The sequence below is a fragment of the Ruegeria lacuscaerulensis genome (assembly GCF_013033355.1).
GTDB lineage: Bacteria > Pseudomonadota > Alphaproteobacteria > Rhodobacterales > Rhodobacteraceae > Ruegeria > Ruegeria lacuscaerulensis_A.
On the sequence record NZ_WQDY01000001.1, the window covers coordinates 510,865 to 690,300 of the forward strand.

Below are 179,436 nucleotides of genomic sequence, written 5' to 3' on the forward strand. Positions count from 1 at the left end.
CCCGACTACTACCAAATCCCAGTTGCCGATCGTGAAGCGCTGATGGAGGAAGAACGCGCTTATGCCGAGGCCATGAGGGCTCGGGATGAGGCGGAAGAATCCAAGCCCAAGAAACGCCGTTCGCGGTCGCGGACCAAGGCTGCCGACGTCAAAACGGATGATGCAGTCGAGACGCTTGAGGTGTCTTCGGAACCCTCGGGTATGGAAACGATTGATCTGGATGAGGGCGACGAACAACCCGAGATGGCTGTGCCCGAAGGGACTTCCCCAGCGGATCACGTCGCGGACACTCCCGTTGAGGAACCGCTCGACGACGTGGAAGCACCAGATGCGGAAACTGTAGCAGCCGCAGACGAACCGGAAAGTGCCGACCCCACTGTAGAGGAAGAAGTTGCCTCGGATACGGAGGGTGAAGAGACCCAAACAGAGGACTTGGAAACATCCTCCACCGACGAGGCGGGTCAGGTTGATACTCAACCCGACGTCGACGCTGTTGCGTCGGAAGACGCGCCGTCGGATGCTGACACTGAGCAAGCTGAAAGCAAGGCTGACTCCGATGAGCCAGACGATACCGAAGCCCGTGCGGATGCTACCGCAAAAGACGACACGATCGAATCTGTTGCGGATGAGGATGACAGCGAAGACATTCGCCCTCCGCGCAAGCCGCGCCCGCGCCGGTACAAAATCCAAGAGGTGATCAAGGTCCGGCAGGTTTTGCTGGTTCAGGTCGTCAAAGAAGAGCGTGGCAACAAGGGCGCAGCGCTGACCACGTATCTCTCGTTGGCCGGTCGCTATTGCGTCTTGATGCCAAACACAGCGCGGGGTGGCGGTATCAGCCGCAAGATCACCAACGCGCCGGACCGCAAGAAACTGAAAGAGATCGCGGCAGATATCGACGTGCCGACAGGTGCCGGCCTGATCATTCGGACCGCTGGGGCCAAACGGACCAAATCCGAGATCAAACGTGACTACGAATACCTACAGCGTATGTGGGAGCAGATCCGCGAGTTGACGCTCAAATCCATAGCGCCGGCTAAGATCTATGAAGAGGGCGACCTGATCAAACGCTCGATCCGCGATTTGTACAATCGCGATATCGACGAGGTACTGGTCGAAGGCGAGGGCGGGTACCGCATCGCCAAGGACTTCATGAAGATGATCATGCCGTCCCATGCCAAGAACGTGAAACGGTATGAGGATGCTCTGCCGCTGTTTGCGCGCTATCAGGTGGAAAGCTATCTGGCCGGGATGTTCAACCCGACTGTGCAGTTGAAATCGGGTGGCTACATCGTAATCGGTGTAACCGAAGCGTTGGTCGCAATCGACGTGAACTCGGGTCGCGCGACCAAGGAAGGTTCGATCGAGGAAACCGCGCTCAAGACCAATCTCGAAGCTGCCGAAGAAGTGGCGCGCCAGTTGCGACTGCGCGACTTGGCCGGTCTGATTGTCATCGACTTTATCGATATGGACGAGCGCAAGAACAACTCGGCCGTCGAAAAGCGTCTAAAGGATAAGTTGAAAACGGATCGGGCGCGCATTCAGGTTGGTCGTATTTCCGGCTTCGGCCTGCTTGAGATGAGTCGACAGCGGTTGCGCCCGGGTATGCTGGAAGCAACGACGCAGCCTTGCCCATCCTGTCATGGAACCGGGCTGATCCGTTCGGACGACAACATGGCGTTGACCATTTTGCGTCAGATCGAAGAAGAAGGTACGCGGCGCCGCTCGCGCGAGGTTTTGGTGCGCTGCCCCGTCAGCATAGCGAATTTCCTGATGAACCAGAAACGTGAGCATATCGCCCAAATCGAGTCGCGCTATGGTCTTTCGGTTCGTGTGGAAGGGGATATCCATCTGGTCAGCCCCGATTTTTCGATGGAGAAGTTTAAGACTGCAAGTCGGATTGTGCCCGAAGCGACAGCGCCAGTCGTTTCCGTAGATGCATCGCTGATGGATCTTGTCGACGCAGATGAAGAGGAAAGGGTCGAAGACGAAACGCCTCAGACAGACGAAGAAGCCAAGCCCAAGCGCAAGCGCCGCCGCCGCCGCCGCAAGAAGGGCAATGGAAATGGCGAAACGGCCGAGGTGAGCGCGGATGACGTTGAGGCCGCAGAGGCGTCAACTGTAGAAGAAGTAGCACCGGTCGAAGTAGACGAAACCGAAGCTGCAGAGTCCGTTCCGGCGGAAAGCGGCGAGGAAGAGGCTAAGCCTAAACGCCGCCGTGCGCCACGTCGTAAAAAGAAGGAAACCACACCGGTTGATGCCGAAGGCGAGTCGGTTGAGACTGCTGAGGTGCAAACTGAAGTGGTCGAAGAAACCGTGAAGGAATCGGCTGCACCAGCGGAATCGAATGAAGTCGAACTCGCTGACGATATTGTTGCTGAAAGCACTGAGTCACCCGAGGCGGAGGCGGAAGAGCCTGTAGCAGCGGTCGCAGAGGAAAGCCAGGAACCGGAGGTGGCGCCGGAACCGGAACCAGTAGCAGAAGAGCCGGTACTTGAGGTCGTTGCCGAGGAACCCGCAGAACCTGCGAAGCCCAAGCGGCGCGGATGGTGGTCACTGGGACAATAAGCAAAAAGGCGGGCGAAAGAGCCCGCCTTTTTTGTAACATTCGCGGCTTAAACTTAGCCTTTTTTCTGGATCAGGTAGACTTGATGGCCTTCAGTTTCTTCTTGCGAAAGCAAGTGGTGACCGCTTTCGCTGCAGAAATGCGGGACGTCAATAATCGCAGCAGGATCGTCGGCCAGAACACGCAGAACTGCCCCGGAGGGCATTGATTTCAAACGTTTTCTAGCTTTCAGAACGGGCAGGGGACAAAGCAGGCCCAATGCGTCGAGAGTTTCAGTTGGGTTTGACATAGAGATGAAATATTTCCACTTTGACCGGGTGTCCAGCGTGCAACCACGAGGATGTGACTGAATGGCCTCGTGACGTTCGCCACATCATACCATATGTGCTGAATTATGTTTGGAATAGATATCATCGACGCGGGCCTGCTGCCCGCCATGTTCATCGCGATGCTGGGCGGACTGATTAGTTTCCTTTCGCCGTGTGTCTTGCCGATCGTGCCACCGTATCTTGCCTATATGAGCGGTGTGTCGATCAACGAAATGCAGGACCAGACTGCGGCGCGGCGCAAAGCGACGCTGACCGCATTGTTCTTTGTGCTGGGCTTGTCGACTGTCTTTCTGTTACTGGGCTTCACGGCCTCGGCCTTTGGCGCGTTTGTCCTGCAAAACCAAGTGCTTTTCGCGAAGCTTTCAGGTGCTGTGGTGATTGTGTTCGGTCTTCACTTTCTGAATGTCTTCCGCATCCCGTTCCTGGACCGTGAAGCGCGGATCGAAACCGGAGATTCGGGCGGTTCTGTTTTTGGAGCTTACATCCTCGGACTGGCTTTCGCTTTTGGATGGACGCCGTGTATCGGTCCTCAGCTTGGCGCGATCCTGTCCTTGGCGGCGTCTGAAGCCTCGGTGGCCCGTGGAACGTTGCTCTTGGGTGTTTACGCTGCGGGACTCGGCATACCGTTCTTGCTGGCTGCAATGTTCCTTAACCGCTCGATGACCGTTATGAACAAGATCAAGCCTCATATGGCGACAATCGAAAAAGTGATGGGTGGGTTGTTGCTGTTCGTTGGCATCATGTTGATCACCGGGTTGTTCACCGAGTTTAGCTGGTGGTTGCTGGAGGCTTTCCCGGCGCTGGCAAATTTTGGCTAAAGTACTGATCTGACTTACCTTGATGATAACGCTGCGCTAATCTGCGCAGCAGAAGGTAAGACTATGAACAGTCACGAAAACCAAGAGCAGGTCAAACGTCGCCGGGTGTTTTACATTCCCGGTTATGATCCTATACATCCTCGCAGATACCGCGAACTGTACCGTTCGGAAGGAGCGACGCAGTCCGCGTTGTCGGGATATCAGATATCGGTTTCAGCCGAAATGGGGGACGGTCCCTTTGGATGGCATGTCCATTCGGAACAAGACGGAACCAAGGTTGAGACACAGATTCAGGTGCTGGTCTGGTCGGATATTGTCAGGGACAGCATGTCCAACTCGGTTGTTGCGACTTATGTGCAACTGGTTAGAACCGCGTGGATTTACCTTGCGAGTGGGACGTTTGGACGACTGATGCGTTTACGCAAGGGGCCTGTAATCGCTGCACTTTATCCGTTTGCGATGCTTGTATTCCAGCTGGCCGCAGCACTGGCCATAGCCTGGGGCATCTGGAAAGGCGGCAGCCAGTTCTTTGACCTCTTTGCCATTGCCCCAGCCATTCTGACCTTCTGCCTGCTTTTGCGTTGGTTTCAAAAGATCGACAACAAGCTATTCGCTTATTATCTGATGCACGACTACGCTTATTCGGCGAGCTTAAAGGGTGAAACGCCCGCCGCTTTGCGTAAACGCATGACTGAATTCACCGAACTGATTAGGCAGGCGCTGGCTACCGACGTGGATGAAGTCTTGGTTGTTGGCCACAGTTCCGGCGCACATATCGGGGTCTCAGTTCTGGCTGATGTAATCAGGAGTGCGCCGGACACAGGCTTTAGACCAGCTCTATCTTTCCTATCCTTGGGTCAGGTCGTGCCAATGGTGTCGTTTCTCCCAAATGCCAAAGAGTTGCGGACAGATCTTCAATTTCTTTCCGTTCAGTACAATCTCACCTGGGTGGACGTATCGGCTCCGGGTGACGGATGTTCTTTTGCTCTTTGCGACCCTGTCGGCGTTTCCGGCGTCGCAACCGAAAGTAAAAAATGGCCCTTGGTCTTGTCGGCAGCATTCACGCAAACACTTTCGCCAGAGCGTTGGCAGGCTTTGCGATGGCGTTTCTTTCGTCTTCATTTTCAGTATTTGTGCGCCTTTGATCGCGTCGGGGCGTACGACTACTTCCGCATCACGGCCGGACCTCAGTCTTTGGCCCAGAGATTCCGTGGACGTAATTCGTCTAAGTCCCGTATCGATATCGCAGTCTCAAAGCACCGGACGGTGATGCTGTGATACCGCCAAAGCCGCCGTCACGCCCAAACCATGTTTCGCTGTGGCGGTACCTCAAGCTGTTTCGTCAAGATATCCTTTCCGCACAACCGCAACGCCTGTATCGCGCATGGATGGCCGAGTTTCGGACTCCGTTCTTTCGATCGTACATGATGAACCAGCCTGAACTTGTTGAAACTGTTTTGAAAAAACGAGCGGAAGGTTTTCCTAAATCTGAACGTATCAGCGAAGGCTTACGACCACTTTTAGGAGAGTCTGTTTTTTTAACCAATGGTGAAACGTGGAAACGACAACGCAGGATCATCGACCCGGCGTTTGAGGGGGGACGGCTTAAAGACACGTTCCCTGCGATGCTTCAGGCCGCGGAAGCAGCAGTGCGACGAATACGCCCTCTGGTCGGCGCCGACATCGAATGTGAAGAATTAACAAGCCATGCTGCCGCCGATGTTATCTTTCGAACCTTATTCTCAGTGCCGATCGAACATGAAGTCGCGGCGCAAGTCTTTCAGAAGTTCAGGGCTTACCAACGCCAGCAACCCTTGTTGAACCTGGCCGCATTTGTTCCGCTACCACGGTGGATGCCTCGGTTCCATTCTTCAAGAACTCGAGAAAACGCAAATGAAATAAGGGCTTTGATTGGGAAGCTGACGCAACAACGTGCTGAGTTAATTGCGCGAGGATGTGCGCCCAACGATCTGGCAACTAAAATCATGACGACTCCGGACCCTGAGACCGGGACATGTTTCGACACTAATGAGATGGTCGACCAAGTTGCGATTTTCTTTCTGGCAGGCCATGAAACAAGCGCCTCGGCTCTGGCTTGGGCGTTGTACCTGATGGCCTTATACCCAGAGTGGCAGGATAAGCTGGCTGCCGAAGCTCAGGCTGTAAATATCTCCGATATCTCGGAAATGTCGAAGCTAAAGCTGAGCAGAGATGTCTTTCGCGAGACGCTTCGACTTTATCCGCCTGTCCCCATGATGGTGCGCGAAACTACGTGCCCCCAACGCTTTCGCGACCGCGACGTTCCAAAAGGGGCTCAAATCGTTATCAGCCCGTGGCATCTTCACCGGCACGAACGGCTTTGGGATTATCCGGATGAGTTTGATCCGAACAGATGGGCCACGGAAAACGGCAAGCGTTGCCAGCGAGAAGCATTCATTCCGTTCTCAGCTGGTCCTCGTGTGTGCTCGGGCGCTGGATTTGCCATGATCGAGGGCCCATTGATCCTGTCCAAATTGCTGCAGCACTTCCGGTTCGAGTTAATCGAGGGCAAAACGCCGATTCCGGTGGCGCATCTGACTGTCCGGTCGAAAGACGGAATTTGGTTGCGCATCGTTGAGCGCTAACAAACTACCATCGTGATGCGCCATGCTGTATGCGGTTGAAAACAGCGGAATCATTTCGAACGGGAATATCATATGTCCAAATCAGAACAGCGCGAGCAAATGTCCAATGGAGCTGGCTTTATTGCAGCACTGGATCAAAGCGGCGGCTCGACTCCCAAAGCGCTGGCACTCTATGGGGTTGAGGCATCAGACTATTCCTCGGATGAGGAGATGTTTGGGGAAATTCAGAAGATGCGCGCCCGGATTATCCTGGCAGATGATTTCACCAATGAAAAAGTTATCGGAGCCATCCTGTTCGAACGGACTCTGGGTGAAGAAATTGATGGCCGAAAAGTCGCCGATTTCCTTTGGTCGGAAAAGCGCATCGTACCTTTTCTCAAGATCGACAAAGGGTTAGAGGACGAGGCGAATGGTGTTCAGATGATGAAGCCGATCCCTGGTCTGGCCGACACCCTTGCGAAGGCGTCGGGCGTGTTTGGAACCAAAGAACGCTCGGTTATTCATGAAGCCAATGCCGAGGGCATCGCAGCTGTAGTTGCGCAACAATTCGACATTGCGCGGGAAGTGATAGCGGCTGACATGGTTCCGATCATCGAGCCTGAGGTGAACATCAATTCGGCATCCAAAGCCGAGGCCGAAGACATTCTGAAGGCCGAGATCCTGAAAAACCTTGATCAATTGGACGAGGGACAGGATGTGATGCTGAAATTGACGATCCCCACCAATGCGAACCTGTATGACGCCGTTGCCGATCATCCACGCGTGATGCGTGTGGTTGCTTTGTCGGGCGGATATTCAACAGAACAAGCCTGCGATTTGTTGGGACAGAACGGTAAAATGATCGCATCTTTCTCGCGTGCTTTGACTGAGGGACTGTCGAAACAGCAATCGAATGATGAGTTCAACGCGGCTCTGGGTGGGAATATCGAGAAAATCTACCGCGCGTCGACTTAAACAGATCTACGTTGGCACAATGAAATCGCGGCGCATCTGCGCCGCTTTTGCGCGAATGACGCATCCATTTGCGTGATCATTTACAAGCCCCATCGCTTGCATGAACGCAAAAACAGTGGTTGGCCCAATGAATTTCCAACCTCTCTTTTTAAGATCCTTGGACATGGCCACAGACTCAGGCGAGGTTGACGCTGTCTGAGGTTCGGGTGGCATATCTGCCTCATACTGCCAGACATAAGCAGCAAGTGATCCGTACTCAGTGATCAGACATTGTGCGCATTGGGCGTTATTTATGACGGCTTGAATTTTGCCGCGATGTCGGACAATTCCTTCATCGTGCAAAAGACGTTCAATGTCTGCATCATCAAACGCCGCTACAGCGTTGATTTCGAATTGTTTAAACGCTCTCCGAAAGTTCTCGCGCTTGGATAGGATTGTCCGCCAGCTCAATCCGGATTGAAAACTCTCGAGACATAGCTTTTCGAACAAGCGTTGGTCATCCGCAACGGGATATCCCCATTCGTTGTCATGATAATCGAAAAACTCAGGCGCGGCCTGGCACCATTTGCAGCGAGGCTGACCGTCCGGTCCTTGTGTAGTCTGGCTCATGTATGTACCACTTTTGTTCCGGTCGAGCATACACAGCCCGGTAGTTTTAAATCAAGCACCCAATATCAGGCGCGATACCAGTTCAAAATGTATACACGAATTGCCGATGCCAAGCCGATTTCAGGATCACGAGACACGTCAATTTCAGCCGCTAGCGCATTGATTGGAATATCTTTTATTTTGGCAATGTCACGGAATGCCTGCCAGAACTCATCCTCGAGCGATACCGAAGTACGGTGTCCCTTCAGGGTCAGGGACCGTTTGACGGGGCGGCCGCTCATTCCTCCAACTCATGGTTGTCCAAGTCGCGGCGTTGCTTGTTCAGTACTTTCTCGGCTGCATCTCTTTCAGGCTTTTTACGCCCAAAGGAAATAGCATTCTGGTCGGCGCGGGCCTTCTTTTCAGCCCGCGCTTTTTCCTTTCGGTACCGGTTCAGATTGACCGGCTTACTCATCAGTCCTTTGGACCAATCATTTGCTCGGGGCGGACCACGGCGTCAAATGTCGCTTCATCCACAAAACCCAGAGCGATGGCCTCTTCCTTGAGGGTCGTGCCGTTCTTATGCGCAGTCTTTGCAACCGTCGTGGCGTTGTCATAGCCGATGGTGGGCGCCAGAGCCGTCACCAGCATCAGCGACTCCTTCATCAGCTTTTCAATGCGCGGCTCGTTTGCCTGAATGCCCAGTAGCATCCGTTCGGTAAAGCTATCGGCGGCATCGCCCAAAAGCTGGATTGACTGCAACAGGTTGTAGGACATCATCGGGTTGTAAACATTCAACTCGAAGTGGCCCTGACTACCGGCAAACTTTACTGCGGCGTCATTGCCCATGACATGCGCCGCGACCTGTGTCAGTGCCTCGGCCTGTGTGGGGTTCACTTTGCCGGGCATAATTGACGAACCCGGTTCGTTTTCCGGCAAGATCAATTCGCCCAGACCTGAACGAGGACCCGATCCCAACAGACGGATATCGTTGGCAATTTTATAACAGCTACCCGCGATTGTCGCCAAAGCGCCCGACAAAAAGACCATGGCGTCATGCGCGGCCAGCGCCTCAAACTTGTTAGGCGCGGTCACGAAGGGCAGGCCGGTTATCTCGGCCATATTTGCTGCAACGGCTTCGCCCCAGCCGTTTTGAGTGTTCAAACCGGTGCCCACGGCTGTGCCACCCTGAGCTAACTCATAGATACCAGGCATAGCGGCCTTTACGCGCTCGATCCCCTGACGGATCTGATGGGCGTAGCCACCGAATTCCTGACCCAGAGTCAGCGGCGTTGCGTCTTGTGTATGAGTCCGCCCGATCTTGATAATATCTTTGAATTCCTCGGATTTCTGCTCCAACCCCAAGGCTAGCTTTTCGAGCCCAGGCAACAGAACGTCACGCACGCTCATGGCTGTTGCGATGTGCATGGCGGTGGGGAAGGTGTCGTTCGAAGATTGTCCCATGTTGCAATGGTCATTGGGGTGCACGGGATCCTTGGATCCAATAACGCCGCCCAGAATCTCGATCGCACGGTTCGCGATGACCTCGTTTGAGTTCATGTTGGACTGAGTTCCCGACCCGGTTTGCCACACGACCAGTGGGAAGTTGTCGTCGAACTTGCCTTCGAAGACTTCTCCGGCTGCCTGAATGATGGCGTCAGCGATCCGAGCGTCCAGTTTACCGGTCGCCTTGTTCTCCATTGCACAGGCTTTTTTGATAACGCCTAATGCCCGCACGATGGCCACAGGCTGTTTCTCCCATCCAATGGGGAAATTCATGATGGAGCGCTGGGTCTGCGCACCCCAATATTTATCCGAAGGAACCTCCAGCGGGCCAAAGCTGTCGGATTCTGTGCGGGTCTGGGACATCTGTCACTCCGTCTTGTATACAGTCGTATGCCATTTACCTGCCACTACGCCACCGTGCAATCGGGCAGTTTCGCGCACCTTAAACTTATGGTTCACAAAGGTATAGATCGACAAATGCTTCATTTTATTTAGGGGATTACAATTCGACCCATTGTGCGTGCTAACAGGTGGGCTAGAATAAGTTAGTCAATGTTGCGGAGAGTCTCGTGTTACTTTCAGAACGGCTACTTGCCCTAAAAATGCTCACGTTCTCTGTTGTTGCGCTCGTGTGCGTTACGCTTTCGTCTCAACCTGTTCTTGCTGACGAAATCGCCCCCTTTGTCGGTGACTATGTTGGCTCTGCAAACATGGTGGACGCGGATGGAGGTGAAGTCCCCAGGGACATGAGCGTCTCGATCCACGAACTTAAAGATGGGTTTAATGTCAGTTGGAAAACAACGACCTACAAAGCAGACGGTCGGATAAAAGAGCAGTCGTTTTCCATTGATTTCAAAGAGTCCGAGCGTACAGACGTATTTTCTGCCGCAATGAGACGTAATGTCTTTGGACACGAAGTGCCCTTGGATCCAATGCAGGGCGAACCGTTCGTATGGGGCCGGATCGATGGGCAAACAATGACAGTTTTTTCCTTGTTCATCGACGAAAACGGTGGCTACGAGCTGCAGCAATACGATCGAACGCTGACCGAAGGCGGTCTGAATCTGTCGTTTTCGCGGTTCAGAAACGGAGTGAAGTCCCGATCAGTCGAGACTTTTCTAAAGCGTCAATAATCCAGCGGTTATTTGCGAAAGCTGTCGAGCGAAACGACGTCGGCGTCGTGTTGCTCTTCTTCTTCTTCTTCAATTTCGATAGCGTCTTCGATGAATTGAGCAACCTCTTCCTCTTCCGGGCTTTCAAAGCGCAAACCAAACTCGACCGAAGGGTCAACAAACGTTTTGATAGACGAATAAGGGATATATAGCGGCTCAGGCGCGTCGCCAAAATTCAGTGTGATCGCGAACCCCTTGTCGCCGACCTCTAGGTTTTCAAACCAATGCTGCACGACGATTGTCATTTCATCGGGATATCTGTCGCGCAGCCAGTCAGCTAATTCCACCCCATCTTGTTGGGTGTCGAAGGTAATAAAGAAATGATGCGCCCCTGGCAGGCCGTTTTTCGAAACGCTTGTCAGAACCTTCTTGATTAGCCCACGCATCGCCGTGTGCATAAGGTTCCCGTAATCAATGTCCTGCGACATGTGTCTTCCTCAAAATTGATGTTCTAAGCATAAGCGATTTCGCCGGAAACGAAAGACCACGATTAGGCGGATTGTTCAAAGGAAGTGAGAGGCTATTCCGGCCGCCGCCATCATGGCCAATGTTCGCCCCATGCCAAATTTGAATTTAAATATCAACACCCAAGCCAGCACTACAAGACACAAAGCGATCAGGTTCGCGGATGCATAGTCAGGCCAAGGAAACGAAAAGAAACCCCATGTTTTCTGCGGGACATTGTGGAACAGCACATTTAAGCCGAACCACACCGACAAATTGAGAATCACACCTACGACCGCTGCTGTGATTCCGTTCAGAGCCGCTGACAATCTTGGGCGGCTTGCGAGGTGATCCAGATAAGGTGCGGCCATGAAAATCCATAAAAAGCATGGGACGAATGTTGCCCAAAGCGCAACTGCACCGGCCGCGAGGGCAAGTGGAAACCCTCCATCCGCCTGACCGGTAAGCATAGCCACGAATTGGGTCACTAAAATCAAAGGACCTGGAGTCGTTTCGGCCAATCCAAGTGCATCAATCATCTGCGGTGTGCTAATCCATTGGTACTTGTCCACGACCGTTTGGGTCATATACGCCAACACTGCGTAAGCGCCGCCAAAGGTCACAACTGCAAGACGTGCGAAGAACCAGCCGAGGTCCGCCAGTAATTTCTGACCCGTCAGACTAAGCAAAATCAAAGGCGCCAACCAAAGTGTCACCCAGGTCAGTCCGGTCCGAATATATCCTGTTGGAGCATCGACCTTATTCATTGTCCGAGTTTGGCTGTCGCTCTGGAACCAAAAATACCCCCAAACTGCGGCGGCCACGATTATCAATGGAAAGGGCAGGTTAAGAAGAAAGATCGACAGAAAACTCAGAGCGGCAACGCCAATATGCTCGGTATCTTTCAGCGCTTTTCGGGACAGGTTTCTAAGGGCATGCAAAACAATGATGATCACCGCAGCTTTGATCCCCAAGAATCCGGATTGCACAAGCGGAAGCGCGCCGTAATTCGCGTAAAGTGACACCAGCACCGCAATAACCAGAGCTCCGGGCAGAACGAACAGAAAGCCGGCAATCAACCCGCCAAAAACGCCACGCAGCCGCCAGCCTGCGTAGGTTGCCAACTGCATTGCCTCTGGGCCGGGAAGCAACATACACAACGAAAGAGCGCGCAAGAATGTTTGCTCGTCCAACCATGAACGTTCCTCGACCAACTCCTGATGCATTAGGGAAACCTGCGCTGCAGGGCCGCCAAAAGACAAAAGACCGATGCGCCCGAACACTTTGATCATTTCCGCTGTGTTTGGCGCCATGGTTTTCGATCCGCTGACCTGTTATGCGGGTCTTCTATCCGGATACCGTCATGCGTTACAGGCTTTTAGCAGGGATCAGACAAGAATTGTCAGAGCGGATTCAGGGTTGTTGGGGAAACAGCGCAGCTTAAAGATTGGAACTGCGGTTTACGCCCAATCCAACCTCTGACCCGTCATACATATGGGTAAGGTATCCTGAGGAAACTGGCCAAGCTGCTCAAACAGTGAGATGAAGTCGAACTGATTATAGACCTCAACCACGCGATTATCTCTAATCCGGCCCATCATACTACCGGTCGCCTGCAACGGAGCGCCGTTGTCGGCGCGTGTGGTACGCAGATGAATGATAGCTGACACCCAATCCCCATCTTCAACGATTTTGGGCATGTCGACTTCGATTTCGCCCAGGATATGCCGAAAAGCTATCACGAGGTCTCGGAATTCGTCAGCACCTACCTGCATTTCAGGAATCAGCCCTTCGGCCATTGTTTCCGGCGCAAAATAGGTATCAATGGCATCGGTATTCCCCTTTTCCCAGACTTCGGAATACCATTCTCTGAGCACCTTTGCGTGAGACATCTCAGCTCTCCTTTATTGTGGGTCAAGCATGCGCAAAAGGAGTGAAAAAAGTCTGAACGCCGGAAAGACAGTAGAAAAACATATTGGGGAAAATGCAGGTTTCTGTTGCCAGGTACCTGCGAACCCCGCCTTACGCGGCTAGGCGCAAGGGCTTAAGTTTCGGTCTTGCTACTGCTTACGCAGCAACTGCAACCGGAGCACGATTGTCGTTTGCAATTGTACTAGTTTCGCCGATAACGGTGGCAGACAGCCGAGACAAAGCTAACCCCTTTAGACGTTCGTCGATCCTATTTCGGCCCCAAACACCCCAAACGAAGGTTTATGGTGGAGCCGCCGGGTACCGCCCCCGGGTCCGATCCGCTTATTACGAGCGCGTTTATGTCCATAGTCCCGAAGGACCTGTTCTATATAGGTGAGGTGCTATCGGGATGCAATTCCCGAGTTTTTCGGGTGAAGCGCGCCAGAACAGATACTTACGTTGTTTTGTTTAGGTTGGCCAAAATCAACCAAATAGCCAGAACAGCCTCGATTCCACCGAATGTCACTGCTTTGATCAAAGGCGGGTTGTCCAAAAGGACTGACACAAACCGCCCGAGTGCCGCGCCCGCGTAAACAACACCCAGCATCGTATAAGCCATGGGCGCGTTAAGCCACAGAACTGCTATCCCGGTTACGACGAAAAGCCCTCCCACCGATGCGCGCATCTCACTTAGGCCCATGGTGCTGCTTGTTGGTGCTAAATCCAACGAAGCTGCTGTCCACGCCGGTGCAAGAAAGCCGAACAGACCAAAGGCAATAGTTAGTAAGGCTGCGACAATATTAAGGACCGGTACCATCTGTTCCTCATCAAGCTGGTTTACGCTTTTTTTCGGCGACATCGCGCGCCAGTTTTCTTGTGTATTTCTCGAGCCTTAAAAGGCTATCGTCAACTTCTTCCACATCACCGCGCTCCAAGGCATCCGCGATCTGCGTATGCAGCGAAATGATCTCTTCTCGGGATCTGGCCGTAAAGGTGATCATGTTCATAAGCGGTTGCATCGCCTCGACGGCTCCGGCCAGCTGATAGGACAGGACGGGGTTTCTGGCGCCGTCGACCAAAGCGCGGTGAAAGGCCACGTCTGAGGCGCAGAAGGCTTCGTCCGTCAGGCCCGGCTGTGCTTGTCTGAAGATTTCGGCGCGCATAGTGGCCAGCTGATCGGCCGTCCGACGTTCCGACGAAAGGCGAGCGCAGGCGCGTTCCAGTGCATAGCGCGCTTCGCAAGCAGTATCGAAACTGACAGTGTTCATCGACAACAGTAAGGTTGAGGTTGTAATCTGTTGGGAATAGGCGTCTTCGAAACTCAGGCGATTGACAAAAGCGCCACCGGTAGCACCACGTTGCGTACGAATAAGAGACTGAGCAGCAAGTCTTTTCAGCGCTTCACGAACCGTGGGGCGCGAGACCTCAAACTGATCGGCAAGTTCGGCTTCGGACGGCAGACGCTCATCAACGATCAATTCGCCTGATACGATGGCGTCGCGTATCGCTTGCGCGATTTGTGCAGATAAATCTGCAGGTTTCCGAGGGTCGATTTTCATAATCCTGTGACCGCCTGTGTTTTTTTATTTGTCTGACATTTAAAAGTCTGACATTTGAAAAGCAAGAACTGAGTCGGGAGGAGCATATGAGTCGCGCTGTACTTCGCAGTGGCTTGTGGCTGGGATTCTACATTCTGATCCTGTGGGCGTGGTGGATGATGTTCACCATGAGCCGCAATATGGATTTGGATTTTATCGGCCGCCCCGGTCCGATGGGGCAGGCGATGGCCGCCATGGACCCGCGAATGGACATGTATATGCCGATGGCCGAATTTGGTCCCCTGTTCTGGATGTGGGCAATCATGATGGCGGCGATGATGCTGCCGACTTTGGTCCCGACCTTGCGCAGCTATGACGATCTGATCCGCAGCGCAAACGGCTCCCGCATGGGGTGGTTGGGTGTCCTGACCGGATATTTCGTCGTCTGGGTCGGATTTGCCGCCCTGATCACCGGGGTGCAATTGGCTTTGTTGTTCGGCGGCGTCGTGGACATGCTGGGCATTGCCAAATCCGGGCTTGTGGCAGGCGGCTTGATGATTGCGGTCGGAGCTTTTCAGTTCACCCGCGCGAAAGAGGTCTGTCACGGCGTCTGTCACGCCCCCATGACCTATTTCCTTGGGCATTGGAAAACCGGCTTTACTGGCGGCTTGCGCATGGGGCTGGGTCTTGGCGCATTCTGCGTCGGCTGTTGCTGGGGCTTTATGGCGCTTGGTTTTGTGGGCGGCGTCATGAGCCTGTTGTGGATGGGTCTTGCGACCTTTTTCATGGTACTCGAAAAACTTCCCCAAATCGGGCACGCGATCACGCGTCCACTGGGGTTTGCACTGATCACGGGTGGTATCATCCTGTTGATCTATCCCTATATTTTCGGAGGATAAGCTAATGGCAAAAAACAGAAAACCCGAAGCTGATAGGTTGCCGATCAGTCAACGTATTGACAGTCGTATGCCAAATCCCAAGCGGCGTGAGATGTCGCCAACGAACTGGGCGATCAAGGGTGAGCTAATCCTGAATTGTTCCTGCGATGTGTTTTGTCCGTGTGTTGTGTCGCTTGGCGCGCACCCTCCGACCGAAGGGCATTGTCATGCTTGGATGGGTATCATTATCGACGAAGGGCACTATGAGGGCGAAGATCTGTCGGGGCTGAATGTTGGGCTTTTGGTCGATATTCCCGGACGGATGGGTGAAGGTCAGTGGAAAGTTGCTGCGTATGTTGACGAAAGAGCAAGCGGCAAGGCCTATAACGGGCTACTACAGATCTTCAGCGGTCAAGCTGGCGGAACCACGGGTTTGTTCACCATGCTGGTGAGCGAGATTATTGGCGCCGAAAAAGCGCCGGTCCAGATCGAGCGCGACGGAAATAAACGCCGCATTTCGATTGGTCGAAAGATTCAGGGCGAGGTCGAGATGCTGGCCGGGAAAGACGCTGACCACCCTGTTATGGTATCAAATTCGAAGTACTGGATGGGACCTGACATCATCGTTGCGCGGGGTACGAAATCCAAGGTGCGCGACTATGGACGCGTATGGGATTTCGGTGGTAAGTCGGCTGAAATTTGCCCGATTGATTGGACTGGCCCAAAGTGATGATCCTGATGGCGCAGCGGGGCGGTCAAGGTTGATCCCCCCAAGCGCCAATGGGTCCTGAATGTTTCACTACATTGCTGTGGTGGCAATGGAATTCTTACACTCTTAACCCCAAGACCCACCATCGCGGGCAGGTCCAGAAGATGTTGACCAAAAATGGATCAACGCGGCCTGTCAACGATCCGGTCCCCATCTTGCAGGAGGCCTGAATGCCGCAAGTTTCGCTCTCGCGCCGGTTGCGTCGCACCCCGTTTTCGGAAGGTGTCGAGGCAGCTGGTGTCAAAGCATACACCATCTACAACCGTATGCGCTTGCCCACGGTTTTCGAAAGTGTCCAGGCAGATTACCGCCACCTGAAGGAACATGTTCAGGTTTGGGACGTGTCCTGCGAACGTCAGGTTGAACTGCGCGGGCCAGATGCGGCGCGGCTTATGCAAATGCTGACCCCGCGTGATCTGCGGGGGATGCTGCCAGGGCAGTGCTATTACGTGCCAATCGTCGATGAGACAGGTGGTATGCTGAATGACCCTGTGGCGGTGAAACTGTCTGATGACCGCTGGTGGATTTCCATTGCGGACAGCGATCTGCTGCTCTGGGTCAAGGGGATTGCCAACGGGTATCGGCTGGATGTGCTGGTGGATGAACCCGATGTTTCGCCACTAGCAGTGCAGGGGCCCAAAGCGGATGAACTGATGTCGCGTGTCTTCGGTGATCGCGTGCGCGATATCCGTTTCTTCAAGTTTGACATGTTCGAATTCGAAGGCCGCGATCTGGCGGTCGCGCGGTCGGGCTATTCCAAGCAGGGCGGCTTCGAAATCTATGTCGAGGGCTCGGATATCGGGATGCCCCTCTGGAACGCACTGTTTGCAGCCGGAGAAGACCTGAACGTGCGCGCAGGATGCCCGAACCTGATCGAGAGGATCGAAGGTGGGCTGCTGTCTTATGGTAACGATATGACAGACGACAACACGCCACATGAGTGCGGTTTGGGCAAGTTCTGCAACACGCACACGGCGATCGGTTGTATCGGGCGGGATGCGCTCCTACGCGTCGCGAAAGAAGGCCCCGTTCAGCAAATTCGCCCCATTGCGATTGATGGCGATGCGGTTCCTGCTTGCGATCAACCGTGGTCGGTGATGGCCGGTGGTAAGCGCGTAGGTCAGGTGACCTCGGCGGCGTGGTCCCCCGACTTTCAGACAAACGTCGCCATTGGCATGTTGCGGCTGAGCCACTGGGACGCGGGTTCGGTTGTTGAAGTGGAAACGCCGGACGGAATGCGGTGCGCCAAGGTGCAGGAAAAGTTCTGGATCTAAAGGGGTCGGGGCTCTGCCCCCGCCGCTACGCGGCTCCCCCGAGATATTTTTCGCCAGGTGAAGAATTGGCCTGGCTTTTCTGAAACGAGAGGAAATCAGATGTTTAATGCATTGGTGATGGAAAAAGACGACGAGAGCGGACTGGCCAGCCCCGTGGTCAAACAACTTTCAACCGATGATCTGCCTTCGGGTGAGGTCACGGTGGCTGTCGAATATTCGACGGTCAACTACAAGGACGGACTGTGCATGTCGCCCAAGGGTGGCGGTCTGGTGCGCAATTACCCGCATGTGCCCGGCATTGACTATGCCGGTACGGTCGAGGCGTCCTCGGACGATCGCTATAAGCCCGGCGACAAGGTTGTGCTGACCGGCTGGCGTGTGGGTGAGGCCCATTGGGGTGGGTATACCCAAAAGGCTAACGCAAAAGCGGACTGGCTGGTGCCGCTGCCGGACGGGCTGGATACGCGTCAGGCAATGGCAGTCGGAACCGCCGGTTTCACCGCGATGCTTGCCGTTATGGCGCTTGAAGATCACGGCCTTAAGCCTGGCAACGGGCCGGTTCTGGTAACCGGTGCTGCGGGCGGCGTTGGCTCGGTCGCGACGGCGATCCTGGCGAATTTGGGTTACGAGGTCGCGGCAGTTACAGGCCGGGCTGAAGCGGGCGACTATCTCAAATCTCTGGGAGCCACGACCATTGTCCCCCGTGATGACTTGAACGAGACAACCAAGCGCCCGTTGGAAAGCGAGACTTGGGCAGGCTGTGTTGACGCCGTTGGAGGTGATATGCTGGCACGCGTTCTGGGGCAGATGAAATACGGTGCGTCGGTTTCGGCCGTTGGTCTGGCGGGGGGCGCCGGGCTTCCAGCAACCGTCATTCCGTTCCTGCTGCGCGGTGTGAACCTGCTGGGCATCGACAGCGTCATGCAGCCCTACGAAAACCGTGTTCGTGCATGGCAACGCGTCGCAACCGACCTGCCGATGGACAAGCTTGAGGCAATGGTGCACCCCGCGACGCTGAGCGATCTGCCACAATTGGGCGCTGACATCCTCAAGGGTCAGGTCAAAGGCCGCGTTGTGATTGACGTAAACGCCTGATCCGGAACTTTATCCTGCGACCCGGCCGGACACGCCACTGGCCGGGCCACCTGCCATTTAATGACCGAGAAAAAGCCGGAAACACCTCTGGTCATTGGCACAATTCCCGAGCATCATTGCTATACATCCCGATTGTGATGGCTTATGAGCCTTTCAAACAGCACCTGAAGACGGGGAGTGAGCAGAATGTCTGACGATTTCGAACTGGACACCGATGATCTGAAACGCCGCATGGACGGCGCGATGGCGAACCTCAGGACCGAATTTGCGTCTTTGCGTACCGGGCGCGCATCAGCATCAATGTTGGAACCTGTTATGGTCGATGCTTATGGTTCGATGACACCGATCAATCAGGTCGGGACCGTAAACGTTCCTGAACCGCGGATGGTTACGGTAAACGTTTGGGACAAGGGCCTTGTCGGTAAAGTTGAAAAAGCCATTCGCGAAAGCGGGTTGGGGATCAATCCGCAACTGAACGGCACGATCATCATGCTGCCTATTCCGGAACTGAACGAGGAACGCCGCCGCGAGCTGGGTAAAGTCGCTGGCCAATACGCCGAGCACGCACGAGTCTCTATTCGGAATGTGCGCCGTGACGGGATGGACCAGATCAAGAAAGCCAAATCGGATGGGATGTCGGAAGATGACCAGAAGCTTTGGGAAAGTGAAGTTCAGGACCTGACGGATGAGATGATCAAGGCCGTCGACGCTGCGCTTGAAACCAAGCAAGCCGAGATCATGCAGGTCTGACGGAATTATGCCCGATACCCCTCATACAGCGCCGATTGATGGCCCTCATCACGTTGCGATCATCATGGATGGCAACGGACGCTGGGCGCAGGCACGGGGCAGGCCGCGTCTATTTGGGCATCAGGCCGGTGCACGACGTGTGAGGGATGTGGTCGAAGCTTGCCCGGGTCTCGGGATCAAATATTTAACGGTCTTTGCCTTTTCGACCGAAAACTGGAAACGGACGCAGGCCGAAGTTGCTGGCCTGATGAGCTTGTTCAAGCGGTATATCATTAAAGAAACCAAGACATTGGCCCAAAACGGAATTCGCGTTCGCTTTATCGGTGACCGTTTGCGGTTGGATTCGAAGTTGGTCGACTTGATGGACACCCTCGAAGAAGCAACGAAGGGCAACGACCTGGTTCACCTGACCATCGCCTTGAATTACGGTGGGCGGGATGAAGTTGCGCGCGCAACGAAACGCCTGGCATTGGATGTGGCCGAAGGGCGCCTGAGACCTGAAGACGTGGATGAAGAGACGCTGCCCAAGTATTTGGATACGCATGTTCTTCCTGATCCGGATCTTGTAATCCGCACCAGTGGAGAAGCTCGGATTTCTAACTTTCTTCTCTGGCAGTCTGCCTATTCCGAATACGAGTTCATTGACACTCTGTGGCCGGATTTTACGGCCGAAGAACTGGAACGGCTGTGCCGCAGTTATGGCGCACGCGATCGCCGGTTCGGAGCGATCCCAGCATGAGCGAAGGCCGATGGTCTGATTTAACCGCGCGTGTGCTGTCGGCGGCTGTTTTGGTCGCCATAGGCGCTGTCGAAGTTTGGCTGGGCGGGCTTTGGTTCGAAGCCTTCATCGCGGTAGCCTGTGGTCTCATGACGTGGGAACTGGTCCGTATGGTTGACCCCGGCAAACCCGGTGTTGCGGTACAGCTTGGCGTCCTAACAGGCGCAGCGGTCGTTCTCAGCTATCACTTACCACCCTTATACACATTGCCGTTTTTGGCCGCGCCGGCCTTGGTTGGGGCAGGGCAGGTTAGTCGATCCAAGGGAACCTATGCGCTGTTCGCTTTCTGGATTGCAGCAGCAGGTCTTGGGTTCATCTCGATCCGCGAGAATATGGGCTTTGGTTGGATGATCTGGCTGATCGCCGTTGTCGTTGCCACGGATGTGGCTGGGTACTTCGTTGGCAAAGCTGTAGGTGGCCCCAAGTTCTGGCCCAAAGTTAGCCCAAAGAAGACGTGGTCCGGCACGGCTGGAGGCTGGGTTGCAGCAGCTATTGTCGGCGTTATCTTTGCCAGCTATGCCGGGTTTGGCTTGTTGTTTGTGGTTGTCTCGGTCTTGGCTTCGATGGCCAGTCAGGCCGGAGACATCATCGAAAGCGCCACAAAGCGGAAATTTGGCGTCAAGGACAGCTCGAACCTTATTCCGGGTCACGGAGGGTTTCTGGACCGTTTTGACGGTATGATGGGCGCTGCGCTGTTTGTTTTGATCGCTGGGATGCTCTACGCGCCAGGAGCCATGTAATGCGCAAGATTTCCATTTTCGGGGCGACCGGTTCTATCGGTCAGAACACAATTGATCTGATCAACCGAAACCCCGAAGCCTACGATATCGTGGCATTGACCGGAGGCGCGAATATCGAGCGTCTCGCGCAGGATGCGCGCCGACTAAACGCCGGTATTGCGGTGACCGCCCATGAAGACAAACTGGACGACCTGCGGGCCGCGCTGGACGGAAGCGGTGTAGAAGTCGCCGCAGGCGCGACCGCTCTGATCGAAGCCGCTGCGCGAAAATCGGATTGGGTGATGTCGGCGATTGTCGGGGCGGCAGGCTTGCCGCCGGGTTTAGAGGCGCTGAAACAAGGCGCTACGTTGGCTTTGGCGAACAAAGAAACTCTGGTGTGTGCCGGGTCTTTGGTGATGCAGACGGCCCAGAACCACAACGCGCGTTTGTTGCCGGTCGACAGCGAGCACTCAGCCGTTTTTCAAGCTCTTGTCGGCGAGGACATGGCGACGGTCGAGCGTATTGTCATTACAGCAAGCGGTGGTGCATTTCGGGATTGGCCGATCGCAGATCTTGCAGGTGCCACGGTCGAACAGGCATCAAGCCATCCCAACTGGAACATGGGTCAACGGATCACGATCGACAGCGCCTCGATGTTCAACAAGGCGTTGGAGGTGATAGAAACCAAAGAATTTTTTGGCGTCTCGCCTGATCAGATAGAAGTAGTTGTGCACCCGGAATCTATCGTCCACGCGTTGGTGGGTTTCGATGACGGGGCCGTTATGGCGCATATGGGCGCGCCCGACATGCGCCATGCCATCGGATATGCGTTACATTGGCCGGACCGACGTCACCTTCCGGTGGATCGCCTGAACCTCGCTAAACTTGGTCAGCTTAGATTTATTGAACCGGACGAAACGCGGTATCCCGCGCTGTCATTGGCGCGACAGGTGATGGAGCGCGGTGGCCTCGCGGGTGCTGTGTTCAACGCCGCGAAGGAGCGGGCGCTTGATCACTTTATCGCGCGTCATATCGGTTTTCTGGCCATGGCAGACATGGTCGCTGCAGTGCTGGACCGGTTTGACGCCGAAAATGGCCTTATTGATGCCCCTATGACACTTGATAACATACAGCAAACGGACCATTTGGCACGTAAGTGGGTAGATGAAGCCGTGACCCAAAGAGCAGGATAGAATTTTGGACGTATTTTCGCTGATCCCTCAGTTTGGTAATTTGCTGTACACCATCGGTGCGTTTGTGATCGCTCTGTCGGCGATTGTCGCTGTTCATGAATATGGCCACTATATCGTTGGTCGCTGGTCGGGAATACACGCCGAGGTCTTCTCGATCGGTTTTGGTCCGGTTCTTTGGAGCAGAGTAGACAAGCGCGGCACCCGGTGGCAATTCGCGGCTTTGCCCTTTGGTGGTTATGTCAAATTCCTTGGGGACGCCAACGCGGCGTCCGGCAAGGACGAGACTGCTATGTCTGAAATCCGGGAACAAAGCCCAGAAGAGCTTCGACGCACAATGCATGGCGCACCGCTTTGGGCACGATCTGCAACCGTTGCGGCCGGACCGGTGTTCAATTTCGTTATGTCGATATTGGTGTTCGGGCTAATATTCCTGTCACAAGGTGTTACCAAAAGCCCATTGACCATCGGAAAGCTCTACCCGCTTCCTGGCACTGTTCAGGAACTGCGTGAAGGCGATGAGATTTTGGCCATCGAAGGTCAGCCGCTGCCTGCGTTTGATGAGGGTGAATCGTGGACGGACTTTACGGATACATTGCCGGTCAAACCTGTTCTGGATTACACAGTCCTTCGGGATGATCAGACGCTGGATGTTGTCGGTCCTTGGTTGTATCCGCCCCTTATCCAGCAAGTTGCACCGCGCAGTGCTGCCATGGATATCGACCTGCAAGCCGGAGACGTCATCTACGCAGTCGACGGCGACCCCATCTATGCCTTTGAGCAACTTAAAGAACACGTGGAGCGGTCCGACGGCAAGGTTCTCTTGCTGGATGTGTGGCGCGACGGGGCCGAATTGGAATTTGCTTTGGCGCCGCGCAGAACGGACGAACCGCAGGAAGAAGGCGGGTTCGTGACTCATTGGCGTATCGGAATTGTCGGCGGCATGATGTTGGAACCCGAACGCGAGCCGGCTGGACTCATGACCTCCCTTAGCGGCGGAGTACAGCAAACACTGCGTATCATTGACGGGTCGTTGTCGGGACTGTGGCACATGATTACGGGCGCAATCAGCACCTGTAATATGTCAGGTCCTATCGGAATTGCCGAAACATCTGGCGCGATGGCCAGTCAGGGCGCGCAAAGTTTCATCTTCTTCATTGCGGTTTTGTCCACGGCCGTTGGACTGCTGAATCTGTTTCCAATCCCTGCTTTGGACGGCGGACATTTGGTTTTCTATGCATACGAAGCCGTGGCGGGCAAGCCGCCCAGTGACGGTGCTTTGCGTGTACTGATGGGTGTGGGCGTTTCCTTGATCCTTGGCTTGATGGTCTTTTCCGTCACCAATGATCTGTTCTGCTAAATAAGGCGCAACCGACCTGCGAAAGCCCCATTCCTGCCTCATTTTGCGACTAACTTTCTGACGAGTTTGAATGCCGCAGAGGTAGCCATGACACGTGTATTGAAAGATTCGTACAGAAGCTTCAGCTGTCTGTTCACGCTGAACTGGGATTCGATTTTGTTCTTTGGAGCGACTGCTTTGGCGTTGCTGGCATGCTGGTATCTCCTTCTCGCAGCCAATCTTTGCGCGGTCTGCCACACGTTGTTGTGATTCTTAACCAGCATCAGAATTAATATCATAGCGGCCCATCGGGCCGCTTTGCTTTTTGGCCTTTTGACAAGGAATATTAATCCCGCTACTCAGCATTAAAGTCCTAAATTTTTGGGTAGAGAAAAATATGACTGATAGGCGAGGCGCAGGCACATCCTGCGGGGGGCAGACGCAAGCAGACAACATTTTGTGGCGAGCGCTATCCGTAATTTCTTTTTGTGTTTTGTTGGGTTTGATGGCTGCACCGCAGTCCGCGCACGCTCAAAGCTTTACCATCAATTCGTTCGAGGTCGAGGGCAACAGGCGCATCGAAACCTCGACGATTATCACCAGGACAGGAATCGAACCCGGACAGACTGTCACTGCTGGAGAACTGAACGATGCCTTTCAGCGTTTGCTTGACAGTGGTGTTTTTGAAACAGTTGAGCTGACTCCGCGCGGCAATACTCTGGTGATTGAGGTCGAGGAATATCCGACCATTAATCAGATCAGCATCGAGGGGAACCGTCGCGTCAAAGATGACGTTTTGATCGAAGCCATATCGTCTGAGCCGCGTCGGGTGTTTACGCCGCAGGTCGCCGAAGCAGATGCGGACCTGATTGCTCAGATCTATTCAGCCCAAGGGCGTGTATCTGCCACGGTGATCCCGCGCATTATCCGCCGCAGTGATAACCGGGTCGATCTGGTGTTCGAGGTCGCTGAAGGTACAACCATTGAGATCGAGCGCGTCAGTTTTGTAGGCAACCGGGCATATACCGACCGCAGGTTGCGCCGTGTGTTGGAAACAAAACAGGCAAACTTCCTGCGTACCTTCCTGCGCGGAGACACCTTCATCGCGGACCGCATCGAGTTTGATCAGCAGGTCATTCGCGATTTCTATCTGTCGCGGGGCTATGTCGATTTTCGCGTCAACAGCACAAATGTCGAATTCACTCAGGAACGGGACGCGTTTTTTCTGGTGATGAACATCACCGAAGGACAAAAATTCTCGTTTGGACAGATTTCGACGGTCAGTGAAATTCCCGGCGTTGACGCCGCAGACTATCAGGCTGCTTTGAAGATTAAGCCAGGTGTCACCTATTCGCCCTCACTGATCGAAAACTCGATTGCCCGGCAAGAGCGTCTGGGGATCAAGCAGGGTGTTGATTTCTTGCGGGTCGAACCGCGCGTCACACGCAATCCAAGCGATCTGACCCTGGATGTGCAATTTGTACTCACCCGCGGGCCGCGCATTTTTGTTGAACGGATCGATATCGAAGGGAATACAACCACGCTGGATCGGGTTATCCGCCGCCAGTTTGACACAGTTGAAGGTGATCCGTTCAATCCCCGTGAAATCCGGCAGGCCGCTGAACGTATCCGCGCCCTTGGGTTCTTTGCTGTGGCTGATGTTGAACCCCGCGAAGGGTCTACTCCAAGTCAGGTCATTGTTGACGTTGATGTGGAGGAACAGCCTACCGGGTCGCTAAGCCTCGGTGGTAGCTTCTCGGTCTCGGATGGCTTTGGTATCGCCGTGGGCTTGAACGAGTCTAACTTTCTGGGACGGGGTCAAAACCTTGGCCTTACCCTTTCAACGGCTCAAGACTCGGAGCAATACGTTGTCAACTTTACCGAACCCTACTTGCTGGGGCGTAGGCTGCGTTTTGACTTGGGGCTTGGTCTGGCAACAACCAATTCCAGCTTTGCCAGCTTTGACACCGAGCGTCTCTTCTTTGCCCCTCAGCTAAGCTATGCAATCGGTGAACTGTCGTCGCTGCGCCTTCGCTATAATTGGGAAAACAGCGAAATGACGCAGCAGGACGATGAAATAAACGGAGCTGTCATTGCGTCGGAGATTGCTCAGGGTGAGCGTTCGACCAGTTCTTTGGGCGTGTCTTATGTGTATGACAGCCGACTTGGTGGCTTGAACCCCAACGCGGGCGTGCTGTTTGAAGTTGGTGTCGATGCCGCGGGATTGGGCGGAGACAATGAGTTCTTCAAATCCACCGCACGTGCAATCGCGCAGACCAGAGTTTTGAGTGAAGAAGTGGTGCTGCGGGCATCGCTTGAACTGGGCGCGCTTCATTGGACCGGAGATGACTTCAGCCGAACACTTGACCGCTTTGTCTTGGGCCCAAGCACGTTCCGTGGCTTCGAGCCGTCGGGTATTGGCCCGCGTGACCTGTCCAATGGTCAAGACGACGCGATCGGTGGGAACTATTACTGGGTCGCGCGGTTTGAATCCGATTTTCCCCTTGGCCTACCTGAAGAGCTAGGTCTGCGGGGTGGTGTATTCTACGACGTGGGCAACCTGTACAATCTTGACGACGTGAACACAGCCGGTGCTGACATTGTGGGTGAGGACGGGTCGATCCGACATGTCATCGGTGTATCCCTTCTTTGGGACACCCCGTTTGGTCCGCTGCGCTTCAACTTCTCGAAGGCACTGGTGAAAGAGGACTTTGACCAAGAGCAGAACTTTGACCTGACCATTCAGGCGCGGTTCTGATCAGGCGATGTCATACTTGATACAGTCTAAGTTGCAGGGCCCTTTATGGGCCCTGTGCGTTTTGCTGAGTGCATTTTTCGTTTCTGCGACACAGGCGCAGCAACTCTCGGTTCCATCGTCGACGGTTTTGACTATTTCAAGCGAGCGATTGTTTGCGGACTCGGAATTCGGTCAGCGCGTTTTGCGTGAGATCGAGGCCGAAGGAACTTTGCTGGCGGAGGAGAATGAGCGGATCGTCGTCGAACTTAGTAAAGAGGAAAAGGATCTGACGGAACTGCGCACGCAAGTAACTCCAGAAGAGTTCCGTCCTTTGGCCGAGGCGTTCGACAACAAGGTTCAGACACACCGCGATGGACAACGCGCCAAGCTGGACGCTTTGTCTCGCAGAAGTGAAGAAGCGCAGCAATTGTTCTTTGAGACGATCCAACCAGTCCTGATCGACCTGTTGCGCGAGACCGGGGCCACGGTCATCATAGAACGGTCGAGCGTTTTTCTCAGCTCGGACCGTACGGATGTGACCGAGACAGCCATCGCGCGGATAAACGCCGCGATCGGAGACGGTCAAGCGCTAGAAAGCCAAACTGACGAATAGGTTTGCTTGCCCTCAAGGCGCGGTGTTGCTAACCACGCGTCAAACAGCAATCCAGTACGGGACGACGATACGATGACGACGGAAACCAAGAGCGCAGACATACAGCTGATCCAACGGATCTTGCCGCATCGCTATCCGTTTTTGCTGGTTGACAAAGTCGTTGATATTTCCGGCTATCAGTCTGCTGTTGGGATCAAGAATGTCACAATGAACGAACCCCATTTTCAGGGTCACTTTCCCGGCACTCCGATCATGCCCGGCGTTACCATTGTTGAAGCGATGGCACAGACTGCAGGTGTAATGCTGGGGGTGGGTATGGATGTGATCGACAGCGAGCTGTTGATCTACTTCATGAACATCGACAAATGCAAATTCCGGCGCAAAGTGGTTCCGGGCGATGTGCTGGAAATGCATGTCGAAACCGTGCGGGGCAAAAAGGGCGGGAAGATCTTTAAGTTTGCAGGTCGCGCGACTGTAGATGGCGAAGTGGCCGCCGAAGCTGAATTCTCGGCCTATGTAGACTGGGACATGGAAAAGACGACATGAACGGCATCCATCCAAGCGCAATTATCGAAGACGGCGCGCAGATTGGTGAAGGCTGTATCATCGGTCCGTTCTGCTATGTCGGTGCGCAAGCCAAGCTGGGCGAGCGCGTTGAATTGAAATCGCATGTTGTTGTCACAGGCGACACAGTTATCGGTGATGAGACCGTTGTGTTCAATTTCTCGGTCATTGGAGAGATCCCGCAGGACTTGAAGTTCGGCGGCGAGAATACGCGGTTGGAAATTGGCAAACGTAACCGGATCCGTGAACATGTGACCGTGAACACGGGAACCGAGGGCGGTGGCGGCGTAACCCGGATCGGCGATGACTGCCTGTTGATGGCCGGTGTGCATGTGGCGCATGACGTGCAGATTGGCAATCGGGTCATCATGGTGAACCACGCAGGAGCCGCCGGACATTGCATCATCGAGGATGACGTGATCGTGGGCGGTATCTCGGGCTTGCATCAATGGGTGCGGGTCGGGCGAGGGGCCATTATTGGCGCGCTGACCATGGTGCCAAATGACGTCATTCCCTACGGTTTGGTTCAGGCACCGCGGGGCGAATTGGACGGGCTGAATCTTGTTGGCCTGAAACGCAAAGGCGTTTCGCGGGAGGATATCTCGGCTCTGCGTGCCGCGTTCAAAGAGCTGTCGACCGGAGACGGGACGTTCATGGAGCGCGCGCATCGCGTCGGTGCCGAAAATGAGAGTGAATATGTCCAGCGGATCGTGGATTTCGTAACCGGGCAATCAGATCGATCCTTCCTGACCCCGAGGAAATGAACCGATGCTGGCATTGATCGCGGGAACAGGGGCTTTGCCCGCCGAGGTGGTTGCCCAACTGGTTGAACGTCCGGTCATCTGTGCGATGGAGGGGTTTCCCCCTGATGTTCTGGATGCCGACGTCACCTTTCCACTCGAGCAGTTGGGAACTTTCATTGCAGATTTGAAAGCGCGTGGCGTAACGCAAATCTGCATGGCGGGCGCGGTCCAACGACCAGCGATTGATCCCAGCCGTATCGATGCTGCAACCATGCCTTTGGTGCCCATTTTGCAGCAGGCCATCATGTCTGGTGATGATGGCGCGTTGCGCGCCGTGATCGAAATCTTCGAGATTGCGGGCCTTGAGGTCCGCGCCGCACATGAAATAGCCCCCAATCTGCTGCCTAAGCTTGGGTCACTGACCGGGGCCCGGCCATCAGAGGCGGACCTAACCGATGCCGATCGCGCAGCAGGCATTGTGCGTGCCATGGGCGCTGCGGATATTGGGCAAGCCTGCGTGGTCTCGAAGGGACAAGCGCTCGCAGTTGAGGGGATTTTCGGCACAGCCTGGATGCTGCAATCTCTGACGCAACGACCGGATGCAGGCGGGGGTGTTCTGTTCAAGGCCCCAAAACCCGATCAAGACCGTCGTGCGGATTTGCCAGCGATTGGGCCGGATACGGTCTCGGACGCGGTCGCCGCCGGTTTAGCGGGGATTGTCATCGAAAAGGGTGGGGTGATGGTGCTGCGACGCCAACAGGTCATTGCCGAATGTGACCGGTTGGGTCTGTTCCTTTACGTGCGCGAGCGGACCATCTGATGCGTGTTTTCGTGGTCGCCGGTGAACCCTCGGGCGACCGCTTGGGCGGCGCTTTGATGGAGGGGCTGCGCACCCTTGAACCTAAGGTACAGTTTGACGGGGTTGGCGGCCCTTTGATGCAAGCGCAGGGTTTGGATAGCCGTTTTCCGATGTCGGAACTGTCGGTGATGGGGCTGGTCGAAGTGCTGCCCAAATTCTTCCATCTGAAACGCCGTATTGCCGAGTCTGCGCAGGCGGTTCTGGATACAAAACCCGATGTTCTGATCACCATCGACAGCCCAGACTTTTCGCTACGGGTCGCCAAGTTGGTAAAAGCGCAAAGCAACATCCGCACGGTTCACTATGTGGCCCCCAGTGTTTGGGCGTGGCGTCCGGGGCGCGCGGACAAGATGGCCAAGGTGATCGACCACGTGTTGGCGCTGTTACCGTTCGAGCCGCCCTATATGAAGCGCGCGGGTATGGAGTGCGATTTCGTCGGGCACCCTGTCGCCAGCGAACCTGTTGCAACCAACGACGAGATCGCGGCGTTTCGCAACGCCTATAATTTAGCAAATTCGCCGCTGGTGCTTGGTTTACCCGGCTCCAGGCGCGGTGAGGTTGACCGGCTGGCTCCGGTCTTTGGTCAGGCTTTGGCCCTGTACTTGCAGGACCGCCCAGATACGCGCGTCGTGGTGCCGGCTGTGGCGCATATGGTTGATACTGTCCAAACCCATATCCAGAACTGGCCCGGCAACCCGGTCGTTGTCGACCCGCGTGACATACCTTCGGACAAGGCGGTCTCTCAGAAACGGGCTGCCTTCGCCGCTGCCGATCTGGCATTGGCCGCGTCGGGCACCGTATCGTTGGAACTGGCAGCACAGGCGACGCCTATGGTTATCGCCTACCGGCTCAGTTGGTTGACGCAGAAAATGGCCGAACGGATGGTGAAACTTGACACGGTTACGCTGGTCAACTTGGTGTCTGAAACCCGCACGGTGCCTGAGTGCCTGCTGGACGAGTGTCAGCCAGAGAAAATTGCGTTGGCATTGTCAGGCGTGGCCAATGCGCCGGAGGCGCAAAAACATGCGATGGATTTGACCATGGACCGGCTTGGGCGAGGCGGCGAGGCACCCGGCCTGCGCGCTGCCCGTGCCGTCTTAGAAAGAATGCGCTGAACCGATGTTAGAGCATCTGCTATTCGCAATTTCCGCGGCTTTGGTCACAGTGTCGACCAATCTGGACAATCTGGCGGTATTACTTGGTCTGATCGTGGTGGTCAGCGCCCGTCGCGCTGCGATGGGCTTTATCATCGCCCAACTCGGTATTCTGATCGTGTCGCTCGCCATTGCCAGCGGGCTGAGCCAAACTGGCATACTGTCGTGGATCGGCTATCTGGGCGTCATTCCCTTGGTTTTGGGCCTGCGCGGTCTCTGGCGGCAATTCACCCTACACGGCTCGACTGAGACGCAGGATTACAGTCACGTCTCGTCGATTATTGCCCTGTTCCTCAGCCTGTCCATCGACACATTGGCTGCAATGACCCCGTTACTTGCCGATTCAACCACGACGTTTCGACTTGCTGCCTTGATCGGAGCGGTTGTCGCCATTTTGGGTGTTTCCGCAATCGCCGTGATAGGAGCGCCGCATGCTCAAAGCCTTGCGCCACGTTTCGCACGGCTAGAGAGGATCACACCCTATGTCATGATCTTGGTCGGTCTTTATATTTTGCTTAACACGCCAACCGACGTACTTTAGCAATCAGTACCCTCGCCAGATCCAACCGCCGCCGAAAATCCGGCTTCCCTCCGACGCATAAAACACACAGGCCTGCCCCGGCGAGACACCTTCTTCCGGGGTCAGCAACTCGACCTCGGCCGTCGTGTCCGAAAGCGGGCGGAGGATCGCTTCGCGCGGGGGACGGGTTGAGCGGACTTTGACCTTTAAGTGCCATTCGTCGCGCGAGGTAAAGGGCTCATCCCCCAGCCAGTTGATCTCGCGCACGGGGATGGTGCGGGTGGCTAGCATTTCTTTTGGACCAACGACGACCTGCTTTTTATCCACGTCCAGCTTGACCACATAAAGCGGCTCAGTCAGACCACCAATACCCAGACCGCGGCGCTGCCCGATCGTATAATGGATCACACCGTCATGCTGCGCCAACACGCGGCCATCGGCATGAACAATCTCGCCGGGTTCAGCCGCACCCGGGCGCAGCTTTTCGATGACGCTTGCGTAATTGCCGTTGGGCACAAAGCAGATGTCCTGACTGTCGGGCTTATCCGCTACTGCCAGCCCATATTGCGCAGCCATTTCACGTGTGGCGTCCTTGGACGGCAAGTGTCCCAAGGGAAAGCGAAGAAACGACAACTGTTCGGGTGTGGTCGAGAACAGGAAATAGGACTGGTCGCGGTTCGCATCCTCGGCGCTGTGCAGTTCCGGGCCGTTGGGGCCCATTTTGCGTTGAATATAATGGCCGGTCGCCATGCAGTCTGCCTCAAGATCCTTGGCAGTTTCCAGCAGATCCTTGAACTTCACACGCTCATTGCAGCGAATGCAAGGGACCGGGGTTGCGCCCGCCAGATAGCTGTCGGCGAATTCATCAATCACCGCGTCCTTGAAGATGTTCTCATAGTCCAGAACATAATGCGGAAAGCCTCGTTCCTCGGCAACGCGCCGGGCGTCATGGATGTCGATCCCTGCGCAACACGCGCCCTTCTTGGCCAACGCCGCGCCGTGGTCATAAAGCTGAAGCGTCACACCGACCACATCGTACCCCTGATCGGCCAGGTGGGCGGCGACGACAGAACTGTCCACACCGCCAGACATGGCTACGACCACCCGGGTTTCCGAGGGCGGTTTGGCAAAACCAAGCGAGTTTAGCGGTGTCTCGGTATCGAGGGCCATGACGATTCCAGTGCGGGTTAAGAAAGACCGGCAGAATATAGGAAAATTCTACACACTCTCAAGGGGCGGTTTCACCGCACATTAAGTATGGTGGTGTCAGCTTTGTCGCAGCAGAAAAGGTTGGAAAGATGTATTTGCACAAAGTTGAAGGGCCACGCTCCGTAACCCAGCCGGATGGAACGGTTTTATCCAGATCGGACCTACCTCCGGAAACCACCACACGTTGGGTGGCGTCGCGAAAGGTGATTGTTGTACGTGGCGTCCTTTATGGGTTGATCACCTTGGCCGATGCCAAAAAACGCTATGGGCTTAGTGATGAAGAATTCAATTCGTGGGTTTCCGCGGTCGCAGAACACGGAACAGAAGCTTTGAAGGCGACCGCATTAAAAAAATATCGACAACCTAAAGATGAAAGTGAATAAATGATTCAACGGTAACGTCAGATTAACCATTTTTGAGCAGGTTTGATTTGAATTGGTAAATTGAACCGAATTGGAGCAGTAAATGCGAATACTTCTTGTCGAGGATGATCCCACAACATCGAAGAGCATCGAGTTGATGCTGACCCACGCGAACCTGAATGTCTATGCGACGGATCTGGGCGAAGAGGGGATCGATCTGGCCAAGCTTTACGATTATGATCTGATTTTGCTGGACCTGAACCTACCGGACATGAATGGCCATGAAGTCTTGCGGCAGTTGCGCATTGCGCGGGTGGAAACGCCTATTCTAATCCTCTCGGGTGCCGACGATACCGAAAGCAAAATCAAAGGCTTCGGATTTGGTGCTGACGACTATATGACCAAGCCATTCCATCGGGAAGAACTGGTGGCCCGTATCCACGCGATTATCCGGCGCTCTAAAGGGCATTCGCAATCCGTTATCCATACAGGACGTGTCGCCGTTAACCTGGATGCGAAAACGGTAGAGGTCGAGGGGCAAACCGTTCACCTGACAGGCAAAGAGTACCAAATGCTGGAGCTTCTGAGCCTTCGTAAAGGCACGACGTTAACCAAGGAGATGTTCCTGAACCATCTGTACGGCGGAATGGACGAGCCGGAACTTAAGATTATTGACGTCTTCATCTGCAAACTCCGCAAAAAGCTGAGCAATGCAACCGGCGGAGAAAATTACATCGAAACCGTCTGGGGCAGGGGTTATGTGCTTCGTGATCCGCAAAGCAACAGTATGGATGACCGCCGACTTGCCGTCGGGGCCTGACTTTTTCCAAAACAACAGCCGCTTTGGTCCGTGGCGGCCTGCTCACTCACTGAACAGCACATCTGGACCTGACCATGGCCTCGCCCTATCACTGAGGTCCAAGAAGACTTGACGGGGCGAGGCCATGAGCAATTCAATTCCGGTTTCAGAGCTGACAGAAGGTCAGGCGCAGGCAGAGCTTGCGCGGTTGGCAGAGCTGATTGCACAGGCAAACCAAAAATATCATGCAGAAGATGCGCCGGATATTTCCGATGCGGAATACGACGCGCTCAAAGCAAGAAACTCTGCCATTGAGCAGAGTTTCCCACATCTAAAACGTTCCGACAGCCCGTCAGAGCAAGTCGGTGCGCGACCGGCTGATGGATTCTCAAAGGTGACACATGCGGTTCGCATGATGTCCCTTGGAAATGCCTTCGAAGACGGAGATGTCGCTGATTTTACACGCTCGATTCGGAAATATCTCGGACTCGACGATGCGGTACACCTGGCATTTACTGCCGAACCGAAGATCGACGGGTTGTCATTATCACTGCGCTACGAGAATGGGGAATTGGTTCAGGCGGCGACGCGTGGCGACGGCGAGGTTGGTGAAAATGTTACGGCCAATGCGCGTACTATTGCAGACATTCCGCATGTTCTAAAAAATGCACCAGAGATTCTGGAGGTACGCGGCGAAGTTTACATGCCGCACGCTGATTTTGACGCTCTGAATGCACGGCAGGCCGAGGCAGGGGACAAGACTTTTGCCAATCCTCGGAACGCGGCCGCCGGGTCTCTCAGGCAGTTGGATGCATCGATCACGCGCGCACGACCGTTGCGGTTTTTTGCTTATGCGTGGGGCGATCTATCTCAACCTTTGGCGACGACGCAGATGGCGGCGATTGAGCAACTGGCCGCTTACGGTTTTTCAACAAACCGATTGACCGCGTTATGCGACACAACCCGGCAGATGCTGGACCACTATCGCGATATCGAGGCTCAGAGATCGACTTTGGGCTACGACATTGATGGAGTTGTCTACAAGGTAAACGACCTCTCGCTGCAAGCGCGTCTTGGGTTCAGATCCACCACACCAAGATGGGCAATTGCGCATAAGTTTCCGGCGGAACTTGCTTGGACCCGGTTAGAGGCTATCGATATTCAGGTTGGACGCACTGGGGCGCTTAGCCCGGTCGCTCGGCTGCATCCGGTCACCGTGGGCGGCGTGGTCGTGTCCAATGCGACCTTGCACAATGAAGACTATATCGCTGGGCGCGATGCAAAAGGCGGGACCATTCGCGACGGCAAGGATATTCGCGTCGGAGATTGGGTTCAGGTCTATCGCGCTGGGGATGTCATTCCAAAAGTGGCTGACGTTGATATAGCTAAACGACCAGCCAGCGCGGAAAAATTCATCTTCCCGACGCGATGCCCCGAGTGCGACAGTGATGCAGTGCGTGATGAAGGGGATGCCGTCCGGCGCTGCACAGGTGGAATCGTTTGTCCCGCGCAGGCCGTTGAAAAATTAAAACATTTTGTATCTCGCAAGGCGTTCGATATCGAGGGGTTGGGCGCCAAGCAAATAGAAATGTTCTATGATGACCCGGATCTGCCGATCAAAACTCCGGCCGATATCTTCACATTGCAACAGCGGGATTCTGCGAACCTTAACAAGCTGGCAAACAGAAAGGGTTGGGGCGCACAAAGCGTCGGTAATCTGTGGGACGCCATTGATGAAAAGCGGCGCATTCCGTTTGGTCGCCTGCTATTCGCACTCGGTATTCGACATATGGGAGAGGCCGCCTCGAACCTTGTGGCGAACCATTATGGCGCTTGGGATGAGTTCGAAGTTGCAATCACGGCAGCCAGCAGCTTTGACGGGCCTGAGTGGGAAGACCTGCTGGCCATTGATGGCGTGGGTGAGGTCATGGCCAGGGCTCTGGTCTCGGCTTTCGCGCAAGTGGCAGAACGTGAAACGATTGATTCACTCGTTGCCCAGCTGGACGTTGAGGATGCAAAACGCCCCGATACAAGTGGCAGCCCCGTCGCCGGGAAAACTGTCGTTTTCACAGGGACGTTGGAAAAAATGACCCGAGCCGAGGCCAAGGCCCGGGCAGAGGCATTGGGTGCCAAAGTATCTGGGTCTGTCAGTAAAAAGACCGATATTCTTGTGGCGGGACCAGGAGCCGGATCGAAGGCAAAGAAAGCTGCCGAACTTGGCATTCAGACCCTTGATGAAGATGGCTGGTTGCAACTTATTGGTTCGGCATGAGTGGTCGTCCTGAACTTCTGTTTCCCTTATTTGCCCGTTTGGAAACTTTAGACGGCGTCGGCCCCAAAATTGCGCAAAATCTCACGCAATCTGGTGTCGAAACTCCGCGAGATGTTCTATTCGGGCTGCCTTATGCGGTTGTCGACCGGCGTAGAAGGAACACGATTCAGGGTGTCGATCTGCCAACTACACTGACGGTTGAGGTAACCGTTGGTGTGCACCGCCCATCGCGCAACAAGGGCGGTGCTTACCGCATCCATGTCGAGGATGCGCAAACGGAATTCCAGTTGGTCTTTTTCCATGCACGTGGCGATTACCTCAAAAAGATGCTTCCAGAGGGGGCGCGCAGGATCATTTCGGGTAAGTTGGAGTTGTTTGACGGAATGGCTCAGATGGTTCATCCCGACCATATCCTGCCCATCGAAAGCGCTGGTGACATTCCCGAGTTCGAACCGGTGTATCATTTGACGCAAGGCGTGACGCAAAAAGTCGCGTTCAAGGCGACCCGTAGTGCTTTGTCCCGCGCTCCCGCTTTGGACGAGTGGATCGATCCGGCTCAGGTGGGACAGCAGGAGTGGCCAAGTTGGATCGATGCAATAACAGCTGCGCATGGACCAAACGGGGCCGACGATGTGTCCGCGCATGCTCCCGCGCGGCAAAGGCTGGCTTATGATGAGCTGTTTGCGCATCAGGTAACACTGGCACTGGCACGGCAACGCGAACGCAAGGCCCGCGGTATTGTGAGCATCGGCACAGGGCGATTACAATCCAAGGTTCTGCAAAACCTGCCATACACTCCGACTGTTGCGCAGATGCGGGCGATCGACGAAATCAGTGCCGATATGGCCTCTGATGCGCGTATGAACAGATTGCTGCAAGGCGATGTCGGGGCCGGGAAGACACTGGTGGCGTTCATGGCGTTGTTGGTTGCCGTCGAAGCCGGTGGTCAGGGTGTCATGATGGCACCGACTGAAATCTTGGCGCGACAGCATCTGGAAGGCTTGCGCCCGTTGGCCGAACAGGCTGGTATCGTGCTTGAAATCCTGACCGGACGCGACAAAGGGGCCGAGCGGCGCGCCAAGTTGGCGGCGCTGCAGCAGGGGAACATTCATATCCTTGTTGGTACACATGCCGTGTTTCAAAGTGATGTAGAGTTCAACGCGCTGCGGTTGGCGATTGTGGATGAACAGCACAGGTTTGGGGTGCGTCAGCGAATGGAACTGTCTGAGAAAGGGCAGGGCGCGGATGTATTGGTCATGACGGCCACCCCTATCCCCCGCAGCCTTGCTTTGGCGCAATATGGCGACATGGACGTTTCGGTTCTTGACGAAAAACCACCGGGTCGAAAGCCCATCAAAACCGCCATCGTCAGCACCGATCGGATGGAGGAAGTTGTCAGCCATCTGCGCCGTGCCATCGACGAAGGTCGTCAATGCTATTGGGTTTGTCCATTGGTAGACGAATCCGAGGTCTCAGACCTGACTGCGGCTGAAGAAAGGTTCAAGCGGCTGCGCGCCCTACTGGGTGAAGATGTGGTCGGTCTGGTACATGGCCAGATGCCCGCTGCCGAAAAAGACGCCGCGATGAAAACCTTTCAAGAGGGTCACACCAAAGTTCTTGTGGCGACGACTGTTATCGAAGTCGGGGTGAATGTCCCGAACGCCTCGATCATGGTGATCGAGCGCGCTGAAATTTTTGGACTCGCCCAGCTACATCAGTTGCGGGGTCGAGTCGGGCGAGGAGAGGCGGATTCGACTTGCTTGTTGATGTACCAAGCGCCGCTGAGCGACGGGGGACGCAAGCGGCTAGAGGTACTGCGCGAGACAGAAGATGGGTTTCGAATTTCCGAGACCGATCTGCAAATGCGCGGCGCCGGTGATCTGATCGGCACGGCGCAGTCTGGTCTGCCTAAGTTCAGAATTGCCGATCTTGAGCGGCAAGCCGGTTTGATGGCGATCGCCCAAAGCGATGCCCGGAATTTACTGGGTAAGGATCCAAAACTTACGACTAAACGGGGCAAAGCCGTTCGCGTTCTATTGTGGTTAATGAAGCAGGATGAAGCGATCCGTTTACTTTCAGTTGGTTAACAATAAAGTTCGCAAATGTTCTTAAAAAGTTCTTTACCGAATCGGGGAAATATGAGAACAAAAGGTCAACAAAGGATTAAAACCCTGACCGGAGGTGACCCATGCTGACCCAGATCAAGACCGCGATAAGCCGCTCGCACACAACTTTACTGCAAGATGCGGCGGGTGCGGTGTCTTTGGTGGTCATGTTGATGGTCGCTCTTCACCTTCCTGCAGTGTTCTGACCCTTTCTGCCTGCGATCTCGTGCCGAATATCCCGCGCTGTCATCCCCATTTGAATCAAGGGTGACCTGCCTGTCCCAATTCCCTTGAAGGGCCATGCCTCGGCCCTGCGCGGACCTCCGGACCCCACATGAGACACGCACAGCCTGCCGCCGCCCTTTCCGCCCGGAAGGTGCGGCGGCTTTTTTATAGCTGACCGGTTTTCATGATTTCCAACATCGCCGACAGGACGGAATTCACCGCGACCGAAGCAAGTATCATGCCCATTACGCGGCTGATTATCGCTGCTCCGGAATGTCCGATCAGGCGAATAATAGGCTCGGCCAACAACATCAACACAAACGCGACCGCGACAACTGAAAGCATGACCAGCGCAGTGATGCCCTGATCCGCGGCACTGTAGCGGTTATTGTCGGTTAGAATGACAATAGCCAACATCGCGCCAGGCGAGGCCAAAGATGGAACTGCCAGAGGAAATATCGCGGGATTGTGCTGATGTAACTTGTCCTGCTCGTCGTCCTCGGCCGCTTTCTGTTCAACGTCTTGCTTACTTTCGCCGAATATCATTGTGAGTGCGAATAGAAACAGGATGATCCCTCCGGCCACTTGGAAGGAATTAAGGCCGATATCCAGCGCCTCAATCAACAACTGGCCAAAGACAAGAAAGAACAGCAGAACACCGGCACTGATAACTGACGCCAGCAGCGCCATTTTGCGCCGAGCCGCGGCCTCGAGCCCGGCGGTGACTGCGATGAAGACGGGAATAGTACCGATGGGATCAATAACGACCCAAAGCGTCACAAAGTGTTCGAGCAGATTATTCAAATCGGTCGCTCCGCTGATTTCACAGGAAGTTAGACCGGATCACAAGAAAACGCTACGCTTAGGCGCAATTGGCTTGTTCGGCCTGTTCCATTGCCTCGGCGGTGGCATCCAGCGCCAGTAAGATTGAGGCATGCCGGTTCTTGTAATCCCGCGCGGGCATCAGAACCTCTAGGCCATCAAATGGCGCGTCTGGGGCAGGGCCGTTTTTCTTCAACATCGCCGACAACTGATCGCGCGCAGTTTCGACCTGTGCCCGTGTGGCTCCGATAACGCCAGCTCCGACGACAGCAGCCGAGGCTTGGCCCAAAGCACACGCTTTAACATCCTGCCCGAATTCGGAGACACGCCCATTCTCTAGCTTGACGTCAACCGTTACCGTTGACCCGCACAAAGGCGACCGTTTTTTCACTGTGGCATCCGGGTTTTCCAACCGATCCAGATGCGGAATATCGGAAGCCAAAGCAAGAATGCGGCCGGAGTAGAGCTTGATCAGGTCATTTTCGCCGGACATGGCTTTCCCTCATTGACTGTTCCCCATACATAGTCAGCATCCATCGGGATGCAAAAGGTTTTTACCATGACAGGAACAGTCGCCTTCGACCCTTCCACCTTAAAATACAACGAGGCCGGTTTAATCCCCGCCATTGCCCAGGACGAAAACTCGGGCGAGGTGTTGATGATGGCCTGGATGAACATGCAGGCGGTTGAAAAAACGCTGTCCTCCGGGCGCGTAACTTATTGGTCTCGATCCCGGCAATCCTTCTGGATCAAGGGCGAAAGCTCGGGCCATGTGCAGGAGTTGGTTGATTTTCGCGTCGACTGTGATCGGGATTGCCTGCTGGTCGTCGTGCGACAAACGGGACCGGCCTGCCACACGAACAGGCGCAGCTGTTTTTACACCGCAGTTCGTGACGGTGACGAGGTCGAGCTGATGTCACCTATGGTGTAGGCCCACCATCTCACGAATGTCTTCCGGGCTGGCTCCATCAGCCCGGTATTTAGAAATAGCGCGGGCATCATCCCGCTTGGCCAGTCTTTTACCGATATCGTCGCGGATCAGGCTGTGGTGGTGATAAGAGGGGCGCGGCAGCCCCAGAAGAATTTGTAGAAGAATATGGATTCGAGTTGCCTCGAACAGATCGCGCCCACGCACGACCCGCGTTATTCCCTGTTCGGCATCATCCAGAACCACCGACAGGTGATAAGACGTACCCATATCTCGGCGCGAGAGAACGACATCTCCAATCGTATTAACCAAATCTGCCCGGCTGAATGAAATTTGCCCGGTTTCACGGTTCGGTCCAAAGCCGGTTTCCAGAAAACTCATCTCGATTTCGGGGGAGACGACCCTACTGGCTTGTTCCATATCCAACCGCAGAGGAACATTTCGCGGCATAGCACCCGTCCGAATGGCTGCGTTACGACAGGTTCCGGGATAGATAAGCCCGTCCGGCCCTAAGAGAGGAGCACCCTCCTGCGGTGCGCTGGCGGCTGCGGCGATATCCCTGCGGTTACATGTACAAGGATACAGCAGGCCTTGCGACCAGAGGTCCTCAAGTGCTGCTTCATATACGTGCAAGCGTTCGCTCTGACGCAGAACCGGGCTTGGCCAGCTTAATCCAAGCCACTCAAGATCATCATAAATCTGATTTTCCCAATGCGTTCTAGAGCGGGATCGGTCGATATCTTCGATCCGCAACAGGAATACGCCTTGCTGATCCGTAGCCATATCGCTGGCCAGCAGCGCCGAATAGGCATGCCCAAGATGTAATGGGCCGGTCGGAGAAGGTGCAAACCTGGTTGTGAATGTCACGCTTTTTCAACAATGTAGACGTCGGATTTAAGGTCCATTCCAGGAAGGTGCGGACCATATTCGCGAAATAGCAGCCGCGCGGCCCCCATATCAAGCCAATCGTTCAGGCGGCAGGTGTAGGTGTGATCCTCAAGCGTGTGATCATTAAAGGAAAATGCGAGTAGACCGCCTGTGGGCAAAGCATTCATCAGCATATCAAACGTCTCGGGCGGCGCGGCGCCTACACTTATTACACCAATTGCAGCGATGGCTTTGTAGCCTCCGACTTTCAGCGGGTTCGGATCCGCGATATCAAAAGTGCTTAGGGTTCGGTAAACGCCTTTGGCCTTTGCGCCTTCTAGCATTTTCGGCGTCGGGTCGATGCCGTCAATCACCTGAAATCCGACAGCGTTCAGGGCCTCGCCAGACAGGCCAGTTCCACATCCATAATCCAGAATTGGCGTCTGAGGTTCGGGAAGCTTGGACCAGAGCGCCTCGGCCACGCGGCCGGGGGTTGCATACCCGTGCGCCTCGACTTCTGAATCATAGGATGAGGCCCATTTCTGATAGTGATCGCGCGTGGCCTCGGGCGTGTCGAGGCCATAGACGTCCTTTAGATAATCATCGCTCATATCACCATGTTAGGCTTGTTCAGCGTCACACGTCCAGTCAGCATTGGGTGAGCCAGTCAGTCCAAGCCGCCTTGGCGCGATCCGTATAAGCCTTGTAGCGATCTTTGCGTCCCCGACGTCCGCCCTTAAGACCGTCGACAGGACGGAACAGGCCAAAGTTTACGTTCATAGGCTGAAACGTCTTGGCCTCGGCCCCACCTGTGATGTGGTGGATCAGGGCCCCCATGGCGCTGTCCTGCGGAACGTCCGGAAGGGTGCGACCCAGCATCTCGGCTGCAGCGAGCCGTCCCGCCAACAACCCCATGGCTGCACTTTCGACATAACCTTCTACGCCGGTGATCTGCCCTGCAAACCGGATATTGGGACGTGATTTCAAACGCATCTGCTCATCCAAAAGGGTTGGAGAGTTGATGAACGTGTTGCGATGAATGCCGCCCAGACGGGCAAAACTGGCATTCTCAAGTCCGGGGATCATCCGAAAGACGTCCGTTTGCGCGCCGTATTTCATCTTGGTCTGGAAGCCGACGATGTTAAACAACGTCCCCAGCGCATTGTCCCGACGCAATTGTACAACCGCATGCGGCTTGACCTCGGGCTGATGCGGGTTGGTGAGACCGACCGGCTTCATCGGGCCATGGCGCAGCGTTTCCCGGCCACGCTCGGACATGACTTCGATCGGCAGACATCCATCGAAATAGCCCGCCGTTTCGCCCTCGTGGAATTCGGTCTTATCGGCAGCCAGCAGAGCGTCGATGAATGCCTCGTACTGGTCTCGGTCCATGGGGCAATTGAGATATGCGGTCCGCTCTTCCTCGGTCTCGCCCTTGTCATATCGCGACTGCATCCAGGCTTTGCTCATGTCGATACTTTCTGCGTAGACGATGGGCGCAATTGCATCGAAAAACGCCAGTGACTCGGCCCCTGTCTCAGAACGGATCGACTCGCCAAGCGCGGCCGAGGTCAGTGGACCGGTTGCAATGATCCAGTGGCCGTCATCGGGCAGGGCAGTAACTTCTTCTCCGGTCACTTCGACACGTGGATGGGCGTGCAGCTTGTCTGTGACAGACTCGGCAAAAGGGTCGCGGTCCACGGCCAACGCTCCGCCCGCAGGCAAGCGATGAGTGTCTGCGGTTGTCATGATCAATCCGTTGGCTGCCCGCATTTCCCAATGCAACAGACCCACAGCGTTCTGCTCATCATCGTCGGACCGGAACGAGTTCGAACACACCATTTCGGCCAGATTTCCAGTCTGATGCGCAAAGGTGCCCACTTTGGGTCGCATTTCATGGATCACCACGTCAACGCCCATTTCCGCAGCCTGCCAGGCCGCCTCGGACCCGGCCATGCCGCCGCCCACGATATGCAATTTCTGTGTCATGCGCTGCCACATAGGGCACAGCACAAAGCAACGCAAACCCTCATGGGGCGGAGCTCTTACATTTTCTGGGAAATTTTGGGGTCGCCGCTGCGGGAATGTCAACGCTGGTGAGAGAGACCAGCTCGGAGGGACCTTCCGCCTACGGCGACCCAAAATACGTAATTCGGCCTTAGCCCTGTCTCAGCATTGCCACAGTGTTGCCCTTTTGAAAAGTCCAAAAATGCGAACAGTGTATAAAATACTTAAGAACATTTGCGTTATTGCTGCCAATTTGGCGGTCTTTTTTCGATAAATGCTGATATTCCTTCCTCGGTATCCCGATGCAGCATATTCTGCGCCATTACCTCACCGGCATAGTCATAGGCTTTTTCGATTGGCATATCGAGTTGCTGGTAAAAAGCTTGTTTGCCGATCTTGACCGCCGACCCAAGCTTGTCTGCCAACTTTTCCGCCAGTGCCTGACTTTCGTGTTCAAGCAGCATTTCAGGGACGACGCGGTTGACCAGCCCAAGCTCTGTTGCGCGCTCAGCGGATATGAAATCGCCTGTGGTCAGCATTTCAAACGCCTTCTTTCGCGGAATATTGCGACTGAGCGCCACCATCGGCGTCGAGCAGAACAGCCCGATATTTACCCCATTTACGCCAAACCTTGTGCCTTCGGCGGCGACGGCAAGATCGCAGGTGGCCACTAATTGGCACCCGGCCGCGGTCGCAATACCATGAACCTGCGCAATGACGGGTTGGGGTAGGGACTGGATCGACAACATCATCCGCGCGCATCTGGCAAAAAGATCCTGGAAATACGCTTTGCCACCGTCTTCGCTCTGACGACCGGCAGTCATTTGTTTTAGGTCATGCCCTGCGCAGAACGCTTTGCCTTCGCCCGACAGGACAACAGCGCGGATCGTCTGGTCTTCGCACAACGTGTCGAACTCAACCTGCAAGGCGGTCAGCATTTCGTCGCTCAGGGCATTAAGCCGCTCTGGTGCGTTCATTTTCAACCTTGCAACCGCACCCGTGTCGCGACGTTCCAGAATTCCCATCTTGCCCTCCGATCTGATGTGGGGCCAACTCTAGGTCGGCAAATCGAGGAGGGGAAGTATGTCATTGGTTCTGAACCGGGAAGAGTTAAGCGACTACATGCATCAGATCTTTCCGCAAGTTCATCGCGATTTCGTAGTCGAAGATCTGACCGAAGACAAAATCACCATGCGGCTGGTCGTTGAAGACCGTCATTTGCGGCCGGGGGGAACTGTGTCGGGTCCGTCGATGTTCGGTCTGGCGGATGTCTGCGTTTACGCGATTATTCTTGCACGCAAAGGCCGACAGTCTCTGGCTGTTACGACAGGTTGCTCGATGGATTTTATGCGCAAACCAGATGGAGCGCGGGACATGATCGCACATTGCACCTTGCTGAAACTTGGAAAAACTTTGGCCGTTGGTGATGTGCTGATGTTTTCAGAGGGCTCAGATAAACCTGTGGCCCGTGCGACAATGACTTATTCTCTGCCGCCAGAAGGCTCGGCGGCAGCAGCATTCGGATAAAAAATGGCCGGGTCAAGCCCGGCCAAGGAAGAGGTCCCAAATGGGACTGGGGATTTGTTACCCGTGCCAGAACGGGCGATTGATTTCGCGGTCGGCCTGATGGCGGGTCAACCCGACGTCACGCAGCAACCGATCATCCAGCTTTGACAAATTTACCCTGCTGCGGCGCTGTCGCTCCCACTTGGTGACAGTCGCCGCAAACCGCACGGCCAGCGATGCGATCAGCGGCAACCGAGGGCTGTCGTTCAGCAACAAAAGGGCAGGGGTGTGCATTGCGCGTGTCATCTTGGGTATCCTTTCAAATTGTATTGACACAAACGTAATATGTTCGGTATGTGTGATTGATACATTCCACATTGTGTTAAAATCAAAGGAAGAATTGTAATGGATACAATTTGGCCGGAATCACTGCCGAAATCCAAAGGCCCCAAGTATACTCTGGTGGCCGATGCAATTCGAAAAGCTATTGATAACAATTTACTGGAAGTCGGAGCCAAGTTGCCTCCGGTCCGGGAGCTGGCGTATCGGTTACAAATCACACCGGGCACTGTGGCGCGCGCCTATACTATTCTGACCGATGAGGGGTTGCTGCATGCCGAGGTGGGGCGTGGTACATTTGTCGCCCCTCCAAAATCGCCGATACTGGACGACGTTTGGGCACGGCAACTGCATTTGCGCGAGGACAAGTATAGCGCAAATGTCAGCCTGTTCAGCCCACGCTTAGCCGATGTGGGGCAAGTGGCCCTGATCCGCGAGTGCTTGCAAAAAGTTTCGCATGCGGATCCGGGATTGTTTCTGAACTACCCCACCCGAGATGCTTACAAACCCATGCGTCAGGCGGTGGTCGAGTGGTTGTCGGATCTGCCCTTGGGCGCATTGTCCCATGATGACATTGTACTTACGCACGGGGGGCAGAACGGCCTTTGCCTTGTCTTCCAAACAATCCTGCGAGGACCCAAGCCCATCGTTTTGGTGGAAGACTTGTCTTACGCGGGATTCCGCAGAGCCGGGGAACTCATGCGCTCTGAAGTGGTCGGCGTAAAGATGGACAAGTGGGGAATCGACCCCAGCGCAATGGAGCACGTTCTGCGCCAGAACCCTGCCCAGGCTGTTTGCGTGTCTCCTGAAGTGCAAAATCCCACCGGCGCGCATACGCCACTTGAGCGAAGGAAAGAGGTTGTCGAAATCGCGCGACGCTTTGATCTACAAATAATCGAGGATGATTGCTACCGAATGGGCGAAGCGCGTGAACCCAGCTATCGAGCTCTTGCACCAGAGCGGGGGTGGCACGTGTCCTCCATCTCCAAGACGCTGACGCCCGCGCTGCGTGTTGGTTTCGCTATTGCGCCGCGCGAACGAAGTGTAGATCTGCGTCGGTCGGCTGAATACGGTTATTTCGGTCTTGCGCAGCCGCTTGCCGAGTTAACTCGGTTAATGTTGTCCGACCCCCGCACGCGGCGCATTGCACGCGATGTTCGACTGAAAATGGGTGAATATGTTCGCGTGACTGTGAATGCTTTGGGAGGGTTTGACCTGAAATGGGCACCGGACGTGCCTTTTGTCTGGCTAAACCTGCCCTCCGGTTGGCGCGCCGCAGCGTTCAGTCGTGCGGCGGAGCGGGAAGGCATCCAACTGCGTTCGGCTGATGAATTTGCTTTACGGGATGGTCGTGCGCCGAACGCAGTGCGTATTGCAATGAACGGCCATGTCTCATTGGAAAGGTTCGAGGACGCAATGCAACGCCTGCGCAACCTACTAGACAATCCGCCCGAGCAAATCAGCGTTTAGATTGGGGTAAAATAATACCTATTTTATAAGTATCTGTTATTGCTTGATTTAAAAGACATTGCTGTTGTTGACCTGCGCCACACTCCCCTCTACATACGCTCCATCGAATTCGGACCGCTCTGACTTGGGGCGGTCTTTCACATCAAACAGGACTATCCTGCCATGAAAACCTTTTCTGCAACACCTGCAGACATCGACAAGAAATGGATCCTGATCGACGCTGAGGGCGTTGTTCTGGGCCGTCTTGCCTCGATCGTCGCCATGCGCCTGCGTGGCAAGCACAAAGCGTCGTTCACCCCGAACATGGACATGGGCGACAATGTCATCGTGATCAACGCTGACAAAATCCAGATGACCGGCAAGAAGCGCGAAGAGAACTTCTACTGGCACACTGGCCACCCGGGCGGCATCAAGTCGCGCACCAAACAGCAAATCCTGGAAGGTGCACACCCCGAGCGCGTCGTAACCCAAGCGGTCAAGCGCATGCTGCCGGGCAACCGTCTGGCGCGCAAGCAGATGACCAATCTGCGCGTTTACGCTGGTGCCGAGCATCCCCACGAGGCGCAAGCGCCCGAAGTTCTGGACGTGAAGTCCATGAACAAGAAAAACACCCGGAGCTAATGACCGATGGCTGATCAGATCAATACTCTCGAAGAGCTGAGCGCCGTCGCAGGCGTTGAAACCGTGGCTGAGGAGGTCATCGTGCGCGAGCCCGTCCGTGACGAGCTGGGCCGTTCCTACGCCACCGGCAAGCGTAAAGACGCTGTTGCCCGCGTTTGGATTAAGCCGGGTTCCGGTAAGGTTACCGTGAACGGCAAAGATCAGGACAAGTACTTTGCTCGCCCCGTTCTGCAGCTGATCCTGCGCCAACCGTTCCAGGTTGCCGGTGTGGAAGGTGAGTTCGACGTTGTTGCAACCGTCAAAGGCGGTGGCCTGACCGGTCAGGCCGGTGCGGTCAAGCACGGCATCTCGAAAGCGCTGCAACTGTACGATCCCTCGCTGCGTGGCGCTCTGAAAGCCGCTGGCTTCCTGACCCGCGACAGCCGCGTTGTGGAACGTAAGAAATACGGTAAGCGCAAAGCTCGTCGTTCGTTCCAGTTCTCGAAGCGTTAATCGTTTCGAATTCCGAATTCCGAACGGTCGCAAGAAATTGCGGCCGTTTTTTTGTCGAAACCTTTTGCGAGGTGTGGCCGGTTTTCGATGTGCAGATGATAGCACCCCCGCGCTGAATCATCGGCAAGTAACTTGTTTGTAGCGTCGAAAAAGGCGCAGCGGGGCCGATTTTACGTCAACCAGAACAATTCAGGCCAAACACTTGGTCGGTATCTCGGTTGGATGACCCGGCAAAGACAAAGGCGCGAAAGAATCGCGCCTGTCAGCCAGAGAAGACATGGTCTTTAGCAGGTATCAACCGCCCCAGGACCGGACTTCTCCACAATCCATGTGAACAAAGTTCGAGCGGTAGTATTTACCGACACCGCCCGCACGGCAAGAAATCGCAGCCTTCGCCATCTGCGAAACCGACCGAGAAGCAAGACGCAAATCGGCAGCCTGGCCTTTCATGTGAAGGGAGTTCTTTGCCACGCGACGCGAGCGAGACCGCAGCATCGCATTTGTCTGTGGCGACCGGTATCCCGAAAGCAGCATATAAGGTTCGTTTGCGTCCAGCAGATTATGCGAAGCGGCCATGATGTCGATAGTGCGCAGGTCCATGTCTTTGACTTGGTCCGTCCGCCAGTCACGCATGAAGTGGTTCACTTCTTTGACAGCGTCCTTGATGTACTTGCCATCGACCCAATATATCATGTCGATCCGTTCGCCAGTGCGACCGGAATACATTCGGATGCGCCGAATGTCACCGCCGCCGCGAAGGAATCCTGCAGCGTTGGAATATGTCGGTGCCGCAACCACTGCTGTCGCCGCAAATGCGCCCAATAGGGCCCGCCGGGTCATGCCCGAGGAACTGCTCGTCGTCATTTTGTGTTTCGTCCCGTACTGTTCCTGCCTGCACACGATGTTACGCGCGCGTTCTTAATTTTTTCCCATCCCAGATGGCGAATTTATGACACAGTCGCGGAAGAGCGCCAAGAAGTCTTTCATATTCATCTTTTCAAGGGGGAATTTTCGGCAGTTTTTTGCGCAGATGACGCTTTTCTGTTTAAACTTAGGGCAGGTTACTTCGGTTTTTGGGTGTCCGATGCAAACGCGCATCACGCGGATAAAGAAGCGTCAAATTGAGGTATTTGTGAATGGACATAAGGTTATGAGGAAAACCATATTGTCTGAACGCGTCCAATGCGACGCATAAGTCATTGTTTAGTCAAGGTCATCCCATGCGAACGTTTTTTCGTGCTTATACCGGTTTTGTAGTCGCGGCTTGTGTGACCGCATCTGTCAGCTTTGCGCATGCAGAACGTGCGCCTGCGACCAGCTTTCAAATGGCCGTTGCCGAGTTTGCACCTGCGGGATCTGGTATTGCGGACTTCTACCGAGAAACCGGGTTCGCGCCAATCTGGACAGGGACGTCGAAAGAACACCAAGCACGCCGCGCGCATTTAATGCGGGCATTGACTTCGGTACATTTACACGGGTTGCCGGAAGACAAATATGGCGCGCAGGGCCTTGTGGCCAAAATGGAAAATGCTCGTTCTCTGCGCGAAATCGGCGCAATCGAGATCTCGTTGACCCGTGCTTTTGTTCGCTATGCAAATGACATGTACTCGGGGGCGTTGCGCCCTTCCGAAATTGACGACGGTCTGGTGCGTAAAGTCCAGAGAAGATCAACCAAAGATCATTTGCGCGGCGTCATTGCTGGCGGTGCGTCCTATATAGACGGTTTGCCGCCCCAGACTGCGCAATACCGCGCATTGATGAAGCAAAAGCTAGCCCTGCAGACATTGGTGGATCAGGGCGGATGGGGCGCTGGTGTGCCCATCGACAAGTTGGAATTCGGTGACACCGGGCCAAACGTCATCAAGCTGCGCAATCGGCTGATCACGATGGGATATATGAAACCGTCGGCAAGCCCCAAGTTTGACAAAGAACTACTTGCAGCAGTGAAGGCTTTCCAAACCGCGCATGGTCTCGCATCGGATGGGGTGGCCGGGCAGGGCACGATCACCGAGTTGAACCGAAGCGCGTCAGACCGTCTGAAATCCGTATATGTTGCGCTCGAACGCGAACGCTGGTTGCCCCGCGAGCGGGGAGAGCGTCATATTCTGGTAAATCAGGCGGATTTTTCCGCCAAAATTGTGGATGATGGGCTGGTAACCTTTGAAACCCGCGCTGTTATTGGCAAAAATGTTCACGATCGTCGGAGCCCGGAATTCTCGGATAAGATGGAGCATATGGTGATCAACCCCAGCTGGTATGTGCCGCGCTCGATCATCACCAAGGAATATTTACCGCAACTGCAATCCAACCCGAATGCAGTTAATCATATCCACATTACAGATCGCAGTGGTCGTCAGGTCGATCGTGGAGCAGTTGATTTTTCGCAATACACGGCACGGAATTTCCCGTTCGCGATGCGTCAACCCCCCAGCCAAAGCAATGCGTTGGGGTTGGTGAAGTTCATGTTCCCCAACCAGTACAACATCTACCTTCATGATACGCCGCAGAAAAGCCTGTTTGCCCGGGAAACGCGCGCGTACTCGCATGGGTGCATCCGGCTGGCCCAACCGTTCGAGTTTGCCTATGCGTTGCTGGCCAAGCAGGAAGAAGATCCCAAAGCATTTTTTCAACGTGTTTTGTCCACCGGTAAGGAAACAACCGTTCCGCTCAAACAGCACGTGCCGGTTCATTTGATTTACCGGACGGCCTATATCGGCCCGAAAGGGGATGTGCAGTATCGCCGTGACGTTTACGGCCGCGATCAGAAAATCTGGGAGGCTCTGCAGAAAGCAGGGGTAGCCCTGCCGGACGTTCAGGGGTAATCACCGGGTTATCCTTAATCCGGGGAACCCGACATGCACTATACCATCCAGCAGATTTCCGACGCTTTGAGCGCGACCTGCGAGGGCGACACATCGCTGACGATCCAACGCGCCGCGGAACCCGCAGATGCGGGCCCCAATGATCTGGCAATGGCAATGTCACCCAAATATGCCGAGGCACTTGGTGGCGGAGCGGCCCGTTCGGCGGTGTTGTGGGAAGGGGCCGATTGGCAGGCTTTGGGATTGTCCGCCGCGATCTTTGTTCCACGCCCTCGTATGGCCATGGCTGGTATTACTGCGATGTTGGATCGCGGGCAGGGGATTGAACCGGGCATTCACCCCTCAGCCGTTGTCGACCCGTCGGCAGAGCTAGGGGAAGATGTATCGGTTGGCCCTCTCGCAGTGATCGGAGCGCGTGCGAAGATCGGCGATGGTTCAGTGATTGGCAGCCATTGCGTCGTTGGTATGGACGCTGTTCTTGGCAAAAACGCCTTGCTGCGCGAGATGGTCAGCATAGGGGCCCGTGCTGTCATTGGGGACCGTTTTATCGCGCAACCAGGCGCACGGATTGGCGGGGACGGGTTCAGCTTTGTGACCCCCGAGGTCTCGGACGTCGAAAACGTACGCAAGACTATGGGCGACAAGGGCGATGCGCGCGCGCAAAGCTGGCTGCGCATCCACTCGCTTGGTGCCGTCGAGATTGGGGATGATGTCGAGGTCGGAGCGAATTGCACCGTGGACAATGGCACAATCCGGAACACTCGGATCGGCGATGGCTCAAAACTGGATAACCTTGTGCATGTCGGCCACAATACGCGGGTTGGTCGCGATTGCCTTCTGTGCGGTCAGACCGGCGTATCTGGATCGGTTGATATTGGAAATAATGTTGTTCTGGGCGGTCAGACCGGCGTTGCCGACAACATATTTATCGGTGACGGGGTGATTTCGGGCGGCGGTACAAAAATCTTGTCCAACGTACCAGCAGGCCGTGTGATCATGGGGTATCCGGGTATCAAGATGGAAACTCATACGGACGTATACAAAGCTCAACGGCGTTTGCCGCGCATGGCGCGTGACGTCGAGGCGCTTAAAAAGGCTGTTTTCAAACAGTCGCCGAGCGATTAAATCATCCTCAATGTGATAATCAGAGGATCGACATGAGCATCACCGACCGCGTCATCGCCATCATCGCCGAGCAGGCCGTGCTGGAACCTTCGGATGTGACGCCCGATAGTACGCTCGAGGATCTGGGAATCGACAGCCTTGGACTGGTCGAGAGCATTTTCGCCATCGAGGAAGAGTTTGACATCTCGGTCCCGTTCAATGCGAACGAACCGTCGGCCAGCGATTTTGACATCTCGAACGTGGCGGCAATCATTGCGGGCATTGAAAAACTCGTGTCGGAAAAGGTCTGACACAGGATCATGAAACGCGTTGTTATTACTGGGGCCGGAACGATCAACTCGTTGGGCCATTCCGTTCCCGCGACGCTTGAGGCGATGCGCGAAGGGCGTTGCGGCATTTCGGACCTCGAGTTTCGTGACGTCGAACGGCTGGCCATCAAAATTGGCGGTCAAGTCCGCGGGTTCGAAGCCGAGGGCCGTTTTAACCGTCAACAAATGAGCCTGTATGACAGGTTCACGCAGTTCACTCTGACCGCTGCGAAAGAGGCGATCGAACAGTCTGGCATCGAGTTCCACGGCGACTTGGCCGCGCGTTCGGGCGTTGTTCTGGGAACCGCTGGGGGCGGTGTATCGACTTGGGATGACAATTACCGCTCGGTCTATGAGGATGGTAAGAACCGGGTTCATCCATTCGTCGTGCCCAAGTTGATGAACAACGCGGCAGCCAGCCATGTTTCGATGGAGTATAACCTTAAGGGGCCCAGCTTTACCGTATCGACAGCCTGTGCATCGTCCAACCATGCCATGGCGTTGGCGTTTCAGATGGTCCGCAGCGGAGCGGCCCCGGCAATGTTTACCGGTGGCGCGGAATCCATGCTGTGCTTTGGCGGGGTCAAGGCATGGGAAGGGCTGCGGGTGATGTCCAAAGATGCCTGCCGTCCTTTTAGTGCCAATCGCAACGGAATGGTCCAAGGCGAAGGCGCGGGCGTCTTTGTCTTTGAAGAATACGAACACGCACGTGCGCGCGGCGCTGACATCCTGTGCGAAGTGGTCGGTTTTGCCATGACCTCGGATGCGGCCGATATCGTCATGCCCAGCAAACAAGGGGCTGCACGTGCGATTTCGGGTGCTTTGTCTGATGCGGGTATCAATGCGGATCAGGTGGGATATATCAACGCCCACGGCACCGGAACGGCGGCCAATGACAAAACAGAATGCGCGGCGGTTGCGGATGTGTTCGGTCCACATGCGGATGATCTGATGATCTCATCCACCAAGTCCATGCATGGCCATTTGATCGGCGGAACCGGTGCGGTTGAGTTGTTGGCCTGTATAATGGCGCTGCGCGACGGCGTCATTGCTCCGACTATTGGCTACGAAGAACCCGATCCTGAATGCGCACTGGACGTAGTCCCAAACGAGGCGAGAGAATCTAAGGTTGATGTCGCGCTCAGCAATGCGTTTGCATTCGGCGGTCTGAACGCTGTGCTGGCATTGAAGCAGGTCTAAGGCCCTAAACATTCGAGGCGGCTGATCTGAAAAGCCGCCTCTTTTTTGTATCGGGTATCAATTCTGCTGCGCTTGCAGTCCGTCAAATCCGGCAGTGAACCCGGCCAGAGAAACTTCTAGTTCCAACAACTGCGTCGGCGCTACCACAGATACCAGCGAGAGCACGGCCTTGCTTCCGGCTTTCATCGCGTCGACATCGCCTTGCGTGAACCCTAGCTGCGCCAGACAACCCACAGGGTTGCAGTGGTGGTAATTATAGCGGCGGCCTGGGGCACCATCTATTGATAGCGCAATCTGCGCCTGCAGAAGAACTTCCAGAGGGACAAGAACGGTTGCGCCGGCAATCGCGGCGGAACCTTCGGGCAGTTTGGTGACCGTGATATCCGCAATGGGCTGCCCTTCTTGACCATTCAGAACCTGACGCATCAAGCAGGGATCGTCTCCGTTTTCTGTCTTCAGGCAAGTGATATCCCAGTCGCCGGATTGTTCCTTGACATATTGCTCGCCCACGCGCGGGCCGGCTTCGCCCAGGTCCAGATCGCTTCCGACCTGCGTTTGTGGCGTTTCGCTGTCTTGCGCGGCTTCCTGTGCAAAAGTAGCACCGCACCAGAGCGCGGTCGCAAGCAAGCTATAAGATAGAGTGTTCTTGATCATGAATGCCTCGGTCAGGTGATTGATCTTTTTTTCTCGTCTAGCATCCCTGATCGGCAGTGTCAGTCGCTAAGGTGGGCCAAGCCGATAATCTGGTCGGATTTTTGCCGGTTTATACGATATCGTGAAACCAGCACCAGATGTAGAAAGGGAGCCGGTGGAGCGGCTCCCTTTCATAGAATTTTCTCCCCGTCGGACTGGCCGACTTAGTTATGCGCAGACGTTACGAAAGGGGAGCGCAACGGTCAACTGCTAACCTGAAATTTTAATCTCAAAAGCGTGATTTGTCCAAAAAAGCCGCGCCATAAGGCGCGGCCAGTCGACAGGGAGGAGGATTGCCACCCACGCGCTTAAACGCGAAGGCAGCGATTAGACTATCGCAGGCAAATGTTAAATTTGTATGGTGAGGACAGATCGGTGCAAATCAAGGCTGAAAATCTATGGAAAACAGTATCTTCTTGGGCGGTGGTGGTGAGGATTATGGGCAGCCGCAGGCCCTTGCATTGAAATACGCCAACCGGCACGGCCTGATCGCCGGAGCAACAGGAACTGGCAAAACAGTGACATTGCAGATTTTGGCCGAGGGGTTCTCGCAAGCCGGCGTTCCCGTTTTCCTATCCGACGTCAAAGGGGATTTGTCCGGGTTGGCCAAGGCGGGAAGCGAAACTCATAAACTTCACCAGGCTTTTCAGGAACGCGCCGAGCGTATTGGGTTTACGGATTACGTCTACGGTGCTTGCCCGGTTACCTTTTGGGATTTGTTCGGCGAGCAGGGCCACCCGGTCCGTACAACAGTGACCGAAATGGGCCCGCTGCTTTTGTCCCGCCTGATGGATCTGAGTGAGGCGCAGGAAGGCATTCTGAATATAGCTTTCCGAGTGGCAGACGATGAAGGAATGCCCCTTTTGGACCTGAAGGACCTGCAGTCGTTGCTGGTTTGGATCGGCGAGAACCGATCGCAACTGTCACTTCGGTTCGGAAATGTCTCGACGGCATCGATCGGAGCTATTCAGCGGCGCCTCTTGGTGCTTGAAAATCAGGGCGGGACCAACCTGTTCGGAGAACCAGCGCTCGAGCTGGCGGATTTAATGCGCACCGACGAACAGGGGCAGGGGATGGTGAACATTCTGGCGTCGGACAAGCTGATGGGGTCGCCCCGCCTTTATGCGACATTCCTTCTGTGGCTGCTCAGCGAGTTGTTCGAGGAACTGCCCGAAGTCGGCGACCCCGAAAAGCCCAAACTGGTGTTCTTTTTCGACGAAGCGCATCTGCTGTTTGAAGACGCGCCAAAGATCCTTGTCGACAAGGTCGAGCAAGTCGCACGCCTGATCAGATCCAAAGGTGTGGGAGTGTATTTCATCTCGCAGAACCCTGCTGACATCCCCGAGGATATTCTTGGGCAGCTTGGAAACCGCGTTCAACATGCGCTGCGTGCGTTCACTGCACGGGATCGGAAAAATCTGCGTCTGGCCGCCGAGACATATCGAGAAAACCCCGCCTTCGACACCGAGGCAGCAATTCGTGAAGTCGGCGTCGGCGAAGCTGTCACCTCGATGCTGCAAAAAAAGGGTGTGCCCGGAATTGTCGAGCGCACGCTGATCCGCCCGCCAGGGACTCACCTTGGACCCATCACCTCAGCCGAACGGCAAGCGGTCATTGATGCTTCGCCCATGCAACAGAAATACCGTGACTTGAAGGACCGAAAGTCGGCGTTCGAGATTTTGCAGTCACGGGCCGATGCCGCTGCTCAGGCGGCTCAACAGGCCGAGGAAGAGATCGAAACCAAGTCCGTAGCCGAACGAGAGTTCGCAACAGCCCGCAGATATTCAGGCAGTCGTGTCGGACGCTCCTCTTCCCGAGTATCGCGCAAGAAAGACACGTTCGCGACCGCCATGAGTGAAGCTGTCATCAAAGAGCTGAAAGGAACCACTGGCCGGCGTATTGTCCGCGGAATTCTTGGGGGTTTATTCAAAAGCAGGTAAAGCCGGGAAAACAGGCTGCTTTCCCGGCCAAAAGATCAACCTTTCAGGCGGCGCTGGCCCTCCTGCTTGCAATAGGCATCGGCCTGAGGAACCGTCAGCTTGGTCGCAGGGAAATCAATGGCCCGGTCCCAGATCACGCGATCCTGGCGGTAAAGCTGACAGGTGATTTCACCTTCTGGCGTCTGGATTTTCACCGGGGTGGTTTCAAAGTCTTCGGGGCTTGGAACACACCCTGTCAGCCCAGCGATCAGCGTCAGAAAAAGGATTGGTTTGGCTAGTGTCATAATCATGTGAACTCTTTATTGTGAGTGTTTGGTCGCAGTCTCAAGCGGTTTGTCTAAATTCCGGTAAACACCGGAAATTTTCCTGGGGCCGCATGGTGTGTAACGTGCTCTAGACGGGAGAGGCGGGTAAATCAAGAAATCACGCCCGAAATCGGGCGTGATTGTAGTGCCTCTCAAGATGAAGTGATCATTTTTCCGGAATGAGGCCACGGGGGCTGAACCTGAGAACGATCAGCAATATCAGCCCCATAGTGAACAGGCGCATATGCGCGGCACTTTCGATCAAGTGGGCTTTCAGCGCACTTCCTTCTGGCATTCCGGACGTGATCAGGTTCATCAGCCAAAGACCAATGGGTTCCACCTGAACCCACAGGAACCAGATCAAGAACGCGCCCAAAACCGCTCCGAAATTGTTACCCGAACCGCCGACGATCACCATGACCCACACAAGAAAGGTAAAACGCAGCGGGTTGTAGGTGCCCGGTGTCAGCTGCCCGTCCAGGGTGGTCATCATTGCGCCAGCGATGCCACAGATTGCAGAGCCAAGAACAAAGATTTGCAGGTGCCGGCGCGTGACGTCCTTGCCCATCGCTTCGGCCGCGACTTCATTGTCGCGAATGGCGCGCATCATGCGGCCCCATGGGCTTTTCAGCGCCATCTGCGCCATCCATAGCAGCACTAGCAGCACTATGGTGAACAGCAGCGAATAGCCCAGCTTGACCGAAAGCGTCGAGGCAGTAACGGGATCAAGACCCAGCCATTCGGCGCGAGCGATGAAACCGGGATCTGCTTGCAATTCGACCTCATATCCCACCACAGGTGCCGGGCGCGGAATGCCGTAGACATTCTTGACGCCGCGGGCCAGCCAATCCTCGTTTTTCATGACGGCGATGACGATTTCGGCAATCCCCAAGGTCGCGATGGCGAGATAGTCGGATCGCAACCCCAGTGCAGTTTTTCCGATCAACCAGGCTGCCCCGGCTGCCAGAAGACCGCCAGCAGGCCACGCGATCAGGACCGGCAGGTTCAAGCCGCCGATGTTACCCGCTACGGCCGGGTCGATCGCCTCGATCGCTGCGACATTGGGGTCAAATACCGCGCGGTAGATAAAAAACCCGACAATGAGTATGGCCACAATCGTCAGTGTCTGAACCCGACCTTTTGGTAATTTCCGGGCGGTCACGACGGCCGCAACCACGGTCGCGGCACCCAGCACCAGCGACAGTATGACCCCATACCCACCTGCGACCCACGCACCGGGTGTCGGTGGTGTCGAGACCAGAACAACCGCCAACCCGCCCAAGGCCACAAACCCCATGACGCCGACGTTGAAAAGACCGGCAAATCCCCATTGCAGGTTTACCCCGATCGCCATGATGGCCGAGATCAGCCCCATGTTCAGGATCAATATGGCTGAGTTCCAGCTTTGCGTGAAACCGGACAGCAGGATCAGGCTGGCAACGGCCACAAAAAGCAGCGTGTTTTTAACGGGCTCGGTCATACCGCTTTCCCCTTGAATAGGCCCGTGGGCTTAAACAGAAGCACGATCAGCAGAATGGCAAAGCTGACGGCAAATTTGTAATCGGTGGACAGGAACTGGACCAATCCAGAAGGCTCCAGACTTTCCGGAGCCAGATAGGTCAGCACCTTTTTCCACGCATAGGTGATGGTCACCTCGGAAAACGCGATGATGAATCCACCCGCGATGGCGCCCAGTGGATTGCCCAAGCCACCCACGATGGCCGAGGCAAAGATCGGCAGCAGAAGCTGGAAATAGACGAAGGGCTTGAAGCTTTTGTCGAGGCCATAGAGCACACCTGCAGTGGTCGCCAGCGCGGCAACGATGATCCATGTGATCATCACCACACGCTCGGGGTTGATGCCGGACAGCAGGGCCAGGTCTTCGTTATCCGAATAGGCACGCATCGACTTGCCGGTGCGGGTTTTGTTCAGGAACCAGAACAGCAGCACCACAGCGACAACGGCCACAACCACAGTAATGCCCTGAGAGGTCTTGATCGCAAGCCCCTCACGCAGGCCGGTCATCGCTTTGAAGTCACGCGCCGAGACGATGAACCGTGCGCCGTCCGAAAAGCGTTGATCATCCGGGCCGATGATGAATCGCACAATGCCGTTCATGATGAACATCACGCCCATCGACACGATCACCAGAATGACCGGTTTGGCCTTTTGTTCTCGGTAGAACCTGTAAACCAGCCGGTCGGTGACCAGCACCAGAACGATGCAGCCGAGAATGGCAAAGGGCAGGGCCAGCAAAGCGGTCGGAAGCGGCCCGAAACTGACCCCGGCGGCCTGTAGACCCCACGTGACCAGAACCGCAATCATCGCGCCAAAGGCCATCGTATCGCCATGAGCAAAGTTCGAGAACCGCAGGATGCCGTAGATCAGCGTCACCCCCAAAGCGCCCAGTGCCAACTGGCTGCCATAGGCGATTGCGGGAACAAGAACGAAGTTGGAGAGCGCCACAAGGGCGTTGAGGAAGTCCATTAAAACTCCTGCTCGCATTTGCCTGAGAATGCGCGTCGTCCGTTGCTAGCTTTCGTATAGTCGGCATAGCGCAGCGGTTGGGTTAGAAACGTCACTGAGAGTTCGGTGGTCGAAGTCTTTGTCACATACATATACTCGTGTTTATCACCTTCGACCCGGAACGCTGTCAGAAAGTCGTTTTGTGAAGTGGCGGTCCACTCTTGCCCATCGGACAAGCGAATTTTGGACGTGATCTCGCCTGCTTTGGCGATCCTATCGACTGAAAAATCTCCGAAGCTACTTTTTATACGCTCGGGAGGTGTGCCCAATAGTTCAAGCGTGAACTCATCGCCCTCACAGTTCTCCACGTTTGTGCAGATTTCTTGCAGTATGCAGGGGGCTGCCCATGCTGAACTGCAAAAAGAGATAAATGCGACAATCAATACGGTTCTCACCTCACCCCCCCAAGAAGCTCTTACGCACTTCGGGATCGGCCAGCAATTCCTTGCCCGTGCCGGTATAGGCGTTCCGCCCCTGAACCAGCACATATCCCTTATCCGCGATCTCCAGCGCCTGACGGGCGTTCTGTTCGACCATCAGGATCGGCAGCCCGGTACGCGAGACCTCGATGATCCGGTCAAACAGCTCATCCATAACAATGGGCGAGACACCAGCGGTCGGTTCGTCCAGCATCAGCACCTTAGGTTGTGTCATCAGCGCGCGGCCCACGGCGACCTGTTGGCGTTGACCGCCCGACAGCTCTCCCGCCGCTTGGTTGCGCTTGTCGCGCAGGATGGGGAAGAGGTCATAGACCTGTTCCATCGTTCCCGAAATATCGTCGCGGCGGATGAAAGCGCCCATCTCAAGGTTTTCTTCTACCGTCATCGACGTGAAGATGTTCGAGGTCTGCGGCACAAAGCCCATCCCGCGCATCACCCTATCTTGTGGGCTGAGGTTGGTGATGTCCTCACCGTCCAGCCGAACCGCGCCCGAGCGCACGTCCAGCATGCCGAACACGGCTTTCATCGCGGTGGATTTGCCCGCGCCATTGGGGCCGACGATTACCGCAATCTCACCCTTTTCCACGGCGATGGTGCAGTCGTGCAGGATGTCTGGACCCTTGCCATACCCGCCAGTCATGGTGTCGCCGATCAGGAAGGGGCCGCCTTCGACCTTGTGCGTCTCACCGCTTGTGCGATGGGCGGGGGTCATGGTGCCGACACCATGCGTATTGGTGATCGAGGCGTCCTTGTTGCCCTTGTCGTCCTGGTAGGGGTTGTCGCTCATGCGCCCGCCTCCAGCTTGTCTTTGTTCTTGAGGCCGGTGCCCAGATAAGCTTCGATCACCTGCTCATTGGCCTTGATCTGATCCAGAGTGCCTTCGGCCAGCACCTTGCCCTCGGCCATACAGATGACCGGGTCGCAGATCTTGCCGATGAAATCCATGTCATGCTCGATGACCACGAAGGTATAGCCGCGTTCCTTGTTCAGGCGCAGGATCGTGTCGGCGATGGTCATCAGCAGGGTGCGGTTAACGCCCGCGCCAACTTCGTCCAGAAACACGATCTTGGCGTCGACCATCATGGTGCGGCCCAGTTCCAGCAGTTTCTTCTGCCCGCCCGAGACCTGACCGGCCTTGTGATCGGCCAGATGTTCGATGGTCAGGAATTCCAGCACCTCATCGGCCTTGGCCTTCAAAGCGCGTTCTTCATCGGCGATACGCTTACGGCCGAACCACGTGTTCCAAAGCGATTCACCCGATTGCGCCCCCGGAACCATCATCAGATTCTCGCGGCAGGACATCGAATAGAATTCATGCGCAATCTGGAAGGTGCGCAGCAGGCCCTTGTGAAACAGCTCATGCGGGGGCAGGCCGGTGATATCCTCACCATCCATATGGACCTTCCCGCTGGTCGGCGGCAGAACGCCCGCGATCACGTTGAACAGAGTGGTTTTTCCGGCCCCGTTCGGTCCGATCAGACCGGTGATCGAGCCCTTTTGGATTTCCAGCGATGCCCCGTCCACCGCATGAAACCCGCCGAAATGCTTGTGCACGTCTTCGACGACGATCATCTTATCCCCTAGCCGCCGTTTTCCGGCGTTGTTGCCACATCCCTGTACGAATGGTGCGGGCTTTTGTCATTGAAACAGCCCGGACACAAGGCCCGGGCTGCTTGTTTTTATGACTTATACGTGTCGATCAACGGAAGTTAACGGTCTTGTTCTCGCCGTCGGTCACTTCGATCTCGCGGTACGAGCCTGCGCTTTCACCGGGGCCGATCAGCTCAACGCCGGACGCGCCGACATAGTCGATGTCCTGACCTGCGGCCAGCAGTTCCAGACCCTTGGCCAGCTCACCGGGATAGATTTTTTCGCCCGGCGCATTGGCGACATCCATGATTTTCGCACCGTAGTCAGCGGGGTTGGTGGATCCGGCCGCCTGCATCGCCAGCATGAACAGCGCAGCCGCGTCATAGCTTTCCGGCGAATAAGGCGACGAACCGTCGAAACCTGCAGCTTCGGCCATGGCAAAGTACTTCTCAGCACCTTCACCACCCGAACCGGCGATCTGACCGAACGAGCCGTTCAGGTCGGGGCCAACATTGTTGGGCAGCGAGTCACCGATCATGCCGCCGGGCAGACCGAATGTGTCAAACGCACCGCTGTCCAGCGCCGACTGGATGATGCCCAGACCACCTTGGTCGAGATAACCGGCGACAACCAGAATGTCGCCACCGGCCGAGGCCAGAGCGCCCACTTCGGCCGAGTAGTCGGCTTTCCCGTCTTCGTGTGCGGCAACGATGGTCACTTCGCCACCTGACGCCTCAAACGAGGACTGGATCGCGTCTGCCAAACCCTTGCCGTAGTCGTTGTTGGTGTAGGTCAAAGCAATCGAGCTGATGCCACGGTCATTCAGGATGTCCGCCATCACCTGACCTTCACGCGCGTCCGACGGGGCGGTGCGGAAGAACAGGCCGTTGTCTTCCATGGTCGACAGGCCGGGCGAGGTCGCCGACGGCGAAATCATCACCATGCCGTTCGGGATCGCGACGTTCTGTAGGATCGCACCGGTCACGCCCGAGCAATCGCCGCCAATGATGCCAGCAACGCCATCCGCAATCATGCGTTCCCCGTTCGAGGTGGCCAAACCATTGTCGATACAGCCAGTGTCTGCACGCGACGCGGTTACTTTGGTGCCATCCAGCAGCTTGCCGGATTCAGTGACCTCGGCCATCGCCATCTCGGCACCCGATCCCATGGCCGGGGCCAGCGATTCAATCGGGCCGGTGAAGCCAAACAGAACGCCCAGCGAAATGTCTTCGGCTAGTGCCGGACCAGCCAGCAGAGCGGATGCTGCAGTTGCAGTAAGCAGCTTTTTCATATGGTTACTCCCTATTGTGAACGTATTCGTTCTGGTCACGACCCTAGGCAAGCTGTTCGGAAAAGAAAAGTCCTAACGAAAACGTGTTTTTGTCGAGAGGAAACCTATTTGTTTTCTTAGTGCTAACACAGCGGTTCCAAGGTGAAAAACATGACGGTTCGGGTATTTGCGATTCTTGTTTTTATGTTCGGCACGGGTTCCGCTTTGGCGGATACGCTGAAAACCTCCGCCGGGAATGTTCAGGTAGACACGATGGTCGAGGACCTGGATACGCCATGGGCCATCGGTATTCTGCCCAACGGCGCATTTCTCGTGACCGAACGGGATGGTGAGTTGTTGTATGTCGCAGAAGGAAAAGCCAACCCTGTGCGCGGCGTTCCGAAAGTGGTTGCGAACGGGCAGGGTGGGTTGCTTGATGTCACGATACCAAAGGATTTCGACCAGAGCCGTGAAATTTTCCTGACATTTTCAAAGTCACAGCGGGGTGGTGCTGGCACTGCAATTGCCGTGGCTCGTTTGTCGGAAAGTGGAGATCGTTTGACGAACCTGCGGGCGATTTTTGAGGCGCTGCCCGGAGGCTCGGGCGGTCGCCATTTCGGCTCGCGGGTGGTCGAAGCGACGGACGGGACACTGTTCGTCACAATCGGAGATCGCGGTGATCGTCCTCAGGCGCAAGACAGGACGAACCATATTGGTACGGTGGTCCGCATCAATCGCGACGGCTCTGTCCCCGCAGATAACCCGTTCGTGGGCCAAGCCGATATTCGGCCCGAGATTTGGTCCTATGGGCACCGAAATCCACAAGGTGCGGGGCTGGACGCCCAAGGCCAGCTTTGGACATCGGAACATGGTGCGCGAGGAGGCGACGAAGTGAACTTGATCCGCCCCGGCTTAAACTATGGATGGCCCGTGATTTCATACGGAAAGCACTATTCCGGACAAAGTATTGGCGAAGGTACCGCCAAGGACGGAATGGAGCAGCCGCGTCACTATTGGGATCCGTCCATCGCTCCGTCCGGCTTGTTGGTCTATTCGGGAAAACTGTGGCCGCAATGGGCAGGGGATATTTTCGTTGGATCGCTCAAATTCAACTACATCGCCCGACTATCGGGTGCCCCCCTGAAAGAAGTCGAACAGATCAAAGGCCCCGAAACGGAACGCGTTCGGGATATCGTCGAAGCACCGGACGGAACGATCTGGTTCATTTCCGTGGGACAAGGAGCGGTTTTCCGGCTTTCACCTGACACATAAGGTGCTGGCCTCTATGCTTGACTGTTGACCCTGAACCAGGCTTGTTTTGGGGCATCAGGGTCATATCAGGGTGCTGTCCATTGCGCGACTTCTCGATAGAAATGTGTGACGACCTGCCAGATCACGAGGAGCTGAACGGAATCCTGTCCCAGTACTATGCGTTGATCGTTCAACGCATGACGGCTATGGGGTTTGAAATAGACCCGGCTGCTCCGAAAAGCGCATTGGCAGAGTTTTGGGCGCGGTCGGATGACTATCTAGCGCCGAACGGGTGCCTGGTTCTGGCGAAAGACCGCACAGGTCAGATCATAGGATGCGGCATGATGAAACGTCTGGATCAGGAAACTGGTGAATTGAAACGGGTGTTCGTGACCGAAACTGCACGCGGCACCGGTGCAGGGCGAGCCTTGATTCGAGCGCGAGAGGACGCGGCGCGTTCCTTGGGACTAAAGCGCCTGGTGGCCGACACGCTTACACCGAATATCGAGATGCGGAACCTCTATCCGAAATTGGGATTTTTAGAGCTTTCCGAACCCATCGAGACGACCACCTATCTGGATCAGCCCATGCTGAGGCCGCATCTACACTACTTTGCTAAGACCCTGTAAGCCCGGTCAGACGGAAAGCCGCCCGGCTTGGGCTCCGCGTTCGCGGTAAGGCGTAGTGTTGTAATGCGCACGATAGCATTTCGAGAAATGGCTGGGTGAGGCAAAGCCACAGGCCAGGGCCACGTTGATCACGCTCATATCCGTTTGCATCAGCAAATTGCGCGCCTTGTGCAGGCGCAGCTCCATGTAATACCGTTTGGGCGACCTGCTTAGATAGCGGCGGAACAGGCGTTCCAACTGACGGGTCGACATACCCACGTCTTTGGCCAGAATCGAGGGCGAGATCGGCTCTTCGATGTTCTTTTCCATCATCAGGATAACTTGGCTAAGCTTTGGATGCCGAACGCCGATCCGGGTAGGTGTGGACAGACGCTGAGTGTCCTGATCGGTACGGATCGAGGAATAGATCATTTGATCGGCGACGGCATTGGCAAGATCTTCACCGTAGTCATCGGCAATAATCTTCAGCATCAGATCAATCGACGACGTCCCGCCCGCCGTTGTCATCCGGTTGCCATCAATTTGGAAAACAGACTTGGTCAGCTCAACCTCATCAAATTCCTCAACAAAGCTGTCTGCGTTTTCCCAGTGAATGGTTGCGCGTTTACCGTCCAGCAAACCAGCTTTGGCCAGCGTGTAGGCAGCTGTGCACAACCCCCCGATCTTGAGGCCACGCCGTGCTTCACGCCGCACCCAGTTCAGAACCTTTTTGGTTGTCGCGGCCTGCACGTCGACGCCACCGCAAATCATCACAACGTCATCGCGCTGCAACTCATTCAGGTCGGTGTCCAACTTAAACTCGGTCCCGGCCGAGCATTTGACAGTCTCGCCGCCTTCGCCCGCGAAGGTCCAGGAATACAGATCTTTGTCAGCCATCCGGTTCGCGATACGCAAACTGTCCAACGCCGAAGCGAATGACAAAAGCGAAAACTTGTCCAGCAGGACAAATACGAAATTCCGGGGGTTGGCCGCAGTGTCTTGCACCGTGACAACTTGGCGTTGCTCTTGCATGGCGAGGTGTCCTTGATTCGGCGCCTGATGACGTTGCGTCTGGCGACAGATGTGACAGCCACCATGATCAAAGGTTGTTTAGGTCGTCAAGGGGCGCAAATCGGATATGGTCACTCTGCAATGCATTTTGTATAGAGACGACCTGAATACTTCAGCGGAGATCAAAGCTATGACCGAGTGGCAAAAATCGAACTGGCGCAACAAGCCCCGGGTTCAGATGCCAGACTATACCGACGCGGCCGCGCTGGCCAAGGTCGAGGCCCAGCTTGCACAGTATCCCCCGCTGGTTTTTGCGGGCGAGGCGCGACGCCTAAAACAGCAACTGGGTGCCGCTGGCCGCGGCGAGGCATTCCTGCTGCAGGGCGGGGATTGTGCTGAAAGCTTTGAACAATTCAGCGCGGATGCGATCCGTGACACCTTCAAAGTAATGCTGCAGATGGCCATGGTTCTGACCTATGGCGCCAAGGTGCCAGTGGTCAAAGTGGGCCGCATGGCGGGTCAATTCGCCAAACCGCGCAGCGCGCCGACCGAGGTGATTGATGGCGTGGAGCTGCCCAGCTACCGTGGTGACATCATCAACGAGTTGGCCTTTACGCCCGAAGCCCGTATTCCGAATCCATCCAAAATGCTGCAAGCCTACACTCAGGCGGCCGCCACGTTGAACCTGTTACGGGCATTTTCGACCGGTGGTTTCGCCGATATGAGCCGCGTCCATTCCTGGACGCTGGGCTTTACCGACGATCAGGACGTTCAGAAATACTCGGAAATCGCAGACCGCATTCAGGATTCGATCGACTTCATGGATGCTGCCGGGATCAATGCCGATACCACGCATGAATTCTCGACTGTCGAGTTCTACACCAGCCACGAAGGGCTGCTGCTGGAATACGAAGAGGCGCTGACCCGTCTGGATTCGACATCCGGCAACTGGCTGGCCGGCTCGGGTCACATGATCTGGATCGGCGACCGTACCCGTCAGCCCGACGGTGCGCATGTGGAATTCTGCAGGGGCGTACAGAACCCGATCGGTCTGAAATGCGGTCCGACCACGACCGCCGAAGACCTCAAGGTTTTGATGGCCAAACTGAACCCCGAAAATGAAGAGGGCCGCCTGACCCTGATCGCACGCTTCGGTGCCGGTAAAGCGGGTGAGCATCTGCCGCGTCTGGTCAAAGCAGTCAAGGAAGAGGGCGCCCAGGTCACTTGGGTCTGCGACCCGATGCATGGCAACACGACCAAGTCGGCCACGGGATACAAGACCCGTCCGTTCGATTCGGTCCTTCGTGAGGTACGCGACTTCTTTGGCGTCCATCAGGCGGAAGACACGATCCCCGGTGGCGTGCATTTCGAGATGACTGGTCTGGACGTCACCGAATGTACCGGAGGTATTCGCGCCGTTACGGAAGAGGATCTCTCGGATCGTTACCATACTGCTTGCGATCCACGCCTGAATGCGTCGCAGTCGCTTGAACTGGCATTCCTTGTCGCGGAAGAGCTTACGTCATTGCGGCGCAATCGGACCAAACGCGAAGCCGGTTAACGGGGCGCGGATATTCCAAACGAATGAAAGCAAGGCGTCAAATGACTTTTGTTGTTTGACGCATTATTTGCAGAACCTTGAACCAATATCCGATCCTCGCACGCTGTTGCGTATGGACAGAGCGCCCTAACGCAAGGTCGGGCGCTACTGGAAAACCGGTCAGATCCTCCAACTTCCTTTTTCCGAAGGCGCCAACTCGGACCAGACGCCAACTCCGTTAGTCGTCACGCGAAACGACCAATCGTAAATGCGAACCGGGACGGCTGAATTCTGCGGTGTCTTCCGCAAAACCTGCCGGTTCCGGCGCTGGACGCTTGCTGGGGGCCTGAAATTCGGACACAGGGCGGAGCTTGCGATCGCGCACGCCAAACCGACGTGGTGTGGGGCCTGTTGGGCCGTCGCTGACCATAACGCCTAACACCCGGCTGATGTCGCCGAGATCGCTTTTCAGCGGCAAGAGTATCATCCGCGCCTCCAGCCGAAGACGACCCAGCGCTCCGGTCGACATCAGACCCAGCTCGGCAATCGCGGGGCCGCCAAAGACCTGTTCCAGTGTATCGGTGACCTGTTCACGCGCTTCTGCTTCGAAGAACGCGGTCAGAGGCATTCCACGCACCTCCATACCCGCAAGTTTGTTCAGATGACTGCCCGCCAGTCGGAAACGTGCCAAGCCGGGCGCGATGCGTTCAAGGACAAAGGTATATTCCAGTATGCTCTCAAGCCCGCGCGGGTCGATTTGCGCGCGCATAGGAACACTGTCGCCGGTCAGCAGCGCTGTCCAATATGCCTCGGCCTGCCGGATGGGCGATAGGCTGCGCCCACTGTCGAATCGATCCATAGCGACGATCTTTCCAAAACTTGACCCGGATCCGTTCCCGAAAAAGGTTTTTATTTCATCACCCTAGCATCAATCGACCACGATTTTCATAAAATGCCAGATACCGGGGGCATCACTGACTGACCAGTCCTGACGGTGATCAAATTGACACGGGTTGAGTCAATTTTGGACTAATTCTTTAATGAATGGTTAACTTGTCGGCTTTGCCGTCAAACTCAGCAAACTCTTGCTCTGAAGCGGCCAATGCCATTAGGTGCGCCAGGCAGGCAAACGCAGGCGTAGACAGAAGGAACCGGCATGATCAGATCCATGACCGCATTTGCATCGGGTAAAGGCGCGTTGGGCCCGCATAGCTGGACGTGGGAACTGCGCAGCGTCAACGGCAAGGGTCTTGATCTGCGATTGCGGATGCCGGACTGGCTAAGCGGACTTGAAGCCGCCTTACGGGCAGAGCTGTCAAAATCGTTGAGCCGGGGAAACGTAACCCTTTCTCTGCGGCTGTCTAAAGACGAAACCGCACCTGATCTGATGCTGAACGAAACCGCAATGTCTGCGGTGCTGGATGCTTTGGTGCGAACTCAGCAATTGGCGTCGGCACGTGATGTGACACTTGCCCCATCTTCAGCGGCCGAGTTGCTATCGCTCAAAGGTATGTTGGATGCAGGCAGTGATATTGACGACCCCGCGCCTCTGGTCGCACACTTGGTGGTCGAGTTTAAGGACGTCCTGAGCGATTTCATCCAAATGCGGGAAAGCGAAGGTCAGGCATTGTTTCGGGTCTTGGGTGGACAGCTGGACCAAGTTGCCAGTTTGACCGACCAGGCCGCAGATCTTGCTGAGCAGCGCAAAGACAAAATGGCAGAGGCCCTGCGCGAAAACCTGTCGCGGGTTTTGGACAACGCGCAGGGGGTCGAACCCGACCGGGTCGCGCAAGAACTGGCGTTACTCGCTGTCAAAGCCGACATCACCGAAGAGGTCGACCGCCTAAAGGCCCATGTAAGTGCAGCTCGGGACCTATTGGCGCAGGACGTGGCAGTCGGGCGCAAGCTGGATTTCCTGATGCAAGAGTTCAACCGCGAGGCCAATACATTGTGTTCTAAGGCGCAAAGCGCTGATCTGACGTCGGTGGGGCTTGAGTTGAAGGCCGTAATAGATCAGATGCGCGAGCAAGTGCAGAACGTGGAATAACGACAGGAGCCCCAAATGGCGGATCGACGCGGCCTTCTCATCATTCTGTCCTCGCCTTCAGGGGCAGGGAAATCGACGCTGGCCAAAAGGTTGATGCAATGGGATTCGGATCTGAAATTCTCGGTATCGGCCACCACTCGCGCACCACGACCGGGCGAGGAACACGGCCGCGAGTATTATTTCCTTTCGGAGGATGCGTTCAAACAGCAGGTTGCCGACGGACAAATGCTGGAACACGCGCATGTCTTTGGTAATTTCTATGGCTCACCCGCCGGTCCGGTGCGTGAGTCGATCGAATCCGGCAAGGATGTTCTCTTCGACGTAGACTGGCAGGGCGAAGTACAGATCCGAAACTCGGATTTGGGCAAGCACGCGCTTTCAATATTCATTCTTCCGCCCTCGATCCCGGAACTGCGCCGCCGACTTGAGACGCGCGGGCAGGACAGCGACGACGTGATTTCAAAACGGATGTTGAAAAGCTGGGACGAGATCAGCCACTGGGGCTATTACGACTACGTATTGGTAAATGATGATTTAGACTCAACTGAGGAAAAGCTGAAAACCATCGTCAGCGCCGAGCGGATGCGCCGCATCCAGCAACCCAACCTTCAGAACCACGTTCGCAACCTGCAAAATGAATTTGAGGAACAATCATGACCATCTACGCCTTGGGGGATCACGCACCGCAGCTTCATCAGGATACGTGGGTCGCACCTGACGCAAATCTGATCGGGAAAGTGGTGTTGGAAGAGGGTGCCTCGGTTTGGTTTTGCAGCACACTGCGTGCCGATCACGAGGAAATCCGTGTAGGCGAGGGCAGTAACGTTCAGGAAAACTGCGTCATGCATGTCGACCCGGGTTTTCCGCTGACCATTGGCAAGAACTGTACGATTGGTCACAAGGTCATGCTGCACGGCTGTTCGATTGGCGAAAACTCCTTGATCGGAATGGGAGCCATTATTTTGAACGGGGCCAAAATCGGCAAGAACTGCCTGATCGGAGCCGGAGCCCTGATCACTGAAGGTAAGGAAATCCCCGACAACTCGTTAGTCATGGGATCGCCGGGTAAGGTCATTCGTCAGTTGGATGACGCGGCCGCGCAGAAACTGACGCTCAGTGCGTTGCACTACCAAAGCAATATGCGCAAATTCCGGGACACCATGAAACCGGCCTGATTGCCTGCAAGAGTTGACGTCCATGTCCGAAAACCTTCTTGCCGAATTCGTATCGGCCATTCCCATGCCTGCTTTGCTGGTCGATCAGACCGAGCGGATCATTGCTGCGAACACGGACGCCACGACGATGTTGGGCAAAAACATCGAGACCCGCCACTTCGCGACGATCCTGCGGCAACCGCAGGTTATCGACGCCATGGAACAGAGCTTGCGTTCGAAAGGCACCACCAGAACCCGACATCTGGCAAATGACGGGGCGCAGGATACAACCTTCGAAGTTGAATGCCGGTATATGAATGGGGTGGGGGCCGTCTCGGCCGGGGCGGTTCTGGCGACGTTTCAAGACGTGACACATCTGGAACAGGCCAGCCAGATGCGACGAGACTTTGTCGCCAATGTCAGCCACGAGCTGCGCACGCCGCTAACGGCTTTGATGGGGTTCATCGAAACGCTACGCGGACCCGCACGCGATGATGTCGCCGCCCGGGACAGGTTTCTGCAGATCATGACCGACGAGGCCAGCCGTATGAACCGTCTGGTCGACGACTTACTTTCACTGAACCGCGTGGAAAGTGAAGAACGGGTGCGCCCGAAAGAGCAGTTGGAACTGATCGGGCTGTTGCAATCCATTATCAATTCCTTGCGCCCCCTAGCAGAGGACGCGGGCGTCGAGCTGGTTCTCAGCGAAACGCACGGGCCTGTGTCGATAGTTGGTGACAGCGATCAATTACGGCAGGTTTTTACCAACCTGATTGAAAACGGAATAAAGTATGGCGGCAGTGGTGGGCGTGTAGACGTTCATGCAACGGCCTCGGACCGGGATACGGCGATGCGGGGACCCGCAGTGCGGGTTCAGGTGATAGACAAAGGGCCGGGCATTGATCCCGTTCACCTGCCGCGCCTGACAGAACGATTCTATCGCGCGGACAGTCACAGGTCGCGGCAACTTGGTGGAACAGGGCTGGGGCTGGCAATTGTGAAACACATCGTGAATCGCCACCGCGGGCGGCTTAGGGTCGAAAGCGACTTGGGTAAAGGCTCTGTTTTTACTGTCATTCTGCCCCGATGACATCAAGTTCATGATACCCCTGAAAGTCTGACCAGGTTGTCTGCTTTCTTTACATTTACGCAGGGTCACGTTGAAACAAATTCAGTTGTCATAAAACCGTTACAAACTTGTCACAAAAGGCTTACGCGCGGCTTCTAGGGGTTCGCCCAAGATCATCATGGGGGTGATCATTTGTTATCTTTCTCAAGGAGACTGAGATGTCCTTTGTAAAACTGTCGGCTTCTGCTCTGGCGATTGCTGCCGTTTCGGCCACTACTGCTGCTGCACGTGATCAAGTTCAGGTTGCCGGTTCCTCGACCGTTCTGCCTTACGCCTCGATCGTTGCCGAAGCCTTCGGTGAAAACTTTGACTTCCCGACACCGGTTGTTGAATCGGGCGGTTCCTCGGCTGGCCTCAAGCGCTTCTGCGAAGGTGTTGGCGAAAACACCATCGACGTGGCCAACGCATCGCGCGCCATCCGCGAAAAAGAGATCAAAGCCTGCGCCGAAAACGGCGTGACCGACATCATCGAAGTTCAGATCGGTTATGACGGCATCGTTTTCGCATCCGACATCAACGGCAACTCTTTCGAGTTCACGCCGGAAGACTGGTACAAAGCACTGGCCGCGAAAATCGTCGTAGACGGTGAAGTTGTCGACAACCCCAACAAGACCTGGGCCGACGTAAACCCGGACTTCCCGGCGCAGCCGATCGCAACCTTCATCCCCGGCACCAAGCACGGCACCCGTGAAGTGTTCGAAGACAAGGTCATCCTGGCAGGTTGTGAGCACCTGGGCGATTTCGAAGTGTTCAAGGCAGCAGCCGGCGACGACAAGAAAGCAGCCGAAAAACAGTGCATCGCGATCCGCACCGACGGCGTGTCGGTCGACATTGACGGCGACTACACTGAAACTCTGGCACGTATCGACAGCAACAAAGACGGCATCGGCGTCTTTGGTCTGGCGTTCTACGAGAACAATACCGACAAGCTTCAGGTTGCGACCATGTCCGGCATCGTGCCTTCGACCGAGTCGATCGCAACCGGCGAATACCCTGTGTCGCGTCCGCTGTTCTTCTACGTCAAGAAAGCCCATATCGGCGTGATCCCTGGCCTGAAAGAGTATGCTGAGTTCTTCGTCGCAGACGAGATCGCTGGCCCCGACGGCCCGCTGGCCGAATACGGTCTGGTTTCGGATCCCGAGCTGGTAAAAGTTCAGGAAGCTGTTGCGAACGAAACAGTTCTGGGCGGCGGCTCCTAAGCCTTTAACACTGTAGAACCGGGGCGTTTCGCGCGCCCCGGTTCTTTTTGACTCCACCACTGCCATCCCCACGGAGTTCCCATGGCATTATCCTGGCTGTTGATCATCCTGCTTGCACTGGCAGTGATCGGATTTTTCACGGGCCGGTCCCGTGCTTTGGCTAGTGCCGGAGGGGATGCGCGTGATCTGCACTCACTGCCGTCCTACTATGGCTACAATGTCGCGCTGACGGCGCTGGTCCCTGCCATCGGGGTACTGATTGTCTGGTTGCTGGCGCAACCTGTTTTCGTGAACAGCACCGTGACGGGCATGATCCCCGATAGCGCGATACCCGAAGGGTCCGACCGGGGCCTGATCATGAGCGAAGTCCGCCGGGTGGCGGATGGTCTTGAGGGCGCGGTGGCCGCCGGCGCCTTAACGCAGGCGCAGGCTCAAGACGCAAATGCTGACATCGCGCAGCTGACCCAGACGCTGAAAGACGCAGGGCAGGTGCTGACGCAGGATATCACGCAACCCATTCTGGTTGCTGCACAAACCTATCGCAGCATGACCGGAACCGGTTCGGTGGCAATGCAGGTGATCGTGCTCGCGGTCGCACTGTTGGGCGCGGCCTTTGCCTATATCCGTACCCACAAGGAATTCCGCGCGCGTAACGTGGTAGAACAGGGTGTTCTGGCGCTGCTGCTGTTGGCTGCATCCATCGCGATCCTGACGACCGTGGGCATCGTTCTGTCGATGCTGTTCGAGACGATGAACTTCTTCCAGCTGCATTCGTGGAAGGATTTCTTCTTCGGCAGTACCTGGGCCCCGAACTTCCGAGGGGGCTCGGAACTATCAATCCTACCGCTGTTGTGGGGCACGCTTTACATCTCATTGATTGCGCTTCTGGTGGCTGTGCCAATCGGCCTGTTCGCAGCGATCTACCTGTCCGAATACGCATCGGGCGCAACCCGCTCGATTGCCAAACCGTTACTGGAGATCCTCGCCGGTATTCCAACCATCGTTTACGGTCTGTTTGCCCTGCTGACGGTTGGCCCCGCGTTAGTGTCAATGTTCGGCGAAGGCGGTGCATTCGGAGTAGGCTGGATGGCCAGTTCCAACGCGGTTCTGACGGCGGGTCTGGTGATGGGCATCATGCTGATCCCGTTCGTGTCATCGCTGTCCGATGACATTATCAACGCTGTACCCCAGTCGATGCGCGACGGTTCGTTAGGCCTTGGCGCGACGCATTCCGAAACCGTCCGTCAGGTGGTTCTGCCGGCCGCACTGCCGGGGATCGTGGGTGCGATCCTGCTGGCCGCCAGCCGCGCTATCGGTGAGACGATGATCGTTGTGATGGCCGCCGGTGCAATCGCCAAATTCTCGGGCAACCCGTTCGAGGCGATGACCACGATCACAACCCGGATCGTCAGCCAGCTGACCGGCGATACCGACTTTGCCAGCCCCGAAACGTTGGTGGCGTTCGCGCTGGGTCTGACCTTGTTCATCATCACGCTGGGGCTGAACATCTTCGCCCTTTACATCGTGCGCAAATACCGGGAGCAGTACGAATGACCGATATTTCCCAAACCCTCGGCTCAGCACCTGCGGCACCTTCCAAACATGGATCGCTGTTCGAAAAGGATGCCCGTACCAAAAAACGCAATGCGGCTGAATCCCGGTTTAAGATGTATGGGATTGCTGCCATCGGTATCGGCCTGCTGATGCTGATCGTGCTGGTTACAAACATTGTGACCGCGGGCACCGGAGCGTTCCAGCAGTCTTTCCTTGAGCTGAATGTCGAGCTGAAAGAAGACAAGCTGGACAAGAAGGGCAACCGCAATATCGAGGATATCAAGAAGGTCTCGACCTTTGGTTACGCGCCGCTGATCGCGGCTGCTGTGGAAGCTGAGGTGCAAAACCTGGGCATCCAGACCGACCTGACCCCCAAAGAAATGGGCGGCATCCTGTCCAAAGCAGCGCAGGCCGAGCTGCGGAACTATGTGATCGCCAACCCCGATGAAATCGGCAAAACCGTCAGCTTCCGCTTTCTGGTCAACAGCCGCGTCGATGGCTACATGAAGGGCCGTGTGACCCGCGGGTCCATCGCCAATGACAAGAGTATCACGGTGGCCCAGCTGGATTTCGTCGATCAACTGCGGGACGCGGGTGTTTTGTACAAAGCGTTCAATCCAGATTTCATCTTCGGCTCTGATGCCTCTGACCAACGGCCCGAGGCCGCGGGGATCGGTGTGTCGATGCTGGGATCGCTGTTCATGATGTTCGTCGTGTTGGCGCTGGCTTTGCCGATTGGGGTGGCCGCCTCGATCTATCTTGAGGAGTTTGCGCCGCAGAACCGGCTGACAGATATCATCGAGGTAAACATCTCGAACCTGGCCGCTGTACCTTCGATCGTGTTCGGTATTCTGGGTCTTGCTGTCTTCATCAACTACATGCACCTGCCGACCTCGGCGCCGCTGGTTGGCGGTTTGGTGCTGACTTTGATGACTCTGCCGACGATCATCATCTCGACCCGAGCGTCGCTCAAGGCGGTTCCGCCGTCTATCCGGGATGCAGCGCTTGGGGTAGGGGCCTCGAAAATGCAGGCGGTGTTCCACCATGTTCTGCCACTGGCCGCGCCCGGTATCCTGACCGGGACCATTATCGGTCTGGCGCAGGCGCTTGGCGAAACCGCGCCGCTGCTGCTGATCGGGATGGTGGGCTTTATCGCCTCGAACCCGCCCGACGGGCTGGTGGCGGGCTTCCTGTCTCCGAACTCGGCCATGCCTGCACAAATCTACGAATGGTCCAAACGCGCCGACCCGGCCTTTTACGAACGCGCGTGGGGGGGCATCATCATTCTGTTGATCTTCCTTGTGACAATGAACACCATCGCGGTCATCCTGCGCCGCCGCTTTGAACGCCGCTGGTAAGGGGCTTATTATGAACGACATGACACGAGTGGAGAGAGCCGTGGACTCCAAAGCCATTAAAATCGCCGCGAACAAGGTTCAGGTCTATTACGGCGACACCCACGCCATCAAGGACGTGGATGTTCAGATCGAAGACAAGACCGTGACCGCATTCATCGGCCCCTCGGGCTGCGGCAAGTCCACCTTCCTGCGCTGCCTGAACCGGATGAACGACACGATCGACATCTGCCGGGTCGAGGGCGATATCCTGCTGGATGGCGAGGATATCTATGACAAGCGCGTCGACCCGGTGCAGCTGCGCGCCAAGGTGGGCATGGTGTTCCAGAAGCCGAACCCATTCCCAAAGTCGATCTATGACAACGTGGCCTATGGCCCCCGCATTCACGGCCTTGCCAAGAACAAGGCGGAACTGGATGAGATCGTTGAGAAATCCCTGCGTCGCGGTGCGATCTGGGATGAGGTCAAGGATCGTCTGGACGCCCCCGGAACCGGCCTGTCAGGCGGTCAGCAGCAGCGCCTATGTATTGCCCGCGCCGTCGCGACCGAGCCTGAGGTTCTGCTGATGGACGAGCCGTGCTCGGCCCTGGACCCGATTGCAACTGCGCAGGTTGAGGAACTGATCGACGAACTGCGCTCGCGCTATTCGGTGGTGATCGTGACCCACTCGATGCAGCAGGCCGCGCGGGTCAGCCAGAAAACTGCATTCTTCCACCTCGGCAACCTCGTCGAGTTCGGCGAGACGGGGCAAATCTTCACCAACCCCGAAGATCCCCGCACCGAAAGCTATATCACCGGCCGGATCGGCTGAGGACAGGTATCAGACCATGAGCGAACAACATATTGCATCCGCATTCGACCGCGACCTCGAGGCGATTCAGGCTCATATCATGAAGATGGGCGGGCTGGTCGAGGCCGCCATCATGAGCGCCGCGAGATCACTGGAGACCCGAGACGAAGAATTGGCCCACGAAGTCCGGCAGGGCGACAAGGCCATCGACGCGTTGGAAGAGTTGATTGACGAGGAAACCGCGCGTCTGATCGCGCTGCGAGCGCCGACTGCGAGCGACTTGCGTCTGGTCCTTTCTGTCTTGAAAGTGTCCGGTAACCTTGAACGCATCGGTGATTATTCCAAGAATATCGCCAAACGGACGACGGTTCTGGTCAATGCGGGCGAGATCAACGGCAGCGCCGCCGCCCTGCGCCGCATGGCGCGCGAAGTCGAGCGGATGCTTCGCGACGCTTTGGACGCTTATATCCAGCGCGACGCGGAACTGGCGACCGACGTTATTAACCGCGACGAAGAAGTGGACCAGATGTATAACGGGTTATTCCGGGAATTTCTGACATTCATGGCGGAAGACCCGCGCAACATCTCGTCCTGTATGCACCTGCATTTCATCGCAAAGAACATCGAACGCATGGGTGATCATGTCACCGCGATCGCGGAGCAAGTTGTCTATCTGGTGACCGGCGAACGCCCGACCGAGGCCCGCCCAAAGGCGGACACGACGTCCCAAATCCCGCAGGAGATCTGATCCATGTCTGCAGATCAGCCTACAGTTCTGGTCGTTGAGGATGAGCCGGCACAGCGTGAAGTGCTGGCCTATAACCTCGAGGCAGAAGGGTTCCGCGTCTCCAAGGCCGCCAGCGGTGACGAAGCCATGCTGCTGGTGGATGAAGACAGCCCGGATATCATCGTGTTGGACTGGATGATGCCCAACCTGAGCGGGATCGAAGTCTGCCGCCGCCTCAAATCGCGCCCTGACACACGTTCAATTCCGATCATCATGTTGTCGGCCCGCACGGAAGAGGTCGACAAGGTTCGTGGTCTGGAAACCGGTGCGGATGACTATGTGGTCAAGCCGTACTCGGTGGTCGAACTGATGGCCCGTGTGCGCACGCAATTACGCCGTGTGCGCCCGGCGACTGTTGGCATTCGGCTAGAGTTTGACGATATCATCCTGGACTCGGAAACGCATAAAGTCAGTCGCAACAGCAAGCCGCTGAAACTTGGCCCAACCGAGTTCCGGCTACTGAGCACGTTCATGGAAAAACCCGGCCGTGTCTGGAGCCGCGAACAACTGCTCGACCGGGTGTGGGGACGCGACATCTATGTCGATACACGCACCGTGGACGTGCATATCGGTCGCCTGCGAAAGGCTTTGACCCAGCATGGCGGTGCAGACCCAGTCAGAACTGTTCGGGGCGCAGGTTACGCGTTGGGGTAGGGCGCATGTTACCTTATGAGTTTTTCTCATAAAGTATTGCCAAACTCTTTCTGTCTTTTACCTGTCGGTAAAGCTAGGTTGCGTCAAACCTGACAGAGCGGAGATGGACCATGAATGCCCCCGATACCAAACCGACCCTGCGCGCCAAGGATGCTCCGGACATGGGCCGGTTTGCTTGGGACGATCCGTTCCGGCTGACAGATCAGCTTACAGAAGATGAACGCATGATCGAGGCCAGCGCGCGGGCCTACGCGCAGGAAAAGCTGCAACCACGCGTCACCGAGGCGTTTCAGAATGAAGAAACGGACCCTGAAATCTTCCGCGAAATGGGCCAGATGGGCCTGCTGGGAACGACGATCCCCGAGGAATACGGCGGGCTAGGGGGCGGGTATGTCTCATACGGCCTTGTCGCGCGCGAGGTCGAGCGTGTCGACTCGGGTTATCGTTCCATGATGTCGGTCCAAAGCTCGCTGGTTATGTACCCGATCTATGCCTATGGCAGCGAAGAGCAGCGCCGCAAATACCTTCCGAAACTGGCCAGCGGCGAATGGATCGGCTGTTTTGGCCTGACTGAGCCTGATGCGGGTTCGGATCCGGCCGGTATGAAGACCCGCGCCGAGAAAACTGATGGTGGCTACCGTTTGACCGGCAGCAAAATGTGGATATCGAACGCGCCCATTGCGGATGTTTTCGTAATCTGGGCCAAGTCCGACGCCCATGATGGGAAAATCCGTGGATTTGTCCTGGACAAGGGGCTGAAGGGTCTGAGCGCGCCGAAGATACAGAACAAACTAAGTCTACGCGCCTCGATCACCGGAGAAATCGTTCTGGACGGCGTTGAGGTGGATGAGACAGCACTGTTGCCGCATGTTCAGGGCCTAAAAGGTCCGTTTGGTTGCCTGAATCGCGCACGCTATGGCATCAGCTGGGGTGTGATGGGGGCTGCTGAATGCTGCTGGCACGCTGCGCGTCAATATGGGTTGGATCGCAAGCAATTCGACAAACCTTTGGCCCAGACACAATTGTTCCAGCGCAAACTGGCCGACATGCAAACTGAAATTGCGCTTGGGCTTCAAGGCAGTCTGCGGGTCGGGCGTCTTATGGACCAAGCCGAAGCTGCGCCTGAAATGATCTCGCTCGTCAAGCGCAACAACTGCGGTAAAGCTTTGGACATCGCACGGTTGGCGCGGGACATGCATGGCGGCAACGGAATATCGCTCGAATTCCAAGTGATCCGGCATATGGTGAACCTCGAAACCGTAAACACTTATGAAGGCACCCATGACGTCCACGCGTTGATCCTTGGGCGCGCACAAACGGGCCTGCAAGCCTTCTACTAAATGTCGCGTAATTGGTATTATGGTAATTTAGCGCATGGAATGAAATGCAACTTTCCATTCTTTACCAATACCATAGGATCACGAATTGAACCCGTGGCTCTGGAGTGATTCATGAAACTGAATGACAAAACCGTCGTTATAACAGGTGCAGCCGGAGGTATCGGCGAAGGTCTCGCCCGTCGATTTGCTGCCGAAGGTGCGACAGTTGTTTGCTCGGATCTCGATCACGCCGGTGCTGCGGACATTGCAAATGAGATTGGTGGCCACGCATTTCACTGCGACGTATCCAGTGAAGGCAGCGTCAGAGACTTAATCAATACCGTCGAAGAAGACATTGGGCCCATTGATCTTTTCTGCGCGAATGCCGGTATTTTGACGTTAGGAGGTCTGGATGTTCCCGACGAGGACTGGGACAGGATCTGGAAGATCAATGTCATGTCTCATGTTTGGACCGCGCGCCATCTGGTGCCGCGCATGGTGTCGCGTGGCGGCGGCTACATCCTTACGACTGCGTCTGCAGCCGGATTGTTGAATCAGCCCGGCGCAGCGCCATACGGCGTCACCAAACACGCCGCCGTTGGTTTCGCCGAATGGCTGTCTTTGACATATGGTCACAAAGGATTGCGCGTGTCTGTCTTGTGTCCTCAGGCCGTCCGATCCGATATGACCAAAGGTCATGAGACCTCGGTAGCCTCAATCGATGGCATGCTTGAACCGGAAGATGTTGCTGATGCGTGCGTCAAAGGCATAGAGGCCGAGCAATTTCTGATCCTTCCGCATCCTCAGGTGTTGGAGTACATCCGACACAAAGCCGGAGACTATGAGCGCTGGCTTGGCGGAATGCGGAAGTTAAACCAAGTGTTTATCGAGAACAACTAAACTGTCCTCTTGGCTTTGCGCATCAAACCTTCTTGCGCAACCGAAGCGACCAGTGTGCCATCTTGAGAATAGATTGATCCACGGTTGAAGTTGCGCCCTCGCCCGGTCCAAGGCGAATCCATCGCATAGAGATGCCAGTTCTCAAAATGAACAGGTGCATGGAACCAAAGCGCGTGGTCCAGGCTGGCACCATTCACTTCGCCGGTGAACCAGCTTAACCCATGGGGGCGCATCCCCGAGCTCATCAGATACATATCCGACGCATAAGTCAGAAGGAGTTGTTGTGTGATTTGATCTGCTTGTGCTGCGGCATTCATCCGAAACCATACCTGATTTCGATCGTCGGACTTTTCCGGCGCAAAAGGATTTAAATGGCTTGCCTCACGAACTTCGATCGGACGCTCTCGCAATAACTCACCCTGCAGTTTTTCAGGAACAAGATCGACATACTTGTTCCTCAGATCAGTGCGCGCTGGATAATTTTCAGGCGCCTCCATCGTAGGCATTGGGTGGTGATGATCCCAACCTTCATCAACGATATGAAACGAAGCAGACATGTTCAGAATCTGTTTGCCATGCTGTATGGCGACCACGCGACGGGTTGTGAACGAACCTCCATCTCGGGCGCGATCCACTTGATAAATCACGGGAATGCTTGGATCACCCGGCCTTATGAAATAAGCATGAAGCGAATGGCATAGCCGATCATCGACGGTCCTGTACGCTGCGGCAAGGGCCTGCGATACGACCTGCCCGCCAAAGATCCGTTTAGGCGTTTCACCGCCGGAACCGGTGCCGCGATACAAGTCAACCTCCAGCCTTTCGACATTCAACAGGTCCAGCAGAACGCGTTCGGCTTCGGTCATGACAGCTCTCCGTTAGGGTCGTGTGAGACAGGTATCAGCGCTGTTCCGATCAATCAATCATTGCCCCTAGGACAAGCGCCTTGAGCTCAGCGCGTGACGGATAAGAGCTGGATGGCGAAAGCTGAGTAAAGAACACGGCAGTGAGGTCATTGCGCCGATCCAACCAGAAGAATGTCGAGGCCATACCACCCCAACTGAAATCTCCGACCGAGCCCGGAGTGCGTGTGCGGCCAGGGTTCATAACTACTGCTCCGCCCAGACCGAACCCGGTTCCCTCCATCGGCTGTTCGGCGAAACTCTGTGGACCCATCGATGCAATGTCACCCGGTAAGTGATTGACCATCATGAAGTCTACAGTTTTTGGCCCCAGCAGACGCCGCCCGTTCAGGCTGCCTCGGTTTCTGAGCATGTCCGCAAATTTTGCGTAATCGTCAATCGTTCCGACCAGACCTCCTCCGCCCGAGAATGTGGTGGTTCGTTCAAACGGCGATGCGCCCGGTTCGTCCACCAGTCGCAGAGTATCCGTGCTTTCTTTGGCGGCGTTCAGCGCCATGGCGTCGCCGGAAAGAGGTGTGTAGAGCGACGCAAACCTGTCCCCTGCCCCTTTGGGAACCTTGAATCCCGTCTCGGTCATTCCCAACGGGTCGAATATTTGAGCCTGGAAGAACTTGTCCAGCGGTTGGCCAGATACGATTTCGACGACGCGGCCCAAAACGTCTATCCCGACTGAATATTCCCAACGGGAGCCCGGGTGAAACGCGAGCGGCAGCGTCGCCAATTCACGTACCCGGTCCTTAAGGAGGCCTTGGTCGGCTGAAAAGATGAGATCCATCTCGTTCATCGCTGCGGGAAGGACACCAGGGTTGAACGGATAGCTTAGACCGCTGGTATGGGTCAAAAGATGATGCAGTGTCGGGGGTTGCGTATCCTCGGTTTGATCCAGACGTTCGGCAGCGGGGATCAGCGCCTGAACATTCCGAAATTCGGGAATAAAATCTGACACTTGCGCATCTAAGTGGATCAACCCTTGTTCGACCAACATCATAATAGCGACCGATGTAATGGGTTTTGTCATCGAATAAATGCGAGCGATCGAATCTCTTTCGAATGGCAGGTTTTGCTCTTTGCTGCGGTGTCCGGCAGCATGGAACAGAACCTCGTCTTGCCCTTGGCGCAAGAGAAACGAGCTCCCGGCATATTTCCGATCATCCACATAGCGCTGCATCCAAATCCGGATACGATCCAATCGATCGGCGTCAAAGCCAGGCGGACAAATCATGGGCGCACAGTCTCCTGAAATACACGTGCCTTACACTGCGCAAGGACGCCCAAAATGAACAGAGGAATTCAAGCAAACCCATTTAGACTGGGCTGAATACTGCGGCGAGATGGTAAGCTCGTCACACAACAGATTCGTTTTTGTGGTGAGTGCTTTTTCAACGATTACCGATCGGGAGTGAGAAAAGTGACACAAACCATAGAATTCGTTTACGACTTTTGCAGTCCAAATGCCTATCTGGCACACAAGGTTCTCCCTGAACTGGCGAACCGCCACGATGTTTCAGTGACCAACGTCCCGGTTTTGCTAAGCACAATATTCAAGGCCACCAACAATCAGGGCCCGTTTCAAGCCTATTCCGAAAACAGACAAAAAACAGCATATCTGACGCATGACCTGCATCGTTTTGCCAGGCGCCGAGGCCTGAGCTTTCACATGAGCCCACATTTTCCAGTCAATACCAAATTCGCCATGCGCGGCGCGATCTATGCCTCCGGAAAATCATGGGAAGACAGATACATAAAATCTGTCTTTGATGCAATTTGGGTGCATGGGCAAAAAGTTGATGAGATCAATGTACTAACCGAAATCCTGCAAGAGAACGACTTGCCTGTCCGCAAACTGCGCGAAGCCATCAGCAGTCCGGATGTGAAACAGCAGCTGAAGGATCAAACCAAAGCTGCTGTCAGGCGCGGAGTGTTCGGGGTGCCGACCCTCTTCAGCGGGCCCGAGATGTTTTTCGGCAAGAACAGTTTGGGGAACCTCGAGCTGGAGCTTGGATAGGGCCAGCATTTGAAAATCGTTAGGACGCCTTCATCGCCATCAATCCATATTGCGCGAACATCGGAACATAAGATCCTAATTTCATGGCACGTTTCGGATCAGAGGCATTACCGTCTAGAGCACGTTTGTAAACGCCCTGCAAAATACCGGCCATGCGGAAGAAGTTGAAAGCCAGATAAAACCCAAAATTGTCGATGGCCGGAAGCCCTCGGCGCTCACAGTACTCTGCGATAAACTGATGGTCCGATGGGATACCAAGGCTTTCTCGATCTAATCCTGCCAATCCCCGACCTTCTTTTCCTGGCGGCATTTGCCACTGCATTATGACAGCGGCCAGGTCTGCGTAAGGATGTCCGATTGTCGATAGCTCCCAATCAAGAACACCTATACAACGCGTTCCGTCACGCTCGAACAACATGTTGTCGATCCTGTAGTCGCCATGAACCAATGTCCGTTGCCCGTCATCCGCAGGCAACGACGTTTCAAGAGAGGCAATCAGCCTGTCCATCTCATCGATCCGGTCGGTTTCCGAGGCTCGGTACTGCTTGGTCCACCGCGCTATCTGCCGTTCAAAGTAGTTTCCAGGAGGCCCGTAGTCAGACAGACCGACCGCGTCGATATCGACCATATGCAGTTCGGCCAACACACGGTTCATTTCGGCGAAAACCCCTGTTCGAGTCTCATTGCTTTCGCCGTCCATGGTGGGCTCGAGAAAGCCGCGCCCTTGAAGACGTTCCATCACGTAGAATTCTGAACCAATAACGCCGTCGTCTTCGCACAGCAGGTACATCGCAGGAACAGGGACGTTGGTGTTTGCCAACGCGCGTTGAACACGAAACTCGCGGTCGACAGCATGCGCCGATTTCAGCAACGTACCGGGCGGTTTACGGCGCAGCACATAAGTCTTCGCAGGCGTACGCAATTCGAAGGTGGGATTGGATTGCCCGACATCGAACTTGGTGGCTTGCAGCGGGCCTTGATACCCTTCCAAATGTGCGCTGAGATACCGGTCGACGGCATCAAGGTCCAATGTCGAACTATTCGCCATTTCAGCTCCCTCCAATGCGATCTTAAAGCGCTTCGGCGAAAATGTTTCCGGCGGTCACAACATTGATTCCACCAGAGACAGGAATGACCGCGCCCGTTACATAACTCCCTCCCCGGCCGCACAGGAACAGCATGCATCCTGCGATATCGTCTTCGCTGCCGACGCGGCCAAGTGGAACCGTTTTACCCACCCTGTCCCGTGTATCTGTGTCGGCCGTTGCAAAGGCGGTCATCCGCGACACAAAAGGACCAGGAGCCAGCGCGTTGACGGTCACGTGATACGGCGACAGTTCCTTTGCCATGATCTTGGTCAGATGCAATACAGCCGCTTTCGAAGCCGAATAGCTGTATGCGCCATCGCCCATTGGCACCTCACCCATCACCGAGCCCACATTGACCACGCGGGCCGGGTCCTCGGGGGTTCCGGACTTCATCAAAATTGGCAACAGTTTTTGGGTCAGATCAAAGATACCCGCAACGTTGACCGACATGACTTTGTCCCATGCCTCATAGGGAAATTGTCCCATCGGCGCACCCCAAGATACACCGGCATTATTCATAAGGATATCAAGTCGGTCCGTCCGCTTTTGAACCTCGGACGCCAACGCTTCGATGCCTTCCTTTGTCCCAACGTCCCCACCGAACCCTTCGGCGGTTCCCGGCGCGTCCAGAGCGTTTAGTTCCGCGGCGACGGCTTCACACGCGTCAGCCTTGCGCGAGGCAATTAGAACCCGCGCACCGGCCCGAACCAATGCCTCTGCAGCCATGCGTCCAATTCCGGTGGCGCCCCCGGTCACAAATGCTGTCTTTCCATGCAAGGAAAATAGGGTTTCGGGCGTCATAGTGTGCTCCTCGATCATTTATTTGGCGCAATCGCATGCTGTTGATCGACCGAGGGTTGCACCTCGTCGGTTTCTTGACAACACCCGCTGCTGCGCCAAACTTCCTCCTGAATCAATAACAAGGACAATAGGGCCAACATGCAAGCTTTACTCAGCGTCGCCCCGGGTGGACCGGAAACTTTGGAACTCACCACCCTGCCCGATCCGGAACCGGGAAAAGGCGAGTTGCTGATTGGTGTTAAGGCCGCTGGGGTCAATTACCCCGACACTCTGATGATCCGAGACCTGTACCAGATCAAGCCCCCCAGACCCTTTGCACCCGGTGGCGAAATTGCAGGTAAGGTTCTGGCCATTGGTGAGGATGTCGCGGGTTACGAGGTCGGGGACCGTGTTCTTGCTTTGACCGGCCATGGGGGATTCGCGACTCATATGACGATCAAGGCGTCGACAGCGGTTAAGTTTCCGCAGTCGATGCCGTTCGAGGATGCCGCTTGTTTCATATTTACCTACGGCACCTCTTACCATGCATTGAAAGACCGGGCGCACCTGCGGGCAGATGAAACCGTTTTGGTCCTGGGCGCAGCGGGCGGCGTTGGGACAGCTGCGATTGAATTGTCAAAGGCACAGGGTGCGCGGGTGATTGCGGCTGTATCTTCGCAAGAAAAAGCCGAATTCTGCCGTAAAATTGGCGCAGATGAGGTGATCGTCTACGACCATCAGATGGACCGCGATGCACAGAAAGCCTTTTCGGGTGAAATCAAGGCAATGGCCGGACCTTTGGGTGTGGACGTGGTCTATGACGCGGTCGGAGGCGACTATGCCGAACCTGCACTGCGCAGTATGGCGTGGAATGGTCGATACCTTGTAGTCGGGTTTCCCGCCGGAATTCCCAAGATACCCCTCAACCTGCCGCTTCTTAAAGGGTGCCAAATTGTCGGTGTTTTCTGGGGGGCATCCGTGTTCCGGGATCCAGCGGGTCACACGCAAAACATCAACGATTTGTTCAGGTTGTATGGCGAAGGCAAGATCAAACCGCAAATCAGCGCCACTTTCCCACTGGAACAAGCGCAAGACGCGCTGGTGAAGCTGGCAGATCGGTCCGTGCTGGGTAAAGTCGTCGTGTCGATGCCCTGAAACTTCCACATCAGAGGCGGTCTACGTTGTTTAGAAACACACCTGCTCGCGCGATAAGTGCGCGGGCAGTAGACTCGGGCACCCCTTCGTGTTTAAGAAACTCATAAATGGGAACAGTGAGACGATGCACAAAGCTCTGATTTTGAACGGCCCAAACTTGAATTTGCTGGGGACGCGCCAGCCCGAGGTTTATGGTAGCACCACTTTAAAAATGGTTGAGGAATTGTGCTTTAACCATGGAAAAAAAATAGGAATTGACGTTTCGACCTTGCAGTCAAATCATGAGGGCGAATTGATCGACGCGATCCATGCGGCGAAAGGTGTCCAGAACGGGATTATTCTGAACGCTGGAGCTTATACGCATACTTCTATTGCTCTGATGGACGCGATTTCTTCTGTCGACCTGCCGGTGGTTGAGGTTCATCTGTCAAACATTCATGCGCGAGAGCAATTCCGACACAAATCCTATATCTCAAAGGTTGCGTTGGGTCAGATTTGCGGCTTTGGAACGCGAAGCTACGTATTGGCACTGGACGCACTGGTGGGCTATCTGGACGGCGAGGTTGGCGCATGAAGCTGGACGCCTATTTGCACTTTCTCAGCTATGTCAAATCGCTTGAGGAGCTTTGGGATGCCCATTGCCGTCAGATGGCCGGATATGGGTTTGATCGCCTGCTATACGGCTTTACGCGCTACAAAACGGAAACTTCCCTGGGTGACCCCGAGGACTTCACGATCCTGACGAACCATGGCAAGGACTACTTGGATGGGTTCCTGCGAGATGGGCTTTATTTCAATGCCCCTATGTTGAAATGGGCGCTTGAGAACGAAGGCGCTGCAAGCTGGCAAATGACGCAGGACATGCTTTTGGATGGCACCCTATCGCCGCAAGAACGGAAAGTGGTCGAGTTCAATCGGTCGTTGGGGGTCGTTGCCGGCTATACGGTCAGCTTCAACTCGGTTTCTTTTAGATCGAAAGGTGCGATCTCGCTTTCTGCCTCTGGCGGCCGGTCACAACAAGAAGTCGATGCGATCTGGGCTGAACATGGCGATGACATTCTTCTCATGAATAACGTGGCGCATCTGAAAATTCTTACGCTGCCCTACAATGCTCCGAATCGAGCGTTGACCAATCGCCAACGTGAAGCGCTGGAATGGGTTGGGGATGGTAAGACCACGCAAGATATCGCCCTGTTGATGGGCCTAACCGCAGCGACAGTCGAAAAGCATTTGAGGCTAGCCCGAGAATCGCTGTCGGTTGAAACCACCGCTCAGGCTGTACTGAAGGCGTCATTGCAGAATCAGATGTTCAAAATAGAGGCATAACACCAGGAATTTGACGCTAATTTGCATCAACTTACCTTAGGTAAGGAAAACATGACTTTCCGAATCCGGGTCTACAGTTGCAAAATGAGATCGTTCCGTGAGTGGTGGCTTTAGCCTGGGAACATTTGGTTGGATCTTTGTAATTTCAGGGCTCTCCAACCTCTCTGGCACAGGGGCGTCTATTCGTCCACGTACCTTTGCCGGAAACACTGGGGGGCCTCGACCATCCCCATCATGCGGGGCCCCCCAACCCTATCCTTAAATTCCAGGCGCTGCGGCGTCTTTTTTATTGCCAAACGAAAAAACCGGCCACGCTATGCGTGACCGGTTCCGATAAGGTGCCGAACCCCCGTAAGGGTTCCGACAAAACATCTTAGCCTTGCGCGGCTTTGGCAACTTCGGCTGCGAAGTCTTCTTTCTCGACCACGATACCTTCGCCAACTTCCAGACGGATAAAGCCGGTGATGGTTGCGCCTGCTTCTTTGGCCGCAGCTTCAACGGTCAGGTCAGGGTTCACAACGAATGACTGGTTCAGCAGAGTTGATTCAGCCACGAATTTCTTCATACGGCCTTCGATCATCTTCTCGATCACCTGCTCCGGTTTGCCGGATTCGCGGGCGATGTCCATCTGAACCTGCTTTTCTTTCTCGACAACAGCTGGATCCATGTCCGCCTCGGACAGAGCTGCCGGGTTCACAGCTGCGATGTGCATCGCAACCTGCTTGCCGATCGCTTCGTCGCCACCGGTCAGAGCGACCAGAACGCCGATTTTGCCCATGCCGTTGGTAGCTGCGTTGTGGACGTAAGACACAACAGTGTCACCCGACAGTTTCGCCATGCGGCGCACCGACATGTTCTCGCCGATGGTGGCGATCTTGTCGGTCAGAGTGTCGGCAACGGATTTGCCACCCAGGTCAGCCGCCAGCAGAGCGTCAACATCTGCAACGCCTTCGGCTGCAAATGCGATCTTGCCGACCATTTCCTGGAACTCAGCGTTTTTCGCAACGAAGTCGGTTTCCGAGTTCACCTCGACAGCAACACCGTTGCCACCGTTGACGTGAACAGCAACCAGACCTTCGGCGGCAGTACGACCGGATTTCTTGGCCGCCTTGGCTAGACCTTTGGTACGCAGCCAGTCAACGGCCTCGTCCATGTTGCCGCCGGTTTCGGTCAGCGCTTTTTTCGCGTCCATCATGCCTGCGCCTGTGCTGTCGCGCAGTTCTTTAACCATTGCTGCTGTGATTGCCATCTTTCGGCTCTCCTCAAATCAAACGGAATTGGGGCAGGTCTACCCTGCCCCATATGTCATTTACGTGACGGGCAGCTTACGCTTCGGCAGGTGTTTCTGCTTCCGCGGGGGCTTCTTCGGCGACTACTTCTTCAACCGGTGCTTCTTCGAATGCACCCAGGTCCACGCCAGCAGCACCCATCTGAGCGGTCATGCCGTCCAGAGCCGCGCGTGCGGCCAGGTCGCAGTACAGACCGATGGCGCGGGCTGCGTCGTCGTTGCCGGGGATGATGTAGTCAACACCGTCGGGCGAGCAGTTGGTGTCGACAACAGCCACAACCGGGATACCCAGCTTGTTGGCTTCGGCGATGGCCAGTGCTTCTTTTTTGACGTCGATGACGAACAGCAGGTCAGGAACGCCGCCCATCTCGCGGATACCGCCCAGCGAAGCCTGCAGCTTCTGCTGGTCACGCTCCATGCCCAGACGCTCTTTCTTGGTCAGGCCTTCTGCGCCGGCTTCCATTGCTTCGTCGATCTGGTTCAGACGGTTGATCGACTGAGAAACGGTTTTCCAGTTGGTCAGCGTACCGCCCAGCCAGCGGTGGTTCATGTAGTACTGAGCTGACTTTTCAGCTGCTTCGGCGATCGGGCCAGCGGCCTGACGCTTGGTACCAACGAACAGAACGCGGCCACCTTTTGCAACGGTGTCACGAACCGCCTGCAGCGCCTGATCCAGCATCGGAACGGTCTGGGTCAGGTCCATGATGTGGATGCCATTGCGCGAGCCGTAGATGAACGGGCCCATGCGGGGATTCCAACGCTGTGTCTGGTGACCAAAGTGAACGCCAGCTTCCAGCAGCTGACGCATGGTGAACTCGGGAAGAGCCATGCTATTTTCCTTTTCCGGTTTACGCCTTGGCGGGGGTGAAAGAAGCGGATGCTCCAACCGGCGGGCCTGATGAGGATGTCTCCCTCCAAAAGGCCCAAACCCCGCCTGCGGGTTTGAATGGCGCGCGTATACGGCAGGTTTTGGTGCAGTGCAAGAGGCTTTCGCCCCTATTTTTCAAGCCGCGCCAAGCTATGGGCATGACGGACGGCTTCCTCGCAATGAGCAGCCAACGCTTTGCGGTTTTCAAAATCGCTGACCTTGGCGGGTATGTGGTAGATCAACTCGACCCAACCTTGTCGACGGGCGCCCAGCGTTTTCAGCAGATGCGGGCCAAAATCCATATCTCCCCACCAGCCATAGAACCTGTTGGGTTGCCCAACGGGCGCATGATAGATCACGGAAACGGGCTGCACATACATGAATTCGCGCAGTTCATCGGTAAAGAACGCTGCAAAGAGTGTTGTTTTAAAGGGCAAAACCCTGATTCCATCGGTCGAGGTGCCTTCCGGAAAAAACACCAACTTATGACCTGCGGACAAGCGTTCCTGAAACAACAAGGTTTGCTCGCGCGCCTTTTTACGGTTGCGTTCGATGAAGACCGTACCCGTGGCCCGGGCAAGCCAGCCGATACCGGGCCATTTCGCCACTTCGGCTTTTGAGACGAAATAGACCCTTTTGCGGGCGTTAAGCGCGAAAATATCCAACCACGAGGAGTGATTGGCCACCACTGCACCGCGTTGGGTCATCAACTCTCCGGAACTGCGGAACCCCATTCCTAGAATGCGAAAAGCGTTGCGACATACAAACTGTGTGATGAAGGGCGTGACGGGGCGGCGGACACCGTAAATCGGTCGTTCGATCAGCCGCAGGATCAGTAGAACAATCAGACCGCCGAAGACTAACATCGCCAGTGGCAGACCACGCAAGATGACCAGAATCCAGCCGATCAGGCCCAGCTCAATGGGATCAGGCGCGTCTTCGCTGTGCCAGGATGCGTCGCTCAAGGGTTATGCTCCGGTATAGATGCGCCGTTGGCGCTCGTTCATACGCGCTGTGTCCAGGATCAGGCACACGTCCGTTGTGTTGAAGGCATGGTCGATGAAAGCGCCCTCGCCCACGAACCCGCCCAGCCGAAGATAGGCTTTGATCAGCGCTGGAACCTGCACCATGGCTGCACGGCGATCCAGCGCATCCACGTCCACCAAGTCCATCGGCTGAAACACATCGGGTTGCGCCCGCACCCTCAGGTCTGGCGGCGCGAGGTGGTTGTGATGCAACATCGACAGAGGCTGCTCCAGCGCCTGAACATCAGTGCCATGAAAGCTGGCGACGCCGAACAGAACTTCAATCTGGCGCGCGTTCACATAGGCGGCCAGACCGTTCCACAGATGATACATTGCCGTGCCGCCGCGATAGTCAGGGTGGAGGCAGGATCGCCCCAATTCCAACAGCTTGAGACCGCTGTCTTTAAGGACGCTGACATCATATTCGTCTTCGGAATAAAACTGACCCAGATCTGCTGCACGTTCACCCGGTAACAGTCTGTAAACACCAACAGTTTCGCCCGTCTGGTCGTCGATGGCGAGCATATGGTCGAAATACGGATCAAACCGGTCCTGTTCCAGCCCTGCGTCGTGATCAACCATCTCTCCGCCACCACCCAGTTCGCGAACGAAGACGTCATAGCGCAGCCGCTGCGCGGCACGTAGTTCGGCCTCGGTCTCGGCGAGTTTGACGGTGAAGGATGGGCCTGTACCCGACATCAGAACGTCCCTGTGGTTTCAGGGCTGATACCGCAGGTATCGGGGGAATGGCAACCAAGCGCGCGACCGACTGCGCGTTAACCTTTCCTAAACCAGTTTCACGGATCAAAGACGGGCATCAGGGCGATGCGCGATCCGTCAATCACCACTTTCCCCTGCTCGCGGAAGTTCACGGTGATTTTGCCACCGATATTGGACTGCACTTGTCCAACGCCCCAATCGGGGAAATCGGGGTGGCGGACAAACATGCCCGGTGCGAGAATGGCATTGAGGTCTGACATGACTGGGCTCCGGGTCCGGCGGCAGATACAGCAGGAGGTACGCATGAGCGCTACAGACGTCAACCTGGCCGAGCTGATCGGCTCGCGCATCTGTCACGACCTGATCAGCCCTATTGGCGCGATTACCAACGGGCTTGAACTGCTGGAAATGGTTGGCGGCACCCAAGGCCCCGAGATGGAGCTGATCTCGGGCAGTGTCGGCAGCGCTGGCGCGCGGATCAGATTCTTTCGCGTGGCCTTTGGGTCCGCAGGGGATCAACCCTTGGGGCGGACTGAAGTCAGCGATTTGCTGAAAGATGTAGAACGAGCCGGACGTTTGCGGGTGAACTGGAACCTCACCGAAGCCGTGCCGCGCAATCAGGTCAAATTGGCGTTTCTGGCATTGATGTGCTGTGAAAGCGCAATGCCGTTCGGCGGCGAAGTCTCCATTCGCAATGATTTAGACCGCTGGTCCGTCACGGGTATCGCGGACAAATTGAACATCGACAACGACTTATGGAATAACCTGCCCCGCGGGCGGCTTGCCAACAAGGTCACGCCTGCCCACGTTCAGTTCGCCTTGCTCCCCGATACCGCGACTTCTATGGGACGGCGGGTTGCGGTGGATACAACCTCAACCCGCGTTGAGATACGGTTCTAGGTCCGAATAGTCCCGTTTCCGCGGACCAGATACTGAAAACTGGTCAACTGAGCAGCGCCCACAGGTCCGCGCGCATGCATCTTGCCGGTGGCGATACCGATCTCAGCGCCCATGCCAAACTCTCCACCATCGGCAAATTGCGTCGAGGCGTTGTGCATCAGAATTGCACTGTCGAGACGTTCGAAGAACCGCGCAGCGGCCTCTGCATCTTCGGTCATGATACAATCTGTATGGTCAGAGCCGTACTGCCGGATATGCGCAATAGCCGCGTCAATATCGGCAACAGGTTTGGCGGCGATGATAGTGTCGAGAAACTCTTTTCCCCAATCGTCGGCCGACGCTGCAATCGTTCCGTTCATCTCCAAACCGCTCTCGGCATGGACTTCGACACCAGAAGTCAACAAAGCTTGGATGACGTCCCGGCCCAAAGTTTCAGCAACGTCCTGATGGATCAGCAGGCATTCGGCTGCTCCACAGATCCCCGTCCGGCGGGTTTTGGCGTTCAGAACGACCTCGATTGTTTTGGCGGGGTCGGCAGCTTTGTCGATATAAATATGCACGATGCCTTCCAGATGCGCGAACACGGGCACTCGCGCCTCACGCTGGACAAGGCCCACCAACCCTTTACCACCGCGCGGGACGATCACGTCGACATAGTCGGTCATCGTCAGCAGTTCCTGAACGGCTGCTCGGTCGCGTGTGGGCACCAACTGGATCGCGTCTTCGGGCAGGTTGGCAGCCTTCAGACCCTCGACCAGACAGGCATGGATCGCGCTTGAGGAATGGAAGCTTTCCGAACCGCCACGCAGGATCACCGCATTGCCCGATTTCAAGCAAAGCGCACCCGCATCCGCTGTCACATTCGGGCGGCTTTCATAAATGACGCCGATCACGCCCAGAGGCGTCCGCACGCGCTGGATATGCAGACCTGACGGCATGTCCCATTCGGTCAGAACCTCACCCACCGGATCAGCCTGATCGGCAACGGTGCGCAGACCATCGACCATGCCCTGAATTCGGGCTTCGTCCAGCATCAGGCGATCCATCATCGCCGGGCTCAGACCCTTGTCGCGCCCGAACTCCAGGTCTTTCGCGTTGGCCTCAATGATCTCGGCGCGTCGCGTCCAGACCGCATCGGCAGCGGCAATCAGGGCCGCGTGTTTACGCTCGGCACTGGCAAAGCCCAGTTCGGCCGAGGCCGCTTTGGCGCGCACACCCAAATCAGTCATCAGGGCGGGAATGCTGTCGAAATCCTTCATCTTACATGCCTTTCTTTAACTACAGCGCCAGATCGTCCCGGTGGATCAACACGGCGCGGCCCGGATAGCCTAGCGTCGCCTCGATCTCGGATGATTTGCGCCCTTTGATCGCGTCTGCCTCCTGCGCAGTGTAGCGGCTGAGACCTTGGGCCAAACGCCTCGCCTGCGGATCTATGATCGCCACCGGATCGCCGCGCCCGAAATCGCCGGTCACTTCGACAATACCCGCAGGCAGAAGGCTTTTGCCATTGCCAAGTGCTTTGGCCGCGCCGGCATCCACCACGATCTCACCACGGGGTTTCATGGCTGATATCCAACGTTTGCGCGCCGCGTGCGGGTCAACCGTGGCCGTAAACCACGTGCAGTTCGCGCCATTTTCGAGCATTTTCAGCGGGTTTAAGGTCGATCCTTCAGTAATCGCCATGTCGCAACCTGCAGCTGTCGCCATCTTAGCCGCCAGCAATTTGGTCTTCATCCCGCCCTTCGAGAGACCTGAACCGGCGTCACCGGCCATTTCCTCAATCTCGGGCGTTATCTGTTCGATCACATCATAACGGGTCGCCGAGCTGACCTCGGTCGGGTTCCCGGTATAGAACCCATCCACATCAGACAACAGGATCAACTGGTCTGCGCCTACGGTGACAGCGATCTGAGCAGCCAGACGATCATTGTCGCCATATCGGATCTCATCCGTGGCAACTGTATCGTTTTCGTTGACAATCGGGACGACGCCCAGGCCAAGCAGCGTCTCAAGCGTCGCGCGTGAGTTCAGGTAACGACGGCGATCGGCACTGTCTTCAAGCGTGACCAGAACCTGCGCGGTGGTGATGTTATGCGGGGCCAGAACCTCTTCATAGGCGCGGGCGAGACGGATTTGCCCAACGGCCGCAGCCGCCTGAGACTGTTCCAGCGGCAATGTCGCCATAGGTAGGCTAAGAACCCCACGCCCCAGAGCAATCGAGCCGGAGGACACCAAAATGACGTCCGTCCCCTGCCCTTTGAGCCACGCCACATCCTGCGCCAGCGACTTCAGCCAGTCAGACCGCAACAACCCTGTATCCCGATCCACCAGCAAGGCAGACCCGATCTTCACAACCAGACGTTTGGCTGAAGTCAGGGTTGCCAAGGCGCGGCCTCCTCGGCGGGTTTGTGACGAAGGCGATTGTCGTCGATTTCCGAACGCAGGGCGCGTAGAACCTCGGTCACGCCCAAATGCGCGACGCCGGACATGGTCATGACGGGGCCGCCCACGGCGTCTTCCAACTCAGACTTGGCCAGTTCGCGTTCCTCATCATCCAGAGCATCGACCTTGTTCAGCACGGTGATCCGGGGTTTCTCGGCCAACTCACCACCGTAAGCCTCAAGCTCGTGAATGATGGTGCGGTAATCCTCGGCCACGGTTTCCGAGGTGCCATCGACCAGATGCAGCAGTACGGCGCAGCGTTCGACATGGCCCAGAAAACGGTCGCCAATGCCGCGGCCCTCATGCGCGCCCTCGATCAGGCCAGGAATGTCGGCAACAACGAACTCAACGTTATCTACTCCCACAACGCCCAGATTGGGGTGCAGGGTCGTAAACGGATAGTCCGCAATTTTGGGCCGTGCATTCGAAGTGGCCGCCAGAAAGGTCGATTTGCCCGCATTGGGCATGCCCAGCAGACCCACATCGGCGATCAGCTTCAGCCGCAGCCAAATGGTGCGGTCGATCCCCGCCTGCCCCGGATTGGCCCGGCGCGGAGCCTGGTTGGTAGCTGACTTGAAATGCAGGTTGCCAAAACCGCCATTGCCACCCTTCGCTAGCAGCACGCGCTGCCCGACCTCTGTCAGATCGCAGATGACGGTCTCTTCGTCCTCGTCCAGAATTTCGGTCCCAACAGGCACGCGGAGGACAATGTCATCGCCATCCTTGCCGGTACGCTGCTGCCCACGACCGGGCTGACCGTTTTTGGCAAAGAAATGCTGCTGATAGCGGAAGTCGATCAGGGTGTTCAGGCTGTCCACAACCTCAACCCAGACCGAGCCGCCTTTGCCGCCGTCCCCGCCGTCAGGGCCGCCATATTCGATGTATTTTTCGCGCCGGAAGCTGACGCAGCCGCCCCCACCGGCCCCGGACCGGATGTAGACCTTTGCAAGATCGAGAAATTTCATAGCTGTCCCCTACTGCAAAGGCCCCATCGGCCACAAGTCACAGTTTCTTTGTATATGTCCAGGTGGGCACGTTCGCATCGCGCGCCACCGAATAGTTTTCGGCATCGCCAAGATATTCAAACCCGCAATGGGTCAATACCCGGGCCGAGGCCGGATTGTCCTGAAACACGCTGGCGAACATATTGGCGTTCTCCAACGGGTTTGCATTGACCAACGCCTCAACCGCCAGCGAGGCCACACCAGTGTTCCAGTAGATCGGCGCGACCCAATACCCAACCTCGGACTGGTTGCGATCCAGCCGAGTCAACGAAATCAGGCCAATCAGCTCTGGTCCATCATCTTTGGTGGCATCCAAGGCCCAAACGTCTTCGTCCCGCTCCTCGGACATGGCGCGAGTAACGAACGCTTCGGTCGAGCCAGGCGGCAATGGATGTGGAATAGCCGTGGTCATCCGCGCCACACGTTCGTCGCCTGCATAGTGTTCAATGAGACCCATATCCGAACGACGCAAAGGGCGTAGATCGAACCGCTCGGTTTCGATCACCGGCTGGTTTATTATTGTCTCAAACTTCATGAGTGCGGTCCTCCTCCGAACAACACGTAAATTACGGACGCAACAGTGAAACCAATTAACGTCCACATCAGATATTTGCGGCCCAGACGATCTTCAACCGCATGGGCAATGCGTCCCTGAAACAGGGGCGGTATTGTGCTTGCTGCGTGTGTCATCGGGCTCATAGGTCAAAACTGTGTTAAAAACGAGAAAGGGGACCGGCATTTTCTGCCGGTCCCCCATTTATTTCTAAACCTTTAGGGTTTCGGCTTACTCTGCGGCCTCCGCCACTGGCAGGACCGAAATAAAGGTGCGGTTCTTGAGTCCCTTGTGGAACTTCACGGCGCCATCAACAGTTGCATAGATGGTGTGATCTTTACCCATGCCCACGCCTTCGCCCGGCCAGAACTTGGTGCCGCGCTGACGTACGATGATGTTGCCTGCGATGGCCGCCTGGCCACCATAGAGTTTCACGCCAAGGCGGCGACCAGCTGAGTCGCGACCGTTACGGGAGGAACCGCCAGCTTTTTTATGTGCCATTCTCTCTCTCCTTAGCCTTGAGCCAGCTCTTTGGCTTGCTCAACCCATTCGGGCTTCACTTTGATGGTGTCGATAGCAGCAATCTGCTCGTCCGACAAGGCGGCCAGAGCGGCAAAGCTCTCGATACCTGCGTCGTTCAGCTTTTTGGCAGCGGCGGGGCCGACACCGTTCAGCTTGGTCAGATCGTCAGCAGCAGCAGCGGCGGGTGCTTCTGCCTTGGCAGCAGCTTTCTTGGCAGGCTTTGCAGCAGGTGCCGCTTCGCCAGCCGGTGCAGAACCGGTTGCCGCTTTGATGCCCGACTTGTCAGCGCCCGACGCCAGGATGTCGGTGATTTTGACCAGAGTCAGCTTCTGACGGTGGCCAACGGTACGCTTCGAGCTGTGCTTACGACGGCGTTTGACGAATTTGATGACCTTGTCACCTTTGATCTGTTCGATCACTTCGGCCTGTACGCCTGCGCCTTCAACGAAAGGTGCGCCAACAACCGGAGCGTCGCCGCCCAGCATCAGAACATCGTTGAATTGAACTTTTTCACCTGCGTCGGCAGCCAGCTTTTCAACGCGGAGCACATCGCCCGCCTGAACCTTGTACTGCTTGCCGCCAGTCTTGAGGACCGCAAACATGCGTCTTTCCTTTTCCAACCCGCGTTCTGTGGTCCCCGATCGGGGGTTTCTGGCCTTCGCCACCTCGAACAGCGCGCCCTTTTCGGGCTGTGTGACGACCCTAGGGACAGGCCCGATGGGTCAATAATAACGAGACCCGGCGCGGAGTAACCGGCCGGGATGCGCGCTTATTTCCGGAATGCTCGTGAAAGTCAACAGCAAAAGCCCGCTTATAGTTCCGAAGCCGTCAACGCATGTGAAACTGCCTGACCAAGTCGGTAATAGATGTTGTCATACATTTGGTCAAAGCTATCAAAGAAAGCCTTGTTTATCGCGCGCCCCGTCTCGGTACGCGAAAAGGCGATGTTTTCTCGCATCTGCCCATCCTCTAACGGCTGATAGGCCATCAACAAAAACGAATACAACCATGTTTCCGTATCTTGAGTGATGGCGTCCTTTTCGGTTAGCAGTTGGGCCAATATTTCCTGATCATCCGCGCCGACATCCTCGTTCAGCCCTCGAAAGAATTGGAAATCTGCACTGATGGCGCTGTGGACGTTTTTTGCAATCAGATCGTTAACCTCGATGTATTCGTCAATAAGGCGGTAAAGAGACACATCGTGATCGCCCGTCAAAAAGCTGTCCTTGGCCATCTCCAGGATGGTCTCGTCGCCAATCGCCTCGCGCGCCGAATTCTCAAGGGAAACAAGCGTCTGGCCAAGGTCACTTTCATAGAAAACGATTGCGCGATCCAGTTGACCTTCAGTCAGCGCCTCTTGGAAAACATCGCTGATCTGATCGTGCATCCATTCCGCATCGTAAATGACGTCCAGTTGCGCCGAAAAATATGACCCACCGGAATTGCCCAGAAGCGTTTCGTTTAACTCCTTGGCCTGTTCGCGCCCTTCACTTCGAAGAATGTCGATTACCTGTTCAAGGCGTATGGCATCCATCAGACGGTTCACTTTTTCCGAGGCCGACCCAATTGTCGCCCACAGCGTGATCACCAAGAAAAGGACACCCACTCGCATCAGATATCCTGAGCCGGATGCAGATCCGCCATACGTGCTGCAAGATCTTCGAATTTCATGGCCATGATTTCATACTGAATGGCGTTCAGAAGTTCATAAACCTCCTGCATCAGGGGTTCCTCAAGCGCGTCTGAGTACGCGATGATATCCGCATCCGAGAAATCCTGGTACGTATAAGCCGCGCCTGCCAGAGCAGACAATTGCAGCGACTGACGCATCCCGGCTTCGTTCTGGCGCATCAACAGTCTTAGGTCGTCTGCTCCCATCTGTAGGTCAATAACACCCGAAGCGCTTGCTGCGAGAAGGAACCGCAGCTGGATTTCTTGAATGGCACGCAGGGCTGTTCCACTAGAATCAACGGCTGCGTTCATCCGCTTCAGCTCTTCCACCCGCATCGAGCCCTCACGGATCAGGTCTGACACGATCTGCTGACCCTCAAGCTGTTTGGCGTCTTCATCTTCAATCAGATGCGACGCGTTTTCGGCCTCGACCAGTCTTTGACCCAGATCGGACGCATAAAACTCGACTGCATGATTCAGAGCGTCATCACTAAGTGTCTGCTCTAGAATTGAAACGGCGGTTTCATGCATCTCTTGGACGTCAAACACATCTTCGGTCAGTCGGGCCCAATCCGAACCGAATCCGTCCGGGTCAATCCCCAGCATTTCCGGCGCTGATGCCGAGGCCAGCGCGATACTTTCCAACGCGACGTCAAAGCCGGTTGTTGCCAGAAATGCCTCTATCCTGTCCCGCTCGGCAGCGAGCGATGAAACCGGAAAGGCGAATAGCGTTGCGACCAACAAACAAAAGGGCAGAAAGGCGGTGCGATAGATATATGTCATGACACAGAGCCTAGGTGTTTTACGCCGTCAGGCAATGGAAAATCCCTTCTTAGTGAATTTCGGGAATTTTCTGCTTGCACCCCTGCCCGTTCCTCACTAAATCCCCCCCTCACAGACCCCCGCGGAGAGGTGCCGGAGTGGTCGAACGGGGCGGTCTCGAAAACCGTTGTGGGTGCAAGCCCACCCAGGGTTCGAATCCCTGTCTCTCCGCCACTATCCCAACGCAGAAAGCGGAAAACAACGCATTTCTGGGCGTGATGAGATTTCCGTTGTTGCGATAGTTTGGATCAAAGCCGTCATACTGATAGGCTTTTTGAACTTTGTTAAAGCCAACTGTTTTCCTTTTGAAGCCTACTACGGCGATTTTGCTCTATTCTCACACTTAGTCGGACAACCAAAAGATACCCTGCGTCCGCAAGACAACTTTTGAGTTTTGCGGTTTTTGTCGACTTCAACAGACTCATTGTCGCCATCAGCTTGCACCCGGGCGATTTACACAAGTGTGAGGCAAGGCAGGAAACAGCACTCTATGTTAAGCACCCTTGCTGAAATTCCGCAGGAACATGTCAGACTAAATCAATTGAGAAAGATGCCAAAACACAGTCGAGACTGAGGAATTCCCGCCTATCGATCGTGGCTCCTGAGCGCGATCAGTCGGCTCAGCCATGAACAGCGAGGGCACTGACCTTACCAACCTGCATTTCTTGACTGCCGGAATGGGCGTAAGGCAACTATTGCAACTTGGTCCCGCCGCCTACTTTTTAAAACACGCGTGTTTTTCGACGCATCAAGCCAGCAGGTCGCTGCGTCTGGACGAAAACGAATAGTAAAACCTGTGCAGCCTGTTGCGTTGACAAATAAACTACTGCTTAGGTTGGCGGGTACTGGCCATCTGCGCCGTCCAGTGCAGCTTTAAAACCTCCGTCCTGCGTTAGGCAGGCCATTAGCGCTGATCCACTTAAGCGCACTATAACAGCACGTGATCCTTTCGGCTTAAAGTGATCTGATTGCAATCACTTAGTCATGCGTGATGACTACAAAAGCCTCTGCTCAGTTCACTCCAAGTTCTTTTGACAATACTTCAGCTGATATTTTTCCTCGGTCAAACAAACCTGTTCACATAGTTTTCCAGAATTTCCTGACGCCCAGATCGTGGTTCCGGGTTGATATTGTCCTGTAAAACTCGCGCAGAGATGTCCTCGAGACTACTGTTCAGCATAGACGCCGCTTCCGGAGCGTTCCAACCGGAATACCGTTCAGACAGCGCATCCTCCAGACCGCCATCTTCAATCATAGCAGCCGCGGCTTTCAAGCCTCTTGCACAGATGTCCATTCCGCCGATGTGTGCTGCAACAAGATCTTTTGCATCGAGCGACTGGCGACGTACTTTAGCGTCAAAGTTGGTGCCACCAGTTGTAAAACCTCCGGCTTTCAGAATGTAGTAATATGCCAAAGCAACCTCTGGCGTGTTGTTAGGAAATTGATCTGTGTCCCACCCTGACTGATAGTCGTTTCGGTTCATATCAATCGAACCCAGCATCCCCTCGGCAGCAGCAACTGCTATTTCATGCTCGAAACTATGGCCGGCGAGGATCGCGTGTCCCTGCTCAAGGTTCAACTTCACTTCGCTTTCCAAACCGTATTTCCTGAGGAATCCAACACAGGTCGCGGCGTCGTAGTCGTATTGGTGCTTGGACGGCTCCTGAGGTTTGGGCTCTACAAGGATGGTGCCCTTGAAGCCGATTTTGTGTTTGTACTCTACGACCATGTTCAAGAACCGGCCCATATGGTCCAGTTCAGTATTCAGGTCCGTGTTTAGCAGAGTTTCATAGCCTTCACGCCCGCCCCACAGAACATAGTTTTCGCCACCAAGCTTGTGGGTCGCATCCAAGCACGACTTTACCGTTGCTGCCGCAAAAGCAAAAACATCCGGATCGGGGTTGGTGCTCGCGCCTGACATCCATCGACGATGGCTAAACATGTTGGCGGTACCCCAAAGGAGCTTGGTGCTGGACGTTTGCATTTTTTCACCGATGTAATCGGTGATTTCTTCCAGAGTTTTCAAGTTATCGGCAAAATTGCCCTGCTCGGGCCGAATGTCAGCGTCGTGCCAGCAGAAAAAGGGCTGACCCAGCAGCTCGAACATTTCAAAAGCAATGTCCGCCTTTAATCGGGCCCGTCCCATGTCGTCCTGAGGATGCCACGGGCGTTCGAATGTAGGTCCGCCAAAGGGGTCTCCACCCTCCCACGCGAAGGAGTGCCACCAGGCGACCGCGAACCGTAGATGGTCTTCCAGGCGTTTTCCCATGACAACTTCGTCGGGATTGTAGTGGCGAAAGGCCATGGGGTTGTCGCTGTCTACGCCTTCAAACCGGATCTCTTCGATCCCTTCAAAAAATCCGCTTGGCATATCTGCCCCCTATTCCGCTTTTTGTTCTGGCTGCTTACCGAGAATGATCATCGACAACAAATCGTCATCTGTTACGTCTGCAATATCGACAGTCCCAACCAATTTTCCGTTCTTCATGACCGAAGCGCGATCGCATAGCTCCATTACAGCATGCACGTCGTGATCAATCAGGAAGATGCCGATGCCTTGCGCCTTTAACTGGTGGATCAGGTCGGCCACCATTTTTGTCTCATGCGGCCCCAGCGCCGCTGTCGGCTCGTCCATAATCAGAATACGAGCGTTGAAATAGACGGCCCGGGCAATCGCGACCGACTGTCTTTGACCACCCGACAGCGCAGAGACAGGGTCATTGAACTTCTGAAAGTTCGGATTGAGCTGCGCCATGATCTTTCGGCATTCGGCCTCCATGGCGGCATCGTTGACCAAACCCAATGGCGTCGTCATCTCGCGTCCCAGGAAAAGGTTTGATGTCGCGTCCAGATTGTCCGCCAGGGCAAGCGTCTGGTAGATGGTCTCAATATTGTTCGCGCGGGCGTCACGGGGGTTGCCAATCTCGACTGGCTTGCCATCGATCAGAATCTCGCCGTGATCCATTTGATATGCGCCGGACAGAACCTTGATCAACGTCGATTTTCCAGCCCCGTTGTGCCCAAGCAGACCGACTACTTCACCCGGATAGAGATCGACCGACACGTGGTCGACAGCCTTGATCCCACCGAACGAGATCGAAATGTCTCGCATTTCGACCAATGGCGCTGCGCCGGAGCCGCGCCCAGATTTTGAGGGTGTTTTCTGCGTGCCTTGATCTTGCATCACTTGGCCCCCAATCGTTTGCGATAGACGATGTCGATATAGACGGCCAACACAAGAACGCTGCCGACCACAATATTCTGAAACGGCGCGTCCACGCCAACCATGGCCATACCAGATTGGAGCGCTTGCATGATCAATGCACCAAGGATGGCGCCGTAGATCGTCCCGATGCCACCGGACAACGCGGTACCACCAATTACAGCGGCAGCAATAACCCGTAATTCATCCAGCGTGCCAATGTCGTTTGAATGGTTCGCGAGGCGTGCAGAAGCAACCACCGCAGAAACGGCGCATAGGAAACCCATCAGTGCAAAAATCTTCACGGTCAGCAGCCGCGTATTGATGCCGGAAAGCTCTGCCGCATCCGGGTTTCCACCGGTGGCAAAGATGTAGCGTCCAAACCGGGTTTTCCGCGCCACAATTGTCAGGGTTACGGCTACGATGATCAATATGAGGACAGAAATCGGTATACCGTATCCGACGACCAGCCCCTCTGGCATTGTCTCTCCGCGCGCTTCGAACATACGTTGCAACCGACGCGTCGGAATAGCGTAGCTGTTTACGATGTAAACGTACCCAAGGATGGCAATTGCGATTATCCCGGCCAGAGTGGCCTCTGCCCAAACGGGTTTGACAGGAAAACCATGTGCCGCCTTTGCACGACGACTGCTCCACAAAGCCCAGATCGCGATTGCGGTGGCGAACAAGCCGAACAGCCAGCTTGTCGTCGTGCCTAAAGTGCCGTTCGTCCCGCCAAACATCAGGAACGTACTATCCAGAGGGCCAATCGTCTGGCCGCTGGTCAAATACCACGCCACGTTTCGCCAAACCAGAAACCCGCCAAGCGTAACGATGAAGGCTGGTATCGTCAGATACCCAACCATCCAGCCATGAAACGCACCAATCAGCGTGCCGACAAACAGCCCGACGACAATGGTGATCGCCCAGGTTGCAGGGTTGTTCAAACCCATCCCTAGTACTTGCGGCAAAAGCTCGGTTTGCGTCATTGCCATCACGGCTGACGTCGTTGCAAGCAGCGCTCCAACGGACAAGTCGATGTGTCGCGTGACAATGATGAACACCATCCCGCACGCCATTATGGCCACCGAAACCGTCTGAATGGACAGATTGAACAGGTTCCTAGGCGTAAGGAACCGTCCATCCGTAAAGATGTTGAACCCTATGCACAGGATGACAAACGCGCCGATCATTCCCAAAAGCCGCATATCCAGTTCCAACTGCTGGAACAGGCTGGGTTTTGCTTTTTCCGGTATCGGCTGAGACGAAGTTTCGGTCATTTCCGATCTTTCATATTCAGCAATGGTCCCCGGCCCAGACAGGGCCAGGGACTTTGAAGTTTAGTTACAAGGGGCAGGTCCGTTTTCGACACCCTGGCACAAATCCTCCAATGGGATCCATCCGGCGTCCACAACAACAGACAGGTTGTCCTTCGTGATAGGTACAGGTGCAAGGAAGACCGAGTTCATCTGGGTACCGCCAGGCGACGTCCAACTGGCCGCGCCCTCCACGTCGGCGGGACTTGTTCCCCCACTCAGCGCGACTGCGATTTCACCTGCTGCCTTACCAAGTTCGCGGGCATCCTTCCAAACGGAAACGGTCTGAGTTCCCAGCGCGACACGGTTCAATGCTGCATGATCGCCGTCCTGACCGGACACCGGGATGCCTTCCATGCCCTGCGCAGTCAAAGCTGCCACAACGCCACCTGCAGTACCATCATTTGATGCCACGACAGCATCCACATTGTTTTCATTGGCGGTTAGGATCTGTTCCATATTTCGCTGTGCGTTCGCGGGCAACCAGCCGTCCGTGTAGGCTTCACCAACGATAACAATGTCGCCACTGTCAACGGCAGCCCCGATGATTTCTTGCTGACCACCCCTTAGAAAATCAGCGTTGGGATCAGTAGGAGAGCCCTTGATCATCACGTAATTACCCTTGGGCATGGCTTCAAAAACAGCTCGGGCCTGCATTCTGCCGACTTCCACGTTGTCGAAGGTTAGATAGAATGCACGGTCGTCTTCAATCAGGCGGTCATAGGCAATGACCGGGATACCTTCGTCGGCCGCAGCTTGAACAGCCGGTCCGATTGCCTGCGCGTCCTGCGCCAAAATGATAAGCGCGTCCACGCCTTGCGCAATCAGACTTTCAATATCTGACAACTGCTTTGCGGAAGACGATTGCGCGTCTGCCGAAATGTACTCGGCGCCGCCTGCTTCAAGCGCGGACTTGATGGCCGCTTCGTCCGTCTTCCAGCGTTCTTCCTGAAAGTTCGACCAACTCACACCGACCACTGGCTCTGCGAATGCGGTCGAAGCCAACAGCGTGGCCACAGCAGAGAAGCTGAGAATTCTTTTCATGTTTTCCTCCCATTTGCCGAGCCATCGTGTTTCGATTCGCGGCTCTCACGAAATTGAATACCATATTTAATTCAGCGGGTAAAATATTTACTCTGTTAGGGCGGGCGGAATCCAAATAGACTGAGTTAAGAACCAGATTCGCGAGACCAAGATGCTGAAAAGCAAAGCTTCTCAAAATGCCGCGGACCAGCGGAACATCACCCGACTTCGGGTGCTGGAACATATCCGGACAGAAGGCTCGATTTCACGGATCGATATCGCCAGCGCTTTGCAAACCAGCCCGGCGACAGTTACAGCAGCGACAGCCGATCTCATTTCGGCAGGATTGATCAAAGAGATCGAAACCGAACACCAATCCAAGTCTGCCAAAAGGGGGCGACCCAGAGTTTTACTTCAGTTGGATGGCGGATCTTATCTTATTGCGGGCCTTAAAGTCGCGCGCCACATGATCTCGGTCATCCTTGCAGATTTCGAAGGAAACGAGGTTACGTCATACAAATATCCGCTGGATGACGTCCGGATGACGCCAGGCGCATTCGTAGCAACCATTCGCACGGCCTTAGATCTAGCCTGTGCACAGATCAACGCGACCCTGAACTCCCTGTCCGGAGTGTCAATCGGGATTGCCGGTCTCGTAGACGCTGAACGGAACTTTGTACACTGGTCCTCATCCCTTACCGAGAGAAACGTCGACTTCAGCCAGTTTCTGGAAACAGAATTGCCCTGCCCTGCCTTTATAGAAAACGATGCCAACCTGGTGGCAAAGGCGGAACAACTTTTCGGGTTGGGCAAGGGTCTTAAGAATTTTTTGGTCGTGACGATCGAACACGGCGTAGGGCTTGGAATTGTGCTGGACGGCAAGCTGTATCGCGGGGAAAGAGGCTGCGGAGCAGAGTTTGGCCACACCAAAGTTCAACTGGACGGCGCGCTTTGCCAATGCGGCCAGCGAGGGTGCCTTGAAGCCTATGTCGGCGACTATGCATTGATCCGGGAAGCAACCGTTGCCGATCAAGGCACTGGAACGGAAACGGTTGCAGAGATCCACAAAAACGCGCGATCCGGAGACGAAAGAGCGAAGTCCGTTCTGACCCGCGCGGGCCAGATGTTTGGTCTGGGGATATCCAACCTGATCAACCTGTTTGACCCTGAATGCATTATCCTGTCCGGGACTCAAATGGATTTGGAGCACCTGTATTCGGACGAGGTGATGGCCCGAATCCGCAGTGGCGTCGTGAATGTCGACACCCTCTTGCCGGAAATCAAAGCGCATCACTGGGGCGATCTTATGTGGGCTAAGGGTGCTGCGGCGTACGGGATTGAGCAGGTCTCGATCCTTAAGGTAAAAGAGTTGGCAACAAATGCGCCCTGAGCTTTTTATCCTGCTCGCGTTTGCATCTGCGGCCAGTGCAGAAAGTCGCGCTCCTCAGTTCCAAAAGATTGACATAGGTTCTCATATCTATGACGGCGGCTGGGAACATTTTGTGGGCGGCGGGGTCGCCGTTTTCGATTGTGACGGCGATGGGCTGCCCGAACTCTTTGCCGCGGGCGGCACCAACACATCCAAACTGTTCAGAAACACATCGCGTGAAGGCATATCGTTTCAAGCCGACACCCCCGAGCCGCTTGCCATAACCGGCGTAACTGGGGCTTACCCGCTGGATATCGACAGTGATGGAATTCTGGATCTGGCCGTTTTGCGCGTGGGCCCCGATTTGCTTTTGAAGGGTGAGCCTGATTGCAAGTTCCGCCGCTTCAGCACCCTGGGCTTCCAATCGGAGGATCATTGGACAACCGGATTCTCTGCCACATGGGAAGCCAATCAGACCCTGCCAACACTGGCCTTCGGAACTTATGTTGATCGTCGCAATCCCGACGGCCCATTTGAAACTTGCGGACCCACGGTCATATTCCGGCCAACTGGTGACAGCTACCGGCCACCGGAACACCTTGAACCAGGCTATTGCGCGCTTTCTATTCTGTTTTCTGACTGGTCGCGCACCGGGCAAGCGGATCTGCGCGTCAGCAACGATCGCCATTACTATGTGCGCGGCGGCCAAGAGCAGTTATGGGCAATGGAGGAAACACCAAGCCTTTATTCTAAAGAAGACGGATGGTTGCCATACTCGATCTGGGGGATGGGCATCGCTTCGCGGGATCTGACAGGAGATGGCTTTCCCGAAGTTTACCTGACTTCGATGGGCGATCAGAAGTTGCAGATTTTCGATCCCAAAGCCGGTGGTCCGACCTGGCGAGACGCCACCTTCGGCAAAGGCACGACCGCTCACAGGCCGCACACGGGAGGCGACGGCCGCCCATCGACCGGATGGCATGCACAATTTGGGGACGTCAACAACGACGGACTGGACGATATCTTCGTCGCCAAGGGAAATGTCGAGCAGATGCCAGATGCGGCTTTGGATGACCCCAACAACCTGCTTTTACAAAAGGAAAATGGTCAATTTCTAGAAGCTTCTGTCGAGGCTGGCATTGCCTCTGTGGCCAAGTCTCGCGGTGCGTCTTTGGCTGACATCAATAATGACGGTTGGCTGGATCTGGTGGTGGTTAACCGAGGCTCGGAACTTGAGGTCTACCAAAACCAGCCTAACACCGAGAATTGGGTGATGCTGGACATTTCTCAAAACAAGTCAAATCGCTTCGCGGTCGGCAGCTTTATCGAGGCCAAGACTGCGTCAGGTATGGAAACCCGAGAAATCACAATCGGTGGAGGGCATGCAAGCGGCATTGCAGGGCTGCATCATTTTGGGCTGGGGGATGCGGAAGCAATAGAAGTTCGCGTAATTTGGCCAGATGGTGAAAAAGGAGCATGGAAGGAATATCAATCGAACCAAATCATTCGCATTGAGCGCTGATCATTGATCGACTGGCAGTCCACTTGGAACATGATCCGGAACTCCAAGGCGCTCTGCGGGATCTTCCAAGCTGCCCAAAAAGCTCAGAAGTGCGCTGATCTCCTGATCCGTCAAACTTATCCTCGGCAGATCGCTGCTTCTGGCAATCGCATCCAAATTCTCTGGGTTCAACAATGACCGTTGATCCTGCGCACCAGGAAAATAAGGTAGTTTCGCCATTTCCAACGTGTACGACCGCAGTGAAGCCTCTGGGTTGAGATGATGGCGCACGATATCTTCAAGCCGTGCATAGGCGCCGTTGTGCCCATATGGTGCCGTCAGCGTTACATTGCGCAACGAGGGCGTGCGAAACGCAAACGCGTCCTCTGCGTCACCAGTCACGCGCAGGCGTCCATCATCTCGGGTATGGCTTTCAAATCGCGCTGCTTTTCCCGGTCCGATCTGCGGCAGCGCAATCGAGTGAAATTTATGGTCTGTTTGGAACCAGCCCGAATGACAGGTACTGCACCCTGCTTTCCCGTAAAACAACTGCATGCCGCGCTGTGCCTCTTCTGGCAATGCTGCTTCTCCCCGCATCGCAAGGTCAAACGGGCTGTTGTCGGCGCGCCATTCGAACGCAATGAAATCTGCAATTACATTCGCAATAGCCGAGAACGTTATCGCGTCCCCAGGAGCGGTTAAAGAAAAACGGTGTTCATATTCTGGGATGGCCGCGACGCGAGCTGCAATCAGATCCCACGCCCCCCCTTCCTGAGTAAGCATCCCTAGACGTACAGCCTGACTGACATCATTCTCGGAATAGTGGCCTGCCATCTCATCGGGCGAAAGCACTGGAAACATTGCCTGAGCTGCCAAAGCTGAATTGAAACCTGACCGCATGTGCGTGCCCAGCGGCGTCCTGATACCGTTCTCGCGCGTCGGATCAGTTTCAAGGCGCCCGTCATGAAAGAAGGTTGTGAATTCGGTTGCACCAAGGTTCCAAAGCCCCGGCGAATTGCGCGGAATGCGTTGCTCCGGCGGGTTGTCCGTGTCAATTTTGCGCCCTGCCCCCAAACCCGAACCCCCTTCTCCGATCCCAAGCGAGAGCCCATCTGACGTGCCAAGCTTGGGGTGGTGACAAGTTGCGCAGCTGATGTTCCTGTTTCCGGATAAGATCGGGTCATAGAAAAGCAGCCGTCCAAGTTGGACATTAGCCAGGTCAGATTCAACAAATTCTGGGTTCGGACCGAGGTTCTGAGACGTTGCGGTCGTGATGGACGCATTCACCACGCCGAAAGCAATAATCGGTGCAGCAAACCTCATGTGCCACCCTCGGAAATTTCCAAAATCAAGGTCTGCTCGTAAGGGGTTTCAGGCGCGTAAATGATCGACGGGAATTCGGGGATGTTAGGCGCATTGGGATAACCTGACGGCTCGATGCACACACCGGCGCTTTTGTGAAAGGGTTTCTTCAGGTGAGCGCCAGAGTAAATCTGCGCCCCTGCCTGGTCTGACCAGACAGACAACTTCAAACCGTTAGGTGCAGTAAGGTCAGCGACCGGAAACTCATTATCTCGTGTGCAGTCAAAGACGAAATAGTTGTCCAAGTCCGTCAAAGCGGCACCGATCGCTTTCGGCACAGTGAATTGCATCTCACCCTCACTTGCATCCTCAAATTTGCCAGAGGGGATTCCGCGATTGTCAACTTGAAGATAGCGGCTTGAGGTCAGCCGCAGACAATGCTCGGCAATGCCCGCCGCTCCACCCAGGCAGTAGTAGTTGTGCTGCGCTATACTTATGGGTGTCGGCCGATCCGGTTGCGCCGAAATGGAATAGGTCAAACGCGGGTAGTCCAGCCTTACCCGCACTTCAAATTTGATTTCTCCAGGAAACCCGCCGGAACCCTCTGGGGAAGTGAGGCGCAATATGGCCTCGTTTACTGTTATCCTCTCTAGAGCCCAATTCTGATGCGATAGCCCTGCGCGCCCACCATGCAAAGAATTTTGACCGTCGTTCGCGTCAAGCTCATAACGAACGTTTCCCATGTCAAAATGCGCTTGTCCGATCCGATTGGCGACACGCCCGACGATTGCGCCCAGATAATTTTTGTCGGCGACATAGTCCTGCGGGTTCTCGTATCCAAGGATCATTGGCAAACCCTTGTACCACCAGCTTTGAGTTATGGCTCCGTAGCTGAGCAGCGACACTCGCATATCGCCATCACTCAGAACGACCCTGTCGATCTGCGGAGATATGTCCCGTCTTGTGTTCATCGTTTGGCAAAAGGTGCTAAAGCCGAATAATATTGCCGGTAGCGTTGGTACTCGGTTTCGAAAGCATCGACCAAGTCCTGACGAGGTTCGATGACCCTGTCGATTTTGGGAGACGTCATTATAGTGCCCGGGGGTGCGCCAGTGACCGAGCACATTGCCAGACGGGCGGCGCCGATGGCGGCTCCGAACTCACTGCCCTGCGGCAAGGCTAGGGGCGTATTGAGCACAGTGGCCAGACTTTTCAACCAATAATGAGATCGCGCACCGCCGCCAACGGCCAAAAGGCTCGTTGGTTTTGTTCCGGTACTCTTGAGGGCCTCTAGACAGTCCCGCATTGCAAACGCGACGCCTTCCATGACTGCCCGCGTCAAATCGGTGGCCTCCGAGGAAATATCCACACCCAGAAACGCACCACGGATTGTACTGTCATTGTGCGGCGTCCGCTCACCTGAAAGATAAGGCAGAAACGTGATCTCTGATGGGCCATCCAGATCAGCAGGCAGCGCAGCGACCAAGTCACCAACGGACTGGCCAAGGTTGCGAGAGAGCCAGTTCAAACTATTTGTCGCAGACAGGATAACACCCATCTGAATCCACCTGTCAGGGACAGAATGGCAAAAACAGTGTACAGCTGTTTCTGGCGCTGGAGCATACTTGTCCCTGGACACCAGCAGCACACCCGAGGTTCCGAGAGACAAAAAGCCAGTTCCGTCGCTGATACTGCCTATCCCACAGGCAGCAGCGGCATTGTCCCCTGCTCCGCCAGCAATCACGACTTGTCCAGACACCCCCCATTCTTGCCGCAACTCGGACCGCAACTCTCCGCCCGGATCACTGCCTTCGACCAATCGGGGCATTTGTTCGATGTTCATGTGGCTTTGTTCCAGGGCAGTTTCCGACCATCGCCGTGCACCTACGTCCAGCCATGAAGTCCCCGCACTGTCAGACATGTCACTGACGTAATCTCCTGTCAGCCAGAGCCGCAAGTAGTCTTTCGGTAGCAGAACTTTGGCAATTTTGACGAACAGGTCAGGTTCATTTGCACGAATCCATTCCAACTTGGGCGCCGTAAAACCCGGAAAAACGATATTGCCTGAACTGGCACGCATACCGGGTGATTGATCAAGAATCTCTGCTTCTCTCGAAGCCCTTGTGTCGTTCCAAAGAATGCACGGCCGCAACACGTTGCCATTGGCATCCAGAAGGGTCGCACCATGCATGTGTCCGCTCAAACCAATGCCACGCAGCGCGGAAAACGACGTTCCGTGTGCTTCACGAAGCTGAAGGACAACTTCTTTGCAAGCCTCTATCCAGTCCGAGGGCGACTGTTCGGACCAACCAGGCTTTGGGCAAGACGTGAGAATTCTAGACTCGGCACTACCTTCAACGATACCCGCGTCGTTGACAAGAATTCCCCTAAGACCGGATGTTCCCAAGTCCAGACCGAGATACATTTTCAAACCACCCATATTTTATTTTAGTTACTAAAATTATTTTACGGAAAGATATTGTCAATAAAAGTTTCAAGCAATTTGGTTTCCAGTGCGTTAAACCTTCGCCACTACGGACTTTAGAACATAGCGTGACGCAGTTTCCTGAGCCCAACCTGCCTATGTTACCGCCACTAATACCGTTTTTTTGATGCAAGAACGTCTGATTTGATTTCGAAAAGGGTCTCGAAAACCGTCATGTGTGCAAGTCCCAACACGGTTCGAGCCGCCATCTGTCCGCCATGCTTCGTACAATCGCTAGGACGCGAGGCAACTTTGCGGCACTTTCTTGCCACGCGCTGACAAGCAATGGGCGTAGCATGGCTCATTTTTCTAAATTGCTGCCGTGCTTAAGGTTTTCCCCTTAAATTCCTCTTAGCGTTTTCACATCTCATTCTTATTCATAAATCAGGAGACTACTATGTCACGTACTCTTGTTCTCGGCGTTCTCGTCGCTGGTATTGGTGCCGGTATTTACTATTATCTCACACAACCCGAGCCCACGCCGGCCGAACAGTTGCAATCCGCGGCTCAGGACGCAGGTGATGCGGTCAGCGACGCTGTTGAATCCGTTGCAGAACAGGCTGCAAACGCGTCCGACCAGGTCGAGCAATCCGCGACCGACTTGGCAAATCAGGCGTCCGAAGATGTCGCCGCCTTGGCCAGTCAAGGTCAGGATCTTTTGAACAGCTGGATCGAGGACGGCACGTTGGCCGTTCAGAACTTTGACTATGACAAAATGGTCGCATCGGTGAAGGACAGCGCACTGACCAATGATCTGAAAACTCGCGCGATAGCCATTCTGGATGAAATCAAGGCTTCTCCCGAAGTGTTTGCCGCCAAGCTCGAGGAACTGAGGGCACTTCTTACCCAACAGTGATCACGGCCGCCGAAGGCGCAGAGTTTGCCTGTAAATCACGGTTTCAGGCAGACCTCCTGTAACGTCACCAAGCAGCAAAGTTGACGTTTCGATAACCGTTTGCTTGGCTACTCAAACTTGGTGCCGCCCCTTTTCGATGCAATCTGCCGAGTACAAGGGGCGGCCCTATAAAAGTGCAGGATAGATCATGACCACCCTTCCCTCGACCATGTACGCGGTTGTTCAAACCCAAGATGGCTATTCCGAAACGGCTACCGGTCCGACCATTAATGACGCCGCTGACTGGCTGGCAACAGCAGAGATGCAAGTTCCTGTGCCAGGCCCCGGAGAGGTTCTTATCAAATTGCGCGCGGCTTCTGTTAATCCGTCGGATATTCACTTCATCAAGGGTGAATACGGCCAGCCCCGCGTTCAAGGCACAGCCGCCGGGTTCGAGGGCTGCGGCGACGTAGTTGCAACGGGAGCAGGGGCTGAAGCCCTGCAAGGACAGCGCGTGGCTTTTGTGGCCGCGCAGGCGGGGGCATGGGCCGAGTACATCACGACACCAGCGATGATGTGTATACCACTGCGCCCCGACATCTCGGACGAGGACGGCTCGGCGCAGATCGTGAACCCCATGACCGCAATGGCGATGATAGATATCGCGCGAAATGCAGGAGATGCCTTTATCGTTTCCGCCGCGACCAGCCAGTTGGGCAAACTGATGTGCAGTCTGGGCCGAGACCTGGGGTTGAAGCCCATCGCGCTTGTCCGCCGCGACAATGCGATTGCACTCTTGAAAGACCTGGGCGCACATGAGGTTCTGGTCACGTCCGACCCCGAGATGCGACGAAACTGGTCGCGCTTAGCCACGCCCTGAAGCCTCGTGTATTTCTGGATGCCGTGGCCGATCAGATATCAGAACAGGTCTTTTGCGCCATGCCCAACGGCGCGCGCTGGGTGTGTTACGGCAAGCTCAGCTCGGATCTGCCCAAGCTGACACAGATGGGTCAACTGATCTTTATGGGCAAGCGGATCGAGGGGTTCTGGCTGACGCAGTGGATGACCACCACACCACCCGCCGATCAGATGCGCGTGGTAGCCGAGGTACAGGCGCGGTTCGCCGATGGGCGCTGGAAAACCGACGTTTCCCAGAGGGTTGCGTTGAAGGATGTGATTAAAAATCTGGCTAATGCTCTAAAAAAGGGTGACGGAAAGGTGATCATCACGCCATAGTAGAATAACGCGTCGGACCAAGGAGGATGGTCAGAGGCACCAAAAAGCCGGACAAACCGGCATTGGGAGGTGAATTTGGATAACGCACAGCTGCTGATCAGCGGGCTGGCGAATGGTTGTGTCTACGGCCTGATCGCGCTCGGTTTTGTTCTGATCTACAAGGCGACCGAAGCGGTGAATTTCGCGCAAGGCGATTTCATGATGCTGGGGGCCTTTGTCACCATCGGGCTGACCAATACCGAATATATGGGGCTGCCCTTCTGGCTCGCGCTGCCGATCTCATTGGGGATCATGGGGGCGTTGGGGTATCTGGTGGATCGGCTGATCATTCGGCGGCTGTTCGGCGAAAGCCAGACGGCAGTGGTGATCCTGACAATCGCCCTTGGCTTCGTGATCCGATTTGTCGCCGGGCTGATCTGGGGGCACGAGCCGCAGACGCTGCAGAACCCGCTGGCCGGGAAAGAGGTGCGGTTCGGCGGGCTTGTGTTGGGGATGGAGGATGTGGCCGTCATCATCGTCACCATCCTGCTGACGTGGGGACTGTATTTGTTTTTCAGCCGGACCAAGCTGGGACTGGCAATGCAGGGCGCCTCGCAGAACCAGCTGGCCGCCTACTACATGGGCGTTCCCGTCAAGCGTGTGCAGGGCTTTATCTGGGGGCTGGCGGGCGTGGTTGCTGGGATTGCGGGTATCCTGTTTGCCGCCAAGGGTTCGGTCGATCCGACCACGGGTCTGCTGGGTATCAAGGCGTTTGCCGCCGCTGTGATCGGCGGGTTCGGCAGCCTGCCCGGCGCACTGGCTGGAGGGTTGATCGTCGGCGTTATTGAGCCCTTTGCTAGCCGCTATATCGCGGCCGGATACAGCCAGATCGCACCTTATGCGCTGTTGCTGGCAGTGCTGATCTTCCGCCCCAACGGGCTGTTCAGCCAGGTACGGATCAAGAAGGTCTAGGCAGATGCGGATTGTATTCAAAACCAACTACATGCAGGATATCCGGCCGTGGAAAGACGGCTATCAATTGACCCTCTACTTGATCCTTCTGGTCGTAGTGGCCGCAGCCCCATGGTTGCTGGACGATTTCTATTTGGGTGAGCTGACCAACGTCCTGATCTGGGCCATCGCCGGTCTGGGCCTGATGGTTCTGACGGGCCACACGGGGCAAGTCAGTTTGGGTCACGCGGCGTTTCTAGCCTTTGGCTGCTATGCCAATGTTATCCTGCTTGAGGCCGGTGTGCCCTTCCTGATCGCCTTTCCGCTGGCCGGTATCCTGACCGGCATCGCAGGTGTGACGGTGGCCATCCCTGCTCTGCGACTGCACGGCATCTACCTGGCGATTTTCACCATGGCGCTGTCGATCCTGATGGATGATGTCATCGTCCTGGCCGAGCCGATCACCGGCGGCGTTGGTGGCAAGTTCATAGGCGGCGTCGATATATTTGGCCTGACGATCGACCGCTGGGGCACCCCCGCCCCGTTTTTCTGGCTGGTGCTGGCGGTCGCATTTCTGGTGACGCTGGGCTACATCAACCTGCTACGCGCGCCCTTGGGCCGCAGCTTTATCGCGGTGCGGGATTCCGAGGTTTCGGCACAGGCGATGGGCGTAGATATCGCGCGCACCAAGATGATTTCATTCGCGCTGTCCTGCGCCGTCACCGGTTGGGCGGGTGCGTTGATGGGCATGTATGCGGGTGCGTTCAACAATGAGACGTTCAGCGTCCTGATCTCGATCCAGCTGCTGATGATGATCGTGATCGGCGGGCTGGGGTCGATCCATGGCGCGTTTCTGGGTGCCATCGTAATCGGGTTCCTGCCGCAATTCCTGTCGATCTCAAAGGAATATGTGGGGGCCCTGTTCGGCGGCAGTACCGTCGCAATTCCGGGGCTGGAGTTCGGCATTTTCGGCATGATCCTGATCGGGTTTATCCTGTTTGAACCCATGGGCATGTATGGCCGCTGGCTGAAAATCCGCACATGGTTCGAGCTGTTCCCCTTTTACCGCAAGGACATGTTCAAACGGCAGAAATCCTACCTCAAGACGGAGCGCCTGAGATGAGCCTGCTGGCGTTCGAGAATGTAACCCTGAAATTCGGCGGCCTGACGGCGGTGAATGACCTGTCCTTTTCAGTCGAGGAGGGCGAGGTCTTTGCCATCGTCGGCCCCAATGGTGCGGGCAAATCGACAGTGTTCAACCTGATCTCGCGGTTCTACGACCCGTTTGCCGGGTCGATCCGATTTGACGGGCATGATCTGCTGCAGGTCAAACCCTCGGGCGTGGCGACTTATGGAGTGGCACGGACGTTCCAGAATATCGAACTGTTCGAACATGCCACCGTACTGCAGAACCTGCTGGTCGGGCGGCATCGGCACCGCAAAACCAACCTGCTGTCCGAGGTTTTGTTCCTGCCCTCGGCGCGGCGACAAGAGTTGGAAAACCGCGAAAAGGTCGAAGAGATCATCGATTTCCTCGACTTGCAGGCCTATCGCGACAAGATGATCTCGGGCCTGCCCTATGGCGTGCGAAAAGTGGTCGAGGTCGCCCGTGCACTGGCCACCGATCCCAAGTTGCTGTTGCTGGACGAACCGGCCTCGGGCCTGTCGGTCGAGGAGACGACGGATATGCGCTGGTGGATCGACGATATCCGGCGGCAGATGGGGATCACGGTGCTGATGGTGGAACACGATATGGGGCTGGTCTCGGGCGTGTCCGACAGGGTGCTGGCGATGGCTGATGGTGCGATGCTGGCGCTGGGAACACCGGCTCAAGTGCAATCCCACCCGGCGGTGGTCGAAGCCTATCTGGGGAAAGCCTCATGAGCGCGCCGATCCTGACTATCCGCAATGTCGAAAGCTTCTACGGCCCGATCATGGCCATTCGCGGCGTGTCGCTGGACGTGCATCCGGGGCAGATCGTGTCGATCCTGGGTGCGAACGGCGCGGGCAAGACGACGCTGATGAAGACCGTATCCGGCGTGATGGACCCCGAAAAGGGCAAGATCACCTTTGATGGCGACGAAATCCAAGGGTCCGAGCCACATAAGGTCGTGCAAAAAGGCATCGTCCATGTCCCCGAAGGGCGCGAGGTGTTCCCCCTGATGACCGTGGACGAAAACCTCGGCCTCGGGGCCTATACGGCGACCGACAAGGGGCAGATCGACCATGACCGCGAGTTGGTATTCTCTTACTTCCCGATCCTGAAGGAACGCCGAAATCAAGAGGCCGGAACCCTTTCGGGCGGACAGCAACAGATGCTGGCAATCGGGCGCGGGTTGATGGCGAACCCCAAGATCATGCTGCTGGACGAACCCTCGCTGGGTCTGTCGCCGCTGCTGGTACAGGAGATTTTCGGCATCCTCAAACGCCTCAATGACGAACAGAACATGACCATGATGCTGGTCGAACAGAACGCCAATGCAGCTCTGGAACTGGCCCATCATGGCTATGTGATGGAGGTCGGACGCATTGTTATGGACGGCGCGGCGGACGTGTTAATGCAATCCGAGGACATCCAGAACTTTTATCTGGGCGTGCAGGAAGAAGGCGCGCGGGAAAACCGCCGCTGGAAGCGCAAAAAGACATGGAGGTGACCGGCATGAATATCAGCACCCTGCCCCCTCAGACCAAGATCAACGGCATCCAGTTCAACGCCACCCCCGGACAACGCCCGGTATTGGTGGATGAATGCACGACCCTGTGTCACCTGTTCCAGAAACGCTGCTCCGATCTGGGCGACCGCACCGCGCATCGCGAGAAAGATTTCGGCATCTGGAAGTCCTATTCCTGGGCCGATTACTGGCAACACGCCAAGTGGATCGGACTGGCCCTGCGCAAACTAGGTCTGCAACGGGGCGAGGTTGTCTCGATCCTGTCCGAGGACCGCAAGGAATGGGCATGGTTCGATATGGGCATTCAATGCGTTGGTGGGATTGCCTCGGGCGTCTATACTACGGATTCCGCCAAGCAGTTGAAATACCTCGTGAATGACAGCGACAGCCGGTTTTTGATCGTCGAGAACGAGGAACAGCTGGACAAGTTCTTCGAGGTTGAGGCCGAGCTTCCCAGCCTGCTGAACGTCATCATCCTTGAGGATGAGGGCCTGCACGATCTGAACCACGACCGCTGTATGATGGTTGCCGACCTCTACGAGATCGGGCGGCAGGCCGAGGCCGAAGACCCCACCCGGTTCGACGCCGAGATCGCGCTGGCCTCGCCGCAGGATACGGCCTTGCTGGTGTACACCTCGGGCACCACCGGGACGCCCAAAGGCGCGATGCTGAGCCATGAGAACATTCTGGCCGCGATCGAGGCCGGGGCGCATTCCCTGCCCACATTCGAAACCGATGAGCAGCTGTGTTTCCTGCCGCTGTGCCACATCCTTGAACGCGACGTGTCGGTGTATTTCCCGCTGGCCGCGAAATGCGTGGTGAACTTCGCCGAAAGCCCCGAGACCGTCTTTGCCAACCTGCAAGAGGTATCGCCCAGCACATTCACCGCCGTGCCACGAGTTTGGGAAAAGATCTATTCGCAGGTCAAAATCCTGACGCAAGAGGCCACCCCCACAGGCCGCGCCGCCTTTGGTATGGCACTGAAAGCCGGGTTTGCACGGGCCGAATACCTGCTGGCAGGTAAACCGGTGCCCGCTGGTGTAGCCGCCCAGTTTTGGCTGTGGGATCGGCTGGTCCTGCGCAATCTGCGACGGATGCTGGGGATGGACAAACTGCGCCGCGGCGGCAGCGGGGCCGCGCCCATCTCGGCCGATCTGCTGAAATGGTACTGGGCCATTGGTGTGCCACTGGTCGAAGGGTTCGGGATGACCGAAACCTCGGGTCTGGCGACGCTGAACACCCCCGAAGACAACAAGGTCGGCACCATCGGCCGTGCAGTGCCTGGCAATGACGTGCGCATCTCGGATGACGGTGAAATCCAGGTTAAGGGTCTGAACATCTTTCAGGGCTATTGGCGCAACAATGCCAAAACCGCTGCAACATTCACCGCCGATGGCTGGCTGCGCACCGGCGATATGGGCAAGATCGACGCCGACGGGTTTGTGACCATAACCGGCCGCCTTAAGGACATCATCATCACGGCAGGCGGCAAGAATATCACCCCGGCCGCAATTGAAAGCCGCCTGAAGTTCAGCCACTACATCTCGGACGCGGTGATCATCGGGGATGCGCGCAAATATCTAACGGCACTGATCATGATCGATCAAGAAAACGTCGAAAAATTCGCGCAGGATCGCAAGGTGCCGTTTTCGAACTTTGCCTCACTCTGCGCCGCGCCCGAGGTGCTGGATCAGATCAAGGCCGAGATTGATGCCGTCAACAAGGAATTCGCGCGGGTCGAGCAGATCAAGGACTTCCGCCTGATCAACGTGCTGCTGACCGCTGATGACGAAGAACTGACCGCCACGATGAAACTCAAACGCAGCTTTGTTGAGAAGAAACACGCACATCTGATTGAAGACATGTACAAATAGATAAGGGTCTACCCAAAGGGAGGAAAAACATGAGGAACGTGATCAAACGACTGGCGGCCGCCACCGCTTTGACGGCTGCAGCAACAATCGCAAATGCCGAGACGCAAGGTGTGAGCGATGATGAAATCGTCATCGGCTCGGTCAACGACCTGAGCGGCATTTTCGCCGCTGTGGGTGTTCCCGCAACCAAGGGCGCGAATGTGGTTTTTGACCGCGTGAATGCAGAAGGCGGCGTGCATGGTCGCAAAATCCGTTTCGTGGTCGAGGATAACGGGTACCAGATGCCGCGTGCGATGCAGGGCTATAACAAGCTGCTGAACCGCGACAAAGTGTTTGCTATGCTGCAATCGCTGGGCACACCCATGAACGTTGCTGGGTTCAAGCTATTAGACCCTAAAGGTATTCCCAATGTTGCGCCTTTGACCGCAGCGCGGCAGATGCTGCAGGAACCGATGGACAACAAATTCACGTCCTTCTCGACCTATTTCGACCAAAGCCGCGTGGGCGTGAAATACCTGGCCGAGAAATTCGGAGGGCAAAAGGTCTGCACCATGTATCTGCCAACCGATTTCGGTGAGGAAATTCTGGAAGGCAGCAAAGCCGGTGCCGAAGAGGCCGGGATCGCCTTCGCGGCGGAAACCACGCATAAGCCGGATGAAACGGATTTCGTTGGATCTTTAAGCAAGCTCAAGGAAGAAGGATGCAATATCGTCACCATGGCGCTGGGCGTACGGCAGGCGATCACCGTGGTTGGAACGGCCAAAAAGATGGGCTTGGCTGATATGAAGTTCCTCGGAACGTCCGCCAGCTTTCTGACCGTTGTGGCGCAGGTACCTGGTGGTGTGACAGACGGGTTCTATGCGGCCGCGTCCTGGCAAGATCTATGGGCGCGCGCGGATGAGCCTGCCCCGGCCGCCTTCATCGAAGAATACAAAGCTGCGACCGGCGAAGACCCGGTTGGCTTTTCCATGCTGGGCTATTCGGCCGCCGAAATGATGGTCAAGGCGCTTGAGGCCGCCGGTCCCGACCTGACTCATGAGAGCTTTATCGCCGCAATGGAATCTCTGGACTATCAGGACGAGCTGGTTGGCAACCATATCAGCTACGGCCCCGATGATCACCAGGGCGCAGACTCGGTCTATGTGAGCGTTGTAGAGGACGGCGCATGGAAGATCGTCTACGAAGAGTGAAACACCGGTAGATGTAAACCAACAAAGGGCCCGCTCATGCGGGCCCTTTTCAAATAGTCGCCACACGTGGCGGGTGTTTCTCGCTCAACATCGACAGTCGAACCTTAGAGTTCCGTTGATCCCCTGATAGAGACCGAACAAGAGCTTTTCCCAAAAGCCTGCAAGTTTTCCGAAAAATCAAACGCATGGGAATTCCCAAAATGGTAACACCCAATCTTTTCAACGCGTTTTTAGCGGAATAATGGCGCACCTGAGAGGATTCGAACCTCTGGCCTCTGCCTTCGGAGGGCAGCGCTCTATCCAGCTGAGCTACAGGTGCCTTGGCTGTTAGCTAACCTTGTTCCGATCCGGGTGCAACTGCAAATCTGCCCGGATAAGTCAGGTTTCACGCAAACAGATCATGCGCCAATTCCAGCGCGTCGATCAGTGTGTCGACCTCTTCTTTTGTGTTATAGAGGCCAAAGCTCGCCCGGCAGGTGGCAGTGACTCCGTAGAAATCCATCAACGGACCGGCGCAATGATGACCAGCGCGCACCGCGACGCCTTTCTTGTCCAGAATGGTGGAAACATCATGCGCGTGCCCCGCCCCGTCCAGCGTAAAGCTGAAAATGGCGGCCTTGTCAGCACGGGTGCCCTGAACCTGCAACCAGTTGAGCCCCGTCAGCCGCTCCATCGCGTAATCACGAATACCCGCTTCATGGGAGGCGATGTTCTCCATCCCCAAATCCATCATGTAGTCCAGCGCCACGCCCAACCCGATGGTTTGCACAATACCCGGCGTTCCGGCCTCGAATTTCATCGGTGGATCATTATAGATCACCTGATCCTTGCTGACCTCTTTGATCATGTCGCCGCCCCCGATGAAGGGACGCATCTCAGCCATACGTTCGGACTTGATGTAGATCGCACCGGACCCGGAGGGGCCATAGAGCTTGTGCCCGGTGATTGCGTAAAAGTCGCAACCGATGTCCTGAACATTGACCGGCATATGTACTGAACCCTGGCTGCCATCGACCAGAACCGGGACACCTTTGGCGTGCGCGCCTTGGGTGATCGCCTTTACATCAACCACAGTGCCCAAAACATTCGAACACTGAGTGACGGCGACCAGCTTGGTCTTGGGGCCAATAGCGTCAATGACAGCCTGAGGGTCCAGCCCTCCGTCAGAATCCACATCAACCCATTTCAGCACAACGCCCTGCCGTTCCCGAAGAAAATGCCAAGGGACGATGTTGGCGTGGTGTTCCATCACGGAAAGCACGATCTCATCCCCCGCCTGTAGACGCGGCATCGCCCAACCATAAGCGACCAGATTGATGCCCTCGGTCGTACCCGAGTTCAGAACGATCTCATCCTCATCCGCCGCGCCCAGAAAGCGCGCAATGGTGCCGCGCACGGATTCGTATTTCTCAGTCGCCAGATTGGACAGATAGTGCAGTCCACGGTGTACGTTGGAATATTCCTCGGCATAGGCGCGCGACACGGCATCAATTACAACCTGCGGCTTCTGCGCCGATGCTCCGTTATCCAGATATGTCAGTGGCTTTCCGTTCACCTCTCGGGACAGGATCGGAAAGTCCGCACGGATTTTATGTACGTCATACATGGTATTTTCTTCCCTAGACAGGGCCGCTGGGCACCAACACGAGGACAAATGGGACTGCAACCAGTGCAGACAACACGATGACCCCAAAGGATTTTAAGATCGAACCGAACTTATGCGCTTCATTGATGAAATGGAGTGTGACGTAAAGGCTGATTATCAAAGTCGCCACCACAAACATCACCAGCAAGAAGGGCAACACCAACGAAACCACCAGCGTTAAGACCAGCGCTGCAACCTGAAGGAACTGCAACCAGACCATCAGGATCATGAAGTCGTTGAACGTGGCCACCCCACCAAGAAAGCGTCCGATCACAAGAAACGCAACGATACTGAACATCATTGCCCCGGCCGACCTCAGCAAACCCAGGACAATAGGCTCGGGTGGTAAGGCGATTTCACCTGGCGGCACCGGGACAAGCTGCTGGATACCAACCTGGCCCAAGCTGTTCATCACAATAGCCAGGAAAAATGCCAGCCAAAGAACCTCGCGCCCCGGCTGCAAAGCCAGTAATCGCCGCGCGGCATCAGAAGGCTTGGTCACTGTTAGAACAGCTAGGTTTAGTACGGACTGAACTGTCATTGCGACACCCTCTGCGCCTGTCTGAGGCCCGAGAGCCAGAACCACAGAAAGACCACAAACCAGATCAATCCAACACCCGTCAATGCCGGACCCGGCCCGATAAAGCCTGCCACAAGGCCATTCAGCAACACCAAAGGTGTCGACGACAAAAGCGCCCAGAACAGCGCCACCCGGGCGCCATAGGCTGATCCCTTGCCTCCGACCAGCCGTGCTGCGCCATATGACACAAAGGCCAATGCGTAGAAAAACAGCGGCAGGATGATGACAGTGCCCAAAAGCGCACCGCCCATAAGCATGTTCAACTCAAGACCTTCAAGATGCGCGCGGCGGGACAAACTGGGTAGTTGTGCGATGAACGCGACCACACAAAACGCCATCACAAAGACCAAAGCCCGATCTTCGCGCTGTCCCAGTTCAAGAAGCCGGCGCACAACGCGCCCCGGCCCCCGATACGTGGCCACTATATCCGACGTTACCGGCATTAGCTGTGCCGCGACATCCAGCCTTCAAGGCGATCGACAATGGCCTGCGACAGGGCATCGTCCTCGATCTCATCCACGGCCTCGGCCAGAAACGCCAGCGTCAGCATGTTGGTTGCCTCCTTGGTCGGAACCCCGCGCGAGCGCAGATAGAACAGCGCCGTTTCATCAATCGCACCTGAGGTCGAGCCGTGCGAACACGCCACGTCATCCGCATAGATCTCAAGCTCGGGCTTGGCGAGGAATTGACTGTCGTCATCCAACAGTAGAGACTGGCTGATCTGATAACCATCGGTCTTCTGAGCGCCCTCCTTCACAAGGATCTTGCCCTGGAACACACCTGTCGCGCCGTTGCGCAGCACTTTCTTGAACACCTGACGGCTTTCACAATTCACAGCGTCATGAGTGATGAAGACGGTATCGTCGTGATGGAAATCGCCGTCACCAACGCACGCACCGGCAACATGGGCTACCGCATCGTCTCCGGTCAGCTCGACCACCTGTTCGTTGCGCGTCAGCACGCCATTCACAGTCAGGGTGAAGGATTTGTAGACCGATTCCTGCCCCAGACGCGTGAACATGTGGGTCGCGGCACGACGCTCGTGATCCCGGCCTTGCGCCCGCACGTGATGCAACACCCCACCATCGGCAATGTCGATCTCCATGCATTTGTTGAAACGCGAAGCCGCAGGGCCGTTTTCAAGGATCGTCACCTCGGCACCGCTTTCGACACGGATGATATGGTGCAGCATCGCGTCCGAGGTTTCAGAGGCATGGCGATAGATAAAGCTGATCGGCTTGGACGGTTTGCCCGAGACATGGATCGCGATCCCATCCGCCGCGAAGGCCGTATTCAACGCCGCCAGAGGACGTTGCACAGGCGATTGACCACGCGCTTCAAGCACGCCGTACAGCTCTTTCGCCCAATGAATATCCTTGAAACAGATATCCTCGATCCGATCGATAGTGACACCTTCCAGCGTCAAATCATCAGACTGTTCGGGGCTGAAAACACCATCAACGAAAACGATCTTCAAACGGTCCAGATCGGCGAACAGCATGGCCTCATCCGGGTCGAACAGCGCGGCCCGAGGGGCCTCGGGCGCTACCAGCGTATCCGGGCGGGTGTATTTCCAATACTCATCCCGGCGACCGGGCAGACCCATTTCCAGCACACGGGCCAGCGCGTCTTCGCGCGCGGCTCGAGTGCAACCGGCGTCGGGCATGACCAGATTGGCCAGCCGCGCCTCGGTTGCGGTTTGTTTCACTTCGGGCAATGCCATCAGTTCACCTCGGCCAGAATGTCTGCGTAACCGTTGTTTTCAACCTCCAGCGCCAGATCGGGGCCACCGGTTTTGACGATCTTGCCGTCCGCCATGATGTGCACAACGTCCGGTTTGATGTGATCCAACAAACGCTGATAGTGCGTGATCACCAGGAACCCACGTCCCTCGTCGCGCAACGCGTTCACACCCTCGGCCACCAGCTTCATCGCGTCCACATCCAGACCCGAGTCGGTTTCGTCCAAGATGCACATCTTGGGTTCGAGCATCGCCATTTGCAGGATCTCGTTGCGCTTTTTCTCTCCGCCCGAGAAGCCAACATTGACAGGGCGTTTCAGCATGTCTGCGTCGATCTTCAGCGACTTGGCCTTGGCGCGGACTTCTTTCAGGAAGTCAGCCGCCGACAGCTCATCCTCGCCGCGCGCCTTGCGCTGGGCATTCACGGCGGTGCGCAGGAAGGTCATGTTGCCCACGCCCGGAATTTCGACCGGGTATTGGAACGCCAGAAAGACACCAGCGGCGGCGCGCTCTTCCGGTTCCATCTCCAGCAGATCTTCGCCGTCCAGAGTCGCCGACCCATCGGTCACTTCATACCCGTCGCGCCCCGAAAGCACATAGCTGAGCGTCGACTTGCCCGAGCCATTCGGCCCCATGATCGCGTGCACCTTACCGTCCTCGACCGTCAGATCGACACCTTTGAGGATTTGCTTTTCTTCTTCCTCAAGCTTCACGTGCAGGTTCTTGATTTCAAGCATTTTTTACCCTTTTGCGTAGCGCAAGGGACCGCGCGGCCCCGATATTTTGTGAATTTCGAAATGATGCGGCTTTAGCCGACCGAACCCTCAAGGCTGATCGCAACAAGCTGTTGTGCTTCCATGGCAAACTCCATCGGCAACGCCTGCAACACGTCCTTGCAGAACCCGTTTACCACCAGCGCCACGGCCTCTTCCTCGTCCATACCGCGCTGTCGGCAGTAAAACAGCTGATCGTCATCCACCTTGGACGTCGTCGCCTCATGCTCCACACGGGACGAGTTGTTCTTGACCTCGATGTAAGGCACCGTATGCGCCCCGCATTTGTCGCCGATCAGCAAGCTGTCACACTGGGTATAATTGCGGCTGTCCTTGGCCTTTGGATGCATTGAGACCAGACCGCGATAGGTGTTCTGCGCCTTACCCGCGCTGATCCCCTTGGAAACGATGCGCGACTTGGTGTTCTTGCCCAGATGAACCATCTTCGTGCCGGTGTCGGCTTGCTGATAGTTGTTGGCGATGGCGATCGAATAGAACTCGCCCTGGCTTTCTTCGCCCCGAAGAATACACGACGGGTATTTCCAGGTTACAGCCGAACCGGTCTCGACCTGCGTCCACATCACCTTGGACCGATCGCCCCGGCAATCGGCGCGTTTGGTCACAAAGTTATAGATGCCACCCTTGCCATTCTCATCACCGGGGAACCAGTTCTGAACCGTCGAGTACTTCACCTCGGCGTCTTCTTCGATAATGATCTCGACCACAGCCGCGTGCAGCTGTGCGGTATCGCGCTGGGGTGCGGTGCAGCCTTCCAGATAGGACACATACGAGCCCTTATCGGCAATGATCAGCGTGCGTTCAAATTGGCCTGTGTTCTCCGCGTTGATACGGAAATAGGTGCTCAACTCCATCGGGCAGCGCACGCCCGGCGGGATGTAAACGAACGAGCCATCCGAGAACACGGCTGAGTTCAGAGTGGCATAAAAGTTGTCTGAGACCGGAACGACCGATCCCAGATACTTCTTGACCAGTTCGGGATGCTCGCGGATCGCCTCAGAGATCGAGCAGAAAATAACGCCGGCTTGTTTCAGCTCTTTCTGAAACGTGGTGCCAACAGAAACCGAGTCGAACACCGCGTCCACGGCAACCTTGCGACCCTCAGCCGGGGCATCCTCGGCACCTTCGACACCCGCCAAAATCATCTGTTCTTTCAGAGGGATACCTAGCTTTTCGTAAGTAGCCAGCAGCTTAGGATCGACTTCATCCAAAGACTTGGGCTTTTCCTCCATCGACTTGGGACGGGCATAGTAGTACTGGTCCTGAAAATCGATCTTGGGATAGCTGACCATCGCCCAGTTCGGCTCATCCATCTGAGTCCAGCGCTCGAACGCGGCCAAACGCCATTCGGTCATCCACTCGGGCTCTTCGTTCTTTTCCGAGATCAGGCGGACGATATCAGGGTTCACGCCCTTGGGCGCGTATTCCATCTCGATATCGGTTTCCCAGCCGTATTTATAGGTTCCGACCTCGCGTACCGCATCCACGGTTTCCTGATCGACACCCTCTTTTACCTGGGTCTGGTCCAAAGCGGCCATAAGACACCCTCCGTCTGATCACGCGGCCCGCGCGCGATGCTTTTTCTCTTTTTCAAGCCACGTTTCAGCGAAACGCAGCACATCTTCTTCCGTTGTCGCAGGCCCCAGCGAGACGCGAATTGCGCTGGCAGCTGTGACCTCGTCAAATCCCATCGCGGTCAGTACCGCACTTGCGCGTACCTTGCCGCTGGAGCAGGCCGAACCTGCGCTAATCGCAAATCCAGCCAGATCCATCTGCATGACCTGCGTCTCACCCTTCCAACCGGGCGTGGCGAAGCACAGAGTGTTCGGCAGGCGTTCCTGATCTTTCCCGACAAAAATAGTAGATTTAGAACCGGCCTCAAGGGCCTTTTCTAGAATATTTCTAAATTCTTTGACCTGCTCCCAAACACCATTGGACAGATCGCGCGCGGCCGCTTCAGCTGCGGCCCCTAACCCTACGATTCCACTAACATTTTCTGTCCCGGAGCGACGTCCCATTTCCTGACCGCCACCCTTGATCCGGGCGGGCAAATCCGTGCCGCGCTTCATCACAACCGCGCCAACGCCTTTTGGACCGCCAAGCTTATGGGCCGAGATCAATGCCATCTGGGCATCCAGCCAGTTGAACGCGATTGGTAATTTTCCAAACGCCTGAGTCGCATCGGTCACCGCCAACCCTGCTGGCAATGATTGAACGATACCCGTCTCGGAATTCGCGTATTGCAGCGTCGATTGGTCCGGCGCTGAAACCGCAACCATACCTTCTTTCGACACGCTCAAATCTTCCACTGTCCACGCGCGGACCGCATCATGTTCGATTGCAGCCCCATGCAGGCCCCGCCCCTCTAGTGTCAGCGCAGCCCCTTCGGTCGAACCCGAAGTAAACACGACATCAGCCCCTTCGGCCCCAAAGGCAGCCGCAATCTGTGCTCTTGCGCGCTCGACAAGCGCCTTAGCTGCGCGCCCTTCAGCGTGGACCGAGGATGGATTGCCGCAAATCTCCATTGCGGAGATCATCGCCTCGCGAGCCTCTGGACGCAGAGGTGTGGTGGCATTGTGATCCAGGTAAATACGATTCACAGATTCACCTTTTCAGAGCGCAGAAGTTCGATTTCAGCAAATGCCATCCTATTCGTCCACAACTGCAAAAAGGCTGGGTACGGCCGGACAAGGTGCCAGGTCATTCTTGATCACGTCCGAAAGGCGCGTTTGATGCAAGAACACATACACATGGGCGCTCAGGCCCTCCCATAGACGATTGGTTAGGGATTGCGCCCGGCTGCCGGACAAAGCTCCAGTTGCGCCAGCGCCTTTTTGTAAAGCATCGACTGTTTCATCAACGGCAGCCAAAATCTCAACAACGCGAATCTCGGACGCTGGACGGGCAAGGCGATAACCACCACCCGGCCCCCGAACCGAAGACACCAGCTCGGCCCTGCGTAGCTTGACGAACAACTGCTCGAGGTAAGGCAGAGAAATGTCTTGCCGTGCTGAAATCTCGCTGAGTGTCACCAGCCCGTCCGAGGGCTGAAGGGCGATATCGGCTAGAGCCACCATCGCATAACGACCCTTGGTCGACAGCTTCATTTGCATTCCCTCATGGCAGTTTACGCGCGAAATCATTGACGCCGCCGCTGCCAGTGCGTATCTCCGACAAGCAGCGCTCATGCGCCCAGTATCACAATTAGAACCGTTCTAAGGTGTCCAACGATTATCGTCAAGTATTTCCGGGCACCCAGAAGAAAAAGACAGGACCATCGCACACATGCCCGAGGTGATTTTTCCCGGACCAGAAGGCCGCCTGGAAGGCCGCTACCACCCGCAAAAGGAAAAAGACGCACCGATCGCCATCGTGCTTCACCCGCATCCACAATTCGGCGGGACGATGAACAACAAGGTGGTCTACAACCTGCACTACGCGTTCTACAACATGGGGTTCACCGTTCTGCGGTTCAACTTCCGTGGCGTGGGTCGCAGCCAGGGTGAGTACGATCAGGGCGTGGGTGAGCTCAGCGATGCGGCATCCGCACTGGATTACCTGCAATCGATGAACAACAACTCGAAACACTGCTGGGTAGCAGGGTTTTCCTTCGGGGCGTGGATCGGGATGCAACTGCTGATGCGCCGCCCCGAGATCACTGGCTTTATCAGCGTGTCTCCTCCGGCGAACATGTATGATTTCTCGTTCCTCGCACCCTGCCCGTCCTCGGGCTTGATCATCAATGGGTCGTCGGACCGCGTGGCCCCGCCCGCAGACACCACTGCCTTGGTCAACAAGCTGCACGAGCAAAAAGGCATCACAATCACTCATAATGAAGTGGAAGGCGCGGACCATTTCTTCCAGGATCGCCACATGGACACGTTGATCACAGATGTCAGTGACTACGTGAAGCGCCGCCTGACCGAGAACACACGCTGATGTCGGATACAGTCACCACACTTGCCGGCAGACTGGCCGAAGACACGTTGAAGGTGATGGATGAAACCGGCGAGGATCGCTTTTATGTCGAAGTTGGCGAACTGCTTGGGGCATCCTCACAGTCGCTGGAAGAGGCATTTCTGACCGAAATTCGAGTGCGGCTGTCTGAGCGTCAGGCCCGCCAATTCGTGATCCAGCGCCTTGCGGAACATCGCAAGAAAGTTAAGGCGATAGAAAAGAAATGATGGATCGGCTGTCCGCGCAAATAGAATTCCTGAAACGCGCGGACCAGCTGAAATCGGTCGAACGCGCGAACACGCTGCTGGATCAATCCCGGCAAGAAAACTCGGCGGAACACAGTTGGCATCTGGCGCTGTGGGCACTGGTAATGGCCCCCCTTGCCGACGCAAATGTTCGGATTGACCGGGTCATTCGGATGCTTTTGCTGCATGATCTGGTCGAAATCATCGTCGGTGACCATCCCATCCATCTGAAAACCGACTGGAAGTCGGTTGAGCGCGCTGAACAGAACGCCGCTCAGGAACTGTTCGGAATGTTACCCGATGACCAATCCGACGCTTTTCTGACGCTTTGGCAGGAGTTCGAGGCGGATTCTACGCCCGATGCGAAATTCGCAAAATGCCTTGATCGCTGCCAACCTCTGTTTCAGGTCCTAAACGCTCCGGAACCCAAACCAGAGCATCTGACGGTCGTCCGCGACAATCTGAACGGTGGACGCGCGGCCTATCTCGAGACCGCTCTTCCTGACGCTTTCAAGGCCGCTTACGCTTTGTTCGACGGCCAACCTGCTCCACGTTCAGAGTTTTCTGATAGGCTGCCGTTCCTTGCGGAATGCGATCAACTGAAATCCGTCTATCGCGCATCCAGGCTTTTGTCTGGTGATCGATTTGAAAACTCGGCCGAGCATTCGTGGCACATCATGCTGTTCGCTTGGGTCTTAGCAGACTGCGCCGAATTTTACGTCGACATTGGTCGCGTTCTAAGGATGTTGCTGCTGCACGACATCGTCGAAATCGACGCAGGTGATCATCCAATTCATGGTCATGTCGACCACGCGGCGCAAGCAGCCGAGGAACAAGCGGCGGCCGATCGGCTGTTCGGGCTATTGCCGAACCAGCAAAGAACTGAATGCCTAGCCTTGTGGCTTGAGTTTGAAGCCGCCGAGAGCCCCGATGCCAAATTTGCAAAGGCCGTCGACCGTTTTCAAACACCTGTTGGCAACCTTGCCACCGGTGGCGGATCATGGGTCGACTACGATGTGACATTCGCGCAGATCGAGTCGCGCGTTGGAACCCCGATTACCCGTGGCGCACCGCAACTATGGAATTGGTTGGAACCACAGCTCAAGAACTATTTCTCAGAAAAGATGACCACTTGAACGGTAAAAGAGAAAGAGGCAAGTCGCCTCTTTCCCCCCCAAGTACCAGCGGACGCTCAAACCTGAGAACCGTTTACCCGCTCAACATCTTTGGCTGCGCTTCTCTCAGCGGACCCCCCGCCAGCTAGCCACCCAAGCGCCACAACAATCGCCGATACGACGATGACAGATTTAGCAAAATTCGTCATAGCTTACTGATTAAAAAACACTGATAACTGGTCGAACAGTATCTCAAAAAGCTCGTGTAAAAACAGTATGGTTATCCTGACCTCACCTCACTTGTGCACAGGAACAAACGAAACGACTTGCCAGATGCCTGAAATCTGTGTTCAACGAGCTCAACAACACTCAATCCGAGACTTATTTTGCCTAAAGCCTATCTTTTCCTGCTTTTTGCAGTGGTCGCAGAAACGATTGGCACAACCGCGTTGCAAGCCAGTCAGCAATTCACGCGGCTCTGGCCCTCTGTATTGGTCGTGGTTGGCTACGCAATCGCGTTCTATCTGCTTGGCTTGACTCTAAAGTTCATGCCAGTTGGGATCGTTTATGCCATCTGGTCGGGCTTGGGCATTGTGCTGATTGCTGTGATCGGTTTTATCGTTTTTGGGCAGAGGCTGGACTGGCCCGCGGTGATAGGTTTGGTCATGATTTTGTCTGGAATTCTGGTTATTCACCTGTTTTCCAACACTACGGGTCACTGACGGGCGGTTAGGGCTGGCATATTTTGCCGCGTCGCGTTATGCGCGCGGCAACTTCCCGTTCAAAGGCTGACCTCATGGACCTGCGCAATATCGCAATCATCGCTCACGTTGACCACGGCAAAACGACCCTGGTGGATGAGCTGCTTAAACAATCCGGCGCGTTCCGGGAAAATCAGGCTGTGGCGGAACGCGCCATGGACAGCAACGATCTGGAGCGCGAGCGTGGGATCACCATCCTTGCCAAAGCGACTTCGGTCGAGTGGAAAGGCACCCGTATCAACATCGTTGACACCCCCGGCCACGCCGATTTCGGTGGCGAGGTTGAGCGTATCCTGTCGATGGTGGACGGTGTGGTCCTGCTGGTCGATGCCGCCGAAGGCCCGATGCCCCAGACCAAGTTTGTGACCTCGAAAGCGCTGGCGCTGGGCCTGCGCCCGATCGTGGTGTTGAACAAAGTCGACAAACCCGACGCCGAACCTGACCGCGCGTTGGATGAGTGCTTTGACCTGTTCGCCAACCTCGGTGCCGATGACCATCAGCTGGACTTCCCAGCCATGTATGCCTCGGGCCGGTCTGGTTGGGCAGATATGGAACTGGACGGCCCCCGCAAGGACCTGACCGCGCTGTTTGATCTGGTCGTGGATCACGTCCCGGCCCCCAAACAAGCCGAAAAGAAAGACGAGCCGTTCCGTATGCTGGCCACCACGCTGGGAAGCGACCCGTTCATCGGCCGCATCCTGACCGGCCGTGTGGAAAGCGGTACGCTGAAGGCGGGCGACAGCCTCAAGGCGCTGTCGCGCGACGGCACGCTGATCGAAAACTTCCGCGCTTCGAAAATCCTGGCCTTCCGCGGCCTGGCGCAACAGCCCATCGACGTGGCCGAAGCTGGTGACATCGTCACCATCGCGGGCATGAGCAAAGCCACCGTAGCCGACTCGCTGGTCGCACCTCAGGTCGAAGAGGCCCTGCCCGCCCAACCGATTGACCCGCCGACTATCACTGTGACTTTCGGCATCAACGACTCGCCTCTGGCCGGTCGCGACGGCAAAAAGGTGCAGTCCCGTGTGATCCGCGACCGCCTGATGAAAGAGGCCGAATCGAACGTCGCCATCCGCATCACCGACACTCCCGGCGGCGAAGCCTTCGAGGTTGCAGGCCGCGGCGAATTGCAGATGGGTGTTCTGATCGAGAACATGCGCCGCGAGGGATTTGAGCTCAGCATCTCTCGCCCGCAGGTTCTGTTCCGCGAAGAAGACGGCCAGCGTCTGGAGCCCATTGAGGAAGTCACGATTGACGTTGACGATGAATACTCGGGTGCTGTGATCGAAAAGATCACAGGCGCGCGCAAAGGCGAGCTGGTCGAAATGCGCCCCGCCGGTGCAGGAAAGACCCGCATCATCGCGCATGTGCCTTCGCGCGGACTGATCGGCTATCACGGAGAGTTCCTGACCGACACGCGCGGAACCGGTGTTCTGAACCGCGTGTTCCACGGCTGGGCGGCACACAAAGGCCCGATTCCCGGCCGCCGCGCTGGTGTTCTGATCTCGATGGAGAACGGACAGGCCGTCGCCTACGCCCTGTGGAACCTCGAAGAGCGTGGCCGCATGTTCGTGGGTCCGCAGACGGATGTCTATCAAGGTATGGTCATCGGAGAGCATTCACGGGACAATGATCTGGAAGTGAACCCACTTAAGGGCAAAAAACTGACCAACGTACGTGCCAGCGGATCGGATGACGCCGTCCGCCTGACACCTCATGTTCAGTTCTCACTTGAGGAAGCCATCGCCTATATCGACGATGACGAACTGGTTGAGGTGACGCCTAACGCCATCCGGTTGCGTAAACGCTTTTTGGATCCGCACGAACGCAAGCGCATGGCAAAATCTGCGTAGACCTTTCAGTGAAATAGTTCACTGATTGGAAACATTGCCCCATTAGTGACATTTTTGCGTACATTAATGCAAAATTAACAAAAACAAGGCCCGCCACTCCGGCGGGCTTTTCTTTTGTTTTTCAATATCGTTCCACCATAACGAGAGTTTTTTCCCGTTTTCTTGTTGTCACACATCTTGAAAATACGGCGAGGGATTGATCTATTTATGTTTAAATTGTGGCAACGGTGTGCTCAGGTAGCACAGGTTAAAGAGTACCAGGGGGCGTAATCATGCGCGTTAAAAGTCGTTTATTATCTATTGTTTTTGTGTCAGCAACTATTCCAATTGTGTCGACAACGGCAGCTACAGCTGCCGAGAAGTGCACTATTAAAACAGCTCGCCAGTCCGTTTCCACGGAAACACTTTGTGCTTGTGAGGTCGTGGAATCCAGGATGTTGCGGTACCTGCAACGCAGGCCTGATTTTGATGACATCTTGGCCAGAACATTGGAAAGTTGTCCGGCTTTCGCAGCCGTGTTGACTGATATTCCCACCGCCAGCATTTCAAACAATCAAAGATCCGGTGATGGCGACGCAAATCCTGGTGAGGGCCTAACTTTCGGCGGTGGTACCGGTGGCAGTGGTCCAACTAATCCAGGCGGTGGCCCAACTAATCCAGGCAGTGGCCCGACGAACCCAGGTGGTGGCGGAACCGGCGGCGGCGGCGGTGGAACCGGCGGCCCAGGAAATGGTAATGGTAACAACCCCAACCCCGGTAACGGCGGTGGCAACACCGGAGGGTCCGGCCCCGGCACCGGCAATGGTGGCGGCAACAATGGCAATGGCAATGGTGGTGGCAACGGGACCGGAAACGGGAACGGCAACGGAAACGGTGGCAGCATCTTTGGCGGACCCGGAAATGGCAACGGGAATAGCCCCAATTCCGGCAACGGCGGCGGTAACACAAATGGATCAGGCCAAGGTTCCGGAAACGGCGGCAACAACAACGGCAACAGCGGCGGCACCAACGGCAACGGCAATGGTGGAAATGTCGGTGGTGTCGGCGGCGGCAACGGCGGGTCAGGTGGTATTTTCAACTAACTGACTCTGGTTGAACGCAATGAGGATCGCAAAACACTCTTATTGCGGACAATACAAACAAAGATCAAAATAAGCGGGGCGCCAAAATTGGCGCCCCGTTTCTTTGGTAATCTCCATTGACCAAGTGGTCACAAATTAACTACGGCGGTAGACACCCACCCAATTCTCTGGCTGTCGTGGGTCTTGCATCCGTAAGAAAAGATACCGGGTATCCGACCACGGTTTGATCGTGTTGGTCAAATTATCCAGCACCAGATCACCCGCTGCGGATCTGTAGACCAAAACGGCATGCGCATTTCTTCGCGTATCCAGCACAGTCGCTATCAGCAATTTACTTGGGTCAATTCCTGCGCGAATTAGATCTCTTTTTTTCAAAAGAGCAAAGTCTTCGCAGTCCCCACCACGTCTGGTCGGCAACGCCCATCTCTCTACGGTTCTATACTGAGATTGGTCCGTAACTTCACGCGTAGTCCGATTGATCTTACGATTCACGCGTTTAACAATCTGCAATTCCTGCTGGCTTGTCATCGCCACCGAAGCAGTGCTGGAACATGCCCATGAGTATTGGCGACACAGCTGTCTTGCTCCGGCAGGCGGAGGTGTAGATGCCACGCTCCTGATGAAGTCTCCTTCGCTGGCTTCCACAGATTTCCCAACGACACTGACCGCCGCGAGAATCGCGCAAACACCCAAAACCTTGCCTGTCGCGGTGAACGCCTGCTCTACAAACGAATTCATGCCTGTCCCTCGATCCTGGTCTCTCCGAACGATTGTCGACAGACAGGACCGTATTCCGATTTAGGAAACTATCGGTAAACGGACGCGGCAGCGCAATCTGGGCTTAAGGTGGATGGAAAAAGAGGCGGAAATTCGTCACTTTTCATGACCATTTCGCGCTGAATTTGTCGGGTTACTGCCACAATTGAGGCAACCAACGAGAGCGAAAACGTGCATATATAAAATACAAGGTATTGTTATTATTTAAAAAACAGAAAAAAATTTCAAAACTAAATTCACTGAAACGGCCAGATAACATATAGGCCGAAATCCGCGCATTCTCTAGGCCGTCCGTCAGCATTCACCAGACGGCCTTGATGATTCTATTCGGTGATTTCGACGACGACCAATTCGCGTTCACTCGCACCACGTGCGTGGTCAAGGGCCTTTTGGTAGTCGGGCGAATTGTAACAATCGACAGCAGCTTCGACCGAAGGGAATCTGGCTACTACATTACGCGGGCGCTCTTTTCCCTCAAGCTGCACATAGCGTGCAGCACGTGCAATGAATTGCCCCCCATGGGCGGCAATCGCCGGACCCGCCAACTCGGCGTATTTTCCGTAAGCCTGGTTGTCCGTCACAGTGACATGTGCGATCCAAAGTGCGGGCATGTTACCCCTCCAATACCTGTTCGGCGGCCTTGATGGCCGCATCCGCATTCGACGCATCTCGGCCACCGCCTTGCGCCATGTCCGGGCGACCACCGCCGCCCTTGCCGCCCAGCTCGACCACTGCGGCGCGCACCAGATCCACGGCCGAGACCTTTTCGGTCAGGTCCGCGGTCACTCCAGCCGCTACAGCCGCCTTGCCACCCGCATCCGCGATCAGCAGAACCGCACCTGACCCAAGACGGCTTTTGTGTTCGTCGATCAACGCGGGAAGGTCTTTTCCGGAAACGCCGCTCAGCGCCTGCGCCAAGAACGGTACACCGTTCACATCCTTCGCCTCAGCACTGCCCTGCCCCGAACCGCCCGCCATCGCCAGATCACGGCGCAATTGGGCCACTTCGTTCTGCAGCGCTTTGCGTTCGTCCAGCAGGGATTTCACGCGCCCAACCACATCATCAGGCTGCGCCTTCAACTCGGACGCAATCTGGCCCAACCGTTGATCCTGCGCCGACAGGTGGCGGAACGCCTCATCCCCGGTCAGAGCTTCGATCCGGCGCACACCGGCGCTGCTGGCACTGTCGCCCAACACCACAAAAGTGCCGATATCCCCGGTCTGGCGCACATGGGTGCCGCCGCACAGTTCAATCGACCATGTTTCGCCATCCTGACCTTTACCCGTGGGCGCTTTGCCCATCGAGACAACCCGCACCTCGTCACCGTATTTCTCACCAAACAGCGCCTGCGCGCCCAGATCCCGCGCGTCGTCGGGCGTCATGATCCGCGTCTCGACGGCCGAATTCTGGCGAATGAATACGTTCACTTCACGCTCGACTTTTTGCAGTTCTTCGACGCTCAGCGCTTTGGAGTGGCTGAAGTCGAACCGCAGCCGGTCCGCCGCGTTCAAAGAGCCGCGCTGCGCCACATGGTCGCCCAGCGTTTCGCGCAGCGCCTCGTGCAGCAGGTGCGTGGCCGAGTGGTTTGCCCGGATCGCGCTGCGGCGGGTGTGATCGACCTCAAGCTCGACCCCGTCGCCTTTGGACAGCGTGCCCTGGCTGACGGTCACCTTATGCGCATAGACCTTACCTTCGGCAAATTTGCGCGTGTCTTCGACCTTGGCCACATCCTGCAAATTTTCAAGCCGCCGAATTTCGCCGGTATCCCCGACCTGACCACCGGCCTCACCATAGAACGGGGTCTGGTTCACGATGACCCAACCGGTGCCACCCTGCTCGATGGTGTCGACCAGCGCGCCATCCACGACCAGAGCAGCCACCTGCCCTTCGGCTTTTTCGGCATCATAGCCAAGGAAATCCGTGGCCCCGGCGCTGTCCAGCACGTCAAACCAAACGGCCTGATCCGCCGCCTCGCCCGAGCCCGCCCAAGCAGCGCGCGCCTTGGCCTTTTGTTCGGCCATGGCTGCATCGAACCCGTCGGTATCCACGGTCCGGCCCTTTTCACGCAGCGCATCCTGCGTCAAATCCAGCGGGAAGCCATAGGTGTCATAGAGCTTGAACGCCGCATCACCGGGCAGAGCCTCACCTTCGGGCAGGCCCGCGACCTCATCATCCAGCAGTTTCAGACCGCGATCCAAGGTCTGCTTGAACCGAGTTTCCTCAAGCAGCAGTGTTTCTTCGATCAGCACCTGCGCCTGTCCCAGTTCCGTATATTGCGCACCCATAAGCTGCACCAGCGAGGGCACGAGGCGATGCATTACCGGATCTTTCGCGCCCAGCAGATGCGCATGGCGCATGGCGCGGCGCATGATCCGACGCAGAACATAGCCGCGCCCGTCATTGCTGGGCATCACTCCATCGGCAATCAGGAACGAGGTCGACCGCAGGTGATCCGCAATCACGCGGTGATGCACGTTCTGATCGCCATAAGGATCAACGCCGGTGGCATCGGCAGACGCTTCGATCAGCGTTTTGAACAGGTCGGTGTCATAGTTGTCATGGCTGCCCTGCAGCAGCGCGCCGATCCGCTCCAGCCCCATGCCGGTGTCAATGGACTGCATGTCCAGCTCCACCATCGAGCTATCCTCGAACTGTTCATTCTGCATGAACACGATGTTCCAGATTTCGATGAACCGGTCGCCATCTTCCTCGGCCGAGCCCGGAGGGCCGCCCCAGATGTGATCGCCGTGGTCATAGAAAATCTCGGTGCACGGGCCGCACGGGCCGGTCGGGCCCATCTGCCAGAAATTGTCATTGGTGGCGATGCGGATGATCCGGTCTTCGGGCACGCCGACCTTTTTCCAGATTTCGAAAGCTTCATCGTCGGTGTGATAGACCGTGGTCAGCAGGCGGTTCTTGTCGATGCCGAATTCCTTGGTGATCAGCTCCCACGCGAAGGGGATCGCCTCATGCTTGAAGTAATCCCCAAACGAGAAATTCCCCAGCATCTCAAAGAATGTATGGTGGCGCGCGGTATAGCCCACATTGTCCAGATCGTTGTGTTTGCCACCTGCGCGCACACACTTCTGCGCAGTGGTCGCCCGGCTGTAATCGCGCGTCTCAAGCCCGGTGAACAGGTTCTTGAACTGCACCATGCCCGAGTTCACGAACATCAGGGTAGGGTCATTGCGCGGCACGAGCGGGCTGGACGCCACAACTTCATGCCCCTGTTTGGCGAAATAGTTCAGAAAGGTCGATCGGATATCGTTCAGCGTGGGCATTAGGCTCTCTCAGCGCGCAATCATCTTGTTCGAAAACGGGTTTATCGCTGTCCCTGCGGATAGTCCACAGGTGAGGCTGCGCAAACGAAACAAGGCGGCCCCAATGGACCGCCCTGCGTTCACAATTCCGGGATGCCGTCAGGCTTCTAAAATATCGTCGTCCTCAGTGGCACCGGGCGGCATATCGAAATCCAACCCATGCGCAGCGCGGATTTTGTCCTCAATCTCCAGCGCCGAGCGGCTGTTGTCGCGCAGATATTGTTTGGCATTCTCACGCCCCTGCCCGATCCGCTCGTCCCCGTAGCTGAACCAAGAGCCCGACTTCTCAACCACACCGGCCTTAACGCCCAGATCCAGCAGCTCGCCCATCTTGCTGATGCCCTCGCCATACATGATGTCGAATTCCACCTGTTTGAACGGCGGGGCCACCTTATTCTTGACGACCTTGACGCGGGTCTGATTGCCGACCACTTCGTCGCGGTCCTTGATCGCGCCGATACGCCGGATGTCCAAACGAACCGAGCTGTAGAATTTCAGCGCGTTACCCCCAGTGGTCGTCTCCGGGCTGCCAAACATCACACCGATTTTCATCCGTATCTGGTTGATGAAGATCACCATACAGTTCGAACGGCTGATCGAACCGGTTAGCTTGCGCATTGCCTGGCTCATCAAACGGGCCTGCACGCCGACATTGCTGTCGCCCATGTCGCCCTCAAGCTCGGATTTCGGCGTCAGCGCTGCAACCGAGTCGACCACAACCATGTTCACCGCGCCCGAGCGGACCAGCGTATCGGTGATCTCAAGCGCCTGTTCTCCGGTGTCGGGCTGTGAGATTAGCAACTCATCCAGATCGACACCCAGCTTGCGGGCATATTGCGGGTCCAGCGCGTGTTCCGCGTCAACGAACGCACAGACACCGCCACGCTTTTGCTGTTCTGCAATGCAATGCAGCGTCAGCGTCGTCTTGCCCGAGCTTTCTGGCCCGTAAATCTCAACAATCCGGCCCATCGGCAAGCCGCCGATCCCCAGCGCGATATCCAGACCCAGCGAGCCGGTCGAGCTGGCCTCGATATCCTGTTTGGAGTCCTCACCCAGCTTCATGATCGAACCCTTGCCGAACTGCCGTTCAATCTGGGCCAGCGCGCTGTCGAGCGCCTTTTGCTTGTCTGCGTTTTTCTTGTCGCTCATCGTCAGAAGATCCGCCATTGTCCTGTCGCCTTCTCTTGTGTCACACCCTTGAACGGGCGGCAATCACTGCTTTGTTCGCCTCTTGTTCCTTATGAGATCAAAAAGAGAACATTTCAACTAAAACTTACAATATTTACTCTTGGGCAATTGTGTTAAAGAGTCGTTTACGCCACTGTACAAAGATAACCACTCGTTCTGGCAGACACATAAATGCTTGTTTTCTATGAGGAACGCCTGGCGTTTCTGGCTGTTCCCAAAACCGGCAGCACCGCATATCACTCAGCTCTGAAAGACCGGGCGGACCTTGTCGTGACCGGTCCTCCGGCATTGAAACACGCTCCAGTTCGGCGATGTGACAGGTTTTTTCAGAATATCTTCCGAAAAATGTATGACACTGACATGGAGATCATGGCCGTCGTCCGGGAACCAATCGACTGGTTAGGCAGTTGGTACAAGTTTCGTAGCCGTGACGAACGGATTGGGCATCCGCACTCGACCCGCGACATGAGCTTCGATGACTACGTTCAGGCCTATATGAAGTCACCCCGCCCCGAATACGCAGATGTCGGCAGTCAGAGTCAGTTTTTCCGCACGCGCAGCAATGGCCGCGGTGCGGATCATGTGTTCAAATACGAGAATCAAGACAAGATTCTGGATTTTCTGGAAAACCGACTGGACATGAAGATTGCTCTGCAGCGCGAAAACGTCTCTCCAACCCGTGACTTGGCGCTAAGTGCAAAGACTGAACAGAAGTTCCGCAAACGTCATGCGCTGGAATTTGAGTGCCACGAAAAAGCGCAGTAGCGTATCAGTTCATTTGCCGAAACACCGCTTCGGTCAATTGGTTCAATGAGAATGGTTTCGGCAAAAAGGCCGAGTTTGCGATCTCAGGTCCCGAATCTCCGAACGCGCCTTCGGTGTAACCGGACATGAAGATAACCTGCACATCTGCGCGCTTTTCCATCGCAGTTCGTACCCAGGTTGGACCATCGAGTCCGGGCATCACGACATCGGTTACAAACACATCTACATGCAATGTTTCATCTTCTAGCAGTCTCAACGCTTCTTCACCCGAGTCGGCCTCGAGCACCGTGTAACCTTTCAAGCGCAGAGCCCGCGTAGCAAACGCACGAACCGGTGCTTCATCCTCAACCAGTAAGACGACGCCTTCGCCCTGGCGGGCATTCAGAACTTCGGGCTGTACGTCTTGGCTGGGCTCGATTTTCTGCGGCGTGGCTGAAATCGGCAAGAACACCGTAAATTCCGTGCCCTGCCCTTGCACGCTGTCGACGAAAATAAACCCGCCCGTCTGTTTGACTATGCCATACACCGTCGAAAGACCCAGACCCGTACCTTCGCCGGTTCTTTTTGTGGTATAGAACGGCTCGAAGACTTTTTGCAGCTTGTCTGCCGGTATACCCACCCCACTGTCGACGACTTTTACAGTCACATACTCGCCCGGCGGAACTGTCGCGCGGTCGCGGCGCAAAGAATCCGTCAGCGAAACGACTTCGGTTTCGATCCGAACCTCCCCGCCTTCGGGCATCGCGTCACGGGCATTGACCACAAGGTTCATGAACACCTGTTCAAGCTGTCTTTTGTCGGCGCGCACGGGCTTTAGGACTGGATCGTGGCTGAGTGTCAAACGCACTTTCTCACCGACCAGCCGGTTCAACAAGTGAATCAGATCCGAAATTGTGTCGCGCAGGTCCAGAACCTCTGGCTGAAGTGTTTGCTTGCGCGAAAAAGCCAACAGTTGACTGACCAGAGCAGCCGCCCTGTTCGCATTCTGGTTTATCTGCACCAGATCACCGTAGTTCGGGTCATTCTGATCGTGCCGCAGCAATAGCAGGTCACAATGACCGGATATTGCTGTCAGCAAGTTGTTGAAATCATGCGCGACACCACCGGCAAGCTGCCCGACAGCCTGCATCTTTTGTCCCTGCACAAACTGAGCCTCAAGTGTCTTAAGCTCGGTCGCATCGTTGAGCACGGCAATCAGGCACACCTGACCATCATTAACCACTCTGTTCAGCGTCACCTGAACGAATACGTCTTTGTCTTGCCGTGTCAGGCGCAAAAATTCGGATTTGGGCGTGGCGTCCTCGATAGCGGCGCGCGACAACCACTCCTGAATCGGGTAACCCAATCCCTGCATCATTTGCGAGACATTCGTCTCGCCTTTCTGAAAATCGCCAACCAGTTTGATTGCCAATCTGTTTGCATCCAGAACGACCCCGTCCGGTGCGATGCACATGATTGGAACCGGCAAATCCGCAAAACGTGTTTCTGTTGTCGGTGGCGTGGTCACTTGGACAGGTAAAACCAGCATTTCACGCGCAGACCCCGAACGAGAAAGCTCTGCCACGGTGACATTCAACGGGGCGCTTGAGGCGTTGGCCTGTGTGATCTCACCCGGTGCAGGTTGGCCGGAATTGAAGACTTGATCTGTGTTTTCCGGTTTGTAGCCCAATACATGCTCGGCCATTCCATTGGCCCTCAGCACAGTTCCATTTCGCCCAAGTGTCAAAACAGGAACTGCCACATCATCCCAACGGCCTTCAGCCCCAAGGTGAAACCGCCAGCAATACAGATCGTGCCCGACCGAGAATACTGTCACCGGGATGGTAGACCCGATAGTCACCACATCTTCGCTGGACTTTCCGTGAATCTCAGCCAGAGACTGAAGACGTAAAAGGATTGACGCTGGATTGGCGAAAACTGACATCAAGCAGCTTTCCAACCGGTTACCGGGGAAAGCGTGTAACTGAATTCTGGCAGCTGCGTTTGACGAAAGAACAAGCCCGTCCGCATTGGCAATGACGCCTGGAAACAAGTCCTGTTCAGTGAAAGTACTCATAACTTCAATGGCACGTCGGATAGACCAATCCGCAAACCAACCCTTGAGTGCGACCAGAACTCCTGCCGTGAACAATGAAATTCCGGCGACGGCGAACTCAGTCTTCCAGCCGGTCGGCAAAACATTTGTGAGAGGTGCAAGTCCGATGACGATGCCAAATACCAACACGGACATCAGTCGCAGTGGAATCGGAGATTTCCTTATGGAAGGATCCGACAAAAAACTTGAAACTTCAGTCATTAAGAACTCAGCTCGTTGGGCCTGTCGCCAGTAAGCCCAAATAAGGTTAAAGACCGCTTAACGAAATCGCGGCCACTCTACCTATGCTTGCTATTTTTATCAAAACTACCGCGTCAAGTGTGCGGTGAAGAAACCGTCTGTTCCGTGTGCTGCGAGCCACAATTTCTGATAGGACATGTTCCAGCCGGAATGCGAACCGAGGAAATTTTCAACGACTTCTTGGTTTTCCGGGTTCAGCATAGAACAGGTCGCATAAGCTAACGTTCCGTCCGGGGGAACAAAACCAGATGTTTCCTCGAGAATGCTTAATTGCAGCGCGCTCAACTCCTTTAGACGCTCCGGGGTCAAAGCCCATTTTCCTGCCGGGGCGCGTCTCCAGGAACCGCTGCCCGAACATGGAGCATCAACAAGCACCACATCGAAAGGTGCTTGCGACCGCACCGCATCAGGCGTCAGGATTGTGACTTGCGCCCCTGCGCGTTCGGCCCGATCAGGCAAATCTCTCATTCGCGCAGGATTAACATCATGAGCAAAAACTTCGACCCCGACATGCGCCGCAATGGCAAGTGATTTTCCACCTCCGCCCGCGCAATAGTCCAAAACGCGCTGACCTGGTTGCAAATTCAGATCGGCAACGATGGCTTGACTGGCTGCGTCTTGCAGTTCGACCAGCCCAGTCAAAAATGCCTGACTCTGGGCGACTTTACGCGCGCCATCCAGAACCTCCAACGCAGTGTCGCAGGCGTCATGCGCGCGGGCAGTGATACCATCTGCCGCCAACGCAGCAATCGCGCGATCCGAATCCGATTTGATCAGGTTGACACGCAAATGCACCGGAGCACGGGTTTGCAAGGCTTGCGCTACGTTGATTGCCTGGTCCTGCAAAGAGGCTTTAAACACTGGCCACAACCAGTCGGGGATGTCGTATTGCTCGGCTTCAGACAGGAATGCGCGCCCAGTTTCGTCCTCACCAACGGGCGAAGGGGCGTGCCCAACACCGGTGAAAAGATCGCTTGGGTCACTTCCTGCCGCCCTCAGGGCCCCAAGCATCAAGCCACGCCCAGTTTCGGCCCCGCCCAACGCCGCGAAAGACCGTTTGCACCGCAACGCTCCGAACACGTGATCCCTAACAGCCGCCCGGTCCTTGGAGCCGGCAAAACGGCTGCGCCGCGCCCATCCTGTCAGGGCCTTTTCGACCGGAACATCCCTGAGAATTTCGTCAAGGATTTCAATAGAGGCCTGAAAGCGGGCTGCGGGGGTCATAAAGTCGTCCCATGCGTCTGTAGAAACACAAAACGGCGCCCGAACGGGACGCCGCAATGCAATTTAAAGCAGGTTACATCACCCGATAGTTCGGGCTTTCACGAGTGATCTGCACGTCATGCACGTGGCTTTCTTTCAGCCCTGCACCCGTGATCTTTACGAAATTGCAGTTCCTGCGCATCTCTTCCACGGTGGCACAGCCGGTATATCCCATGGCCGCGCGCAGACCGCCGACCAGTTGGTGCACAACAGCGCTGGCAGACCCTTTATAGGGCACCTGCCCCTCGATCCCTTCGGGCACCAGCTTATCGTTGGCGGCGTCCTTCTGGAAATAGCGATCCGCCGAGCCACGCGCCATTGCGCCCAGGCTGCCCATGCCGCGATAGGATTTGAACGAGCGGCCCTGATACAGAATAACCTCACCGGGGCTTTCATCGGTGCCCGCGATCATTGAACCGACCATGGCGCAGGACGCCCCCGCCGCAATCGCCTTGGCGAAATCGCCCGAGAACTTGATGCCGCCATCGGCAATCACCGGAACGTCTCCTGCAGCCGAGGCACAATCCATGATCGCCGTCAGCTGCGGCACACCCACACCGGCCACCATCCGCGTGGTACAGATCGAGCCCGGCCCGATCCCAACCTTGATCGCATCCGCGCCCGCATCAATCAGCGCCTTGGTCGCGTCACCGGTGGCGACATTTCCCGCGATGATCTGCACTTCGTTCGACAGGGTTTTCACCCGCCGCACCGCGTCCAGCACGCCTTGCGAGTGGCCATGCGCGGTGTCCACAACGATGATGTCGACGCCCGAATCCACCAGCTGTTCCGACCGCTCAAACCCCGCATCGCCTACCGAGGTTGCCGCCGCAACGCGCAAGCGACCCAGACGGTCCTTGCAGGCGGTGGGGTTCAGCACCGCTTGTTCGGTGTCTTTCAGGGTTAGCAGGCCGGTCAGCTTGCCTGCGCCATCTACGACCAGCAACTTTTCGATCCGGCGCGCCTTCATCAGACTTTTGGCTTCCTCCAGATCAGCCGGCTCCTGAAGCATTGCCAGATTGTCGGTGGTCATCATCGCGTGGATCGGCGTGTCGTCCGAGGTCGCAAAGCGCATGTCGCGGTTGGTCACGATACCCACGACGCGACCATCGGAATCAACGACGGGGAAGCCGGTGAAATTGTAGCGTTCGACCAGCGCCTGCGCGTCGGCCAGCGTCTGATCGGCGCGCAATGTCACGGGGTTGTAAACGATACCGGATTCGAACCGCTTGACCCGGCGCACTTCGCGGGCCTGTTCCTCGGTCGTAAGGTTCTTGTGGATCACACCGATCCCACCGGCCTGCGCCATAGCAATCGCCATTCGCGCCTCGGTCACCGTGTCCATAGCCGAGCTGAGCAGCGGAATGTTCATGGTAATCTCGCGCGTCACACGCGTGGTCGTATCCGCCGTTGCGGGCAGCACAGAAGATGCGCCCGGAACCAGAAGTACGTCGTCAAATGTGAGTGCCTCACGAATCTGCATCTGCTAACCCCATGCAAAACCCCGTTTGACGGCGACCCTATGACATGGATTGCAGCTAAGGAAAAGCCCCTGACCTAAACTAGTTGTCCAACGCGAGCCGATGCCACGCTGAAAAACGACGCAAGTTGCGCAAAACCTGCCGCTGATTGGCCTTTCCCTTTGCGCACAAACCCATATCTTCCCCGGCATACGCGCGAATACAAAAGGCAGGCCCGACATGACCACCGACCCCCTTGTTGTCTTTACCCCCTCGGGCAAACGCGGGCATTTCCCCGTTGGCACCCCGGTTCTGACCGCCGCCCGGCAGTTGGGTGTCGATCTGGATTCGGTCTGCGGCGGACGCGGGATTTGTTCGAAGTGCCAGATCACGCCCAGCTATGGTGAGTTTCCCAAGCACGGTGTCACCGTATCTGAGGACGCGCTGAGCGAATGGAACGCGGTCGAACAACGCTATGACGACAAACGCGGGCTCAAGCCTGGCCGCCGTCTGGGCTGTCAGGCGACGGTTCAGGGCGATATCGTGATCGACGTGCCGCCTGAGTCTCAGGTCCATCGTCAGGTCGTCCGCAAAGCGGCTGCCGCACGCGCTATCACCATGGACCCGGCGACGCGGCTGTATTTCGTGGTGGTCGAGGAACCCGACATGCACTCGCCCACCGGCGATCTGGAGCGGTTGGAACGCGCCCTGCGCCAGCAGTGGAACATTGAGGCCGTCACCGCCGATCTGTCGCTGATGGCCAAGCTGCAACCGGTGCTGCGCAAAGGCAAATGGGAGGTCACGGTAGCCGTCCACAAAGGCCACAAGGATGAGGTCGCACGGATCGTGGAAATCTGGCCCGGCCTGCATGAACAAGGGCTGTACGGTCTGGCCATCGACCTTGGCTCAACCACCATCGCTGCCCACCTGACCGATCTGGAGACCGGTGAGGTCAAGGCCTCGTCTGGCCTGATGAACCCACAAATCCGCTTTGGTGAAGACCTGATGAGCCGCGTGTCCTACGCCATGATGAACCCCGGTGGTGATCAGGAAATGACCCGCGCGGTGCGCGAGGCGATCAACGATCTGACCATCTCCATCGCCGAGGAGGCCGGGATCGACACCGCGCTGATCGTGGAGACGGTTTTCGTCTGCAACCCGGTCATGCACCACCTGCTGCTGGGTCTGGACCCGGTCGAGCTGGGGCAGGCCCCCTTCGCGTTGGCCACATCCGAGAGCATGTCCTTGCCCGCGCGTGAGATGGACCTGACCAAAATGAACCCGCGCGCGCAGGTTTATATCCTACCCTGTATTGCGGGACATGTGGGCGCCGACTGTGCTGCCGTTGCGCTCTCCGAAGAACCCGGCAAGTCCGAAGACCTCGTGTTGATCGTCGATGTGGGCACCAATGCCGAAATCCTGCTGGGCAACACCACACGCGTGCTGGCCTGTTCTTCGCCCACGGGCCCCGCGTTTGAAGGCGCGCAGATCAGTTCCGGCCAGCGTGCCGCCCCCGGTGCGATTGAACGGATCGAGATTGATCCCGTCACCAAGGAACCGCGATTCCGTATCATCGGGTCCGACAAATGGTCCGATGAGGACGGGTTCGATCTTGATATCGCCACCACCGGGATCACCGGCATCTGTGGCTCGGGCATTATCGAGGCTGTTGCCGAAATGCGTATCGCCGGGCTGCTGGATGAAAGCGGCCTGATTGGCTCGGCCGAACAAACCGGCACCGCCCGCTGCATCCCCGAAGGCCGCACCCACGCCTATCTGATCCACGATGCCAGCGCCGAAGGCGGCCCGCGTATCACCGTAACCCAAGGCGATATCCGCGCCATCCAACTGGCGAAATCGGCGCTTTATGCCGGTGCGCGCCTGCTTATGGACGAGATGAAGGTCGACGCCGTGGATCGCGTGGTTCTGGCCGGGGCGTTTGGCGCGCATATCTCGACCAAACACGCGATGGTGCTGGGCATGATCCCCGACGCACCGCTGGACAAGGTCTCAAGCGCGGGCAACGCCGCTGGCACCGGCGCGCGGATCGCGCTGTGCAACATCGGATCGCGTAAGGAAATCGAGCGTGTCGTGCGCGAGATCACCAAGGTCGAAACCGCCATCGAGCCAAAATTTCAGGACCATTTCGTCGCCGCCAACGCTATCCCGCACAAGACCGACCCGTTCCCGGAACTGGCGCAGGTGGTCACGCTGCCCTCACCCTCGTTCAACACCGGCGGCGGGGATGAGGAAAAATCTGGCCGTCGCCGTCGCCGCAGGTCATAGTCCCCGGCAGGAGGCACCATGACCATAGCAAACGAAGAACAGGCCGAATACTGGGGCAACTCCCCCTCGGGTGCGAAATGGCTGACCTATGAGGACCAAATGGATGCGCTTCTGGCCCCGGTCCTTGATCTGGTGTTGGAGCGCGCCGCCCTGCAACCGGGGCAGCGCGTGCTGGATATAGGCTGCGGCACAGGGGCCAGCACGGTTCTGGCGGCGCAGGCTGTTGGTCCGGATGGGCATGTTCTGGCCGCCGATGTCTCGCAGCCTTTTCTGGATCGCGCCGCCGAGCGCGCTCTGGCAGACGGGCACGCGAATATTGGCTTTCAATTCGCCGACGCGCAGACCCATCCGTTTGAGGAGGGCGACCGCGATATCATGATCTCTCGCTTTGGGGTGATGTTCTTTGAGGACACCGTGGCGGCCTTTGCCAACATGGCGCGTGCGCTGAAACCCGGCGGTCGGATGTGTTTCGCCGCTTGGGGGCCGCTATCTGGCAACCCGTGGTTCCGCCTGCCCCATATCGCAGCGACCGGACAGCTTGGAACCCCGCCCAAGGTCGACCGCAATGCCCCCGGCCCTTTGGCATTTCACGATCAGGATCGAGTCAGCGGGTTGCTGGCCGAGGCTGGCCTGACCGACATCACTGTCGATGCTGTACCGCTCACCCTGCCCGTTCGAGGCACGCTTGAAGACAGCGCGGCGCTGTGTACGCGGATCGGACCCGCCGCACGAGTGATCGCCCATTTCGACGGAACGCCCGAAGATGTCTCTGCAATTCGGAAGGCTGTGGCCGAGGAGTTCAGGCCCTATGTCGCTGGAGATGTTGTTGAGATACCGGCCCTGATAAACCTGTTTCAGGCACGCAGGCCGGGCTGATCTGGAGCGGGTAACGGGAATCGAACCCGTAACAAGAGCTTGGGAAGCTCGTGTGATACCTTTTCACCATACCCGCCGCTTGGATCGAAATAACACCCCACGTGACCCAACTGCAAGCGCCATTCCGCAGACGAACACGCGATTATTCCGTACGGGCGCGCAGGCTGTCTATCAGCGATTGTTCCACGTCCAAGGCTTCGCTGGCCGCGTCCAGCGTGCGCTGATCCAGATGCTGCGGGTTCAAGTCGATCCCGTCCGAGAACGTATCAACAATCGCGCGCATCGCTTTGATCCGCGCGTATTTCTTGTTGTTGGCGGGGATCACATGCCACGGCGCGATTTCTGTTGAGGTACGCGCCAGCATCTCGTCCACCGCCACCTCGGCCTCGGCCCAGCGTTCGCGGTTGCGGAAATCCTCATAGGTCAGTTTCCAGCGTTTCATCGGATTGCGCAGGCGTTCGGTGAAACGCGCCATCTGTTCCTCGGGTGAGATGTGAAAGAACAGCTTTACGATCCGCGTTCCGTCATCCACCAGCATCCGTTCGAAATCGTTAATCTCGGCATAGGCGGCACGCCAGCGGTGTTCCGGCGTGAACTTTTCCAACCGCTCGACCAGGACCCGCCCGTACCAACTGCGGTCAAAGGCCGAGATCGCGCCCTCGGGCGGCAACCTCTCCCAAAACCTCAACAGGTAGTGACGGTTCAGATAATAATTGCGGGGTGCCCCGATGGGCCAGACCTTGAAACTGCGCGGGTCCAAAGCCTGACTGATACGGCGGATCGTGCCGCCCTTGCCCGCCGCGTCCCAGCCTTCGAACACCAACACGCCCTTGAGCCCGTGAAACAGAAATGCCTGCTGAATCAGTGCCAGCTGCGCCTGCAGATCGACCAGCTCTTCGAAATATTCTTTCTTGCCCAACCGCAGCGACAGATCGGCCTCGGCCAGTTTCGGAGGAAAGTGTTTGGTCATTTCAATGCCCTGATCTGGTAATAATCGTGGGCAGTGTCGCAATAACGACCGCAAGCAGCCTTGATCGGTGTCAAAACGAAAAAGGCCGGGCACTTGGCCCGGCCTTGAAGGTCGTTCCCGGCAGATCAGGCGCGGCGCCGGCGGCCACCGCCGCGACGGCCACCTGCCCCACCGGCTGCAGCGGCTTCTTCAGGCGACTTGTTGAATTTGATCCACGCCCCGCCATGCGGGTCATTGTTGGTCAACAGATTGGCGGCGCGGATGGCCTCCATTTCCTTACCGGCACGCGGTTGGGTCGAGCCCAGTCCGAACAACTGGCAGAAGGTCTCATCGTCCATATCCGCGGGCAGCACGATGCCCTTGGCTTCAACCTCGGCCTTCTTTTCAGCCAGTTTCTTGGGGCCAACCGGCAAGGCCACCGGGTTCATGATCGCCGAAGTCATGCCAGCGCCCATCGCCATCGGCAGGAACGCGTTGTTGATGCCATGACGGTTGGGTAGACCGAACGAGATGTTGGACGCACCGCAGGTGGTGTTCACGCCCAGTTCTTCGCGCAGACGACGGACCAGAGCAAACACCTGCTGGCCAGCGGTCGCCATCGCACCGATCGGCATGACCAACGGGTCAACCACGATGTCATGGGCGGGGATCCCGTAATCGGCAGCCCGTTCAACGATGGTTTTTGCCACGGCAAACCGCACATCCGGGTCTTCGGAAATCCCAGTGTCGTCGTTCGAGATCGCCACAACCGGTACGTTGTACTTCTTGACCAGCGGCAACACTAGCTCCAGACGCTCTTCCTCTCCCGTGACCGAGTTCAGCAGCGGACGGCCTTCAGCCGCCTCAAGTCCCGCCTCAAGCGCACCAGGAACCGAGCTGTCGATACACAGCGGCACATCGACCAGACCCTGCACCAGCTCGACGATCTTGGTCATCAGCGGTGGCTCGGTCTCGTTCGGGTTGGGGTTCGAGTTGTAGACGACGCCCGCATTGATATCCAGAACGGTTGCCCCTGCTGCAACCTGCGCGATGGCGTCTTTCTCGACAGTGGAGAAATCGCCCGCTTCCAGTTCCGCAGCCAGTTTCTTGCGGCCGGTGGGATTGATCCGTTCACCGATCACGCAGAACGGTTCATCAAAGCCCAGAACGGCGGTTTTTGTTTTTGATTCTACGACTGTACGGGTCATATCCGTTCCTTAGGAGTTTGCAGGCTTTGCCGAAGCGCCACCGTTATTGATCGCCCAGGTGGCGTTGGTCTTGATGCCACCCAGCGGGAAGAAGTGTACGTTGGTGATGTTGAAATCGGGGTTGGCCGCCTTGTGGTTGGCCAACTCGGTCAGAACATCGGTAGGCTCATAGGGCAACAGCAGCTTGGACACGTCCATGGCACGCTTCTGCAGCACCTTCAGCGAGGGGCCAACGCCGCACGCGATAGCGAATTTGATCAGAGTCTGCAGCTTGGCCGGGCCCGCGATACCGATATGGATCGGCAGGTCGATGCCCGCCTCTTTTAAGCCATCCGCCCATGCAATGATCGGCTTGGCATCAAAGGCGAACTGTGTGGCCAGCGCCATTTCGGCATCCGTCGTTTCGCTGAATTTCTGTTTCCAGCGCAGCGCGTCATCGACATTTTTGGTCGAGCCGTCAGGGTCGATGTCCTTGTTGCCTTCGGGGTGGCCAGCCACGTGCAGGCGTTTGAAACCAGCTTTGTCGAACAGGCCAGATTCCAGCAACTGCATTGAGCTTTCGAAATCGCCATGTGGTTTTTCGACACCGCCAGCCAGCAGCAAAGCCTGCTCAACACCTGCTTCGCCCTGATACATCGAAATCCAGTTTTCCAGCGTGGCTGCGTCCTTGATGATCCGCGCAGGAAAATGCGGCATGACCGGATAACCGTCATCGGCCAGACGTTTGGCCGTTTTGACCATGTCCTCGATGGGCGTGCCCTCGATATGAGCGATGTAGACGCGGGTGCCTTCGGGCAGCAGCGCTTTGAAGTCTTCGACCTTTTCGGCGGTGCGGGGCATCACTTCAATCGAGTAGCCCTGCAAAAAGGCTTCGACGGTCGGGTTCACAGGGCCGTTTTCGACGGCAGCACGTTTCTTGAAGTTCAACAGAGCCATCGTGGCCTCCCATAAAGATCTCGGGCTCATGCCCAACCATCATTCGCGATCAGAGCTTTGATGCGATCCTGATCATATTCAGCTTCCAAGCGCGCTGCCTCGGCCTCGGCAATGTCGGACGGATCGCCCTCAACCGCAAATGGCTCGGCTTTGCGCCATTCGGCCAGGTAGGCATCGCTATCCTTGGCGTTCACCTTCATGGCCGCCCGGTCGATGGCTTGCTCGAACCGTTCCTCCAATTGCCGCTTTGCGCCCCGCCGGCCTTTGCCGACGATGACTTGGGCGGGAATATCGCGCCAGTATACGATGGTGACGTCAGGCATCGCTGTTGATTCCTCCTAACCAGATGGACCGGTTCTAGACTTCTATATGGGCACAAGTCGGTCGGTTTTCGACACAAGGCGTATTTCAAACGACCTTTTGGCTCACGATGGGATAGCGGGTTTGTAACGAATAGTTCAACGTTCACGCATATCAAAATTCTCATCACTATAATGAGTGTCTTGCGCGATCAGAACACGCGACCTATGGTCGGGGTAACTCGAAAATCGGAGGGCGTTACGAATGGCGCCCAAGCGTCCCAAAGGTGCGGGCGCGTTCCCGAAAGCGGTCGAAAGCCCCGCGCCGGCAAGGCCCGATCCCGATGCGCTATACGCAGCGCTGGATCTGGGTACAAATAGTTGTCGCATGTTGATCGCCCAGCCCAAGGGCAGCGGCTTTCATGTGGTCGACAGTTTCTCGAAATCCGTGCAGCTTGGCGCGGGGCTCGAACGGACCGGACGGCTGTCTCGGTCTTCGATGGCGCGCACCATTCAGGCATTGCGCATCTGCCAGCAGAAGCTGAAACGTAACAAAGTCAAACGGATGCGGCTGGTTGCCACCGAAGCGTGCCGCCGCGCCAAGAATTCGCGCGATTTCATCCGACAGGTCAAACGGGAAACCGGCCTGACCCTTGAGATCATCAAGCCCGAAGAAGAGGCCCGTCTGGCCGTTATCTCATGCGCGCCGCTTGTGTCGACCAAGACCGAGCAGTTGCTGGTCGTTGATATCGGCGGCGGTTCGACAGAACTTGTGTGGATCGACCTTTCTTCGGTGTTGCGCCGCGATAGGCCCGCAGCGATCATGCGACTGCATCATGGGTTTCAAACCGCCGACAACCCCTTTCCGTCTGCCAAAGTTGTGGACTGGATCAGTGTTCCCTTGGGTGTCGCAACCCTGCGCGATCAGTTCAACGATGTCGAAGACGACTCGGCCCGCTTTGCGCTTATGAGCTGGTTTTTCGAGGAAAACCTTGCAGATTTTGCCCCTTACAAGGACGAGCAAACACGGGAGGGCTTCCAGATCGTTGGCACCAGCGGAACGGTTACAACTGTTGCCGCGTCACATCTGGGATTAAAGCGCTATGACCGAACCAAAGTGGACGGTCTGCGTATGACCAGCGATCAGATTGACAAGGTGATACGCGGGTATCTGGAGCTTGGTCCTCAGGGGCGGCGCCGTGACCCAAGGATCGGCGATGACCGACAGGCTTTGATCATGTCGGGCTCGGCCATTTTGCAGGCGTTGCTGCGCTGCTGGCCCACCGACCGTCTTTCGGTAGCCGATCGCGGACTGCGCGAAGGTCTGCTGTACGCGCAAATGAGCGCGGACGGTGTGTTGGAAGACGGACCTTTTTAGGACCATATCTTCGATGCCGCTGACCGTCGTTGCCCTAGCCTATCGCACATCGACCGCAGCAACCACGATTTGTTGTCTGGAAGCAGCCGGATTTGACGTGTTCTGCCCCGGCTTTCAGATTGCAAACACCCTACCGCATTATGCACTGGCCATAGGGGGAATTGCGCTGTCAGTGCCCTACAACCAAGGTCTGGATGCGCTGGCGTTTTTGAACGAGGTTTCGCGCCCTGATGTTCCGAAGTCCTCCGTTTTGTCTACGGGGGCAAACTGTCTGGGCTGGCTGGGCTTTGGTGTTTCTTCTCCTTGGCCCGATCTGCTATTGATGGACGCACCGACAGGATCAACTTGATAACCCTAGACCAAGCCGGTAAACGCCCCCAGTCTTCAGGAGACCACACATGGCCAAAACACCGACTGGAAAAAGCAACTCGGGACGCGGACAACGCGATCTGAAGGTTAAGGTAAAGACCGCCCGAGGACGCAAACTCAGCTCGACCCGCTGGCTCGAGCGGCAATTGAACGATCCGTATGTCAAGCGTGCGCAGGCCGAGGGGTACCGGGGGCGCGCGGCGTTCAAAATATTGGAACTGGACGACAAATTCCGTTTTTTGATCCCCGGCGCTCGTGTCGTTGACTTGGGCTGTGCTCCCGGCGGCTGGCTGCAGGTCGCCGTCAAACGAGTGAATGCGCTGGGTGAGAAAAGCGGTAAGCGCATCGGAACAGTTCTGGGTGTGGACCTGCAAGAGGTCGAACCGGTCGCAGGTGCGATCGCCCACGTTTTGGACTTCATGGAAGACGACGCGGACGACAAGGTCAAAGAGTGGTTGGACGGCAAGGCCGATGTGGTCATGTCGGACATGGCCGCAGCCTCATCTGGGCACAAGCAGACAGACCATTTGCGTATCATGGCGTTGTGCGAGGCCGCCGCCTATTTCGCCTTTGATGTCCTTGAGGAAGGTGGAACCTTTGTGGCCAAGGTGCTTGCCGGGGGCGCAGAAGGCGACTTGCAAAAATTGCTAAAACAGAAGTTCAACAAGGTCGCCAACGTAAAACCGCCCGCTTCACGGTCGGACAGTTCCGAAAAATTTGTTGTAGCAACAGGCTTTCGTGGCTGACCTTAATCTTCGAGCGAAATAAAATCACCCGCCAGTACCTGTTGACGCAGTGACGCCGTAGCAATCCCCTGCATCAACAGCGCCTCACCATGGTTCAAGTATTCCGGCTTGCGCGTTCGCAGATCCTCGATCCGTTGGGATAGGGAAAGTGGCCGTTGCAGTTGCGACGTATGGACCGGTTTGTCGGACATGGAGCACCTTTTAACACAACGGGTTTTCTACCCGCCCCGTCCTGTTACAGGTGAAATTTGCCGCGAAAATGGCCGAAACCGGGCGAAGCGGTGCCGTTTTAGCGGGCCAACTGCCGTTGCAGTTGCAGCAGTTCCGGGTGGTCGGGTACCCGGTCCAACCCTTGGCTTAGGACGTCCAGAGCCGCTTCAGTTCCGCTGTTGAGTTGGACCAGTTGCACCAGAATGGGCCATGCCTCAGCTCTCTGTGGATCCAGTTGTATCACCTCGCGAAAGGCGCGTTCGGCCGCTGGCGCGTTCCGAAAGGTCAAAGCCATCCCGCCCAGCACCATATGGGTTTCTGGAAAGTCCAGCCGATTGGCAATGGCATCCTGCCATTCTGCCATCACCTGACCAGCCTTTGACTGTTGCCCGGCGGTCAGGGCTTGTTGCGGAATGGTCAGAAGCTCTTTGGCGACAGCAATACGCACGTTCAACAACGGATCGGACAACAAAGGTTCCAGCCGCTCAATCTGATCGCGGAGCTCGGCGGAACGTTGCAGCACCACAGCGTTCGCACGGACCAAAGGATCTTGGTCAGACAGCAACCCTGCAGTCTGTGCAGCAACTTCGGCCGAGCCGTAGTTCTGCAATAGATATGCAGCTGTCGCCCTGACAATACCCGGTTGCGTCTGATCACCCGCAATACCCAACAGCGCCGATGGTCCTTCGGCCTGCCCCGTCACTGCAGCGTTGAATACAGTTCCATAATGGGGACCACGGTGAGACGATTCCGGAAACCAATCGGCTATTTGTGCGGCAGCCCAGGATTGGTTTTGATCCGTATGGCAATCGGTGCAGGCATCCTGACCCAGTGCCAGATCGGGACGCGGGACGCGAAAACTGTGATCGCGCCGGCCATCCACACCCATGTAAACCCGTTCAATCATGTGGCACGATTTGCACTGTGCCCCTGCGCTGCCATCGGGATGGCTATGATGCGCAGACGTATCGTATTCTGCGCGGGCAAGGGTCGGAAAGCGGTCATTCCCCGCAACCGAATGGCATTGCGTACAAAGCCCGTTTCCTTCGGCCTTAAGCGTCGCGCTATGTGGCTCGTGGCAATCCATGCAGCCGACCCCTTGCGCATACATCCGCGACTGCAGGAATGAACCATAGACGTAGACCTCGTCCAGAATTTGGCCATCCGGGTGGTAGAGCCCCGGCCGCAAAACCGCCAGGTTGTAGGCATCGTGATACGCCGTGCCCGGCAACGGGTTGCCATCCCCATGTGCCTCGCGGCGGGAATGGCAACCGGCACATTGCTGTATCTCGGCCTCAGTCTGCCCCGCGCCCCATTCCATCGTGAAGCCATATTCCGTCAGGTCGGGGCTGCCCCCCTGCCCGCTCGTCCAGTCAATATGCGCCGAGCCTGGCCCATGGCATGCTTCACATCCAACCCCGATTTCCGCCTGGGTAGACGCATATGAGCGCGTGCCTGCGTCATAGTTCTTGTCAAAGCCAGTGGCGTGACACTCGGCACAGCGCGCATTCCAGTTTTTATAGGGGCCGGTCCAATGCAACCCATCATCGGGCGGCAGGTCCTGATCCGGGTATAAGTGGAACCAACGGTTTTCTTCAGTGTCCCAAACGACATCAAAGCTTTGCAATTGCCCCGGTTGGGTTTCGAACAGATATTGTTGCAGGGGTTCGATACCGACTACCGAGTGTACCGTGTAATCGTTTGATACCCCGTCTTTCTCCGTGACCCTGGCGCGCAGTTCGCCGTCACCGGCGAAAAGGACAGACATCCCGTCATGGTCGAACTGTGTACCATTGAAATCCGCAACAACATGACCGTCCTCTACGTCTGTCCAGGCCAAGGCGTGATGAGATTGCGACCACGCCGCGGCCTCAGCTTCGTGACAATCTTTGCATTGATCGGAACCGACATAGACGGGCACCTGAGCTGCGGCGAAGGTCGGCAGCATCAGACCAAGGATAATCCAAAGAGCTTTCACGGTTGGTCCCCATCATCGCCAACTTGCAAATCCATGAGCGCGCCATTGTATTCCGCGCCCAATATCAGGATCGCCGCGCAGAGATACAAAAAGATCAGCGCAGCCATCGCTCCGGCCAGACCTGCATAGGTGGCACTGTAGGATGCGAATTGGCTGATGTAGATTGAAAAGCCCCATCCGCCCGCGGCCCAAAGCGCCAAAGTCAACAAGACCCCAGGCAGAATTTGTGACATGGAATGGCGCCGTGTGGGCAGGATCAAATGCGCCAACAAGACAGTTCCGGCTGGAACGGCTACGGTAAACGTCCAGCGCAGGCGGTCCATGGACAACCAATGCGATACGTTTACATCTGTCTTTTCCGAAACCAGTTTGGTGTAAACCGGCAAGATGACCTCGACTGCAGCGATGGCCAGAATTGTCGCCCCACCGATGATCACCAGACCTAGGCACAGCAACCGCGTTTTCCAGAATGGCCAACTGTCTTGATCATGATAAGCCTGATTCATAGCCGCCCTGACAGCAACCACCCCGTTCGAGGCAAAGAAGATGGCCAAAAGGCCGCCCAAAGTAATCACGCCCGACCCCGATTGCTCTAGCACTGCGCGAAGTTCGGATACGATGGGATCGGCTACATCCTTGGGCCATGCGCCAAAGATCAATTCGATCAGTTCTTCGGTGACATAACCTTGTGACAACGACCCGGCCAATGCCACTGTGAACAGAACAAATGGGAACAGTGCCAACATCAACGACATGGCGACATGGCTACTCATGACAAGGCCGTTTTTGCCACCGAACCGTCCAATGGCCAGCCACAAAGCCTGGATTGGGCGACTCAGCGAAGGAATCACTTGAGAAATCATGATCAAAGCCTAACCCGCCCAACGCGATCACAGAACCGTCAAAACCTCAAAATGGGCAAATTAACTTCCCCAAACATCTGGATGCATTGCATAATTTTCTGGTCTGTGCAGGATCAAGGTAATCCAACCTGCAACGTCACAGGCAGCTGAATGACCCTGGATCCAGAAAACTCCACGTCCTCGCCACGTTTAAAATTAGCGGTCGTGCGCGACGCGGCCATTGTGGCGACACTGACAGTGCTTGCGCTTTATGCGGGGGCGGCGTTTTTAATCCCGTTGACCATGGCCCTCTTGATCAACGTTCTGATCATAGCGCTTAGCGACCGTGTGATCGCCCTGACCCGCGCGCCTGTCTGGTTAGCCAATATTGCAGGCGTTACCGTGGTTTTGGCAGGGTTGTTCATGATCATGTATATTCTGGGCAGTCAGGCGACGCAGTTCGCACGCTCGATCAGCGACTACGAAAGCCAATTCGACGGAGCCGTCAATCGGATCACCGGACTTGTGGGCAACAATGTAACAACCTTCATACGCGACAATCTGATCAATATCGACATGACCTATGTCGCGCGCGTACTGCTGGGCAGCGCCACATCATTGCTGAACCAATTCTTCCTGATCAGCCTTTACGTCGCATTTTTGATGGCCGAAAGACTGGCCTTTCGCAAGAAAATCCGGCTTGCCGCCGGGAACCCAAAAACCGGTGCCGAGTTCGCTGCGGTGTTGGATGCGATCTCGTTCAGCCTGCAACGCTATGTGGGCGTGAAAACCTTCATCAGTCTAATTACGGCGGGGATCAGTTACTCAGTGTTCCGAGTTCTTGGCTTAGAATATTCCGAAACATGGGCCGTGTTGACATTTGCACTGAACTTCATCCCTTCAATCGGGTCGATTATTGCGGTGGTGTTTCCGGCCATGATTGCATTGGTTCAATTCGAAACCATCGGCCCTTTCCTGATCATCGTATTCGGTTGCGGGACGATTCAGTTCGCTATCGGCAACTTCCTTGACCCGGCGATGCTGGGCCGGTCACTTAATATGTCGACCTTCCTCGTGATCCTGGCTCTGACTTTCTGGACAACAGTTTGGGGCATGATAGGGGCGTTCCTGAGTGTGCCTTTAACGGTCTGCATCCTGATCGTATTCAGCCATATCCCCGCCTTGCGCCCAATCGCGGTTTTGATGTCGCTGGACGGTCGGATTTGGGATGATCAGGGCAACACAGAAACCTGAAGCGATGCAGCACCCTCTTTTCATTGGTGCCGAAATCTATCGGAAGTCCACCTACGGTGCGAAACATCCGCTAGCGATTCCCCGCGTTTCAACAGTTATTGATCTGTGTCGCGCGTTGGGCTGGCTGAAGGCTGAAAATTATCGCGTGAGCCCCTGCGCCAAACCAAAGGCGCTGCACGCGTTTCATACGCCTGAATACATCGATGCGCTGCAAAAGGCAGAGGCGTCGCAATTCGTATCAGACGAAACCCGACAAAAACACGGGCTGGGCACCCTGTCCAACCCGGTTTTCCCCGAAATGTATCGTCGACCAGCCACTGCTGCCGGTGGTTCGATGCTGGGTGCGGAACTAATCCGAGATGGCGGCATTGTTTTTAACCCTGCCGGCGGCACTCATCACGGTTTATCCGACCGAGCCAACGGGTTTTGCTACCTCAACGATCCTGTCTTGGCGATTCAGTCCCTCATTCGTTACGGATTGAGCCGGATAGTCTACGTCGATATCGACGCCCATCATTGCGACGGAGTCGAGGCTGCGTTCCACGGTTCTACTAAGGTCAGAATGATATCAATTCATGAAGAGCGCCGCTGGCCATTCAGTGGAACACTGGATGACACTGCGGGAGGAGCGGCTTTCAACCTGCCCGTCCCTCGGGGCCTGAATGACGACGAATTCTTTGCCATCCTGGAAGAGCTGATACTACCCGCCGCCGCTGCGTTTCGCCCTCAAGCCATCCTTCTTCAATGCGGTGCCGATGCTGTGGTCGAAGATCCCCTCTCGCGTTTGACCTTGTCCAATAATGCGCATTGGAGGGCAGTGTCGAGTTTGCAGAAATTGGCGCCGCGGTTCCTCGTTTTAGGTGGCGGCGGCTACAACCCGTGGTCAGTTGCCCGCCTATGGAGCGGCGTTTGGGCAACGCTAAATGGGTATGAAATACCGGACGCTCTGGATGCAAATGCGCAGATCATCCTCAAATCCCTGACATGGAGCCGCGGAGGGGGAAAACAGCCGCCCGTACACTGGGTAAAAACGCTTCGGGACAAGCCACACCTTGGACCAGTTCGTTCTGAATTGTCCGCTAGTCTGACTCGCATCAGGGCAAGAATTCCATAGTGGAACGAAACGTAGCGGGCTGCTAACCTGATGCTAGCACAGCGCAATTCCGAGCAACCGTTACTATCCCAATTGCATCCCTGCAGCATGAAGATTCAACTGGAATAAGCAATGAATGCACACAATCAAATAAATGATCTGAAATCTCGGATGGGGCAGTCTATTATCGGCCAGTCCGACGTGATCGACCGCCTGTTGATCGGACTTTTGGCGAACGGAAACTTGCTAATCGAAGGTTTGCCAGGCTTGGCGAAAACCCGAGCCGTCAAAGCAATGGCCCGTAATTTGGATGCCCAGTTCAGCCGAATTCAGTTTACTCCAGACCTTTTGCCGTCTGACGTCACTGGAACTGAAGTGTTTCAACAAACACCGGACGGCGGAACATTCCGCTTCGAGCCGGGCCCCATCTTTGCCAATATTGTTCTGGCGGACGAAATTAACCGGGCGCCGGCAAAGGTTCAGGCCGCGTTGCTTGAAGCCATGGAAGAGCGTCAGGTCACGGTATCGGGTACGACCCACACGATGGACCCGTTATTCATAGTGATGGCAACCCAGAACCCTATCGAGCAAGAAGGGACCTATCCCCTGCCCGAAGCGCAGATGGACCGCTTCCTGATGCACGTACAGATCACTTATCCACTCGTCGAAGACGAAGTCGAGGTCATTCGGCTTGTGCGCGGTGAAGACAACGCCACCGCTTCTTCATCCCGAACCGAAGCTCCTGCGCCGATCCCTCAAGACGCCGTGTTCACCGCAAGGGCGGAAATTGGACAAATACATGTGTCAGACGCAATGGACAGGTATATGGCCGATCTGGTGCAAGCGACACGAACACCAGACAAGTTCAGCGAGGACTTGGCCAACTGGATTGAGATAGGTGCAAGCCCGCGCGCTTCGCTGGCACTTGACAAATGCGGTCGTACGCACGCCTGGATGAACGGGCGCGACTATGTGGACCCTGCTGATATCCGGGCCATCGCGCATGACGTTTTCAGACACCGCATTACACTTAGTTTCGAAGCCGAAGGCGAGGCGAAAACGGCTGACGATGTTGTCGCAGAAATTCTTCGCCTTGTGGCCCTGCCCTAAGCTGGCGCCGTGGCCCGAAATGCCACATATCCCTCTGATCCCCGCATCCATGTGACTGCGCAGCACTTGCTGCAACTTGGTGGCAGGTCTACCGGGCTTAGCTTGCTGCCAAAACAACCAGCCCGTTCGATCCTGAACGGGCGGCATTCCTCGCGATTGCGCGGACGTGGTCTTAATTTCGAAGAACTGCGCAACTACCTGCCCGGCGACGATATTCGAACCATTGATTGGAAAGTCACAGCCAGAACAGGTGCCCCCCACGTCCGCGTTTACACTGAAGAGCGTGACCGCCCTGTCCTGTTGTTGGTTGATCAAAGGGTTTCGATGTTCTTCGGAACCAAGGAATTCATGAAATCTGTTGTGGCCGCAGAGGCAGCAGCAATCGCAGCGCATCGAGTATTGGCGCAGGGCGACCGCGTAGGAGGTATTGTGTTCGGTGACACTGGTCTAGCAGAACACCGCCCTCAAAGACGTGCGGCGGCGCTTATGCGATTTCTAACTTCTGTCGGAGCCATGAACTGCAATCTGAATGCAGATTTGCGGTTCGAAACGTCCGTTACGTTGAACGAAGTTTTGAAGCAGGCAGCGCGTATCGCTCATACCAATGCGCTTGTCTGCGTATTTTCTGATTTCGACGGTGTGGACCAGAACTCGGAAAGCCTGTTTCGCAGACTGTCACACGCAAACGACCTGATCCTGTTTAACATTTCTGATCCCAGCGCACATACAGTTCCGACCGAGGCAAGGCTGACCGTCTCGGACGGAGACCAGCAGATCGAAATCGATGGCTCGACCCCCGATCTGGCACAGCGAATCCGAGAGGCTATGGAAGATCGGCTGGCCCAGTTGTCCAAATGGTCCCTAAGATATGGGTTCCCCATCGTTCCGTTGACAACTGCTGAACCAGCGCTGGGACAACTTCTGAAACTGTTCGGTCATGGCGGAGGTCCGAGATGAGTGCCGACGTCGAAGGCAAGTCCCTTGTCGAACTGCTGGACATGCTGAAACCCGCGCCAGAGCCACAGGTGATCGCGATGACACCGCAAACCGTGGGGTGGTTAATTTTGGCGGTTTTACTAATCATTGCAGTTCTTTGCGCGGCGCTACTGATACGTCGGCGCCGCAAGTTGAATGCATACCGCCAATTGGCTCTAGCAAATATTGACGACGCTCAAGGCGATGTAGCCCAAATTGCCGACGTTTTGCGCCGAACGGCACTGGCGGTATATCCGCGCTCGCTGGTCGCAGGTCTCTATGGTCGAGAGTGGATTGATTTCCTGAACCGATCTTCGGCTGCGGTCTTTCCTGATGCCCTAGGACATGTTCTTACCGAAGCGCCCTACAAAGCGACGAGGAATGACCCAGAAGTCGCTGAAATTGCGAAAAAATGGATAAAAACACATCGTGTTGAAGGAGTGTCATGGTAATCTCCTTCGCTGCGCCTTGGGCCTTCCTTCTTTTACCGGTACCTGCGGTCGTTTATTGGTTCGCTCCGCCATATCGCGAAAAAGCGGCTTCGATCCGAATACCTTTTTTCCGCCGCGTGGCTAAAGCGAGTGGCATAGAGCCGCGGTCCGGTTCGTCGATACGCAATCGCGCCAGACTACCCAAGCTAACAATCATACTAATCTGGTTTCTTCTGGTACTGGCACTTGCGCGACCTGAAAGACTGGCTGACCCGATAATACTCGAAAAATCCGCGCGCGACGTTGTTCTGGCGCTCGATATTTCAGGATCAATGGATCAGCGAGACTTCACGTCAACCGACGGCACACCAAAACAACGGTTAGAGGCTGTGAAAGATGTCATGCGCACTTTCATATCCGAACGTGAAAGTGATCGAATGGCTTTGATAGTCTTCGGCACCAGAGCCTTCATACAAGCCCCATTTACGCAGGATACCAAAAGCTTAAACGGCTTTCTTGATCAGACCGCGGTTGGAATGGCAGGCCCCAACACCGCACTTGGTGACGCTATTGGCTTGGGCATTCGTACGTTCGAATCCAGCGACGTTGATCAGCGTATGATGATCGTCCTAAGCGACGGAGCCGACACATCCAGCAGGATGACCCCGATCAATGCAGCCGCCATTGCGGCCGAGAAAGGGGTTGCCGTGTACACGATTGGCGTCGGCGATCCGAGCGCGACCGGAGAAGACCGTGTCGATCTTCAGGCATTGCAGGATATCGCGGAACGCACGGGTGGCCAGTACTTTTTTGCAGATGATGGAGAAGCCCTGACCGACGTCTACCGGCAGATCGATGCGCAAAACCCAAAGATCGTAGAAACGCAAAGTTTCCGCCCAAGGGAAAACCTCGGTCAATACCCACTGTTGGCCGCGGTGATTGTGATACTTGCGATCTCAACCTATCTCAGCGTTTTTCAGCACCGCAGGTGGCCCCAATGATTGAGGCACTGGCGGAATTTCATTTTATTCGAGCGTATTGGCTGCTTTTTCTTATCCCAGTCCTCTTTCTTTGGGGAATAACCCGCCCCAAGAAATCACAGAAACAGGATTTCTCGGAAAGTATCGCCCCGCACCTTGCAGAAGCGTTGCGGGTTGGCGCTGCAGAAACCCGCGGAGTTTACCCAGCTGACATCGCGATGATAGCGAGCGCGTTTATTGTATTGGCTGCGGCAGGCCCGACCTGGTCTCGAATGGAAAACCCATTGATTGCTGATACCGCTCCTTTAGTAATTACGCTGAAGGTAACGGAAAGTATGGAGAATTCTGACTTAACGCCCTCCAGATTAGAGCGCGCAAAGTTCAAAATCACCGATCTCATCAACGCTCGCGCCGGTGCTCAGACCGCGCTCGTGGCTTATGCCGGGTCACCGCACCGCGTAGCCCCTTTGACTGAGGACGCCAATATCCTACGCCCCTTGCTTGAAGGTTTGGAACCGGCTGTCATGCCCAAAGACGGGGATTCAGCCACTGACGCTTTGGCAATTGGCGAAGACATACTGAAAGGCAACACAACGGCAGGAGCCATCCTTTTTGTCTTGGATGATATAGAGCCGTCGCAGCTGCAAAACATGAAAACAACCGAAGCCCAGCTTTTGTTTCTGACCATGCTTCCTGAGGGTGACACAATCGTTCAATTGGACAATCTTGAAAGTGCACAAGTTGTTCAATTCTCAAACGATGATCAAGACATCAGGCAATTACAAAGGTTTATCAAGTCTGCCTATTCCAACGCGCTGGACGACAACGACCTTGTGAAATGGCGCGATCAGGGGTGGATTTTTGCTTGGCCCGCGGCCTTGATGTGTTTGCTGTGGTTCAGGCGCGGTTGGGTAATACAATGGGTTTTGCTGGTTTGCTTTTTAGCTTCTCCGTCAGGTCCAGCCCAGGCCGAAGGTTGGCGAGATTGGTTCCTGACACCGGATCAACAGGGGCAAATCGCATTGAATAACAAAGAGTTTGCAAAGGCTGCTAACCTATTCGAAGACCCGTACCACCAAGGTTATGCACTGTTGAAAGCGGGAAAATACCCCGAGGCGATCACCGTTTTGACCCAGTTAAACACCCCAGAGGCCGCATTTGCAGAAGGCTTGGCAAGAATTCGAAACCGAGAATACCGGCCTGCAATTTCCGCGTTCGAAACTGCTCTGGAGAGGCGACCAGGCTGGCCTGAGGCACAACACAACCTTGAAGTTTCACAGGCTATTCTTGCTTATGTTGAAACCACCAGAGAGCAGTCCGACACCGGAGAAGAAGCAGGTATCGGAGCGGACGACACCGTTTTCGATAATGAGGATGGACGCGGCCAAGATACGACTGCCCAAGCGCCTGTAGACGGGTCTGCTCCGTTGCCAGCGGATCAATGGATCAGTGCGATTGACACTGACATGCAGGATTTCTTGCGCAACCGTTTCCTTCTGGACAATCAGGTTCAAGAACAATGAGATACTTGTTTCTTCTCATATGTTTGGTCGCTCCCTCAGTCGCGCTACCACAATCGGAAAGCTCCGGTGAACCACGCGTGTCTGTCGAAGTTCCAGAAGAAGGTGTTATCGTCGGCCAGCCCGCCCTGGTTCGTGTGAAAGTTCTTGTTCCAACCTTCATGCCGTCTCCACCGGTGTTTCCGTCCCTTGAACAAGAAAATCTACTGGTTCGTTTGCCTGAGCGCGCCTCGGGCCCAGTAAGCGAAACAGTTGATGGTAATACTTGGTCCGGGGTCCAGCGCAGTTATCGACTTTACCCTTTGACACCCGGCCAATTGGATTTTGGCGAGCAAGATGTCGAAGTCACTTTTGCGGATCCTGACACGAATAAGCCCGTGCAAAGCACCGTAACGCTTCCGAAAATCTCTTTGTCAGTCGAAGTGCCTGAGGGCGCACAAGGGTTGGACCCGCTGATCATCGCCAACGGCTTTGAACTAAACCAAGACATTGAAGGGCCTTCCGAACTACATGCGGGAGACGCCATTACGCGCAAGTTAACGGCAAATATTTATGGAACCAGCTCAATACTAATACCCCCGCTTTTGGTGGATACGGACGATCCGCTGCTGAAGGCTTACCCGAAAGACCCGCGGTTTTCGGAATCCGAGGACCGTGGGATCCTTTCGGGCCAGCGCGTTGACGAGGTGGTTTATCTTGCCCAAGCAGCAGGGAAAGCGACGCTGCCGCCTGTAACCTTGCGTTGGTACAACCTTGAATCCGACAGTGTTGAAACAGCCGAGGTACCAGCAATAGACCTGCAATTGACAGGGCCAGCCAAGCAACAATTTGACATACGGAACCTCCTGCAGGTCACTCCTTACGTTATATTTTTTACGTTAGTCTTGGCTGCCGTATTTCGTTTGATGGTTCCGTGGTATCGACGCAGGCGCAAGGTGCAAGCACAAATCTACAATGCGTCGCCGGAGTTCGCGTTAGCGCAACTAAGAACTGCGCTAAATGAACAGGACCTGTCAAAAGCCTATTCAGCATTGGATTTATGGAAGTCGCGCACGGTGGAAACGGTCGATACCAGTGTCATGGAACGCCACTTGGCTGCGATATCCGCAACAAGATACGCTGCGACGAAATCGGGTGCTGAGCCGGATTGGTCAGGTGCCATCGCGGCTATCGGCTCGTTGTCAAAGAGCACACAGCGTAAACCGACGGCACTTCCGCCGCTAAATCCTTGAGTTCAGGTTTGGCAATTTGCAAACAGGGCCGCCCTGTCTTTTATCAGGATGCGGCCGTAACCGATTTCAATTAAATCCAAATCCTCTAATCGGTGAAGGCTTCTGTGTAGCGTAGGACGAGAAACAGCCACCATCTCTGCCAATTCTTCCTGAGATACTATGATCCAGCCATCGGATTTGGACGTTCCCTCGTCCAGATGAAGCAAACGAAGAGCCACCCTTTTCTCGGCCCCGGTTACAAGAAGGTTGGCAATAACCCTCAAAGCAGTCCGCATATTGTAGTGGGTCAATGCATAGAAATCTCGGATGTAGTCCGGATGTTTCTGTACAAGGCTATTGATCCGCGCACTTGGAAAAAACAGTACTGTGGTCTCGCAAGTTGTCACGACACTCATCAATCTGAATGAGTTCGCGAACATTGCCAGATCACCAAACCAGAAACCAACGCCTTGGCGGTGAAAGACTAAGTCCTGTCCATCATCCGCAGGAACGGCCAACAAAACCCCACCATCCAACACTGCGTACAGCCCATTGACCGGATCACCGTGATGGTAAAGCGTTTCACCAGTTTCAAACGCCCGCACCATCCCGCAGCTCAATAAATCTTCCTGGAAACATTGCGAGCGCTCGGCAAACCAAGTGGCTTCCCGCAAGAGGTTCATATTATTAACTTTATCAAACATTAGTAATTTCCAATGTGATCATATGATAAATTTAAAGTCCACCTTTTACCATACAGTAAAAGAGTTCGATTCCTTCACGAGCTACTCTGCCAAAAGGTCGAGCAAATTTTCTAAAACGGTTCAATTTCCTTATGTTGAACCTTTTTTTTCAACAAGACTCTTTGGGTCTTTCTGACCCATATAGATCGGGAGAAAACCATGTCACCACCACGTTTGACGACCAAGAATTGGCGAATTGGGCTTCGCCGGATTGCTGTGGCGACTTTCGCCGTAGCCTTGGCGCTGCCAGCTTGGGCGCAGGACCAAAAGCCCAATATTCTGGTGATCTGGGGCGATGACATTGGCCAGTCCAACATCTCAGCCTACACCATGGGACTGATGGGGTATCAAACTCCGAATATTGACCGTGTAGCCAAGGAAGGCATGATCTTCACCGACTATTACGGCGAACAATCCTGTACGGCCGGCCGCTCGTCCTACATTATGGGTCAGTCGGTATTCCGGACTGGATTGTCAAAAGTTGGCTTGCCGGGTGCTGATCTGGGTATGCAGGTCGAAGACCCCACCATAGCCGGACTTTTGAAGGACCACGGCTATGTAACCGGGCAGTTCGGAAAAAACCACCTTGGTGATAAGGACGAACATCTTCCCACAAACCACGGTTTTGATGAATTTTTCGGAAACTTGTATCATTTGAACGCCGAAGAAGAACCGGAAAATGAAGACTACCCCGGTGATGCTGTTCTTGCTGACGGTCGCACGTTCCGCGAAGCCTACGGTCCCCGAGGCGTCATTAAGTCCAAAGCCGATGGAACAATCGAAGACACCGGCCCGCTAACTAAAAAGCGTATGGAGACGGTTGACGAAGAAACGGTCGCCGCGGCGATTGATTTCATCAAGCGCGCGAACGAACAGGGTCAACCCTTCTATGTTTGGTGGAATGGTACTCGCATGCACTTCCGAACCCATGTCAAAGACGAAATGCGCGCCCAGGCGAACGAGATCTTTGGCGGTGTGGCAGACGAGTACACTGCTGGTATGATCGAGCATGACATGCATGTCGGCCAATTGCTGGATTTACTGGATGAGCTTGGCATCGCCGACAACACGATCGTGCATTACTCGACCGACAACGGCCCGCACATGAACACGTGGCCAGACGCGGCCGCAACGCCATTCTGGGGTGAAAAGAACACCAACTGGGAAGGTGGCTGGCGCGTGCCGTCGATGGTGCGGTGGCCTGGCAAAATCGAAGCCGGTTCCGTCACAAACGAGATCGTGCATCATATGGATTGGTTGCCAACCTATCTGGCGGTCGCCGGTGACGCAGATATCAAAGAAAAGCTGAAAGCCGGATATAGCTCGGCTGCTATGGGCCGTGACTACAAAGTGCATCTGGATGGATACAACATCTTACCGTTGTTGACTGGTGAGGCGGCTGAAAGCCCACGTCGTGAAATCTTCTATTTCTCGGATGATGGCGACCTTACGGCACTGCGTTTTGATGATTGGAAGCTGATCTTCCTTGAGCAGAAAGCATGGGCAACCCTGCGCGCATGGATCGAACCGTGGACAGAGCTTCGTATCCCTCTGATCATCAACCTGCGTCGCGACCCATATGAACGCGCCTATCGGACTTCCAACACCTATTACGACTGGCTGCTGGATCGAGCGTACTTCTTGGTACCTGCCCAGCAATATGTCGGTAACTTCTTGGCAACATTCCAAGAGTTCCCTCCACGCCAGAAAGCTGCCAGCTTCAATCTGGATCAGGTGATGGAGAAATTGGCCACTCCGACAAACAACTAATGTCGACAGCAATACTTCAGGGGGCCGTTTCAACAACAACGGCCCCTTGCGATTTTCAGACATAAGGAATTGATCATGAAAGCCGTTCTTCTCTCTGGGCTTCTCTCGGTTTCAGCGGTTTTTGCTTATGCTGATCCGCTGCCCAGTTGGCAGGATGCCGACTCCAAGGCCCGCATTATCGATTTTGTACGCTCTGTCACTGACCCCCAGGGGATGGACTATGTAACACCGGCCGACCGAATTGCCGTTTTTGACAATGACGGCACCCTTTGGGCGGAACAGCCTGTCTATTTTCAGCTCATTTTTGCAATGGACCGTCTGTCAGAAATGGCTGAAGCAGATCCGACCATTCTGAGCAGCCCTGTTCTGGAAGCCGCCGCCAAACGCGATGTGCAAGCCATCGCGGAGGGTGGGCATGACGCGCTGATCGAAGTGATCAACGCGTCGCATTCTGGTACAAGCGTCGACGCATTCCAGGTGGCGGTCGAGGAATGGCTAAACACCGCACAACATCCTGAAACCGGCCTAAACTATGATGCGATGACCTATCAACCGATGGTGGAGCTTCTTCGCTACCTCAGAGATGAAGGATTTCGAACTTATATCGTGTCCGGAGGTGGGTTGCATTTCATGCGTGTCTTCGCCGAAGAAGCTTATGGCATTCCGCCGGAACAGGTGTTGGGTACCTATTCTGCTTCGACCTACGAAACGTTGGATGGCAAACCGGCTATCGTCAAATCGCCGGGCATCGCCTTCATCGACGACAAGGAAGGCAAGCCCATCAACATCGAACGCACTATCGGGCGGCGGCCGATCTTTGCCGCGGGCAACTCCGACGGAGATTTCGCAATGCTTGAATGGACAACTGCCGGAGACGGACCAAGGCTAGGAGTGTTGATCCATCATACAGACGCGGCGCGCGAATGGGCCTATGACCGTGAAAGTCCAATCGGGAAACTGGTGGACGGGTTGGACAAGGGGCCGGATATGGGTTGGGTGATCGTAGATATGGCCGAGGATTGGAAACGCGTCTACACTGGCTCTGACTAGATTGAGGAAGGGCCGCTAACACGATGTGGACACTACTTGTTTCTGTCGCCGTCTTTTGCCTTTACGTGACGGCGGCCATCTTTGCTTTACGCGCGGCCCAAACTGCAAGAACACCTCAAGGGGCCGTCGGTTGGGTGGTTTTCCTGATCTCGGCCCCTGTTTTTGGTGTCCCGCTGTATTTGTTTCTGGGCCATCACCGGTTTCGGGGCTACCGCATCGCGCGCAAGCAAAGCGAAAGCGTGGTCGAGGGGATCAAGACCTTCGCTGATTTTTCCAAACCCGACCCCAAAACAATGAACATAAACCCAAAGCCGTTCGAGGCTTTGGCCCATCTGCCTGTGTCGCGCGGCAATGGTGCGCAGTTGCTGGTCGACGGACAGGCCACATTCGATGCGATCTTCGAGGCCATTGACGCAGCGCGCAGCTACGTTCTTATACAGTTCTATATCGTTCGCGACGACGCTTTGGGGCAGCGTTTGCAAGCCAAGTTGATCGCTGCAGCGGAAAGAGGCGTCAGTGTTCGCTTTATGACGGACTCGGTTGGCAGCTACAGTTTGCCGACAGCCTATTTGGACAAGTTGCGCGATGCAGGTGTCGAAATCGCCAACCCGCGTGATCGCCGCGGCCCCCAGCATCGGTTTCAGCTGAACTATCGCAATCACCGAAAGACAGTGATTATTGATGGTGAGATCGGGTTCATCGGCGGCCACAACGTCGGTGTCGAGTATTTGGGCCAGGACAAGCATTTTGGCCATTGGCGGGACACGCATATCCGGATGACCGGTCACATTGTCCGCCAGCTGCAACTGATTTTCACGGAAGACTGGCACTGGGCGCATGAAGAAGACTTGATTGACGAACTGGTCTGGGCAGGGCCGGAGTCCGATCAAGACATGAACGCCCTTCTTGTGGCAACCGGCCCAGGCGACGAAACCGAGACCGGAGCCATGATGTTTTTTGCCGCCATCGCCGAGGCCAAAACACGCCTGTGGATCGCCTCGCCATACTTCGTTCCAGATATCGATGTGATGACGGCCCTTCAACATGCTGCCCTGCGCGGCGTCGATGTGCGCATTCTGGTCCCCGAAGTCATTGACCACCGCCTTCCATGGCTGGCTGCCTTTGCTTATTTCGACGAAATCCGGGACTGCGGTGCTCGTGTTTTTCGCTACACGGACGGGTTTATGCATCAAAAGGTATTCGTGGTGGACGACACTCTTGCTGCCGTGGGCACGACAAATCTGGACAACCGTTCATTCCGGCTGAATTTCGAAGCGATGGCCCTGTTTTTTGACAGCCGGGCCGCCGAGGCCGTCGCCGAAATGCTTAATAACGATTTTGACAACAGTTATGAGCTTGAACGGAACCTGCCCGACCAGCGCGCTTATATCCGGTTCGGATCGCCCCTGGCGCGCCTGTTTGCGCCGATCCTTTAACCCATAAGCTCTTCTTTGAAGACCTGCGTCATCACGGCCACCATGAAGGCTGTGGACAGACCAAAGGCCAACAAACCTGTCACCGACGCGAAAGCACCGAAGATACGCAGGGGTTCGCCCAAGACGATGTCGCCATACCCAAGCGTCGTGAACGTCACCAACGAGAAATACAGCGCTGTGTTCCAGTCGGGCAGAATATCCCCCAGGATCCAGACCACCGCCCATAGCCAGACCTGAAACGTATGGATCGCGACGATAAACACCAATGCCACACATAACGGAGCAGCAATGGTGAAAAACCTTTTGCTGTTCTCCAGTCGCAACGCAAAGATGCGGATTACCTGCGTGCACCACGTCAGCAGAATGATTTCCAAAACGAAGCAAATCCCAAGATAGATGCTGCCCCATACGATCTGTTCAAGTAAGGTCATGTGTCCGTATCTCGTTTTGCCTTCTGAAAAAGCTCTGCAACAATGACTGGTTAGGCCCATCGGGACAACCCTGCGTGATCCGCTGCGACGAATGGAAACGAATCCGTGTCAGCGCTGGACTCCGGCTGCGTTGGGTCCACATTGTGGCGCACGGTAAGAGAGCGATCAGAATGCTGCTGAAAATCGAGAATGTTCGAAAATCCTATCCTGGAGGACGTCCGGTGCTTCAGGGTGTTTCGCTTGACTTGGACACGGCCCAAACTTTGGCGCTGACCGGTGAAAGCGGCAGCGGCAAAAGCACCCTTCTGAACCTCGCGGCGGCGATGGACAGTTTCGAAGACGGAGAGATCACGTTGGATGGCACAGGTTTATCGTCGCTCGACGACCCCGGCCGGGCCGATCTACGCCGACATAGCCTGTCGATTGTTTTCCAGCAGTTCAATCTGATCCCATCTTTGACGGTCAGGAAAAACCTATCCTTCCACGCCCGGCTTGCGGGGCAAGAGGATAAAGACTGGAACGCCCATCTGGCCGACCGGTTGGGCCTGTCTGATCTTTTAGATCGCTACCCCGAGACCCTGTCGGGCGGCCAACAACAACGCGTCGCTATCGGGCGCGCGCTGGCGTCTCGACCCAAGCTGCTGCTTGCCGACGAACCGACAGGCAATCTCGACGAAACCGCCAGTGCGAATGTTCTGGACCTGATGTTGTCGCTGGTCTCCGAGACAGGGACCGCTCTGCTTTTGGTGACACATTCAAGCGAGATTGCAGGCCGGCTAGACAAGCGCGCGCATCTCAGCGGTGGTCGCATAGCATGACGCAAGCCGTTGTTCAGGCCCTGTTGTCCCATTGGCGCGCACATCGAATACAACTCGCCACCCTTCTGATCGGGATCGCGCTGGCGACAGCGCTGTGGTCGGCTGTACAAGCCATCAATGCCGAAGCCAGGGCCAGTTATCAAAGGGCGAACAACCAGTTGGCTCTCGGGCAATTCGATACCCTTCAAGACCCCTCGGGCCTGTTTCCCTTAGCGCGCTACACCGAGCTGAGGCGTGCAGGATGGCAAGTGGCCGCCGCGCTAGAGGGCTCTATGCGCACAAACGGCCGCACGGTTCGAGTGCTGGGTGTAGATATGCTTAGCTACCCTGCCCTGCCCGCAGTTACCCAGATGGAGGAAGGCGAAACCCCTCCTGATCCGGCCCAGATACTGACCGCTCCGGGCCGATTGCTGTTACACCCTGAGTTGGCCACGTTGCTAACTGGAACCCAGGACCTGCCACCAATGGTGGTGACCGATAACCTTCCATCAGACCTGATCCTGACAGATATAGGTGTGGCCGAGGTTTTGCTGAACCGCCCCGGTCTTTTGTCCCGTGTCATCATCCTACCGAACCAACCGCGCAACTTGCCAGATCTTGCCGTCGTCGCTCCGTCTCTGGAACGGATAGACGCAGCCTCGCAACTGGATACGGCCCAACTGACTGACAGTTTCCATCTGAACTTGACAGCTTTTGGGTTGCTGTCCTTTGCAGTTGGGCTGTTCATCGTCCACGGTACGGTCGGACTTGCCTTTGCTCAGCGGCGCGCAATGATCCGCACCTTACGGGCACTAGGGGTCTCGATGCGGCGACTGGTCTGGATGATCATGGCGGAACTGACCCTTTTTGCCATCGTCGGAGGCATCCTTGGCCTGATGCTTGGGTTCTTCATTGCGGGCGCTTTGCTGCCCGATGTTGCAGCCACTTTGCGCGGTTTGTACGGGGCACCTGTGAGTGGCCAGATCGCCTTGCAACCTGAATGGGTTCTGGCGGGCCTTGCGATGGCCGTCGGTGGCACCTTGCTTGCCAGCGGGCAAGCCCTGTTCCGCTTGTCCCGAATGCCATTGCTGTCGGGCGCTGGGCTTCAGACGTGGCGTGTAGCGTCGTCAGACAGGTGGCTTTCCCCTATTGCGGGCTCTGTGGCGATCCTAGGTGGTGTCGCGGCGCACCTTTTGGTCGGAGGCCTGGTAAGCGGTTTTGCCATGGTCGCCGGCTTTCTGGTCGGTGCCGCGCTCATTTTGCCAACGTTGTTATCCCTCGCGCTGCAAGTGCTGCAACGCCGTGCAACAGGCCCGATCGCCCAATGGTTATGGTCCGACATGCGCGCTCAGCTTCCCGGTCTGTCCTTGGCCTTAATGGCCCTGTTGCTGGCCCTGGCTGCCAATGTCGGTGTGGGCACGATGGTGTCCAGCTTTCGACTGACCTTTACCGGATGGCTGGATCAACGCCTGACGTCCGAACTGTACCTGACACCTTCCAATCAACAACAGGCGCAAGAGATTGCCGAATGGCTTGCCCCACAAGTGCACGCATTACTACCTATTCGCAACGTGGAGCTGTCGCATAGCTCGGGACCTTTGTTTTTGTACGGCGTTGTCGACGATCAGACCTATCGCGAAAAATGGCCCCTGATCGCATCTTCATCAGAAACGTGGGACCGTGTGATGGACGGAACTGCAATCTTGATCAACGAACAATTGGCCCGGCGCGAAGACCTTTGGCCGGGTGACGTTCTAAGCCTTGGCGCGAACCTCAGTTTGCCCATAGCAGGGGTGTATTCTGATTATGGCAACCCCACCGGACAAGCCATCGTTTCGATGGATCGCCTTGATAAAATCACCCCCGGCGCGAAAATTCGTGGCTTTGGTATCCGAGTCCCTGAAGATCGGGCAACGGAACTGGCCCAAACCTTGCGTGACCGCTTTGATCTGCCATCGCGATCGGTCGTTCAACAGGCGGCGATGAAGGCGCAATCCGTAGCGGTTTTTGAAACGACATTCGTCGTCACTTCGGCGCTGAACATCCTGACACTTGGTGTCGCAGGATTTGCGATTCTGACAAGCCTGCTAACACTGTGGACGCAGCGCTTGCCGCAAATTGCGCCGATCTGGGCGCTGGGGTTAACACGAGCGCGTCTGGCCCGGCTAGAGCTGTTGCGCAGCGTGTTGCTTGCGGCGCTGACGGCGGTTTTCGCGCTGCCGCTTGGGTTGGTGTTGGCATGGACTCTACTTGCGGTCATAAATGTCGAGGCCTTCGGCTGGCGATTGCCGATGTATCTGTTTCCATCGGATTGGGTCTATCTTCTGGTGCTCACCCTTGTGGCCGCTCTCATCGCGGCTGCCCTGCCTGCACTTCGCCTGTTACGCCTGCCGCCCGCCGACCTTTTAAGGGTGTTCGCCAATGAGCGTTAAATATGTCCTCTTGATACTGACTTTGCTGTTGCCAAGCATGGCACAGAGCCAAGGCTATGCCGGTTTGGGCGGCTCGGCCGAAGGGTTCGACGTACCTCAAGCAGGTTATGATTTCAGCTTTCCGCAAGATCACGGTCCGCACCCGTCGTACCGGATCGAATGGTGGTATCTAACGGCAAACCTGATCGGAGAGGATGGGCGCAGCTATGGTTTGCAATGGACCCTGTTCAGATCGGCCCTCAGACCAAACGAAGTCGAAGGGTGGCAAAGCCCTCAAATCTGGATGGGCCACGCAGCTGTCACCACACCCGAAGCGCATTTCTTTGCAGAGCGCCTGTCGCGTGGCGGTATTGGTCAGGCGGGCGTCACAGCCGACCCGTTCGCGGCGTGGATCGATGAATGGTACATGCAGGGGGACGATCTGGATCGCCTGAACCTTCGCGCTCAGGGGGCTGACTTTGGGTATGATGTGTCCCTCGAGGCGCAGGGTCCGTTGGTTTTCCATGGAAACGGCGGGTATTCCGTCAAATCCGCAGACGGGCAAGCCAGTTACTACTACTCGCAACCTTTCTACGCCGTTGAAGGGACGCTGCGGCTGCCTGACGGTGATATCGCTGTCACAGGGCAAGCCTGGCTGGACCGCGAGTGGTCATCGCAACCGCTGGCTGCCGACCAGACCGGGTGGGATTGGTTTTCCCTCAGCTTCGATGACGGTGACAAGCTGATGGCCTTCCGCCTAAGGGGGGGCCGTGGGGACTTTACCGCCGCCACGTGGATTGCCCCTGACGGTACAACCATCTCTTTGCCCGATGGTGCTGTACGGGTCCTTCCGTTGGACACGGCACAGGTGGCTGATCGTGATGTGCCCATTCGGTGGCAGGTCACGCTGCCGGATCGCGATCTTGATGTAGAGGTATCGGCTATGACACCGGATTCATGGATGGCGACGATGTTTGAATATTGGGAGGGTCCGGTTACCGTCACTGGCAGCCACAGTGGTCGTGGCTACCTTGAAATGACCGGATACTGACTAGCGAACGACAAAAACCGAGACGTTGGAGTGTCGCACTACCCGTGCCGCATTCGGACCCAGAAGGTAGTCCTTGAAATCCGGTTTGTGTGCTCCGATCACGATCAGATCTGACCCGGCACTTTCGGCTGTTTTCAGGATTTCCTGATAGGCTGTACCGGTTGCAACCACATGGCGGACAGTCTCGTTCCGTTCCGCACCCAGCGCCGCGACACACATATCGGTCAGTTTGGTCTGCGCTTCTTCCAACGCTTTTTCATGGAAATCGGCTTGAAAGAAACCGGACACCCAGCTTTCGCCGAAATCCGGCAGAACCGTTACAACATCAAGCTGCGCGTCTTCCATCTGGGCCAAGGCAGCCGCTTTTTTGAGGACATGGACATCCAGATCACCATTGCTGATGTCAACGGCACAGAGGACAGAGTTTGTCATGCGGGCACCTCTTGTCTGGTGGCACGGCCACGTTGCAGGAAGGCGATCAGACCCAGGAATATCATCGCCGGGATATAGATCAGTTGTTTCGGAGGTTGGCTGGACGGCACACTGACCGAGGTCAGACGGACCGCCTCATCCCCGTAATAGTCAAAGATGTCCAGATCATCGGCAACCGGCGCACCGAACAAGGGTTCTTCCAGTTTGACCAACCCATCCTCTGGGATCAGCAACAGCCCCAAAGCTTCCACTCGCGCTTCGCCGCCCTCTTCGTCGCCGACGGTCACGACAACCGTGGTATCAGTCATCTCAAGCGTGTCAAAATCGGGGCCAGCAACGACCAGTCGCATCTCGGTTCCCGGTGGGGTTTGACCGATCGTTTCGACCAAAGCAGCCGGTTCGACCGATGTGTACGGAGGCGCGATCCGGTCCATGAAGTAGTCCGGTCGGAACAGTGCAAAAGCCACAGCGATCAGCGCGATGCTTTCATAGATACGGCTGTGGGTCAGGAAATAGCCCATTGTCCCCGCAGTGAAGACGAGGATGGCAATGGTCGCGAATATAGCGACGATTATGCCCTCGACCCAAGTGACGTCGATCAACAGCAAATCCGTGTTGAAGATGAACACAAATGGCAGCGCTACGGTGCGCAGGCTGTAGAAGAACGCGGTGAAGCCTGTCTTGATCGCGTCACCCCCAGAAACGGCGGCTGCAGCGAAGCTGGCCAAACCCACAGGCGGTGTCACATCGGCCATGATACCGAAATAGAACACGAACAGATGCACGGCGATTAGCGGCACGATCAGCCCGCTTTGCGCGCCCAGCTCAACCACCACTCCAGCCATCAAAGAACTGACGACGATATAGTTCGCAGTGGTCGGCAGGCCCATGCCCAGAATCAGGCTAAGCAGTCCGACCATCACCAGCATCAGGATCAGGTTGCCGCCCGACAGGAACTCGACCAGATCAGCCATCACCTGCCCCACGCCCGTCAGCGTCACGGTGCCCACGATCACACCCGCCGTGGCGGTGGCCAGCGCGATGCCGATCATGTTCCGCGCGCCGTCGATCAAGCCCTGCCACAGATCGGCCACGCCGTCGATGAAGGTGTCGTAAAGGTTGCTCTGACCCCTAAAGATTGCCTTGAGCGGCTTTTGCGTCACCAGAATTACAAACAGCAGCGCGGTGGCCCAGAACGCCGACAACCCGGGCGATTTCTGTTCGATCATCAGGAAATAGACCAACACGATGATCGGCAGCAGATAGTGCAGACCCGCTTTGTAAATTTCGGCGATAACAGGCAGTTCCACCTCTTTGGCGTTAGGGTCATCCGGCTCTAGATCCGGGACCTGAGACGCCAGGTAAAGCAGGACCACATAGACCGCACACACAATCAGGCTAAGGATCAGACCCGCCGCAGACGGAGCCCACGCCGTGACCGCCTCGACCGGGAATTGCGAGCTATAGCACAGCCCTGCAAACACTAGGAAAAAGGACAGCATCCCGACAACCGTCCGCGCCAGATGCACCTCGCGATTACCCAGCGTGGGCATGTTGCGCTTCACGGCTTCGAGGTGAACGATATAGACCAGCGCGATGTAGGAAATCGCGGCGGGCAGGAAGGCGTGGGTGATCACCTCGACATAGGAGATGCCCACATATTCAACCATCAGGAAGGCCGCAGCCCCCATCACCGGCGGCATGATCTGTCCGTTCACCGAACTCGCCACCTCGACCGATCCCGCCTGTTCACTGGAAAAGCCCACACGCTTCATCAGCGGTATGGTGAAGGTGCCGGTGGTCACCACGTTCGCAATCGACGAGCCCGAGATCAGGCCGGTTGCGGCCGACCCAACAACAGCCGCTTTGGCCGGACCACCCCGCAGGTGGCCAAGCGCACCAAAGGCCATCTTGATAAAGTAATTCCCTGCCCCGGCCTTATCCAGCAATGCGCCGAACAGCACGAAGAGGAAAACGAATTTCGTAGACACACCAAGCGCGATGCCAAACACACCCTCGGACGTGATCCACATGTGGCTCATGGCTTTTTTCAAGCTTGCGCCCTTCCAGCGGATCACCTCGGGCACCCATTCCGAGGAACCGAAGAACACATAGAGCAGGAAGATCGTCGCGATGATTGCCATAGCCGGGCCAAGCGCGCGGCGTGCGGCTTCGAACAGCAGCAAAAGACCACCCAGCGCGATCCACTTGTCGGTATCATCCGCCAGACCACCGGCGTTTACGATCTTGTCATAGAAGAAATATCCGTAAAGCGCCACAAACGCCCCAAGAGCGCCCATGATCCAGTCTTGAATGGGAATGTAGTTTCGCGGACTGGATTTCAGTGCCGGATAGGCCGCAAAGGCCAGGAACATCGCAAAAGCCAGATGGATCTGGCGCGAGTTGTTCACCACACTGCCCGGCAGAGCCACGTTGGAAATCGGCGAGGCCAGAACGACCTGAAACACCGACCAAAGCGCTGCAACGACAGCCAGAAAAATCCCGACACTGCCAACCGGATTACGCCCCCCTGCATCGGACGAGGCTACAAGCTCCTGTAGCTCTTCTTCGGATAGAGGGCGATTGGATTGGGTGTCGGAACTCATCAGGATGTCTCCCCGTCATGCGACCTTTTTGGCCTTATTCGCTACCCGGTTACGCCGGGCTTGGGTGGCGGAGCGCCCGAAGGCACTCCGCATCAGGTCTGGATTATTGAATCCAGCCTTTTTCTTTGTAGTACTTCTCGGCGCCCGGATGCAGCGGAGCCGACAGACCGTCGGAAATCATTTCTTCGGGCTTGAGGTTGGCGAAAGCCGGGTGCAGCTTTTTGAAATCGTCGAAGTTTTCAAAAACCGAGCTGACAACCGCATAGACCGCGTCTTCCGACACATCCGCCGAGGTCACGAAAGTCGCGCCAACACCAAAGGTCGTGGTGTCACCGTCCGACCCGCGATACATGCCGCCCGGAATGGTCGCGGTGCGGTAATACGAGTTGCCGTCGATCAGGCCGTCAATCGCGTCGCCGGTTACGTTGACCAGAACAGAGTCACAGGCGGTGGTGGCTTCCTGGATCGAGCCCGACGGGTGGCCCACGGTGTAGATCATCGCGTCGATCTGGTTGTCGCACAGGGCTGCCGACTGTTCGGCTGCTTTCAGTTCGGATGCCAGGGCGAAATCATCGATCGTCCAGCCCATGGCGTCCAGAACCACATCCATGGTGCCGCGCTGACCGGAACCGGGGTTGCCGATGTTCACGCGCTTGCCCTTAAGGTCTTCAAAGCTGCTGATGCCGGAATCGGCACGCGCCACAACAGTGAACGGCTCGGGGTGGACTGAGAACACAGCGCGCAGGTTTTCAAACGCACCAGCATCTTCGAATTTCGAAGTGCCGTTATAGGCATGGTACTGCCAGTCGGACTGGGCCACACCGAACTCCAGCTCGCCTTCGCGGATGGTGTTGATGTTGTAAACCGATCCGCCGGTTGACTCGACCGAGCACCGAACGCCATGCTCTTTGCGTCCTTTGTTCACCAGACGGCAGATCGCGCCACCGGTCGGGTAGTACACGCCAGTCACACCGCCGGTACCGATGGTGATGAATTCTTCCGCATAAGCCGCCGGAGCCATCATGGCTGCCGTGACAAACGCGCCAAGGCTTAGCTTGCTGCTGTTTTTCATTTTTGAGAACTCCCAAACTCTTATTGTGGATGAGAGACATGTCAGCGGCCCCCCATCTGGGACCATGCCGGTACGGCAAGCCACCCTATCATGCAACAGGGTCAAGCATCTGAAATTCCAAAATCTCCCAACTTAGACGACGTTTCATTCAGACACTCATCTTGTCAACCCCTGCACATGACGTAACGTCCTCAATCCGCATATATGACGGAATTTGCCAAAGTTTCCCCATCGGTCGAATTTGAGTGTATACCGCTTCAAACTCAGCCATTGGCCGGTCCTAACGGAATGGTTTGGTTGGTTCGTTCAAACACGGAGTAGAAAGGGCGAAAAGCCGTGAACAAAACATCGTTCAGCCCGCTGCTGGCCATTGCGCTTGCCCTAAGTGCCGCCATCGCAGTTTGGGGGCTTGCCGACCCGCAAGGGCTGGGCAAATTGGCCGCTGCCGCAGTGGCGACTCAATTCAACAGCCGCGGCTGGTTTATCATGCTCGAGGTCAGCGGGTTGCTGTTCGTCGCGCTCTTTCTAGCCTTTTCCCGGTTCGGGAACACTCGGTTGGGCAAAGACACGGATACGCCCGAATTTTCCACCCCGGCTTGGATCGCTATGCTTTTTGCCGCCGGGATGGGCGTCGGCCTGTTATTTTACGGAGCTGCCGAGCCGTTGACCCACTTCGAAGTACTGCGGCAATACCGCGACGAGCCGGAAGCGGCCAGCTACGCCATGTTCGTCACCTACCTTAACTGGGGGTTTCACGCATGGGCCATTTACGGAATCGTGGCGTTGGTCATCGCCTATTTCGCCTATCGCAAAGGCAGGGCCTTGCTGTTGAGCGCACCAATACTGGATACTTTTGGCGATATGCGCTGGACCCGGTCCCTGGGCTGGCTGTTCGATCTTTTATCAATCGTTGCGATCGCTGTGGGGTTGGCCGGGTCAATGGCCATGGGGGTTTTCCAGATACAGACAGGGTTGGCGGGCCTGATCGGAGTTGAAAACCCCGACACCCTGACGATACCGGTCTTTGTCGCGCTTTGTGTTGCGTTCATTATACCGCTGCGCAAGGACCTTGGCGACGGAATGGCGCTGCTGTCAAACGCCGCGATGCTGATTGCTGTCAGTATGATGATTTATCTGCTGCTGCTTGGCCCAACATCGTTCCTTATGAACGACATCGTCGCCGGGTTTGGCCGGTACCTGTTCGAAGTTCTACCCGCCGGGTTTTCGACCGCCGAGTTTTTCGATGATATCATCGTCGACTGGTTTCAGGGCTGGACGCTGAACTACATGATCTGGTGGTTAGCTTGGTCTCCCTTTGTAGGCATCTTTATCGCTCGTATTTCGCGCGGGCGAACCATTCGTGAGTTTCTGGTAGGCGTTATCGTCGCACCCACCCTGTTTTCGATCTTGTGGTTCGGAATCTTCGGAGGCTTAGGCTTTTACGACGCCCTGCGCCAAGACGCAGAACTGTCTGCGATAAACGCGCAAAATCTGGACGCCACGACCTTTGCTCTGCTGGAACGGTTTCCATTGGACGGCGTGACGAGGGCCGCAACGGTTTTGGCGGCATTTCTGTTCGTCATTACCAGTGTGGTCAGCGCCGGATTCACCTTGGCGATGATCGGAACCGGTGGGGACGAGAACCCCTCGCCCCGCATTCGCACAATCTGGGGGGCGATTCTCGGAGCTTTAGGGCTGGCGATGATATTTGTCGGTGACATTGGGCTTGTCCGGTCGATCATAGCCTTGTCGGCCATAGCCTTTGTTTTCATCGTTCCGGTACTGGTTATCTGCCTGATCAAATCACTGGCCCGCGAGGACCGCTCATGAGCACTTCCCTGATTGACACGCTTCTAAACATCAATGTGTTCCTGTTCATCGGCTTTCTGGTCTGGCTCAGCCTCCGACCGGACCCTTAAGGGTCGCCAATACACTTTGCTTACCGGAAGATGTGGTGCCCAAGGAGGGCACATGACAAAAGTATCACATCACATCATGTAGCGTCATAGATACACCCAAGCTTCTGTAACTAAATGCTATTTTTAAGTTTCTACCTTGCAGGTAGCCTCAACTCGTGTCACCGTATCGCAATATGTATTGGGGGACGAAT

175 protein-coding genes, 3 tRNA genes and 1 other RNA gene (1 of these 179 only partly in view) are annotated in these 179,436 nt (G+C 55.9%); 96 read left to right on the forward strand and 83 right to left on the reverse strand.

Annotated features, from left to right (window positions below; genetic code table 11):
• Window positions 1–2,565: the 3' portion of an Rne/Rng family ribonuclease gene (locus GOW48_RS02470; RefSeq protein ID WP_170751094.1), read on the forward strand. It extends 225 nt beyond the left edge of the window; the window shows 2,565 of its 2,790 coding nt (coding positions 226–2,790); its start codon lies off the left edge, out of view; the stop codon is at window positions 2,563–2,565.
• A gap of 53 nt (window positions 2,566–2,618) precedes the next feature.
• On the opposite strand, the gene GOW48_RS02475 is transcribed toward GOW48_RS02470, so the two are convergent.
• On the reverse strand, window positions 2,619–2,852 hold the full coding sequence (locus GOW48_RS02475; protein ID WP_170751096.1) for a sulfurtransferase TusA family protein: 234 nt from the start codon (window positions 2,850–2,852) through the stop codon (window positions 2,619–2,621).
• 105 nt (window positions 2,853–2,957) lie between these two features.
• On the opposite strand from GOW48_RS02475, the gene GOW48_RS02480 reads away from it, so the two are divergent.
• The 4 genes from GOW48_RS02480 (at window position 2,958) to GOW48_RS02495 (ending at window position 7,288) form a co-directional block, all read left to right on the forward strand.
• Complete coding sequence (locus tag GOW48_RS02480) at window positions 2,958–3,710, forward strand: cytochrome c biogenesis CcdA family protein (RefSeq protein ID WP_170354104.1); 753 nt, start codon at window positions 2,958–2,960, stop codon at window positions 3,708–3,710.
• A 63-nt stretch (window positions 3,711–3,773) separates the two neighbouring features.
• On the forward strand, window positions 3,774–4,988 hold the full coding sequence (locus GOW48_RS02485; RefSeq protein WP_170751098.1) for a hypothetical protein: 1,215 nt from the start codon (window positions 3,774–3,776) through the stop codon (window positions 4,986–4,988).
• Window positions 4,985–6,334: a cytochrome P450 gene (locus GOW48_RS02490; RefSeq protein WP_170751100.1), complete on the forward strand. Its 1,350-nt coding sequence runs from the start codon at window positions 4,985–4,987 to the stop codon at window positions 6,332–6,334. Before GOW48_RS02485 ends, GOW48_RS02490 begins: the two co-directional genes overlap by 4 nt.
• A gap of 72 nt (window positions 6,335–6,406) precedes the next feature.
• Window positions 6,407–7,288, forward strand: a complete 882-nt coding sequence (locus GOW48_RS02495; protein WP_170751102.1) for a fructose bisphosphate aldolase — start codon at window positions 6,407–6,409, stop codon at window positions 7,286–7,288.
• Window positions 7,289–7,294: 6 nt separating this feature from the next.
• Here GOW48_RS02495 and GOW48_RS02500 read toward each other — a convergent pair whose 3' ends face one another.
• The 4 genes from GOW48_RS02500 to fumC all read right to left on the reverse strand — a co-directional run bounded on the left by GOW48_RS02500 (window position 7,295) and on the right by fumC (window position 9,745).
• Window positions 7,295–7,897: a DNA-3-methyladenine glycosylase I gene (locus tag GOW48_RS02500; RefSeq protein ID WP_170751104.1), complete on the reverse strand. Its 603-nt coding sequence runs from the start codon at window positions 7,895–7,897 to the stop codon at window positions 7,295–7,297.
• Between the two features lie 65 nt (window positions 7,898–7,962).
• Window positions 7,963–8,178: a ribbon-helix-helix domain-containing protein gene (locus GOW48_RS02505; RefSeq protein WP_170354108.1), complete on the reverse strand. Its 216-nt coding sequence runs from the start codon at window positions 8,176–8,178 to the stop codon at window positions 7,963–7,965.
• Window positions 8,175–8,351, reverse strand: a complete 177-nt coding sequence (locus tag GOW48_RS02510) for a DUF4169 family protein (RefSeq protein WP_170751105.1) — start codon at window positions 8,349–8,351, stop codon at window positions 8,175–8,177. The genes GOW48_RS02505 and GOW48_RS02510 overlap by 4 nt, the downstream gene beginning before the upstream one ends.
• Window positions 8,351–9,745, reverse strand: a complete 1,395-nt coding sequence (gene fumC / locus GOW48_RS02515) for a class II fumarate hydratase (RefSeq protein ID WP_170751107.1) — start codon at window positions 9,743–9,745, stop codon at window positions 8,351–8,353. The genes GOW48_RS02510 and fumC overlap by 1 nt, the downstream gene beginning before the upstream one ends.
• 206 nt (window positions 9,746–9,951) lie before the next feature.
• On the opposite strand from fumC, the gene GOW48_RS02520 reads away from it, so the two are divergent.
• Window positions 9,952–10,515 (forward strand): hypothetical protein, encoded by a 564-nt coding sequence (locus GOW48_RS02520; protein ID WP_331251804.1) that lies wholly within the window; start codon window positions 9,952–9,954, stop codon window positions 10,513–10,515.
• Between the two features lie 8 nt (window positions 10,516–10,523).
• Here GOW48_RS02520 and GOW48_RS02525 read toward each other — a convergent pair whose 3' ends face one another.
• From GOW48_RS02525 to GOW48_RS02550, 6 genes are all read right to left on the reverse strand, one after another.
• On the reverse strand, window positions 10,524–10,982 hold the full coding sequence (locus GOW48_RS02525) for an SspB family protein (protein WP_170751109.1): 459 nt from the start codon (window positions 10,980–10,982) through the stop codon (window positions 10,524–10,526).
• 75 nt (window positions 10,983–11,057) lie between these two features.
• Window positions 11,058–12,290, reverse strand: a complete 1,233-nt coding sequence (chrA, locus tag GOW48_RS02530) for a chromate efflux transporter (protein ID WP_331251805.1) — start codon at window positions 12,288–12,290, stop codon at window positions 11,058–11,060.
• Between the two features lie 168 nt (window positions 12,291–12,458).
• On the reverse strand, window positions 12,459–12,890 hold the full coding sequence (locus tag GOW48_RS02535; RefSeq protein ID WP_170751113.1) for an ester cyclase: 432 nt from the start codon (window positions 12,888–12,890) through the stop codon (window positions 12,459–12,461).
• Between the two features lie 91 nt (window positions 12,891–12,981).
• Window positions 12,982–13,328: a transfer-messenger RNA gene (gene ssrA, locus GOW48_RS02540) on the reverse strand.
• Between the two features lie 35 nt (window positions 13,329–13,363).
• On the reverse strand, window positions 13,364–13,726 hold the full coding sequence (locus GOW48_RS02545) for a DUF4345 family protein (RefSeq protein WP_170751115.1): 363 nt from the start codon (window positions 13,724–13,726) through the stop codon (window positions 13,364–13,366).
• Window positions 13,727–13,736: 10 nt separating this feature from the next.
• The gene (locus tag GOW48_RS02550) at window positions 13,737–14,468 is read right to left on the reverse strand and encodes a FadR/GntR family transcriptional regulator (RefSeq protein ID WP_170751116.1); all 732 of its coding nucleotides are present in this window, start codon (window positions 14,466–14,468) and stop codon (window positions 13,737–13,739) included.
• An 86-nt stretch (window positions 14,469–14,554) separates the two neighbouring features.
• Here GOW48_RS02550 and GOW48_RS02555 point away from each other — a divergent pair, with 86 nt between their 5' ends.
• The 16 genes from GOW48_RS02555 (at window position 14,555) to GOW48_RS02630 (ending at window position 30,450) form a co-directional block, all read left to right on the forward strand.
• Window positions 14,555–15,346: a DUF2182 domain-containing protein gene (locus GOW48_RS02555; RefSeq protein WP_170751118.1), complete on the forward strand. Its 792-nt coding sequence runs from the start codon at window positions 14,555–14,557 to the stop codon at window positions 15,344–15,346.
• 4 nt (window positions 15,347–15,350) lie between these two features.
• A complete protein-coding gene (locus tag GOW48_RS02560; RefSeq protein WP_170354117.1) occupies window positions 15,351–16,055 on the forward strand; it encodes a DUF1326 domain-containing protein in 705 nt (234 codons plus the stop codon).
• Between the two features lie 209 nt (window positions 16,056–16,264).
• Window positions 16,265–17,368 (forward strand): dimethylsulfoniopropionate demethylase, encoded by a 1,104-nt coding sequence (locus tag GOW48_RS02565; protein ID WP_170751120.1) that lies wholly within the window; start codon window positions 16,265–16,267, stop codon window positions 17,366–17,368.
• A 99-nt stretch (window positions 17,369–17,467) separates the two neighbouring features.
• Window positions 17,468–18,463 carry an acryloyl-CoA reductase gene (gene acuI / locus GOW48_RS02570; RefSeq protein WP_170751122.1) on the forward strand — a complete coding sequence of 332 codons (996 nt, stop codon included), beginning with the start codon at window positions 17,468–17,470 and terminating at the stop codon, window positions 18,461–18,463.
• 186 nt (window positions 18,464–18,649) lie between these two features.
• Window positions 18,650–19,213, forward strand: coding sequence for a ribosome recycling factor (frr, locus tag GOW48_RS02575; RefSeq protein ID WP_170354120.1), 564 nt, complete (start codon window positions 18,650–18,652; stop codon window positions 19,211–19,213).
• 7 nt (window positions 19,214–19,220) lie between these two features.
• A complete protein-coding gene (locus GOW48_RS02580) occupies window positions 19,221–19,952 on the forward strand; it encodes an isoprenyl transferase (RefSeq protein ID WP_170751124.1) in 732 nt (243 codons plus the stop codon).
• Window positions 19,949–20,731, forward strand: coding sequence for a phosphatidate cytidylyltransferase (locus GOW48_RS02585; RefSeq protein WP_170751126.1), 783 nt, complete (start codon window positions 19,949–19,951; stop codon window positions 20,729–20,731). The genes GOW48_RS02580 and GOW48_RS02585 overlap by 4 nt, the downstream gene beginning before the upstream one ends.
• Entirely contained in the window at window positions 20,731–21,903 is a 1,173-nt protein-coding gene (dxr, locus tag GOW48_RS02590) for a 1-deoxy-D-xylulose-5-phosphate reductoisomerase (RefSeq protein ID WP_170751128.1), read from the forward strand. The genes GOW48_RS02585 and dxr overlap by 1 nt, the downstream gene beginning before the upstream one ends.
• Window positions 21,904–21,907: 4 nt before the next feature.
• Window positions 21,908–23,260 (forward strand): RIP metalloprotease RseP, encoded by a 1,353-nt coding sequence (gene rseP / locus GOW48_RS02595; protein WP_170751130.1) that lies wholly within the window; start codon window positions 21,908–21,910, stop codon window positions 23,258–23,260.
• Between the two features lie 484 nt (window positions 23,261–23,744).
• Complete coding sequence (bamA, locus tag GOW48_RS02600; protein ID WP_234899465.1) at window positions 23,745–25,997, forward strand: outer membrane protein assembly factor BamA; 2,253 nt, start codon at window positions 23,745–23,747, stop codon at window positions 25,995–25,997.
• Window positions 25,998–26,058: 61 nt separating this feature from the next.
• The gene (locus GOW48_RS02605; RefSeq protein WP_269149602.1) at window positions 26,059–26,589 is read left to right on the forward strand and encodes an OmpH family outer membrane protein; all 531 of its coding nucleotides are present in this window, start codon (window positions 26,059–26,061) and stop codon (window positions 26,587–26,589) included.
• Between the two features lie 72 nt (window positions 26,590–26,661).
• The gene (fabZ, locus tag GOW48_RS02610) at window positions 26,662–27,135 is read left to right on the forward strand and encodes a 3-hydroxyacyl-ACP dehydratase FabZ (protein ID WP_170354127.1); all 474 of its coding nucleotides are present in this window, start codon (window positions 26,662–26,664) and stop codon (window positions 27,133–27,135) included.
• Window positions 27,132–27,917, forward strand: a complete 786-nt coding sequence (gene lpxA, locus GOW48_RS02615; RefSeq protein WP_170751136.1) for an acyl-ACP--UDP-N-acetylglucosamine O-acyltransferase — start codon at window positions 27,132–27,134, stop codon at window positions 27,915–27,917. Before fabZ ends, lpxA begins: the two co-directional genes overlap by 4 nt.
• A gap of 4 nt (window positions 27,918–27,921) precedes the next feature.
• A complete protein-coding gene (locus GOW48_RS02620; RefSeq protein ID WP_170751139.1) occupies window positions 27,922–28,716 on the forward strand; it encodes an LpxI family protein in 795 nt (264 codons plus the stop codon).
• On the forward strand, window positions 28,716–29,870 hold the full coding sequence (gene lpxB, locus GOW48_RS02625) for a lipid-A-disaccharide synthase (protein ID WP_170751141.1): 1,155 nt from the start codon (window positions 28,716–28,718) through the stop codon (window positions 29,868–29,870). Before GOW48_RS02620 ends, lpxB begins: the two co-directional genes overlap by 1 nt.
• Window positions 29,871–29,874: 4 nt before the next feature.
• Window positions 29,875–30,450, forward strand: coding sequence for a hypothetical protein (locus GOW48_RS02630; protein WP_170354131.1), 576 nt, complete (start codon window positions 29,875–29,877; stop codon window positions 30,448–30,450).
• A 3-nt stretch (window positions 30,451–30,453) separates the two neighbouring features.
• Here GOW48_RS02630 and mnmA read toward each other — a convergent pair whose 3' ends face one another.
• On the reverse strand, window positions 30,454–31,599 hold the full coding sequence (gene mnmA, locus GOW48_RS02635) for a tRNA 2-thiouridine(34) synthase MnmA (protein WP_170751143.1): 1,146 nt from the start codon (window positions 31,597–31,599) through the stop codon (window positions 30,454–30,456).
• Between the two features lie 128 nt (window positions 31,600–31,727).
• Between mnmA and sciP the strand changes: the two genes are divergently transcribed.
• The 5 genes from sciP (at window position 31,728) to GOW48_RS22605 (ending at window position 37,382) form a co-directional block, all read left to right on the forward strand.
• Window positions 31,728–32,021: a CtrA inhibitor SciP gene (sciP, locus tag GOW48_RS02640; RefSeq protein WP_170751145.1), complete on the forward strand. Its 294-nt coding sequence runs from the start codon at window positions 31,728–31,730 to the stop codon at window positions 32,019–32,021.
• A gap of 82 nt (window positions 32,022–32,103) precedes the next feature.
• Window positions 32,104–32,820, forward strand: a complete 717-nt coding sequence (ctrA, locus tag GOW48_RS02645; protein WP_170354134.1) for a response regulator transcription factor CtrA — start codon at window positions 32,104–32,106, stop codon at window positions 32,818–32,820.
• Window positions 32,821–32,944: 124 nt separating this feature from the next.
• On the forward strand, window positions 32,945–35,071 hold the full coding sequence (gene ligA / locus GOW48_RS02650; RefSeq protein WP_170751147.1) for an NAD-dependent DNA ligase LigA: 2,127 nt from the start codon (window positions 32,945–32,947) through the stop codon (window positions 35,069–35,071).
• Window positions 35,068–37,158 (forward strand): ATP-dependent DNA helicase RecG, encoded by a 2,091-nt coding sequence (gene recG, locus GOW48_RS02655; RefSeq protein ID WP_170751149.1) that lies wholly within the window; start codon window positions 35,068–35,070, stop codon window positions 37,156–37,158. The genes ligA and recG overlap by 4 nt, the downstream gene beginning before the upstream one ends.
• Window positions 37,159–37,259: 101 nt before the next feature.
• Complete coding sequence (locus GOW48_RS22605) at window positions 37,260–37,382, forward strand: hypothetical protein (RefSeq protein WP_269149600.1); 123 nt, start codon at window positions 37,260–37,262, stop codon at window positions 37,380–37,382.
• Between the two features lie 184 nt (window positions 37,383–37,566).
• Here the strand turns inward: GOW48_RS22605 and GOW48_RS02660 are convergent, their stop codons facing one another.
• Together GOW48_RS02660 and GOW48_RS02665 are read right to left on the reverse strand one after the other, a co-directional pair.
• Window positions 37,567–38,205, reverse strand: coding sequence for a MarC family protein (locus tag GOW48_RS02660; protein ID WP_170751151.1), 639 nt, complete (start codon window positions 38,203–38,205; stop codon window positions 37,567–37,569).
• Between the two features lie 58 nt (window positions 38,206–38,263).
• The gene (locus tag GOW48_RS02665) at window positions 38,264–38,716 is read right to left on the reverse strand and encodes an iron-sulfur cluster assembly scaffold protein (protein ID WP_170751153.1); all 453 of its coding nucleotides are present in this window, start codon (window positions 38,714–38,716) and stop codon (window positions 38,264–38,266) included.
• Window positions 38,717–38,764: 48 nt separating this feature from the next.
• Here GOW48_RS02665 and hisI point away from each other — a divergent pair, with 48 nt between their 5' ends.
• The gene (gene hisI / locus GOW48_RS02670) at window positions 38,765–39,154 is read left to right on the forward strand and encodes a phosphoribosyl-AMP cyclohydrolase (RefSeq protein WP_170354139.1); all 390 of its coding nucleotides are present in this window, start codon (window positions 38,765–38,767) and stop codon (window positions 39,152–39,154) included.
• On the opposite strand, the gene gluQRS is transcribed toward hisI, so the two are convergent.
• The 4 genes from gluQRS to GOW48_RS02690 all read right to left on the reverse strand — a co-directional run bounded on the left by gluQRS (window position 39,140) and on the right by GOW48_RS02690 (window position 43,050).
• Window positions 39,140–40,018 carry a tRNA glutamyl-Q(34) synthetase GluQRS gene (gene gluQRS, locus GOW48_RS02675; protein ID WP_170751155.1) on the reverse strand — a complete coding sequence of 293 codons (879 nt, stop codon included), beginning with the start codon at window positions 40,016–40,018 and terminating at the stop codon, window positions 39,140–39,142. The two genes, hisI and gluQRS, sit on opposite strands and share 15 nt — an antisense overlap.
• Window positions 40,015–40,629 carry a class I SAM-dependent DNA methyltransferase gene (locus GOW48_RS02680; RefSeq protein ID WP_170751157.1) on the reverse strand — a complete coding sequence of 205 codons (615 nt, stop codon included), beginning with the start codon at window positions 40,627–40,629 and terminating at the stop codon, window positions 40,015–40,017. The genes gluQRS and GOW48_RS02680 overlap by 4 nt, the downstream gene beginning before the upstream one ends.
• Window positions 40,630–40,666: 37 nt before the next feature.
• Window positions 40,667–42,007 (reverse strand): methylenetetrahydrofolate--tRNA-(uracil(54)-C(5))-methyltransferase (FADH(2)-oxidizing) TrmFO, encoded by a 1,341-nt coding sequence (trmFO, locus tag GOW48_RS02685; protein WP_170751159.1) that lies wholly within the window; start codon window positions 42,005–42,007, stop codon window positions 40,667–40,669.
• A 257-nt stretch (window positions 42,008–42,264) separates the two neighbouring features.
• Complete coding sequence (locus GOW48_RS02690) at window positions 42,265–43,050, reverse strand: enoyl-CoA hydratase (RefSeq protein ID WP_170751161.1); 786 nt, start codon at window positions 43,048–43,050, stop codon at window positions 42,265–42,267.
• 58 nt (window positions 43,051–43,108) lie between these two features.
• On the opposite strand from GOW48_RS02690, the gene GOW48_RS02695 reads away from it, so the two are divergent.
• Window positions 43,109–43,552 carry a PaaI family thioesterase gene (locus tag GOW48_RS02695; protein ID WP_170354144.1) on the forward strand — a complete coding sequence of 148 codons (444 nt, stop codon included), beginning with the start codon at window positions 43,109–43,111 and terminating at the stop codon, window positions 43,550–43,552.
• Window positions 43,553–43,609: 57 nt separating this feature from the next.
• On the opposite strand, the gene GOW48_RS02700 is transcribed toward GOW48_RS02695, so the two are convergent.
• The gene (locus GOW48_RS02700; protein WP_170751163.1) at window positions 43,610–43,837 is read right to left on the reverse strand and encodes a DUF1127 domain-containing protein; all 228 of its coding nucleotides are present in this window, start codon (window positions 43,835–43,837) and stop codon (window positions 43,610–43,612) included.
• Between the two features lie 99 nt (window positions 43,838–43,936).
• Here GOW48_RS02700 and GOW48_RS02705 point away from each other — a divergent pair, with 99 nt between their 5' ends.
• From GOW48_RS02705 to rpsI, 3 genes are all read left to right on the forward strand, one after another.
• Window positions 43,937–45,340 (forward strand): aminotransferase-like domain-containing protein, encoded by a 1,404-nt coding sequence (locus tag GOW48_RS02705; RefSeq protein WP_170751165.1) that lies wholly within the window; start codon window positions 43,937–43,939, stop codon window positions 45,338–45,340.
• 162 nt (window positions 45,341–45,502) lie between these two features.
• Window positions 45,503–45,961, forward strand: a complete 459-nt coding sequence (gene rplM, locus GOW48_RS02710) for a 50S ribosomal protein L13 (RefSeq protein WP_170354147.1) — start codon at window positions 45,503–45,505, stop codon at window positions 45,959–45,961.
• A gap of 6 nt (window positions 45,962–45,967) precedes the next feature.
• Window positions 45,968–46,453 (forward strand): 30S ribosomal protein S9, encoded by a 486-nt coding sequence (gene rpsI, locus GOW48_RS02715; RefSeq protein ID WP_039535473.1) that lies wholly within the window; start codon window positions 45,968–45,970, stop codon window positions 46,451–46,453.
• Between the two features lie 294 nt (window positions 46,454–46,747).
• Here the strand turns inward: rpsI and GOW48_RS02720 are convergent, their stop codons facing one another.
• Window positions 46,748–47,317, reverse strand: a complete 570-nt coding sequence (locus tag GOW48_RS02720; protein ID WP_170354148.1) for a YcbK family protein — start codon at window positions 47,315–47,317, stop codon at window positions 46,748–46,750.
• A 356-nt stretch (window positions 47,318–47,673) separates the two neighbouring features.
• Between GOW48_RS02720 and GOW48_RS02725 the strand changes: the two genes are divergently transcribed.
• The 4 genes from GOW48_RS02725 to GOW48_RS02740 are packed head-to-tail and all read left to right on the forward strand — an operon-like array spanning window position 47,674 to window position 51,908.
• The gene (locus GOW48_RS02725; RefSeq protein WP_170751167.1) at window positions 47,674–49,275 is read left to right on the forward strand and encodes a L,D-transpeptidase family protein; all 1,602 of its coding nucleotides are present in this window, start codon (window positions 47,674–47,676) and stop codon (window positions 49,273–49,275) included.
• Window positions 49,276–49,308: 33 nt separating this feature from the next.
• The gene (lpxD, locus tag GOW48_RS02730) at window positions 49,309–50,400 is read left to right on the forward strand and encodes a UDP-3-O-(3-hydroxymyristoyl)glucosamine N-acyltransferase (protein ID WP_170751168.1); all 1,092 of its coding nucleotides are present in this window, start codon (window positions 49,309–49,311) and stop codon (window positions 50,398–50,400) included.
• Window positions 50,401–50,432: 32 nt separating this feature from the next.
• Window positions 50,433–50,690, forward strand: a complete 258-nt coding sequence (locus tag GOW48_RS02735) for an acyl carrier protein (RefSeq protein WP_170354151.1) — start codon at window positions 50,433–50,435, stop codon at window positions 50,688–50,690.
• A gap of 9 nt (window positions 50,691–50,699) precedes the next feature.
• Complete coding sequence (locus GOW48_RS02740; protein WP_170751170.1) at window positions 50,700–51,908, forward strand: beta-ketoacyl-[acyl-carrier-protein] synthase family protein; 1,209 nt, start codon at window positions 50,700–50,702, stop codon at window positions 51,906–51,908.
• 57 nt (window positions 51,909–51,965) lie between these two features.
• Here the strand turns inward: GOW48_RS02740 and GOW48_RS02745 are convergent, their stop codons facing one another.
• Window positions 51,966–52,562 (reverse strand): invasion associated locus B family protein, encoded by a 597-nt coding sequence (locus GOW48_RS02745; protein WP_170751172.1) that lies wholly within the window; start codon window positions 52,560–52,562, stop codon window positions 51,966–51,968.
• Window positions 52,563–52,999: 437 nt separating this feature from the next.
• On the opposite strand from GOW48_RS02745, the gene GOW48_RS02750 reads away from it, so the two are divergent.
• Window positions 53,000–54,541: a helicase HerA-like domain-containing protein gene (locus GOW48_RS02750; protein WP_170751174.1), complete on the forward strand. Its 1,542-nt coding sequence runs from the start codon at window positions 53,000–53,002 to the stop codon at window positions 54,539–54,541.
• Window positions 54,542–54,576: 35 nt separating this feature from the next.
• On the opposite strand, the gene GOW48_RS02755 is transcribed toward GOW48_RS02750, so the two are convergent.
• From GOW48_RS02755 to GOW48_RS02785, 7 genes are all read right to left on the reverse strand, one after another.
• Complete coding sequence (locus tag GOW48_RS02755) at window positions 54,577–54,831, reverse strand: hypothetical protein (RefSeq protein WP_234899463.1); 255 nt, start codon at window positions 54,829–54,831, stop codon at window positions 54,577–54,579.
• A gap of 181 nt (window positions 54,832–55,012) precedes the next feature.
• Complete coding sequence (locus GOW48_RS02760) at window positions 55,013–56,326, reverse strand: branched-chain amino acid ABC transporter permease (RefSeq protein WP_170751176.1); 1,314 nt, start codon at window positions 56,324–56,326, stop codon at window positions 55,013–55,015.
• On the reverse strand, window positions 56,323–57,333 hold the full coding sequence (locus GOW48_RS02765) for a branched-chain amino acid ABC transporter permease (RefSeq protein ID WP_170354156.1): 1,011 nt from the start codon (window positions 57,331–57,333) through the stop codon (window positions 56,323–56,325). The genes GOW48_RS02760 and GOW48_RS02765 overlap by 4 nt, the downstream gene beginning before the upstream one ends.
• The gene (locus GOW48_RS02770) at window positions 57,333–57,767 is read right to left on the reverse strand and encodes a hypothetical protein (protein ID WP_170751178.1); all 435 of its coding nucleotides are present in this window, start codon (window positions 57,765–57,767) and stop codon (window positions 57,333–57,335) included. Before GOW48_RS02770 ends, GOW48_RS02765 begins: the two co-directional genes overlap by 1 nt.
• Before the next feature lies 1 nt (window position 57,768).
• Window positions 57,769–58,599 carry an ABC transporter ATP-binding protein gene (locus GOW48_RS02775; protein ID WP_170751180.1) on the reverse strand — a complete coding sequence of 277 codons (831 nt, stop codon included), beginning with the start codon at window positions 58,597–58,599 and terminating at the stop codon, window positions 57,769–57,771.
• On the reverse strand, window positions 58,596–59,384 hold the full coding sequence (locus GOW48_RS02780) for an ABC transporter ATP-binding protein (RefSeq protein ID WP_170751182.1): 789 nt from the start codon (window positions 59,382–59,384) through the stop codon (window positions 58,596–58,598). The genes GOW48_RS02775 and GOW48_RS02780 overlap by 4 nt, the downstream gene beginning before the upstream one ends.
• A gap of 127 nt (window positions 59,385–59,511) precedes the next feature.
• The gene (locus GOW48_RS02785; RefSeq protein ID WP_170354160.1) at window positions 59,512–60,693 is read right to left on the reverse strand and encodes an ABC transporter substrate-binding protein; all 1,182 of its coding nucleotides are present in this window, start codon (window positions 60,691–60,693) and stop codon (window positions 59,512–59,514) included.
• Window positions 60,694–60,843: 150 nt separating this feature from the next.
• Between GOW48_RS02785 and GOW48_RS02790 the strand changes: the two genes are divergently transcribed.
• Both GOW48_RS02790 and GOW48_RS02795 read left to right on the forward strand, forming a co-directional pair.
• The gene (locus tag GOW48_RS02790) at window positions 60,844–61,944 is read left to right on the forward strand and encodes a PQQ-dependent sugar dehydrogenase (RefSeq protein WP_234899462.1); all 1,101 of its coding nucleotides are present in this window, start codon (window positions 60,844–60,846) and stop codon (window positions 61,942–61,944) included.
• An 80-nt stretch (window positions 61,945–62,024) separates the two neighbouring features.
• On the forward strand, window positions 62,025–62,552 hold the full coding sequence (locus tag GOW48_RS02795; RefSeq protein ID WP_170751183.1) for a GNAT family N-acetyltransferase: 528 nt from the start codon (window positions 62,025–62,027) through the stop codon (window positions 62,550–62,552).
• 6 nt (window positions 62,553–62,558) lie between these two features.
• Here GOW48_RS02795 and GOW48_RS02800 read toward each other — a convergent pair whose 3' ends face one another.
• Window positions 62,559–63,563: a GlxA family transcriptional regulator gene (locus tag GOW48_RS02800; protein WP_170354163.1), complete on the reverse strand. Its 1,005-nt coding sequence runs from the start codon at window positions 63,561–63,563 to the stop codon at window positions 62,559–62,561.
• A gap of 169 nt (window positions 63,564–63,732) precedes the next feature.
• Here GOW48_RS02800 and GOW48_RS02805 point away from each other — a divergent pair, with 169 nt between their 5' ends.
• On the forward strand, window positions 63,733–65,103 hold the full coding sequence (locus tag GOW48_RS02805) for a class II 3-deoxy-7-phosphoheptulonate synthase (protein WP_170751185.1): 1,371 nt from the start codon (window positions 63,733–63,735) through the stop codon (window positions 65,101–65,103).
• A gap of 217 nt (window positions 65,104–65,320) precedes the next feature.
• On the opposite strand, the gene GOW48_RS02810 is transcribed toward GOW48_RS02805, so the two are convergent.
• Window positions 65,321–65,941, reverse strand: a complete 621-nt coding sequence (locus GOW48_RS02810) for a PAS domain-containing protein (RefSeq protein ID WP_170751187.1) — start codon at window positions 65,939–65,941, stop codon at window positions 65,321–65,323.
• A 309-nt stretch (window positions 65,942–66,250) separates the two neighbouring features.
• Here GOW48_RS02810 and GOW48_RS02815 point away from each other — a divergent pair, with 309 nt between their 5' ends.
• From GOW48_RS02815 to GOW48_RS02870, 12 genes are all read left to right on the forward strand, one after another.
• A complete protein-coding gene (locus GOW48_RS02815) occupies window positions 66,251–67,129 on the forward strand; it encodes a YicC/YloC family endoribonuclease (RefSeq protein ID WP_234900844.1) in 879 nt (292 codons plus the stop codon).
• A gap of 15 nt (window positions 67,130–67,144) precedes the next feature.
• Window positions 67,145–67,786 (forward strand): guanylate kinase, encoded by a 642-nt coding sequence (gmk, locus tag GOW48_RS02820; RefSeq protein WP_170751191.1) that lies wholly within the window; start codon window positions 67,145–67,147, stop codon window positions 67,784–67,786.
• Window positions 67,783–68,304, forward strand: coding sequence for a gamma carbonic anhydrase family protein (locus GOW48_RS02825; protein ID WP_170751194.1), 522 nt, complete (start codon window positions 67,783–67,785; stop codon window positions 68,302–68,304). Before gmk ends, GOW48_RS02825 begins: the two co-directional genes overlap by 4 nt.
• Before the next feature lie 22 nt (window positions 68,305–68,326).
• Window positions 68,327–69,373, forward strand: coding sequence for a PAS domain-containing sensor histidine kinase (locus GOW48_RS02830; RefSeq protein ID WP_170751196.1), 1,047 nt, complete (start codon window positions 68,327–68,329; stop codon window positions 69,371–69,373).
• Between the two features lie 197 nt (window positions 69,374–69,570).
• Entirely contained in the window at window positions 69,571–70,611 is a 1,041-nt protein-coding gene (locus GOW48_RS02835) for a substrate-binding domain-containing protein (protein ID WP_170354170.1), read from the forward strand.
• Window positions 70,612–70,692: 81 nt separating this feature from the next.
• Window positions 70,693–72,165: a phosphate ABC transporter permease subunit PstC gene (gene pstC / locus GOW48_RS02840; protein ID WP_170751198.1), complete on the forward strand. Its 1,473-nt coding sequence runs from the start codon at window positions 70,693–70,695 to the stop codon at window positions 72,163–72,165.
• Window positions 72,162–73,523 carry a phosphate ABC transporter permease PstA gene (gene pstA / locus GOW48_RS02845; RefSeq protein WP_170751200.1) on the forward strand — a complete coding sequence of 454 codons (1,362 nt, stop codon included), beginning with the start codon at window positions 72,162–72,164 and terminating at the stop codon, window positions 73,521–73,523. The genes pstC and pstA overlap by 4 nt, the downstream gene beginning before the upstream one ends.
• Window positions 73,524–73,533: 10 nt before the next feature.
• Window positions 73,534–74,331 carry a phosphate ABC transporter ATP-binding protein PstB gene (gene pstB / locus GOW48_RS02850; RefSeq protein ID WP_170354173.1) on the forward strand — a complete coding sequence of 266 codons (798 nt, stop codon included), beginning with the start codon at window positions 73,534–73,536 and terminating at the stop codon, window positions 74,329–74,331.
• 16 nt (window positions 74,332–74,347) lie between these two features.
• Window positions 74,348–75,058 carry a phosphate signaling complex protein PhoU gene (phoU, locus tag GOW48_RS02855; RefSeq protein ID WP_170751203.1) on the forward strand — a complete coding sequence of 237 codons (711 nt, stop codon included), beginning with the start codon at window positions 74,348–74,350 and terminating at the stop codon, window positions 75,056–75,058.
• 3 nt (window positions 75,059–75,061) lie between these two features.
• Window positions 75,062–75,751, forward strand: coding sequence for a phosphate regulon transcriptional regulator PhoB (gene phoB, locus GOW48_RS02860; protein WP_170354175.1), 690 nt, complete (start codon window positions 75,062–75,064; stop codon window positions 75,749–75,751).
• A 110-nt stretch (window positions 75,752–75,861) separates the two neighbouring features.
• Entirely contained in the window at window positions 75,862–77,091 is a 1,230-nt protein-coding gene (locus tag GOW48_RS02865) for an acyl-CoA dehydrogenase (RefSeq protein ID WP_170751204.1), read from the forward strand.
• A gap of 111 nt (window positions 77,092–77,202) precedes the next feature.
• Window positions 77,203–77,970: an SDR family oxidoreductase gene (locus tag GOW48_RS02870; protein WP_170751206.1), complete on the forward strand. Its 768-nt coding sequence runs from the start codon at window positions 77,203–77,205 to the stop codon at window positions 77,968–77,970.
• Here the strand turns inward: GOW48_RS02870 and GOW48_RS02875 are convergent.
• Window positions 77,967–78,836, reverse strand: coding sequence for an acyl-CoA thioesterase (locus GOW48_RS02875; protein ID WP_170354178.1), 870 nt, complete (start codon window positions 78,834–78,836; stop codon window positions 77,967–77,969). The two genes, GOW48_RS02870 and GOW48_RS02875, sit on opposite strands and share 4 nt — an antisense overlap.
• Window positions 78,837–78,885: 49 nt before the next feature.
• Window positions 78,886–80,115 carry a serine hydrolase domain-containing protein gene (locus tag GOW48_RS02880; RefSeq protein WP_170751208.1) on the reverse strand — a complete coding sequence of 410 codons (1,230 nt, stop codon included), beginning with the start codon at window positions 80,113–80,115 and terminating at the stop codon, window positions 78,886–78,888.
• A 186-nt stretch (window positions 80,116–80,301) separates the two neighbouring features.
• Between GOW48_RS02880 and GOW48_RS02885 the strand changes: the two genes are divergently transcribed.
• Window positions 80,302–80,898 (forward strand): 2-hydroxychromene-2-carboxylate isomerase, encoded by a 597-nt coding sequence (locus GOW48_RS02885; RefSeq protein WP_170751210.1) that lies wholly within the window; start codon window positions 80,302–80,304, stop codon window positions 80,896–80,898.
• A gap of 19 nt (window positions 80,899–80,917) precedes the next feature.
• Here the strand turns inward: GOW48_RS02885 and GOW48_RS02890 are convergent, their stop codons facing one another.
• Together GOW48_RS02890 and GOW48_RS02895 are read right to left on the reverse strand one after the other, a co-directional pair.
• Window positions 80,918–81,946 (reverse strand): phosphotransferase, encoded by a 1,029-nt coding sequence (locus GOW48_RS02890; protein ID WP_170751213.1) that lies wholly within the window; start codon window positions 81,944–81,946, stop codon window positions 80,918–80,920.
• A 22-nt stretch (window positions 81,947–81,968) separates the two neighbouring features.
• The gene (locus GOW48_RS02895) at window positions 81,969–82,787 is read right to left on the reverse strand and encodes an SDR family oxidoreductase (protein WP_170751215.1); all 819 of its coding nucleotides are present in this window, start codon (window positions 82,785–82,787) and stop codon (window positions 81,969–81,971) included.
• Window positions 82,788–82,925: 138 nt separating this feature from the next.
• Between GOW48_RS02895 and GOW48_RS02900 the strand changes: the two genes are divergently transcribed.
• The 3 genes from GOW48_RS02900 to GOW48_RS02910 all read left to right on the forward strand — a co-directional run bounded on the left by GOW48_RS02900 (window position 82,926) and on the right by GOW48_RS02910 (window position 85,247).
• Complete coding sequence (locus GOW48_RS02900; protein ID WP_170751217.1) at window positions 82,926–83,921, forward strand: NADPH:quinone oxidoreductase family protein; 996 nt, start codon at window positions 82,926–82,928, stop codon at window positions 83,919–83,921.
• Window positions 83,922–84,045: 124 nt separating this feature from the next.
• Window positions 84,046–84,495 carry a type II 3-dehydroquinate dehydratase gene (aroQ, locus tag GOW48_RS02905; RefSeq protein ID WP_170751219.1) on the forward strand — a complete coding sequence of 150 codons (450 nt, stop codon included), beginning with the start codon at window positions 84,046–84,048 and terminating at the stop codon, window positions 84,493–84,495.
• Complete coding sequence (locus GOW48_RS02910; RefSeq protein WP_170751221.1) at window positions 84,492–85,247, forward strand: helix-turn-helix transcriptional regulator; 756 nt, start codon at window positions 84,492–84,494, stop codon at window positions 85,245–85,247. The genes aroQ and GOW48_RS02910 overlap by 4 nt, the downstream gene beginning before the upstream one ends.
• A gap of 373 nt (window positions 85,248–85,620) precedes the next feature.
• Here the strand turns inward: GOW48_RS02910 and tsf are convergent, their stop codons facing one another.
• From tsf to GOW48_RS02935, 5 genes are all read right to left on the reverse strand, one after another.
• The gene (tsf, locus tag GOW48_RS02915; protein ID WP_170354186.1) at window positions 85,621–86,496 is read right to left on the reverse strand and encodes a translation elongation factor Ts; all 876 of its coding nucleotides are present in this window, start codon (window positions 86,494–86,496) and stop codon (window positions 85,621–85,623) included.
• A gap of 76 nt (window positions 86,497–86,572) precedes the next feature.
• Window positions 86,573–87,364 carry a 30S ribosomal protein S2 gene (gene rpsB, locus GOW48_RS02920; protein WP_170751223.1) on the reverse strand — a complete coding sequence of 264 codons (792 nt, stop codon included), beginning with the start codon at window positions 87,362–87,364 and terminating at the stop codon, window positions 86,573–86,575.
• Window positions 87,365–87,531: 167 nt separating this feature from the next.
• The gene (olsA, locus tag GOW48_RS02925; RefSeq protein ID WP_170751225.1) at window positions 87,532–88,368 is read right to left on the reverse strand and encodes a lyso-ornithine lipid O-acyltransferase; all 837 of its coding nucleotides are present in this window, start codon (window positions 88,366–88,368) and stop codon (window positions 87,532–87,534) included.
• Window positions 88,369–88,371: 3 nt separating this feature from the next.
• Entirely contained in the window at window positions 88,372–89,127 is a 756-nt protein-coding gene (gene olsB, locus GOW48_RS02930; protein WP_170751227.1) for an L-ornithine N(alpha)-acyltransferase, read from the reverse strand.
• Window positions 89,128–89,225: 98 nt separating this feature from the next.
• Complete coding sequence (locus GOW48_RS02935) at window positions 89,226–89,408, reverse strand: DUF3553 domain-containing protein (RefSeq protein WP_170751229.1); 183 nt, start codon at window positions 89,406–89,408, stop codon at window positions 89,226–89,228.
• 43 nt (window positions 89,409–89,451) lie between these two features.
• On the opposite strand from GOW48_RS02935, the gene GOW48_RS02940 reads away from it, so the two are divergent.
• Window positions 89,452–90,048 carry a histidine phosphotransferase family protein gene (locus GOW48_RS02940; protein WP_170751231.1) on the forward strand — a complete coding sequence of 199 codons (597 nt, stop codon included), beginning with the start codon at window positions 89,452–89,454 and terminating at the stop codon, window positions 90,046–90,048.
• Here GOW48_RS02940 and GOW48_RS02945 read toward each other — a convergent pair.
• From GOW48_RS02945 to GOW48_RS02985, 8 genes are all read right to left on the reverse strand, one after another.
• Window positions 90,045–91,307: a glutamate-5-semialdehyde dehydrogenase gene (locus tag GOW48_RS02945; protein WP_170751234.1), complete on the reverse strand. Its 1,263-nt coding sequence runs from the start codon at window positions 91,305–91,307 to the stop codon at window positions 90,045–90,047. The two genes, GOW48_RS02940 and GOW48_RS02945, sit on opposite strands and share 4 nt — an antisense overlap.
• Window positions 91,308–91,326: 19 nt before the next feature.
• On the reverse strand, window positions 91,327–92,433 hold the full coding sequence (gene proB, locus GOW48_RS02950; protein WP_170751236.1) for a glutamate 5-kinase: 1,107 nt from the start codon (window positions 92,431–92,433) through the stop codon (window positions 91,327–91,329).
• Complete coding sequence (gene obgE / locus GOW48_RS02955; RefSeq protein WP_170751238.1) at window positions 92,421–93,455, reverse strand: GTPase ObgE; 1,035 nt, start codon at window positions 93,453–93,455, stop codon at window positions 92,421–92,423. The genes proB and obgE overlap by 13 nt, the downstream gene beginning before the upstream one ends.
• A 37-nt stretch (window positions 93,456–93,492) precedes the next feature.
• Window positions 93,493–94,029 carry a GNAT family N-acetyltransferase gene (locus GOW48_RS02960; protein WP_170751240.1) on the reverse strand — a complete coding sequence of 179 codons (537 nt, stop codon included), beginning with the start codon at window positions 94,027–94,029 and terminating at the stop codon, window positions 93,493–93,495.
• Between the two features lie 249 nt (window positions 94,030–94,278).
• Window positions 94,279–94,548 (reverse strand): 50S ribosomal protein L27, encoded by a 270-nt coding sequence (rpmA, locus tag GOW48_RS02970; RefSeq protein ID WP_170751242.1) that lies wholly within the window; start codon window positions 94,546–94,548, stop codon window positions 94,279–94,281.
• A gap of 11 nt (window positions 94,549–94,559) precedes the next feature.
• The gene (locus GOW48_RS02975) at window positions 94,560–95,171 is read right to left on the reverse strand and encodes a 50S ribosomal protein L21 (RefSeq protein WP_170751244.1); all 612 of its coding nucleotides are present in this window, start codon (window positions 95,169–95,171) and stop codon (window positions 94,560–94,562) included.
• A gap of 209 nt (window positions 95,172–95,380) precedes the next feature.
• Complete coding sequence (locus tag GOW48_RS02980; RefSeq protein ID WP_331251803.1) at window positions 95,381–96,175, reverse strand: DUF2059 domain-containing protein; 795 nt, start codon at window positions 96,173–96,175, stop codon at window positions 95,381–95,383.
• A 5-nt stretch (window positions 96,176–96,180) separates the two neighbouring features.
• A complete protein-coding gene (locus GOW48_RS02985; RefSeq protein WP_170751248.1) occupies window positions 96,181–97,023 on the reverse strand; it encodes a DUF2059 domain-containing protein in 843 nt (280 codons plus the stop codon).
• 123 nt (window positions 97,024–97,146) lie between these two features.
• On the opposite strand from GOW48_RS02985, the gene GOW48_RS02990 reads away from it, so the two are divergent.
• Window positions 97,147–97,236, forward strand: a tRNA-Ser gene (locus GOW48_RS02990).
• A gap of 889 nt (window positions 97,237–98,125) precedes the next feature.
• Here the strand turns inward: GOW48_RS02990 and xylA are convergent.
• The 4 genes from xylA to xylF are packed head-to-tail and all read right to left on the reverse strand — an operon-like array spanning window position 98,126 to window position 102,624.
• The gene (gene xylA, locus GOW48_RS02995; protein ID WP_170751250.1) at window positions 98,126–99,433 is read right to left on the reverse strand and encodes a xylose isomerase; all 1,308 of its coding nucleotides are present in this window, start codon (window positions 99,431–99,433) and stop codon (window positions 98,126–98,128) included.
• Between the two features lie 9 nt (window positions 99,434–99,442).
• Window positions 99,443–100,246, reverse strand: a complete 804-nt coding sequence (locus tag GOW48_RS03000) for an ATP-binding cassette domain-containing protein (protein WP_170751252.1) — start codon at window positions 100,244–100,246, stop codon at window positions 99,443–99,445.
• Window positions 100,246–101,544 carry a sugar ABC transporter permease gene (locus GOW48_RS03005; RefSeq protein ID WP_170751253.1) on the reverse strand — a complete coding sequence of 433 codons (1,299 nt, stop codon included), beginning with the start codon at window positions 101,542–101,544 and terminating at the stop codon, window positions 100,246–100,248. Before GOW48_RS03005 ends, GOW48_RS03000 begins: the two co-directional genes overlap by 1 nt.
• Window positions 101,545–101,604: 60 nt before the next feature.
• Entirely contained in the window at window positions 101,605–102,624 is a 1,020-nt protein-coding gene (xylF, locus tag GOW48_RS03010; RefSeq protein ID WP_170354203.1) for a D-xylose ABC transporter substrate-binding protein, read from the reverse strand.
• 151 nt (window positions 102,625–102,775) lie between these two features.
• Here xylF and GOW48_RS03015 point away from each other — a divergent pair, with 151 nt between their 5' ends.
• Together GOW48_RS03015 and GOW48_RS03020 are read left to right on the forward strand one after the other, a co-directional pair.
• Window positions 102,776–103,993: an ROK family transcriptional regulator gene (locus tag GOW48_RS03015; RefSeq protein WP_170751254.1), complete on the forward strand. Its 1,218-nt coding sequence runs from the start codon at window positions 102,776–102,778 to the stop codon at window positions 103,991–103,993.
• Window positions 103,983–105,494 (forward strand): CRTAC1 family protein, encoded by a 1,512-nt coding sequence (locus GOW48_RS03020; RefSeq protein WP_170751257.1) that lies wholly within the window; start codon window positions 103,983–103,985, stop codon window positions 105,492–105,494. Before GOW48_RS03015 ends, GOW48_RS03020 begins: the two co-directional genes overlap by 11 nt.
• Here the strand turns inward: GOW48_RS03020 and GOW48_RS03025 are convergent, their stop codons facing one another.
• The 3 genes from GOW48_RS03025 to xylB are packed head-to-tail and all read right to left on the reverse strand — an operon-like array spanning window position 105,495 to window position 109,200.
• Window positions 105,495–106,796, reverse strand: a complete 1,302-nt coding sequence (locus GOW48_RS03025; RefSeq protein ID WP_170751259.1) for a cytochrome-c peroxidase — start codon at window positions 106,794–106,796, stop codon at window positions 105,495–105,497.
• A complete protein-coding gene (locus tag GOW48_RS03030) occupies window positions 106,793–107,746 on the reverse strand; it encodes an aldose epimerase family protein (RefSeq protein WP_170751261.1) in 954 nt (317 codons plus the stop codon). Before GOW48_RS03030 ends, GOW48_RS03025 begins: the two co-directional genes overlap by 4 nt.
• Window positions 107,743–109,200 (reverse strand): xylulokinase, encoded by a 1,458-nt coding sequence (xylB, locus tag GOW48_RS03035; protein WP_170751391.1) that lies wholly within the window; start codon window positions 109,198–109,200, stop codon window positions 107,743–107,745. The genes GOW48_RS03030 and xylB overlap by 4 nt, the downstream gene beginning before the upstream one ends.
• Before the next feature lie 457 nt (window positions 109,201–109,657).
• On the opposite strand from xylB, the gene GOW48_RS03040 reads away from it, so the two are divergent.
• The 9 genes from GOW48_RS03040 to GOW48_RS03075 all read left to right on the forward strand — a co-directional run bounded on the left by GOW48_RS03040 (window position 109,658) and on the right by GOW48_RS03075 (window position 117,997).
• Window positions 109,658–110,116 carry a hypothetical protein gene (locus tag GOW48_RS03040; protein WP_170724299.1) on the forward strand — a complete coding sequence of 153 codons (459 nt, stop codon included), beginning with the start codon at window positions 109,658–109,660 and terminating at the stop codon, window positions 110,114–110,116.
• Between the two features lie 187 nt (window positions 110,117–110,303).
• A complete protein-coding gene (locus tag GOW48_RS03045; protein WP_234900784.1) occupies window positions 110,304–110,975 on the forward strand; it encodes an alcohol dehydrogenase catalytic domain-containing protein in 672 nt (223 codons plus the stop codon).
• Window positions 110,976–110,998: 23 nt separating this feature from the next.
• Window positions 110,999–111,331: an MDR/zinc-dependent alcohol dehydrogenase-like family protein gene (locus GOW48_RS22375; protein ID WP_234900783.1), complete on the forward strand. Its 333-nt coding sequence runs from the start codon at window positions 110,999–111,001 to the stop codon at window positions 111,329–111,331.
• Window positions 111,332–111,406: 75 nt separating this feature from the next.
• On the forward strand, window positions 111,407–112,282 hold the full coding sequence (locus tag GOW48_RS03050; protein WP_170751263.1) for a branched-chain amino acid ABC transporter permease: 876 nt from the start codon (window positions 111,407–111,409) through the stop codon (window positions 112,280–112,282).
• A 4-nt stretch (window positions 112,283–112,286) separates the two neighbouring features.
• Entirely contained in the window at window positions 112,287–113,384 is a 1,098-nt protein-coding gene (locus GOW48_RS03055) for a branched-chain amino acid ABC transporter permease (protein ID WP_170751265.1), read from the forward strand.
• Window positions 113,381–114,145, forward strand: coding sequence for an ABC transporter ATP-binding protein (locus tag GOW48_RS03060; RefSeq protein WP_170751267.1), 765 nt, complete (start codon window positions 113,381–113,383; stop codon window positions 114,143–114,145). Before GOW48_RS03055 ends, GOW48_RS03060 begins: the two co-directional genes overlap by 4 nt.
• Window positions 114,142–114,915: an ABC transporter ATP-binding protein gene (locus GOW48_RS03065; RefSeq protein WP_170751269.1), complete on the forward strand. Its 774-nt coding sequence runs from the start codon at window positions 114,142–114,144 to the stop codon at window positions 114,913–114,915. The genes GOW48_RS03060 and GOW48_RS03065 overlap by 4 nt, the downstream gene beginning before the upstream one ends.
• Window positions 114,916–114,920: 5 nt before the next feature.
• Window positions 114,921–116,807, forward strand: a complete 1,887-nt coding sequence (locus GOW48_RS03070) for an AMP-dependent synthetase/ligase (RefSeq protein ID WP_170751271.1) — start codon at window positions 114,921–114,923, stop codon at window positions 116,805–116,807.
• 29 nt (window positions 116,808–116,836) lie between these two features.
• A complete protein-coding gene (locus tag GOW48_RS03075) occupies window positions 116,837–117,997 on the forward strand; it encodes an ABC transporter substrate-binding protein (protein WP_170751273.1) in 1,161 nt (386 codons plus the stop codon).
• Window positions 117,998–118,239: 242 nt separating this feature from the next.
• On the opposite strand, the gene GOW48_RS03080 is transcribed toward GOW48_RS03075, so the two are convergent.
• From GOW48_RS03080 to iscR, 9 genes are all read right to left on the reverse strand, one after another.
• Window positions 118,240–118,316 (reverse strand) — tRNA-Arg (locus GOW48_RS03080).
• 66 nt (window positions 118,317–118,382) lie between these two features.
• Window positions 118,383–119,603 carry a cysteine desulfurase gene (locus GOW48_RS03085; protein ID WP_170751275.1) on the reverse strand — a complete coding sequence of 407 codons (1,221 nt, stop codon included), beginning with the start codon at window positions 119,601–119,603 and terminating at the stop codon, window positions 118,383–118,385.
• Between the two features lie 13 nt (window positions 119,604–119,616).
• Window positions 119,617–120,183 carry a YIP1 family protein gene (locus tag GOW48_RS03090; protein ID WP_170751276.1) on the reverse strand — a complete coding sequence of 189 codons (567 nt, stop codon included), beginning with the start codon at window positions 120,181–120,183 and terminating at the stop codon, window positions 119,617–119,619.
• On the reverse strand, window positions 120,180–120,665 hold the full coding sequence (locus tag GOW48_RS03095) for a YIP1 family protein (RefSeq protein WP_170751278.1): 486 nt from the start codon (window positions 120,663–120,665) through the stop codon (window positions 120,180–120,182). Before GOW48_RS03095 ends, GOW48_RS03090 begins: the two co-directional genes overlap by 4 nt.
• Window positions 120,665–121,945, reverse strand: a complete 1,281-nt coding sequence (locus GOW48_RS03100) for a SufB/SufD family protein (protein WP_170354219.1) — start codon at window positions 121,943–121,945, stop codon at window positions 120,665–120,667. The genes GOW48_RS03095 and GOW48_RS03100 overlap by 1 nt, the downstream gene beginning before the upstream one ends.
• Window positions 121,945–122,700 carry a Fe-S cluster assembly ATPase SufC gene (gene sufC / locus GOW48_RS03105; RefSeq protein WP_170354220.1) on the reverse strand — a complete coding sequence of 252 codons (756 nt, stop codon included), beginning with the start codon at window positions 122,698–122,700 and terminating at the stop codon, window positions 121,945–121,947. The genes GOW48_RS03100 and sufC overlap by 1 nt, the downstream gene beginning before the upstream one ends.
• 71 nt (window positions 122,701–122,771) lie before the next feature.
• The gene (gene sufB, locus GOW48_RS03110) at window positions 122,772–124,292 is read right to left on the reverse strand and encodes a Fe-S cluster assembly protein SufB (RefSeq protein ID WP_170751280.1); all 1,521 of its coding nucleotides are present in this window, start codon (window positions 124,290–124,292) and stop codon (window positions 122,772–122,774) included.
• 18 nt (window positions 124,293–124,310) lie between these two features.
• Window positions 124,311–125,354 (reverse strand): cysteine desulfurase family protein, encoded by a 1,044-nt coding sequence (locus tag GOW48_RS03115; RefSeq protein WP_170751282.1) that lies wholly within the window; start codon window positions 125,352–125,354, stop codon window positions 124,311–124,313.
• Between the two features lie 48 nt (window positions 125,355–125,402).
• On the reverse strand, window positions 125,403–125,861 hold the full coding sequence (gene iscR / locus GOW48_RS03120; RefSeq protein WP_170354223.1) for a Fe-S cluster assembly transcriptional regulator IscR: 459 nt from the start codon (window positions 125,859–125,861) through the stop codon (window positions 125,403–125,405).
• Window positions 125,862–126,039: 178 nt separating this feature from the next.
• Here iscR and GOW48_RS03125 point away from each other — a divergent pair, with 178 nt between their 5' ends.
• From GOW48_RS03125 to GOW48_RS03150, 6 genes are all read left to right on the forward strand, one after another.
• Window positions 126,040–126,693: an alpha/beta hydrolase gene (locus tag GOW48_RS03125; RefSeq protein WP_142633729.1), complete on the forward strand. Its 654-nt coding sequence runs from the start codon at window positions 126,040–126,042 to the stop codon at window positions 126,691–126,693.
• Window positions 126,693–126,938, forward strand: a complete 246-nt coding sequence (locus GOW48_RS03130; protein WP_170751284.1) for a hypothetical protein — start codon at window positions 126,693–126,695, stop codon at window positions 126,936–126,938. The genes GOW48_RS03125 and GOW48_RS03130 overlap by 1 nt, the downstream gene beginning before the upstream one ends.
• Window positions 126,935–128,092: an HD domain-containing protein gene (locus tag GOW48_RS03135; RefSeq protein ID WP_170751286.1), complete on the forward strand. Its 1,158-nt coding sequence runs from the start codon at window positions 126,935–126,937 to the stop codon at window positions 128,090–128,092. Before GOW48_RS03130 ends, GOW48_RS03135 begins: the two co-directional genes overlap by 4 nt.
• 365 nt (window positions 128,093–128,457) lie before the next feature.
• Window positions 128,458–128,793, forward strand: a complete 336-nt coding sequence (locus GOW48_RS03140; protein WP_170354226.1) for a DMT family transporter — start codon at window positions 128,458–128,460, stop codon at window positions 128,791–128,793.
• 74 nt (window positions 128,794–128,867) lie between these two features.
• Window positions 128,868–130,685: a translational GTPase TypA gene (gene typA / locus GOW48_RS03145; RefSeq protein ID WP_170751393.1), complete on the forward strand. Its 1,818-nt coding sequence runs from the start codon at window positions 128,868–128,870 to the stop codon at window positions 130,683–130,685.
• Between the two features lie 518 nt (window positions 130,686–131,203).
• On the forward strand, window positions 131,204–131,767 hold the full coding sequence (locus GOW48_RS03150; protein ID WP_170751288.1) for a hypothetical protein: 564 nt from the start codon (window positions 131,204–131,206) through the stop codon (window positions 131,765–131,767).
• Window positions 131,768–131,902: 135 nt separating this feature from the next.
• Here the strand turns inward: GOW48_RS03150 and GOW48_RS03155 are convergent, their stop codons facing one another.
• From GOW48_RS03155 to recA, 4 genes are all read right to left on the reverse strand, one after another.
• On the reverse strand, window positions 131,903–132,505 hold the full coding sequence (locus tag GOW48_RS03155; protein WP_170751290.1) for a transglutaminase-like cysteine peptidase: 603 nt from the start codon (window positions 132,503–132,505) through the stop codon (window positions 131,903–131,905).
• 362 nt (window positions 132,506–132,867) lie between these two features.
• Window positions 132,868–133,155 carry a DUF1330 domain-containing protein gene (locus tag GOW48_RS03160; protein WP_170751292.1) on the reverse strand — a complete coding sequence of 96 codons (288 nt, stop codon included), beginning with the start codon at window positions 133,153–133,155 and terminating at the stop codon, window positions 132,868–132,870.
• A gap of 1 nt (window position 133,156) precedes the next feature.
• Complete coding sequence (alaS, locus tag GOW48_RS03165; RefSeq protein ID WP_170751294.1) at window positions 133,157–135,826, reverse strand: alanine--tRNA ligase; 2,670 nt, start codon at window positions 135,824–135,826, stop codon at window positions 133,157–133,159.
• Window positions 135,827–135,964: 138 nt separating this feature from the next.
• Window positions 135,965–137,032 carry a recombinase RecA gene (recA, locus tag GOW48_RS03170; RefSeq protein ID WP_170354230.1) on the reverse strand — a complete coding sequence of 356 codons (1,068 nt, stop codon included), beginning with the start codon at window positions 137,030–137,032 and terminating at the stop codon, window positions 135,965–135,967.
• A gap of 192 nt (window positions 137,033–137,224) precedes the next feature.
• Between recA and GOW48_RS03175 the strand changes: the two genes are divergently transcribed.
• The gene (locus GOW48_RS03175) at window positions 137,225–137,818 is read left to right on the forward strand and encodes a gamma-glutamyl kinase (protein ID WP_170751296.1); all 594 of its coding nucleotides are present in this window, start codon (window positions 137,225–137,227) and stop codon (window positions 137,816–137,818) included.
• Between the two features lie 4 nt (window positions 137,819–137,822).
• Here GOW48_RS03175 and GOW48_RS03180 read toward each other — a convergent pair whose 3' ends face one another.
• The 3 genes from GOW48_RS03180 to guaB form a co-directional block, all read right to left on the reverse strand.
• The gene (locus GOW48_RS03180; RefSeq protein WP_234899461.1) at window positions 137,823–140,048 is read right to left on the reverse strand and encodes an ATP-binding protein; all 2,226 of its coding nucleotides are present in this window, start codon (window positions 140,046–140,048) and stop codon (window positions 137,823–137,825) included.
• 171 nt (window positions 140,049–140,219) lie between these two features.
• The gene (locus GOW48_RS03185) at window positions 140,220–141,377 is read right to left on the reverse strand and encodes an RsmB/NOP family class I SAM-dependent RNA methyltransferase (protein WP_170751300.1); all 1,158 of its coding nucleotides are present in this window, start codon (window positions 141,375–141,377) and stop codon (window positions 140,220–140,222) included.
• A gap of 73 nt (window positions 141,378–141,450) precedes the next feature.
• Complete coding sequence (gene guaB / locus GOW48_RS03190) at window positions 141,451–142,899, reverse strand: IMP dehydrogenase (protein WP_170354234.1); 1,449 nt, start codon at window positions 142,897–142,899, stop codon at window positions 141,451–141,453.
• A gap of 217 nt (window positions 142,900–143,116) precedes the next feature.
• Here guaB and GOW48_RS03195 point away from each other — a divergent pair, with 217 nt between their 5' ends.
• Entirely contained in the window at window positions 143,117–145,162 is a 2,046-nt protein-coding gene (locus tag GOW48_RS03195; RefSeq protein WP_170751302.1) for an ASKHA domain-containing protein, read from the forward strand.
• Window positions 145,163–145,180: 18 nt separating this feature from the next.
• Entirely contained in the window at window positions 145,181–146,038 is an 858-nt protein-coding gene (locus tag GOW48_RS03200; RefSeq protein ID WP_170751304.1) for a class I SAM-dependent methyltransferase, read from the forward strand.
• Between the two features lie 2 nt (window positions 146,039–146,040).
• Here the strand turns inward: GOW48_RS03200 and GOW48_RS03205 are convergent.
• The 5 genes from GOW48_RS03205 to GOW48_RS03225 all read right to left on the reverse strand — a co-directional run bounded on the left by GOW48_RS03205 (window position 146,041) and on the right by GOW48_RS03225 (window position 149,454).
• Window positions 146,041–146,114: transfer RNA gene (locus tag GOW48_RS03205), tRNA-Gly, on the reverse strand.
• A 66-nt stretch (window positions 146,115–146,180) separates the two neighbouring features.
• A complete protein-coding gene (locus tag GOW48_RS03210; RefSeq protein WP_170751305.1) occupies window positions 146,181–147,008 on the reverse strand; it encodes a polyphosphate kinase 2 family protein in 828 nt (275 codons plus the stop codon).
• Between the two features lie 125 nt (window positions 147,009–147,133).
• Complete coding sequence (locus GOW48_RS03215) at window positions 147,134–148,195, reverse strand: methyltetrahydrofolate cobalamin methyltransferase (protein ID WP_170354238.1); 1,062 nt, start codon at window positions 148,193–148,195, stop codon at window positions 147,134–147,136.
• A gap of 9 nt (window positions 148,196–148,204) precedes the next feature.
• Window positions 148,205–149,131 carry a methylenetetrahydrofolate reductase gene (locus GOW48_RS03220; protein ID WP_170751308.1) on the reverse strand — a complete coding sequence of 309 codons (927 nt, stop codon included), beginning with the start codon at window positions 149,129–149,131 and terminating at the stop codon, window positions 148,205–148,207.
• A 26-nt stretch (window positions 149,132–149,157) separates the two neighbouring features.
• Window positions 149,158–149,454 (reverse strand): virulence factor, encoded by a 297-nt coding sequence (locus tag GOW48_RS03225; RefSeq protein WP_170354240.1) that lies wholly within the window; start codon window positions 149,452–149,454, stop codon window positions 149,158–149,160.
• 241 nt (window positions 149,455–149,695) lie between these two features.
• On the opposite strand from GOW48_RS03225, the gene GOW48_RS03230 reads away from it, so the two are divergent.
• Genes GOW48_RS03230 through GOW48_RS03240 form a run of 3 tightly spaced genes read left to right on the forward strand, consistent with a single transcriptional unit; the run spans window position 149,696 to window position 151,923 of the window.
• The gene (locus GOW48_RS03230) at window positions 149,696–150,808 is read left to right on the forward strand and encodes a Ppx/GppA phosphatase family protein (protein WP_170354241.1); all 1,113 of its coding nucleotides are present in this window, start codon (window positions 149,696–149,698) and stop codon (window positions 150,806–150,808) included.
• Between the two features lie 13 nt (window positions 150,809–150,821).
• Window positions 150,822–151,157 (forward strand): hypothetical protein, encoded by a 336-nt coding sequence (locus tag GOW48_RS03235; RefSeq protein ID WP_170751310.1) that lies wholly within the window; start codon window positions 150,822–150,824, stop codon window positions 151,155–151,157.
• A gap of 49 nt (window positions 151,158–151,206) precedes the next feature.
• Window positions 151,207–151,923, forward strand: coding sequence for an RlmE family RNA methyltransferase (locus GOW48_RS03240; protein WP_170751312.1), 717 nt, complete (start codon window positions 151,207–151,209; stop codon window positions 151,921–151,923).
• A 2-nt stretch (window positions 151,924–151,925) separates the two neighbouring features.
• On the opposite strand, the gene GOW48_RS03245 is transcribed toward GOW48_RS03240, so the two are convergent.
• From GOW48_RS03245 to GOW48_RS03255, 3 genes are all read right to left on the reverse strand, one after another.
• Entirely contained in the window at window positions 151,926–152,114 is a 189-nt protein-coding gene (locus tag GOW48_RS03245; RefSeq protein ID WP_170751314.1) for a hypothetical protein, read from the reverse strand.
• A 98-nt stretch (window positions 152,115–152,212) separates the two neighbouring features.
• Entirely contained in the window at window positions 152,213–154,111 is a 1,899-nt protein-coding gene (locus GOW48_RS03250; protein WP_331251800.1) for a cytochrome c3 family protein, read from the reverse strand.
• A complete protein-coding gene (locus GOW48_RS03255) occupies window positions 154,108–154,974 on the reverse strand; it encodes a YihY/virulence factor BrkB family protein (RefSeq protein ID WP_170751316.1) in 867 nt (288 codons plus the stop codon). The genes GOW48_RS03250 and GOW48_RS03255 overlap by 4 nt, the downstream gene beginning before the upstream one ends.
• Window positions 154,975–155,124: 150 nt before the next feature.
• Between GOW48_RS03255 and GOW48_RS03260 the strand changes: the two genes are divergently transcribed.
• The 8 genes from GOW48_RS03260 (at window position 155,125) to GOW48_RS03295 (ending at window position 163,548) form a co-directional block, all read left to right on the forward strand.
• A complete protein-coding gene (locus GOW48_RS03260) occupies window positions 155,125–156,207 on the forward strand; it encodes an AI-2E family transporter (RefSeq protein ID WP_170751318.1) in 1,083 nt (360 codons plus the stop codon).
• Window positions 156,182–157,321 carry an acetoin utilization protein AcuC gene (locus GOW48_RS03265; protein ID WP_234899460.1) on the forward strand — a complete coding sequence of 380 codons (1,140 nt, stop codon included), beginning with the start codon at window positions 156,182–156,184 and terminating at the stop codon, window positions 157,319–157,321. The genes GOW48_RS03260 and GOW48_RS03265 overlap by 26 nt, the downstream gene beginning before the upstream one ends.
• Before the next feature lie 111 nt (window positions 157,322–157,432).
• Window positions 157,433–158,410, forward strand: a complete 978-nt coding sequence (locus GOW48_RS03270; protein WP_170751321.1) for an AAA family ATPase — start codon at window positions 157,433–157,435, stop codon at window positions 158,408–158,410.
• 9 nt (window positions 158,411–158,419) lie between these two features.
• Window positions 158,420–159,367, forward strand: coding sequence for a DUF58 domain-containing protein (locus GOW48_RS03275; protein WP_170751323.1), 948 nt, complete (start codon window positions 158,420–158,422; stop codon window positions 159,365–159,367).
• Window positions 159,364–159,837 carry a DUF4381 domain-containing protein gene (locus GOW48_RS03280; RefSeq protein ID WP_170751326.1) on the forward strand — a complete coding sequence of 158 codons (474 nt, stop codon included), beginning with the start codon at window positions 159,364–159,366 and terminating at the stop codon, window positions 159,835–159,837. The genes GOW48_RS03275 and GOW48_RS03280 overlap by 4 nt, the downstream gene beginning before the upstream one ends.
• Entirely contained in the window at window positions 159,831–160,817 is a 987-nt protein-coding gene (locus GOW48_RS03285; RefSeq protein WP_170751328.1) for a vWA domain-containing protein, read from the forward strand. Before GOW48_RS03280 ends, GOW48_RS03285 begins: the two co-directional genes overlap by 7 nt.
• Window positions 160,814–162,319, forward strand: coding sequence for a VWA domain-containing protein (locus GOW48_RS03290; protein WP_170751330.1), 1,506 nt, complete (start codon window positions 160,814–160,816; stop codon window positions 162,317–162,319). The genes GOW48_RS03285 and GOW48_RS03290 overlap by 4 nt, the downstream gene beginning before the upstream one ends.
• Before the next feature lie 77 nt (window positions 162,320–162,396).
• Window positions 162,397–163,548, forward strand: a complete 1,152-nt coding sequence (locus tag GOW48_RS03295) for a hypothetical protein (RefSeq protein WP_331251799.1) — start codon at window positions 162,397–162,399, stop codon at window positions 163,546–163,548.
• Window positions 163,549–163,550: 2 nt separating this feature from the next.
• Here GOW48_RS03295 and GOW48_RS03300 read toward each other — a convergent pair whose 3' ends face one another.
• Window positions 163,551–164,231 (reverse strand): Crp/Fnr family transcriptional regulator, encoded by a 681-nt coding sequence (locus GOW48_RS03300; RefSeq protein ID WP_170751334.1) that lies wholly within the window; start codon window positions 164,229–164,231, stop codon window positions 163,551–163,553.
• A gap of 198 nt (window positions 164,232–164,429) precedes the next feature.
• On the opposite strand from GOW48_RS03300, the gene GOW48_RS03305 reads away from it, so the two are divergent.
• The 3 genes from GOW48_RS03305 (at window position 164,430) to cls (ending at window position 168,526) form a co-directional block, all read left to right on the forward strand.
• Entirely contained in the window at window positions 164,430–166,040 is a 1,611-nt protein-coding gene (locus tag GOW48_RS03305; protein WP_174821779.1) for an arylsulfatase, read from the forward strand.
• A gap of 75 nt (window positions 166,041–166,115) precedes the next feature.
• A complete protein-coding gene (locus GOW48_RS03310; RefSeq protein ID WP_170751336.1) occupies window positions 166,116–167,090 on the forward strand; it encodes an HAD family hydrolase in 975 nt (324 codons plus the stop codon).
• A gap of 23 nt (window positions 167,091–167,113) precedes the next feature.
• Window positions 167,114–168,526: a cardiolipin synthase gene (cls, locus tag GOW48_RS03315; protein ID WP_170751338.1), complete on the forward strand. Its 1,413-nt coding sequence runs from the start codon at window positions 167,114–167,116 to the stop codon at window positions 168,524–168,526.
• On the opposite strand, the gene GOW48_RS03320 is transcribed toward cls, so the two are convergent.
• Complete coding sequence (locus GOW48_RS03320; RefSeq protein WP_170354256.1) at window positions 168,523–168,957, reverse strand: ion channel; 435 nt, start codon at window positions 168,955–168,957, stop codon at window positions 168,523–168,525. The two genes, cls and GOW48_RS03320, sit on opposite strands and share 4 nt — an antisense overlap.
• 170 nt (window positions 168,958–169,127) lie before the next feature.
• Here GOW48_RS03320 and GOW48_RS03325 point away from each other — a divergent pair, with 170 nt between their 5' ends.
• The 3 genes from GOW48_RS03325 to GOW48_RS03335 are packed head-to-tail and all read left to right on the forward strand — an operon-like array spanning window position 169,128 to window position 173,216.
• Window positions 169,128–169,775 (forward strand): ABC transporter ATP-binding protein, encoded by a 648-nt coding sequence (locus GOW48_RS03325; protein ID WP_170751341.1) that lies wholly within the window; start codon window positions 169,128–169,130, stop codon window positions 169,773–169,775.
• Window positions 169,772–172,186, forward strand: a complete 2,415-nt coding sequence (locus GOW48_RS03330) for an ABC transporter permease (RefSeq protein WP_170751343.1) — start codon at window positions 169,772–169,774, stop codon at window positions 172,184–172,186. Before GOW48_RS03325 ends, GOW48_RS03330 begins: the two co-directional genes overlap by 4 nt.
• Window positions 172,176–173,216: a lipocalin-like domain-containing protein gene (locus GOW48_RS03335; protein ID WP_170751344.1), complete on the forward strand. Its 1,041-nt coding sequence runs from the start codon at window positions 172,176–172,178 to the stop codon at window positions 173,214–173,216. The genes GOW48_RS03330 and GOW48_RS03335 overlap by 11 nt, the downstream gene beginning before the upstream one ends.
• Here the strand turns inward: GOW48_RS03335 and GOW48_RS03340 are convergent, their stop codons facing one another.
• The 3 genes from GOW48_RS03340 to GOW48_RS03350 all read right to left on the reverse strand — a co-directional run bounded on the left by GOW48_RS03340 (window position 173,217) and on the right by GOW48_RS03350 (window position 177,326).
• Window positions 173,217–173,648 carry a universal stress protein gene (locus GOW48_RS03340; RefSeq protein ID WP_170751347.1) on the reverse strand — a complete coding sequence of 144 codons (432 nt, stop codon included), beginning with the start codon at window positions 173,646–173,648 and terminating at the stop codon, window positions 173,217–173,219.
• On the reverse strand, window positions 173,645–176,254 hold the full coding sequence (locus GOW48_RS03345) for a TRAP transporter permease (protein WP_170354261.1): 2,610 nt from the start codon (window positions 176,252–176,254) through the stop codon (window positions 173,645–173,647). The genes GOW48_RS03340 and GOW48_RS03345 overlap by 4 nt, the downstream gene beginning before the upstream one ends.
• Window positions 176,255–176,357: 103 nt before the next feature.
• On the reverse strand, window positions 176,358–177,326 hold the full coding sequence (locus tag GOW48_RS03350) for a TAXI family TRAP transporter solute-binding subunit (protein ID WP_170354262.1): 969 nt from the start codon (window positions 177,324–177,326) through the stop codon (window positions 176,358–176,360).
• A gap of 336 nt (window positions 177,327–177,662) precedes the next feature.
• Between GOW48_RS03350 and GOW48_RS03355 the strand changes: the two genes are divergently transcribed.
• Window positions 177,663–179,156, forward strand: a complete 1,494-nt coding sequence (locus tag GOW48_RS03355) for a BCCT family transporter (protein ID WP_170751348.1) — start codon at window positions 177,663–177,665, stop codon at window positions 179,154–179,156.
• Window positions 179,157–179,436: the final 280 nt, after the last annotated feature.

What these genes read in the sequence shown, in the direction of transcription:
- GOW48_RS02475 (WP_170751096.1), bottom strand. Translation starts at nt 2,852, where the DNA reads ATGTCAAACCCAACTGAAACTCTCGACGCATTGGGCCTGCTTTGTCCC.
- GOW48_RS03350 (WP_170354262.1), bottom strand. Translation starts at nt 177,326, where the DNA reads ATGAAAAACAGCAGCAAGCTAAGCCTTGGCGCGTTTGTCACGGCAGCC.
- acuI (WP_170751122.1), top strand. Translation starts at nt 17,468, where the DNA reads ATGTTTAATGCATTGGTGATGGAAAAAGACGACGAGAGCGGACTGGCC.
- GOW48_RS03005 (WP_170751253.1), bottom strand. Translation starts at nt 101,544, where the DNA reads ATGACCGAAACTTCGTCTCAGCCGATACCGGAAAAAGCAAAACCCAGC.
- GOW48_RS02870 (WP_170751206.1), top strand. Translation starts at nt 77,203, where the DNA reads ATGAAACTGAATGACAAAACCGTCGTTATAACAGGTGCAGCCGGAGGT.
- GOW48_RS03100 (WP_170354219.1), bottom strand. Translation starts at nt 121,945, where the DNA reads ATGGCATTGCCCGAAGTGAAACAAACCGCAACCGAGGCGCGGCTGGCC.
- GOW48_RS03160 (WP_170751292.1), bottom strand. Translation starts at nt 133,155, where the DNA reads ATGCCCGCACTTTGGATCGCACATGTCACTGTGACGGACAACCAGGCT.
- GOW48_RS03235 (WP_170751310.1), top strand. Translation starts at nt 150,822, where the DNA reads ATGCCGCTGACCGTCGTTGCCCTAGCCTATCGCACATCGACCGCAGCA.
- olsB (WP_170751227.1), bottom strand. Translation starts at nt 89,127, where the DNA reads ATGTCGGGTACAGGCCCATCCTTCACCGTCAAACTCGCCGAGACCGAG.
- GOW48_RS02910 (WP_170751221.1), top strand. Translation starts at nt 84,492, where the DNA reads ATGAAGCTGGACGCCTATTTGCACTTTCTCAGCTATGTCAAATCGCTT.
- GOW48_RS03200 (WP_170751304.1), top strand. Translation starts at nt 145,181, where the DNA reads ATGACCATAGCAAACGAAGAACAGGCCGAATACTGGGGCAACTCCCCC.
- GOW48_RS03330 (WP_170751343.1), top strand. Translation starts at nt 169,772, where the DNA reads ATGACGCAAGCCGTTGTTCAGGCCCTGTTGTCCCATTGGCGCGCACAT.
- GOW48_RS02510 (WP_170751105.1), bottom strand. Translation starts at nt 8,351, where the DNA reads ATGAGTAAGCCGGTCAATCTGAACCGGTACCGAAAGGAAAAAGCGCGG.
- GOW48_RS02485 (WP_170751098.1), top strand. Translation starts at nt 3,774, where the DNA reads ATGAACAGTCACGAAAACCAAGAGCAGGTCAAACGTCGCCGGGTGTTT.
- iscR (WP_170354223.1), bottom strand. Translation starts at nt 125,861, where the DNA reads ATGAAGCTGTCGACCAAGGGTCGTTATGCGATGGTGGCTCTAGCCGAT.
- GOW48_RS02535 (WP_170751113.1), bottom strand. Translation starts at nt 12,890, where the DNA reads ATGTCTCACGCAAAGGTGCTCAGAGAATGGTATTCCGAAGTCTGGGAA.
- GOW48_RS02875 (WP_170354178.1), bottom strand. Translation starts at nt 78,836, where the DNA reads ATGACCGAAGCCGAACGCGTTCTGCTGGACCTGTTGAATGTCGAAAGG.
- GOW48_RS03305 (WP_174821779.1), top strand. Translation starts at nt 164,430, where the DNA reads ATGTCACCACCACGTTTGACGACCAAGAATTGGCGAATTGGGCTTCGC.
- GOW48_RS03090 (WP_170751276.1), bottom strand. Translation starts at nt 120,183, where the DNA reads ATGACAGTTCAGTCCGTACTAAACCTAGCTGTTCTAACAGTGACCAAG.
- GOW48_RS03285 (WP_170751328.1), top strand. Translation starts at nt 159,831, where the DNA reads ATGGTAATCTCCTTCGCTGCGCCTTGGGCCTTCCTTCTTTTACCGGTA.
- GOW48_RS02545 (WP_170751115.1), bottom strand. Translation starts at nt 13,726, where the DNA reads ATGGTACCGGTCCTTAATATTGTCGCAGCCTTACTAACTATTGCCTTT.
- GOW48_RS02940 (WP_170751231.1), top strand. Translation starts at nt 89,452, where the DNA reads ATGAGCGCTACAGACGTCAACCTGGCCGAGCTGATCGGCTCGCGCATC.
- GOW48_RS03020 (WP_170751257.1), top strand. Translation starts at nt 103,983, where the DNA reads ATGCGCCCTGAGCTTTTTATCCTGCTCGCGTTTGCATCTGCGGCCAGT.
- GOW48_RS02895 (WP_170751215.1), bottom strand. Translation starts at nt 82,787, where the DNA reads ATGACGCCCGAAACCCTATTTTCCTTGCATGGAAAGACAGCATTTGTG.
- GOW48_RS02830 (WP_170751196.1), top strand. Translation starts at nt 68,327, where the DNA reads ATGTCCGAAAACCTTCTTGCCGAATTCGTATCGGCCATTCCCATGCCT.
- GOW48_RS02755 (WP_234899463.1), bottom strand. Translation starts at nt 54,831, where the DNA reads ATGATTATGACACTAGCCAAACCAATCCTTTTTCTGACGCTGATCGCT.
- tsf (WP_170354186.1), bottom strand. Translation starts at nt 86,496, where the DNA reads ATGGCAATCACAGCAGCAATGGTTAAAGAACTGCGCGACAGCACAGGC.
- GOW48_RS03085 (WP_170751275.1), bottom strand. Translation starts at nt 119,603, where the DNA reads ATGTATGACGTACATAAAATCCGTGCGGACTTTCCGATCCTGTCCCGA.
- GOW48_RS02525 (WP_170751109.1), bottom strand. Translation starts at nt 10,982, where the DNA reads ATGTCGCAGGACATTGATTACGGGAACCTTATGCACACGGCGATGCGT.
- GOW48_RS02695 (WP_170354144.1), top strand. Translation starts at nt 43,109, where the DNA reads ATGTCATTGGTTCTGAACCGGGAAGAGTTAAGCGACTACATGCATCAG.
- GOW48_RS03000 (WP_170751252.1), bottom strand. Translation starts at nt 100,246, where the DNA reads ATGCAAGATCAAGGCACGCAGAAAACACCCTCAAAATCTGGGCGCGGC.
- hisI (WP_170354139.1), top strand. Translation starts at nt 38,765, where the DNA reads ATGCAAAAGGTTTTTACCATGACAGGAACAGTCGCCTTCGACCCTTCC.
- GOW48_RS03255 (WP_170751316.1), bottom strand. Translation starts at nt 154,974, where the DNA reads ATGATTTCTCAAGTGATTCCTTCGCTGAGTCGCCCAATCCAGGCTTTG.
- GOW48_RS03040 (WP_170724299.1), top strand. Translation starts at nt 109,658, where the DNA reads ATGTCACGTACTCTTGTTCTCGGCGTTCTCGTCGCTGGTATTGGTGCC.
- rplM (WP_170354147.1), top strand. Translation starts at nt 45,503, where the DNA reads ATGAAAACCTTTTCTGCAACACCTGCAGACATCGACAAGAAATGGATC.
- GOW48_RS02865 (WP_170751204.1), top strand. Translation starts at nt 75,862, where the DNA reads ATGAATGCCCCCGATACCAAACCGACCCTGCGCGCCAAGGATGCTCCG.
- dxr (WP_170751128.1), top strand. Translation starts at nt 20,731, where the DNA reads ATGCGCAAGATTTCCATTTTCGGGGCGACCGGTTCTATCGGTCAGAAC.
- ligA (WP_170751147.1), top strand. Translation starts at nt 32,945, where the DNA reads ATGAGCAATTCAATTCCGGTTTCAGAGCTGACAGAAGGTCAGGCGCAG.
- GOW48_RS03245 (WP_170751314.1), bottom strand. Translation starts at nt 152,114, where the DNA reads ATGTCCGACAAACCGGTCCATACGTCGCAACTGCAACGGCCACTTTCC.
- mnmA (WP_170751143.1), bottom strand. Translation starts at nt 31,599, where the DNA reads ATGGCCCTCGATACCGAGACACCGCTAAACTCGCTTGGTTTTGCCAAA.
- GOW48_RS22605 (WP_269149600.1), top strand. Translation starts at nt 37,260, where the DNA reads ATGCTGACCCAGATCAAGACCGCGATAAGCCGCTCGCACACAACTTTA.
- GOW48_RS03055 (WP_170751265.1), top strand. Translation starts at nt 112,287, where the DNA reads ATGCGGATTGTATTCAAAACCAACTACATGCAGGATATCCGGCCGTGG.
- GOW48_RS02700 (WP_170751163.1), bottom strand. Translation starts at nt 43,837, where the DNA reads ATGACACGCGCAATGCACACCCCTGCCCTTTTGTTGCTGAACGACAGC.
- GOW48_RS02935 (WP_170751229.1), bottom strand. Translation starts at nt 89,408, where the DNA reads ATGTCAGACCTCAATGCCATTCTCGCACCGGGCATGTTTGTCCGCCAC.
- phoB (WP_170354175.1), top strand. Translation starts at nt 75,062, where the DNA reads ATGTCTGCAGATCAGCCTACAGTTCTGGTCGTTGAGGATGAGCCGGCA.
- GOW48_RS03185 (WP_170751300.1), bottom strand. Translation starts at nt 141,377, where the DNA reads ATGACCCCCGCAGCCCGCTTTCAGGCCTCTATTGAAATCCTTGACGAA.
- xylA (WP_170751250.1), bottom strand. Translation starts at nt 99,433, where the DNA reads ATGCCAAGCGGATTTTTTGAAGGGATCGAAGAGATCCGGTTTGAAGGC.
- frr (WP_170354120.1), top strand. Translation starts at nt 18,650, where the DNA reads ATGTCTGACGATTTCGAACTGGACACCGATGATCTGAAACGCCGCATG.
- GOW48_RS02735 (WP_170354151.1), top strand. Translation starts at nt 50,433, where the DNA reads ATGAGCATCACCGACCGCGTCATCGCCATCATCGCCGAGCAGGCCGTG.
- GOW48_RS03335 (WP_170751344.1), top strand. Translation starts at nt 172,176, where the DNA reads ATGAGCGTTAAATATGTCCTCTTGATACTGACTTTGCTGTTGCCAAGC.
- GOW48_RS02785 (WP_170354160.1), bottom strand. Translation starts at nt 60,693, where the DNA reads ATGAAAAAGCTGCTTACTGCAACTGCAGCATCCGCTCTGCTGGCTGGT.
- GOW48_RS03180 (WP_234899461.1), bottom strand. Translation starts at nt 140,048, where the DNA reads ATGTCCGTGTTGGTATTTGGCATCGTCATCGGACTTGCACCTCTCACA.
- GOW48_RS03280 (WP_170751326.1), top strand. Translation starts at nt 159,364, where the DNA reads ATGAGTGCCGACGTCGAAGGCAAGTCCCTTGTCGAACTGCTGGACATG.
- GOW48_RS03325 (WP_170751341.1), top strand. Translation starts at nt 169,128, where the DNA reads ATGCTGCTGAAAATCGAGAATGTTCGAAAATCCTATCCTGGAGGACGT.
- recG (WP_170751149.1), top strand. Translation starts at nt 35,068, where the DNA reads ATGAGTGGTCGTCCTGAACTTCTGTTTCCCTTATTTGCCCGTTTGGAA.
- GOW48_RS02630 (WP_170354131.1), top strand. Translation starts at nt 29,875, where the DNA reads ATGTTAGAGCATCTGCTATTCGCAATTTCCGCGGCTTTGGTCACAGTG.
- GOW48_RS03270 (WP_170751321.1), top strand. Translation starts at nt 157,433, where the DNA reads ATGAATGCACACAATCAAATAAATGATCTGAAATCTCGGATGGGGCAG.
- GOW48_RS02665 (WP_170751153.1), bottom strand. Translation starts at nt 38,716, where the DNA reads ATGTCCGGCGAAAATGACCTGATCAAGCTCTACTCCGGCCGCATTCTT.
- GOW48_RS03025 (WP_170751259.1), bottom strand. Translation starts at nt 106,796, where the DNA reads ATGAGGTTTGCTGCACCGATTATTGCTTTCGGCGTGGTGAATGCGTCC.
- GOW48_RS02690 (WP_170751161.1), bottom strand. Translation starts at nt 43,050, where the DNA reads ATGGGAATTCTGGAACGTCGCGACACGGGTGCGGTTGCAAGGTTGAAA.
- pstA (WP_170751200.1), top strand. Translation starts at nt 72,162, where the DNA reads ATGACCGATATTTCCCAAACCCTCGGCTCAGCACCTGCGGCACCTTCC.
- GOW48_RS02960 (WP_170751240.1), bottom strand. Translation starts at nt 94,029, where the DNA reads ATGAAGTTTGAGACAATAATAAACCAGCCGGTGATCGAAACCGAGCGG.
- GOW48_RS03290 (WP_170751330.1), top strand. Translation starts at nt 160,814, where the DNA reads ATGATTGAGGCACTGGCGGAATTTCATTTTATTCGAGCGTATTGGCTG.
- phoU (WP_170751203.1), top strand. Translation starts at nt 74,348, where the DNA reads ATGAGCGAACAACATATTGCATCCGCATTCGACCGCGACCTCGAGGCG.
- GOW48_RS02900 (WP_170751217.1), top strand. Translation starts at nt 82,926, where the DNA reads ATGCAAGCTTTACTCAGCGTCGCCCCGGGTGGACCGGAAACTTTGGAA.
- GOW48_RS02800 (WP_170354163.1), bottom strand. Translation starts at nt 63,563, where the DNA reads ATGCAAGAGCAACGCCAAGTTGTCACGGTGCAAGACACTGCGGCCAAC.
- GOW48_RS02760 (WP_170751176.1), bottom strand. Translation starts at nt 56,326, where the DNA reads ATGACCGAGCCCGTTAAAAACACGCTGCTTTTTGTGGCCGTTGCCAGC.
- GOW48_RS03300 (WP_170751334.1), bottom strand. Translation starts at nt 164,231, where the DNA reads ATGTTTGATAAAGTTAATAATATGAACCTCTTGCGGGAAGCCACTTGG.
- GOW48_RS03340 (WP_170751347.1), bottom strand. Translation starts at nt 173,648, where the DNA reads ATGACAAACTCTGTCCTCTGTGCCGTTGACATCAGCAATGGTGATCTG.
- typA (WP_170751393.1), top strand. Translation starts at nt 128,868, where the DNA reads ATGGACCTGCGCAATATCGCAATCATCGCTCACGTTGACCACGGCAAA.
- GOW48_RS02780 (WP_170751182.1), bottom strand. Translation starts at nt 59,384, where the DNA reads ATGATCGTCGTCGAAGACGTGCACAAGCATTTCGGCGGGTTTCATGCG.
- GOW48_RS03095 (WP_170751278.1), bottom strand. Translation starts at nt 120,665, where the DNA reads ATGCCGGTAACGTCGGATATAGTGGCCACGTATCGGGGGCCGGGGCGC.
- GOW48_RS02825 (WP_170751194.1), top strand. Translation starts at nt 67,783, where the DNA reads ATGACCATCTACGCCTTGGGGGATCACGCACCGCAGCTTCATCAGGAT.
- GOW48_RS02815 (WP_234900844.1), top strand. Translation starts at nt 66,251, where the DNA reads ATGACCGCATTTGCATCGGGTAAAGGCGCGTTGGGCCCGCATAGCTGG.
- GOW48_RS02985 (WP_170751248.1), bottom strand. Translation starts at nt 97,023, where the DNA reads ATGACATATATCTATCGCACCGCCTTTCTGCCCTTTTGTTTGTTGGTC.
- sciP (WP_170751145.1), top strand. Translation starts at nt 31,728, where the DNA reads ATGTATTTGCACAAAGTTGAAGGGCCACGCTCCGTAACCCAGCCGGAT.
- GOW48_RS03260 (WP_170751318.1), top strand. Translation starts at nt 155,125, where the DNA reads ATGACCCTGGATCCAGAAAACTCCACGTCCTCGCCACGTTTAAAATTA.
- GOW48_RS03220 (WP_170751308.1), bottom strand. Translation starts at nt 149,131, where the DNA reads ATGGCTCTGTTGAACTTCAAGAAACGTGCTGCCGTCGAAAACGGCCCT.
- xylF (WP_170354203.1), bottom strand. Translation starts at nt 102,624, where the DNA reads ATGAAAAGAATTCTCAGCTTCTCTGCTGTGGCCACGCTGTTGGCTTCG.
- rpsB (WP_170751223.1), bottom strand. Translation starts at nt 87,364, where the DNA reads ATGGCTCTTCCCGAGTTCACCATGCGTCAGCTGCTGGAAGCTGGCGTT.
- GOW48_RS02745 (WP_170751172.1), bottom strand. Translation starts at nt 52,562, where the DNA reads ATGATCAAGAACACTCTATCTTATAGCTTGCTTGCGACCGCGCTCTGG.
- GOW48_RS03320 (WP_170354256.1), bottom strand. Translation starts at nt 168,957, where the DNA reads ATGACCTTACTTGAACAGATCGTATGGGGCAGCATCTATCTTGGGATT.
- GOW48_RS02775 (WP_170751180.1), bottom strand. Translation starts at nt 58,599, where the DNA reads ATGAGCGACAACCCCTACCAGGACGACAAGGGCAACAAGGACGCCTCG.
- fumC (WP_170751107.1), bottom strand. Translation starts at nt 9,745, where the DNA reads ATGTCCCAGACCCGCACAGAATCCGACAGCTTTGGCCCGCTGGAGGTT.
- GOW48_RS03210 (WP_170751305.1), bottom strand. Translation starts at nt 147,008, where the DNA reads ATGACCAAACACTTTCCTCCGAAACTGGCCGAGGCCGATCTGTCGCTG.
- GOW48_RS03135 (WP_170751286.1), top strand. Translation starts at nt 126,935, where the DNA reads ATGATGGATCGGCTGTCCGCGCAAATAGAATTCCTGAAACGCGCGGAC.
- sufB (WP_170751280.1), bottom strand. Translation starts at nt 124,292, where the DNA reads ATGGCCGCTTTGGACCAGACCCAGGTAAAAGAGGGTGTCGATCAGGAA.
- GOW48_RS02805 (WP_170751185.1), top strand. Translation starts at nt 63,733, where the DNA reads ATGACCGAGTGGCAAAAATCGAACTGGCGCAACAAGCCCCGGGTTCAG.
- obgE (WP_170751238.1), bottom strand. Translation starts at nt 93,455, where the DNA reads ATGAAATTTCTCGATCTTGCAAAGGTCTACATCCGGTCCGGGGCCGGT.
- GOW48_RS03215 (WP_170354238.1), bottom strand. Translation starts at nt 148,195, where the DNA reads ATGACCCGTACAGTCGTAGAATCAAAAACAAAAACCGCCGTTCTGGGC.
- GOW48_RS02680 (WP_170751157.1), bottom strand. Translation starts at nt 40,629, where the DNA reads ATGAGCGATGATTATCTAAAGGACGTCTATGGCCTCGACACGCCCGAG.
- lpxD (WP_170751168.1), top strand. Translation starts at nt 49,309, where the DNA reads ATGCACTATACCATCCAGCAGATTTCCGACGCTTTGAGCGCGACCTGC.
- GOW48_RS02740 (WP_170751170.1), top strand. Translation starts at nt 50,700, where the DNA reads ATGAAACGCGTTGTTATTACTGGGGCCGGAACGATCAACTCGTTGGGC.
- GOW48_RS03265 (WP_234899460.1), top strand. Translation starts at nt 156,182, where the DNA reads ATGATCAGGGCAACACAGAAACCTGAAGCGATGCAGCACCCTCTTTTC.
- bamA (WP_234899465.1), top strand. Translation starts at nt 23,745, where the DNA reads ATGGCTGCACCGCAGTCCGCGCACGCTCAAAGCTTTACCATCAATTCG.
- GOW48_RS02560 (WP_170354117.1), top strand. Translation starts at nt 15,351, where the DNA reads ATGGCAAAAAACAGAAAACCCGAAGCTGATAGGTTGCCGATCAGTCAA.
- GOW48_RS02500 (WP_170751104.1), bottom strand. Translation starts at nt 7,897, where the DNA reads ATGAGCCAGACTACACAAGGACCGGACGGTCAGCCTCGCTGCAAATGG.
- guaB (WP_170354234.1), bottom strand. Translation starts at nt 142,899, where the DNA reads ATGCAGATTCGTGAGGCACTCACATTTGACGACGTACTTCTGGTTCCG.
- GOW48_RS02505 (WP_170354108.1), bottom strand. Translation starts at nt 8,178, where the DNA reads ATGAGCGGCCGCCCCGTCAAACGGTCCCTGACCCTGAAGGGACACCGT.
- GOW48_RS03070 (WP_170751271.1), top strand. Translation starts at nt 114,921, where the DNA reads ATGAATATCAGCACCCTGCCCCCTCAGACCAAGATCAACGGCATCCAG.
- GOW48_RS03015 (WP_170751254.1), top strand. Translation starts at nt 102,776, where the DNA reads ATGCTGAAAAGCAAAGCTTCTCAAAATGCCGCGGACCAGCGGAACATC.
- recA (WP_170354230.1), bottom strand. Translation starts at nt 137,032, where the DNA reads ATGGCGGATCTTCTGACGATGAGCGACAAGAAAAACGCAGACAAGCAA.
- GOW48_RS02810 (WP_170751187.1), bottom strand. Translation starts at nt 65,941, where the DNA reads ATGGATCGATTCGACAGTGGGCGCAGCCTATCGCCCATCCGGCAGGCC.
- GOW48_RS03065 (WP_170751269.1), top strand. Translation starts at nt 114,142, where the DNA reads ATGAGCGCGCCGATCCTGACTATCCGCAATGTCGAAAGCTTCTACGGC.
- GOW48_RS02765 (WP_170354156.1), bottom strand. Translation starts at nt 57,333, where the DNA reads ATGGACTTCCTCAACGCCCTTGTGGCGCTCTCCAACTTCGTTCTTGTT.
- GOW48_RS03345 (WP_170354261.1), bottom strand. Translation starts at nt 176,254, where the DNA reads ATGAGTTCCGACACCCAATCCAATCGCCCTCTATCCGAAGAAGAGCTA.
- cls (WP_170751338.1), top strand. Translation starts at nt 167,114, where the DNA reads ATGTGGACACTACTTGTTTCTGTCGCCGTCTTTTGCCTTTACGTGACG.
- trmFO (WP_170751159.1), bottom strand. Translation starts at nt 42,007, where the DNA reads ATGACACAGAAATTGCATATCGTGGGCGGCGGCATGGCCGGGTCCGAG.
- GOW48_RS03060 (WP_170751267.1), top strand. Translation starts at nt 113,381, where the DNA reads ATGAGCCTGCTGGCGTTCGAGAATGTAACCCTGAAATTCGGCGGCCTG.
- GOW48_RS03030 (WP_170751261.1), bottom strand. Translation starts at nt 107,746, where the DNA reads ATGAACACAAGACGGGACATATCTCCGCAGATCGACAGGGTCGTTCTG.
- xylB (WP_170751391.1), bottom strand. Translation starts at nt 109,200, where the DNA reads ATGTATCTCGGTCTGGACTTGGGAACATCCGGTCTTAGGGGAATTCTT.
- chrA (WP_331251805.1), bottom strand. Translation starts at nt 12,290, where the DNA reads ATGATCAAAGTGTTCGGGCGCATCGGTCTTTTGTCTTTTGGCGGCCCT.
- fabZ (WP_170354127.1), top strand. Translation starts at nt 26,662, where the DNA reads ATGACGACGGAAACCAAGAGCGCAGACATACAGCTGATCCAACGGATC.
- GOW48_RS02555 (WP_170751118.1), top strand. Translation starts at nt 14,555, where the DNA reads ATGAGTCGCGCTGTACTTCGCAGTGGCTTGTGGCTGGGATTCTACATT.
- GOW48_RS02880 (WP_170751208.1), bottom strand. Translation starts at nt 80,115, where the DNA reads ATGATTTGTCCGCCTGGCTTTGACGCCGATCGATTGGATCGTATCCGG.
- pstC (WP_170751198.1), top strand. Translation starts at nt 70,693, where the DNA reads ATGGCATTATCCTGGCTGTTGATCATCCTGCTTGCACTGGCAGTGATC.
- GOW48_RS02945 (WP_170751234.1), bottom strand. Translation starts at nt 91,307, where the DNA reads ATGAAGGATTTCGACAGCATTCCCGCCCTGATGACTGATTTGGGTGTG.
- GOW48_RS03075 (WP_170751273.1), top strand. Translation starts at nt 116,837, where the DNA reads ATGAGGAACGTGATCAAACGACTGGCGGCCGCCACCGCTTTGACGGCT.
- GOW48_RS02620 (WP_170751139.1), top strand. Translation starts at nt 27,922, where the DNA reads ATGCTGGCATTGATCGCGGGAACAGGGGCTTTGCCCGCCGAGGTGGTT.
- GOW48_RS02480 (WP_170354104.1), top strand. Translation starts at nt 2,958, where the DNA reads ATGTTTGGAATAGATATCATCGACGCGGGCCTGCTGCCCGCCATGTTC.
- lpxA (WP_170751136.1), top strand. Translation starts at nt 27,132, where the DNA reads ATGAACGGCATCCATCCAAGCGCAATTATCGAAGACGGCGCGCAGATT.
- rpmA (WP_170751242.1), bottom strand. Translation starts at nt 94,548, where the DNA reads ATGGCACATAAAAAAGCTGGCGGTTCCTCCCGTAACGGTCGCGACTCA.
- GOW48_RS03240 (WP_170751312.1), top strand. Translation starts at nt 151,207, where the DNA reads ATGGCCAAAACACCGACTGGAAAAAGCAACTCGGGACGCGGACAACGC.
- sufC (WP_170354220.1), bottom strand. Translation starts at nt 122,700, where the DNA reads ATGCTTGAAATCAAGAACCTGCACGTGAAGCTTGAGGAAGAAGAAAAG.
- GOW48_RS02550 (WP_170751116.1), bottom strand. Translation starts at nt 14,468, where the DNA reads ATGAAAATCGACCCTCGGAAACCTGCAGATTTATCTGCACAAATCGCG.
- GOW48_RS02585 (WP_170751126.1), top strand. Translation starts at nt 19,949, where the DNA reads ATGAGCGAAGGCCGATGGTCTGATTTAACCGCGCGTGTGCTGTCGGCG.
- GOW48_RS03225 (WP_170354240.1), bottom strand. Translation starts at nt 149,454, where the DNA reads ATGCCTGACGTCACCATCGTATACTGGCGCGATATTCCCGCCCAAGTC.
- GOW48_RS02790 (WP_234899462.1), top strand. Translation starts at nt 60,844, where the DNA reads ATGACGGTTCGGGTATTTGCGATTCTTGTTTTTATGTTCGGCACGGGT.
- GOW48_RS02495 (WP_170751102.1), top strand. Translation starts at nt 6,407, where the DNA reads ATGTCCAAATCAGAACAGCGCGAGCAAATGTCCAATGGAGCTGGCTTT.
- GOW48_RS03310 (WP_170751336.1), top strand. Translation starts at nt 166,116, where the DNA reads ATGAAAGCCGTTCTTCTCTCTGGGCTTCTCTCGGTTTCAGCGGTTTTT.
- GOW48_RS03230 (WP_170354241.1), top strand. Translation starts at nt 149,696, where the DNA reads ATGGCGCCCAAGCGTCCCAAAGGTGCGGGCGCGTTCCCGAAAGCGGTC.
- aroQ (WP_170751219.1), top strand. Translation starts at nt 84,046, where the DNA reads ATGCACAAAGCTCTGATTTTGAACGGCCCAAACTTGAATTTGCTGGGG.
- GOW48_RS02890 (WP_170751213.1), bottom strand. Translation starts at nt 81,946, where the DNA reads ATGGCGAATAGTTCGACATTGGACCTTGATGCCGTCGACCGGTATCTC.
- GOW48_RS03130 (WP_170751284.1), top strand. Translation starts at nt 126,693, where the DNA reads ATGTCGGATACAGTCACCACACTTGCCGGCAGACTGGCCGAAGACACG.
- GOW48_RS03045 (WP_234900784.1), top strand. Translation starts at nt 110,304, where the DNA reads ATGACCACCCTTCCCTCGACCATGTACGCGGTTGTTCAAACCCAAGAT.
- alaS (WP_170751294.1), bottom strand. Translation starts at nt 135,826, where the DNA reads ATGCCCACGCTGAACGATATCCGATCGACCTTTCTGAACTATTTCGCC.
- pstB (WP_170354173.1), top strand. Translation starts at nt 73,534, where the DNA reads ATGAACGACATGACACGAGTGGAGAGAGCCGTGGACTCCAAAGCCATT.
- GOW48_RS03175 (WP_170751296.1), top strand. Translation starts at nt 137,225, where the DNA reads ATGCTTGTTTTCTATGAGGAACGCCTGGCGTTTCTGGCTGTTCCCAAA.
- gmk (WP_170751191.1), top strand. Translation starts at nt 67,145, where the DNA reads ATGGCGGATCGACGCGGCCTTCTCATCATTCTGTCCTCGCCTTCAGGG.
- GOW48_RS02705 (WP_170751165.1), top strand. Translation starts at nt 43,937, where the DNA reads ATGGATACAATTTGGCCGGAATCACTGCCGAAATCCAAAGGCCCCAAG.
- GOW48_RS02725 (WP_170751167.1), top strand. Translation starts at nt 47,674, where the DNA reads ATGCGAACGTTTTTTCGTGCTTATACCGGTTTTGTAGTCGCGGCTTGT.
- lpxB (WP_170751141.1), top strand. Translation starts at nt 28,716, where the DNA reads ATGCGTGTTTTCGTGGTCGCCGGTGAACCCTCGGGCGACCGCTTGGGC.
- GOW48_RS02975 (WP_170751244.1), bottom strand. Translation starts at nt 95,171, where the DNA reads ATGTTTGCGGTCCTCAAGACTGGCGGCAAGCAGTACAAGGTTCAGGCG.
- GOW48_RS02750 (WP_170751174.1), top strand. Translation starts at nt 53,000, where the DNA reads ATGGAAAACAGTATCTTCTTGGGCGGTGGTGGTGAGGATTATGGGCAG.
- GOW48_RS02835 (WP_170354170.1), top strand. Translation starts at nt 69,571, where the DNA reads ATGTCCTTTGTAAAACTGTCGGCTTCTGCTCTGGCGATTGCTGCCGTT.
- ctrA (WP_170354134.1), top strand. Translation starts at nt 32,104, where the DNA reads ATGCGAATACTTCTTGTCGAGGATGATCCCACAACATCGAAGAGCATC.
- rpsI (WP_039535473.1), top strand. Translation starts at nt 45,968, where the DNA reads ATGGCTGATCAGATCAATACTCTCGAAGAGCTGAGCGCCGTCGCAGGC.
- GOW48_RS03125 (WP_142633729.1), top strand. Translation starts at nt 126,040, where the DNA reads ATGCCCGAGGTGATTTTTCCCGGACCAGAAGGCCGCCTGGAAGGCCGC.
- GOW48_RS02720 (WP_170354148.1), bottom strand. Translation starts at nt 47,317, where the DNA reads ATGACGACGAGCAGTTCCTCGGGCATGACCCGGCGGGCCCTATTGGGC.
- GOW48_RS02565 (WP_170751120.1), top strand. Translation starts at nt 16,265, where the DNA reads ATGCCGCAAGTTTCGCTCTCGCGCCGGTTGCGTCGCACCCCGTTTTCG.
- GOW48_RS02580 (WP_170751124.1), top strand. Translation starts at nt 19,221, where the DNA reads ATGCCCGATACCCCTCATACAGCGCCGATTGATGGCCCTCATCACGTT.
- GOW48_RS03195 (WP_170751302.1), top strand. Translation starts at nt 143,117, where the DNA reads ATGACCACCGACCCCCTTGTTGTCTTTACCCCCTCGGGCAAACGCGGG.
- GOW48_RS03155 (WP_170751290.1), bottom strand. Translation starts at nt 132,505, where the DNA reads ATGAATTCGTTTGTAGAGCAGGCGTTCACCGCGACAGGCAAGGTTTTG.